211 protein-coding genes, 17 tRNA genes, 3 rRNA genes, 5 pseudogenes and 1 CRISPR repeat array (1 of these 237 running past the window's edge) are annotated in these 230,686 nt (G+C 41.4%); of the genes and pseudogenes, 170 read left to right on the top strand and 66 right to left on the bottom strand.

Annotated elements, in window-relative coordinates:
* Positions 1–36: 36 nt before the first annotated feature.
* The 7 genes from ribD to NSS80_RS03770 all read left to right on the top strand — a co-directional run bounded on the left by ribD (position 37) and on the right by NSS80_RS03770 (position 11,251).
* A complete protein-coding gene (gene ribD / locus NSS80_RS03740) occupies positions 37–1,119 on the top strand; it encodes a bifunctional diaminohydroxyphosphoribosylaminopyrimidine deaminase/5-amino-6-(5-phosphoribosylamino)uracil reductase RibD (RefSeq protein ID WP_317222133.1) in 1,083 nt (360 codons plus the stop codon).
* Positions 1,120–1,231: 112 nt separating this feature from the next.
* Complete coding sequence (locus tag NSS80_RS03745) at positions 1,232–4,381, top strand: exosporium glycoprotein BclB-related protein (protein ID WP_342498421.1); 3,150 nt, start codon at positions 1,232–1,234, stop codon at positions 4,379–4,381.
* 140 nt (positions 4,382–4,521) lie between these two features.
* On the top strand, positions 4,522–6,117 hold the full coding sequence (locus NSS80_RS03750) for a sensor histidine kinase (RefSeq protein WP_061110555.1): 1,596 nt from the start codon (positions 4,522–4,524) through the stop codon (positions 6,115–6,117).
* Between the two features lie 3 nt (positions 6,118–6,120).
* A complete protein-coding gene (locus NSS80_RS03755) occupies positions 6,121–6,816 on the top strand; it encodes a response regulator (protein ID WP_342498422.1) in 696 nt (231 codons plus the stop codon).
* Between the two features lie 3 nt (positions 6,817–6,819).
* Positions 6,820–7,797, top strand: coding sequence for a tripartite tricarboxylate transporter substrate-binding protein (locus NSS80_RS03760; protein ID WP_317222732.1), 978 nt, complete (start codon positions 6,820–6,822; stop codon positions 7,795–7,797).
* Positions 7,798–8,143: 346 nt separating this feature from the next.
* Positions 8,144–9,442: a citrate:proton symporter gene (locus NSS80_RS03765; RefSeq protein ID WP_024426631.1), complete on the top strand. Its 1,299-nt coding sequence runs from the start codon at positions 8,144–8,146 to the stop codon at positions 9,440–9,442.
* A gap of 177 nt (positions 9,443–9,619) precedes the next feature.
* Positions 9,620–11,251: a M14 family metallopeptidase gene (locus NSS80_RS03770; protein ID WP_317222729.1), complete on the top strand. Its 1,632-nt coding sequence runs from the start codon at positions 9,620–9,622 to the stop codon at positions 11,249–11,251.
* A gap of 71 nt (positions 11,252–11,322) precedes the next feature.
* Here NSS80_RS03770 and NSS80_RS03775 read toward each other — a convergent pair whose 3' ends face one another.
* Positions 11,323–11,808, bottom strand: a complete 486-nt coding sequence (locus tag NSS80_RS03775; protein WP_008341777.1) for a phenolic acid decarboxylase — start codon at positions 11,806–11,808, stop codon at positions 11,323–11,325.
* 112 nt (positions 11,809–11,920) lie between these two features.
* Here NSS80_RS03775 and NSS80_RS03780 point away from each other — a divergent pair, with 112 nt between their 5' ends.
* Entirely contained in the window at positions 11,921–12,478 is a 558-nt protein-coding gene (locus NSS80_RS03780; RefSeq protein WP_024426629.1) for a PadR family transcriptional regulator, read from the top strand.
* A gap of 104 nt (positions 12,479–12,582) precedes the next feature.
* Positions 12,583–13,689, top strand: coding sequence for a nitric oxide synthase oxygenase (locus tag NSS80_RS03785; RefSeq protein WP_041116165.1), 1,107 nt, complete (start codon positions 12,583–12,585; stop codon positions 13,687–13,689).
* A 19-nt stretch (positions 13,690–13,708) separates the two neighbouring features.
* On the opposite strand, the gene NSS80_RS03790 is transcribed toward NSS80_RS03785, so the two are convergent.
* Positions 13,709–13,978, bottom strand: coding sequence for an acylphosphatase (locus NSS80_RS03790; RefSeq protein WP_034283670.1), 270 nt, complete (start codon positions 13,976–13,978; stop codon positions 13,709–13,711).
* A 122-nt stretch (positions 13,979–14,100) separates the two neighbouring features.
* On the opposite strand from NSS80_RS03790, the gene NSS80_RS03795 reads away from it, so the two are divergent.
* Positions 14,101–14,751 (top strand): MOSC domain-containing protein, encoded by a 651-nt coding sequence (locus NSS80_RS03795; RefSeq protein WP_034283671.1) that lies wholly within the window; start codon positions 14,101–14,103, stop codon positions 14,749–14,751.
* A gap of 42 nt (positions 14,752–14,793) precedes the next feature.
* On the opposite strand, the gene NSS80_RS03800 is transcribed toward NSS80_RS03795, so the two are convergent.
* The 3 genes from NSS80_RS03800 to map all read right to left on the bottom strand — a co-directional run bounded on the left by NSS80_RS03800 (position 14,794) and on the right by map (position 16,101).
* On the bottom strand, positions 14,794–14,931 hold the full coding sequence (locus NSS80_RS03800) for a YflJ family protein (protein ID WP_064497716.1): 138 nt from the start codon (positions 14,929–14,931) through the stop codon (positions 14,794–14,796).
* 134 nt (positions 14,932–15,065) lie between these two features.
* Positions 15,066–15,227, bottom strand: coding sequence for a hypothetical protein (locus NSS80_RS03805; protein WP_087978305.1), 162 nt, complete (start codon positions 15,225–15,227; stop codon positions 15,066–15,068).
* Positions 15,228–15,351: 124 nt separating this feature from the next.
* Positions 15,352–16,101, bottom strand: a complete 750-nt coding sequence (gene map, locus NSS80_RS03810; RefSeq protein ID WP_024424611.1) for a type I methionyl aminopeptidase — start codon at positions 16,099–16,101, stop codon at positions 15,352–15,354.
* A gap of 188 nt (positions 16,102–16,289) precedes the next feature.
* Here map and nagE point away from each other — a divergent pair, with 188 nt between their 5' ends.
* Both nagE and NSS80_RS03820 read left to right on the top strand, forming a co-directional pair.
* Complete coding sequence (nagE, locus tag NSS80_RS03815; protein WP_171464057.1) at positions 16,290–17,657, top strand: N-acetylglucosamine-specific PTS transporter subunit IIBC; 1,368 nt, start codon at positions 16,290–16,292, stop codon at positions 17,655–17,657.
* Between the two features lie 120 nt (positions 17,658–17,777).
* Positions 17,778–18,928 (top strand): IS3 family transposase gene (locus tag NSS80_RS03820; RefSeq protein ID WP_342498336.1). Its coding sequence is split into 2 segments (ribosomal slippage): positions 17,778–18,051 and positions 18,051–18,928, totalling 1,152 coding nucleotides; the frame shifts between segments, so codons are not numbered across the junction.
* A 19-nt stretch (positions 18,929–18,947) separates the two neighbouring features.
* On the opposite strand, the gene NSS80_RS03825 is transcribed toward NSS80_RS03820, so the two are convergent.
* Positions 18,948–19,724: a DUF817 domain-containing protein gene (locus tag NSS80_RS03825; protein WP_317222739.1), complete on the bottom strand. Its 777-nt coding sequence runs from the start codon at positions 19,722–19,724 to the stop codon at positions 18,948–18,950.
* 195 nt (positions 19,725–19,919) lie between these two features.
* Here NSS80_RS03825 and NSS80_RS03830 point away from each other — a divergent pair, with 195 nt between their 5' ends.
* Positions 19,920–20,423, top strand: coding sequence for a DoxX family protein (locus NSS80_RS03830; protein WP_317222737.1), 504 nt, complete (start codon positions 19,920–19,922; stop codon positions 20,421–20,423).
* Between the two features lie 43 nt (positions 20,424–20,466).
* On the opposite strand, the gene NSS80_RS03835 is transcribed toward NSS80_RS03830, so the two are convergent.
* Together NSS80_RS03835 and NSS80_RS03840 are read right to left on the bottom strand one after the other, a co-directional pair.
* Positions 20,467–21,045 carry a YjgB family protein gene (locus NSS80_RS03835; protein WP_317222685.1) on the bottom strand — a complete coding sequence of 193 codons (579 nt, stop codon included), beginning with the start codon at positions 21,043–21,045 and terminating at the stop codon, positions 20,467–20,469.
* Between the two features lie 98 nt (positions 21,046–21,143).
* Positions 21,144–23,126: an LTA synthase family protein gene (locus NSS80_RS03840; protein ID WP_061110560.1), complete on the bottom strand. Its 1,983-nt coding sequence runs from the start codon at positions 23,124–23,126 to the stop codon at positions 21,144–21,146.
* Positions 23,127–23,705: 579 nt separating this feature from the next.
* On the opposite strand from NSS80_RS03840, the gene NSS80_RS03845 reads away from it, so the two are divergent.
* From NSS80_RS03845 to NSS80_RS03875, 7 genes are all read left to right on the top strand, one after another.
* Complete coding sequence (locus NSS80_RS03845; RefSeq protein WP_317222687.1) at positions 23,706–25,364, top strand: pyridoxal-dependent decarboxylase; 1,659 nt, start codon at positions 23,706–23,708, stop codon at positions 25,362–25,364.
* Positions 25,365–25,395: 31 nt separating this feature from the next.
* Positions 25,396–27,120 (top strand): methyl-accepting chemotaxis protein, encoded by a 1,725-nt coding sequence (locus tag NSS80_RS03850; RefSeq protein WP_025092688.1) that lies wholly within the window; start codon positions 25,396–25,398, stop codon positions 27,118–27,120.
* Positions 27,121–27,299: 179 nt separating this feature from the next.
* Entirely contained in the window at positions 27,300–27,686 is a 387-nt protein-coding gene (locus tag NSS80_RS03855; protein ID WP_024425857.1) for a DUF1992 domain-containing protein, read from the top strand.
* Between the two features lie 166 nt (positions 27,687–27,852).
* Positions 27,853–29,289, top strand: a complete 1,437-nt coding sequence (treP, locus tag NSS80_RS03860; protein WP_024425280.1) for a PTS system trehalose-specific EIIBC component — start codon at positions 27,853–27,855, stop codon at positions 29,287–29,289.
* A 15-nt stretch (positions 29,290–29,304) separates the two neighbouring features.
* Positions 29,305–31,005: an alpha,alpha-phosphotrehalase gene (gene treC / locus NSS80_RS03865; RefSeq protein WP_212052959.1), complete on the top strand. Its 1,701-nt coding sequence runs from the start codon at positions 29,305–29,307 to the stop codon at positions 31,003–31,005.
* Between the two features lie 19 nt (positions 31,006–31,024).
* A complete protein-coding gene (gene treR / locus NSS80_RS03870; RefSeq protein ID WP_133744869.1) occupies positions 31,025–31,753 on the top strand; it encodes a trehalose operon repressor in 729 nt (242 codons plus the stop codon).
* A gap of 46 nt (positions 31,754–31,799) precedes the next feature.
* Positions 31,800–32,234, top strand: a complete 435-nt coding sequence (locus tag NSS80_RS03875) for a terpene synthase (protein ID WP_197202903.1) — start codon at positions 31,800–31,802, stop codon at positions 32,232–32,234.
* A gap of 86 nt (positions 32,235–32,320) precedes the next feature.
* Here NSS80_RS03875 and NSS80_RS03880 read toward each other — a convergent pair whose 3' ends face one another.
* Positions 32,321–36,613, bottom strand: coding sequence for a multifunctional 2',3'-cyclic-nucleotide 2'-phosphodiesterase/3'-nucleotidase/5'-nucleotidase (locus NSS80_RS03880; protein WP_317222691.1), 4,293 nt, complete (start codon positions 36,611–36,613; stop codon positions 32,321–32,323).
* 254 nt (positions 36,614–36,867) lie between these two features.
* On the opposite strand from NSS80_RS03880, the gene NSS80_RS03885 reads away from it, so the two are divergent.
* Positions 36,868–37,386, top strand: a complete 519-nt coding sequence (locus NSS80_RS03885; protein ID WP_208945909.1) for a type 1 glutamine amidotransferase domain-containing protein — start codon at positions 36,868–36,870, stop codon at positions 37,384–37,386.
* Positions 37,387–37,493: 107 nt separating this feature from the next.
* Here NSS80_RS03885 and NSS80_RS03890 read toward each other — a convergent pair whose 3' ends face one another.
* Together NSS80_RS03890 and NSS80_RS03895 are read right to left on the bottom strand one after the other, a co-directional pair.
* Positions 37,494–37,709, bottom strand: coding sequence for a DUF1128 domain-containing protein (locus tag NSS80_RS03890; RefSeq protein WP_003214000.1), 216 nt, complete (start codon positions 37,707–37,709; stop codon positions 37,494–37,496).
* Between the two features lie 77 nt (positions 37,710–37,786).
* Positions 37,787–39,142: a sodium:alanine symporter family protein gene (locus NSS80_RS03895; protein WP_024425851.1), complete on the bottom strand. Its 1,356-nt coding sequence runs from the start codon at positions 39,140–39,142 to the stop codon at positions 37,787–37,789.
* Positions 39,143–39,315: 173 nt separating this feature from the next.
* Here NSS80_RS03895 and NSS80_RS03900 point away from each other — a divergent pair.
* The 3 genes and pseudogenes from NSS80_RS03900 to NSS80_RS03910 all read left to right on the top strand — a co-directional run bounded on the left by NSS80_RS03900 (position 39,316) and on the right by NSS80_RS03910 (position 40,975).
* Positions 39,316–39,785 (top strand): annotated as a pseudogene (locus NSS80_RS03900) (low molecular weight protein-tyrosine-phosphatase).
* 20 nt (positions 39,786–39,805) lie between these two features.
* Positions 39,806–40,129 (top strand): YtxH domain-containing protein, encoded by a 324-nt coding sequence (locus NSS80_RS03905; protein ID WP_041106306.1) that lies wholly within the window; start codon positions 39,806–39,808, stop codon positions 40,127–40,129.
* Between the two features lie 27 nt (positions 40,130–40,156).
* Positions 40,157–40,975 carry a YhjD/YihY/BrkB family envelope integrity protein gene (locus tag NSS80_RS03910; RefSeq protein ID WP_039177150.1) on the top strand — a complete coding sequence of 273 codons (819 nt, stop codon included), beginning with the start codon at positions 40,157–40,159 and terminating at the stop codon, positions 40,973–40,975.
* A gap of 209 nt (positions 40,976–41,184) precedes the next feature.
* Here NSS80_RS03910 and NSS80_RS03915 read toward each other — a convergent pair whose 3' ends face one another.
* Together NSS80_RS03915 and NSS80_RS03920 are read right to left on the bottom strand one after the other, a co-directional pair.
* Entirely contained in the window at positions 41,185–41,691 is a 507-nt protein-coding gene (locus NSS80_RS03915; RefSeq protein WP_211044040.1) for a GNAT family N-acetyltransferase, read from the bottom strand.
* A gap of 18 nt (positions 41,692–41,709) precedes the next feature.
* Complete coding sequence (locus tag NSS80_RS03920) at positions 41,710–42,873, bottom strand: MFS transporter (protein WP_342498423.1); 1,164 nt, start codon at positions 42,871–42,873, stop codon at positions 41,710–41,712.
* Positions 42,874–42,948: 75 nt separating this feature from the next.
* Here NSS80_RS03920 and NSS80_RS03925 point away from each other — a divergent pair, with 75 nt between their 5' ends.
* The 3 genes from NSS80_RS03925 (at position 42,949) to NSS80_RS03935 (ending at position 45,309) form a co-directional block, all read left to right on the top strand.
* Positions 42,949–43,326 (top strand): OsmC family protein, encoded by a 378-nt coding sequence (locus NSS80_RS03925; protein ID WP_268413710.1) that lies wholly within the window; start codon positions 42,949–42,951, stop codon positions 43,324–43,326.
* Between the two features lie 65 nt (positions 43,327–43,391).
* Positions 43,392–44,459, top strand: coding sequence for a calcium/proton exchanger (gene cax / locus NSS80_RS03930; RefSeq protein ID WP_342498424.1), 1,068 nt, complete (start codon positions 43,392–43,394; stop codon positions 44,457–44,459).
* An 88-nt stretch (positions 44,460–44,547) separates the two neighbouring features.
* A complete protein-coding gene (locus NSS80_RS03935) occupies positions 44,548–45,309 on the top strand; it encodes a YfkD famly protein (RefSeq protein ID WP_223255680.1) in 762 nt (253 codons plus the stop codon).
* A gap of 59 nt (positions 45,310–45,368) precedes the next feature.
* Here the strand turns inward: NSS80_RS03935 and NSS80_RS03940 are convergent, their stop codons facing one another.
* The 5 genes from NSS80_RS03940 to yfkAB form a co-directional block, all read right to left on the bottom strand.
* Positions 45,369–46,472 carry a restriction endonuclease gene (locus tag NSS80_RS03940; RefSeq protein ID WP_052712410.1) on the bottom strand — a complete coding sequence of 368 codons (1,104 nt, stop codon included), beginning with the start codon at positions 46,470–46,472 and terminating at the stop codon, positions 45,369–45,371.
* A gap of 104 nt (positions 46,473–46,576) precedes the next feature.
* Positions 46,577–47,296: a YebC/PmpR family DNA-binding transcriptional regulator gene (locus NSS80_RS03945; protein ID WP_024425262.1), complete on the bottom strand. Its 720-nt coding sequence runs from the start codon at positions 47,294–47,296 to the stop codon at positions 46,577–46,579.
* A gap of 131 nt (positions 47,297–47,427) precedes the next feature.
* Positions 47,428–47,829, bottom strand: coding sequence for a nuclear transport factor 2 family protein (locus NSS80_RS03950; protein WP_034283705.1), 402 nt, complete (start codon positions 47,827–47,829; stop codon positions 47,428–47,430).
* Positions 47,830–47,928: 99 nt separating this feature from the next.
* Positions 47,929–48,765: a mechanosensitive ion channel domain-containing protein gene (locus NSS80_RS03955; protein ID WP_024425846.1), complete on the bottom strand. Its 837-nt coding sequence runs from the start codon at positions 48,763–48,765 to the stop codon at positions 47,929–47,931.
* A 7-nt stretch (positions 48,766–48,772) separates the two neighbouring features.
* Positions 48,773–49,894, bottom strand: coding sequence for a radical SAM/CxCxxxxC motif protein YfkAB (gene yfkAB / locus NSS80_RS03960; protein WP_041106321.1), 1,122 nt, complete (start codon positions 49,892–49,894; stop codon positions 48,773–48,775).
* A gap of 146 nt (positions 49,895–50,040) precedes the next feature.
* On the opposite strand from yfkAB, the gene NSS80_RS03965 reads away from it, so the two are divergent.
* A complete protein-coding gene (locus NSS80_RS03965; RefSeq protein ID WP_012009274.1) occupies positions 50,041–50,232 on the top strand; it encodes an SE1561 family protein in 192 nt (63 codons plus the stop codon).
* A gap of 101 nt (positions 50,233–50,333) precedes the next feature.
* Positions 50,334–51,125 carry a delta-lactam-biosynthetic de-N-acetylase gene (gene pdaA / locus NSS80_RS03970; protein ID WP_024425844.1) on the top strand — a complete coding sequence of 264 codons (792 nt, stop codon included), beginning with the start codon at positions 50,334–50,336 and terminating at the stop codon, positions 51,123–51,125.
* A 34-nt stretch (positions 51,126–51,159) separates the two neighbouring features.
* Here pdaA and NSS80_RS03975 read toward each other — a convergent pair.
* The 3 genes and pseudogenes from NSS80_RS03975 to NSS80_RS03985 all read right to left on the bottom strand — a co-directional run bounded on the left by NSS80_RS03975 (position 51,160) and on the right by NSS80_RS03985 (position 53,292).
* Positions 51,160–51,655 (bottom strand): annotated as a pseudogene (locus NSS80_RS03975) (DUF2716 domain-containing protein).
* Positions 51,656–51,688: 33 nt separating this feature from the next.
* A complete protein-coding gene (gene corA / locus NSS80_RS03980; RefSeq protein WP_025093503.1) occupies positions 51,689–52,648 on the bottom strand; it encodes a magnesium/cobalt transporter CorA in 960 nt (319 codons plus the stop codon).
* 134 nt (positions 52,649–52,782) lie between these two features.
* Entirely contained in the window at positions 52,783–53,292 is a 510-nt protein-coding gene (locus NSS80_RS03985) for a hypothetical protein (RefSeq protein ID WP_041116201.1), read from the bottom strand.
* A 434-nt stretch (positions 53,293–53,726) separates the two neighbouring features.
* On the opposite strand from NSS80_RS03985, the gene NSS80_RS03990 reads away from it, so the two are divergent.
* From NSS80_RS03990 to NSS80_RS04055, 14 genes are all read left to right on the top strand, one after another.
* Entirely contained in the window at positions 53,727–54,596 is an 870-nt protein-coding gene (locus NSS80_RS03990) for a DNA-3-methyladenine glycosylase (protein ID WP_041116203.1), read from the top strand.
* 102 nt (positions 54,597–54,698) lie between these two features.
* Positions 54,699–56,084 carry a 23S rRNA (uracil(1939)-C(5))-methyltransferase RlmD gene (gene rlmD / locus NSS80_RS03995; protein WP_317222711.1) on the top strand — a complete coding sequence of 462 codons (1,386 nt, stop codon included), beginning with the start codon at positions 54,699–54,701 and terminating at the stop codon, positions 56,082–56,084.
* A 167-nt stretch (positions 56,085–56,251) separates the two neighbouring features.
* The gene (locus NSS80_RS04000; protein ID WP_268744564.1) at positions 56,252–56,374 is read left to right on the top strand and encodes a hypothetical protein; all 123 of its coding nucleotides are present in this window, start codon (positions 56,252–56,254) and stop codon (positions 56,372–56,374) included.
* Between the two features lie 215 nt (positions 56,375–56,589).
* On the top strand, positions 56,590–57,660 hold the full coding sequence (locus tag NSS80_RS04005) for an SEC-C domain-containing protein (RefSeq protein WP_041116207.1): 1,071 nt from the start codon (positions 56,590–56,592) through the stop codon (positions 57,658–57,660).
* A 210-nt stretch (positions 57,661–57,870) separates the two neighbouring features.
* Entirely contained in the window at positions 57,871–59,061 is a 1,191-nt protein-coding gene (locus tag NSS80_RS04010; RefSeq protein ID WP_241770666.1) for a hypothetical protein, read from the top strand.
* Between the two features lie 19 nt (positions 59,062–59,080).
* Positions 59,081–59,389 (top strand): hypothetical protein, encoded by a 309-nt coding sequence (locus NSS80_RS04015; RefSeq protein ID WP_317222715.1) that lies wholly within the window; start codon positions 59,081–59,083, stop codon positions 59,387–59,389.
* Positions 59,389–60,669, top strand: a complete 1,281-nt coding sequence (locus NSS80_RS04020; RefSeq protein WP_317222717.1) for a hypothetical protein — start codon at positions 59,389–59,391, stop codon at positions 60,667–60,669. The genes NSS80_RS04015 and NSS80_RS04020 overlap by 1 nt, the downstream gene beginning before the upstream one ends.
* A 530-nt stretch (positions 60,670–61,199) precedes the next feature.
* A complete protein-coding gene (locus NSS80_RS04025) occupies positions 61,200–61,958 on the top strand; it encodes a methyltransferase domain-containing protein (protein WP_041116210.1) in 759 nt (252 codons plus the stop codon).
* Between the two features lie 166 nt (positions 61,959–62,124).
* A complete protein-coding gene (locus NSS80_RS04030) occupies positions 62,125–62,556 on the top strand; it encodes a DUF6508 domain-containing protein (RefSeq protein WP_041116211.1) in 432 nt (143 codons plus the stop codon).
* A 74-nt stretch (positions 62,557–62,630) separates the two neighbouring features.
* A protein-coding gene (locus NSS80_RS04035; protein ID WP_342498425.1) for an IS3 family transposase occupies positions 62,631–63,781 on the top strand; the annotation gives its coding sequence in 2 pieces (ribosomal slippage) (positions 62,631–62,904 and positions 62,904–63,781; 1,152 coding nt in all).
* 308 nt (positions 63,782–64,089) lie between these two features.
* Entirely contained in the window at positions 64,090–65,523 is a 1,434-nt protein-coding gene (locus NSS80_RS04040) for a Wadjet anti-phage system protein JetA family protein (RefSeq protein ID WP_041116303.1), read from the top strand.
* A complete protein-coding gene (locus NSS80_RS04045) occupies positions 65,520–66,128 on the top strand; it encodes a DUF4194 domain-containing protein (RefSeq protein WP_052470331.1) in 609 nt (202 codons plus the stop codon). The genes NSS80_RS04040 and NSS80_RS04045 overlap by 4 nt, the downstream gene beginning before the upstream one ends.
* The gene (locus NSS80_RS04050; protein ID WP_080769799.1) at positions 66,097–69,609 is read left to right on the top strand and encodes an SbcC/MukB-like Walker B domain-containing protein; all 3,513 of its coding nucleotides are present in this window, start codon (positions 66,097–66,099) and stop codon (positions 69,607–69,609) included. The genes NSS80_RS04045 and NSS80_RS04050 overlap by 32 nt, the downstream gene beginning before the upstream one ends.
* 27 nt (positions 69,610–69,636) lie before the next feature.
* On the top strand, positions 69,637–70,902 hold the full coding sequence (locus tag NSS80_RS04055) for a Wadjet anti-phage system protein JetD domain-containing protein (RefSeq protein ID WP_041116218.1): 1,266 nt from the start codon (positions 69,637–69,639) through the stop codon (positions 70,900–70,902).
* Positions 70,903–71,292: 390 nt separating this feature from the next.
* On the opposite strand, the pseudogene NSS80_RS04060 reads toward NSS80_RS04055, so the two are convergent.
* Both NSS80_RS04060 and NSS80_RS04065 read right to left on the bottom strand, forming a co-directional pair.
* Positions 71,293–72,294: pseudogene (locus tag NSS80_RS04060) on the bottom strand (transposase); the annotation flags it as partial.
* 233 nt (positions 72,295–72,527) lie between these two features.
* Positions 72,528–72,830 carry a DUF1433 domain-containing protein gene (locus tag NSS80_RS04065; protein WP_041116219.1) on the bottom strand — a complete coding sequence of 101 codons (303 nt, stop codon included), beginning with the start codon at positions 72,828–72,830 and terminating at the stop codon, positions 72,528–72,530.
* Between the two features lie 114 nt (positions 72,831–72,944).
* Here NSS80_RS04065 and NSS80_RS04070 point away from each other — a divergent pair.
* The 9 genes and pseudogenes from NSS80_RS04070 to NSS80_RS04110 all read left to right on the top strand — a co-directional run bounded on the left by NSS80_RS04070 (position 72,945) and on the right by NSS80_RS04110 (position 81,831).
* Positions 72,945–74,372, top strand: a pseudogene (locus NSS80_RS04070) (lipase).
* 12 nt (positions 74,373–74,384) lie between these two features.
* Positions 74,385–74,690 (top strand): hypothetical protein, encoded by a 306-nt coding sequence (locus NSS80_RS04075; protein WP_041116222.1) that lies wholly within the window; start codon positions 74,385–74,387, stop codon positions 74,688–74,690.
* Positions 74,691–75,011: 321 nt separating this feature from the next.
* The gene (locus tag NSS80_RS04080; protein WP_080769800.1) at positions 75,012–75,428 is read left to right on the top strand and encodes a DUF6508 domain-containing protein; all 417 of its coding nucleotides are present in this window, start codon (positions 75,012–75,014) and stop codon (positions 75,426–75,428) included.
* 209 nt (positions 75,429–75,637) lie between these two features.
* Entirely contained in the window at positions 75,638–76,465 is an 828-nt protein-coding gene (locus NSS80_RS04085) for a MerR family transcriptional regulator (RefSeq protein WP_041116225.1), read from the top strand.
* Positions 76,466–76,491: 26 nt separating this feature from the next.
* Positions 76,492–77,679 carry an MFS transporter gene (locus tag NSS80_RS04090; RefSeq protein ID WP_342498426.1) on the top strand — a complete coding sequence of 396 codons (1,188 nt, stop codon included), beginning with the start codon at positions 76,492–76,494 and terminating at the stop codon, positions 77,677–77,679.
* Between the two features lie 250 nt (positions 77,680–77,929).
* A complete protein-coding gene (locus NSS80_RS04095) occupies positions 77,930–79,114 on the top strand; it encodes a DUF1835 domain-containing protein (RefSeq protein ID WP_041116227.1) in 1,185 nt (394 codons plus the stop codon).
* A gap of 225 nt (positions 79,115–79,339) precedes the next feature.
* Complete coding sequence (locus NSS80_RS04100; protein ID WP_034283720.1) at positions 79,340–79,909, top strand: hypothetical protein; 570 nt, start codon at positions 79,340–79,342, stop codon at positions 79,907–79,909.
* A gap of 23 nt (positions 79,910–79,932) precedes the next feature.
* On the top strand, positions 79,933–81,216 hold the full coding sequence (locus tag NSS80_RS04105) for a hypothetical protein (protein ID WP_041116229.1): 1,284 nt from the start codon (positions 79,933–79,935) through the stop codon (positions 81,214–81,216).
* Positions 81,217–81,549: 333 nt separating this feature from the next.
* The gene (locus tag NSS80_RS04110; protein WP_024425245.1) at positions 81,550–81,831 is read left to right on the top strand and encodes a hypothetical protein; all 282 of its coding nucleotides are present in this window, start codon (positions 81,550–81,552) and stop codon (positions 81,829–81,831) included.
* Between the two features lie 53 nt (positions 81,832–81,884).
* Here NSS80_RS04110 and NSS80_RS04115 read toward each other — a convergent pair whose 3' ends face one another.
* On the bottom strand, positions 81,885–82,181 hold the full coding sequence (locus NSS80_RS04115; protein WP_241770670.1) for a hypothetical protein: 297 nt from the start codon (positions 82,179–82,181) through the stop codon (positions 81,885–81,887).
* A 159-nt stretch (positions 82,182–82,340) separates the two neighbouring features.
* Complete coding sequence (locus tag NSS80_RS04120) at positions 82,341–83,393, bottom strand: helix-turn-helix domain-containing protein (RefSeq protein WP_241770671.1); 1,053 nt, start codon at positions 83,391–83,393, stop codon at positions 82,341–82,343.
* A 708-nt stretch (positions 83,394–84,101) separates the two neighbouring features.
* Here NSS80_RS04120 and NSS80_RS04125 point away from each other — a divergent pair.
* The 5 genes from NSS80_RS04125 to NSS80_RS04145 all read left to right on the top strand — a co-directional run bounded on the left by NSS80_RS04125 (position 84,102) and on the right by NSS80_RS04145 (position 92,416).
* Positions 84,102–85,109: an Ig-like domain-containing protein gene (locus NSS80_RS04125; protein ID WP_241770672.1), complete on the top strand. Its 1,008-nt coding sequence runs from the start codon at positions 84,102–84,104 to the stop codon at positions 85,107–85,109.
* A gap of 33 nt (positions 85,110–85,142) precedes the next feature.
* Positions 85,143–90,245, top strand: coding sequence for a SpaA isopeptide-forming pilin-related protein (locus NSS80_RS04130; protein WP_342498478.1), 5,103 nt, complete (start codon positions 85,143–85,145; stop codon positions 90,243–90,245).
* A gap of 17 nt (positions 90,246–90,262) precedes the next feature.
* Positions 90,263–90,865: a class D sortase gene (locus NSS80_RS04135; protein WP_317222674.1), complete on the top strand. Its 603-nt coding sequence runs from the start codon at positions 90,263–90,265 to the stop codon at positions 90,863–90,865.
* Entirely contained in the window at positions 90,858–91,184 is a 327-nt protein-coding gene (locus tag NSS80_RS04140) for a hypothetical protein (protein ID WP_034283728.1), read from the top strand. The genes NSS80_RS04135 and NSS80_RS04140 overlap by 8 nt, the downstream gene beginning before the upstream one ends.
* Before the next feature lie 419 nt (positions 91,185–91,603).
* Complete coding sequence (locus NSS80_RS04145) at positions 91,604–92,416, top strand: leucine-rich repeat domain-containing protein (RefSeq protein WP_251232612.1); 813 nt, start codon at positions 91,604–91,606, stop codon at positions 92,414–92,416.
* A 93-nt stretch (positions 92,417–92,509) separates the two neighbouring features.
* Here the strand turns inward: NSS80_RS04145 and NSS80_RS04150 are convergent, their stop codons facing one another.
* The 3 genes from NSS80_RS04150 to NSS80_RS04160 all read right to left on the bottom strand — a co-directional run bounded on the left by NSS80_RS04150 (position 92,510) and on the right by NSS80_RS04160 (position 93,829).
* A complete protein-coding gene (locus NSS80_RS04150; protein ID WP_041116238.1) occupies positions 92,510–92,824 on the bottom strand; it encodes a multidrug efflux SMR transporter in 315 nt (104 codons plus the stop codon).
* On the bottom strand, positions 92,825–93,169 hold the full coding sequence (locus tag NSS80_RS04155) for an SMR family transporter (RefSeq protein WP_034283735.1): 345 nt from the start codon (positions 93,167–93,169) through the stop codon (positions 92,825–92,827).
* Between the two features lie 81 nt (positions 93,170–93,250).
* Complete coding sequence (locus NSS80_RS04160) at positions 93,251–93,829, bottom strand: TetR family transcriptional regulator (protein WP_046314349.1); 579 nt, start codon at positions 93,827–93,829, stop codon at positions 93,251–93,253.
* A 176-nt stretch (positions 93,830–94,005) separates the two neighbouring features.
* Here NSS80_RS04160 and NSS80_RS04165 point away from each other — a divergent pair, with 176 nt between their 5' ends.
* From NSS80_RS04165 to NSS80_RS04180, 4 genes are all read left to right on the top strand, one after another.
* Positions 94,006–94,551 carry a VanZ family protein gene (locus tag NSS80_RS04165; protein WP_034283737.1) on the top strand — a complete coding sequence of 182 codons (546 nt, stop codon included), beginning with the start codon at positions 94,006–94,008 and terminating at the stop codon, positions 94,549–94,551.
* Positions 94,552–95,016, top strand: coding sequence for a DUF6884 domain-containing protein (locus NSS80_RS04170; RefSeq protein ID WP_041116240.1), 465 nt, complete (start codon positions 94,552–94,554; stop codon positions 95,014–95,016).
* 152 nt (positions 95,017–95,168) lie between these two features.
* Positions 95,169–95,798, top strand: coding sequence for a rhamnogalacturonan acetylesterase (locus NSS80_RS04175; protein ID WP_317222667.1), 630 nt, complete (start codon positions 95,169–95,171; stop codon positions 95,796–95,798).
* A 153-nt stretch (positions 95,799–95,951) separates the two neighbouring features.
* Positions 95,952–96,992, top strand: a complete 1,041-nt coding sequence (locus tag NSS80_RS04180) for an NAD(P)/FAD-dependent oxidoreductase (RefSeq protein ID WP_034283741.1) — start codon at positions 95,952–95,954, stop codon at positions 96,990–96,992.
* 67 nt (positions 96,993–97,059) lie between these two features.
* Here the strand turns inward: NSS80_RS04180 and NSS80_RS04185 are convergent, their stop codons facing one another.
* Positions 97,060–97,386: a YnfA family protein gene (locus NSS80_RS04185; protein WP_034283743.1), complete on the bottom strand. Its 327-nt coding sequence runs from the start codon at positions 97,384–97,386 to the stop codon at positions 97,060–97,062.
* Between the two features lie 357 nt (positions 97,387–97,743).
* Here NSS80_RS04185 and NSS80_RS04190 point away from each other — a divergent pair, with 357 nt between their 5' ends.
* The 6 genes from NSS80_RS04190 to NSS80_RS04215 all read left to right on the top strand — a co-directional run bounded on the left by NSS80_RS04190 (position 97,744) and on the right by NSS80_RS04215 (position 101,591).
* Positions 97,744–98,310 carry a sigma-70 family RNA polymerase sigma factor gene (locus NSS80_RS04190; RefSeq protein ID WP_034283744.1) on the top strand — a complete coding sequence of 189 codons (567 nt, stop codon included), beginning with the start codon at positions 97,744–97,746 and terminating at the stop codon, positions 98,308–98,310.
* Positions 98,307–99,053 (top strand): anti-sigma factor, encoded by a 747-nt coding sequence (locus tag NSS80_RS04195; protein ID WP_317222663.1) that lies wholly within the window; start codon positions 98,307–98,309, stop codon positions 99,051–99,053. Before NSS80_RS04190 ends, NSS80_RS04195 begins: the two co-directional genes overlap by 4 nt.
* A gap of 100 nt (positions 99,054–99,153) precedes the next feature.
* Positions 99,154–99,657, top strand: coding sequence for a hypothetical protein (locus tag NSS80_RS04200; RefSeq protein ID WP_034283746.1), 504 nt, complete (start codon positions 99,154–99,156; stop codon positions 99,655–99,657).
* A 90-nt stretch (positions 99,658–99,747) separates the two neighbouring features.
* Positions 99,748–100,773 carry a zinc-binding alcohol dehydrogenase family protein gene (locus NSS80_RS04205; protein WP_317222662.1) on the top strand — a complete coding sequence of 342 codons (1,026 nt, stop codon included), beginning with the start codon at positions 99,748–99,750 and terminating at the stop codon, positions 100,771–100,773.
* Entirely contained in the window at positions 100,770–101,297 is a 528-nt protein-coding gene (locus NSS80_RS04210; protein ID WP_061110586.1) for a YfiT family bacillithiol transferase, read from the top strand. The genes NSS80_RS04205 and NSS80_RS04210 overlap by 4 nt, the downstream gene beginning before the upstream one ends.
* A 12-nt stretch (positions 101,298–101,309) precedes the next feature.
* Positions 101,310–101,591: a hypothetical protein gene (locus tag NSS80_RS04215; RefSeq protein WP_034283749.1), complete on the top strand. Its 282-nt coding sequence runs from the start codon at positions 101,310–101,312 to the stop codon at positions 101,589–101,591.
* Between the two features lie 22 nt (positions 101,592–101,613).
* Here NSS80_RS04215 and NSS80_RS04220 read toward each other — a convergent pair whose 3' ends face one another.
* The gene (locus tag NSS80_RS04220) at positions 101,614–102,093 is read right to left on the bottom strand and encodes a MarR family transcriptional regulator (RefSeq protein WP_342498427.1); all 480 of its coding nucleotides are present in this window, start codon (positions 102,091–102,093) and stop codon (positions 101,614–101,616) included.
* 168 nt (positions 102,094–102,261) lie between these two features.
* Between NSS80_RS04220 and mprF the strand changes: the two genes are divergently transcribed.
* From mprF to NSS80_RS04235, 3 genes are all read left to right on the top strand, one after another.
* The gene (mprF, locus tag NSS80_RS04225; RefSeq protein WP_034283750.1) at positions 102,262–104,832 is read left to right on the top strand and encodes a bifunctional lysylphosphatidylglycerol flippase/synthetase MprF; all 2,571 of its coding nucleotides are present in this window, start codon (positions 102,262–102,264) and stop codon (positions 104,830–104,832) included.
* A gap of 92 nt (positions 104,833–104,924) precedes the next feature.
* Entirely contained in the window at positions 104,925–105,473 is a 549-nt protein-coding gene (locus NSS80_RS04230) for a thioredoxin family protein (RefSeq protein ID WP_034283751.1), read from the top strand.
* Positions 105,474–105,806: 333 nt separating this feature from the next.
* Positions 105,807–106,274: a DUF393 domain-containing protein gene (locus NSS80_RS04235; protein WP_317222658.1), complete on the top strand. Its 468-nt coding sequence runs from the start codon at positions 105,807–105,809 to the stop codon at positions 106,272–106,274.
* A 36-nt stretch (positions 106,275–106,310) separates the two neighbouring features.
* Here NSS80_RS04235 and NSS80_RS04240 read toward each other — a convergent pair whose 3' ends face one another.
* Positions 106,311–107,567 carry a transcriptional regulator gene (locus tag NSS80_RS04240; protein WP_070326756.1) on the bottom strand — a complete coding sequence of 419 codons (1,257 nt, stop codon included), beginning with the start codon at positions 107,565–107,567 and terminating at the stop codon, positions 106,311–106,313.
* Positions 107,568–107,841: 274 nt separating this feature from the next.
* On the opposite strand from NSS80_RS04240, the gene NSS80_RS04245 reads away from it, so the two are divergent.
* Complete coding sequence (locus tag NSS80_RS04245; RefSeq protein ID WP_046314306.1) at positions 107,842–108,429, top strand: nitroreductase; 588 nt, start codon at positions 107,842–107,844, stop codon at positions 108,427–108,429.
* 38 nt (positions 108,430–108,467) lie between these two features.
* On the opposite strand, the gene NSS80_RS04250 is transcribed toward NSS80_RS04245, so the two are convergent.
* The 3 genes from NSS80_RS04250 to NSS80_RS04260 form a co-directional block, all read right to left on the bottom strand.
* Positions 108,468–108,623: a YfhD family protein gene (locus tag NSS80_RS04250; RefSeq protein WP_024425223.1), complete on the bottom strand. Its 156-nt coding sequence runs from the start codon at positions 108,621–108,623 to the stop codon at positions 108,468–108,470.
* 61 nt (positions 108,624–108,684) lie between these two features.
* Entirely contained in the window at positions 108,685–108,795 is a 111-nt protein-coding gene (locus NSS80_RS04255; RefSeq protein ID WP_017358836.1) for a YfhE family protein, read from the bottom strand.
* Positions 108,796–108,847: 52 nt separating this feature from the next.
* Positions 108,848–109,744, bottom strand: coding sequence for a TIGR01777 family oxidoreductase (locus NSS80_RS04260; protein ID WP_317222653.1), 897 nt, complete (start codon positions 109,742–109,744; stop codon positions 108,848–108,850).
* Positions 109,745–109,838: 94 nt separating this feature from the next.
* Here NSS80_RS04260 and recX point away from each other — a divergent pair, with 94 nt between their 5' ends.
* Both recX and NSS80_RS04270 read left to right on the top strand, forming a co-directional pair.
* Positions 109,839–110,630: a recombination regulator RecX gene (gene recX / locus NSS80_RS04265; protein WP_252050268.1), complete on the top strand. Its 792-nt coding sequence runs from the start codon at positions 109,839–109,841 to the stop codon at positions 110,628–110,630.
* Between the two features lie 3 nt (positions 110,631–110,633).
* Entirely contained in the window at positions 110,634–110,948 is a 315-nt protein-coding gene (locus tag NSS80_RS04270; RefSeq protein ID WP_251232603.1) for a YfhH family protein, read from the top strand.
* 22 nt (positions 110,949–110,970) lie between these two features.
* Here NSS80_RS04270 and NSS80_RS04275 read toward each other — a convergent pair whose 3' ends face one another.
* Positions 110,971–111,144, bottom strand: coding sequence for a YpzG family protein (locus NSS80_RS04275; protein WP_008360604.1), 174 nt, complete (start codon positions 111,142–111,144; stop codon positions 110,971–110,973).
* Between the two features lie 25 nt (positions 111,145–111,169).
* Positions 111,170–111,319 (bottom strand): small, acid-soluble spore protein K, encoded by a 150-nt coding sequence (locus tag NSS80_RS04280; protein ID WP_003217849.1) that lies wholly within the window; start codon positions 111,317–111,319, stop codon positions 111,170–111,172.
* Positions 111,320–111,435: 116 nt separating this feature from the next.
* On the opposite strand from NSS80_RS04280, the gene NSS80_RS04285 reads away from it, so the two are divergent.
* The 3 genes from NSS80_RS04285 (at position 111,436) to NSS80_RS04295 (ending at position 115,674) form a co-directional block, all read left to right on the top strand.
* A complete protein-coding gene (locus NSS80_RS04285; RefSeq protein ID WP_024425219.1) occupies positions 111,436–111,708 on the top strand; it encodes a YfhJ family protein in 273 nt (90 codons plus the stop codon).
* A gap of 300 nt (positions 111,709–112,008) precedes the next feature.
* A complete protein-coding gene (locus NSS80_RS04290) occupies positions 112,009–112,992 on the top strand; it encodes a glycosyltransferase family 2 protein (RefSeq protein WP_081124119.1) in 984 nt (327 codons plus the stop codon).
* 87 nt (positions 112,993–113,079) lie between these two features.
* Positions 113,080–115,674, top strand: a complete 2,595-nt coding sequence (locus NSS80_RS04295) for a YfhO family protein (protein ID WP_317222648.1) — start codon at positions 113,080–113,082, stop codon at positions 115,672–115,674.
* 61 nt (positions 115,675–115,735) lie between these two features.
* Here NSS80_RS04295 and NSS80_RS04300 read toward each other — a convergent pair whose 3' ends face one another.
* The 3 genes from NSS80_RS04300 to NSS80_RS04310 all read right to left on the bottom strand — a co-directional run bounded on the left by NSS80_RS04300 (position 115,736) and on the right by NSS80_RS04310 (position 117,647).
* Complete coding sequence (locus NSS80_RS04300; protein WP_024425804.1) at positions 115,736–116,155, bottom strand: regulatory YrvL family protein; 420 nt, start codon at positions 116,153–116,155, stop codon at positions 115,736–115,738.
* A 69-nt stretch (positions 116,156–116,224) separates the two neighbouring features.
* A complete protein-coding gene (locus NSS80_RS04305) occupies positions 116,225–117,388 on the bottom strand; it encodes an oxalate decarboxylase family bicupin (protein WP_342498428.1) in 1,164 nt (387 codons plus the stop codon).
* 94 nt (positions 117,389–117,482) lie between these two features.
* Complete coding sequence (locus tag NSS80_RS04310; protein ID WP_073204399.1) at positions 117,483–117,647, bottom strand: YvrJ family protein; 165 nt, start codon at positions 117,645–117,647, stop codon at positions 117,483–117,485.
* Between the two features lie 166 nt (positions 117,648–117,813).
* On the opposite strand from NSS80_RS04310, the gene NSS80_RS04315 reads away from it, so the two are divergent.
* The 9 genes from NSS80_RS04315 to cmr6 all read left to right on the top strand — a co-directional run bounded on the left by NSS80_RS04315 (position 117,814) and on the right by cmr6 (position 127,329).
* Positions 117,814–118,416 carry a sigma-70 family RNA polymerase sigma factor gene (locus NSS80_RS04315; protein WP_024425214.1) on the top strand — a complete coding sequence of 201 codons (603 nt, stop codon included), beginning with the start codon at positions 117,814–117,816 and terminating at the stop codon, positions 118,414–118,416.
* Positions 118,364–118,585 carry a sigma-O factor regulator RsoA gene (gene rsoA, locus NSS80_RS04320; protein WP_029707333.1) on the top strand — a complete coding sequence of 74 codons (222 nt, stop codon included), beginning with the start codon at positions 118,364–118,366 and terminating at the stop codon, positions 118,583–118,585. Before NSS80_RS04315 ends, rsoA begins: the two co-directional genes overlap by 53 nt.
* Positions 118,586–119,325: 740 nt before the next feature.
* A CRISPR array of direct repeats spans positions 119,326–119,722; the repeat unit is 32 nt; unit sequence GTCGCACTCTACATGAGTGCGTGAATTGAAAT.
* A gap of 414 nt (positions 119,723–120,136) precedes the next feature.
* A complete protein-coding gene (locus NSS80_RS04325) occupies positions 120,137–120,979 on the top strand; it encodes a DUF6602 domain-containing protein (RefSeq protein WP_317222645.1) in 843 nt (280 codons plus the stop codon).
* Between the two features lie 15 nt (positions 120,980–120,994).
* A complete protein-coding gene (gene cmr1 / locus NSS80_RS04330) occupies positions 120,995–122,302 on the top strand; it encodes a type III-B CRISPR module RAMP protein Cmr1 (RefSeq protein WP_317222643.1) in 1,308 nt (435 codons plus the stop codon).
* Entirely contained in the window at positions 122,272–124,083 is a 1,812-nt protein-coding gene (cas10, locus tag NSS80_RS04335) for a type III-B CRISPR-associated protein Cas10/Cmr2 (protein ID WP_317222641.1), read from the top strand. The genes cmr1 and cas10 overlap by 31 nt, the downstream gene beginning before the upstream one ends.
* Positions 124,076–125,308 carry a type III-B CRISPR module-associated protein Cmr3 gene (gene cmr3, locus NSS80_RS04340; RefSeq protein WP_317222639.1) on the top strand — a complete coding sequence of 411 codons (1,233 nt, stop codon included), beginning with the start codon at positions 124,076–124,078 and terminating at the stop codon, positions 125,306–125,308. The genes cas10 and cmr3 overlap by 8 nt, the downstream gene beginning before the upstream one ends.
* 13 nt (positions 125,309–125,321) lie before the next feature.
* Complete coding sequence (cmr4, locus tag NSS80_RS04345) at positions 125,322–126,191, top strand: type III-B CRISPR module RAMP protein Cmr4 (RefSeq protein ID WP_317222637.1); 870 nt, start codon at positions 125,322–125,324, stop codon at positions 126,189–126,191.
* On the top strand, positions 126,188–126,556 hold the full coding sequence (cmr5, locus tag NSS80_RS04350; protein WP_041106375.1) for a type III-B CRISPR module-associated protein Cmr5: 369 nt from the start codon (positions 126,188–126,190) through the stop codon (positions 126,554–126,556). Before cmr4 ends, cmr5 begins: the two co-directional genes overlap by 4 nt.
* Positions 126,553–127,329 (top strand): type III-B CRISPR module RAMP protein Cmr6, encoded by a 777-nt coding sequence (gene cmr6, locus NSS80_RS04355; RefSeq protein ID WP_317222635.1) that lies wholly within the window; start codon positions 126,553–126,555, stop codon positions 127,327–127,329. Before cmr5 ends, cmr6 begins: the two co-directional genes overlap by 4 nt.
* Before the next feature lie 1,107 nt (positions 127,330–128,436).
* Here the strand turns inward: cmr6 and NSS80_RS04360 are convergent.
* On the bottom strand, positions 128,437–129,417 hold the full coding sequence (locus tag NSS80_RS04360; RefSeq protein ID WP_034623275.1) for a metal-dependent hydrolase: 981 nt from the start codon (positions 129,415–129,417) through the stop codon (positions 128,437–128,439).
* 191 nt (positions 129,418–129,608) lie between these two features.
* Here NSS80_RS04360 and mutY point away from each other — a divergent pair, with 191 nt between their 5' ends.
* Positions 129,609–130,709, top strand: a complete 1,101-nt coding sequence (gene mutY, locus NSS80_RS04365; protein WP_285707606.1) for an A/G-specific adenine glycosylase — start codon at positions 129,609–129,611, stop codon at positions 130,707–130,709.
* Here mutY and NSS80_RS04370 read toward each other — a convergent pair.
* Positions 130,696–130,920, bottom strand: coding sequence for a hypothetical protein (locus tag NSS80_RS04370; protein ID WP_003217808.1), 225 nt, complete (start codon positions 130,918–130,920; stop codon positions 130,696–130,698). The two genes, mutY and NSS80_RS04370, sit on opposite strands and share 14 nt — an antisense overlap.
* A gap of 81 nt (positions 130,921–131,001) precedes the next feature.
* Between NSS80_RS04370 and fabL the strand changes: the two genes are divergently transcribed.
* From fabL to NSS80_RS04420, 10 genes and pseudogenes are all read left to right on the top strand, one after another.
* Positions 131,002–131,754 carry an enoyl-[acyl-carrier-protein] reductase FabL gene (gene fabL, locus NSS80_RS04375; protein WP_024425211.1) on the top strand — a complete coding sequence of 251 codons (753 nt, stop codon included), beginning with the start codon at positions 131,002–131,004 and terminating at the stop codon, positions 131,752–131,754.
* A 75-nt stretch (positions 131,755–131,829) separates the two neighbouring features.
* Positions 131,830–131,979 (top strand): annotated as a pseudogene (locus NSS80_RS04380) (gamma-type small acid-soluble spore protein); the annotation flags it as partial.
* A gap of 174 nt (positions 131,980–132,153) precedes the next feature.
* On the top strand, positions 132,154–132,414 hold the full coding sequence (locus NSS80_RS04385; RefSeq protein ID WP_317222630.1) for a YgaB family protein: 261 nt from the start codon (positions 132,154–132,156) through the stop codon (positions 132,412–132,414).
* A 147-nt stretch (positions 132,415–132,561) separates the two neighbouring features.
* A complete protein-coding gene (locus tag NSS80_RS04390) occupies positions 132,562–133,092 on the top strand; it encodes a DUF402 domain-containing protein (RefSeq protein WP_024425209.1) in 531 nt (176 codons plus the stop codon).
* 95 nt (positions 133,093–133,187) lie between these two features.
* A complete protein-coding gene (locus NSS80_RS04395) occupies positions 133,188–134,930 on the top strand; it encodes an ABC transporter ATP-binding protein (RefSeq protein WP_317222628.1) in 1,743 nt (580 codons plus the stop codon).
* A gap of 111 nt (positions 134,931–135,041) precedes the next feature.
* Positions 135,042–136,064, top strand: a complete 1,023-nt coding sequence (locus NSS80_RS04400; RefSeq protein ID WP_317222627.1) for an ABC transporter ATP-binding protein — start codon at positions 135,042–135,044, stop codon at positions 136,062–136,064.
* Positions 136,033–137,010, top strand: a complete 978-nt coding sequence (locus NSS80_RS04405) for an ABC transporter ATP-binding protein (protein WP_217008946.1) — start codon at positions 136,033–136,035, stop codon at positions 137,008–137,010. The genes NSS80_RS04400 and NSS80_RS04405 overlap by 32 nt, the downstream gene beginning before the upstream one ends.
* Complete coding sequence (locus NSS80_RS04410; RefSeq protein ID WP_070326745.1) at positions 136,985–138,571, top strand: ABC transporter substrate-binding protein; 1,587 nt, start codon at positions 136,985–136,987, stop codon at positions 138,569–138,571. The genes NSS80_RS04405 and NSS80_RS04410 overlap by 26 nt, the downstream gene beginning before the upstream one ends.
* Positions 138,572–138,631: 60 nt before the next feature.
* Positions 138,632–139,633, top strand: a complete 1,002-nt coding sequence (locus NSS80_RS04415; RefSeq protein ID WP_024425205.1) for an ABC transporter permease — start codon at positions 138,632–138,634, stop codon at positions 139,631–139,633.
* 17 nt (positions 139,634–139,650) lie between these two features.
* Positions 139,651–140,547, top strand: a complete 897-nt coding sequence (locus NSS80_RS04420) for an ABC transporter permease (protein WP_025093464.1) — start codon at positions 139,651–139,653, stop codon at positions 140,545–140,547.
* Between the two features lie 227 nt (positions 140,548–140,774).
* On the opposite strand, the gene NSS80_RS04425 is transcribed toward NSS80_RS04420, so the two are convergent.
* Complete coding sequence (locus NSS80_RS04425; protein WP_041116317.1) at positions 140,775–141,848, bottom strand: aromatic acid exporter family protein; 1,074 nt, start codon at positions 141,846–141,848, stop codon at positions 140,775–140,777.
* A 247-nt stretch (positions 141,849–142,095) separates the two neighbouring features.
* Positions 142,096–143,391, bottom strand: coding sequence for a glutamate-1-semialdehyde 2,1-aminomutase (locus tag NSS80_RS04430; RefSeq protein WP_034284215.1), 1,296 nt, complete (start codon positions 143,389–143,391; stop codon positions 142,096–142,098).
* A 129-nt stretch (positions 143,392–143,520) separates the two neighbouring features.
* On the opposite strand from NSS80_RS04430, the gene bcp reads away from it, so the two are divergent.
* The gene (gene bcp, locus NSS80_RS04435) at positions 143,521–143,988 is read left to right on the top strand and encodes a thioredoxin-dependent thiol peroxidase (RefSeq protein ID WP_024425791.1); all 468 of its coding nucleotides are present in this window, start codon (positions 143,521–143,523) and stop codon (positions 143,986–143,988) included.
* A gap of 157 nt (positions 143,989–144,145) precedes the next feature.
* Positions 144,146–144,583, top strand: coding sequence for a peroxide-responsive transcriptional repressor PerR (perR, locus tag NSS80_RS04440; RefSeq protein WP_012009347.1), 438 nt, complete (start codon positions 144,146–144,148; stop codon positions 144,581–144,583).
* Between the two features lie 35 nt (positions 144,584–144,618).
* Here the strand turns inward: perR and NSS80_RS04445 are convergent, their stop codons facing one another.
* Positions 144,619–144,966, bottom strand: coding sequence for a YgzB family protein (locus tag NSS80_RS04445; protein WP_024425201.1), 348 nt, complete (start codon positions 144,964–144,966; stop codon positions 144,619–144,621).
* A 189-nt stretch (positions 144,967–145,155) separates the two neighbouring features.
* Between NSS80_RS04445 and NSS80_RS04450 the strand changes: the two genes are divergently transcribed.
* From NSS80_RS04450 to NSS80_RS04560, 23 genes are all read left to right on the top strand, one after another.
* Complete coding sequence (locus NSS80_RS04450) at positions 145,156–146,034, top strand: nucleotidyltransferase-like protein (RefSeq protein WP_024425790.1); 879 nt, start codon at positions 145,156–145,158, stop codon at positions 146,032–146,034.
* 271 nt (positions 146,035–146,305) lie between these two features.
* Positions 146,306–147,854: ribosomal RNA gene (locus NSS80_RS04455) — 16S ribosomal RNA — on the top strand.
* Between the two features lie 182 nt (positions 147,855–148,036).
* Positions 148,037–150,967, top strand: a 23S ribosomal RNA gene (locus NSS80_RS04460).
* Between the two features lie 109 nt (positions 150,968–151,076).
* Positions 151,077–151,192, top strand: a 5S ribosomal RNA gene (gene rrf / locus NSS80_RS04465).
* The 16S, 23S and 5S rRNA genes sit together here with 16 tRNA genes alongside, the layout of an rRNA operon.
* Positions 151,193–151,201: 9 nt before the next feature.
* Positions 151,202–151,276, top strand: a tRNA-Asn gene (locus NSS80_RS04470).
* Positions 151,277–151,280: 4 nt separating this feature from the next.
* A tRNA-Ser gene (locus NSS80_RS04475) sits at positions 151,281–151,371 on the top strand.
* Between the two features lie 17 nt (positions 151,372–151,388).
* Positions 151,389–151,463 (top strand) — tRNA-Glu (locus NSS80_RS04480).
* A 33-nt stretch (positions 151,464–151,496) separates the two neighbouring features.
* Positions 151,497–151,572 (top strand) — tRNA-Val (locus NSS80_RS04485).
* A gap of 15 nt (positions 151,573–151,587) precedes the next feature.
* Positions 151,588–151,664: transfer RNA gene (locus NSS80_RS04490), tRNA-Met, on the top strand.
* A gap of 4 nt (positions 151,665–151,668) precedes the next feature.
* Positions 151,669–151,745 (top strand) — tRNA-Asp (locus NSS80_RS04495).
* 18 nt (positions 151,746–151,763) lie between these two features.
* A tRNA-Phe gene (locus tag NSS80_RS04500) sits at positions 151,764–151,839 on the top strand.
* A gap of 6 nt (positions 151,840–151,845) precedes the next feature.
* A tRNA-Thr gene (locus tag NSS80_RS04505) sits at positions 151,846–151,918 on the top strand.
* A gap of 15 nt (positions 151,919–151,933) precedes the next feature.
* Positions 151,934–152,018 (top strand) — tRNA-Tyr (locus tag NSS80_RS04510).
* Positions 152,019–152,032: 14 nt separating this feature from the next.
* A tRNA-Trp gene (locus tag NSS80_RS04515) sits at positions 152,033–152,106 on the top strand.
* A gap of 30 nt (positions 152,107–152,136) precedes the next feature.
* Positions 152,137–152,212 (top strand) — tRNA-His (locus NSS80_RS04520).
* Between the two features lie 9 nt (positions 152,213–152,221).
* A tRNA-Gln gene (locus tag NSS80_RS04525) sits at positions 152,222–152,293 on the top strand.
* 7 nt (positions 152,294–152,300) lie between these two features.
* A tRNA-Gly gene (locus NSS80_RS04530) sits at positions 152,301–152,375 on the top strand.
* 5 nt (positions 152,376–152,380) lie between these two features.
* Positions 152,381–152,451, top strand: a tRNA-Cys gene (locus NSS80_RS04535).
* Between the two features lie 14 nt (positions 152,452–152,465).
* Positions 152,466–152,554, top strand: a tRNA-Leu gene (locus NSS80_RS04540).
* A 36-nt stretch (positions 152,555–152,590) separates the two neighbouring features.
* Positions 152,591–152,672, top strand: a tRNA-Leu gene (locus NSS80_RS04545).
* 290 nt (positions 152,673–152,962) lie between these two features.
* Positions 152,963–153,388, top strand: a complete 426-nt coding sequence (locus NSS80_RS04550) for a hypothetical protein (RefSeq protein ID WP_041116888.1) — start codon at positions 152,963–152,965, stop codon at positions 153,386–153,388.
* A gap of 422 nt (positions 153,389–153,810) precedes the next feature.
* Positions 153,811–154,605, top strand: coding sequence for a phosphotransferase (locus NSS80_RS04555; protein WP_041116890.1), 795 nt, complete (start codon positions 153,811–153,813; stop codon positions 154,603–154,605).
* A gap of 17 nt (positions 154,606–154,622) precedes the next feature.
* Positions 154,623–155,327, top strand: coding sequence for a hypothetical protein (locus tag NSS80_RS04560; RefSeq protein WP_041117208.1), 705 nt, complete (start codon positions 154,623–154,625; stop codon positions 155,325–155,327).
* Positions 155,328–155,360: 33 nt separating this feature from the next.
* Here NSS80_RS04560 and NSS80_RS04565 read toward each other — a convergent pair whose 3' ends face one another.
* From NSS80_RS04565 to NSS80_RS04585, 5 genes are all read right to left on the bottom strand, one after another.
* A complete protein-coding gene (locus NSS80_RS04565) occupies positions 155,361–155,903 on the bottom strand; it encodes a histidine phosphatase family protein (RefSeq protein WP_041116892.1) in 543 nt (180 codons plus the stop codon).
* A 64-nt stretch (positions 155,904–155,967) separates the two neighbouring features.
* Positions 155,968–156,165, bottom strand: a complete 198-nt coding sequence (locus NSS80_RS04570; protein WP_034282315.1) for a hypothetical protein — start codon at positions 156,163–156,165, stop codon at positions 155,968–155,970.
* A gap of 142 nt (positions 156,166–156,307) precedes the next feature.
* Positions 156,308–156,577: a hypothetical protein gene (locus NSS80_RS04575; protein WP_034282314.1), complete on the bottom strand. Its 270-nt coding sequence runs from the start codon at positions 156,575–156,577 to the stop codon at positions 156,308–156,310.
* Between the two features lie 65 nt (positions 156,578–156,642).
* Positions 156,643–157,332 carry a DUF1963 domain-containing protein gene (locus NSS80_RS04580; RefSeq protein ID WP_041116895.1) on the bottom strand — a complete coding sequence of 230 codons (690 nt, stop codon included), beginning with the start codon at positions 157,330–157,332 and terminating at the stop codon, positions 156,643–156,645.
* Positions 157,333–157,350: 18 nt separating this feature from the next.
* Complete coding sequence (locus NSS80_RS04585; RefSeq protein WP_041116897.1) at positions 157,351–158,154, bottom strand: DUF2262 domain-containing protein; 804 nt, start codon at positions 158,152–158,154, stop codon at positions 157,351–157,353.
* Between the two features lie 540 nt (positions 158,155–158,694).
* On the opposite strand from NSS80_RS04585, the gene NSS80_RS04590 reads away from it, so the two are divergent.
* Positions 158,695–160,638: an LTA synthase family protein gene (locus NSS80_RS04590; RefSeq protein WP_326135005.1), complete on the top strand. Its 1,944-nt coding sequence runs from the start codon at positions 158,695–158,697 to the stop codon at positions 160,636–160,638.
* Between the two features lie 155 nt (positions 160,639–160,793).
* On the top strand, positions 160,794–161,360 hold the full coding sequence (gene lepB / locus NSS80_RS04595; RefSeq protein ID WP_041116900.1) for a signal peptidase I: 567 nt from the start codon (positions 160,794–160,796) through the stop codon (positions 161,358–161,360).
* Positions 161,361–161,407: 47 nt separating this feature from the next.
* On the opposite strand, the gene NSS80_RS04600 is transcribed toward lepB, so the two are convergent.
* Positions 161,408–162,703 (bottom strand): homocysteine synthase, encoded by a 1,296-nt coding sequence (locus NSS80_RS04600; protein ID WP_041116902.1) that lies wholly within the window; start codon positions 162,701–162,703, stop codon positions 161,408–161,410.
* A 266-nt stretch (positions 162,704–162,969) separates the two neighbouring features.
* On the opposite strand from NSS80_RS04600, the gene NSS80_RS04605 reads away from it, so the two are divergent.
* From NSS80_RS04605 to NSS80_RS04660, 12 genes are all read left to right on the top strand, one after another.
* Positions 162,970–163,125, top strand: coding sequence for an FbpB family small basic protein (locus NSS80_RS04605; protein WP_065214159.1), 156 nt, complete (start codon positions 162,970–162,972; stop codon positions 163,123–163,125).
* 163 nt (positions 163,126–163,288) lie between these two features.
* Positions 163,289–164,056: an ABC transporter ATP-binding protein gene (locus NSS80_RS04610; protein ID WP_024427408.1), complete on the top strand. Its 768-nt coding sequence runs from the start codon at positions 163,289–163,291 to the stop codon at positions 164,054–164,056.
* Between the two features lie 14 nt (positions 164,057–164,070).
* Positions 164,071–165,063, top strand: coding sequence for an aliphatic sulfonate ABC transporter substrate-binding protein (locus NSS80_RS04615; RefSeq protein ID WP_342498429.1), 993 nt, complete (start codon positions 164,071–164,073; stop codon positions 165,061–165,063).
* A complete protein-coding gene (locus NSS80_RS04620) occupies positions 165,060–165,890 on the top strand; it encodes an ABC transporter permease (RefSeq protein ID WP_041116908.1) in 831 nt (276 codons plus the stop codon). The genes NSS80_RS04615 and NSS80_RS04620 overlap by 4 nt, the downstream gene beginning before the upstream one ends.
* Before the next feature lie 17 nt (positions 165,891–165,907).
* Positions 165,908–167,050 (top strand): FMNH2-dependent alkanesulfonate monooxygenase, encoded by a 1,143-nt coding sequence (gene ssuD / locus NSS80_RS04625; RefSeq protein ID WP_342498430.1) that lies wholly within the window; start codon positions 165,908–165,910, stop codon positions 167,048–167,050.
* Between the two features lie 539 nt (positions 167,051–167,589).
* Complete coding sequence (locus NSS80_RS04630; protein WP_024425336.1) at positions 167,590–167,802, top strand: hypothetical protein; 213 nt, start codon at positions 167,590–167,592, stop codon at positions 167,800–167,802.
* Between the two features lie 114 nt (positions 167,803–167,916).
* Positions 167,917–168,663: an ABC transporter ATP-binding protein gene (locus NSS80_RS04635; protein WP_025093295.1), complete on the top strand. Its 747-nt coding sequence runs from the start codon at positions 167,917–167,919 to the stop codon at positions 168,661–168,663.
* Complete coding sequence (locus NSS80_RS04640; protein WP_041116911.1) at positions 168,641–170,107, top strand: hypothetical protein; 1,467 nt, start codon at positions 168,641–168,643, stop codon at positions 170,105–170,107. The genes NSS80_RS04635 and NSS80_RS04640 overlap by 23 nt, the downstream gene beginning before the upstream one ends.
* Complete coding sequence (locus tag NSS80_RS04645; protein ID WP_034282303.1) at positions 170,091–170,996, top strand: PqqD family protein; 906 nt, start codon at positions 170,091–170,093, stop codon at positions 170,994–170,996. The genes NSS80_RS04640 and NSS80_RS04645 overlap by 17 nt, the downstream gene beginning before the upstream one ends.
* On the top strand, positions 170,993–171,274 hold the full coding sequence (locus NSS80_RS04650) for a hypothetical protein (RefSeq protein ID WP_024425332.1): 282 nt from the start codon (positions 170,993–170,995) through the stop codon (positions 171,272–171,274). The genes NSS80_RS04645 and NSS80_RS04650 overlap by 4 nt, the downstream gene beginning before the upstream one ends.
* A gap of 61 nt (positions 171,275–171,335) precedes the next feature.
* The gene (locus NSS80_RS04655) at positions 171,336–171,992 is read left to right on the top strand and encodes a hypothetical protein (protein WP_041116913.1); all 657 of its coding nucleotides are present in this window, start codon (positions 171,336–171,338) and stop codon (positions 171,990–171,992) included.
* Between the two features lie 127 nt (positions 171,993–172,119).
* Positions 172,120–172,193, top strand: a tRNA-Gly gene (locus tag NSS80_RS04660).
* A 98-nt stretch (positions 172,194–172,291) separates the two neighbouring features.
* On the opposite strand, the gene NSS80_RS04665 is transcribed toward NSS80_RS04660, so the two are convergent.
* Positions 172,292–172,888: a hypothetical protein gene (locus NSS80_RS04665; RefSeq protein WP_241770685.1), complete on the bottom strand. Its 597-nt coding sequence runs from the start codon at positions 172,886–172,888 to the stop codon at positions 172,292–172,294.
* Between the two features lie 83 nt (positions 172,889–172,971).
* On the opposite strand from NSS80_RS04665, the gene queG reads away from it, so the two are divergent.
* The 10 genes from queG (at position 172,972) to NSS80_RS04715 (ending at position 183,626) form a co-directional block, all read left to right on the top strand.
* On the top strand, positions 172,972–174,120 hold the full coding sequence (queG, locus tag NSS80_RS04670; protein ID WP_024427417.1) for a tRNA epoxyqueuosine(34) reductase QueG: 1,149 nt from the start codon (positions 172,972–172,974) through the stop codon (positions 174,118–174,120).
* A 61-nt stretch (positions 174,121–174,181) separates the two neighbouring features.
* A complete protein-coding gene (locus NSS80_RS04675; RefSeq protein WP_041116918.1) occupies positions 174,182–175,084 on the top strand; it encodes an amidase domain-containing protein in 903 nt (300 codons plus the stop codon).
* 43 nt (positions 175,085–175,127) lie between these two features.
* Complete coding sequence (trmL, locus tag NSS80_RS04680; RefSeq protein ID WP_317222129.1) at positions 175,128–175,601, top strand: tRNA (uridine(34)/cytosine(34)/5-carboxymethylaminomethyluridine(34)-2'-O)-methyltransferase TrmL; 474 nt, start codon at positions 175,128–175,130, stop codon at positions 175,599–175,601.
* A gap of 173 nt (positions 175,602–175,774) precedes the next feature.
* Positions 175,775–176,482, top strand: a complete 708-nt coding sequence (locus tag NSS80_RS04685; protein WP_034282300.1) for a YrpD family protein — start codon at positions 175,775–175,777, stop codon at positions 176,480–176,482.
* 375 nt (positions 176,483–176,857) lie between these two features.
* Positions 176,858–178,753, top strand: a complete 1,896-nt coding sequence (locus NSS80_RS04690; protein ID WP_268480420.1) for a PrkA family serine protein kinase — start codon at positions 176,858–176,860, stop codon at positions 178,751–178,753.
* A 138-nt stretch (positions 178,754–178,891) separates the two neighbouring features.
* Positions 178,892–180,055 (top strand): sporulation protein YhbH, encoded by a 1,164-nt coding sequence (gene yhbH, locus NSS80_RS04695; protein WP_034282299.1) that lies wholly within the window; start codon positions 178,892–178,894, stop codon positions 180,053–180,055.
* A 364-nt stretch (positions 180,056–180,419) separates the two neighbouring features.
* Entirely contained in the window at positions 180,420–181,052 is a 633-nt protein-coding gene (locus tag NSS80_RS04700; RefSeq protein ID WP_024425324.1) for an HlyD family efflux transporter periplasmic adaptor subunit, read from the top strand.
* A 39-nt stretch (positions 181,053–181,091) separates the two neighbouring features.
* Positions 181,092–182,711 (top strand): DHA2 family efflux MFS transporter permease subunit, encoded by a 1,620-nt coding sequence (locus tag NSS80_RS04705; protein WP_041116922.1) that lies wholly within the window; start codon positions 181,092–181,094, stop codon positions 182,709–182,711.
* A gap of 17 nt (positions 182,712–182,728) precedes the next feature.
* Complete coding sequence (locus NSS80_RS04710; protein ID WP_024425322.1) at positions 182,729–183,253, top strand: flavodoxin family protein; 525 nt, start codon at positions 182,729–182,731, stop codon at positions 183,251–183,253.
* Between the two features lie 13 nt (positions 183,254–183,266).
* Complete coding sequence (locus NSS80_RS04715; protein WP_034282297.1) at positions 183,267–183,626, top strand: hypothetical protein; 360 nt, start codon at positions 183,267–183,269, stop codon at positions 183,624–183,626.
* A 114-nt stretch (positions 183,627–183,740) separates the two neighbouring features.
* Here the strand turns inward: NSS80_RS04715 and cspB are convergent, their stop codons facing one another.
* Both cspB and NSS80_RS04725 read right to left on the bottom strand, forming a co-directional pair.
* On the bottom strand, positions 183,741–183,941 hold the full coding sequence (gene cspB / locus NSS80_RS04720) for a cold shock-like protein CspB (protein ID WP_008349061.1): 201 nt from the start codon (positions 183,939–183,941) through the stop codon (positions 183,741–183,743).
* A gap of 211 nt (positions 183,942–184,152) precedes the next feature.
* Positions 184,153–185,244, bottom strand: coding sequence for a diguanylate cyclase (locus NSS80_RS04725; protein ID WP_041116924.1), 1,092 nt, complete (start codon positions 185,242–185,244; stop codon positions 184,153–184,155).
* Between the two features lie 97 nt (positions 185,245–185,341).
* Here NSS80_RS04725 and NSS80_RS04730 point away from each other — a divergent pair, with 97 nt between their 5' ends.
* The gene (locus NSS80_RS04730) at positions 185,342–185,722 is read left to right on the top strand and encodes a hypothetical protein (RefSeq protein ID WP_041116926.1); all 381 of its coding nucleotides are present in this window, start codon (positions 185,342–185,344) and stop codon (positions 185,720–185,722) included.
* 34 nt (positions 185,723–185,756) lie between these two features.
* Here NSS80_RS04730 and NSS80_RS04735 read toward each other — a convergent pair whose 3' ends face one another.
* Entirely contained in the window at positions 185,757–186,155 is a 399-nt protein-coding gene (locus NSS80_RS04735) for a hypothetical protein (RefSeq protein ID WP_024426613.1), read from the bottom strand.
* A 151-nt stretch (positions 186,156–186,306) separates the two neighbouring features.
* Here NSS80_RS04735 and NSS80_RS04740 point away from each other — a divergent pair, with 151 nt between their 5' ends.
* Entirely contained in the window at positions 186,307–186,813 is a 507-nt protein-coding gene (locus NSS80_RS04740) for a YhcN/YlaJ family sporulation lipoprotein (protein ID WP_034282294.1), read from the top strand.
* A gap of 156 nt (positions 186,814–186,969) precedes the next feature.
* Entirely contained in the window at positions 186,970–187,842 is an 873-nt protein-coding gene (locus NSS80_RS04745) for a hypothetical protein (protein ID WP_342498479.1), read from the top strand.
* Between the two features lie 25 nt (positions 187,843–187,867).
* Here the strand turns inward: NSS80_RS04745 and NSS80_RS04750 are convergent, their stop codons facing one another.
* A complete protein-coding gene (locus NSS80_RS04750) occupies positions 187,868–188,512 on the bottom strand; it encodes a spore coat protein (protein WP_034282292.1) in 645 nt (214 codons plus the stop codon).
* A gap of 144 nt (positions 188,513–188,656) precedes the next feature.
* On the opposite strand from NSS80_RS04750, the gene NSS80_RS04755 reads away from it, so the two are divergent.
* The 3 genes from NSS80_RS04755 to NSS80_RS04765 all read left to right on the top strand — a co-directional run bounded on the left by NSS80_RS04755 (position 188,657) and on the right by NSS80_RS04765 (position 195,640).
* Positions 188,657–192,037, top strand: a complete 3,381-nt coding sequence (locus NSS80_RS04755; protein ID WP_317222128.1) for a CheR family methyltransferase — start codon at positions 188,657–188,659, stop codon at positions 192,035–192,037.
* An 86-nt stretch (positions 192,038–192,123) separates the two neighbouring features.
* Positions 192,124–195,027, top strand: a complete 2,904-nt coding sequence (locus NSS80_RS04760) for a 5'-nucleotidase C-terminal domain-containing protein (protein ID WP_317222127.1) — start codon at positions 192,124–192,126, stop codon at positions 195,025–195,027.
* 46 nt (positions 195,028–195,073) lie between these two features.
* Positions 195,074–195,640 carry a class D sortase gene (locus NSS80_RS04765; protein WP_317222126.1) on the top strand — a complete coding sequence of 189 codons (567 nt, stop codon included), beginning with the start codon at positions 195,074–195,076 and terminating at the stop codon, positions 195,638–195,640.
* 38 nt (positions 195,641–195,678) lie between these two features.
* Here NSS80_RS04765 and NSS80_RS04770 read toward each other — a convergent pair whose 3' ends face one another.
* A complete protein-coding gene (locus tag NSS80_RS04770; protein ID WP_317222125.1) occupies positions 195,679–196,587 on the bottom strand; it encodes an RluA family pseudouridine synthase in 909 nt (302 codons plus the stop codon).
* Positions 196,588–196,696: 109 nt separating this feature from the next.
* Here NSS80_RS04770 and NSS80_RS04775 point away from each other — a divergent pair, with 109 nt between their 5' ends.
* From NSS80_RS04775 to NSS80_RS04840, 14 genes are all read left to right on the top strand, one after another.
* Complete coding sequence (locus NSS80_RS04775; protein ID WP_041116937.1) at positions 196,697–197,044, top strand: DUF5365 family protein; 348 nt, start codon at positions 196,697–196,699, stop codon at positions 197,042–197,044.
* 310 nt (positions 197,045–197,354) lie between these two features.
* A complete protein-coding gene (locus NSS80_RS04780) occupies positions 197,355–198,020 on the top strand; it encodes an HAD family hydrolase (protein ID WP_034282284.1) in 666 nt (221 codons plus the stop codon).
* A 15-nt stretch (positions 198,021–198,035) separates the two neighbouring features.
* Complete coding sequence (locus NSS80_RS04785; protein ID WP_034282283.1) at positions 198,036–199,574, top strand: bifunctional GNAT family N-acetyltransferase/carbon-nitrogen hydrolase family protein; 1,539 nt, start codon at positions 198,036–198,038, stop codon at positions 199,572–199,574.
* 128 nt (positions 199,575–199,702) lie between these two features.
* Entirely contained in the window at positions 199,703–200,119 is a 417-nt protein-coding gene (locus tag NSS80_RS04790; protein ID WP_024425308.1) for a VOC family protein, read from the top strand.
* Positions 200,120–200,199: 80 nt separating this feature from the next.
* Positions 200,200–201,117 (top strand): AEC family transporter, encoded by a 918-nt coding sequence (locus tag NSS80_RS04795; protein WP_024425307.1) that lies wholly within the window; start codon positions 200,200–200,202, stop codon positions 201,115–201,117.
* A 32-nt stretch (positions 201,118–201,149) separates the two neighbouring features.
* Positions 201,150–202,742: a PucR family transcriptional regulator ligand-binding domain-containing protein gene (locus tag NSS80_RS04800; RefSeq protein ID WP_024425306.1), complete on the top strand. Its 1,593-nt coding sequence runs from the start codon at positions 201,150–201,152 to the stop codon at positions 202,740–202,742.
* 255 nt (positions 202,743–202,997) lie between these two features.
* Positions 202,998–204,338: an aspartate aminotransferase family protein gene (locus NSS80_RS04805; RefSeq protein WP_342498431.1), complete on the top strand. Its 1,341-nt coding sequence runs from the start codon at positions 202,998–203,000 to the stop codon at positions 204,336–204,338.
* Between the two features lie 158 nt (positions 204,339–204,496).
* Positions 204,497–205,054: a glycerol-3-phosphate responsive antiterminator gene (locus NSS80_RS04810; RefSeq protein ID WP_024425304.1), complete on the top strand. Its 558-nt coding sequence runs from the start codon at positions 204,497–204,499 to the stop codon at positions 205,052–205,054.
* Positions 205,055–205,269: 215 nt separating this feature from the next.
* Positions 205,270–206,085 (top strand): MIP/aquaporin family protein, encoded by an 816-nt coding sequence (locus tag NSS80_RS04815; RefSeq protein WP_024426603.1) that lies wholly within the window; start codon positions 205,270–205,272, stop codon positions 206,083–206,085.
* A 15-nt stretch (positions 206,086–206,100) separates the two neighbouring features.
* On the top strand, positions 206,101–207,597 hold the full coding sequence (gene glpK, locus NSS80_RS04820; RefSeq protein ID WP_024425302.1) for a glycerol kinase GlpK: 1,497 nt from the start codon (positions 206,101–206,103) through the stop codon (positions 207,595–207,597).
* Positions 207,598–207,736: 139 nt separating this feature from the next.
* On the top strand, positions 207,737–209,398 hold the full coding sequence (gene glpD, locus NSS80_RS04825) for a glycerol-3-phosphate dehydrogenase (RefSeq protein WP_342498432.1): 1,662 nt from the start codon (positions 207,737–207,739) through the stop codon (positions 209,396–209,398).
* A gap of 135 nt (positions 209,399–209,533) precedes the next feature.
* Positions 209,534–211,279, top strand: coding sequence for a phospho-sugar mutase (locus tag NSS80_RS04830; RefSeq protein ID WP_342498433.1), 1,746 nt, complete (start codon positions 209,534–209,536; stop codon positions 211,277–211,279).
* Positions 211,280–211,434: 155 nt separating this feature from the next.
* Positions 211,435–212,580 (top strand): GAF domain-containing sensor histidine kinase, encoded by a 1,146-nt coding sequence (locus NSS80_RS04835; protein ID WP_342498434.1) that lies wholly within the window; start codon positions 211,435–211,437, stop codon positions 212,578–212,580.
* Positions 212,577–213,227 carry a response regulator transcription factor gene (locus tag NSS80_RS04840; protein ID WP_342498435.1) on the top strand — a complete coding sequence of 217 codons (651 nt, stop codon included), beginning with the start codon at positions 212,577–212,579 and terminating at the stop codon, positions 213,225–213,227. Before NSS80_RS04835 ends, NSS80_RS04840 begins: the two co-directional genes overlap by 4 nt.
* A 401-nt stretch (positions 213,228–213,628) precedes the next feature.
* On the opposite strand, the gene NSS80_RS04845 is transcribed toward NSS80_RS04840, so the two are convergent.
* Positions 213,629–213,877 carry a YhdB family protein gene (locus NSS80_RS04845; protein WP_024425297.1) on the bottom strand — a complete coding sequence of 83 codons (249 nt, stop codon included), beginning with the start codon at positions 213,875–213,877 and terminating at the stop codon, positions 213,629–213,631.
* Positions 213,878–214,125: 248 nt separating this feature from the next.
* Here NSS80_RS04845 and NSS80_RS04850 point away from each other — a divergent pair, with 248 nt between their 5' ends.
* Positions 214,126–214,389, top strand: a complete 264-nt coding sequence (locus NSS80_RS04850; RefSeq protein ID WP_231293991.1) for a YqzG/YhdC family protein — start codon at positions 214,126–214,128, stop codon at positions 214,387–214,389.
* A 111-nt stretch (positions 214,390–214,500) separates the two neighbouring features.
* Here the strand turns inward: NSS80_RS04850 and NSS80_RS04855 are convergent, their stop codons facing one another.
* Both NSS80_RS04855 and NSS80_RS04860 read right to left on the bottom strand, forming a co-directional pair.
* The gene (locus tag NSS80_RS04855) at positions 214,501–215,976 is read right to left on the bottom strand and encodes a catalase (protein WP_024425295.1); all 1,476 of its coding nucleotides are present in this window, start codon (positions 215,974–215,976) and stop codon (positions 214,501–214,503) included.
* 159 nt (positions 215,977–216,135) lie between these two features.
* Positions 216,136–216,567 (bottom strand): Rrf2 family transcriptional regulator, encoded by a 432-nt coding sequence (locus NSS80_RS04860; protein WP_024425294.1) that lies wholly within the window; start codon positions 216,565–216,567, stop codon positions 216,136–216,138.
* Between the two features lie 183 nt (positions 216,568–216,750).
* Between NSS80_RS04860 and NSS80_RS04865 the strand changes: the two genes are divergently transcribed.
* Together NSS80_RS04865 and NSS80_RS04870 are read left to right on the top strand one after the other, a co-directional pair.
* Positions 216,751–217,950 carry a globin domain-containing protein gene (locus NSS80_RS04865; RefSeq protein WP_280149762.1) on the top strand — a complete coding sequence of 400 codons (1,200 nt, stop codon included), beginning with the start codon at positions 216,751–216,753 and terminating at the stop codon, positions 217,948–217,950.
* Positions 217,951–218,026: 76 nt separating this feature from the next.
* Positions 218,027–219,439 (top strand): SpoVR family protein, encoded by a 1,413-nt coding sequence (locus NSS80_RS04870; RefSeq protein ID WP_342498436.1) that lies wholly within the window; start codon positions 218,027–218,029, stop codon positions 219,437–219,439.
* Between the two features lie 38 nt (positions 219,440–219,477).
* Here NSS80_RS04870 and garD read toward each other — a convergent pair whose 3' ends face one another.
* The 7 genes from garD to NSS80_RS04905 all read right to left on the bottom strand — a co-directional run bounded on the left by garD (position 219,478) and on the right by NSS80_RS04905 (position 228,635).
* Positions 219,478–221,007 (bottom strand): galactarate dehydratase, encoded by a 1,530-nt coding sequence (gene garD / locus NSS80_RS04875; RefSeq protein WP_041116960.1) that lies wholly within the window; start codon positions 221,005–221,007, stop codon positions 219,478–219,480.
* A gap of 61 nt (positions 221,008–221,068) precedes the next feature.
* Entirely contained in the window at positions 221,069–221,773 is a 705-nt protein-coding gene (locus NSS80_RS04880; RefSeq protein WP_034282256.1) for a FadR/GntR family transcriptional regulator, read from the bottom strand.
* Positions 221,774–221,844: 71 nt separating this feature from the next.
* Positions 221,845–223,209: an enolase C-terminal domain-like protein gene (locus NSS80_RS04885; RefSeq protein WP_342498437.1), complete on the bottom strand. Its 1,365-nt coding sequence runs from the start codon at positions 223,207–223,209 to the stop codon at positions 221,845–221,847.
* A 27-nt stretch (positions 223,210–223,236) separates the two neighbouring features.
* The gene (locus tag NSS80_RS04890) at positions 223,237–224,613 is read right to left on the bottom strand and encodes an MFS transporter (RefSeq protein ID WP_046310382.1); all 1,377 of its coding nucleotides are present in this window, start codon (positions 224,611–224,613) and stop codon (positions 223,237–223,239) included.
* 65 nt (positions 224,614–224,678) lie between these two features.
* Positions 224,679–226,145 (bottom strand): alpha-ketoglutaric semialdehyde dehydrogenase GucD, encoded by a 1,467-nt coding sequence (gene gucD / locus NSS80_RS04895; RefSeq protein ID WP_034282252.1) that lies wholly within the window; start codon positions 226,143–226,145, stop codon positions 224,679–224,681.
* 21 nt (positions 226,146–226,166) lie between these two features.
* Positions 226,167–227,093, bottom strand: coding sequence for a 5-dehydro-4-deoxyglucarate dehydratase (kdgD, locus tag NSS80_RS04900; protein ID WP_061109609.1), 927 nt, complete (start codon positions 227,091–227,093; stop codon positions 226,167–226,169).
* Between the two features lie 180 nt (positions 227,094–227,273).
* Positions 227,274–228,635: an alkaline phosphatase gene (locus tag NSS80_RS04905; RefSeq protein ID WP_342498438.1), complete on the bottom strand. Its 1,362-nt coding sequence runs from the start codon at positions 228,633–228,635 to the stop codon at positions 227,274–227,276.
* A 353-nt stretch (positions 228,636–228,988) separates the two neighbouring features.
* Between NSS80_RS04905 and NSS80_RS04910 the strand changes: the two genes are divergently transcribed.
* Positions 228,989–229,819 (top strand): C40 family peptidase, encoded by an 831-nt coding sequence (locus NSS80_RS04910; RefSeq protein WP_024426592.1) that lies wholly within the window; start codon positions 228,989–228,991, stop codon positions 229,817–229,819.
* 452 nt (positions 229,820–230,271) lie between these two features.
* A protein-coding gene (locus NSS80_RS04915) for an amino acid permease (protein ID WP_024425289.1) crosses the window boundary here: on the top strand, positions 230,272–230,686 show its 5' portion. Its footprint extends 986 nt past the window's final position; only the first 415 of its 1,401 coding nucleotides appear in the window; it begins with the start codon at positions 230,272–230,274; its stop codon lies beyond the right edge, outside the window.

Consider the following 230,686-nt stretch of genomic DNA (forward strand, 5'->3'; position numbering starts at 1 on the left):
AGTTCTTTCCCTTGAAAGAGAGGAAAGGAGACTTACATGAAAGACGATGTTTTTTATATGAAGCTAGCGATTGCCAACGCAAAGGCCATGAAAGGACAAACCTCGCCAAATCCGCTTGTCGGGGCAGTGGTAGTCAAAAAAGGTGAGATCGTTGGAATTGGTGCTCACATGAAGGCGGGCGAGCCGCATGCTGAAATTCATGCGCTGCAAATGGCAGGAGATAAGGCGAAGGGGGCTCATCTATATGTGACGCTCGAACCTTGTTCGCATCATGGAAAAACAGGCCCTTGCTCAGAAGCCATTATAAAGAGCGGGGTGAAACGTGTGGTCATTGCCACTGGGGACCCAAATCCACTTGTAGCAGGTAAAGGGGTCACGATGTTGAAACAGGCAGGGATAGAAGTAGAAGAAGGGGTATGTAAGCGGGAAGCGGACAGCTTAAATCTTCCTTTTTTTCATTCGATACAATCAGACCTTCCTTATGTCATATTAAAAACAGCCATTTCGTTAGATGGGAAAATTGCAACAGCTCATCAAGAAAGCAAATGGATTACAGGGACAGAAGCGAGGAATGAAGTGCAGCAATTACGTCAAGAAGCAGATGCTGTGATAACAGGCGTTGAAACCATTATTCAAGATGATGCAGGTCTTATTGTAAAAGATTCAATCGTGACACAGCCCATTCGTGTCATTTTAGATTCCACCTTAAGGATTCCGCTTCATGCGAAATGTTTAAATGATCATATGGCAGAAACCATCATTTGTACCTCAAACAAGTATGATCAAAAAAAATACCATCAACTGGTGCAAAAAGGACATCAAGTATTTGTCACAAGCGGAGAAAATCGGACAGATCTTCATGCGGTGTTACGTATGCTGAAAAGGCGCTCTGTGATCTCGGTGCTTGTAGAGGCGGGAGGGAGTGTGAGCGCATCCTTTTTAGAAGCATCACTTGTGAACGAAGTCATTATTTATATGGCACCATTATTAATTGGAGGGAAAGATGCACCTACTTTCTTTGAAGGAGAAGGTACGAAATCATTAAAAGAAGCCATCCGGCCGGTAGATATGGATTATAGTATGGTAGGAAAAGATTTAAAAATGACGATGAGACTTTAATGAAAGAAGGACCTTGTGCATAAAGTGCAAGGTCTTTTGATTATTTTAAAAAAATAAAAGTGTACATACACCTTTCCCAGTCATGATGAATACGATGGATGGGGGTGATTCCATGAAAAGATGTAGGCAATGTGGTAAGACATATCCAACTCATTCGACAGACCACTACCAAAAAGGAAGCTGGTATGATGCGTATAAGGATGATGGCTGGGAATGTGATAGTTGTAAAAAAGGGATATCAGAAAAGCCTAGGAAACCAGTAAAAAATCCTTGCTGCGGAAAAGATCCTTGTGTTTGTGTGATTCAAGGTCCGCCAGGCGGGAGAGGAAGAAGAGGCCCAGCAGGTCCAGCGGGTGCAGTGGGTCCAGCGGGTCCGGCAGGCCCAGCAGGTCCAATCGGTCCAACAGGCGTAGGTTTAACAGGCATCTTGGCATTTGATCCAGCAGTAGCACCAACCTACCCAGTAGGGCAAGTGGTGACATACGATGGCAGTACGTACGTCGTCAATTCAGTACCGCCATTAGGTACACCGGATACGTCGGCAGATTATACATTATTAGCTGCAGCGGGGGAAACAGGTACAGGGCCAACAGGTGTCACAGGAGATCCAGGTCCAACTGGAGCCACAGGAGCCACCGGCGTGGGTTTAACTGGGGTTGTACCGTATGATGCTGCAGCAGCACCAGGATATCCATTGGGGCAAGTGGTGACATATGAAGGTGGAACGTATCTTGTGAATACAGCATCACCAACAGGTACACCAGATACATCACCAGATTATACGCTTTTAGCCGCTGTAGGCGCGACTGGCGTTACAGGCGCTACCGGTACGGGTGCAACTGGAGCAACGGGGGAAATTGGTCCAACCGGAGTTACTGGCGTCACGGGAGCAACGGGGGAAATTGGTCCAACCGGAGCCACCGGCGTCACGGGAGCAACAGGAGAAATTGGCCCAACTGGAGCCACCGGTGTCACGGGAGCAACAGGAGAAATTGGTCCAACCGGAGCCACCGGCGTCACGGGAGCGACGGGAGAAATTGGCCCAACCGGAGTCACTGGCGTTACGGGAGCAACTGGGGTAACTGGTGATACGGGCGCAACAGGTGCAACAGGGATCACAGGAGCGACGGGAATCGGCTTAGCCGGCGTCACAGCGTTTGATCCAGCGGCAGCCCCAACGTATCCAGTAGGTCAAGTGGTCACGTATGAAGGTGGAACCTATGTCGTGAACACAGCACCACCAACAGGAACACCAGATACATCACCAGATTATACGTTATTAGCAGCCGCAGGCGCGACTGGCGTTACAGGTGCAACCGGTACAGGAGCGACGGGAGCAACAGGCGTTACAGGAGCAACGGGGGAAATTGGTCCAACCGGAGTTACTGGCGTCACGGGAGCAACGGGGGAAATTGGTCCAACCGGAGCCACCGGCGTCACGGGAGCGACGGGAGAAATTGGCCCAACCGGAGCCACCGGTGTCACAGGTGCAACTGGGGTAACTGGTGATACGGGCGCAACAGGTGCAACCGGGATCACAGGAGCGACGGGAGTAGGCTTAGCCGGCGTCACAGCGTTTGATCCAGCGGCAGCACCGACATATCCAGTAGGTCAAGTGGTCACGTATGAAGGTGGAACCTATATCGTGAATACGGCACCGCCAACAGGCACACCAGATACGTCACCAGATTATACGTTATTAGCAGCCGCAGGCGCGACTGGCGTTACAGGTGCAACCGGTACAGGAGCGACGGGAGCAACAGGAGAAATTGGCCCAACCGGAGTCACTGGCGTCACGGGAGCAACGGGGGAAATTGGTCCAACCGGAGTTACTGGCGTTACAGGAGCAACGGGGGAAATTGGTCCAACCGGAGCCACCGGTGTCACAGGTGCAACTGGGGTAACTGGTGATACGGGCGCAACAGGTGCAACCGGGATCACAGGAGCAACGGGAGTCGGCTTAGCCGGCGTCACGGCGTTTGATCCAGCGGCAGCCCCAACGTATCCAGTAGGTCAAGTGGTCACGTATGAAGGTGGAACCTATATCGTGAACACAGCACCGCCAACAGGCACACCAGATACGTCACCAGATTATACGTTATTAGCAGCCGCAGGCGCGACTGGCGTTACAGGAGCAACGGGGGAAATTGGTCCAACCGGAGCCACCGGTGTCACAGGTGCAACTGGGGTAACTGGTGATACGGGCGCAACAGGTGCAACCGGGATCACAGGCGCGACTGGCGTTACAGGTGCAACCGGTACAGGAGCGACGGGAGTTACAGGAGTGACTGGAGCGACCGGTGCAACTGGATTAACCGGAGCTACGGGAGAAACAGGGGTTACCGGAGCAACCGGTGCAACTGGAATAACCGGAGCGACGGGAGAAACAGGGGTTACCGGAGCAACCGGTGCAACTGGAATAACCGGAGCGACGGGAGAAACAGGGGTTACCGGAGCAACCGGTGCAACTGGATTAACCGGAGCTACGGGAGAAACAGGGGTTACCGGAGCAACCGGTGCAACTGGATTAACCGGAGCGACGGGAGAAACAGGAGTTACCGGAGCCACCGGAGTCACAGGAGCCACAGGTCTAACCGGCGCAACCGGAGCAACCGGAGCAACAGGAGTGACCGGTGTAACGGGTATTACAGGTTTAACTGGAGCAACGGGTGTAACCGGTGCAACCGGAGCCACCGGAGTCACAGGTACAGGAGCCACAGGAGCCACCGGTCCAACAGGAGTGACAGGATCGAGTGCGATCATTCCGTTTGCATCAGGTACACCTGCTGTCCTGACAACAATTGCAGGCGGTCTTGTTGGAACATCCAGCTTGATCGGATTTGGTAACTCAGCGACAGGTGTCAGTATTTTAGGCGGAGTAATTGATTTAACAGGCGCTGCAGGCACTTTACTCAACATGGCGTTCTCAGTTCCGAGAGCTGGGACGATCACGTCATTTGCAGGCTATTTCAGCACAACAGCAGCTCTTTCTTTAGTCGGCACGAGTATTACCGTAACGGCTAGTCTATTCGCTTCACCGACACCAAATAACAGTTTCACTCAAGTAGCGAGTGTCACATTAGCACCAGCTTTAACCGGTGTTTTAACGCTGGGTGCGATTGCAAACGGTATTGCGACTGGTCTAAATGTACCAGTCACACCGGAAACACGATTGCTTGTTGTATTCTCCGCATCAGCTACAGGTCTATCCTTAGTGAATACTGTAGCAGGCTATGCGAGTGCTGGTTTATCGATCACGTAATAGGCATACAGGGACGACTCGATTTTGAGTCGTCTTTTTTGTTTGAAAGAATTTTCTCTTAACTTAGTCAGAAAAAATGATATCATTTTCATAGAGTCTATTCGGGTGAATCTACTGAATTAGGGGTTGTAGCGGTGAGGATGGGCAAAAGGAAAGTCACTTTACAAACGAAAATTTTGGGGTTAATTATCGGGCTTTTGCTTGTTGTCATTGCGTTATTAACCATTTGTTTTGGTTTTCTGCAGACATCAGAAAGGCAGGGACAAGCTGAACAGCTGGCGGTGCAGACCGCTAGAACAATATCATATATGCCGCCCATTAAAGCATCGGTGGCTCTATCAGCGTCCCAAAATGAAGAACAGGCAGTGCTTGAGCAAATGAAGGAGCAAGTAAGAGCACATGCCATCTTCATTACCAATCGAAAAGGAAAGGTCCTTGTTCATACGAATCATGAGGACGTAGGAAAGACCATCAGTGTATCGGAAGGAAGAAGTACTCTCTTATTTGGAGGGACCTCCATATCAACTGATGATTCTAATGGTGAAACCGTTGTCAGAGGCAGTGCACCCATTATGAAAGAAACAGAAGGGCATGAAGAAATTATCGGCACAGTCACCGTCGAATTTTTAAAAAAAGAAATCGATCAAGCGACAGCTCATCAGCTATTGAAGCTTAGCTATATTGCCCTTCTTGTGCTCTTGCCGGGCATATTCGGTGCGATTTTTTTAACGAAGAGTATTCGCAAAGATACATTAGGGCTTGAGCCGCATGAAATAGCTTCGTTGTATCGAGAAAGAGAAGCGATGCTGCTCGCTATAAAAGAAGGGATCATTGCGTTTGACCAGAAAGGCGCGATTACGATGATGAATACATCAGCTGAGCACATGCTGCGCGTCTCATCAGAGCTGCCCCTTCATATTGATCAAGTCTTGCCAAATGCCAAACTTCTTCTCTATTTAAAGTCAGAGACGATTGAACCTAACATCGAAACCGTCGTCAATGATAAAACCTATGTCTTAAATGTGAAAAAAGTAATGCAGGAGAATCGAGTATTCGGAGGGATTGTGAGCTTCAGGGAGAAAACAGAGCTGACGAAGCTGCTGGATACATTAACAGAGGTCAGTCAATATTCAGAAGACCTGAGGGCACAAACGCACGAATTCTCAAATAAGCTGTACGCCATCTTAGGCCTGCTTGAGCTGAAGCAAGTCGATGAAGCCATCGACTTAATTAAAGAAGAATATCATCTGCAAAACCGTCAGCACGATTTACTCATGAAGCAGATTCGTTCTCCTAAAATACAAGCCATCTTACTTGGCAAGTTAGGGAAAGCATCTGAGAAAAAAGTCCATTTCCACATTGATGAAAATAGCTCACTAGAGCCGCTCCCAGCTCATTTAAGCCTATCTCACTTTATCACCATCATTGGCAATCTCGTAGATAATGCTTTTGAAGCTGTATTAAATAAGGAGAAGCGCGAGGTAGACCTGTTCATCACAGATATTGGGTTTGATATTATCATAGAAGTGTCAGATTCAGGTGATGGAGTGAATGAAGAGGAGCTCTCACAGATTTTCACAAGAGGCCATTCGTCAAAGGGAGAAGGACGAGGCTATGGGCTTGCAAATGTGAAAGAAGTGTTGGACGAGCTTGGGGGCTGGATTGAAGTTGCGAACCAAAAAGAAGGCGGTGCCATCTTCACTGTATACATACCGAAAGGCACAAAGGGGGAATAGATGGTGATTAAGGTACTCATTGCGGAGGATGATTTTCGAATCGCTGCCATTCATGAATCTTATATACAAAAGATAGAAGGATTTAAGGTCGCTGGAAAGGCAAAGAGTGCAAAGGATATGTGGGAGGCGCTCCAGAGGGAACAAGTGGATCTCATCTTGCTTGATGTCTATATGCCTGATGAGCTCGGTACAAACCTGCTCCCGCTTTTAAGAGAACGCTATCCTGAAGTAGATGTGATCATTATCACGGCTGCAACGGAAACGACGCTTTTAAGAGATGCGCTTCATTACGGAGTGGTTCATTATTTAATCAAACCGGTGACCGCACAAAAGTTTGCACAAGTTTTAACCGAATATAAAGAGAAGAAAGACATCATCAATTCAAAAGATGAAGTCAATCAAACGATGATCGATCTGTTTTTTGGGCAGATGCAGGAAGAGCCAAAACAAAGGGATGACAGAGATCTTCCTACAGGCATCAATTCACTGACCTTGGACAAAGTGAAAACATTGATGGCATCCGAGATTAGCGGAATTACAGCAGAAGAACTCGGGGAAAAGATGGGCGCATCACGTACAACGGCGAGACGGTACGTAGAGTATCTCGTGACAACAGGGAAATGCCGGGCAGAGCTTGCATACGGAATCATTGGCAGACCTGAACGTAAATATTACCCTGCCAAACAAGCGGAGTCATAAAAGATGAAAAAAGGAATACTTTTTGTGATCGTGCTCTGCCTTTGTATGACGCTTACCTTTAATGAAAAAAAGGCCGGTGATTCTTTCCTGCAGCAAAGCTCCTTATATATTGTGGTGTCGGGTGTACCAGAGGGGGGATTTGACCAAACGGCTCAGGTGATGAAATCAGTGCTTGAACAAGAGAAGCTGGTGAACCGGCCTGTGAACATTCTTTATCAAAGAGGCGGAACGGTGGATAAAGGATGGACATACATGATGGAGCGAGAAGCCAACTATATCAGTTTAAATTCAAGCTTATTGTTAAGCCGTAATTTGCTTGGCAGCAGTAACGTGACGATGAATGATGTGACACCGCTGGCAATCCTTGCAGAAGAGTGGCAGGTCGTCGCAGTCCCAGTGGATTCTCCTTTTTCAGATGGGAAGGAGCTGTTACACGCACTTAAGAAAAAACCAGATTCCTTAAAAATTGGATTTGCCCCTGATTTTGGAAATGATGATCAAATCTCATTCGCCCGGGCAGCAGAAATGGCAGGAATTGATCCATATCGCATTCAATTTTTGAAATTTGACAGTGCAGATGATTTATTTCAGGCGCTCATCGACCATGAGGTGGATGCAGCAACGACTACCATTACAGAGGTTCGTCATGATTATGAAAAAAAGAGGCTGAAGCTCGTAGCGACGACAACCAGCCAGCGCTTAGATGGATTTGAAGATGTGCCGACATGGAAAGAGCAGGGCATTCCGCTCATCTTTTCCCATTGGCGCGGTGTGATGGGCCCAAAACAAATGAGTCAGCATGAGGTTCGTGAATGGGATCAGCTTCTTCAAAAAATGACGAAAACGAAGTCCTGGAAAAAGCGATTAAAGCAAAAGGGCTGGACAAGTCGTTATATGAACAGCAAAGAGGCAAAGGTCTTTATGGAAGATCAATTAAGGCAATATGAGCAATTGATACAAGGAGAACAAGCGGTCGAGTGAGAATGCTTCCAGATGTAGACAAACCCTTGCATTCGGTGTCAGTTCTGTGTGCTGGTGCTCACGAATCTCATATTCGCTCCGCTCCAGTACTCATCCTTCCTAGACTGCAAAGGTTTTCTATCACACTGAAAAGAAGACAAAGGGCTTAAATAAACCCTTTGTTTTTTTCATGGAATTAAAAAGCCCAATGTTTGAACAAAATGAACAAAAAGCATTTATCGACCGAAAAAGAATTAAAATTCATAATATTTACTTCAATTCTCACCTCAGATATGATGACAAAAAGGGTTGGAAATGGGATACCAACACATTAATGAAAGCGTATACAACATAAGGGGTGAACAATATGTTAGCAATCTTAGGATTTCTTATGATGATTGTATTTATGGTTTTGATTATGACGAAACGTATGTCTGTTTTAACGGCATTGGTGTTAACACCAATTGCATTTGCTCTTATTGCAGGTTTTCATTTTACAGAAATTTCAGACATGATTGTCAAAGGTGTGCAGCAAGTCGCACCAACAGCAGTCATGATCATGTTTGCGATTTTGTACTTTGGCATTATGATTGATGCGGGTTTATTTGACCCAATGGTGGCGAAAATTTTAAAAATCGTTAAAGGCGATCCATTAAAAATCGTTGTCGGAACAGCTGTCTTGACGATGCTTGTTGCACTTGATGGTGATGGAACGACAACGTATATGATTACAACAACAGCGATGCTTCCACTATTTACGCTGCTTGGCATCCGTCCAATTATTTTAGCGGGTATTGCCGGGGTCGGCATGGGAATTATGAATACAATTCCATGGGGAGGAGCTACACCTAGAGCGGCGAGTGCACTTGGCGTTGATCCTTCACTTTTATTTGGACCAATGATTCCAGTCATTGGTGCAGGGGTTCTCAGTATGATTATTGTTGCTTATTTTCTTGGAAAAGCCGAGAGAAAACGCCTTGGTGTGATTGAACTTGACCAGCCGATTCATGCAAATGAAATGGCAGCGGCACTGCAAGATGACATCAAACGGCCGAAGCTTTGGTGGTTTAACCTGGCGCTGACTTTGTTATTGGTGCTGCTGCTTGTATCAGGTAAAGTCAGCTTAACTGTTCTATTTGTTCTTGCTTTCTGTGTGGCGATTATCGTGAACTATCCGAACTTGGACCAGCAGCGTGAGCGAATTGCCGCTCACTCAACAAACGTTTTAGCCATTGCTTCGATGATTTTTGCGGCAGGTGTTTTTACAGGTATTCTAACTGGAACGAAAATGGTCGATGAAATGGCGATTTCGATTGTATCTGCAATTCCAGAGCAGCTGGGCGGCTTTATTCCAGTCATTGTCGCATTAACAAGCGGGATCTTTACTTTCTTTATGCCGAATGATGCATACTTTTATGGCGTACTGCCGATCCTATCAGAAACAGCGGCAGCATACGGTGTCGATAAAATTGAGATTGCCAGAGCCTCTATTATTGGTCAGCCGATTCATATGTTAAGTCCACTTGTTCCATCGACTCATTTACTTGTTGGACTTGTTGGCGTATCACTGGATCAGCATCAGAAATTTGGGATGAAATGGGCGGTGCTGGCAGTCGTCGCTATGACTGTCGTGGCGGTTCTCATTGGGGCCATTTCCATCTGGTAAATAAAAAAGTGTCTGCTGCGGGCAGGCACTTTTTTTAGGTCATATTGCCGGGCAGGCTCCATTCATTTGCCCTAGACAAAGATATGCCTGTTCCTCCAAAAGATTTATTTTTGAAAAATACTGACACTTTTTCTGTTTTTTTCTTTATAATGCAAATCAACGAAGGGAGAGGATAGCATGTCCAAACGAAAAGGCACGATTCTTTTTGCTGCTGCATGCCTCTTGGCAGGCAGTTTGTCGATGGTGAGCCCAGCTTCAGCTCATGCAGAAACCCCTTATTATGGAAAGAGTTATGAACAGCCGGCTTCAGTGAAAAAGCTATACCCTAAGCCTGGCGAGACGTTTGAAACCCCTGCCTTTCAGAAAAAAGGAGAAGCATTTACGACACAAGAAGAGCTTCAAGCTTTCTTAAAAGACATTGTCCGCAAAAGCCCATATGCCACTCAGAAACAGATTGGAACATCCATTGAAGGCAGGTCCATTCCGGCCCTGTACTTTACAAAGGATCGCTCCATTACTCCACTTTCAAAAAAGCCAACCATCTGGCTCCAAGCACAAATACACGGAAATGAACCAGCCTCCGGTGAATCTGCTCTCGTCATTGCAAAACGATTAGCAGGTGAAGAAGGAGAGCGTATACTCAATCATGTCAATCTCATCATTGTTCCAAGAATCAATCCTGATGGTTCTTATGCGTTTGACCGCAGACTGGCAAACGGATTAGACGGAAACCGTGATCATATGACATTAGAATCTCCAGAACTGGCAGCCCTGCATCAAGAATTTAATCGGTATGCGCCAGAGGTAGTTATTGATGCCCATGAATACGATGTGGGTCAAAAGCAGTTTGAAAATATCGGTTCATCAGGCGCTCTCAAATATCATGATTTGCTTATTCTTTCAGGGAAGAATTTAAACATTCCTGAAAGCATCCGGCTGACATCAAATGAGTTATACGTTAACGGAGTTCGTGAAACGCTGACGAATAAAGGATTTTCTAACGATTTGTATTATACAAACACAAGAGGAAAGGATGGAAAGATCGACATCTATGAAGGTGGTACGGATGCGCGAATTGGCCGTAATGCCCTTGCACTTTCGCCAGCCCTGTCATTTCTTGTAGAAAGCAGAGGGATTGGGATTGGAAGAGAGGATTTTGCCCGCCGCGTCGCTGCGCAAGTAGCCACCCATGAAAAAATCATTGAGACCACGGTGAAACATGCGAAACAGGTGAAGCAGCAAATGGTGACGGAGCGGCTGAAGCTGGTCAAAAAAGGACTGCAGCCAAATGATGATGATCAAGTGGTCATTCAAGATGATTTCCAAGCACCTGTCAATGACTCGCTGGAAATGGTTGATATTGAGAAGGGACAAACGACTCAAGTTCCTGTGCGCTTTCACAGTGCGAGTGATGCTGTTCCTGTCTTAACAAGAGAACGGCCGACAGCTTATCTCATTCTTCCGGGGCATGAAGGAGTAGAAAAGAAACTCAGAACATTAGGATTAAAAAGTGTCACATTGCCGGCTGGCATGAAAGTGCCGGTACAAGCCTATCAGGTGACAAAGCGAGAGGAAAAGAGCAAAACAGATATTCAGCTTGAAACAAAACTCGTTGACAAGAAACGTCAGCTGCCAAAAGGAACAAAGGTATATGTCACGGCACAGCCGCAAACCAATTTGCTCTCACTTGCCCTTGAACCAGAATCAAAGGACAGCTATATGTCATCAGGGTTTATTGCTTCAAAAACAGGTGATGAACTGCCAGTCTATCGTTTCGTGCTTCCTCAAAAGACGTTAGGTATTCAATAAAAAAGGGCTAAAATAAAGATCATTTTAGCCCTTTTTCACCAATCTAAAGCGGCACTTGGCGTGCCGCTTTTTTATTTTCGTCCAGCTCTTATTTCATCTGTCATGCCTTCATATGGTGCTTCTGCGATAATGGTTTCGTCATTCACACCTGCATGATGGATATACGTAATGTCCGCAAATTCTGGGACAACATATTTCGGATAGGTTTCGTATTTTTCACGAGATTCTTTCATGAGATCGATGTAGTCATTTTGATAGCAGACGGTGATGTCTGGACGTTCATGCACCCATTTAGGGAAGAAGATGACGCCATGCATGCGTTTTTCTTCAGGCATAAAGTTCAGAGAGACGTCTGTCCCAGTTGGTTCTGTCCAAGAGACTTTGTATACGCCTTTTGTCAGCTTCACAATATTTACTTCTTGATCACGGACCCAGCGTCCTCCAACCATTCCGCTATGAATGCGGTAATCAATGGTGTGATCGTTTTTAATGTAAATCTCATATTCCCAGCCATTTTCATACGTATAAATCATATGAAGTCCAACGAATTGATCCATGTTTATTCCTTCTTTCATTAGAATGATGTTTTTTCAAACATGTTGTGATTTACATGTTTATTTTAAAGTCTATGATATACTATTGTCAAAGAATAAGCGTTGGAGGCCCATCATGAGAGTACTAAAATATGCCATTCTTGGCTTGCTGGATCAGCATGAGCTGACGGGATATGATATCACGAAACATTTTAAGGATTCCCTTGGACAGTTTTGGAGTGCGAAGCACAGTCAGATTTACCCTGAGCTGAAGCGTCTCACAGAGGAAGGGTTTATTGAATTTGATATTCACATACAAGGAAAAAAGCTGGAGAAGAAGGTCTATCAAATCACAGCGGCAGGAAAAGAAGAATTGCGTCAGTGGTTAAGAACAAAAGATCCGATTCCGGAAACAACAAAGGATGAATTCATGCTCAAAACATTTTTCATCTCCTCCATGGACAAAAAAGAAGCGGCTGACCTGTTTGCCTATCAACTTTTAGAGCGTACCAAGAAAGTAGATGTGCTGGAACAAAAGCTGCACGCTTTGACAGAGGAAGACCCTTCTGCTGAATCACTGCATTCAGCGCAATTTGGGCATTACTTAGTGCTGACAAGGGCAATCGAAAGGGAAAAAGGCTATGTACGCTGGCTCCAAAAGACCCTTAAACGAATTGATTCATCTATGATCTAAGGACAATGGTCGGATGATTTGATAAAAAATGGTTTGAAACGAGTGAATTTATCAATAGAAACCGCTACAATGGATATATTCGTATTAAAGTGAGGCGAGTATGTTTGAGTAATCAAGAAGCGTTGTGGAATGAAGCAGAAGCTTTTATTTCTGTATGCTATGAAGAATTAAACAAGTCAAATGAAGAGAAAGCAGCACGTCTGCATGAAATAAAAAAAGAAATTGAGTCTGAAGGAATTTATACGCATACACTAGAGGAATTAGCTCACGGGGCGAAAATGGCATGGCGCAACAGTAACCGCTGCATTGGCCGTTTGTTTTGGTCGACCCTGCAAGTGCATGACTGCCGGCATGTAAAGACAGAGGATGAGGTGAAGGAGGCGCTCTTTCATCATATTGAGTATGCGACAAATGGCGGGAAAATCAAACCGTCCATTACGATCTTTCCCCCAGAGAAGAACAGGCAGAAGGAAGTCGTCATTTATAATCATCAGCTCGTTCGTTATGCAGGCTATAAAACTGAATATGGCATCATCGGCGACGAGGCATCTCTTGAATTAACAAAATTATGTGAAGAACATGGCTGGAAAGGGGAGGGCACACATTTTGATATTCTGCCTCTCATGTTTCAGCTAAAAGATCAGCCGCCTGTTCTGTATGAGCTTCCGAAAGAAATCGTCCAAGAGGTAGAGATCACCCATCCTGAATACGATGAATTCCGTGATTTAGGACTGAAATGGTATGCGGTTCCGATTATTGCTGATATGAAATTAGAGATTGGCGGTATTCATTACAATGCTGCACCGTTTAATGGCTGGTATATGGGCACAGAAATTGGCGCACGCAACCTAGCGGATGAAAACCGCTACAATATGCTGAAAAAAATCGCTTCTCTTTTAGGACTGGACACAACCAAGAATTCGTCCCTTTGGAAGGATAAAGCCATTGTCGAATTGAACGAGGCGGTTCTCCATTCTTATCGCGAAGCAGGGGTGACCATTGTTGATCATCACACAGCAGCACATCAATTCAAGCAGTTTGAAAAGCAGGAAGAAAAGGCTGACCGCAAGCTGACTGGGGACTGGACATGGCTGATTCCCCCAGTATCACCAGCTGCTACCCACATATTCCACAAGAATTACGACAATACCATTGTGAAACCAAACTATTTTTATCAGGACAAGCCCTATCACGGGACAGAAAAAGCCTAGCGAAAGCTAGGTTTTTTTATTATCTTATTCGAAAATCCTGATAATGAGCAAGCTCGGTGAGCGGCTCCATTTGCATGTCGGTGACTTTTGAAAAAGGACTTCCTTTCCGGACAGTCTCTAAGAAATCAATCACTTTCTGCTGCTCACCCTCTACCTTTAACTCGACATGACCTTCATCTGTGTTGCGTACCCAGCCTTTCATTCCACGATTGACGGCTTCTCCCTGAACAAAATAACGAAAGCCGACTCCTTGCACACGTCCTTTTACAATGGCGTGATAATGAATCATGGTCATCTCTCCTTTTTTCACATCGTACCATAGCCTGCATCTGATCTTCACGCCTCGACTATGATTTGATTGTCAAACGATGTAAAATAAAGGCCAGTAGACAACCAAAGGAGATGGCCATCGTGGGACAAAAGAGATACGACATAGAAGGAATCCAAGTGGGACAACCTATCATTACATATGCGAATGGAAAAGAAATCAAAACAGCCATCAACAAAAGGCGCATTCATGAGCCTGTGTATTTAAGTCAGGTCAATTTTGAAGGAGATGGTCAGGGGGATTTGGTTCATCATGGGGGTTATGATAAAGCCGTCTGCGTCTTTCCGTATGATCATTATGCTCACTTTGAACAATTTTTAGGGGTACCATTACAGGAAGCTGCCTTTGGCGAGAATGTAACAGTACGCCAGCTAGTCGAAACGAATGTGCATATTGGCGATGTGTTTCAGCTTGGAGATGCATTTGTTGAGGTGAGCCAGCCAAGACAGCCTTGTGTGAAATTGTCTCTTAAGCATGGCAACATGAAGCTTGTAAAGGAAGTGCAAAAAACAGGGTATACAGGCTTTTATTTACGTGTATTGAAAGAAGGCATGGTGCCGCCTGATGCATCGCTAGTACTAGTAGAAAAAGCGTCCCATCACATTACGGTCCATGAGGTCAATGAAGTCAAATATCGTCAAACAAGTCCAGAGAGACTGAAAGCCGTTCTTGAAGTAGATGCTTTAGCAGATGTGGTGAGGAAGTCTTTAGAAAAACGAATTCAGCACATTTAAAAAAAGCCGTACATTATCTTAAGATGTACGGCTTTTCAGCGTTTATGAGCTGCGTTTCTTTTGCTCAAGAAGATTTGCAAGGAAATATGTTTTTAAGCTTTGAAGCTTTCTTCCTTCATGCTTAGTCACACCAAGCTTCTTTAATTCTTCGACATACCAGCCTTTGCTACCATAATGCATGATAGAAAACTCCTTTCAATTGAAACTGCCTGCATTGTAACATCTCAAAAAAGGACGTGAAAAGCGTGCAGGTGCCAAGAAATGAAAACTGATTCTATCTGCCTATGATCCATGTATATGCTGGAAATATTGATTTATGAATTTGGCGGGTTGAGGGTAACGAGGATCATGCCGACCGTCATAATCATGATGACAACACCAAGATAGGTCATCATGGATTGTTTTTTCTTAATCCCTACAACCGTTAAGATAATACTTTCGATGAAAAAGATAACACCTATGATGATGAACCACATATCAAATAAGACCCCTTTCGCATATCTTTGCCTATTTTACCACAGGCTTTTTTGTTTAGTCGTGACAGATTCGTGAAACGGGCATGAAAAAATCCCCTCCAGTGAAGGAGGGGACTCGCTTGGCTTACAGCTTTGTTAAAATAATCGGTTCGTCTTTAGTAATCACAATCGTATGTTCAATCTGTGCCACTAGACTTTTATCTGGTGTTTTAAATGTCCAGCCATCATCAGCTTGATAAATTGATTCAGCATTTGTTGAAATAAAAGGTTCAAACGCAATGACTGTGCCATTTTTAAACAAAGCATTATCGAATGGATCATAGTAGTTCAAAATATGGTTGGGTGCTTCATGCAGATTCTTCCCAATGCCGTGTCCTGTCAGGTTTTTAATGACAGTAAATCCTTGTTCTTTCGCTGTATTGTAGACCGCACGGCCAATTTGGTTTTGTCTTTTACCGGCTTTTGCATGCTTTAATCCTTCAAGGAACGCATCCTCCGCACACTTACATAATGCTTCAAGACGAGCATCACCTGTTCCTAAAACGAATGAAATACCTGTATCGGAATAATATCCGTCAAGCTCTGCTGAGATATCAATGTTCACGAGGTCGCCCTCTTGTAAAATGGTTTTTTCACTAGGGATACCGTGTGCAACTTCATCGTTTACGCTGATACAAGTGGTACCAGGAAAGTCATATTCCTTTTCAGGTGCTGAATTGGCACCGTGCTCTTCTAATATTTTTTTCCCAATCAAATCTAATTCTTTTGTAGACATGCCTGGTTTCGCTTGGCTTTTCATTTCTTCTCTTGCCAAAGCGACAATTCGGCCGACTTTTTTTAAGGCTTCTAACTCATGATCATGTTTGACAATCACTGTTCATTCCCGCTTTCTATATCTTCATTCTATTCAATAGCTTATCACATTTTACGCAAAAAGAGTAAAGAGCGGAATTCAAATGGATGTGGACAAATTGGTATAGATAACTAGACGTGCATATGATATATTTTTTATGAACATCATGAATGATTTTGGTCATGATGATGACAAAGGGGGGAAATCAGATGGTGTTTCAGTTTTTTCAAAAGCTAGGAAAATCATTTATGCTTCCAATCGCTGTACTTCCAGCGGCAGGAATTATTTTGGCCATTGGGCGGGAGGATGTATTCAATATCCCGTTTATTCATGCGGCAGGGAATGCAATTTTTGCGAACTTGGCTTTAATTTTTGCAATGGGTGTAGCGATTGGTATTTCAAAGGATGGGAACGGGGCAGCGGCATTATCAGGAGCGATCTCTTATTTTATTTTGTCAGCCGGTACAACGTCGATTAACTCAACCAACAATATGGGAGTATTGGGCGGTATTTTATGCGGACTTTTGGCAGGTTATGTTTACAATAAATTTAAGGATACGAAACTGCCGGAATACTTAGGTTTCTTTAGTGGAAGGCGGCTTGTGCCTATAATGACCGCACTTTTCACCATTCTATTAGCAGCCGTTTTCGGATATGTATGGCCGCCGATTCAAAGTGTAATCAATGATTTAGGAGAATGGATTTTAAGCCTTGGTGCAACAGGTGCAGGGCTGTTTGGTTTCTTTAACCGATTGCTCATTCCATTAGGTCTTCACCATGTCTTGAATAACTTATTTTGGTTTCAATTCGGTGAATTCAGCGGGGCAACAGGGGATTTAGCGCGATTCTTTAAAGGAGATCCAAGTGCAGGTGTTTTTATGACTGGATTCTTCCCAGTGATGATGTTCGGTCTGCCAGCGGCATGTCTAGCCATGGTGGTAACTGCAAAACCTGAGAAACGAAAAGCAACAGCTGGTCTGATGATTGGGATGGCACTTACATCATTTATAACAGGGATCACTGAACCAATTGAATTTTCTTTTATGTTTTTATCACCACTTTTATATGGTGTCCATGCTATTTTGACGGGACTTTCGCTTTTTATTGTGAATACCCTTGGGATTCATAGCGGTTTTGCCTTTTCAGCAGGTGCGATTGATTACGTCTTAAGCTTCGGCATTGCGCAAAAGCCGATCTTGCTTCTCGTAGTAGGAATCATTTATGGCGTCGTGTACTTTGTCGTTTTCTATTTCCTCATTAAACTATTAAAGCTGAAAACACCAGGCAGGGAAGATGATGACATAGAAGATATCGCAGCAGATGATGTGGTGACGGCAGGAGGAGCGAGTATGCTCGTAGAGGGACTTGGCGGCAAAGACAACATCACCACGATTGATCATTGTGCCACACGTCTTCGCTTAACAGTAGAGGATACAAATTTATTAAATGAAGGTACATTGAAAAAAGCAGGTGCCAAAGGGGTGCTGACTTCTGGAAAAACATCCGTACAAATTATTATTGGAACGAATGTAGAATTTGTCGCAGATGATCTCCGTAAGGAAGTCGATCGAGATTAAAAAAAACGTTCAGCCAGGTCAAATGGGGACTGACCCCATAAGATGAGACAAATAAAAAACACCTTCAAGTTTGAAAACGGATCGTTGTAATCCGAAATAAAACATGGAGGTGTTTTTTCTATGGGGACAAGAGTGAGTTATCCGGTTGAAGTCAAACAGAAGGCTGTAGAAATGAGATTGGCAGGCGTATCAATGAAAGAGATCTTGCGGGAATTGAATATCAAAAATAAAACGCAGGTTCAGACATGGGTGAGGTGGCATAAGGCTGGGGATACACACCGGTTCGAACAGCCTGTTGGAAAACAATATACCTATGGAAAGGGTCCCGAGTACTCTTCCGAATTAGAGAGACTGCAGGCAGAAAATCGCTATCTGAGTCAACAGAATGAAGTTTTAAAAAAGTACAACGAATTGGAAAGGAAGTTGATAAGGAAACGTCAATCAAACTAGTAGAAGAATTGTGCAAAACAATGACAGTACAGGACATTTGTGTCCATTTAGGCGTCTCACGCGCTTCGTACTATAGATGGAAAAAAGATCTGACTCAGAATCATTCTAAAAAACAACTAGAGGAACAAATCGGCACGTTGTGCCGAGAGCACAAGTATCGATATGGATATCGAAAAATCACAGCCTTACTAAAAGTGAGAATGCTTATTAACCATAAAACTGTTCAACGTATCATGCAGAAAAACCAGTGGCAGTGCCGGGTTAAAATGAAAAAGCGTAAGAAAAATGGGCAGCCCTATGCTGTGGCTGGTAATATACTGGATCGGAACTTTCAGTCTGATCGCCCTCTTGAAAAACTAGTAACGGACATCACGTATTTGCCTTATGGACAGAAACAATTGTACCTTTCCAGTATATTGGATTTATATAATGGAGAAGTGATTGCGTTTACGATTGGTGATAAGCAGGACACAGACTTTATTTTAAACACACTTGATCAGCTCCCAGCACTGCCTGAAAACTGTGTGTTACATAGCGACCAAGGTTCTGTGTATACATCTTACGAGTATCAGAAAGCTGTTCATATAAAAGGCATTACCATGAGCATGTCCCGTAAAGGGACGCCCGCTGATAATGCCTCCATCGAATCGTTTCATTCCTCGCTAAAGTCTGAAACATTCTATCTTAACAGTATTGATCGAACTACGACCACCATCGTAGAACGCACTGTCAAAGAATACATTTATTATTATAACAACATTCGTATTCAAACAAAACTATACAACCAATCACCGATCAACTATCGGCAATTGGCTGTATAAAGGTGTTTTGATCCCTGTCTCAAAAACGGGGGTCAGTCCCAATGGGCTGAACGTTTTTTTGTTTACGCTGTTCGATCACCAGTACAATGCTGATGACAACAAGTAAAAACCACGAACTGATTTTACCAAGATGGACGAGAGACCAAGCATGCTGCTGATTTGGATATTGCCATGCGCCTAAAAAGGTCGTGACATTTTCGGCCACCCAAATAAAAAAGCCAATCAAGAGAAATGAAACAACAAGCGGCATTCGAAAGGAAGATGGACCAACCTGAAACGAAACCGACGTTTTCCGAAACACAACAACAAGCAGACATGTCAGCCACCACCTGACATCATAGAGCCAGTGATGCGTAAAGAAATTGAGATAAATGCACAAACTGATGCCAATTGAAAGAAATGGATGAGGCCAGTCGGCCACTTTTACATGAAGTCGTGAAAGTGCCTGATAAATATAACTAGCCACACTCGCATACATAAAGCCGCTATAAAGTGGAACCCCAAATATTTTTGTATAAGCTTCTTCAGGGTAGGACCAAGAGCCCATATGTACTTTATACACTTCTAAACAGATTCCTATGAGATGAAATAGACAAATGACCTTTAGCTCCGCCCAAGTCTCCAGCCGCAGCGTCAGCATCAGGATCTGAGCTGCGATGCAAAGCAGTAGAATGAAATCATACCGGTGAAGAAAAGGAATAGACACCGTCTTTGATAGGGCAAGCGCCGCAAAGATCATGACGGGGAATAGACATGAGATGGCTTGTAAATAAGCAAAATGAAATAGTGTTTTCATAAAAAATTAAACCCCTTTTTACTGTCTGAAATGACTTAGACGGTTTTAGCAAGGGAAAAGTTTACCTCAACTAGATATTCATGAACAATTTGTGAATATATATGTGAAAAAGATCACAAATTAGATATAGCATAGTATAATAAGATCATAAAGAAAATGTGAAATATTTCACATAATTTAAAAGGAGGCATCATCATGTTTACAAAATTCTTACAAACGAATGTATGGGCAGCGGTTATCCTTTTGGCAGCAAGACTTTATATCGGATGGACTTGGCTGATATCTGGTATTGGAAAACTAACAGGTGGATTTGATGCATCAGGCTATTTGCAATTTGCAATATCTGAACCTGTCGTCAAAGATGGTCATCTAGTGTATCCGTTCTATGTATGGTTTTTAGAAAATGTCGCTTTGCCAAATGCCGGACTATTCAGTGCCATGGTCATGTGGGGAGAAATCTTAGTAGGCCTAGGATTAATTGTTGGATTGTTTACAACAACGGCAGCCTTTTTTGGAAGCGTGATGAATGTCTCTTTCTTACTAGCTGGAACTGTCTCTGTGAACCCGCTGCTTCTGCTCATAGCCATCATTATCATGGCAGCGAAAGGGAATGCAGGCAAATTTGGACTTGATTATGTCGCAGGTCCAGTCCTCAAAAGAACAATGAAAAGAAAGCCGCAGTTAGAAGTGGCATCATAATAAAGAAAAGCATCCTGAGCACAAGCTCAGGATGCTTTTTTATTTAAGAATCGGCTTTAATGAGGTTGATATGCAGGACGGTGAGCTCATGCTGACTCATATCTGGATCATGGCCTACGATAAATTCGAGTTCATAATCACCGGTTCGATACACATATTTTTTCTCTTTTGTCTGAGGAATGGTACTCACTGAATCCGCTGGTCCAAGCTGTTTCTTTAGTAACGAAGGGGTCATACCGCCGATATTTGTTTCTTTTTCTACATTTGTACCGAAATAACGGATTTCATCAATTTTGCCTTTTGCATCATAGTGAAAAGCAAATCCGGGATTCCCCATTTCCGCATGATACAAATCAAAGCTGCTTTGACCTGTTTCTGGATATGGATTGCCGAGCTGATGATGAACGTCTTTTTTTGTTTGAACGCCTATTTTCAGTCCCTGAGCATAGTAGGGCATTTGTCCTTTATGTGCCAGCTTATAAATGCTGTTAAGTGCGGCTTTTGGACCTTGAGGAACGGATTGCTCTGCGACCATGGCGTGTGCTGAGACAACAGGGCTGAAAGCGAAAAGGGCAGACGAAGCAAGTGAGGCAGTCACGACAAAAGCTGCTGTTTTCTTCATGATAAATCCCTCCTTCTTCTCCTATACCCGGAGTAATCATGATCAAACGTAAAAAGAACCAGCTGATCAAGGATCGGCTGGTTCTTAGTATGAGAACGTTATTTTGAAGAAGAGCTGGATTCATCTTTGGCGGAAGAGGAATCCTTTTCATCCTGTACTTTCTTTGTATAGTCATAATCATTGCGGTCAATCGGTGTAAAGCCTTTAGGCTTGTAGAAACGGAGTAAATCTTCGGTGACAATCTTATCAGATGTCTCCAGCATCTTTTTCACCGTTTCATTTTCTTGGGATGCCTTGTCAGTTGGCTCGATTTTCTCGCCTGTTTTGTTGCTGTAATAGTTATTGCCTACTTTCGTGTAGTCCTTAGACACGAAGTCACCATTTCTAAATGGCACAAGCTCTTTAAAGTTCTTCGATAAGATATCAGAACCAGACATTAAATAGTTCTTCGTATCATCGCCAAGCAGGTGCAGAAGGGTTGGTGCGACATCGACTTCACCAGAGTATTTATGAATCTGTCCGCCTTTTACGCCAGGAACATGGATAAAGAGCGGCACACGCATGAGCTGCGCATTTTCATAATCTCCGATTTTTTGTCCTGTCACTTTTTCCATCGCTTCATTATGATTTTCAGAAATACCGTAATGATCTCCGTACATAATGACGACTGTGTTGTCATAGAGACCTGACTTTTTCAAATCGTTGAAGAACTGTTCAATCGCTTCATCTAAATAATGAGCCGATTGGAAGTAGTTATCGACGACAGAGTCACCGAAATCACCAGGCTCGAAATCAGTATCACCTTCATCCATTCCAAATGGGAAATGGTTCGATAAGGTAATGAATTTCGAATAAAACGGCTGCTTCATGTTTTTAAGGATTGGCATCGACTCTTTGAAGAACGGTTTGTCTTTCAGTCCATAGTTCTTCGTATCCTGCTCGTTCATATCGTAGTACTCAGAATCGTAAAATCTGTCATATCCAAAGGACTTAAACATTTCATTACGGTTCCAGAAGGTTTTCGTGTTGCCATGGAATTCTGCTGACGTATATTGATCCTTCTTCAAAATACCAGGAAGTGCTTGATATGTGTTTTGCGCTTTGTTAATAAAAACAGAGCCCTGTGATAATGGGAATAACCCAGTATCCATCATAAATTCAGCATCAGACGTTTTTCCCTGTCCTGTTTGATGGAAGAAGTTATCAAAGTAAAACGTTTTGTTGTCGTGTGCCAATGAATTAAGGAATGGCGTTACTTCTTTTCCATTGACCTTATAATCAATGACAAAGTTTTGCAGAGATTCAAGAGAAATTGTAATGACGTTCATGCCTTTCGCTTTCCCGTAATAAGCAGGGTTAGGATCAGCGCTGTTCGCTTTTAAATAGTTCTCTACATCTGTCACGTCATTTGAATTTGCCAGAGCACGCTGGCTGTTTGATTTTACATTTTGAATGGCATCAAACACAGTAAAGTTATAAGCGCCTAAATATTTAACTAAATAATTGCGGTCGAACGATCTTGATAAAAGCTCTGGACGATCGATCTCTGCAGCCACTAAGTTTAAAACAAAGATCACAACAGAGGACACAAGGACGAGTCTAAACGATTTTGACTTTTGAACAGGTACAGTGGCTGTACTTGTTTGCTGCTGCCTTTTCATGCGGACTGCAAGTACGATCAAAATGATTGTATCAATAAAGTAAAACACATCAGTCCAACGCATGAGTGAAAATGCACTATCACCTAATTGTCCGCCATTCGTTCCTGCCTGCATCACTGTAGGCAGCGTGATAAAGTCATTGAAGAATCGATAGTACACGATGTTTGCGTATAGTAAAAAAGACATGAAAAAGTGAATCACAATGATAGCGGCAGACTGCCATTTTTTCTTGAACAATAAAGCAAAGCCAAGAAAGAACAAGCTGGAGCTAATAGGATTCACGAAAAGCAAAATATGCTGAAGCACATTTGATATACCAAGTTTAAATTCGATTAAATACGCTGAATACGTTTTGAGCCATAGTAAGACGGCTGCAATCAGAAAGAAGCCGAGACCTCTTTTTTGAATAAATGTTTTCATATAAACACTCCTTTTCTCCGTTAAACGGAAGAGGCGGAACGAAAGAAAACGAACCATTAGAATATACCACGAAATGCACAAATAGAAAAGTCATAACCAGTGAAGAGCCTTTGGAAGCCTGTCCGAGCAATAAAAGGAGAGAAAATGAAAATATTCGCCCATCGAAAAACTTTTTATGAAAATCGACCTATTAATGACAGAAAATTCAGTAATTTTCCAGTTGCTATATCAATAAAACAGGTAAAAAGACACAAGTCTAAAGAATTAATTTGATTTCTACAATGGTCATTTAGAGAGTATTTCCATTGTTTCTTAATGTTTATGCAGGTTAAGCAAAAAAAATGAGCCATGGAATGGAACAAAGTGATGGATAAAAATTCCTCTCATACAATATATCAATATATTTTTGTGTTTTACGAAAATAATGGTTTTCATGTGTTTTTTAAGGGTTTTATTTATTTTAATAAGTGAACAAATTATCTAAATATACTTAAGTGAACATATTGAGACTATAAACTTCTGAATTGGGGTCGATATAGACAGTGACAGGAAATCTTCCATTGAAAGGATTGATAGTATATGACTGTACGAGCAGAGAACCTCGTTCAGAACTGGTTTCCGAGTGAGGACGGAAATGCAGGAGAGCGTAAAGAACTCATCAAATTGATGGAGCAGATCATTTCAGGGGTCGATGACCTGAAAGATCCCAACCGTGCACACCTTAAAGGTGAAAAGAATCGTGGGGAGGACTTTTACAAAAAGCTCACTGAAACAAGTCAAATTCCGATGAACGGCCAGCAAGCGGAACTTGTGAATGAAGAATTACTGAAGCTTTTACATAACCATCCATACCACACCAAGTATTTCTTCACGAACATTTTGCCAATGGCAAGTACACCAGGAATTTTAGGCATGCTGACAGCGATGCTGGTAAACGGAAACAACCTATGGGATGTTTATGGACCAGCAGGTGCGGAAGCTGAGGTCAGAGTGGTCTCAATGATGTCTAAGCTCATCGGATATGATCCAAATGTGAGCGGGGGATACACAACATGGGGAGGTCAAGGAGCGATTTTTTCAGGACTTCGTTTAGCGATCGCAAAGGCTGCGCCGGAGTCACTGCGAAAAGGAGTTCCGCAAAATCTTTATGCGTTTTGTTCTGATGCTGCACATTACAGCCTATTTAAGTCAATGGAAGCAACAGGACTTGGCACAAACAACTTAATCAGAATTAAGACGAATAAAGATCATTCAATGGATATGGAAGATTTGCGTTGTCAAATGGAACGTGTTGCACAGGGTGGCGGGATTCCCGTTTATATTGTGGCAACAACCGGAACAACAGATGCCATTGCAATTGATGATGTCAAAGGGGTACGTGAAACAGCAGAAGCGATTGCTGAAAAGTATGGTCTGAAGGTGCCGCATATTCATGCAGATTCGGCGCTGGGTGGATTCTTTGCTTTCTTTAATGAGTATGATGTATCAGAAAACCCGCTGCAATTCTCAGTCGGTGTTCTTCGTATGCTAAAAGAAATCAAAGCGAAATTCCAGCATCTTTCTCTTGCAGACTCGATGTGCTTTGATTTTCAAAAGCTCGGCCAAACACCTTACACATCCAGTTTATTCTTAGTGAAAAACGCTGCTGACTTAAAGCGTTTGGACCTGGAAGAACAAGAGACGCCATATGTTGGCCATAGAGGCTACGGTGAATACCATACGGGTTATACGCTTGAGTGCTCAAGAATGGGAAGCTCGATCAGTATGCTGAGTGTGCTCTTAACGTTTGGGGTTGAAGGCTATCAGCGCTTGCTCGGTCAATTCTTAGAAGTGAACCTTGCCTTCAGAGAAGCACTTAGTCGAGAAATTCCGCAAGCAGAAGTCGTGAATGATGACAACGTCGGAATGGCTACATTATTTAGAATTTACCTAGACGGCTCACCGCGTTTTCAAGAAGAGATTTCTGGTGAAGCGACTTCAATGGAAATTGAGCGAAACAATGAATTGAACAAAATGCTGTTTGAAAAACTTGGAGAGAAAAGAGATGAGATGTTCTTTGGCGATACAACGAAGTTTTTACTTGTCAACTCAAAAGAAGGTCAAGAATTCTATCTAAGTGTTAGTAAGTTTTTTGTCATCTCACCTTATACGTTACCAGAGCATATCCCTCATATCGTATCTTATTTAAAAGATGTGATTGCATCTGTTTGTGGACAATTTGAAAATGTACATGCTTAAATCAAATCTGAGAGTGGAGATGTAGGAAAAAATGGCGAAACAAAGGAAATTTGGAGGATACACGATATCCTCTAAAATCATGTCAGTCGTTACCGTAACATTACTCGCAACCGTTGCATTATTCGTTCTAACCTTTTATCTAGTGAGCCAGGATTTATCATCCCAGTTATTAAAGCAATTTGATTATCGATTAACAACAGATATTGATACAGCGAAGAAAGAGATCGATAATATGGATGGAAACGTCCTTGGTATTAGCGGGAAAGATGATCCCCTTTATGTGGAGGTCAAAAAGAAATTCACAGAGCTTCAAGAAGATCATACGCTTGAGAACTTATACGTGCTATCTAATAAAGGCGGTAAAGAAAGAATTATTATACTAACCGGTGAAGAAAATGACTTTGATCAAGATTATGCTTTTTCAGAAGAGATGAAACAAGCGCTCTCTGAAGATAAAATGGTCAAAAGTGATATTTACAAAGATTCATTTGGTACACATAAATCAGTCTTTTTGCCAATTAAGGATTCAGGCGGTGAGCTGACAGGGATTTTAGGCATTGATTTAGATGCGTCTGTCGTGCCTCAAACAACGCAGAAGTTGATGATCTATATCACAGTGGCATCTGCCATTGTGCTTATCGGTGGATTACTCTTCTCATACTTCATGGGAAGAAAGATTGCAAAACCAGCACGTTCCTTGATGGAATCAGCGAATCGAATTGCTGACGGTGATTTAACTGGTATGGTAGAGGTTGAAAGTAAAGATGAGATCGGCCAGCTTGCCGCATCCTTCCAAAAGATGCAGGGACGGATTAAAGAGCTCATTTCGAAAATCTCAAACTCATCTAGTGAAGTGTCGAAAATGTCTTCACAGCTTCGTACGGTGACGACCGAATCAAGTCAAAGTGCGCAGCAAGTATCAGAAGCTATGACGAATATGAGTGAAGGAATCAATGATTCTGTCGCAAATATTACGGATTGTACGACATCCGTTGCAGAGATCGATACTCAAATCGAAGGCGTCACAAAAGAAGTTGACGAAATGAAATCTGTTTCATCTGACGTACAAGCGCAATCAGAATCTGGTCAAAAATTAGTGAACCATGTGCTTGATCATCTGAATATGCTACATGACAAGATGACCAACTCAAAGCAGGCAGCAGAAGAATTACAATCTCATTCAACGGAGATTGAAAGTGTCATCTCGATTATTACGGACATTTCAGCCCAAACGAATCTGCTTGCACTGAATGCTTCAATTGAAGCGGCACGTGTTGGAGAAGAAGGAAAAGGGTTTGCTGTTGTGGCAGATGAGGTGCGCAAGTTAGCTGAGCAATCAGCGGATGCGGCTAAAACCGTTTCAGACCTTGTCATCGGCACACAGGAAAACAGTCAGCGCGTTCTTGAAAGTGTAGAGGAAAGTAGTAAAGCAGTGGAAGAAGGACGTGAGCAAATGGAAGGCACGTCACAAAATTTCGCTTTGATTTACGACGGTGTATCTCAGTTTTCAAGGAGAACGAACAATTTGCTTGCTTCTATTAAGCAAGTTGAGCAAGCATATCAAACGATTTCTACATCGATTGAGCAAATTTCTGTTGTATCGGAAGAACATGCAGCCAGCTCTCAAGAAGTGGCGGCAGCAACAGAACAGCAAAGTGCTGGTATGCAGCAAATTTCAAGTGCGATTGAACAGCTCTCTGACATGTCAGAGGACTTAGCACAAATGGTCTCAACCTTCAAAGTCGACAATAAATAACGAGAAAGGGCTAAAATATTTTAGCCCTTTTTCTCTTTTCAGCGAAGAAGGGACGAGCACCTGAGCGCAGGATAGACACCGAATGCGAGGGCTTGTCTAGACGTTGATGCTGGCTCTTGTGAGAGAGCCAGCTTTTTTGCTATGCTTAATCAAATACTTGCGGCGAAAGGAGAAACGCTATGGATTTTGCGCAGAGATTATCAGAAGAACGGATCAAAAAAGCGATGGATAACGGGGCTTTTGAAGGATTATCTGGCTTTGGGAAGCCTTTGCCAAAAGATGACGCTGCTCATGTACCAGAAGAACTTAGAATGGGCTACCGTATCATGAAAAATGCCGGATTTGCAGGGGAAGAAACAGCGCTGAAAAAAGAACTCATGACTGTCAAAGAATTACTTCAATCAAGCATAGATGGAGAGGAAAGAAAGAAACTGTCTCTCATCTGTGAAGAAAAACAAAAACGTCTGGATGAACTTACATCTAAACGCCAAACTTTTGCCCGCCCAGCCTCCTCCTTTTACAAAAATAAGGTCTACGAGAAATTAACGGAGCATAAAAAAAGATGATGACACGCTGCCTCTCCCTGAGCACATTGAGGGAGCTTTTTTATGTAAGCGCTGCATTTTGTTGTTGACTACATGTATATACAAATATAAAATATAAATTAACATGTATATACAAGTTTTTTGGTTCTTTTTTCTTATATAAAAAAACGATCTCGGAGGGGATAGTATGGCTGATTATCAGGCAGCAGCAGATCAGATTGTGAAAGCCATCGGCGGCAAAGAAAATATTGATCAAGCGACACATTGTGTAACAAGGCTGCGCTTTGTGCTGAAAGATGAAGACAAGGTGGATGAGAAAGCACTTGAACAAATTGATGAAGTGAAGGGATCTTTCTCAGCGAACGGTCAATACCAAGTGGTGATCGGCCAAGGGGCCGTCAATCGAGTATATGCCGAAATGGTCAAAAGGACGGGGATTGGGGAAGCCACAAAAGAGGACGTGAAGCGTGCCTCTGATCAGAAACTAAATCCATTGCAGCGTGCTGTGAAAACGCTTGCGGATATCTTTATACCGATTCTTCCTGCCATCGTCACAGCCGGTTTATTAATGGGGATTAATAATATTTTAACAGCTCCTGATATTTTCTTCGATCAAAAATCGATTGTGGATGTGTATCCGGCATGGGCTGATTTAGCGAATATGATCAACTTAATTGCAGGCACTGCCTTCACCTTCCTGCCAGCATTAATTGGCTGGTCAGCTGTGAAGCGGTTTGGGGGAAATCCGCTTTTAGGGATGGTCCTTGGACTGATGCTTGTACACCCGGACTTGTTAAACGCATGGGGCTATGGAGCGGCTGAGAAGACCGGTGACATTCCTGTTTGGAACTTGTTTGGACTTGAAGTGCAGAAGGTAGGCTATCAAGGACAGGTTCTTCCGATACTCGTCGCCTCCTATTTACTTGCAAAGCTCGAATTATTTATCACAAAACGGACACCTGAAAGTATTCAGCTGTTAGTTGTTGCACCGATTACGTTATTAGTCATTGGATTTTTATCATTCATTGTCATTGGACCTGTTACCTTTGCAATCGGTAATGTTTTAACATCTGGACTTGTAGCGGTATTCCAGCAATTCGCAGCACTTGGCGGTCTATTATACGGCGGGCTGTATGCAGCATTAGTCATTACAGGAATGCACCATACGTTCCTCGCTGTGGATATTCAATTGATTAACTCAAAGCTGCACGGCACGTTCCTATGGCCAATGCTTGCACTGTCCAATATCGCACAAGGATCAGCTGCACTGGCAATGATGTTTGTCTTAAAAGATGAAAAACAAAAAGGACTTTCGCTGACATCAAGTATTTCTGCTTATTTAGGAATTACCGAACCGGCGATGTTTGGGGTCAACCTGCGTTATCGTTTCCCATTTATTTTTGCACTGATCAGCTCAGGATTAGCCGGTATGTTTATCGCTTCTCAAGGGGTGCTGGCAAGCTCAGTTGGTGTTGGAGGCATTCCAGGAATCTTCTCCATTATCCCGAAATATTGGGGGGCATTTGCAATTGGAATGGTGATTGTCCTCATCCTTCCATTCATCGGTACTCTTTTATATGCAAAATTAAAAAAGAAGAAGGATTTTTCAGAAGAACTTAACTAGTGGTGGTGAAGGAAATTGAATCAGCAATCAAATGAACCATGGTGGAAAAAAGCGGTGGTCTATCAAATTTATCCGAAGAGCTTTTTAGATACAACGGGCTCTGGTACAGGGGATATCAATGGCGTGACGAAAAAGCTTGATTACATTAAAGAGCTTGGGGCGGATTGTATTTGGCTCACGCCAATGTATGAGTCCCCGCAGCATGACAACGGCTATGATATTAGTAATTATACAAAAATCCATGACATGTACGGCACAATGACAGATTTTGAACGCATGCTGAAGGAAGCGCATGAGAGAGGAATACGAGTCATTATGGATCTAGCCGTTAACCATACATCCATTTTCCATGAGTGGTTTCAAGCCTCGCGTGAGTCAAAGGATAACCCTTACCGAGATTATTATATTTGGAAGGAGCCAAAAGCGGACGGATCTCCGCCGAATGATTGGCAGTCGAAATTTGGCGGCCCAGCCTGGGAGTTTGACGAAGTAACAGGAGATTATTATCTTCATTTATATGATGTCACTCAGGCGGATCTCAATTGGGAGAAGGATGAGGTGCGCGGGCAAGTATATGACATCATGCACTTTTGGTTTGAAAAAGGAATTGATGGGTTCAGGCTGGATGTCATCAACAACATCTCAAAGGATCAGCGTTTCTTAGATGACGCCGGACAATCTGTGCAAGGCGACGGCCGCATGTACTATACGGATGGGCCGAGAATTCATGAATTTCTGCATGAAATGAACCAGGAGGTTTTTTCGAAATACGATAGCATGACAGTTGGAGAAATGTCTTCAACGAATATCGCAGACTGCATTCGGTATACAAGACCTGATCGGCAGGAGCTGGATATGACGTTCAATTTCCATCATTTAAAGGTGGATTATCCAAACGGTGAAAAATGGGCGATCGCACCATTTGATTTTCAAGAATTAAAGTCGATTCTGTCTGAATGGCAGACGAAAATGCATGAGGGCGGCGGCTGGAATGCGCTGTTCTGGTGCAATCATGATCAGCCGCGTATCGTCTCAAGGTATGGTGATGATGACACGTATCATCAGCAATCAGCGAAGATGCTGGCGACCACGATTCATCTGATGCAGGGGACTCCTTATATTTATCAAGGTGAGGAAATTGGCATGAAGAATCCTCGCTTTGAGGACATTTCGTCTTACCGTGATATCGAATCACTCAATATGTACGAAGTCATGCTTGAAAAGGGAAAATCAAAGGAAGAAGCACTCGCCATTTTACAGGTCAAGTCAAGAGATAATGCGAGAACACCAATGCAGTGGACCTCAGAGAAGAATGCAGGTTTCTCAACAGGAACACCTTGGATTGAGCCAGCCCATAACGACATTTCGGTCGAAGCTGCGTTAAAAGACCGGACGTCCATTTTCTATCATTACCAAGCCCTTTGCAGACTGCGTAAAGAACTTGATGTGATCACATATGGCAGCTTCTCCTTACTTTTAGCAGAAGATCCAAAGATTTTTGCTTATGTTAGAGAAAGCAAGGATGAGAAGCTCCTCGTGATCAATCACTTTTATCCAGGGGAGGCGGACTTTACGCTTCCTGATGAGCTTGTGCAGGCTGTAGATGAGATGGAGGGGCAAGTCCTGTTATCCAATTATGAGGATGTGCCGGCACATATCAAGGGATTTACGTTGCGCCCATATGAGTCAATCGTTTATCATTTAACCAAACGCTAGAAAATGGGGCGGAGGGAAAATGAAAGAGAATAAGTTTCGAGTGATTTATGATCAGCTCGCAAGACGAATTGAGCAAGGTGAATGGCAGGATAAAGGCATCCTCCCATCAGAACATGAGCTTTCTATCATGTACGACACGTCCCGGGAGACGGTGAGAAAGGCATTAAATATTCTTGTACAAAATGGCTATATTCAAAAAATCCGCGGAAAAGGCTCTGTATTGCTGAATCGGGAGAAAATGCAGTTCCCTGTATCAGGTCTTGTCAGCTTTAAAGAGCTTTCTCAAACGCTTGGCCGAAAGACAGTCACAACGGTTCATGAATTTGGCTTAATTAAAGCGGATCAGTATATTCAGTCTCAGCTGAAAATTGATGAACAGACAGACGTCTGGAAAGTCATTCGATCTCGTAATATTAGCGGAGAAGAAGTGATTTTAGACAAGGACTACTTCTTGCAAAAGCATGTCGAAGTCTTGACTAAAGACATATGCGAAGGATCAATCTACGAGTATATTGAGGGAGAACTCGGTGTATCGATCAGCTATGCTCAAAAGGAATTTGTGGTAGAGCCATGTACAGAAGAGGATGCGAAGTACCTTGATTTGAAGGGATTTGACCATGTCGTCGTGGTAAAGAATTATGTGTTCTTAGAGGATACGAGTCTATTTCAATACACAGAAAGCCGTCACCGATTAGACCGCTTCAGATTCGTCGATTTTGCTAGAAGAGAAAAAACGGACAGAGCATAGGCTCTGTCCGTTTCAATTTTTGGAGAAATGATTTATAGGAGGAAAAATGATTAGACTGAATCGACCATTAAAATTAAGGGATTTAGAAATTTTTAGCGTGATGAAAGATCATCGAATATTATGTTACGTGATTATTGAAGATACTCGAAAACCGTTTACGGAAGAAGATCGAAAACTAGCGCCATTATGTTATATGGATGAAGAAGATATACAAGCGATTTTGAATGTGTTTCATATTTCAATTATTAATGATGAAAAGTTAAGTGAAGAGGATTTAACTCTTGTAGAGAATTATTTTGCTGATTTTGTGAATAATACGAACTTAACGAATTTTATTATAAGAGATTATGTTCAAGAGGATTTATATGCCATCGATGATGAAGATGATATCACGTTCTTCAATAGAATGCTGCGTCATATAGGATCAGATAATGTGAAAGAATTTGATAAACGCAATTGGATTTATTTATCCCAAGATTGAGATGAAAAGAAGACAAAGGGCTAAAATCAAGATCATTTTAGCCCTTTGTCAACAATATGAGGACAGAGCATACGCTCTGTCCTTTTTTAGGATGATACATTTTTTCTTGTACGCTTGCGCTGGTAGTAATATAGGATACCGCCTAAGGCAAGCATAAGTATACCAATCAATACAGCTGTATACATCATCGTTGCTGTATTAGGCAGTGTGCCGCCTGGGAGTCCGGTTCCATCTTGGTTTGGATCTGTACCTGAACCTCCGCCTGGCACTGATGTACCGCCGTCTCCGCCAGTTTGATCTGGCGTTGTTCCAGCTGCCCCGCTTTGGTTGAGTACGGTATATTCGCTGAAGTGTTCAGTTTGACCTGATACGACCCCATTTTCGAACGATCCGTTACTTGTTTTGGCATAACGGTTTTTCTTGCGGTCTACATAATATACACCAGGTTTCTTCGCCTTTTGAGGCTCATCTAATGTAAAGGATAGTGTGACAGGATCTTTAAAGGTAGAAACCTTTTTCTGATCTTGTTTGATTTGGAAATCATACGTATCCGTTAATGCATTTTTCACTTTATTCGTCTTTTTCATCCATATATCTGCGCTATTTTCGGACAAATTAGAGAGCGGTAATACGAGTCCCACTTTGTCATGATAGATGGTGACGTTTGGATCTTGCTCTCTTTTCCTCAGCTCGGCTACCTGCGCTTTTGATAGAGACAATTGAACGTTTTTTGCTTCGCTCGCTTTGTCTAAATAGAGCAATGCTTTGTTTGTATGCTGCACATACGTTTGGAATTTCTCATCATCTTGAATGTCATAGGTGCTTTTTCCTTTCGCACGCGGAAGGAACACTTCTTTCACCCTGTGATCGATGACAGGAGAAATATGCCCGCCGTCTGCCTGTTCAATTTGCTCTTTGAAGATTTCATAGTCAACATAGCCTAAGTCTTCGCCGTGAGAGGCTTCTGTAAAGACACTGTAGCCATCTCCGCCTGTGCCGACAAATGCGTTTGTCGCCACGCGGTATGTTTTCTTATCATCAATGTCTGTTAGTTTGCCGTTTTCGTCTTTCAGTTTGACATCAATGAGTCTGCTGCCAGCTGGTTTACTCAGTGTAAACGTATATTCAATGCCGGCTACATGAGGGAATGCGCCGCCGCCTTCCTCAATGCCTGAAAGCCCTTGTTCGAGTGCTTTCTTAATTTGGCTGCCTTTTAGATCTGCGACATATAGTGTGTTTCCAAATGGCATGACCGTTAAAATATCACCTAAAGTGATATCTCCTTTTTCAATGCTGCCTCGAATTCCGCCGCCGTTTGTGATGGCAAGATCAGCACCAGCAGATTCTTGCGCTTTCTTCAGCATGCCGTCAGCAATAAAGTTCCCAAGGTTCGTTTCCTTCGCACGGACATGCTCGCGTTGTCCATCTAAGAGGACATCAGCAGACCCGACTTTTTCCGTTTTTAAATCTTGAATATCTGCCTTGTACTGATCGAGGATCGCTTTTGCATCAGCATCTTCTTTGACAGAGTCATCGATGGTGATGAGATCAAAAGAAGATTCCTTTGGCTGTACGACTCCTTTTTGATTAAAGGCCACGTCTACTTTTCCTAAAAATTGTCCGTAGTCTTTTACCTGTGCGACAATCGTTGGTTCTTTCTTATTGACGACCTTTAATTTTTCAACAAGGGTGTGCGTGTGACCGCCAATGATTAAATCAATACCATCTACTTTTTGAGCAAGCTCAAGATCACGGTTATAGCCAATGTGTGTTAAAGCAATGATTTTGTTGATTTTTTCTTCTGTTTGAATCGTGTTGACTGTTCCTTTTGCTTTCTTGTATGCATCCTTGAATTGAATGTTCGGACCGCTGCTGGATGTAATGGCCGTGTCTTCAGTGGTTAAGCCGAATACAGCCACCTTTTCACCGTTTACATCAAGCAGGATGTATGGGTAAATCCCAGCTTCTTTTTTCTCACCAGCTTTAAATGTCGCTGGCTTTTTCACTAAGCCGCTCAATTGTTTTTCCTTAGAGACATCAACGTTTGATGACACAATTGGGAATGCAGGCTTTTCAAATTGATGACGGTTTTTCGCATCTACATCTGAAGCATCACCCGTCAGGAATTGACGAAGAACAGAAGGACCTTTGTCAAATTCATGATTACCAAATGTCATGGCATCATATTTCATTAAGTTCATTAGTTTTAGGTCGGCAAGTCCTTGCCATTTTGTGAAATATAGGTCACCAGAGAAGACGTCTCCAGCATCTAATAAAATGTTGTTTTTGCTTTCGGCTCGAACTTCTTTAATCTTGGTTGCACGTCTTGCCGCATCATCAAGGTGGGCATGTGTATCGTTTGTATGCATCACCGTTAAATTCCAGTTGTCTGATGAAGGCGGTTCTGTTGTGCCATCCTCTTTAAAGGCGAGCTTGTACACGCCAAGACCATCTGTGCTGGCGTTACGAACAAAGTCTACGCTGCTTGATTTTTCAGCAAACGGCTTAGCTAAAAGAGAAGATTCGAATGTGACTGTTGCTCCTTTGATTGGTGCAATGGACCAGTTTTGATCCGCACTTGGGTTGATGGTTTTTTGTTCGATAATATAATCCATCAGTACTTGGCGGTTCTCATCAGCTGAGGCAAGCACCACTTTATCTTGCGTCAGATGCGGGAAGCCTCCACCGCCAGAAGCTCGATAGTTGTTCGTCACGACTAAAAATTCTTGATTGTCAGAGACTGGTTTCCCGTTGAAGGACAGGTTTTTGATGCGGTTTGCATTTGCATTGACAAGGGTGCCTGTTGTGCTGTACTTAGCAGGCTGCGTCACATCGACTTGATAGGTGACACCATCGATCACATCAAAGTTATACGAGCGGTATTCTTCGTTTAAAATAGGCTGTTCATTTGAATCGTTTGGTTTGATTTGATTAAACTGTCCAGCAGACATCTCGAGCCAGTCTTTGACTTCACTGCCTCTCAGTTTGACAATCTGCACGGTGTTATCGTAAAGGTAGAGATCGCCGATATTTTTAATCGCTAAATCACCTTTTGCGATATTCGTATAATAATTCACACCGTTTCGACCGCCGGCTTTAAACGGGGCGCCTGCAGATAAAATCGGTAAGTTTTTGTACGCGGTATCCTTCATTTTTTCTTGTGCATACCATTTTTGTGCATCTGTCACAATTTGAATAGAAGGGTCATCCATCACTTGAGCAAAAAAGCTGTTAATGTCTGCTTCTGTTTTACCGACAGGTTTTCTCACATAATCAAGTGTGTTTTGATGCGTTGTTTGAATGGCATCTTTCACAGTGCTGTTTTGAGAGGTGACTCCTGCAACAGATTCAATCTTTCCTGTTCCATCTGTGACCTTCCATTTGCTGCCGTCAGGCTCTAATGTTAAATCAATGACTCCGAGGTAGCTTCCCCAGTTTTTTGACATGACGACTGGAATGCCGTTGATGGTTCCTTTTGAGACATCGAATTTGTCGACGCCGCTATATTCAGCGCTTGGGAATGTGCCGTGCTGGTGGCCGGACACGATCGCATCGATGCCTTTTGTTTTCGTGGCAAGATCAAAGATCATATTTTCTGACCCTTTAGGCGAAGCGGTTTTTTCAATTCCTGTATGGGCAAGAGCGACGATGATATCTGCCCCTTTTTCCTGCATTTCAGGAATGGTTTCATTGGCAGATTCGACGATATCCTGCACTTGAACTTGTCCATCTAAATGTTTCTTATCCCACGTCATAATTTGCGGTGGAACGAATCCTATGTAACCGACTTTTACAGTTTGTGAAGCTCCGTTTGCATCTTTAAAGGTTTTATCTTGGATCACATAAGGCGTAAAACGGTGTTCTCCATTTAACTTTTTGACGTTCGCATTGACAATCGGGAAGTTAGCGCCGGCAATGGTACCATCAAGAAATGATAATCCGTAGTTAAATTCATGATTGCCAAGTGTTCCTGCATCGTACTTTAGTTTGTTGAGTGTATGAATAATGGGGTGAACCTTTGTTTGATTGATGATGCGGTCTTTCTCATTTTTGTAAACGTATTCTCCAAGAGGGGTTCCTTGAATCAGGTCTCCGTTATCAACAAGGAGTGTATTAGGATTTTGTGAACGGTGCTTTTCAATCAGCTCGGCTGTTTTTGCCAAACCAAATTCATTTGTTTCTTTGTCGCTGTAATAATCGTAATTCATCATGTTGGCATGTACATCCGTTGTGGCTAAGATGCTGACTTTTACGGCATCGCCGTTTTCTATTGCTGCATGAGTAGGTACTGCTGGGAGAATGAGACTAATCATCATAATGGAAGTGAGCAGAATAGACAGGTTTTTCCTTCGTTTAGACCTATGTGCTTGCTTCTTCACCTGATCTCCGCCTTTCTAATTTTTTTGACCACAATACCTATTGTAGAAATGTTTCGTTAACTTTTGTAGTTATTTTTTGCAGATTATTGTAAAGATAACATAAATCATACGAATTACCTTGTTGAGGAAATATAAATAAGTCTAAATGCTTATTTTCATCATAAGGGGTTATCTGATCGGGATAGGATGTTTGATTTCAATGTCCCCGGGTATAGTGTGTAGTGTAAACGATAATCAAGCAGGAGGGTTTCTACATGGGTAAGAAAATTGCAGTTGTATTAACAGATTACTTTGAGGATGTTGAATTCACCGAGCCTGCAAAAGCCTTTAAAGATGCAGGCCATGAGATCACAGTGATTGAAAACGAAAAAGGAAAAACAGTGAAAGGGAAGCAAGGAGAAGCAGAAGTGAGAGTGGATGCGTCCATTGATAACGTGAAGCCTGAAGACTTCGATGCACTTCTGATTCCTGGCGGGTTCTCACCAGACATTCTGCGTGCAGATGACCGCTATGTCCAGTTCACAAGAGCATTTATGGACGAGAAAAAACCAGTATTTGCGATCTGTCACGGACCGCAATTGCTCATTACAGCAAAGACGCTGGAAGGCAGAGGCGCGACTGGCTATACATCCATTCAAGTAGATATGGAAAACGCAGGCGCAAAATTCAAAGATGAAGAAGTTGTCGTTTGTCAGGAACAGCTTGTGACAAGCCGTACACCTGATGACATTCCAGCATTTAACCGTGAATCATTAAAACTGCTCGCAAAATAAGCAGTTTTGACAGGATAAACAAAGCCAGCACCTTGCGGGGTGCTGGCTTTTTCTGCGCATGAATGGAAGAAAGCGGCGTAAACCGCAATCCAGTTTCCTTTGCACGATTATTTTCTTAAGTTTTTTAGCTCGCTTGCGATGGCTTGCATTTCACTTGGGCTGAATGAAGATTTTTTCATCACCATTTGGTGTAGAAATTCAATATCTTCGTACTTGTCTGGACTGAAGTCCTCGGCTTTGATGACTCCAATGTTCAGCATATTTAACTTTTGCGAAATGTCTTCAATCAGCTGATTGACTTCAGCCGCTTTTTGCTCTGACAAGGGCGGCACGTCCTTTCCTGCATATGTGTTGAATAATATGTCTATTTTAACAGAAAAGCAAAAGAATAAAAGGGCTATTAAGACGACACCGAGATGTTTTTCTCCTTTTTCTCCTGCTTGATCTTATCAATGATTCGTTTAGATTCAAACACGACAACTCCTGACAAACCGATGAGGCCGATTAAGTTAGGAACAGCCATCAGTCCGTTTAGCATATCCGCTACGCCCCAGACGAAATCATTCTTAAATACGGCACCGAAAAAGACAGCAATAACAAACACAACACGATAATACATCACATATGAATCTTTCGCCAAATATGTAAAGCATTTTTCGCCATAATAAGACCAGCCAATAATGGTGGAATAGGCGAATAAAAGTAAGCCGATTGCAACAATGATTGAGCCGATTGGACCAAGGAAATGAGCAAAGGATAACGAGGTGAGTGCATCACTTTTTTCTGTGACGTACATATCGGCCATGACAATTGTGATCCCTGTAATAGAACAAACAATCATCGTATCAATAAAGACTTGCGTCATTGACACAAGCGCTTGACGAGCAGGCATATCTGTTTTTGCAGCAGCAGCAGCGATTGGTGCAGAACCGAGACCCGCTTCATTGGAAAATACCCCTCTCGCCACACCCCAGCGGATTACGGTTCCGATCGCACCGCCTGCAACGGCTTGGCCTGTAAATGCATCCGTAAAAATGAGCCCGACGGCACTTGGGACAAGATCCGCATTCATGACAAGAATGATCAGTCCGCAAATGACGTAGAATAAAGCCATGACCGGTACAAAAATAGCCGTCACACGGCCAATGCTTTTAATCCCGCCTAAAATCACAAGGGCAGTAAAGACCGTAATGATAATGCCGGTGATCCATGTTGGAATCTGAAAGGTTGAATTCATGACACCAGAAATCGAATTTGACTGCACGAGATTCCCAATCCCAAATGCAGCCGTGGCGCCAAAAATAGCAAACAGCACCCCTAGCCATTTTTGCTTCAAGCCATGCTCCAAATAGTACATCGGCCCGCCGGACATTTCACCTTTTTCATTTTTGACACGGTATTTCACTGCGAGAACAGCTTCAGCATATTTAGTCGCCATTCCAAAGAAGGCTGCAAACCACATCCAAAACACAGCGCCTGGTCCTCCGGCAATGACAGCAGAGGCGACCCCTACAATATTTCCCGTTCCAACCGTTGCAGCAAGGGCTGTCATTAATGCTTGGAAGTGAGAAATATCACCTTCTGATGTCTTATCTTGCTTTGAAAATGCCAGCTTAAGCGAATAGGGGAGCAGCCTAATTTGAATGAAGAGCACGCGAAAGGTAAGGTAAATCCCTGTCCCCACGATCAAAAACAAAAGCGGCGGTCCCCATAATACATCATTGATACTGCTGACAATCTGTTCTACCCATCCCATATGTATCCCCCTTTATTTGTTTATTTCTCCTAAAGTGTCACCTTTTTTTGTATAATGTGTCAATGCCGATGGGAGTTTTTCTTGCAAAGTTTTCAAAAGAAAAAGGGCTTGATATGATAGAGAAAAGGTTTTCGAAAGCAGTTCTTAGGGAAAAGATAGGAGGAGAATGAAGGATGATTCATGTATTATTCGTATGTCTTGGCAATATTTGCAGGTCACCGATGGCAGAGGCCATGTTTAGAAATGAGTAGAAGATGAGGGGCTAAGCGAGCACTTTGTCATTGATTCAGCAGGCATTGGCGGCTGGCATCAAGGCAGTCCTCCGCATGAAGGAACACGAAAGCTGCTTGATGAAAAAGGGATCAGCTATGAAGGGATGTCCGCAAGACAAATCATAGATGAGGACATCACAGCATACGACTATATCATTGCGATGGATGCTGAAAATGTAGGGGCACTTCGCAGTATAGCCGGCTATGGGAAACATCACTTTATTGGCCGTCTTCTTGACTTTGTTGAAGACGACGATCGAGATGATGTGCCAGACCCTTATTACACTGGAAACTTTGAGGAAGTACATGATTTAATTGAAACAGGAATTGATCGTTTTTTGACGTATGTAAAAAAAGAGAAACACCTTTAACTGAAAGGAGATCAGACGAGATGGAAGAAAAAAATCAAATCATGCTTCGAGGAGCTGTGATAGGAGCAGCTTGCGGCGCACTGCTGACATTATTTCATCGGCCAACGAGAATCGCGCTCAAAGACAAATGGGATGACTGTCAGGAAAAGCTGGCGGAATACCGTCAGGAGCCAGCCAGAATTTCTGCTTGTATGAAAGAAAAAATGGAAGAAACGAAGCAGCTGATGCGAACAGTCTCAGATGATTTGTCATTTTTAAATGAACAAGTCAATCAGTTAAAGGAAACAACCCCAAAAGTATTAGAGATTATTGAAGAAACAAAGGATCACTTTCGATCGAAATAGAAAGATTGATCATTGGAGATGAGGCGTATGGGTTTTATTAAAGCGTTAATTGAACGCTTTTTGCTGCATGAAGGACCGGCAAAATCTGCTGAGCTTGCTTACTTCTTTTTGCTTTCATTATTTCCGTTTCTCATCTTCGTGCTGACACTCGTTGGATATTTGCCGCTGACGTCGAAGGATGTCCTAAGCGTCATCTCTGGTTATGCGCCAGAAGGAGCGCTTTCGATGATTGAATCCATTGCCGAAGAGACACTGAACAGCCGTAACGGCGGATTGCTGTCATTCGGGATTATTGCCGCCCTTTGGTCTGCATCTAACGGGATTAATGCCGTCGTCAGAGCATTTAACCATGCTTACGAAGTTGAGGAAAATCGTTCCTTCATTCTCGTACGTTTAACATCAATCATCTTAACTATAGCGATGGTTCTTACGATTATTTTTGCCTTAATGCTGCCTGTCTTTGGAAAAGAACTTGGCTTATTTGTCGCAAAATTAGTTGGGCAGTCAGATGCCTTTCTCACCATTTGGACGGCCATGAGGTGGATCATTAGCCCGCTGATTTTATTGATTGTGTTTACAGCCTTGTACTATTTCGCCCCAAACATCAGACTGAAATTGAAATTTGTTCTGCCAGGCGCCATTTTTGCATCGATTGGATGGATTTTGGTGAGCATGCTGTTCTCATTTTACGTAGGCGAGTTTGCTAATTACAGCGCGATGTACGGAAGTATTGGGGGAATCATTATTTTAATGATCTGGTTCTATTTAACCGGCATCATGATTATCCTTGGCGGCGAGCTTAATGCGCTTTTACATAAGCGTAAAATCGTACCAGGCAAGGTGTGAAGAAATCCGGGCATCCTAAAGAAGAACGAACATGTTCAATCTTGATGGATGGGGGAATCACATATGTCCAAACAATCGAAAAAAGGCGGAAGCAACACGAAACAAAACAAAGGCCATCAGCCAAAGCACAAAACAAGCGGCAGTGCGAACGGGCAAAATGGTTATCATTAAATGAAAAAAACTCCTCTGCATAGATGCAGGGGAGTTTTTTATTTCGACAATCGTATATATCGCTTAAGAATAAAAGCTGTATCAGGTTTTGACTGGTAATGAGGATCATGCTGAAACCCTGCGTTTATCGCTACACGTTCACTTCTGACATGACCAATAGGGCAAAAAATTTCAAATCCATCGACTTTAGGAGCAAAGGTTTCTGTCATAGCTTTGACGATGGTTGTCACAATGCCCTGTCCTTGCGCGTCTTCATCAATCCAATAACCGATATTGCCTAATTGTTGATCAAAAGTCAGACGGAACACACCGATTAATTGCTCGTTCAGCTGAATGCCAGCTTCCAACCCTTTTTGTTCATCGTAAGTGGTTTGAGTTGATTGAATAAACGTTTTGACCGCTTCTATGCTATTGCAGTGATGAACCCAAGGCAGCCACTCCCCTAAATGGGCCTTATTCTTTTGAATAAGGCTAAATAGTGAGTCCGCATCATCTAATTGTAGAGATGCCAAAGTCAATTCATTTGTGATGTGATATGTAAACAACGATTTTGACCCTCCATTTTAGTGACTCTCCAGCACTGCCGTCGTTCTCCCAAATCGAACGCAGCAAAACACAAATAATATCACGATGCTGACAAGGTAAAGTAAATTCATTCCTTCAAACGTTTGCACAAAGAATCCTCCGAGTACCGGCCCGAGAATACTGCCTGCACTAAACGCCATCCCGCACATTAAATTCCCGGCGGGAAGAAGATGCTTTGGCAATAAGTCGGTCATAAAACTGATGCCAAGCGAGAAGGTAGAGCCTACAGCCATTCCAGCGATAAAGAAACAGATGGCCACAGCCAAAACGGATTGAATGAAAATTCCTGCCAAAAGGAAAAAGAATGATCCAGCGAGTGTCACACATAAAATGATGCGGCGCCTGCCAAACCGGTCACTAAGCATCCCAAGAGGAAGCTGAAAGACAATGCTCCCAATGGCAAACGCAGGTAAAATAAACGCAACTGCATCTACTGTCACACCGCTCCTGAGTGCATACACAGGGAAGTTACTATTAAGCGTCGTTTCTAAAAAGCCGTAGCAAAATGGCATCATAAAGGCGACCCAGCCAAATTGAAAGGCCTTTTTAAAGCGCTTCAAACTGTTTGTCTGCTCTGACGTTTGCACTTCGCCTGTATCTGGATATGTATTTTTTAAAACAAACACAAGCAGCCAAATACATAAACTAACGGCACCAGAAATAATAAAAGGCAAGGCTGGATTGATCTCAATGAGCGGCGTTAAAAAAGGGCCGGCGGCAAAACCGAGTCCAAATGATAATCCATACAATGAAATATTTCGTCCGCGATTTCTTGATGATGAAGCATAGGTCACCCACGTCTGTGTAGAGAAATGCAGCATATGGTCACCAATCCCGATCATGAGCCGGAGGAAAAACCAGAAGACATAAGATTCAAAAAACACAAAGCTAAACAAGCTTAAAAAGACAGCAGCTCCTCCAATGACGATTAACGGCTTAAATCCAAACCGGCGAAGCGGTGCTTCCATAAAAGGAGACGCAAGCAGCACACCGAGATATAAGCCTGTGGCATGCAGGCCGTTTAACGTAGGAGAAGTGCCGGCATGTTCAAAAATAATGGAAATGACAGGAAGTAATGCACCCTGTGAAAAACCGGATACGGATACCAGTAAAATTAAAATCATAAAGTGAATTCTCGACATAAGATGCTCCTTACAAGTTCATGATTTCATCGTACAATGGAACCAGAGGGGTTTCAATAGAAAGGTGGAAAAGGAATGAAGCTGACATACGAAAAGGATCATTGGATCGCACTTATTGAGGACAGGCAGCTGCCTATTTCAGGAACAGAAGAACTGGGGTACCGCCCATCTCAATTGCTCACCTCAGCCATTGCAGGCTGCTTTGGAGAAATGCTCATTCATGTATGCCGTAAAAAGCGAATATCCTATGAAGGGATGACGATCACATCTGAAACGACAAGGGCAGGAGCTGTAAACAAAATTTCCTGCATTCATTTACATATCTTATTTGAAGACATCAATACATCTGATGAACAAATCGATAAAATGATCACCCTTGCATTGAAGCACTGCTCTATGGTGCAGTCCGTGAAAGAGAGTATTGATATCACCCTCTCACACGCGCGAATCTAAAATGTATACGATGACGGCACTCACGAAAGAATAACAGTCAGACATATGTAAAGGAGAATGGCTGTATGAATCGTTTATTTCTTGTGATTGTCGCAATCGGTGTTCCGCTATCGGTGATTGGCAGTTTTCTTCATTTCCCGCAGGTCATCATGTTTACCGTTTATTGTATCGCCATTATTGGTCTTGCTAGTTTTATGGGAAGAGCCACAGAAAGTCTTGCCATCATTGCGGGACCTAGAATTGGCGGACTTTTAAACGCCACATTCGGAAATGCAGTGGAATTAATCATATCGTTTTTTGCCTTAAAACAAGGACTGACGGCCATCGTACTTTCTTCATTAACTGGATCAGTCATCGGAAATTTACTGCTTGTGGCGGGGCTGTCTTTTTTTGTTGGCGGATTAAAATATAAGCGCCAAGTGTTCAATGTCCATGATGCAAGGCACAATTCAGGCTTGCTCATGTTTGCCATCATTGTAGCGTTTGTCATTCCAGAAGTGTTTTCGATGGAGATGGCAGAGAATAAGCAGTTTGTTTTAAGCATTGGGATCAGCATTGTGATGATTTTGCTTTATGTCGCGGCGCTCTATTTCAAACTGGTCAGCCACCGCGGAGTCTATGTTGCTAAGCAGGACAGTATGCAAGGTGAAGCGGAGACGGAAGAAGAAACACCTGAATGGTCTGGAAAGTTTGCCACTGTCATTTTGCTGCTTTCGACGATTGCAGTTGCGTACATTTCAGAGCGTCTTGTTCATACTTTTGATACGGTAGGAGAACAGTTTGGCTGGAGTGAGCTGTTTATCGGTGTCATTATTGTGGCCATCGTCGGCAATGCCGCAGAACATGCCTCAGCTGTCATCATGGCGTATAAAAACAAAATGGATGTAGCAGTGGAAATTGCCTTTGGCTCCACACTTCAGGTTGCCATGATGGTCGCGCCAATCCTAGTCATTAGCTCGCTATTTTTTGATAAGCAGATGCCGCTCATTTTCTCCTTGCCAGAGCTCATTGCGATGGCATCCTCTGTGCTGCTCACGGTCATTTTATCTAATGACGGGGATACAAACTGGTTTGAAGGCGCCACATTACTCGCTGCCTATTTTATTATGGCGATTGGATTTTTCCTTTTATAATCTTTTGTGGATAAGGGACGTCTTTGCGGAAAATACTATGGAAAAATGAATGAGAAAGAGTGATGATATGAAAAAGATGCTCCGCATCATGTTTGTTGTTCTCTTATCCTTAAGTTTTCTATACAGCTTTCCAGCGGAGGCGGCAAAGCCATTTAAAGTGCCATCCTCTGTCGCCAGTATCTCCAAGGAGAATACGTATCCCAACGCGTCACAGGATCAGCCGCTGCTCCAGCCGAGCGAGCTGACGGCTGAATTGTTCAAAACAACAAGTGTACCGATTGAGAATACTCATTTGATTAAAATGCTGAATGAATCCAGCATTTCAGGGACGCCATTAGCTGTTGGATACCGTGCGACCATTTTCCTCGGAAGATGGGCGCTGAGCTACGATTCAAACGAAACGGTCGCCAACTGGGAATACAAAAAAGTGAATACGAACCACATTGATAACAGAGGCGGCAACAAAACAGCCATTGGAAAATACGTTCAAAAGCAGCAAGTGAAAGTAAGTGGCGGCCTCACAGCAAAAGTGCCGAACCCAGAAGATGTGAAAACATTGATGATGCAAAAAGCGATTCAAAAAACAAAGCTGCCCCTCGCTTTTGACACCGTGATTGGTGCAGGAACAAAACGAGATCAGTCATACCACGTCTCTCCGAAAAAAGCAGCATCGCTTCATGCCTATGCACCAGCGATTAACGAAAAAGGTAAGGTCACATACGGAGAAGTGTACCTTGTACTAAAAGGAAATAAACGAAAACTTGTCGTGAAAAACGTGACCTCACAAGGAATCGGCGCTTGGATACCTGTTCAGGATCACTTGACGTTTGGGTTTCAAGGGATGAATTAAACAAACAAAACCTCTTTCATGATGAAAGAGGTTTTGTTTATAAATTGTTAATATTTATTTTACTCCTCATTGAAATAGCTAAAGTCAATTTTTTTTAAAATAAATTTCTCCCTTAAATTAACACCTATATCGTAATCAATCATTAATTTTGCTAATCGTTCACCATCAATTAGGATAATTTTTTTACTTTGTAGTCTATCTGCATAATCAATTGCATTTTTAGTAAAATGAGAAGTAGTTATAAAAACACCTTTTTTTGCGCCCATGTCATCCAGGGCACCTGAAAAGCTTTGAACAAGTTCTCTACCTATAGAATTATCCCATCGTTTTGCTTGTAAATAAATATTATCTAAGCCAAGTTTGTCTTCTTTTATAACACCATCAATACCACCATCGTTAGTTTTACCAGTAATTTTCCCGTCGCCATAACCCATAGCCATAAGTAGTTCAACTATTATATATTCGAGCTTTCTCCAATGTGCTTTTTTAATCTGTTGCAAGAGTGATTGTGCCAGTTCTTTCCTTAACTCACCTGACTTTTCTGACATAATTTCAAATGGATCAATTACTTCTTCAATGTCTTCTAATTCTTCTTCCATTTCTTTTTGATTATCATCTAACAAATCTAAACCCATTGATGTTATTTGGTATGTAGCTTGACTAATTTCTTCTATATAGTTTGAATTTTTAAGACTGTATCTAGCACTACGTATTCTTGTAATAAAAATTGAATCTTTACTGTTTTCGTAGGATCGAGATCTTTGTTCTTCAGTTAAATTAAACAACTTAGTCAATTCATCTGTTATATAACTAGAGGTATAGGGTTTACGATCTTTTATTACGTTAAGAAATGTTATGATAATTTTTTTAGTTGATGGAATATCATTTGTACTAGAACTAAAACTATTAATTAAATCTTTAATATCTGTATCCTTCTTAGGAAAGCCTTTATCAATAAATAATTCTTGCATTTCTTTCATTGAAAATATTTCACTGAGTTGCTTAATTCTTTTTAAAGCGTCCACTGATTGTTGAGTGAAAGAAATTGAATTACCTCGTTTGACACTTGGAATATATTCTTGGAAAAAATTAATCCAACGTCTTCCGCCACTTTCTGACCAGCCTACAGCTTCGGATAACTTCGTTTTCGTTAAATATTCCATTAAGCACCTCGTTGTTTATTTTTATTAAAATTATACATTATTTCCTTTAATTTCTGTTATTTATTTTAAAAAAACAGACCTTTAAAAGGTCTGTCTCAATTTCCTTATTCCCCTAAATCCACATTATGATAAACCTGCTGCACGTCTTCAAGCTCTTCTAATACATCGATCAGCTTTTCAAATTGTGCTTTCGATTCATCGTCTAATGTCACTTCGTTTTGCGGAAGCATTGTGATTTCAGCGACAGTGAATTCTTCTACGCCGGCTTGTTTGAATGCTTCTTGTACTTGATGGAATTGATCTGGTTCAGCGTACACAATCACCGTTTCATCTTCTTCCATGATGTCACGTACATCAACGTCTGCTTCCATTAATAGCTCAAGCGTTTCTTCTTCGCTTTTCCCTTCGACACCGATGACAGCTGTTTCGTCAAACATGTAGGCAACAGAGCCGCTTACGCCCATGTTTCCACCGTTTTTCCCAAATGCTGCTCGAACATCTGAAGCTGTCCGGTTTACGTTATTGGTGAGGGCGTCAACGATCACCATTGATCCGTTTGGACCAAATCCTTCGTAGCGCAGCTCATCGAAGTTCTCTTCCGCACCGCCTTTGGCTTTTTCAATGGCACGGTCCACAATATGTTTTGGGACACTATATGTTTTTGCACGTTCTAGGACAAAACGAAGTGCTTGGTTTGATTCTGGGTTTGGCTCACCTTGTTTGGCAGCCACATAGATTTCACGCCCGAATTTTGCGTAAATACGACTTGTACTGGCATCCTTTGATGCTTTCTTTTCTTTAATGTTGTTCCACTTACGACCCATCTTATTCACTCTCTTTCACTTAGAAAATACACAGTATGAGGGTCCCCATGCTGCATGAAATCATTCTGCTATCTATTATACATGAATCAGTCAAGAGGATAGAAGTCAGAGGGCTGAAGTGAAGAAAATTGTTAGCAAATGTGCCCAAGCGTTTCAAGCATTTCATGTTTTTCGTGAGCCCGAGTCAGCTCGTCACATCGAATGATCCTGCCATCTAATAAGGTGAAAAGAGCTGTGACATCTATTAAACCCCCGTCTCCGCTTGCGAGTTCAACATGTACCGTGTAACGAAAACACGCCTGCTGCGTTTCTTCATCAAATAACACATCATGAAAGGTGGGGATCACAAGCTGTGTTGTCATTTCTTTTAATGTGGATAGATGCTTTTTAAATTCATCAAGCGTGGAAACCTTCCCATCGGTCACTTGCTGATAGTCAGGTGAAAAATAAGTCTCCACCTTTTTTACATCGAACTTGGTTAACACCTCTTGATACATCTCCTTGATGAAAGAAATTGCTTCTGTTTTTGTCATTCCATACATCCTCTCTTTTGTTAACTGATTAACTAAATAACATTATAATTAACTGGTTAACAAAAAACAAATAAAAAAATAACCCCATCATAAATGAGGTTATTTTGCAGGCTGAGGATAAGCGAGATCCTCAAGCAATTTGACATCATGCTGATGAAGTTGTTTGATCATTTCTTTTCGCACAGCGAGGGCGGCGTCGAAGTATTTTTCGTCTTCGACCATTCCCTTTACTGTGATTTCAATCCCGCGATTCAGCTTATTCAGACCCATAATTCCATGAACTTGAAAGGGTTCAATGGCGTTTTGAAATTCGTCTTTTTTAAGAAAATCATGATGCATTTGATTTAAATTGTCACATGCTGTTTCAAGTGCTTGAAAGGCGATATCTGGGTTTTGATTCGCGCTAATTAACACAGATTCCGTAATGCGCATGTAGTGCATGTTATAGTTTTGGATTTGACGGATATCTCCGTTAGAAATGGTTAACAGCTTGCCGCTCCATTCTCTAATTTGCAGAGAGCGGAGACCAATCTCTTCAATGGTTCCATTAAAGAGGTTATTCACCGTCACATAATCCCCTTTATGAATCTGGCGTTCATAGATGAGGAAAACGCCTGCTAAAATATCACGAATCAGCGTCTGGGCGCCAAAACCGATGACGATCCCAGCAACACCAGCACCCGCAAGGATTTTCCCAAAGTCATGAAAGAACAGAGAAATGACATAGAGCACAAAGCAAATCGAAGCGGTGTATTGCGTGACCGATTTGACCAAGCTCTCGATCGTTTTCTTCTTCTTGTCCTCTATAAACTCAGTTCGTTTAAAGAAAATTTGAAGGGCTTTGTTAATCATAAAGACAGCAAGCCAAAGAATGAGTCCAACAAGGAGAATTTCAATGTATTTGTTTTTGACTACTGTCAGAAATGTATCGTCCATCTATCGGTTACCCCCTGGCTGTACGAGAAGTAAAATCAACATCTTGATAATAGCTGTTTTTCACTAAAACATTCGGACCGAGGCACTGCACGCTTGGGCAATGACAATTCAGTTCTTTTGCTAATTTTGTGTCCATCCAGCGTGTATAGGCTGATTGCAATGTATCAGTTGCAATGTTTCCAAGCGGTGGTGTATCGCCAAAGTCTGTCACAATAATATTCCCATCAAAAATATTCACATTCAACCGTGAGCGTCCATCAGGGTCATTTCGTACCGTGACATTTTTCTCCTGGCGCAATCGGTTGAGTAGACGCTGGTCTTCTTCATCTGTACTGCATGAATAAAATGGCAGGGTGCCAAACAGCATCCATGTGTTTTGATCACGAATATCAAGCAGCTGATGAATCGCATCCCGCATTTGCGGAAGCGTCAATGATTCAAGGGCGCTGGCGAAATCACTTGGGTACATCGGGTGAACTTCGTGGCGCTGGCATTTCATTTCCTCGACGATTTGCCGGTGGATGTGTTCGATATATGGAAGCGTGCGCTTATTCAGCATAGTTTCAGCGGATACGGTTACGCCCGCTTTGACAAGTGCCTGACTATTTTCAATCATGCGGTTAAATAATTTCTCCCGCTGCTCAAAGGTTGGTTTTCGATCCATCATGGCAAAACCGACCGTTGCAAACTCTTCGACAGTGCCCCAGTTATGTGAAATGTGAAGGACATCTAAGTATGGAATAATTTCTTCATACCGGGCTAAATCAAGGGTTAAATTTGAATTGATCTGTGTACGGACGCCGCGTTCATGGGCATACTTTAATAAAGGGACGACATATTCCCGTACAGATTTAAGAGAAAGCATGGGCTCTCCACCTGTAATACTGAGTGAGCGCAGAAGCGGAACTTCATCTAAACGGCGAAGCAGTAAATCTATCGGTAGCGCATTCGGGTCTTTAGGCTGTAAGGTATAGCCGACCGCACAATGCTCACATCTCATGTTACACAGCGTTGTTGTCGTAAATTCAATATTAGTCAGCTTCATTTCTCCGTAATCCTGCACATCGAGATAGGCTTCCCAAGGGTCGTATGCAGGTGTGATCGGACGAAGTGCTGTTTTTTGGTTCATGGTATCTATCTCCTTTTCATTCGGGCAAACGTAGACCCGCCAACAGTTAATTTTAAGCCTCATCACGGTTATACGCAAGAGGGACACAATTGATTTGCAAGGGAAAAAAAGATAAGCTATAAACAAACGCTAAAGGGAGTGTATCGATGGGTAAGGCAGCAGACAGCAAAGAGCAGCAGGTTGATTATTTAAAGAACCGATTAGATATGTTTATGAATGTGATTGATTCATTAGATCCTGAATCAACAGACGTTGAGGATATAGACAGACTGATCCAGATGATTGACGACCTGGAAGCGAAATATGAACGGTTTAAAAATGATTGGAAGGAAGAATAGCTCGCGCGGTGCGGGCTTTTTTCTTTAAATTGGCAGGTGAATCGGTGTATGAGTCTCGGTCTTATTCTGCACAATAGAAGAAAAACCGGGAAGTGACGTAAATGAAAAAATTCATGCTGATCTGTTTATGTGCGCTTTTTGTTTCCATGCCTCTCTCAGAAGCGGAAGCCGTTTCTAATAAGCCCATTAACTGGGGATTTGCGAAAAGTAAAGAGCACAGGCCGCCGGATGCGGGCAAAGAATTGACGGCACTCTTAAAAAAGTATGATGCGTTCTATTTAGGCAACACGAAAAAGAAAGAGATTTATTTTACCTTCGACAATGGCTATGAAAATGGGTACACACCCAAGATCTTAGACGTGCTGAAAAAACATCAAGTACCAGGCACCTTTTTTGTGACAGGTCATTTTGTAAAGGACCAGCCGGGGCTTGTCAAACGTATGGCAGAGGAAGGTCATATCATTGGCAACCATTCTTATCACCATCCTGATTTAACAACAAAGAGTACAAAAGAAATCAAAGAAGAACTGGACCGTGTCAATGAAGATGTGTACAAAATCACAGGAAAACAGGATAACCTCTATCTTCGTCCGCCGCGCGGTGTGTTCAGTGAAAGGGTATTAAAAGAAACAAAACAGCTCGGCTACCAAACCGTTTTCTGGTCAGTAGCGTTTGTGGACTGGCATATCCATCATCAAAAAGGAAAACAGTATGCTTACGATCAAATGATGAAGCAGGCGCACCCAGGTGCTATTTACTTACTTCATACCGTCTCAAGAGACAATGCCGAAGCGCTGGATGATGCCATCACCGCTCTGAAAAAACAAGGATATTCCTTTAAAAGTCTAGACGATCTCATGCTTGAAAAAGTATGGCATCTGCCTCAGCTATAGAAAGAAGCCTGCAGAAGACCTGCAGGCTTTTTGATTATCCCTCTCTGATTTTACGCTGAAACAAAAGAGGATGATGACGTGAAAAAGAGTCAATCAAGCCCTCGCCGAAAATGGTGATGCTTTGCTCCCAAGGATGTCCTAGCAGTCCCCAATCCATTTCTTTTGATAAAAAGAAATAGTAATCCCCATTAGGGAGAACAGGAATTTTCCATTCTCCAAATTCATCTTTTTCAAACAAGCCATATGGTGTGATCCAGTATCATTCGTGCTGCCAATCAAGTGCCAGCATATATTCGTCCGTTCCGGTGATATTCTCCTGAAAAGAGAGCAGTGCCTTTTTTTCAAGATCTTCATCTGTATGTAGAAGAGAAGAGTCCTCAAAATAAGCAGAGATATCATATGTGATGTAAGGAGAGGGTGCTTGAAAAGCGGGAAAGCGAGAGATGCTTGGTATAAATTTGAACTCTCGAGCAAATGTCTTCCAGGCAAATTTTAATTCTTTGTCTTTTTAGTGGAATCCAGTTTTCCATATGATCTTCCTCCCAAGCACTTCTCTCAAAACATTATTTAAAAATCCTAAACCACCCTTTATGTTTAAACCACAAAAGCATCCCCGAAACGAGGAGACCCATAAAAATCAGCACGCCAAAATAGCCGTATTTCCAGTGTAATTCAGGCATGTTGTCAAAGTTCATTCCGTACACCCCAACAATAAAGGTCAGTGGAATAAAAATGGTCGACACAATGGTCAATGTCATCATGATCGCATTCATCCGGTTGGAATTCAGCGTCTGATAGCTGTCTCGTAAATCGGCTGTCATATCACGGTTTGACTCAACAATTTCGGTTAGTTTTAATAGATGATCATAAATATCATTAAAATACGCTTGACGATTTGTATCGCTTTTCATCATATTTGTGTTCACAATACGATATAAAAGGTCCCTCATCGGGATAATCGTTCTTCGCAGTTTGAGTAAATCTGAGCGAATACCAAATACTTCGTTCATCAACGTGCCATACGTTTTATGCCCTTCTTCATCCTCAATTTCATTCAGCCTGTCTTCAATTTGATAAATAATAGGGAAATAATCATCAACAAGCTGATCAATCAGCATGTAGGCAATATGCTCAGGTCCGCTGTTTCTTGCTTTATCAGACCCTTTGAGCTTTCGAATCACACGTTCAACGTACGGCGCTTCCTTCAAATGAAAGGTCACGATATAGTTTTCACCAACAAACAGATCGACTTCCTCAGAACGAAGCGTTTTTTGATTAAGGGCATGCAGCACGAAAAACAAATACCCTTCATAAAAATCAAGCTTGGGCCGCTGTAAATAATGAAAACAATCTTCAATCGCAAGCGGATGGAAATGAAAATATTCCTTTAAAAGCGCTGCTTCCTTTTCCGTTGGCGCATGAAAATCAATCCAATACCAGGCGATATCGGGGCTTGAAAGCTGCTGCAATGTTGCATGTTCAATCAAGTCGCCGTTTTTTGTCACTGCAAGTTTTCTCAGCATGTGCACCCCTCCAGACTTGCATTATATCATGAAGCAGCACCGGTGAACTTATACGTTTTCTTCATAAAAAAAAGCCGATCTCATTTTTGAGATCGGTTCAATGTGCGTGTATGATTGATGGATAAAACCGAGAATTAAGGACGACGGAAGTTGACGAAACCACCATTACGGTCGAACCAGCCTCTAAATGCCCAGTTGATGTAGCCGCCGTCACCTTTGTTTGTGAAAGATCCATTTTCGAATACCCAGACTCCGTACGTAATACTTCCGTATTTCACAGTAGCAAACGTTTTGACGCCGTTGAAACGAGTCTCATAACCTTGGCTTAAGTTAAATACCATGACATTGTATTTTGCGCCAGCAGCATAGAAAGCAGACTCCATTAATCCTTTGACAAAGCCTTCACGGTTTGTGTTAGCATTTGCAGCATTGATTAATGCATTTGCAATACCAAGTACATCAAAGTTAATATTAACGTTTCCTGCAGTTGTAGATGCTTTACCTTCAGCAGCTTTGTTTAAGACAGTTTGCTGAAGTGTAGTAGAAACAGGTGCTGAAGTTTTTGGCTCAACAGCGTCAGCGAATACTGGCAGTGTCGAAGAAACAGCAGTGGCAAGGGCAACAGAAAGAATTGTTTTTTTCATTGGTCGGATCTCCTTTGTTTTTAAATTTTGGGTCTTCTTTTTTGTAAAATGTGAAACTAAGTGAAGCCGGTCATCAATGAGGTAAATATGTTCCTGCAAGATAAAACAAATGATTGCCTAATCCGCTAATTTCTTTGTTCACCTCCTTGATATGTCATAATTATACAAATATTTCTGGAATGGAAGATATCACCCAGAGGTTCTATTTCTAATTTAAGGAAAATGAGCCTAAAATGTTGAAGGATGCTGTCGAATTTTAGCTGAATTCGACTAAAAACTTTCATCTATCCAAAAGGAGAATGACCACAAATAAGGAAGATATAACTGATAAATTCTTGTACTCTTTATGTTTAAAAGTATTCAATCTAGAGAATCATTCATGCAAAATGAAACAATCACATCTGCGTATGTTTGCAGAAAGGAAGAGGACATGTATGTGGGAGAAACAGCTTGCAGTAGAGCCGCCGTATCATTTCGATCAAGTGCTTAGACGCTTATCAAGTGATCCATTAAAAGCAGTCGATTTGAGTCAAAGAGAAATCAAAGTGCCGATCAGATTAGAGCAAAAACCGTACGTGGTCATCGTTCAAGCTACTGGAACAAAGGATGCGCCTATGTTTCGGGTGCGGGCAAACGGCCCAGAGGAACCCCTTCTTTCTGAGGTGAAACGGATATTTGGCATGGAGCATCAATTACACATGATTCAAGACCATTTTTCTCAAACCAATCTAGCGTCCATTTTTGAGCAGCATATCGGAACGCCGCTCATGCTGGATTTTCATTTATATCATTGTTTAATGAAATGTATCATTCATCAGCAGCTTAATCTTTCGTTTGCTTACGAGCTCACGAAACGATTTGTCCATACGTACGGAGAGCAAATAGAAGGTGTATGGTTTGATCCTTTACCAGAAACCATTGCCTCTCTTGAAACAGATGATTTGAGAAAGCTTCAATTTAGTCAGCGAAAAGCAGAATATGTCATCGATGTATCGAAACGAATTGTGAGCGGCTCACTTTGTTTAGAGGAATTATACGATTTATCTGATTTGGAGGTGGAAGAGCGATTGCTTCCGATTAGAGGGATCGGACCTTGGACAGTTCAAAATGTGCTCATGAATGGGCTTGGAAGGCCAAATCTTTTTCCGATGGCAGATATCGGCATTCAAAACGCAATCAAACGGCACTTTGACCTGCCTGAAAAACCGACAAAAGAAGAGATGTCAGCGCTAAGCAAGGAATGGACCCCATATTTAAGCTACGCTTCTTTATATTTATGGAGAAGCATTGAGACAGATAAATAACGGAAAGGAATTTTCTCTCTTTGTCTAAGACGTGATATACTAATGAGATGGAATAAAATGAAGACAACCTATCAAGGGTTCAAATAGAACGGAGAGAATAAAGTGAAAGAAAAACAGCAAGGTGCCCTTTTGCAAAAGGGACAGCAGTTCCCGCTTACCATTAAACGCCTTGGTATTAATGGTGAAGGGGTCGGTTATTTTAAAAAGCAAGTGGTCTTTGTTCCAGGTGCGCTTCCAGGTGAGGAAGTGGTCGTTGAAGCAACGAATGTCCAAGCAAAATATGCAGAAGGTACAGTGAGGAAAGTGCGAAAGCGCTCCGAGCATCGAGTCAAACCGCCATGCCCAGTATACGAACAGTGCGGCGGCTGTCAGCTTCAGCATTTGGCGTACGAGCAGCAGCTAAATGAAAAGCGTGATATTGTCATTCAATCAATGGAGCGCCATACAAAGCTAGCGGTTGAAAAGCTTGATATTCGGCCAACGATCGGCATGGAAGATCCGTGGCATTACCGAAACAAAAGTCAGTTCCAAGTAGGACGTTCTCACAGCGGAGACATCATTGCAGGACTTTATGGACTAAATTCCCATAAGCTTGTACCGATCAAGGAATGTATCGTGCAGCATCCAAAAACGAACAAAACAACGGGCGTTGTCCGCAAAATTTTAGAGAAATTCGGCGTATCGGTCTACAATGAACGGACAAGAAAAGGCGACGTACGCTCGATTGTCGTGCGTGTCGGCTTTGAAACAGGTGAAGTACAAGTCGTTCTTGTCACATCAAAACCTGAATTTCCAAAGAAAAAAGAAATCGCAGAAGCCATTCAAAAACGACTGCCTGAAGTGACGTCTATCATGCACAATATTAATGGTGAAAAAACGTCGGTTATCTTCGGCCATAAAACATCTCACCTAGCTGGCAATATGGTCATCCAAGAATTTTTAGGAGACGTCTCCTTTGAATTGAGTGCACGTGCTTTCTTCCAATTGAATCCAAAGCAGACGCTAAAGCTTTACGATGAAGCGAAAAAAGCGGCCAAACTGACTGGAAAAGAAAAGGTTGTCGATGCGTATTGCGGTGTTGGGACCATTGGGATGTGGCTCTCAGATGGCGCCAAAGAAGTACGAGGAATGGATGTTATCAAAGAATCGATTGATGATGCCAAGAAAAATGCCAAAAAACACGGCATGAAAAACGCGACCTATGTAACAGGAACAGCTGAACATTGGCTGCCAAAATGGGTCAAAGAAGGCTTCCGTCCTGACGTCATCGTCGTCGACCCGCCAAGAACAGGCTGCGAGCGCACCTTCTTAGACACCGTCAAACAAGTCAAACCAAAACGCTTTGTCTACGTCTCTTGCAACCCATCCACACTAGCAAAAGACCTTCAATACATGTCAAAAGACTACAAAATCGAATACATGCAGCCAGTTGATATGTTTCCGCATACGGCGCATGTCGAGGTGGTAGCATTAATGTCTAGGAAATAAGTACATCAGTAATAAAAACATTGATATAGCAAGGTTTATAGGGTTTCGCCTAAGTTTATTTTAAATGAATAAACGGGTGGAACCCTTTTTGTTATTGGGGTTTAATTGGTTGAAATTTGGGGTTGAGTTGACAGATTAGATTTTGGATAGGGGAGTTGACAAGATGAATGGATGATAAAAGATGTATCGGTGTTGAGAGGTTGCTCAATGTGGGAGAACATCAAGAACATTATGTTTTAGAAAACAATCATTCAGCGGTTATTTCAAAAGAGCGATTTGAAGCGGTATAAAAAGAAAAACGGTTGGTTGAAAGGATAACGATTTATGAAAGAGAACTAACAATTGAATTTAAGTCGGGGCTTAAGATTGAAACAGAAGTATAAAATCTTTAGAAATAGTCCCTTCCCACCTTCATGAATTTTTATTTGTGGAGGTGTTTTAGTTATCTTATAACTAGATTGTAGTAAAATAAATATAATCATTTATATAGTCGGAGGTTGTTAAAGTGAAACAAGAAAGAAATGAACCTTGTAAGTGTGGAAGTGGTTTGAAATATAAAAAATGTTGCCTTAATAAAAAAGAAGAATTTGATATGAAATTACAATCACTATTTGATACTGTTGAAAAAAACAAAAGAAAAGCACGTATTTCTCATTGTTTGCATCCAGAAAGTGAAAACTGTTCAGGGAAAATTGTTCGTTCTCATGCAATTCAAAACAACAGGATTTTAAATAAATTAGCAGTTAATGGGATGCTAAAAACAATGGATGGCGAGTCGCATATGATGTTCCAAGACGTAGACACTAAAGGTAGGAAACAAGCAACTACATTTAAAGGTTTTTGCTCTTTTCATGATAAAAAAACTTTCCAACCAATAGAGGATTTTGAATTTAATGAATCTGCTGAACAGCTGTTTTTATATACATATAGAGCTCTTGCTTGGAGTTTCCATAAAAAACTAGAACAAGTTAATCATATTATTTTAAACATGGAATCATTAAAGAATAAAGGGTTTCATTTCTCGGATGATTTGATGCTTCATAATTCAATGCATTTACTAGGACATTTCGAAAATGAATCAACATTGAAAAGGTTCAATGGATATTTACAGAACGAAAATTATGAAAGAGTATCTTCATATGTATGGACAATACCTTATGAAATAAAGTTTGCTGTGTCAACTATGCTTACAATTGAACATGATATTAAAGGCAATATGATAAACAATATAAAATCCTTCCGACCTTTAAAGAATATTTATCTAAATATATTTCCAGGTAATCAAGAATCATATCTTCTTTGGACTTGGGAATCTAATCATGAAATACTTGAAAAGTTCGCAAAGCAATTTGATAGTCTGAAAGATAAAGATAAGAAAAATTATTTAAATAATAATCTTCCCAGGTGGACAGATGCCATTGTAATTTCACCAGATTTATGGGATACATGGGGCGCTCCTATTCACGAGAGTATTATCGCTCATTCTAACTTTGAATTTTTATATAGAGCTATGGAGGAAGACTTGGGGACTTATGCGTATGAATATGAATATACACCTTGGGATTTTTTTGAATAAATATTCTGCTTGGCTTCTACTAAAGACAGAATATTTCGCTATTAATGATATAATAAGAATAAAGTTTAATAAATTGTCCGTTAATTAATATAATGCAGTTTTGTTTGTGTAGAAAGTAATATAAGGAGATGGAAGTATTGTCCTATATCAATCCCATGAAAACATACTCTACACGAATGTTAACAAAAGAAGCTGGAAAGGATAGTGTTTATGTTATCAATTTCTAGGAAAGATTTATATGATGAAATTTGGTCAGTTGGAATGACAAAGGCAGCTAAGAAACTTGATATACCTTATGAAAAGTTGAAAAAGGCATGTGTTAATCATGATATTCCACTACCTACTCAATCTTATTGGAGTAAAGTATACATGGGAAATGAAAAGCCATCGCAGCCAGAATTACCGACTGCGGAAGATAGTGTAGTGATTACAATTAAAAAAGCGAAAAAGCAACAAGTTAAATTAGCTCCAAAAAAGATTGTTAAGTCCACAAAACAAAAGGAAAAACAAGAACCACCACCCTTAAAAACAAATCACGGCAAATTATTAGAACAAGAAAAAAGTTATTTTTCTTACTTTAAACAAGATGAAGATAGTTTAATAGATATTTATAATAATTTAAAAATAAACAAAACTCTATCTTCAAAACCACACAAGGCAATAGTTGAGTATAGTAAAAAAACTCAATCCTATCGAGAGGATAAATTGAGAATTAAATCGGCATCTGGAGAAATATTTCCAGAAGTTTTATCTTTTGTAGATAGCCTATTTAAAGCCCTTGAGAAAACGGGCGCCAGGATAATTCCTAAATACGATGAAACTGAAGTTATACTTAAAGATAAATATACTGTTACTTTGAACTTTAAGTTACCGTGTAGAAAAATTAACCTATCACCAGAAGATGAAAGATATTCTACATATCATACATTTGAATATGAAATTAAAGGAATAATAAATGTAGAAGTTGGATATAAGTTATCTTGGTATAGTTGGGGTAGAAGTGAAAAAAATATTAATCAAACAAAAAGAATGACTACAGAAGATCTTTTAAGAAAAGTATTTGTATATATATTTTCCTTGCCTGAAAAAATAGATGAAGAAGAAGCGGCTTATCTTATTAGAGAAAAGAAAAGGCTTAAAGAGGAAGAAGAAGGATTAATCTTGAAGGAAAAGCGAGACAATGAATACACAAAAACACAGCAACTCATAAACAATTCATTGAATTATTTCTATTCTAAATTAGTTCAGGAGTATGTTGCTGCTGAAATTGAAGAAGATTCAGACGAGTATAGGTGGGCGAAGGAAAAGGCTAATTGGATTCGTGATTCAGAAAAACATCCTGATGATTTATTAAATAATGCTGATAAGATATTAATGTTAAGATTTGAAATAAATAATTAATATAGAGGGTGAAAAGATAATGCCAAGACCAGGGATTACAGCATATGATGTACTGATATCTTGTCCAGGTGATGTTGCGGATTATTTGGAAGTGATAAATCAAAGTATTGATAATTTTAATAGAATGTTTGGAGAGTTAAATAATATCACTCTTGTAATAAAACATTGGTCAAAGGATAGTTATCCGCAGTCGGGCGATAAACCACAGGAATTATTAAACAAACAATTTGTTAATGACTGTGATGCAGCAATAGCAATTTTTTGGACTCGTTTTGGAACACCTACAGATAAATATGGGTCTGGAACAGAGGAAGAAATAGAGAGATAATGTTAAATTCCGATAAGCAAGTATTTATATATTTTTTAGACTTACCAATTAATCCTTCAGAAATTGATATGGAACAATATCAAAAGGTATTAGATTTTAGGAATAAATATAAAGAGAAAGGTCTTTACGCTGTTATAAAAGACAAGCATGAATTACAAAGAGAATTGTCAAATCATTTAGCTATGCATTTTATTCCAATTATTTCGGGTGAAAGTGTAGCAGTTAATAATAAGGAAAAACCAGAATTAAATATAAGAAATACTGAGGACTATTCAGAAGCGTTTTATACTGTACATAAAACAAGTTTGTTAGAAAGTATATTTATGGTTGAGCAGAAAGAGAAAATATTTAATGACATTGTAGAACTGAAAAAGACTAGTTTACCATTAAAGGATAAAGTGAAAGATAATGACATTCATACTGAAGAAAGCTTAAAAAAGGTTGAAAGTTCTGGAATAGATTCGAAGCATACTGAACTTCTTCAAAGTATAAAAAAAGGAAGTTTTTATACGGATGTTACAATAAGTGAGGATATTAAAAAGGTAATTAAAGATTTCATAAAAGCTAACCAACTTATTATTGAAGATGACTTTTGGAATTTGGGTAATTTAAAGAAATCAACATTGCAGTTTCCTTTTGGAACTGGTGGTTCTACATATGAAGGTTCGGAAGCAGAAAAGGAAAGATTCAAACAGATTAAAAAATTATACTGGGATATCCGAACTTATAATGAATATGTAATTTATTTTGGAGAAATTGATAAGATTAATTTTTTGAAATTAGCAATATCTAATAACGGAACAACATTTGATGAGGATATTGACATAAAATTTATAATCCCAAAAAAATATTTAATTAATTATTCAGATCTACCCATGCCAGGAATAAATATTATAAAAGAATTAATTGATATTAAATTTATTGATTATATTTTTTCTATTGCAGAAACTGAAACAATGGATGAGTATTCTGGGCATCCCAACTATCCATTAAACATCCCAAGTCATTTATTACTTAATCAAAGAAGTATTGAACAAGAATATGAAGATTATAAAGATGAGTTTTTATCTGAGTTTGAATACCTATTCTGTTACAGAACATTCGAAAATAAAAATAATGATGTGGTTTTATTTCATGTTGATTATTTAAAACATAATACTACAATGGCATTTCCTTCTGTTCTTATGTTTAAGGAAATTCCACCATATATAAAATATGAAATCTCCTCCAAGTTTAGTACAGAAATAATTGAAGGTGAATTAACTCTGAACCAGAACTAAATGAGTGTCTTGACTTGTTTCCGTAGACGTACAAAATAGTCGATTTGTTACCGCAGACGACCATTTTGTTAAAATTCGTAAAAACATCAATTCTATCAACTCGTCCCATGTGGAGTGTGTGGTGTCTTTATCTCTTAAATAAAAAGGAAATGACAGCTATGATGGACCGAAACCAGCAATAGAAAAGGCAGTATCTAAATGATAAAAACCCTTCCAACAGGAGGGGTTTTACTTTAACTAACAATCTATTTTTCCTATTCGGATTCTTATTGTACTGAGTCCTCTATAATGAGACACCCATCATGTACTCTCGATTCTCAAAACAACTCATGTCTCACGCAATTATCAGCTGGATGAATATAAAATCAAGTCTTCGGCAAGGTGCTCTTTAAATATAATTTTAAGTATTTTTAATGGGAGTGATTCAATATGAGACTGAAAGAACATGAAATATAACAACTTTATACATTCGTAAGAGGCCCGCCAAATATTTAATCATTAAACTCAAAATGATAATTGGAGGGATTATGATGAATGACAAACAGTTTTCTTCATTTATAAAACAAGCAGATGAACCTTTTGTTGGGTGGGATTTCTCATTCATATCTGAAACTGGAAGAATGAAAAGTGAGCTGCTTTCATGGTCATATGGTAGTATAGCTACTTCTCTTGTTCAAAATGCAAAATCAATGCTGGACATGGGAACGGGTGGTGGAGAGTTTTTATCGAAATTAAGACCTTTTCCAACGTCAGTTTATGCTACAGAAGGGTACTTGCTTAATGTACCTATCGCAAAAGAACGATTAACACCCTTAGGAGTGAAGGTAGTTCAAATTTCTAATGATGGAAATCTTCCGTTTGAGACTGGAAAGTTTGATCTTATCATCAATCAACATGAGTCATTTTCATCTAAAGAGGTGAGAAGAATTATCTCGAAAGAAGGTATTTTTCTAACTCAACAAGTCGGTGGTCTCGATTGCATAGAGATTAATGAGAATCTAAGGGTACCAATAAATAAAGATTTTATTGATTGGAACTTAAAGAAAGCTTTAAACGAAATACAGGAGAATCATTTTGAGGTGTTGAAAAGTGCAGAAGAGTTCCCTATTCAAAGATTTTATGATATCGGAGCATTGGTGTATTATCTGAAAGCAATTTCTTGGCAAGTGCCAGGTTTTGAAATAAGTAATTTCAAGGATGAATTATACACCATTCATAAAATCATTGAGCAAAAGGGTTATTTTGACGCAAAACAACATAGATTTATTATTTTAGCTAAAGCAGTTTAGTTGGAAATGGAGCCTTTGATATATTTGAAGGCTCCAGCCTAATTTTGAATAGATGCCACCACGAAACAAAAGATGAAAAATAATAAAACGTACGATTCAGTTGATCATATGTTTCCTTTTATTATTGTCGGGCTTGAAAGCATTCTAAAAATAGAGGAGGATAACGATGAGCCAATTTGATAGTCTAACAAAATACATACCGATGCTCCGCGAGGACCATATCGGAGAATGGGTGATCGATCAAGAAAATGATGGAATAGTTGAACGCCCAATCCAGATGCCTTTTGTGCATTATTCCGAAACGGTCCAACGCTTTATCGAAGATGTCTATATCTTTGCGGAACAACATCAAGAGCTGGAGCTTATCCGCTACAGAGAAATCCTCAAAGAAAATGGCATTGAAGGTGGATTGAACGATATCGAGAATGTGGACCTCTCACATTTAAATGCGCAGTGTATACTTGCACTCATCATGGGAGTGGTGAGTGCTGAGCGGTTTTGCGATGGTGCCATATTGGGTTCTTTTAAAAGTGGAGCCATCTTACAATGGCTTGAAAGATTGAAAAACCTAGATGTAGGGACTGACCCCATAAGATGAGACAAATAAAAAACACCTTCAAGTTTGAAAACGGATCGTTGTGATCCGAAATAAAACATGGAGGTGTTTTTTCTATGGGGACAAGAGTGAGTTATCCGGTTGAAGTCAAACAGAAGGCTGTAGAAATGAGATTGGCAGGCGTATCAATGAAAGAGATCTTGCGGGAATTGAATATCAAAAATAAAACGCAGGTTCAGACATGGGTGAGGTGGCATAAGGCTGGGGATACACACCGGTTCGAACAGCCTGTTGGAAAACAATATACCTATGGAAAGGGTCCCGAGTACTCTTCCGAATTAGAGAGACTGCAGGCAGAAAATCGCTATCTGAGTCAACAGAATGAAGTTTTAAAAAAGTACAACGAATTGGAAAGGAAGTTGATAAGGAAACGTCAATCAAACTAGTAGAAGAATTGTGCAAAACAATGACAGTACAGGACATTTGTGTCCATTTAGGCGTCTCACGCGCTTCGTACTATAGATGGAAAAAAGATCTGACTCAGAATCATTCTAAAAAACAACTAGAGGAACAAATCGGCACGTTGTGCCGAGAGCACAAGTATCGATATGGATATCGAAAAATCACAGCCTTACTAAAAGTGAGAATGCTTATTAACCATAAAACTGTTCAACGTATCATGCAGAAAAACCAGTGGCAGTGCCGGGTTAAAATGAAAAAGCGTAAGAAAAATGGGCAGCCCTATGCTGTGGCTGGTAATATACTGGATCGGAACTTTCAGTCTGATCGCCCTCTTGAAAAACTAGTAACGGACATCACGTATTTGCCTTATGGACAGAAACAATTGTACCTTTCCAGTATATTGGATTTATATAATGGAGAAGTGATTGCGTTTACGATTGGTGATAAGCAGGACACAGACTTTATTTTAAACACACTTGATCAGCTCCCAGCACTGCCTGAAAACTGTGTGTTACATAGCGACCAAGGTTCTGTGTATACATCTTACGAGTATCAGAAAGCTGTTCATATAAAAGGCATTACCATGAGCATGTCCCGTAAAGGGACGCCCGCTGATAATGCCTCCATCGAATCGTTTCATTCCTCGCTAAAGTCTGAAACATTCTATCTTAACAGTATTGATCGAACTACGACCACCATCGTAGAACGCACTGTCAAAGAATACATTTATTATGATAACAACATTCTTATTCAAACAAAACTAAACAACCAATCACCGATCAACTATCGGCAATTGGCTGTATAAAGGTGTTTTGATCCCTGTCTCAATAACGGGGGTCAGTCCCGTCCCCTTTAGCAGGGCGTTTTTTCTTCCAAATTTAATATCATTATTTTCACCTTTATCATACTACATAGTAGTGTGCCGGGTAGTTGTTTTTGAGAATTTGATTATACGTAACCTCTATTCTGAAGCAATAATAGATTAAAGGATATGATGCCATTAATGTCGAAATTTATAAAAATGCGTCGATGACTGGAGATGGCATAATGCAGTATATTAACAAGCCTACCGGCGCAAGGAATTCTATACTAACAAGGGAATGTGTGACGAGTATGAAATTGTTCGACATTATTCCGGATCGACTGTTTACGCTGCTTGTGGGCTCTAATAAGCAAATCTATGCTGAGGCTCTGTTGCTGCTGTACGATCAGGCACAGACAGAGCGCTTCGGCATTCGTTATAACGTCATGCGGGATTTGCTGCAGGAAATGCTGGATACCCGGCGCGAATTGGGTGAGGATATTGCTGTATTGGATACAGAAGACGAGGAGAGCGAGCGCAGTGATGATTTGAGACAGATTAACATGGAAGACATGACGAGGGCTCAAGCGAATACAATGTTGCGGCGACTGGAAGAGCGAAAGTGGATAGATGTAGAGACGAGAGCTCAATTCGAGCGGTTCATTGTATTGCCGCACTATGCCAGTCGGCTGATTGGTGTGTTAAAAGAGTTGTGCGCTGCGAGGACGGTTGAGTACCAGCGCTTCGCATTTTTGGTCTACCAATCGCTGACCGGAGAAGGAGCTCGACTGCAACCTTGTTCTGCCGTTATGAGTGCGGCTGAAGTAAGTGGACAGTTTCGACAGGAGCTTGTGGCGCTTTACAACAATATGAAGCACTTGATGGAACAGGTTGTTCAGAAGACGTCAATACAAGATGTGCTGGATCATCATTTTGACCATTATAAAACGCAAATTATTGACAAGAGTTATCATCGGTTGAAGACATCCGATCATGTTGCTCGCTATCGAATGCAAATTCTAAATACGGTACAGCAATGGCTGCTAGATCGACAGCAATTAGAAGAGGCTGCACTCGATGGGGTGAAGAGCGGATTGTATACTTCGGTCGACGAGGCTGGGCAGGCTGTGAAGCAGGCACTCTTTTTCATTGACGAAACGTTCAACGGGTTGGATGAATTGTTTTATCAAATTGATGTGCGGCACAATCAATACTTGCGTTCCTCTTATGATCGTGCTCGCTATTTGAGTCAGCAGAATGAAGGCATAGATCAGCAGCTTGCACGTTTAATCGAACGGCTGAGCAAAGACTTATCAATGGATGGCACAGAGTCGTTGTTCGCGCTGCGCCAGACCCGCGCTCTTTCTGAACAATCCTTACTGCCCCCGCGACGCAAGCGGGCACCTCATCAACCTGATGTGCATGTAGTTGTGGAAATGCCTGATCATCTACTGGAGGAATTGCGAACCAAAAACCTAGAACGAATGCGCAAGGCGATTACCCGAAAGAAGGTCGATGATTATGTAACGAATCGTTTGGGTGGACGGTCAGAGATGGAGATGGCCGAACTCGCACCCGAGAATGCGGAGCAGTTCATTATGCTGGGCTATATTTATTTGTATGGATCAGACGGGGGCTCGAACTTCCTGGTTCGGCGAAGTGATGGCCGTAATATTCTAACGATTGGCGGATATCGCTTCGATAACCATACAATTGTCAAGAAGAAAGGGGGGCCGAAAAGATGATGTTTGACGAATTGAGTGAATCTGAGCAAGCCAAGGTTCGTCATGTATTGAATCGGTTATTCGAGGTCAATCTGCTGGTTAGAGACAAGGATCGTGAAGCTTATGCCATCATACGGCGTCATAGTCAGGCACTTGAAGCCTACTTTCAATTTCTCGGTTGGGAACTAACAGTTGATGAACGTCATGAATGCGTCTTTCTCCACCTTCCGGATGGAAGGCTCCGCAGGCGTATGGACAGAGAACAGACTCTTTGGCTACTTGTGCTGCGTCTTCTGTATGAGGAGAAGCGACAAGGCTTGTCGTTAGCTGATTATCCGATGGTGACGTTGCATGAAATTCGTAGTAAGTTTGAGACGTTCCGGATTGAATGGGTGGGACGAACAGCACTGGACAAGCTTATTCGATTGTGTGCACAGTTTCAATTGCTCGAAGCGATGGATGAGGATCATCGTGCGGACGATGCCCGGTTCAAACTGTACCATACTTGGATGTATGTTGTTCAGGCTGATGAGATCGCTCAACTTACGGAAAGACTGGAACGCTATGATGCCGCAGAGGAAGGAGGATTGCTGGATGAAATGGATGACACGGCTCCGGTTGATTAACTGGCACTACTTCAAGGATGTAACTATGGAATTTGGCCGACAGACATTAATTACAGGACAAAATGCCGCCGGTAAATCGACGATTATCGACGCCCTTCAGGTGCTGTTTGTAGTTGATCAGCGACTTATCCGCTTCAACGCTGCGGCTCACGATGAGGCGAAGCGAAGTTTTGAGAATTACCTGATGGGCAAGATTGGCAGCGATGAGCGTTCGTACGTTCGGGACGGGGATTTTACGACCTACATTATTGCTGAGTTCCGAGACGAGGACAAGAAGGAATCATTTGTTATTGGTGCAGCTATTGACGTGTACCGCGATCGTTCGTATGAGGAAGAGTATTTTATATTGGCTGCATGCAAGTTGGATCAGCTTGACTTTATAAATCCGGAAGGGCAGTTGCTGAATCGGGAAGGGTTTAAACGACGGTATGGACCCGGTGTTGGGACTGGTCTTGGAGAAGTTGATCAGCACCTTGGTGTGAGGCAAAGTTCAAGGGGACGGGTTCTATTTGAGCGTAATAAGTCTAACTATCAGAAGGCATTGTTGGCAAGATTGGGTCAACTGCAGGATCGATTTTTCCATATATTCACCAAAGCACTATCGTTTAAGCCGATTCGGAATATTCGGACGTTTGTTTACGACTACATTCTGGACAAACGCGAGTTGCAACTGGACTTGATGAAGCAGAATTTCGAGATTCATGAGCGCTATAGGCAGGAACTTGAATTGCTGCAGAAGCGAAAAATGCAGTTGCAGGGCATTCGAGATAGCTATCAGGAGTATGCCCGGCTTAAAGAAACAATAAAAGAGCAGGACTATGTTATTAGAAAATTAAAAGTGTTGTATGAAACAGAGAATTTGGAGCAACAGGAGCGTTTAAAACATCAAGCAGAGGAAAAATCGAATCGCTTATTGGAAAGTATTGGATTAGCAGAGGTTAAGTTGAACGAGGCGCGTGAACAATCTCAGCTTGCTTACCAGCGTTGGCAGAATCATGCAGATGAAAAACGCAAGCGGGAACTGGAGAAGGAGACTCGGGAGCTTGAGACGAAACGTGTAGATATGGAGAATTTATTATCCATTTACTGTGCCAAACTTGATCGGGAGAGACAATTGCTGGGGAACTTCTCCACTTGGACGGATGGAGAATATTGGTCATGGGAAATAGGAGAGCAGGAGCGGATTGGTCAATATACGGAGCATCTTGCGGGATTGCTGGCGATTGTAGATAAAGGTAACGCAGAAGAATTAGATGAAGAAATATGGGAATCCAGACTCGATGAAATTGGTGAAGCCCGGTCTGGTTGGTATGATCGGCTCTTACTTGGAGAAGATCGTTTACTGGAAACACTGGATGCGGCGGAGGAACAGGCAACCGAACTGGAGAATATTATCTGTGATCTAGAACAGAAGAGGCGGAGCTATTCTGAGCCGGTCAGACAGTTGAAGGCGTTGTTGGAGGAGCATTTAAGTGGACGTTCTGCGGTTTGGATTTTTTGTGAGGAAGCAGAGCTGGTTGACGAAGGCTGGCGAGATGCACTTGAAGGTTATCTGAATACGCAACGATTTGATCTACTGGTAGAACCGGAATGCTTCGCCGAGGCCCTTGGTATCTATGAGCGAGAGAAATGGACGCGGAAGCTCGAAGGTGTAGGCCTTGTTGATACTGAAAAAGAAAGGAAATATCTAGGCACAGCAGAGGAGGGCTCGCTGGCTTATGAGCTTATTGCTGAGCATCCTGTAGTTCGGGCCCGTGTGGAGCATTTGCTAGGCAGGGTGATGAAAGCCAAGGATGAGCAGGAGTTGCGACGACATCGTACAGCCGTTACGAGTAGCTGCATGGTATACAGTAATCTCGTGGCCAGACAGATTCCGAAAAAGCACTATGAAATTCCTTATATTGGAGCAAAGGCAATCGCACACCAATTAGAAATTCGCAAGTTGGAGCTTCAGGAGGTTAGGGAAACTGTTTTAAGGCTAAGGGAATTGGCGACTGCTTTCCGTGAGTGGATGGATCGACTCCGGGACAAGGATGCTGTGTATAATAGCTTATCGTCTCACCTCACATTGCCGCGAGAACTGGAAGCTTGCAGGTATCGTCAGGAACAAGTGCAGCTAGAATGGGAAGGACTCAATCTTGCTGAAGCTGAACGCCTTAAGGCTGAGTATGAGCATTGGCGTGAGGTGGAGAAGCAATGGACGGAAAAATGGGGAGGCCTCTTGGAGGATAAAGGAACGGTTGAAGCCGAATGTAAGCAGCTTGCTGGAATCTTGCTTGTTCAGCAGAATAAAGTGCGAGATGCTGAAGTAATCCTTGAGCAATGGCTAGGTGAGCATGGTGTTGAGAGTGAGCAGCGGGCCAAGCAGCGTTATGAGGAAGCGGAACGATCAACAACAGTCAGTACATTTCAAAAGTTGCAAAATTGGGAACGTAGCTCTAAGGGAATACAGACCAAGCGTGATGACCAATTCAATGATGTAGCCAAACTAAGGCAAAAGTACAATGTTGATCATGCTTTCAGTGGTGATGCGAACGATTCCGAGAATGATGCCTATGATCGTTTGCTCGATACAATTGAACATCTTAACATCCCAGAATATCAGCAAAAGGTTACAGAAGCGCTTGCTGAGTCCGAGGAGGAGTTTAAGTCTCACTTTGTATTTAAGCTGCGGGAAGCAATTGAGATGGCGCGGCGTGAATTCCAACAATTAAACTATGCCCTGCGGAACTTCCCCTTTTCTGACGATAAGTATCATTTCGAGGTTTCGCCGAGCGAACGGTACAAGAAATTTTATGAGGCAGTGATGGACCCACTTTTGATGGAGAAGGGATCTCTGTTTGACCTGCCAGAAAATGATCGAACTGCAGTGCTACATGAATTGTTCGAAATGCTGGTGCGTGGAGAGGCCGGGCAGATGGAAGAGTATGCCGATTACCGGCAATACCTGGACTTTGACATCATTGTTTCGTCGAGCAGTGGGGGGCGTTACCGATTCTCGCAGGTACTTAAAGAGAAATCCGGCGGTGAGACACAGACTCCTTTTTATATTGCGATCCTAGCTTCCTTTCATCATTTATATTCAAATAAAAGCTCTCGTCTGGTTGTCTTTGATGAAGCGTTCAACAAAATGGACGAACAGCGTATTCAATCGAGTTTGCGGCTAATTAAGCAAATGGGACTGCAATTGGTAGCCGCTGTTCCAGACGAGAAAATGCAGCATATGGCACCTGAAGTGACGACTACGCTGTTTGTCAGCAAGCATGACTATCAATGCTTTGTTGATATGATTGACCGTTGGGCACCAGATGAAGCAGAGACGAGCCCAGCATTTCATAATATTGAGACAATTGAAAAGTCAGTTAACCCAACGGAAGAACAAATCTCCGATACGGACTCATTATCATCAAAGTTAGGCGAAAGTACAGAGAGTCCTACATTTGATAGTGAACGACACGGAAGGCAAGGCACCTTGTTTTGAATTGTTAGCAGGAGGTAAGACTTGTGTATGGAAGCAAACGAAATAAGCTTTAAGCAGAAATTTGGCAAGGACTTGCTGACCTTGCTTCTGAGCAAATATGAACAAAGCCAATCATTTGTTACAGGTATTCCTGGAAAAATGCGGCCCCAACTCACGATTGGGAAAAGTCCTTTTGCTCGTGATTACAACGATGAGATGGACTTTCGAAAGCGTCATTGGATGAACGAAAGGCTAGTTGAGTTAGAGCAGGAAGATGTAGTTCAACTTACAATGGCTAAATATCGTTCGGACGAAATAGAGAAAGTATATTTGCAATGGCAAGCTATAGAGGAGGCTTACCGAATTTCCGGTCGTACTCCTTTGCGCACCAAAATGAAGCAACTGCGGGCTTCTCTTATTCCGTTGACTTCTCATCCGTGGGGTTGGGTTCAAAAGTGGCGACAGGAAATGGACGATTCATTAGCGCAAGGCAAGGCTGTTCGCCTCGATCCAGATGATGTGCAAGGAACGGTTGATCTAGTTCACACGTTGAACGAGTTGCCACTGCTTGGTGATCGTGCAGTGCCAATTCGCATCTTTAGCCAGTGGTTATTTCGAGATACGAAGCATCTGGAACGTCAGACGCTTAAACGGCTGATTTCTCTGGCAAAGCAAGCTTCCGGTGAGCAGAGAGAGACAGAAGAGGAATGGTTGGATTGGCTTGGTCTTACTCGTAATCCTCAGAGTGTCTTTTTATGTGGCTCACTTGTCTTTCGAACCCGCGAAGGCAAGCAGGTTGACACTAGCGCATTTCCGGGCGGTCTTGGGATTTCCGGTGAGACGATAGATATGATAACGGATTTCTTTATGCCTGCTCGTCAAATTCTTACCATTGAGAATTTGACGAGCTATCATCATTATCTAGAGCAGCCTTCGGTTCGTGCTGATGAGGTTCTTGTTATCTACACAGGAGGGTACCCAAATCGTGTCTTGCAAAGCTTTCTCCGAAAGCTGAGTCAGGTCGTAAATGAAGCGTCAAATCCACCAGAACTGTTCCACTGGGGTGATATCGACCTTGGGGGAATCCGAATTTTCAAGTGGATTCAATCCAATTTTTTCTCCGAGCTTCGACCTTATCGGATGGGAGTGGATACGTTACTCCAGTACGAATCACAAGCAGCGCCGGTCAGTGAAGATTATGCTAATCAGCTACTTCATGCGTTGAGTGAACCACAATATGCGGATTGGCTTCCGGTACTGGAAACCATGATAGAGCGGAGGATTCGTCTTGAGCAGGAATGTATCATAGACTGAGATAAGGATTTCATATAAACTTCAATCGGGTTGTGCTGCATCGTTGGACGGAAGATAGAGTCAATTTAGTTAGTTTTAATGAAAAGAAAGGGACCTGAAAAAAAGAATAAGATTGAATAAATATTAACCAGCATTCAATCTTTTCGTTCTGATAGTGTTGCTGGATATTCATTTATCAAACTTTTCTTTTGGGATGTGCCTCATCTTAATATTAATAGAATTCGTTTCGATTTTTCAACAGGACTAAACAATGATAGGGTGCTAAGATTCTCAATTTATTATCAGTATACAAGAGGCTGGGACATAACCTAAGCCTCTAGAGAAAAAAAGTGAAATCGCAATTTTGATTTCACTTTTTTTACGTTATTTTTTTAAAATTAACAAGAGAGATTACCCTCTTGCTACATACTTTCTTAAATTTACTGCCATGAGTGCAAACCCCTTTTCATTTTCAACCTTCGGTTTCCCACGAACTGAAAATCGTGTGAAATCTAAAATCGCCTTCAGAAATCCGAATACAGGCTCTACGTCAATTTTTCACTGTCCATAGATTGTTCCTGTTTCTTCTTCTGGAAGTTTATTCCTTACATATTCTTTTTGTTGTTCCCATCTCACATTCACACTCATACACTTTGAATTGACGCCTAAATCCACTCTTATCTGTTCGATTTGAATCGTTGCGAAAGCCGTAGCTTTTTACCATTGGGACATGTGTATGCATCTTCCTGGGTATCATATTCCCAATTTGCAGTTTGGAAAGGATCATTTTTATACTTCTTTTTTCGCTCCATTCGGAATTGGTTATACGTAATCCATGGAATACGTTCGCATTTCAACAAAATATCTTCGTAATTCTGTTCACTTCCATAACCCGCATCTGCAACGATATGCTTGGGTAAAGAACCCCTTTTCCATCTGATCCAAAAACGGAATGAGTGTTTTCGTGTCTGTGGGATTAGGAAAAATGCTGTAACCAAGCGTATATAGCCTTTCGGTTCCGATCTGAATATTGTAACCTGCTTTGAGTTGACCGTTTTTCATATAATCATCTTTCATACGCATAAAGGTCGCGTCTGGATCTGTCTTTGAATAACTATTGCGTTCACCAAAAATTTTAAAGTCTTTTTCATATTTGCGTTTACGTGAAATCCATTCCTGAATTTGTTTGAGGCTTTGTTTGGGAAACTTCCGCTGGCTACGTAACTTTTTACGCTTGCTTACATCGTCATTTTTTTCAATTTCCTTCGTATAGTCTTGTACCACTTCTTCTAAAACTTCAGCCACTTGTGTTAATTCCTTAACTGAAAGCTGCCCTTCATTTTCCTTTTCAATCTCTGGAATAATTTTTGTTTCCAGTAGCTCGTTGTAAAGCTGATTGGATTTTTCAATGAGACGGGTGTGGTTCCAGACAAATGTATCTCTATATCAGAAAAAGGTGTCAGGCAACGAATCGATCGTTACATCAAGTATTATAATGAAGAGCGTATCCAAGAAAAATTAGGCTACCACGCACCAAAAACATTTGATAGCATGTCAGCCTAATAAGGGTGTTTTATTTGTGTCTCATTCTGTTATTTCAGTCTAAATGGATGGAGGCCTTGTTTATTTGATGATTTATCCTCTTTTCAATACTCGCATACTTTATCTTCGCATTCTGGCTTTTCTTTAGCATCAACATAAGACGATGTTATAGTGTCATTTGACTTGTCATAAATCCCCCAAAACCCTTTTTCTCTGTTACCGTTCAAATACCCCTCTGCGTTAATACCACCCATTGGGTCTATTTCATATTTTTCGGAGAAGTCAATTTTACCTATTCCTTCATAGTTAGCATTTATGTAATTAGTCATTCGTTTTTTAGCTTTATCAAATAGTTCTAGTTCTGCAGTCTTAATTTCATCTTGCTTTTCATCATATTGGTGTTTCATATATATTCCTCCAAGTGTTATAATGATGATTTTTCTGAAAACAGGATAATAATGTATTTTTTCATAAAACCATCCTTTCAGTGCTTATTTTACATGAGGAGTGTGTCAATGTATATGAGCAAGAAGGTCAAGATTCCTAATATATCTGACCAAGATTATTATAGTATTAGTCAACTAACTTATCGAGATGAGTATTTGAAAAAACATTTCTCAAAAAACATGCCCGTGAAGATTAACTCAGGAAATCAATATTTCATAGATAAAATCAAAAAAGACCCAGACACAGGGCTAGATGTGTATGTATTTGTCCAAGCAAAGAAAAAAGAAGGTAAATGAGTTAAACCAAAAGAGCCTGAGAATGTTGTCGTAGGTTTTCAAGGAACAAATCAAGAACAAATCAAGAACAAATCAAAGCTGATGTGATAAGTGCAGATGGCGGCAACGTGGTGATGGGGAAAGACCCGAAAAAGAAAGTCAAATACATTATGAAAAAAGAGGCGTCTGAACACGCTAAAGCGATTGCCAAGTATAACGGTAGTATGGAACAAGCCATGTTGATGAAAAGTGGGAAATACAAAATTGTCACTAAGACCTCTCAATTTGATCAAGGTGATCAGCTCGTCGCCAATGAAGTGAAAAAGTATGCTGGCACGAACACAGTCATTTCGACAACGGGTCACTCACTTGGAGGGGCAGATGCGGAATACGCTGGTGTAAACAATCATGTTTACAGTGTAGCTTTTAACAATCCTTCCATTGTTAAGCTGCATGATGAAGAAACACAGAAGAAAATCAGAAACGGCGAATTTGATTTGTATCATAAAGCCATCATTAATCCGGATGATATGGTGGGTTCAGGTTGGTTATTAGAATATGACCGGCACAACGGAACGACCATTTATACGAAAGATCCTAGTCAATCACGAAGAGAGCGTATAGATCGGTTTATGTCACCGCTTGGTGTTCCTGGGGTTTTAGGAAATTTGATTAATTCCTTCTATGGCCAAGCATTTGCAAAAAATCCGGATACTCATAGTTTAAATGAGTCGAACTTTACTTTTGATAAGAATGGTCATATCAAAAGTGTGGATGGAAGCAAAGGTGTGTATAACCAGAATATCGGAATCGTTCTCATCTTATTCAGGTATAAATGGACAAACCATCAAAGTGGATATCAAATATGCAAAAGAATTAGCTCAGCGATTACAGGCAGCTATCGAAGACTTAAAAACAAAAAAACAAGTAATTGAACAATTCCCTCATGATCACAGCAAAATGGTTGATGAAGTGAAATCTATTTGCGGAAAGAGATTAGGAGAATTCAAGGATTTAGATCCAAGTGACGTTGAAAAAGCTATATTGTATCACGCGCCTTATGTGAAAGATGGGGCAGCATTTTATGACTCAGAAGAACACTATGAAACTGAGGCTTCTCTACATTATTTGATTAGAGATTTAGAGGATATTAGTGAGTTTATTGTGAAAATGGCGGAGGATTTAAAAGATAAGAATAATGAATTAGCAAGATGGTTACGGTTGTAAGGGGGATTTTAATTGCCATATGGAGTGAATATGGATGCAGATGAGTTTTACAGACGATTACAACAGAATGAGGAATTAAAAAATATAGTGGGTTCAAGTTTAAAAACTCATTGTCAGAACCTAAAAGAAGACACCAAAAACGCATCAGATTTTTATTCAGCACAACAGGTTGTTGCTGAAGTGTATGTTGCTTTGCTCTCTTCATTTGAAGGGAAAGGTAAAGAAGCATTAGTGCAAAAGCTTAATGAAAATGCGACTATGCTGACAAATGCAACACAGAACAGAAGTGCCTTTCTAAGAAGTATAAAGACTAAATAGTGAACATAACCTCTTCGCAACGATGTGACAGAGGTGTTTTTATATTTGAGAATCGTCTTATAAATTCCTTGACGCTTTATTCACAGCTGGTATCAGCTTATTATTTAATATGACACATAAACGTTGACGAGCAAGATGATTAATACCGTGCATGTGGAGGCAATTGTATCGATGGTACGAGTGTAAAAAGTGAAATGAATAAAAATGGGTCGTGATTTGAATACTGGCTTCTAGTTTGTACGATCATCACGGACTTTTTATTAACTTACTCAGAGAGGTCGATCAAAGAATTTTTAATTCATGGAAAGGTGGAGGATGAGATTGAGTCAATTTAAAATCTTAACAAACTATATCCCTATGCTTCAAGTCGATGATATTGGTGAATGGGTAATAGATAAAGAAAATGATGGAACAGCAGAACACCCGATTCAGACGCCCTTTGTGAATTATTCCGAAACGGTCCGTCGTTTTATCGAGGATGTCTATACCTTTGCAGAACAACATCAAGAAATGGAGCTTACCCGCTACAGTGAGATCCTCAAAGAAAATGGCATAGAGGATGGAACGAACGATATGGAGAATGTGGACACCTCAAATGTAAATGCGCAGTGTGTACTGGCTCTCATCATGGGGGTTCTGAGAGCTGAACGATTTTGCGATGGTGTCATACTCGATTTCTTTACAAACGGAGCTATTGTCAAGTGGCTTGAAAGATTGGAACGTTTGGAGAATGATTGAACAAATTTAAACGATGATGTGATGGTGGTGTGCGCTCAATTTTATCAAATAACTTTCGGAAAATGAATTGAAAAAATTTCGTTTCAGGCACTATTTGAAAATAGTGCTTTTTTTGTTTGAATCGACATGTTTAAAATTCTTCTATTGACTTTCCCCTTTACTGAAAGGTTTATACTTTGATCAGATCAACAAATCGGAGGAGATGCAGGATGTTCAAAATCGGTGATTTTTCTATGTTAAGTAAAGTCCCTGTCAAAACCTTAAGGTATTATGACCAAATAGATTTATTAAAGCCTAAGCAGATCGATCAAGATTCCGGATACCGGTATTATTCAGCTGAGCAGCTGCTTGAGGTTAATCGAATTTTTCTTTACAAGGAATTAGGTTTTACGTTAAAGCAAATGGGGCAGCTTCTTCGTGAAGATATTTCTGTCGAGCAGATTCAGGGCATGTTTCTCTTGAAAGAGAGTGAGATTCAGCAATTGATCGAGAGAGAACAACAGAAATTAGCGCGTATTAAGGAGCGGATGCACCTCATCAAACGAGAGGGGTGTGTTGAAAAAGCGCAGGAAGTCATCATCAAATCGGTTGAAAGCAAACGCATCATGTCTTTTCAATCCAACGGAACTGTTGACGAAATCCCAACATTCTTTCAAACGTTTCATCATTTGTTACATAAACATCCGCAAGACTTGAACTCTGAGCCGCAAATCGTGCTGTGGAGGGAATCAATTGCTAAAGAAAGTGAGTTCGAATTTGAGGTGGGATATTCAGCGAAAGCGCTAAGGAGCTCTCTGCCTCAGGGTATCACGATGCGTACGTTACCAGCTGAAGAAACTATGGCGACGCTCTTATTTCATTCAGATTCTCCATTTGCACAATCTGCTTGTGTTGATCTGGCGACATGGATCGAACATAACGGATACCGCGTGAAAGAAGATCAGCCGGGGAGAGAGATTTATTACCCGTTGGCAGAAAATGAGGAAGGCAGACTCATTGAAATTCAAATTCCTATAAAAAATGAAGTCAAATCGTAAACATTGCCCAAAGGAGAAAAGCCACGATGAAAAATAAAGCCGTTGTGTATTTACTTGCTTTAGCAGCCTTTTTAATTGGAACGATCGAATATATCATTACAGGAATTATTCAAATGGTCGCAGATGATTTACAGGTCACGACATCTGCTGCTGGTTTATTGGTCACATCATTAGCGCTCTCAGCAGCAATCGGCGCGCCGATTGTCATTGCACTGACCATCAATATCGACCGCAGAAAAATATTATCATGGATGCTGATCATTTTTACTTTAAGTAATATCATCACAAGTGTCAGCCATTCGTTTGAAAGGGTGCTGATGACTAGGGTTTTACAAGGAATTAGTGGGGGGACGGCCATTGTGGTGGCAATGGCTGTGGCTACTCGCCTTGTCGAACGAGAAAAAAGAGGAACAGCGATTGGCATCATTTTAATGGGATTAAGCAGCTCCTTAGTTTTAGGTGTTCCAATCGGGACATTTCTAAGCAGCATGATTGGATGGAAAGCATTATTCGCAGCTATTGGATTGATCACGCTCATTCCGCTGATTGTTGTGTATAGGCGCATCCCTTCTATGAAAGAACAAGAACCGGTGACGCTAGGTATGCAATTATCGATATTAAAAGATAAGAGAATTTTGCTTGCAGTGGCAGTTACACTCTTTTATGTAGGCGGATATTCCACTTTATTTACCTATTTAACGCCCTTCCTGCAAGAATCAGCAAACCTTAGCATAACAGAAATCAGCGGCATTTTATTACTAGCGGGAATATGCAGCTTTTTGGGCTCCAGTCTTGGAGGGGTTGCAGCAGATAAAAAAGGCCCAACATTCACGATTTTCTCCGGAATTATTCTGCAAATCATCATGCTGATGCTGCTAGCATTTGTGACAGGGAATCTCGTGGTTATGGTGGCGGTGATCATGATATGGATGATCGCTACATGGAGCACATCGCCAGCTCAGCAGCTGTATCTCGTCACACTTGTACCCAAATCTCCTGATATCGCATTAAGTGTCAATACATCGTTTATTCAATTCGGATTTGCTTTAGGCTCGGGGTTAGGAGGGCTTGTATTGAGCAGGACATCTATATTGCACCTAAGCTGGATCAGCGCTGGAACGGTTCTTCTCGCTTTACTCATGACCATCTTGATGGTGGCGTTTGACAGAATCTCTCAGCAGAAGAGTTTGAAGGTGATGGAGCAAGGTAGATAACATGATCGATTCACTAGTGAACATACAAATTTAGTATTGTATTGTGGGAACTACTTATTTCGGGTAGTTCCTTGGCCCATTTCGTGGGCTTTTTTTATAAAAATTCTTATCTCTGCAGTTCTGCTTTATTACTTCTGTAAATACCTGATCTCCTTGTCATACTTTTGAATGAAATTGACTCAATAGAATTGACGTAAGAACCATGAATAGGTGAAGATGAAATAAACTGTAAGATAAAGGGAGACGGATGATGATACATATCATATTTGGGGCGGCAGCTGCCGGTAGTTTAAAACAAGCAGTACGTGAAATGAAGCAAGATCAAATAGATGATATCATCGCTTTTGATGATATTTATTCGATTGGACCACTTCTACATTTACACGAACATAAAGGACAAGCGAACCGTATAGAATGGCTGCGTAATGTGATGTCAAATGAATTTGGCTATTTTGATGACTTGGTCAACGATCAGCATAAAATGCTTCAACAAATAAAGGAGATAAAAGCAGGCAGTCGTATTCTCATCTGGACAGGCAGTAATGCCCATGAGCAAATTGGCTTGCGATATGCCGTCTATTTATTAAAAGAAAAAAGGGTTGAATTGTCTGTAATCAATATAACGATAGCATTTGATCAGCTGTTCAATACAAATACAAGAAGAATGGATATTCGACATTCCGGAGAAATTGCATCTGAAAAATTTAAAATTTTGTACGAGAGTAAAGAGCATATTCACACAGTGACAAAAGAAGAAAGAGAAAGATTACAAAACGAATGGCTTTCATTTGCTAAAGAAAATCATACGCTGCGGATATGGCAAAAAGGACAAACGATCAGCGTACCAGAAGATGAATTTGATGCTTATTTAGTGAAAATGGCTAAGCGGCTTCATCAGTCCGCGCCAGAAGAGGAGTACATCGTAACTCCACGCCTGATAGGGGAAGTCATTGGTCATTTAGATCAGTATATCGGGGATGATTTTATTGAGTATCGACTTAAGATATTAATTGATCAGGGGATTTTTGACATGAAAGGAAAACGAACTTCCATGCGTTATTACTCGATTAAACTGACAGAGTTCGGTCAGAATTTCAAAAAATGGGTATGCTGTCGAGAGTTTGTAGATCATCCTTTTGTGAAAATTGAAGGAGATTACGGTAGTGAACCCTTTCATTGCGGGCATTGTCAATGTCATTTAGAAAGAGATGATGTACCAGTAAGCGATACCCTTTTCTCAAAGATTTGGAATTGGAATGTACAGTATGGTCGCTGGTTTGACGAAGAAACCGATGATTTGCTGCCAAATGGCGTAGACATGGAAAGGAAGTTCAATCAAGAAGGAGAGCGTATCACGAAAGAAGTGAAACGTGAATTATCTCCTGCGTATCAAATTGAATACAGCCCAAGTGAAATGACGAGATATTTTATTTAAAACAATAGAATTAATTAAGTAAATGTAGGTTTTCTAAGAATTAGACATTCGTTGAACTGATGGAAATGAATGTTTAATTCTTATTTTTTATTTATGAAAGAATTTAAGATCCGCAGAAAAACGGAATCTGCAATGGAAAGGGAAAATATTGAAACATTTTTTCGGTAAAATCGTAATAAAGATAGAGCGTTCAACAGAAACATTTAAAACGGAGAGGAGTATTACATGGAACAAGCTGCACTGAAAAAAATGAGGACGAAACAAGTAGTTACCTCTAATTTGCTATTTGGCATGATGATCTTGATTTTTTTTGTTTTGATTCAAAAAGTTGAGATTCAATTTACATATTTCTTTCTTTGTTTAGGAATCTTCATGCTCCTTCAAGGCATTTACGGCTTGATCAAAAAAGGATCAACAAAGTCTATCATTCCCATATTTGAGCAGGTAGCCATTTATGAAAAAGAGAAATTGGGAAAAGAGTGGGAGAAAGAACAAAGAGTGGAAAATATTTGGAAATTGATATTGAGCGGACTAATGTTCTTCCAGTCATTTAGTTTTCAAACGATGCAAGATCCATTTTTTCATATAGAACCTAAGTTTCTCATTTTCTTATTTGTTATGGCTCTAGCCATTATCAATATAAGCATGCTCTTTCGCTTTAGAAAAATCGACCGATCGACGGAAGCGCATGGATTAAAAGGCTTTACAAAGGAATCAAACATGATGGCAATGGCTTTAGGATTATTATCAGTGATTGTCATATTCGGATTTATCGTCATCTTTTTTCTTCCATAAAACAGAATGTTGAGGTGAAACAAATGAATGCAAACATTCAACAACTGATCGATCAGACAAAGGCGAAATTTGGTTTAGATCTTTACTATTTAAAAAGACACAGTTTTCATCGCTACGTCAATATGTTCAATGAAACGGTTTATACATTGAATATGGAATGGTTTCCCTCTCATGAAGCTGAACCCGAGGACGATGATCTAAACCCGGACGGCACAGCTGTGATTGACGTGAACTTAAATACAGGCCAAGCTGAATCGGTTATTTTTGTCATGGACAAAACCTTCGCGAAGAATGGTGTCACGTTTAAGAGACCTTATCCAGCTTATGTCATTCAATGGATCGAACAAGAAACAGGATTGGTCTATGGTGAGCATTTTCACATGCATCAAAAGGAGAAAGGGGAACTTTTTTTCGAAGAAGCAATAGATGGTGTGAAAGTGACGCCTTCAGGCAGAATCGAAGTGAAATGGGATGAACATGGGCAGCTCATTCACTATATACATCGAGGGCCATTTATGGCAAAAAAACGACTAAAAACTGAAGAATATGTGCTTTCCATTGATAGGATCGAGGATTTAGCCCAGCAGCAAGTGCAGCGGTTTGATTGGCCATTCTTCGAGCAGAATCGAATCCGCCCTATATATGCGTTAGAAGAAATTTATGTCAAGAACGATGGAACAGGAACGATACCGTTTGAAATTGGACGTGAAGAAACACATTGTATACACATGAATCAGGTGATGGAGTGGAATGAACCGTTAAACAAAGGCTTTGAAAAAAAGGAAATCGATATAAACGAGGACATTACTGCTGAACAAGCCTTGTCACTGGAGCCTTCACCAGATACCTTCCCAATCTCAAAAGAAGAGCAAGCTGCGTGTATCAAAGCGGTTCGAACCTTTTTGGCACAAAAATATTCAAAGGATACAGGGAAGTGGGTGCTAAAAACACTCCACCGTGATCATGGCTACATCCAAGCGATATTAAAAACGAATGAGCAAGAAGGCTGTGGTTTTATGGATAAGATCAAGGTCTTCATTGATGCCAGCACTTTTGAAGTCATTAATTACATAGATAAAAAAGAGATGTTTCAAGTATGCGGGATACTCAATCCATCTCAAACAGTTAGTGAAATCACCATATCTCCGAAAGAAGCCTTTGAAACATTGAGAGAGCGCCTCGAACTTACACCCATCTACGTCTATGACGATGTGCAAAAACAATATGTTTTATGCGGAAAGCTCGACTGTCATGAAGGCGTTGATGCAGTGAGCGGTGAAGTGTTCTCTTTGACAGACCTTTCATAACTTCTAAAAGAACAGTGAGCAGCTGTTCTTTTTTGCCCATCTCCCTCTTTTTTGAAGAAAAATGGAATTTTGTAGAAGGAAGTTGTCGTTTCATCACGAAAGAAACAGATAAGAATATGATCATAGGTCCATCGGTTGGAATTCGTATTTCATATAGTAAACGTCATACATATTGAAAACCCATTGCAGTAAAGTTGATCTACAATCTTTTAGAGGAATTCGTGTCTCTAGTAGTAAGCGAAACTAGGCGGACTAAGATCATAGGATGAGTTGAACATGTTTGTTTTTAGGTAAGCTTAAAGCCATAAATAGAAGAAAGTGAGGATATCTACCTTGAGTACATTGGAAGTGTTTCGTCAGTTTTTGGTTGACCATTATCCTGCGTTACAAGATGAGCTTTGGCTGAAAGATGTTGATACCCTTCGAATCTCTCCTATTCTTCATCCCTTTCTGAAAAGCAAGCTGCCAGAAGGAATCGAAAAATTCACTTGTGTCCTATTCACGCAGCAGACAGATCAAACCGCTGCACCGCTCAAAGTCTACCTTTTATTAGATGAATATGAGCAATCGCTTTACGCCATTGATTTGATGAATGAACAAATAGCGCTTCATTAATACAGAAGCAAAAAAGCTGCTTGAGAGCTCCTCAGCAGCTTTTCTTGTGAATATTAGTTTGTCATATCAACCAATCTTGAGTGCAAGTTGTCCAATTCTTTCTTTGTTGGAAAAGAGCTGATCAGCAGTGTAGACCGTCCTAATTGATTAGGAAGCTCAGTATCGGTCACAATCATATCAATCCCAAGTCGATCCATTGTCAGTTCATTTAATGTATTTTCTGGACTTGTGAAAATATGAATGAGAGGAGGCAATCTTAATTTAATTAAATCTGCAATCAACAAACTATGATTATAACCTAATGTTGAAATGACAAAAATGATCAACACGTTTCTCCGATCCATTTCCAAATGAACAAGCCCCCTCCAGTTAGAAGTAATGATACGAATCAATTCTCGTTCATTTTTCACAAAAGAAGCAAGTATATCGTCTGTTTTTAACTCTTGAATGATATGAGTAATCCTCGAATAGAAGTAAGGAAGCTGTTTTTTTACCTCTGATAAATACCTCTATTTCTTTTTGAAAAGGAATCCATCTCTTACGGTAATTTCCCTAGAATACACATAATATTGGAGAAGAATCAGTGTCATCACCTTGCGATTAGCCACCTCTTGATGAAAAATCAACTCCAATTGATTGATAAAGGAATGAATGGCTTCGAAGAGGTGTGGTGTATGCGATTGAAAGAACGTCAATTTTTCTTCGACAGTTTCAATTGATTTATAATGGCCAATAGCTGGTTCAATCAATAGTAAAAAGACAAATTCGTGACGATCCAACGTAACACCAAAAGTGTCCTTTGTCATTTGGCAAACGTGTTCTTCCAAGTTTTTGATTTGATTATAGATACCTTTAGCTGTAGCTGTTTGTTTTTCCTTATCCATTGAGTACCTATAATTGCGTCGTATTGAAAAATTTTTCCTCACTCGGTGTATGGAAACGGCGAGCCATAGGCAAAATTTATCTATAGCCACATCAGGTAGATTGACTTCGAGCACCTGAAATAGTTTTTGTAAAAAATCAACTGCATCTTGCTTTTGAATATCATCGAATGGCCAAAGCCTGCTTCCATAGACTTCAAACAAAAATTCCACAAAAAATTGACGAATCTCCTTCTCATTTCCATGGAACTGCATACTATCTGGTCGTAACTCAATGTCATACGAGATAAGGAGCGAATTGATTTTATGAATGGTGTTATACAATGTGGATCTACTGATATTCAGCGTGTCCATCCATTCATAGAAAGACCTGTTTTGTTCAAAGAAAACGCCGTCAATCAATCGAATTTCAATCGTATCTTTTAGAATTTCTTTGATATAGTAGTCGACTCGTATCGTCTGTGTATAACAAATGGATATGCCTTGTCTTGGCTTTATGTGGATTAACGGCTCTCCATTCTCTGTTTGGAACGACTTCATTTGTTCTAAATCGCTTTGAATGGCACGAACCGAACCGATTTGTTCATTCGATATCTCTTGTAGGCTCCACCACTTATCTTTTGATACAAGCAGTTTTAAAATGTTTATCCATCTCTTTGATTTATTATCAATAAGCTCCATTAAACAACTAACTCCTTCCCTTGGCTTGCCTCTATATGATGAAGTCATCATAAAGAACGTTTTGTTCTCAATATAGCATGAAATGATTGTAATGTTTAGGCTAAAGTGTTTTGTCTTCACTTTTAATGATAAAAGAGAAAAAAATTAGACAAAAACAAATGTTATTCGTTGATTCTCCATATTTTTCTTTTAAAAGGTTATAAGTGATCCATGAATCCTATAAAAATGGATCATTTTGTTTATTTTTTTGCTATTGAAACGGTAAATGTAAGAATAAAACGCAGCAGCTTTTTGATTACCATATGAAAGGGAGTAGAAAGGAATGCGATTTATATAATGCTGAACTGACTCACCTTACATACGATATGATACATGCTTGTTTCTTCATATGAACGAACCATATGTGAATATATGCTTATATATGCATGTACACATCGTTTATTGTTCATTCCAGTATAAATATAAAATTCACATTTAATCTTTTCACGATCCTCTCACTATTCCCCATTTCTATCGACCCCAATCCAGTTACTCTAACCACTACTCATGATGACCTTTCAAGCTCATGATTGATCAACTCATTTTATTCATAGGGTCTTAAGGTGCAATTTTTAGAAAATATTGATCAGAAGCGGAGTGATTGATCTGACAGTATACGAATGATTTTTTATCGTTGTTGAAAATTAATTTTAGAAAAGGGTGGATGTATTGAAAAGAATATTGTCGCTGGCACTCATTACAGTGCTAGTCATACAGTCTAGTATATTAGGAATCTTGCCTTTAGCAGGGGCACAAGCAAAAGAAATTCAAGAAAACATTTATGGGGATATTGAGTTTGCTGATAGCGAAGGCAATAAGTTATCAAGCATGGAAGATCAGCAAGTAAGAAAGGCCACTGTACATTGGTCTATAAAAGGAATTGATCTAAAAAAACAATATCCGTATGTTCTCACTCTTCCTTCAGCCATCCAGGTAGAGAAGGAGCAGAAGGAACCCATTACTGTGGGTGACATAACTGTTGGCGAGTATACCGTTTCAAAAGAAAATGAAGTGACGGTGACATTTAAAGAAGATGTTGAGATCGATCCAAATTTAGAAGGATCAATTGACATCGATGTCACCAGTATAACTCAGCAAGAAGAGAAAACAAAGCAAAATAAGGGTGAAGAAAGTCTTCCAAAAGATGACTCAATCTCATCTGAGAAAGATAAAGCTTCTAACAATCAAGAAGCCGCTCAAACGAAACAAAACGATGAAGATGAATTACTAAAAAACAAAGTGAGCGTGTCCAAGCGTGCAGGGCTGCAAAGTGTTTCAAAACAAATGCTGATACAAGAAAATCTCCTCACTGATGCGAAATTAATATTTGAAGATCAGGAAGGAAATTCAGTTGAAAAGCCTGATATCAACTCACTGATTTCCATTAACTATGAGTGGGCCATCCCGAACGGTCATAGCTATAATGGCGGGGATGAATTCCATTTCAAGGTTCCAGAGGAATTAGTGATTTATGAAAAAATCGATCGTCTTGAGATGAAATTTAATCAGGCAACCATTGGTTATTTTTCTGTAGATGAAAGCGGAAATGCCTCCATCGAGTTCACTGATTTTATTAAACAATATTCAAATATTCATGGAACACTTCAAGTGTGGACGCAATTAGATAAAAAAACTGTCATTACTGAAGAAAAAGAAGTGGTCATTACCCCGATTTAAGGAAAGGATAAAATATCCATCCCGATTAAATACATTCCAAATGGCCCGAATGTCTCTAAAAAGGGAGAACCAAATCGAACTTACAATGCTGAAACCATTCAATGGACAGTAGATTTTAATATGGATTTAGAAGATGTGAAACAAGCGAAACTGTTAGATCCGATTCAAGAAGGTCAGGCGTTGAAAAAAGATTCAATTAAGCTTTATCGTATTGATACAAAGCTAAATGGCGAAACATCGATTGGTCAGCTGCTTGACGAAAACCACTACACAATCGGCCAAACAGCAGATGGTCAAGATTTCACGATTGAATTTAAAGATGACGTTCATCTAGCTTACCGTTTAATGTATGAAACGGATATTACGAATCAGGATCAATCTGCATTTCGTAATAAAGCGTCCCTTGTTTCTGGTGATAAAGTGATCAGTTCAGCAGAAGGAACAGTGAATGTGACAAGAGGCAGTCCTTTAAATAAAAAAGCCGCTCACTACGATCCAGTCACACAAACAATTACATGGGAAATTCGATATAACTATAACGAAAAAAAGCTGGCTCAAAAGGACGCTTTGTTAGAAGACTACTTTAACGGCACACAGGCGCTGATTTCTGATTCATTTCAAGTCAAAGAAGTCACAATTGATCAAAATGGCAACGAAGCAGGGACTAAAGCGTTTGAAAATTATGTAGTTCAACCTCAAAAAAAGGATGAACAAAACGGGTTTACCTTGCAATTCAATCAAGATATTCAATCAGCTTATCTCATCACCTATCAAACGAAAGCAGCCGAGCGGATTTTTGAAGCTGAAGAGATTATCAATACGGTAACAGCTGGCAAAGAGAGCAAACAAGGGAAGCAAAGAATTGACCAGCAAATCCTAACGAAAAGTCATGGAACACCGAATTACAAGAACAAGACCATTCCATGGCGTATCACCTTCAACAAAGATCAACAAACGATGAACAATCTAATATTAAAAGATACGTTTACAAACGAAGGATTGACGCTGCAAAAAGATAGTTTAAAAGTAACGACAGGCAATTCAGTGCTTGAAGAAGGCACAGACTATCTAATCGTTGAACATGCAAATGGATTTGATATTCAATTTATGAAAGAAATAAACACAGAACATACCGTCACATATACAACGGCTTTTGATTATGAAAAAAGAGCAGATAAGGATCAAAAGAACCTGCGTAATCATGTAAAGCTTGAATGGGTAAATGAAGATGGCAAGGATTTGACGAAGGAAAATCAATCTGTCTTCACGCCTGACACATACACGCAGTCAAATGGATTCAAGAACGGAACTTATGATGCAAAGAAAAAAGAGATCACATGGAATATCGGTGTGAACTATAACTTGAAACATTTAGAAGAGGCGAAAATCGAGGATTTCATTCAAGGAAATCAGCGTTTGCTTAAAGATTCAATCACCGTTTACTCGCTTGATTTACAAGGCGGGGAAAATGGAGCAGAAGAAAAAGAAGTATTAGCGAAAGAACATTATGACATCAAATTCCTTGAAAATGAAAAGGGAGAAACAGGCTTCGAAGTCATTTTCAAAAAAGCCATTGATTCCCCATACAAAATCACGTATCAAACAAGTGTTGAAGGAATGGATTTAGTACAGGAAACCTACGATAATAAGGCGACCCTTTATGATGGACAGACAAAAGAATCAGACGTGAATGCTGTAGTGTCCATTCCAAATGGAGGGAAATACACGAGCAAATCAGGAAATCAACAAGGGAAAGTCATTGATTGGAAACTGAATATCAACTTTGGTCAATCAACCGTCCAAGATGCGACGATTATAGATCATCCAAGCAGTAACCAAGCCATAATAGAAAACTCCTTTCATCTCTATTCGACGACAATAGATGAAAAGGGGCAAGTGGCAAAAGGAGAAGAGCTGGAAAAAGGGAAGGATTATGAGCTAGACCTTGAATTCGATCCAGATTCTTTTCAAATTAAATTTAAAGAAGAAATCACGAGACCATATATTTTAGAATACCAATCTCTCATTTTAGATAAAGTGGGAAGTACACTTCAAAACGAAGTAACGTTTAGAGGTGAAAATGTAAAAGAAATCAAAAAGGAATCCGAAGCCTCAATTGTGGTCAAACGCACAGCTGGCATGGGAGATGGCACAGGAGCGATTGGTGCTTTAACCATTAAAAAGGTAGATGCAAGTACTGGAAAAGCGCTAAAAGGAGCAAGCTTTTCTCTGACAGATGCTGCGAGTGGTATCGTCATTGGAACAAAGGCAACAGATGAAGAAGGAGCTCTTCGATTTGATCGTCTTCTGTATGGTGACTATATCGTGACAGAAGAGAAAGCACCTGATGGTTATATTAAGACGAAGGAACCGATCCATGTAACGATTGATCAGCCTTACGAATCAGGAGATCAAGCGAAAACAGGAAATAGCATGACGGTGCAGAACCAAGAAATACGCCAGCATGTCAAATTAATGAAAAAAGACAAAGAGACAGGTGCTGCATTAGAGAATGCAGAATTTGAACTGAAAAATGAATCTGGAGAGACCGTCCAAACCCATTTGAAAACGGACGAAAAAGGAGAAATTCTTTTCAAACATCTTGAGCCAGGTTCCTATTATTTTGTGGAGACAAACGCACCGAAAGGCTATCAATTAAATCAGCAAAAATGGCCGTTCACCATTAAAGAAAATCAAACAGAAACAACAACTGTAACCGCCGTAAATGACATCATCAAAGGCTCTGCAGAATTGAGCAAAATAGGTGAAGGCGGAGAGAGACTAGAAGGTGCACAGTTCAAGCTATTAGATCAAGACGGGCATGAGTTAAAAGGTTCGCTTGTCACAGGAGAAAATGGCAAGATCACGATAAACGAACTAAGACCGGGTACGTATCAGCTCATTGAAACAAAAGCACCAGATGGTTATGTGTTAGATGAAACACCAATCAAATTTGAAGTACCACTTGATCCAAAGGAACCAGTCGTTATTTCGCAAAAGAACCTATATGAAACAAGTGCATTAGAAGTGATGAAAGAAGGGGAAGATGGCGAGAAACTTCAAGGTGTTCGCTTTGAAGTCAGGGATCAAAATGACGAAGTTGTGCGTAAAGATTTGACAACAGATGAAGATGGGAAGCTTTTTGTCGATAACCTCAAACCGGGCAAATATCAGCTCGTAGAGACAGAGAGTATTGATGGTTACGAAAAGAAAAATAAACCTTATCCGTTTACCATCGAAGTCGCACAAAAAACACCAGCAGAGATCAAAGTGATCAATGATCTTAAAACTGGAGCTGTCCAGCTCACAAAGCTCGGTGAAAAGGATGATGTGCTTGAAGGAGCCGAATTTAAGCTTGTAGATGCAAATGGAAAAGAGATAAAAACAGGTCTCGTCACTGATCAGAACGGGAAGATCATCGTCAACGATCTGAAACCTGGAACCTATCAGTTTGTTGAAACGAAGGCTCCATTCGGTCATGAGCTTGACGAAACACCTGTCACTTTTGCTATTCCATTTAACCCTGAGAAGCTGGTCAGTGTGACAAAAGAAAATAGCCGCACTACAGGCGGAGTGCTGTTACACAAAAAAGGAGAAGATGGGAAATCATTAGAAGGAGTTGTCTTTGACCTATCTGATGCCAAAGGAAAGATAGTGGCAGGAGGAGAAGGGATTACAACCAATCAGGATGGAAAGATCACCTTCACAGGTTTAAAACCTGGAACCTATCAATTTGTTGAAAGAAAGAGTCTTGAAGGCTATGAATTGAGTACGAAACCACTTGCCTTTCAAGTTGAATTAGGTCAAAAAGAATTGATTCAAGTGGAGGCCATCAATCAGCTCAAGAAAGGTTCTGTAGAACTCACCAAAATAGGGGAAGAAAAAGAGAGATTGAAAGGCGCAGAATTTACTCTTTTCAATGACGATGGTAAAGAATTGATGTCAGGTTTAACAACCAATGAGAAAGGCATCATCACTGTCAACGATTTGAAACCAGGCGCTTACCAATTGGTTGAAACGAAGGCTCCTTTTGGACATAAACTAGATACAGAACCAGTAGACTTTAAGATTGAATTCAACCCAAATCAACTGGTGAAAGTGACAAAAGAAAATATTCGGACGACAAGTGCTGTGCAGCTTCAGAAAAAAGGAGAAGATGGTCAGTTGCTCAATGGAGTGACCTTCGATCTGCTTGATGAGCACGATCAACGTATAAAGAAAGACTTAAAGACAGATAAAAACGGTCAACTAACAGTCGATCAACTGAAGCCAGGCACCTATCGATTTGTCGAAACAGCAAGCATTGCCGGCTATGAATTGGATCAGACACCTGTCACCTTTACGATTCGATTAGGTCAAGACAAACCATCAAAAGTAGAAATGATTAACAAGCTGACGCCGGGAGCAGTGGAACTGACCAAAGTGGATGATGAGGGACATACGCTGGAAAATGCAGAGTTTGCTCTTCTGAGTAAAGAAGGAAAAACGTTGAAGAAATCACTTGTAACGGACCAAAAAGGCAAGCTTCACATCAACGATTTAAAACCGGGACAATATCAATTCGTTGAAACGAAAGCACCTCATGGCTATCAATTGGATCATCAGCCGATCCTATTCACAATTGAGAAAAATCAGCAGAAGCCGCTTCAATTAACAGCGAAGAATCACTTGATCTTAGGAAGTCTGCGTATCATAAAGGTAGACCAGCAGACAGATAGAACCTTAAAAGGGGCAGCCTTTGACATTCGTACAAAAGCCGGGAAAACCATAAAATCTGTGACAACAGGAAAAGACGGAGAAGCGATTGTCAAAGGGCTTACACCTGGAGAATATATACTCACAGAGACGAAAGCACCAGATGGTTATGTAGCTTTAAAGAAGCCGCTCGCTTTTACAATTCAAATGGGCGAAGTGAAGATCAAGACAATGATTGTGAAAAATGCACCAGTGAAGAATGAAGAGGATCACACGAATCCTCCAGCTTCAGATAAAGGGGATCAGCATCCGCCTCATGACTCAAACGGTGAGCTGCCAAAGACTGGAGAAGAATGGCTGCGTTATATGATGTATGCAGGGATTTTACTAGTAGTGTCTGGAACTATTCTCCTTGTTCTTAGAAGAAGAACCATTCAGTAAAAGGAAGGAGTGTATTGATGAAAAAAAGAACCTTATTAGGCAGCTTTTTGGTGGTCGCGGGGCTAATGCTCATCTCCGTTCCTTTTCTATATGAGTGGCGAACATCTCAAGAGACAGCGGCAATGGAAGAGGCATTAAAGATGATTGCAGAAAATGACAGTGATGCCCTTTCTTCTATTCCACATTTAACTGTGTCAGAAGAAGACCTGCGAGATGTGATGGAGCTAGAGATCCCGTCAATTGATTTAAACGAAAAAGTGCTTCCTGTTACAACAAAAGAAAATTTAGGTATTGCACTGACTCAAATTAAATCTCATCAAATGCCAGGTGAAGGGAATTTCACGATTGCAGGGCATAGAGGGTATAGAGGCGACCGGCTTTTCAGGCAGCTGCCAGAGGTGCCGAAAGGAGAAAAGGTCGTCTTACATCATCAAGCGGAAACATACGAATATAAAATTGTCAGCTCAGCTACGATTGAACCGACGGATGTGGATGTACTAAAGGATCGCGGGAAAAATGAACTGACATTGATCACTTGTACACTTGATGGTCAGAAACGATTTGTCTTAAAAGGAATACGAATCAACGCTTCAAAGGGTGAGCAGCCATCGGATGTATAACACCAACATAATAAATGATGGATACGATGGAAAAGCAGCGCTCACGACCAGCATGTTACACCAATTGTTATCAGAGCATTATCCAACTTTAAAAAACGAACGTTGGGATGTTGATGTAGATACAATTCGGGCTTCGCCTATTCTTCACCCTTTATTAAAAAGAAAGCTGCCAGTTGGTATTGAAAAATTCACCTGTGTTTTGTTCGCGCAGCAGACAGCAGCTTTTGGAGAGCCTTTGATTGTGTACTTTTTATTGGATGAGAAAGGCGAATCGATTTACGCAATGGATTTCTTGCTTGAGCAGCAAGATACCCATTAAACGAGAAATAAAAAAAGAGGCTTTGATGAACGGGTTCGATTTTAAGGTAGAAAAATAAAATCAGTCATATCATGAGGACTCTAATTCGGATAAGAATTAGAGTTCTTTTATTTATATATAGGCATTTTACTAACTTTATTATCTACTAAAATTAGCATATCAATTGGTAGAAGTCCGCTGCCTAGCAGATAGTCTCCAATGACTGCTCCATATTTTAGATGATAAAGATTTTATAAAATGGATTGAAAACAGAGGTCATAATCACGATTGACGACCAAAGAAGATCATCTAGTTTTTATCCCTTCCCCTGTTTCTTCAGAAGAAATATCAGAAAGTGCTAAGGATAATAATGTGTTGACTCCAAAATACTGATAAAATTTATTTAGATATTCCCTAATTATAGGTGTGGAGGTAGAAGAATGCTAAAAGAAGACCCCCAATATATTTTTCATCATGATAAACGACCAGAAGTTGCTCATGATTTAGCCAATGTAGATGAAAATTCCACTGAGTTGTTAATCACAGGAAAAACAAAAAATATTGAAAGGTTGAAATCTTTTTCTAATCTGACGAAATTGTGGATTTACAAAGTGAACCAAAAGGAATTCAATACGATCTTGAGCTTAGTTAATCCCAAAATGCTCTATATGCGTGAACTGAGAGTAGAAGATTTATCAATCATCAGTTCTCTTAAAGATGTTGAGGTATTGGCACTTGAATGGAATACAAAGGCACAAAGTTTATGGGATTTATCAAAAAACACTTTTTTAAAATCTTTATCCATAACAGATTTTTCAAAGTTGAATGACATAGCCCCTTTGCAGAAAAAAACTGATTTAGAATGGTTAGAATTGTCAGGCGGTCTTTTTAATTCATTAAACTTAAATACTCTTCAACCTTTAAGATACCTCAAGAATTTAACATATCTGTGTTTATCAAATATAAAAGTGAAGAACGAATCTTTAGAGCCGATATCGGAATTAGTGGGACTCAAGGAACTTGAAATTTCGAACCAATTCCCGACAGAAGAATATGCCAGGTTATCCGTAACCCTCCCAAATACGAATTGTGATCGTTTTGCGCCATACATCTTTTTATCAAGTCCTATTGTAGATAAAGATGTGATGGTGATTGGAAAGCGAAAACCGAAATTAAATTCAAAAGTTGATGGGGCAAAGCTGCAAAAATACGAAGAACAATTTAAAGCGTACCAAGAAAAGTATATAAATTAACTTAAAAAGCAATGGAACATCAATTCCATTGCTTTTTCTATTGCTACTGTAATGGCTAATACCATCATAAATTTTTTCTTTCTTGTGATTCAATTACGCAAACAGCTTGAGCCCAACCACACCAATCACAATCAGCAGCAAACTTAGTATACGAACCATGTTTTTCGGCTCTTTAAATAGAATCATATTAAACAAGACAGAGCCCGCTGTTCCAAGTCCAATCCAAACCGTATAGGCAACGGAGACTTGAACGGAAGAGAACGAGGCGTATAAAAACAAAAAGGATAAGGCAAACCCGCCGACAAATAAAATGCCTGTCGTAAATTGCTTTTTCTTACTAAACATATTGAGGCCAATGGTGCCGCCGATTTCGCAGGCAGAGGCCAACAGTACAAAAAACCAGCCCATTTATACCGCTTCTCCTTTCTGCTCATGTGCATCTCCATCAGACACTTTCAGTCCGATAATTCCGAGAATTAAAATGCCCATAAATAAGAGCTTTTCTAATGAAAACGAACCGCCAAACAGCGCATAATCCATCAAAGATGTACCAATTGTTCCAACTCCGGCAAACACGGCGTACACAGTCCCTGTCGGCAGCTTCTCGCAGGCCTTCATTAAAAAATAAAAATCAACTGGGATCAGGCAGATAATGACCGCCCATTCCCACACAGCATCAGCTCTATTTAAACCAAACACCCAAAGTAATTCGAATAAACAAGTGAGTGCAACATACATCCAGCTTTTTTTCATCGTATTTCCTCCTAAAACTTAAAAAATGACGATTCGTCATTTTGAAACCAAAAAAGAGCGTACAGCAAGTGCTGTACTAAGTTAAGGTGTCTCTAAGCCAAGTGCGTAAAGAAGAAATTGCTTCACCTCTCGCTTTTGAATCAGAACCTCTTCTGTGTCTGTTTCCGTAAATAAATACATTTGCTCAGCAGAAGATTCAAGTAAACCGATAATGAATTTGGCTGCATATTGACAGTTCAAATTCGCACGGACCCTTTTGTCCTGCTTTGCTTTTTCTAAAAAAGCAGCGACCCATTTGTAAATTGGCTCATAAATATCTTCCCATTCCTTTAAATGCTCGGTGGCGGCTAAGCCTGAGTAGGTCAGGGCAAGGACATCACGGTATTGCCTTGTAAAAGCGAAAATAAATTCAACAAGCGCATCTGCTTGATCGAGGACATCTGCATGCTGAGTTAATTCCTTTTCGATCGCAGGCACCATCTGTGCGATCAAATGTTCAGCGATAGCAGGCATGACGGAAAGCTTTGAAGGAAAATATAAATAAAACGTTCCTTGCGCTACTCCTGCTGCTTTCACAATATCCGAAATGGTCGTCTTTTCGATTCCTTTTTCTTTAAACGCATCAATCGCAGCAAGCATAATTTTTTCTCGTTTCGACATATCATCACCGGCCTTAACTGACTGAATGTCATTCAGTTTAGCGGGAAAATGACGATTTGTCAATATGGTTTTCTCTTCATTGAATGTGAGAATAAGTGATGAATAGATGCGGGCAAGCCTGAATAAGCTGTAAATATGGTCAAGCATCATCATGTGAGAAAGGGGCAGCTTTCTGTATGACATCCAGTGCTATGTTTTCCATTGCTTATTTTCTCCTGCTCGTCCCGCTCTATTTACATATGAGATACAGACAGGCAAAAAAGCACAATCGTTTTATTTATTTGCGGACAGAATTGGTTCTTGCCAGTCTGTTTATTTATACGAATGTTTTATTATATTTGACGGTCTTTCCAAATCGTTTTTCCGCCCCAAGAGATCAGGTGAGTGTTAATCTCTTGCCTTTGCAGTCCATTTATCAAAATCTTCACGCCTACCATCACGGCTATCCAAATCTTGTCTTTTTAAATTTAGCAGGCAACATATTGTTATTTGTACCACTCGGTTTTTTTCTATATCAAGCCTTTCGAACCATGCGCTGGCAAAAGGCGGTTCTTGGTGGCTTTCTCCTGTCAACCATGATCGAATTGCTCCAATGGATGTTCTCACAATCTGGTATCATTACAAGAAGCAGCGATATTGATGATATTCTTTTAAATACACTTGGCACAGCGCTAGGCTGTATCGTGTATCAGATCTATCGAAAAAGGAAGGAGAAAACCTGAGTGAAGCGAGTTTGTATCATTCCATGTGGCGCGAAGAAAATTTGGGACGTCGATCCAGAAGCAGGGAGCCAGCCGGCGAACCTCGTTTATTTAAGTCCGCTGCATCAGCGTACGAAAAGCTATGCCCAAACGTTTTTTTCAGACTGGATGATCTTATCAGCGAAGCACGGGTTCTTAAAGGCAGATGATATCATACATGAAAATTATGATGTTGCTTTTGGTACACCGCATGCTAAGCAGATCACACGAGAAGAACTGAGCCAGCAATTTCATCAAAAAAATCTTTTCGCATATGATGAACTGGTGGTACTAGGTGGAAAGAAATATCGAAAAGTGATCGACCCTTTATTACAGCCTCATCAAAAAGCAAATTATCCGCTGGCTCCATATAAAGGAATTGGCTACATGCTTCAGGCGTTACATCAAGCAGTGGAATCAAAAATAGAACTTCCGCCGCATATTTAACACATTCACATCTACCGGTAAGCAGGGTTTTGATCTTTAAAAAGAGAATAATTGAAATAGCGATGCTGATTGTTTCATATCTTTTCAGCAGCCACTAGGATGCCCGTATCGCTCGGGTGAAGTGGCTCAATGAAAAAGGGAGGCGTATGAACATGACAACCATCTATTTAGCTGGTGATTCGACCGTTTCATCATATCCAGATCGTCCTGTTCAAGGAGGATGGGGAGAGTTTTTACACCGCTATACAGCGCAAGGGGTGAACGTCGAGAACCGTGCCATTGGTGGAAGAAGCTCAAAAACATTCATTGAAGAAGGACGCCTTGATGACATATTGGCTGACATTCAGCCAGGAGACTGGCTTTTCACACAAATGGGGCACAATGATGCTTCCAAGGAAAAGCCTGAGCGGCATACAGATCCTTTCACGACGTATAAAAGCTACCTGTCTCAATATATTCATGGAGCAAGAGCAAAAGGGGCAACACCACTTTTACTCACGCCAGTCGGCCGTTTTCATGAAAAAGGCGGAGAATTTATCAATGATTTTCCTGATTACTGTGCCGCTATGAAAGAACTAGCTGATGAAGAAGAAGTCCTTCTTGTTGATTTAAATACGGTAAGCCTTCAGTTTTATCAAATTTCCGGTATAGAGAAAACGACTTCTTACTTTATGCTGTCAACAGGAATTGAGGACCGCACGCATTTTACAAAAGAAGGCGCAGATGCGATTGCAAGACTTGTTTCTCTTGAATTAAAAGACCTTGGTTTAACCATTGTGTGATGGATGACAGGACGAGTGAGTGCTCGTCCTGTTCTTTTTTTGCAGAAAGCTATTGATTCCCTTCACTAGAGTAGACTACAATAGACACATATGATAATGAGAATCAATATCACTGAAAAATAGATCATTCGATGGAAAACTGGAGGGACTCAAATGACAGATCAGCTTGAATTGTTTGACGTCACCATTATTGGCGGCGGTCCAGCAGGTATGTACACCGCCTTTTATAGTGGGATGCGGGACTTAAAGACGAAGGTACTTGAGTACAACGAAAGCCTTGGCGGGAAAATCCTTCTGTATCCTGAAAAGGTCATTTGGGATGTCGGCGGTTTGCCGCCAACAAGAGGAGAACAGCTGATACAGCAGCTAGAAACACAGGCGAAAACATTTGAACCAGAGATTGCACTGAATCAAAAAATCACGTCATTCGAGCGAGATGAACATAATCATATCCTGCTGACGGCTGAAAATGGTGATCGTCATTTGACAAAGACCCTCATATTAGCGATGGGTCACGGCATTCCAGTTCAGCGGAAACTTGAAATCGAGGATGCAGACCGCTATGAAGTGACAAACCTTTATTACACTGTCCAGGAGCTTAAGACATTTGCAGGGAAGCGGGTTGTGATTTCTGGAGGCGGCGACTCAGCGGTTGACTGGGCCAATGCTCTTGCACCGATTGCTGAAAGTGTCACCGTCGTGCATCGCCGTGACATGTTTGGCGGACATGAGAAAAACGTCGCCAACATGAAGGCAACTTGCAAACGAATTTTAACCCCGCATGAACTAACAGAGCTGCATGGTCAAGGCGACAAAATTGCTGCGGTCACCATTCAAAACATAGAGACAGGTGAAAAAGAACGAATCGAAACAGATGCTGTGATCGTCAATCACGGGATGAAAGGCGATTTAAGCGTGCTATCAGAATGGGGCCTCAAGCAAGGTGAATGGGGACTGATCGAGGTTAATGAAAAAATGGAAACCAATTTACCGGGCGTCTATGCGGTAGGCGACTTGTGTACACATAAAAGCAAGGTCCGCTTAATTGCCGGCACGTTTGTTGATGGAGTCAATGCACTGAATAGCGCAAAGCTGTACATCGAACCAGAAGCTGAAAAAGTGGCGTACGTTTCCTCTCATAACGAACGCTTTAAAGAGAAAAACAAAGAATTACAAACGGCTGGAGCTCGTTAAATCATTCAAATAACATAGCAAAAGTGCTGCCCGCATCGCATGTGGCAGCACTTTTTATATGGGTCCATTAACTGCGAGGCGCAAATAACATCACACTGACTCCAGCCAAACAAATCAAAGCACCCATCCAGTCATATAGATCAGGTGTTTTTCGATCGACCCACCAGCCCCAGAATACAGCAAGAATGACAAAAACACCGCCATAGGCAGCATAAACCCGTCCGAAAGTCGGGAACTGCTGGAAGGTCGGAATGATGCCATATGCTACCAAGATGAGGCTGCCGGCGATCCCGAAGCTGACAGGCTTTGCTTCACGCAGCCAAAGCCATACCAAATAGCCGCCGCCAATTTCTGCTAAACCTGCTAATAAAAAAAGAACAATCGTCACCATCATATACGGACACTCCAATTTCTCCAATTTACACCCTATTATGACATGAGGAAAGAATGCGTTCTACCTCAATTGAATTGAGAGGGAGACGAGAGTTTGCTAAAATCAGCTGATCAGAGAGTGGTCACACATGGATTCTTGACTTTTGTACCACGAGTGATCCAAATGGTCTGTTATGTCGTAAAGTAAGTACATTCTCATGAGGAGCACACTTCCCTTTTTCAGCGCTCTTTTTTTCTCCTTGAAAAAAGAGTAAAGTACAAGGTAGGCTTATTTCAGTAAATCGAGTGATAAGCAATACGTGAAGGATTTCATGATGAATACGCATGCTCTTTCTCATGAAAAAGGAAGGAGATGACCATGGACACATTGCAAGATTTTGAGCTGTATCAAAAGATCAAATATGATCGTCACAAGCCCTCGCTTGAAGTGCTGTACGATCGCTATGAACGTGTGTTATATTCGTTTATTTATAAAATGACTGGCAACCGTGAGCTCGCGGAGGAAGTGCTTCAAGAGGTCTTCATCAAGCTCTGGCGCGGCATAGGAGAATATCATACGGATAAAGGGAAATTCTCCTCGTGGTTATTTATGATGTCACGCAACACGGCCATTGATCTCATAAGAAAGAACCGGAATGAAACGGCTTTGGAAGATGAGCAGATTGAATATTTAGCTGATCATCAAGAAGATATATCAAAAGAAGTAGAATGGAACGAGGAAAAACAAATCATACGTGAAGCAGTATCTACATTGTCAAAAGAACAGCAAACCATCATAGAAGATGTCTATTTTAAAGGGATGACACAAAAGAGCATCGCGGACAAGCTGGGCATCCCTATTGGTACGGTAAAAGGAAGGGTTCGATTGTCATTGAAGCATTTGCGATCGAAACTGTCTCGCGGAGGAAAGGAGGAAGAGGCATGACTCAGTGTAAACATCAAGTGATTGATTATTTCAACGGGCATTTACAAGGAGAAGAAAAAACGCAATTTGAAGAGCACATCAAGCACTGCTCAGCTTGCAAAGAAGAGCTTGAAGAATTAACATCGCTCATGTCTGACATTCCATTTCTAGCAGGTGACCAAACACCTCCGGCAGGGATGAAAGACCGTATTTTATCCCAGGTGTTTGAAGAAGAGACAGTCGAAGAAAAGAACAGCCATAAAAAAGAGCTCAAGGCTGCACCTGAGCCAAACGAAATCAAACCGCTGCAAAAGAAACGAAACCAGTGGCTCTTACCGCTCGTTGCGGCACTGCTTCTCATATCAGCAGCTGGAAATGTGTATTTCTTATCGAATGGAAAAGAACAGGCGGAAGAACCTGTCAGGGTTGTTGCCACAAAATCATTGGCATCGGCCGCATCACCAAAAACGACAGGTGCTTTTTCAGTGATAGAGCATAACGGTAAACAAGAACTTGTGGTGAGTGCAGACGGCTTAAAGGGTCAGCTTGATTCATCTGCTGTTTATCAAGTGTGGCTCATTAAAGGAGATCAGCCGGTGCCAGCCGGTGCCTTTAAAACAGATAACAAGGGGGAAGGAACCGTCACCTATGCGTTATCTGAAAAAGAAGCAGGCGAATCATGGGATACCGTGGCTGTTACACTTGAACCGAAAAAGGATAACAAGCTCCCGCAAGGCCCTGTCGTACTAAGCGCTGCTTTTTAAGTTTGATTCATGAAAAGGATGCCTTCTTGGGGCATCCTTTTTTGATAGCGAAGGGGAACATTTTGGCAATTGAAACGTAGTACATACGGAGGTGAAACACATGAAAACATCTATAGAAAAAGACCTTTTTCTCTTATCAGTCAGACACGCATTGATTGCCATTTATTTCCTTGTGATCCCATTTGCAGTCCCCATTTTTTATCACCCATCTCCTTTATCGATAGCGCTTATTGCACTATTTATAACTCATAACTTAGCAGAAAGTATCATTTGGTTCTACAAATCGAGAAAAATTAGAAAGCACCAATCTGGTGATTTATTAAAACGCGGGCAGCTTCTTAGCCAGCTCGTGCAAAGAGTTGAACAGCTCATCATCCTCGGTTTTGTGATTCTTTTGATCAATGAATGGATACAAGGAAGGGCGGATCTATCTACACTCTCATTCACTCTTTTTCTATTGACCGTTGTTTTTCTCCAGCACGTCCAGTTTTATTACGTTCAGCTATTTTTTAAAACGAGCAGCTGGTTCACTTATGTCCCTTCTTTGCAAAAGGCACGTCCTTCATACATGGCGAGGGAGCGAAACGCCCTGAAAAGGTCATAAATGTGCCGTCATTCGTTTGATCCAGCCATAAACATCAGAAAATTATGATAAAATGTGGAAAGAAAGAATGGAGAAGGGGAGTGCGAACGAGTGAAAGCAGTTGGACTATTGGAGTATTTGCCGATTGAGCATGAGCAAAGCCTGATGAATCAGGAGGTCGAAAAGCCTAAAGCGTCTGGCAGAGATGTACTGGTGAAGGTAGAAGCTGTGTCCGTGAATCCAGTTGATACAAAGGTGAGATCACCGAAGGATCAGAAGGAAGAAAAACTGAAAATACTAGGCTATGATGCAAGCGGTACGGTTGTTGAAGTGGGTGAATCGTGTACATTGTTTCAGCCAGGTGATCACGTATACTATGCGGGAGATATTACGCGTCAAGGCTCGAATAGTGAATACCAGCTTGTGGATGAACGTATTGTGGCGAAAAAGCCTGCCAATCTATCCTTTGCAGAAGCAGCCGCAATGCCTCTTACAACAATTACGGCTTATGAGGCTTTATTTGACCGGATGCATATGAAGCGGAATGCTGAAGGCTCAACCTTGCTGATCATTGGTGGTGCAGGCGGTGTTGGTTCTATCGCCATTCAACTAGCTAAATTAGCGAAGGCAACTGTGATCGCTACCGCATCAAGACCAGAAACAAAAGAGTGGTGTCTGTCATTAGGTGCCGATCATATCATTGATCATCATCAGCCGCTTTTAGCGCAGCTAGAGGAAAAAGGAATCGGCGAAGTGGATTTTATTTTATGCTTAAATGATACAGATGGACATTTCAAAGGCATGGCAGAAGCCATCAAACCGCAAGGAACGATCTGTACCATTGTCGAAAACCAGCACAACCTAGACATTCAATTACTCAAAAATAAAAGTGCGGCATTTGTTTGGGAATTCATGTTCACACGCCCTATGTTTGAAACAGCGGACATGATCAAACAGCATGAGCTTTTGACAGAGGCGGGTGAGTTATTTGAGCAGGGAAAAATAACGCATACTTTAACAAAGGTTCTCAGTCCGATCAATGCTGCTAACTTGAAGCAGGCACATCAAACACTTGAGCAAGGAAAGATGATTGGCAAATTTGTACTTGAAGGATTTGAGAAAGGGGAGAACGTATGACGTCATTACAATATCCGATTGGCTTATATGAACCGGTTGAAACAAAAACGAAAGCACAGCTTGAAGCATGGATTGATCAGCTGGCTGCAATCCCCGAAGAGTATGAAGCGGTGACCGCACCGCTTACAGATGCGCAGCTTGATACACCTTATCGGCCGGGAGGATGGACTGTTCGTCAGCTCATTCACCACGTAGCAGACAGCCATCTGAATGCATACTTACGATTCAAACTTGCTTTGACAGAAGATACACCGGACATACGTCCATATGATCAGGAGGGATTTGCCTCACTTCCTGACAGCAAGGCGCCCATTAGTTTATCCCTGCCTTTGATCAGCAGTCTGCATCGCAGGTGGGTCACTTTACTGCGGGGAATGTCAGAGGATGACTTCAACGCTTCTTATTATCACCCTGCCGATCAACAAACGGTGTCCTTATATAATGCAGCAGGAATGTACGTTTGGCATTCAAAACATCACCTTGCCCATATCACGGAATTAATCAAAAGAAATCAGTGGAATTAAAGGAGTAAACGCATGTCTGGTAGAAGAATTGTCGGCGCCATGTTTATCTGTATGGCGGGATTGTTTTATATAGCGAAATATGTTCTTTTTGAGATACGTTATAGTAACAGCTTAGGCTCAGAAAGAACGATTGAGGAACTTGAACAGCTGCTTCCTGGCGGTACGTGGATCAGCATCTTTTTTCTCATCATTGGCTTAGCCTATCTTTTATGGGATGACAGGGAAGTTCTTCAAAAAAATTTCGTCCTCTCAGATAAACAAGTAGAAGAAATAAAAAAGACGGACCTCAAGTGACCGTCTTTTTTCCTTTTCATATTTAGCCGCGTTCAGGACGCAGTGCTTTTTCTAAGATAGCAAGGCCTTCATTGACTTTTTCTTTTTCCTCGTCATTGAGCCGCTGCAGGGAATTTTTGATTTTTTCGTGTCCTTTTTGATAAATACTTCTGAAAATATTTTTCGCTCCCTCTGTCAGCTCTACGACAATGATTCTCCGGTCACGCTCAGAGTGCTTTCGCACGACAAAGTTAGATTGTTCTAACCTGTCAAGCAGGCCTGTCATATTGGACAAAGAAGCGCCCATTTTTTCAGCGATTTCGGATACTTTGAGAGAGCCATGGTTATTGAGCAGCATGAGCACCTTCATTTGAGGCATACTCATATCAAGCTTCATCCATTCAGAAACATCTCCAAGACCTGCAGCTGTGAGCACTTTCATATAAAGAACCCATGTCTTTTTTTCTTCTGGAGATAGAATCTCTTCTTTTAATACGGTGGTGTCATGAATATTATATTCCACGCTTGTTCACTTCCTTTAAGCGGCTCTTTTTCTTTATATTACTGATTTTTACTTCTAATTGAAAGGTTCGTCAAGCTTTTAAATGTTAAACTGCATGAATCAAGTGGTATTTGTTGTATAATAATGTTCAGTTGAAATAATGAAGCAACCTAGAAAGTTGGGAAAAACATGTGGAACAAAAAAACGGGTATGACGATCTTAAAAATGCTTTTTCCGATCGTCATTATCCTTGTCTTAATCTTCGTTGCGAAGCAGGAGCTGAGCGGACTTTCCATTAAAAAGACGTTTTATATTATTGACAGCTTGAACCGAATGGACTTGTTTATTCTTGTCTTTCTTGGACTTGTCGCGGTTTTATCGATGTCCTTATATGATTTTATTTTACGAAAAAGCCTGAATATGCCGATCAGCGGCTGGAAAACGATACGCATTTCATGGATTGCAAACTCCTTTAACAGTGTTCTTGGATTTGGCGGTCTATCAGGAGCAGGGCTTAGAACGCTTCTCTATAAGGAGTACATAACAGATACGAAAAAATTGCTGAAAGGCATTGCCCTTTTGACTTCCTCTGTCCTTTTGGGCTTATCTATTTTCAGTGATTTGATCTTGGTCAGGGTGCTTCCAGTTGAAAGTATTATCAGCCAGGAGCCGTGGCTATGGGCATTTGTCATTATCTTTGCCTGTATTGTACCGATATATATCGTCATGGCATCCATTCGAAAAAGCTCGATTGAGAGCGGTGAAAATGGACTGAAGCATCCAATTTACGCTTATATCGGGGCATCGTTTTTAGAATGGCTGGCAGCTGGACTTGTCATGTACATGGCTGTCGTCTCTATGGGGATGAATGTCGATGTCCGAATTGTCTTAGGTGTATTTGCGATTGCGTCAATCGGCGGTTTAATCAGTATGGTTCCGGGCGGATTTGGTTCGTTTGACCTTATCTTTTTACTGAGCATGCAATACATTGGTTTTGATAAAGAGATGGTGCTGACAGCGCTCGTCTTGTACCGTTTCGTGTACTCGATTTTCCCGTTTATTTTAGGGCTTTGTCTAGCTGCTTACGATTTAACGGGAACGACGCTTAGACGTCTTGAAGGCAATCCGAAAATGGCACCTGCCATTGAAACAACGAACGTTTTAATTGTTTTGCACCGTGCTTTATTAATCCGTTTATTGTACGGATCTTTATCGATTTTAACCTTTGGAAGCGGCTTGCTTATCATGGCATCTGTTGTGCTTCCAGTCGATCGATTAGGTGTGATTACCAGCATTCCGCGCTTTCTGTTATCAGGATTTAATGGTCTTTCTTTAATGTTCGGAATCATTCTGATGATTTTGTCCATTGAAGTGTATAAAAGAACGAAAAGATCGTACGTGCTGACAATGATCTCCTTAGCAGGCGGTTTTGTGTTTACTTTGTTAAAGGGGTTTAACCTCAGTCTGATCTTTATTTTGCCAGTCATCATGGCTGTGTTTTTCTCTCTTCGAAATCAATTTGTGAAGCAGCAGGCACCTTACTCCTTAAATCAGTTTGTGACGGCTGCCGCTGGTTATTTATTCGTGCTCTTTAACTATAATGTGATTGGCAACTTTATTTGGACAAAAATCGGGCATTTCTTGAGTAAGGATTACTTGGTGCATAATGAACGGCATATCACGATGACAAGCATGATCGCTCTCATCGGTGTACCGCTTTTCTTCTTCATTAGTAAATTGATTTTTAATAAGAAAGCCTTTCCGATTGGAGAAAAAGCAGATGATGAAAAATTAAAAACGTTTTTAGAAGAAAAGGGCGGAAATGCCCTCAGTCATCTTGGCTTTTTAGGCGACAAAAAACTATTTTTCTCAAGTGATGGAGAAGCAATGCTTCAGTTTGGGCGAATTGGCCGCTGCGTCATTGTGCTCGGAGATCCATCTGGACGTGAGGCGTCTTATCCGCTTGTACTTGAAGAGTTTTTACAGGAGACAGAAAAAGCCGGCTACCGCGTCGCTTTTTATCAAGTAGAACGAGAAGGGATGGCTCTTTATCATGACTTAGGATTTCACTTCTTTAAGCTTGGGGAAGAAGCCATGGTCGATTTAGAAACGTTTACTCTGTCAGGTAAGAAAAAATCAAATTTACGAGCTGTGGCGAATAAATTTGAACGAGAAGGCTACACCTTTGAAATGCTGGAACCTCCCTTTTCAAATGAGTTGATCTCCACCTTAAAACAGATCTCTGACAGCTGGCTCGGAAAGAAAAAAGAAAAAGGATTTTCGCTCGGTTATTTTCAAGAAGACTATCTTCAAAAAGCACCGATTGCGATTCTAAAGGATGAGCAAGGGCAGATCATTTCCTTTGTATCATTGATGCCGATGTATCAAGAAGGGGAGATTTCCATCGATTTAATGCGTCATATGCATGATGCACCGAACGGGATGATGGATGCGCTGTTTATCCACCTGTTTCAATGGGCGAAAGAAAGAGGCTACAAATCGTTTAACATGGGAATGGCACCTTTATCGAATGTGGGGACGTTCCATCAGTCCTTTCTCACAGAGCGTTTGGCGAGTGTTATTTTCAACAATGTCAGATACATGTACAGCTTCAGCGGTTTACGGTCATTTAAACAGAAATATAAGCCCGAATGGCGCGGGAAATATTTAGCGTATAAAAAGAATACGTCACTGCCTGTCACAATGGTGCTTGTCACCAAGCTGATCGGGATGGACCCAAATCGAAAGCGGCGTCCATAAACCAAAAGACCTTTACCTTTCACTAGGTGAAGGTTTTTTTAGACAAAAGAATAGCAAAAGTGGTAAAGTTGAAGGGTAAGGGGGATGTTCATATGACATTAAATGAATGGTTTACAAAGGGATTAGCTGAACGTACATATGTACACAACATGGAGAAAAACCGGGAAAATCTGCTCACGGTGTACAACCAGTATGCAATTCATCAAAAAGAAAAAGAGCTGCTTCAAAAGCTGCAAAAGAAAAAGCTCCGAGCGCTTGTCATCACAGCGGATTGGTGTGGAGATGCGATGGTCAATGTCCCGATTTTCATGCGTATTGCAAATGAAGCACTCATTGATGTGCGCTATTTCATTCGGGATGAGAATCTAGACCTGATGGATCAGTATTTAACGAACGGGACCGCAAGATCGATTCCGATTATCGTCATCATTGATCAGGACGGGAATGAAGTGGGCAAATGGGGACCTCGCTCAGCAGAAGCACAGCGCTTTGTCGATGAGAAAAAACCGGACAAAGATGCACCTGATTTTGAAGAAGCTTTTCAAGTATTTGCGAAAGAAGCCGCACATCACTATACGACCGACCGTTACTTATGGAAAGATATTGAGAAAGAAATAGTAGAAGTTTTGGCAAAAATATAAACCAAAAGACTACTTCGCCGCAATGGGAAGTAGTCTTTTTTTATCTTGTTTTTGCGTTTTACCTACAAAACCACCGCATAAAGATGTAGAAAACCGCAGAATTCTATCAAATACCGCAGAAAACCGCAAAGCACCACGATTTTCCCAACCACTTTTAGTTGAAAAACCTCATATATGCCATGAAATCAATGATTTTGCCCTTATCCAAAGGCTCATATAACGCACAACGGTTGGCTTTTTCCCAATACAAGAGGCCCAGCAACTATAGTAATCTAGTTGTAATCTCCTTTGAACGAACTAAAAAAATGACGGAAAAGGACAGGCGATCAATTTATGAAAAAAATCATTTATCTCGATCAAGAAAAAAAGAAGCTCGCTGAATCGAAAAAAAGAGAACAGCGTTCCATTAAATCACTGAGGCTGCTTGTGTTTTATGACGGACAAAGTCCTGCATGTGCAAAAACGATTGATGTGTTAAGATCACTCGATTGGAAAAATCGGATTCACTTTGAATCCTTTAGACACTCGCAGCTGCTCAGGCTGAATAAAATCAGTGAAGAGAAGGCGGAAAAACGAATTGTGTCTATTTCCCTAGCCAAAAATCAAAAAAATTCAGGGATTTATACTTGGCTGCGTATGGCCTGCCATATCCCTGCTTTATGGGGAACGGTCCCATTCATCTTGCTCAGTATTTGGCTTGGCTTTGGACAGCATGCGTACGATTTCTTTGCAAAAAGACGGTATATTCATTCTGTCAAACGGGTGAACCATCATGACACAGATCAACAAGAGACCATTTAATAAATAGAAAAAGCATGACCTTCGATCGGCAGAAGGTCATGCTTTTTTGTAATAGGGAAGATATCCCGCTAAATGATCAAGAAGCTTCTTTGTATAGGACTGATACGTCTGCTCATCAAGCTCAGCACCTGCATAGGTAAGCAAGATTCTAAGAGCAAACAAATATTCACTGTGCAGCTCATTGTGTTCAAAGTAAGGAAGGGCTGCTTCGACCAAATAGGTTTTCAAATCAAGAGGGTTTTCCTCAATCATCAATTTATAGATTTTGATCATATATAAACAGTTTGGCTGAATACGAGGCTGTTTTAACAGCTCGTGTATGTAGGGAAGTGCTTTTTTGCGGTCATATTCAGCATATAGTGTCGCAATCTCATATAGCGTTTCACAGTAACGATCTTCTATCTGTTCTTGATTAAAGTAATTGAGTGAATCTAGTAAATAAGGCACAGCTGAAGAGAAATCACCTTCACGTTTTAAGAGCACCCCGTAATAAAAATAAGCGGACATTTTAATAAAGGCATCAGGGTGAAGGGACGTGTGCAAAATCACTTCCTTTATATATTTCTTCGCAGTTTGATAGGCTTTTAGTTCAAGTGAGATCACGCCGTGAATAAGTGTACAGTGAATAATCCGCTTGAAATTGTTCTTTTGTCTATATAAATCCATCGCTTGATGTGTCGCTTCAAGCGCATCACCCAGCTGTCCCAAGTTTCCAAGTGCTTTTGCATAGTGATAATACAAATCACTTTGTTCAACTGAAGCGTAGGAAAAGCAGCTTTCAAGCTTTTTCAGTCCATCTTCAAGCTGACCAATTTTAATTTGATGAATGCCGTCAAGATATTCAAAAATTTCTTTTTCCGTTTCAATAAAGGTTTTTTCGAATTTTTTGAGCACGCGGTGTGTTTTTAAGGCAAGCGGCTGTTTATCCGTTAGTAAATAAAATTGAAATAAGGACAAATGATACTGAATGCCTAAATCGAGCGAAAAGAACTGCTCCTCGTGCTGAATGATCATTTCTGCATTTTGTTCAGCCTGATCGAGAGCATAGAAATACATATTCATTTGAAACTCATCCAAAAGTGACAGGAGATGACGCGCCTTTTGTGACAGCTTTTCTTGGCTGATGCCAAGCCGTTCAAGCAGCAGATTGATCGTATCTTGATTAGCCTCCTTTGAGCCATTTTCAATTTTACTTAAATGAGAGACAGAACAAATTCCTTCTGCCAATTCAGATTGGGTCATATTTTGTTTATAACGGTAGAGTTTAATGATTTGTCCAATATTGATTTTCATTCCATCCAGAAGCCTCCCTTCCAATCATGGTTGAAAGCCTTTTGACAAAAAAACAAGATCAGACAAAATGGGAATACTTGAAAATCATTTCATCATCTTGGCTTTTTTCTCAAAATTTGTTTAAAACGTAATATGATTGTAACATTACTTGAAAAAGCCAAACAACTATTTAGCAGACGGGGAGAAGAGATACTTGATTTGCAACTGCACGCGATGACGTTTATAATGTGAATGAGAATCAATTTCAATTAAGTTGATTGAAAGGATGACATTTATGCCAGAAATGAAACAACAAACAGAAGCGTTAACGGTTCGAGACGCTGTCAGATATAGACGATCGATTCGAAAATTCAAAGACACACCGGTGACGATTGAGCAGCTTCAGCCGCTATTAGAGGATGCAGTCTATGCACCTAATCATAAAATCACGGAGCCGTGGCGCTTTTTATATGCGGTGACGGATGAAGCCAAAGCGACTTTTGTAGAGCGCTTCATTGCTTTCTTTCAGCGCAACAACCCAGATGCAAAAGAAGAAAAAATCAATCAATACAGAGAATACTTTTCTAAGGTTCCGGCGCTTTTACTTGTCGTGCTAAAAGAAGACGAGAACCCTGTAGTGAGAAATGATGATTTTGCCGCTGTCAGCGCGCTCATTCAAAATCTTCAGCTGCTTGCGTGGGATCAAGGGATCGGTATGGTATGGAAGAGCGGACGTATTTTATACGACAAAGGCTTTCAACAAGACATGGGATTAAAGGAAAACGAACGGTTTGCTGCGATCCTTCATATAGGTTATCCAGAAGAGGTGCCTGAGGAAAAATCACGCCAGAAAGCATCAAGTCTTCTTACTGAAATCAAATAAAAGAAAAGCAGACCGCTGAATAAGGTCTGCTTTTTTACTTATTGTTTTTTGGCGCGCTGATCGGCTGCTTTCATACGTGCCATTGCTTTTACGTCATTCGGATCTGCAAGTTCTTTGGAAAATTCAACATATTCGCCATCCGTCTCTTGTGCCGCGAGCTCGTGGTTGGATTTTTTGTGTTGGTCTTTTTTCAAAGCCTTTCCCTCCTTTACAAGATCACTTTAGTTATGTGCTTGTTGGAGGGGAATATCCGCCTTATTTGTTTCTTTTTTCTGCTGCTCTTTCCGCTTTTTTGAATTCCTGCTGATACAGGACTTCCTGGGTTTTCTTCAGCTTCGAAGTTGGCTGGTGTTCTTTTTTCTTCATCAAAATCGCCCCCTCATCTCATTTCTAATAGGATGGGTGTTTTTGACAACATTTATTCCCCAGATTGCAAAATCGCTTCTTTTAGTTCAGGGTGCAAAAAGTCATAAGAAGAGAGCAGTGCTTTTTTTGGCAGAGCACGCTGGCCTTCTAAAACAAGTAATGACATTTCACCAAGCGCCGTTTTGATCACAAAAGATGGCACCTTCAGCCAATGGGGGCGGTGAAGGGCAGAAGCAATGGTTTGTCCAAGCTGTTTCATTTGAACAGGATTCGGTGATGTCGCATTGAGCGGACCTGACAGGTCGTCATGATGAATCGCATAAGCAATGAGATGTGCCACATCCTCAACATGAACCCATGAAACCCATTGCGAGCCAGAGCCAATTGTCCCGCCGGCAAACAGCTTGTAAGGAAGTGTCATCAGCGGCAGTGTGCCTTTTTCGCCCAACACGACGCCAAAGCGTGTGTAGACCGTACGAATGCCGAGGGCTTCAATCTTTTGTCCCTCAGCCTCCCAAAGCCTTGATGTATGACTTAAGAAATCAGAATCCGCAGGAGGTGATTCCTCCGTAAAATCTCCTGTTTGAGAAGTGCCATAAATCCCAACAGCACTTGCTTGAATCAGTACAGATGGTTTTGATTCCTGCGCTTCTATAATGCGTCTTACCTCTTGTGTTGATTTGAGCCGGCTGGAGAGGATGTCTTCTTTTGCCTTGTCTGTCCAGCGTGTAAAAATGGATTTTCCAGCAAGGTTAATCCATACATCGATGGCAGGCAATTCATGCTCAGGCGCAGCACCTTCGGTCAGCCACTGCACATAATGTAAATGATTTTGTTCGGATTCCTTTGGATTTCTTGTTAAAATATATAGATGATGTCCCTCAGCAGCGAGCACTTTTGTGACATGCTGGCCGATAAAACCGGTTCCTCCGGTAATGGCGATATTCAATTGACATCTCTCCTCTCATATACATACCTATATCTTTCACGATTTTGAATCAGAAGAAACATCCTGACTGTTTTGGAAAAGGAGTGATCACAGGATGCCTTATATTACAAAAATTTCTGCTCAGAAAAACAATACCGAGCGGGTCAACATTTTTCTTGATGAAAAGTACGCCTTTAGCGTTGATTTAGATGTGCTCGTCCAGCACGATTTGAAAAAAGGAAAAGAGCTGGACGAAGCAGATATCATTGAGATTCAATTCGGTGATTCAGTGAAAAAAGGATTTCAGCAGGCCGTTGATTATTTATCCTACCGCATGAGATCAGTGAAAGAAGTCACCGATTATTTAACGAAAAAAGAAATCCCTGCACCTGCTATTAGTGAAATTATACACAAATTAAAGCATTATAAGTATGTAAATGATCTTGAATTTGCAGAAGCCTATGTCAGCACCCACCGGAAAACGAACAGCAAAGGACCGTCCGTCCTAAAAAAAGAATTGAAGCTCAAGGGGATAGACGATGACACGATTGAACAGGCGCTGTCTCAATACCCTGATGACCTACAGCTGGAGGAAGCGGTAAAGCAGGTTCTCAAACTTGTCAAAAAAGAAAAAAATCGTTCTGCAAAAGAGATCGAGCAGCGCATCAAGCTGCAGCTGAAGCGAAAGGGATTTTCGTTTGAGATCATTGATAAAGCCCTTCAAGAAGCCTATGATGGACAAGAAGAGGAAAAGGAAGAAGAAGCCCTCCTTTATATGCTGGAGAAGGCAAAACGCAAGGTAGGATATGACGGATCATTTGAAAAGAAGATGAAGGTGAAGCAATTTTTATTCAGAAAAGGCTTTGATCTCGATACAATTGATCACGTTTTAGACAAAGGGGATTGACAGATGGAAAAACGCTATAGTGAGATGACAGAATATGAATTGAAGCAGGAGATTGCCGCCCTTTCTGAAAAAGCACGAAAGGCTGAGCAGCTTGGCATTGTGAATGAATATGCAGTTTTAGAACGGAAAATCGATATGGCGAAAGCCTATTTATTAGATCCAGCCTTGATTCAAACGAAAACAACTTATCAAATCAAAGACACAGACGAAGAGTTTTATGTAGAATATCTAAATGGCGTTTTTGCGTGGGGATACAGAGTATCGGCTCCAAATCAGGAAGATGCCCTGCCGATTTCAATGCTGACGCAAAAGGACTGATCCAAGTGATCAGTCCTTTTCTTTACTTCGAACGCTGTTTACGGACGTTGTTCTGAAGTACGATGTCGTGCTGCGTTTGCTGCGTTTCTCCGTTGACCTGAGAGGCAGAATGCTTTGCATTTGCCCATGGTTGAGGGTAAGCGGTTGTCCTTAATTGAACAAAGTCTGCCATATACGATTTCCCATTTGAACTCATATCTCAAGCACTCCCTTTGGAAAAATTAGCGTTTCCCTGATGCCCTCATACGTTCCTGTGGACGTGTATTTGTTTCACCATTCGGCCGTTTAGACGCATAAGCATCTGTAGCGCCTGGTTCGCCTTCAAACTTGTGATTTACCTGATTTGGAAAGCCTTTTGCTTTATTACGCATATCGATTCCCTCCAAACAATACAAATCATTTGCGTCTTTTGAAGACGTAAGGGTAGTATATGAAAAAAGAAGTTTTTTTAAAAAGGCACTTTCTGCTAGATGAAGGAGGAACAGGCATGGAACAATACTTTGAGCGACTAACAGAACAACTTATGGAAAAAAACAATATGCTGACATATGACGAAGCACGTACATGGGTAGAGCTGCTTTGGAGTGATTTTGAAACGACCTATGCAAAGGCTGGCCGTAAGTATAAAGGACAGGAAACAACAGAACGAATTGTCCAAGAGTGGATCGAGAGCTACGGAGCGCAGCTGCATTTATTTCAAAATAAACAATCAAAGGCAAACGAGCATCTGCAACAAAACAATCGAGGGCTGCTTCACTAAAAAGGCTGCCCTTTCACTTCCATTCATTTTTTTCAATAAATAGGAAAATATATAAATGAACAAACAATTTTATGAAACAATACCCAGTCTGTGATCAAAATTACAGGCTTTTTACAATGATTAAACTTAAAATTACATTAAATTCATCCTGCTGAAAATCAATGGAAATAAAACTCTGATATAATGAAACGATTAAAGAGACATGTAATTTATGGATAATAAAAAAGGGTTTCGTTTTCTGACAAAAAAGGAATAATGAACATATCAGACTATGTGAAAAAAGTGAAGAGAAGGTGCGATATGGAACGGGAACTGCTCTCTGTTATAATTCCTTCTTACAATGAAGGTGAAAACATCAGACGAATCTTTGAGGCACTCGAGGAAGAGTTTCGCGATTTTCATTATGACTTTGAAATCATCTTTGTGAATGATGGAAGCAAAGACAACACGCTTCAATACATGAGAGAGCTCTCTCGAAAAAGTGCAAAGGTTAAATATATTTCCTTTTCGCGTAACTTTGGAAAGGAAGCCGCTATTTTGGCAGGTCTTGAACATGCAAAAGGAGCAGCTGCGATTATTATGGACGCCGATCTGCAGCACCCGACGTATTTAATTCAGGACTTTGTCAGGGGATATGAAGAAGGCTATCATCAAGTCATTGCCAAACGAAATCGTAAAGGTGACAGCAAGCTGCGCTCTTACCTGTCATCCATGTACTATAAGGTGATGAACAAGGTAGTAGAAGTGGACTTGCGTGATGGCGTCGGGGATTTCCGTTTAATTTCACGCCAAGCCATCGATGCATTGCTTCAGCTGAAAGAGGGGAATCGTTTTTCAAAAGGGCTTTTTTGCTGGATTGGGTTTGAAGAAAAAGTTATCTATTATGAAAATGTAGAAAGACAGCATGGTGATACAAAATGGTCACTGAAGAAATTATTTAACTATGGCATAGATGGCGTCATTTCCTTTAACAACCGCCCGCTGCGGATTTGTTTTTATACTGGCATACTGATCTTATTTCTCTCATTGATTTACATCGTGGCCACCTTTATTCAAATTGTCAGAACGGGCGTGATGGTACCTGGTTATTTCACTTTAATATCGGCTGTGCTGTTCCTCGGAGGTGTCCAGCTTTTGAGTCTAGGTGTGATTGGAGAATATATTGGCCGTATCTATTATGAAACGAAAAAGAGGCCGCATTATTTAATCCAGGAATCAAATGTGATGGAACAAGAGACAAGCTCAAAGGAACAAGACCGAGTGTTAACACAGTTATTTAAATAACGTGGAGTCAAATAACCGGCAAGCACGAATCGCTTGCTGGGTTGTTTTGTTTCAAAGAAAAGTGGATCTTTTGTGGAAAGGATTTAGATGATGAAACGTAGATGGATAATGATAGGAATGTGCCTCATTCTCGCTTTATTAGGACACTCCTTTTTCTTATATGAATATACGCAAGGCCGGTATATGACAGGAGATGGAGACGGAATCTCACAAATGCTCCCATTTAAAAAGCTGCTTTACGATGAATACGTCAAAGGGAACTTCTTTTATTCTTATCAATTCGGTCTAGGCGGCGGTACATATACGCAATTAGGTTATTATTTCACAACGTCGACTGTCTTTATGGTCACAGTCGCTGTCGTCTGGCTGATGAATGCGCTTCATCTCATCCAGTCAACGGACATTCATTTCTGGGCAAATGCCGTCATTTGGCTGAGTGTGATCAAGCTGACGCTTATTCTTTTCATCGCTTACCGTGTGCTTCTTTCAATGGTTCAGCATAGGCTGAGCGCATTAACAGGAGCCGCAATTTACGGATTGTCTATTGTGTATTTTCGGCATCAAACATTTTGGGAGTTTTTCACCGACAGTATGATGTGGCTCCCGCTGCTTGTACTTGGGGTTGAACGGATTTTCAAAACAGGTAAGCCGGCTTGGTTTATTGCGGCGTGCAGCCTGATGCTTATCAACAATTTTTACTTTGCTTATATTCATTTTATCTTTTTAGCGATCTATCTTGTCTTCAGATATATCATCAAGCTTCGAAGTGAGGAGAACGGGTGGAAGGTGTTCTGGACGCTGGCGGTCTCTACGCTGTTATCCTTTGGAATCAGTGCCGCCTTTTTTGTCCCGTCTGTCTATGGCTTTCTTAATAATATAAGGCCGCCATATGATCAATCCATACCTTGGTTTGATCTGCATGATCATCTGCTGTTTACAAGCAGGGTGTATTTATTACCTATGATCTTTCTCATTTGTATGTTCCTCGTTCCGCTTTACCGGAACAGGTGGTTTTTCATGTTTACATCGATCAGCGTTCTGCTCATTGTTTTTCACTACAGTCCAAAGATGGCGAGCGTGTTTAATGGTTTTTCAGCACCGCAATACAGATTTGAGTACATTCTTGCCTTTACAGTTGGAGCGGTCGCAGCTATCACCATCAAGCATTTCTCGCAAATCGAGTGGAAGTGGAAAAAGCGTGCGGTCTTAGGCGCTTGGATCGTGTTTCTTCTCGCAGTCATCTTATCAGAACGAGCAAAGGGAAATATGGATGTTGTTGTATTTACAGGCATAGGACTGCTTGTGATCAGCTTGTTTTTCCTTTTGATTCATGCGGAAAAACGCCAGCACCTTCGTCTCTTTTCAGCTGTGCTCATCGTTGTCAGCTTACTGACAGCAGGCGTGTATCAGCAGGGCTACTTATCTGAAAGAAGCAATATTAAGAGCGTATCAGATACGTATCTGAATAGTGAGGCTTATGCTGGACATGAGCAAATGAAGCTCATTCAGCAGATTCAAAGCCGCTCTTCAAAAGATCCGCTTGCCCGGATTGACTGGATGAACGGCGTGCGCAACAACACCCCGTTATTTGAAGGCTTTCAAGGCATGAGTGCGTATTCAAGTATATTGAATCAGCATTTACTCAATTTCTACTGGAATGACCTGCAAATCGATATGGGACGGGAAAGTGTCAGCCGTTATGCAACAATGGGGGACAGGGCGAATTTATACAGCCTGACCTATGGAAAGTATTATATGAGAACGAGCGCGATGCCTTACTCACCGCCAGCTTATTTTAAGCCTATATTGGAAAGCGAGCATTATAAAGTGTATGAAAATACACGGCCGCTGCCATTTGCAAGAACAACAAGCACCGTTTATTCAGAAGAATCCTTAAAGGATGCCTCAGCACTTGATAGGGAGCATGCGATGCTGCAAGGTGTGGTTTTAGACAAAAAAGGAAACGCTGAAATTGAGCACGCGCCAGATCGAGTCAAGGATACAAATATTCATACGATACAAGCCATATACGAACATGGCGTGCTTGATGTATACGGAGAAACAGGCGGCCTGAATATCACGCTGCCAGATGATATGGCCCGCGCTGGGGATGTGTATGTGAGCTTTTATGTGAAGCGGACAGACCGAAACGAAGGATTTCAGTTATCTGTTGATCACTACGTCACCTCAAGAAAAAGCAATACATCCATCTACAAAACAGGCGTCAATGAAGTGACGATTCGAGTCCCTGCGGAAAAGATTCTCTCGATTCGAGTACCAAAAGGGACGTATGAGCTGAGTCAATTAAAGCTATATCAAGAGCCTTACCGCGTCCTAGAGAAGGCATATGAAAAAGAAAAACAGGATCATGGCAGCCAGCAAGTAAAGCTCGAAAACAACCGCTTTACGATTTCATATGATAACAAACGCGGCGATGATTATATGGTTCTCCCAGTACCATATGAAAAAGGCTGGGAGCTCACAGTAAACGGACAGCAGACTGATATTGAACAAGCCAATTACGCCTTTATCGGTTTTCCAATAGAAAAAGGTAAAAACGAGATTGTGCTAACCTACTATCCGCCATATATCAGAATTCTTGCATTGATTTCACTCGTCAGTTTGATCGGTGCGATCCTATATGCACGAAGAAAACACAAGAAACACCACTTTTCATCATAAGTGGTGTTTTTTATCTTCCAAGGTCTGATCGAACACGATATCCATCATATGAAGCAAATCACTAAGCTTCTTTCTCAAACGAAAACGTCGCATAATCAAACAAAAAATGAAACAACCAAAGGCTTAGGGCAAAGAGAATTTCCTCAGAAGTAGACAGTAAAATGCCGCCTACCAATTCATCTGATAAATAGACAGCACCCCAAATAAACAAGAGATGAATTGAAATGGCATAGAATACGATGGAGCGTTTTTTGGAACGGCACTTTCTAACAACCCTCATAAGCACATGCTCCACATGCTCAAAGGATATCCCAAGTACCACATAGATGCCCATAAATAAAAGCATCGATAAAATCGATTGATAAAAAGCACCCGTTAAATGAAAGAACAGTACACAAAACAACAAAAATATGTAACAGACAGCCGACGCCGCCATGAGCCATTTCAGCCCTTGCCATAAAGCATGAACAGATTGCTGCATAGTTGAACAAACACTCCTTTACATGAAGATACCTGCAAAAAGGACAGCCTTTTTGCAGGAAGTTATATGTTAATCCTCTTTTTTAGGTGCAGCGATCACAGGATGTTTTTCAGTATCAAGCAGTTTTAAGAAATCTTCACCTTGATCTAAATGATCAAGAACAAGCTGTTTCGGTGTGACCGCAAGCCACTGATTCAGTGAAATATCTGCATAATGATCGCTCTTAAAGATTTCTAAGAAATAAAGCGGTTCGTCGCCTGTATTTTCTACATAATGCCCCATCGCAAATGGGACATATCCAACGTCTCCGGCCTGATAGTTGAAGGTTCTCGCATGTCCATCAGAAGCAAATACCGTCATTCGTGCCTTTCCAGAAATGAAATATTGCCATTCATCCGTATTTGGATGCCAGTGCAGCTCGCGAATGGCACCTGGATCAACTTTCACAAGAGCGGATGCAATCGTTTTAGACGCTTTGAAATTGGTAGAGTCCGCAATCCACACTTGTCCGCCGCTTGACGTAATCGGCTCCTGTTTTAACAGTTCATATTTAAAGGAATTCGGGACTTCTCCTTGCTCTGTTTTCACCTTGTCACATTCAAGGGAACCAGGAATTCCTTTTTGGAAAATATACTTTTCTTTCTCTGGCAGCTTGTCAAACTGCTCCTTTGTCATACCGAAGTTCTTGAGCACGACTTCCTCTGGCGTATGGGCAAGCCAATCGGTTACTTGGAACGTACTATTTTCTGAGAATGACCCATCATCAAACACAAGCAAGAATTCAGCTCCCGGTTCAAGTGCTTGGATAGAGTGCGGCAGGCCAGAAGGGAAGTACCACAAATCACCCTCAGTCACATCCTCTGTAAAATTGCGCCCCTCTGCATCAACCGATGTAATCCGGGCTTCCCCATAAATCATGTACGCCCATTCCGCTTCCTTATGCCAGTGCAGCTCACGAATCGCACCAGGCTTTAGCCGCATATTAACAGATGCAAGACTTTTAGAGATCGGCAGTTCGCGGACTGTTACCTCTCGGGCGTAGCCGCCTTTTTCTAAACGATTGTGTGTATCAGAAAAAGAATATTTCAGGTTGGAGACCGTTCCATGATCGGTTTCTGGCGGCGTGAGCATATCTGGATTTTGTCTGTCCCGCTCGAGATTACGTGGAATTTTGATCGTTGCTCCTTTTTCTCCTCGAATCGGCTGCGGTATTCCATTTTGCTTTTCACTCATGATAAAATCCCCTTTCAACATCGTATTGTGTGAGGTGACAAAAGGCCTTTCATTTCGCCCTCGTTTTCATAAGGTGAAACGAATCAAGCAGATGTCAATCTGATTCATCATTTTTTTGAGCAGCGACTAATCGTTGGATGAGCTTGCTTAATTCATCAAACTTTCGTTCAAAGCGTGTCAGCAAGTAAACCGTCAAAATGGCAGGGAAGCCAGCCTGACCGAGCTGCTTCAGCCATTCCTCTGAAAAAAAGGTCTCCATTTGTCTCACCTCCCAGCGGATGCTCGTCTTCTATATAAGTGGTATGAAAGAAGAAAAAGGAAAGCAGAGGGGGATAAAATGAACCATTAGACCCTTTTCACGAAGTTTACTTTTTTTAACTTTTGTCCACTTAATGCTAGTAGAGGGAACAAAGGGGAGGATGCACATGGATTATCGGCTGTTATTGAAAGCAAAATGGAAAGAAATCATTGATCACCCGCTCATTCAGCAGTTTTTAAGCAATCCGAAAAACGAGCAGCTGCTCCGGCAGGTCATGGAAGAGCCAAACGAGGAAAATGCCAAAAAACTAGATTCCGAGTTCAAACAGTTCTATCAGAAAATCCGCATCATCAAGTATATCTCCACAATGATACGCATCTTTTCCGTCGACTTTGACAAACGAGTGAAAAAGAAACAGCAGCGTTTTCCGCTTATACTCGATCATCCTGATACACAAGAAGTGAAAGACCCTGTTCAAACAGATACGTATGAAGCCGTGCTCTTCAACCAGCAAGACTTAGGGGAGCATCTGCAAGATCAAACATTGTACAAGGCCTACCAGCAGCTCACAGACAAACAAAAAATGGTCTTAACCCAAATCTATGTCGAAGGCCAAACGATGAAAGAAATAGCCGATCAGTTAGGCGAAACAAGACAAAACATCTCAAACATTCACAAAAAAGCACTCAACAAACTAAAAGAAGAAACAGGGGGAGATGTCCGTGCACGAAGACAAAATGACCAATGGAGAAATGGAAGAACTCATTGAAACCTTCACACCCATGATCAAAAAGAAACTACAAAACACGGCATATCAAGAAAGAGAAGACCTCGAACAAGAACTCTATATCAAACTCATCGAAAAAATAGACCGACTGATTTACCAAGAAGGACCTGGATTTTGGGAGTTTATTGTGGAATATATGACGAAGTTGTAAGAGAGGCTGATGGTGCGAATGTGAGGTGAACATAAAATCCCCTGGGGCATTCGCACCTTTTTATTCGACAAAATTGAGAAAAAATGTATATTTTATAAAGGGGAAAACAAAATTCTTTATTGAAAGTTGTGGATTTTGCCTTTCATTTCCTAAAAAATGTTACAATTAGGGCAGAAATCGCAGTCGCACTCTATATGAGTGCGTGGATTGAAATTTAATATCTTTGTAAACCGCATCAAAAACGCCTGGTCGCACTCTACATGAGTGCGTGGATTGAAATTTACTATCTGTATAACTTTCGGAGACGGATTTGAGTCGCATTCTATATGAGTGCGTGGGTTGAAATTCGGTATCGTCACTCTACCTCGGATATGCAAAAACGTCGCACTTTACATGAGTGTATGGATTGAGGTAGCTTGAAAGAAATGTTGACAGTTGCGCTTGATTTAGGTGTGAAAAACATGACTCTGGCTCAGTAGTCATATTTTTAAATGAATTCAAACCTGTTGATGAAATCATGAAAATACCTTTAGAGCAATAGTTGTTAATTAAATAGGATTAAGAAATATTCGGTGCGAATGTGAGGTGAACATAAAATCCCCGGTGCATTCGCACCTTTTTATTCGACAAAAATGAGAAAAAATGTATATTCATGAAGGAGAAAACAGAATCCTATATTGAAATTTGTGGATTTTGACTATTATTTCCTAAAAAATGTTACATTTAGAGCGAAAATCGCAGTCGCACTCTACATGAGTGCGTGAATTGAAATACCTGAAGCTGTAATACCCTCGCTTGTTTGATTTGTCGCACTCTACATGAGTGCGTGAATTGAAATCCAATCCACATCATATTGGCCCAAATTTGTGTTAGTCGCACTCTATATGAGTGCGTGAATTGAAATGATGCTAGTGATTCCATTACAAAGTCCCCCATAGGGTCGCACTCTATATGAGTGGGAGGAATAAAATTCTTGTCAGTAGGTAGCTTGAATCATGAGTAATAGTTTTTAATTAAATAGGATTAAGAAAGATTCGGTGCGAATGTGAGGTGAACATAAAATCCTTGGGGCATTCGCACCTTTTTATTCGTTAAAAGTGAGAAAAAATGTATATTATTTAGAGGTGAAAACAAAATTCCGTATAGAAAATTAAGGGTTTTGGCTATCATTCCCTAAAAAATGTTATAATTAGGGCAGAAATCGCAGTCGTACTCTACATGAGTGTGTGGCTTGAAATATGCAGTGACCTCCTGAATGTATGATGAATTGTTGTCGCACCCATATATGAGGTGCGCATGGTTTTCAATGATTGTCTCTTAAACGGGTATGGCCACCTCAAATCCATCTTCTTACAACACCCTCTTTCAGATACAAAATCCATCAGAATATACTGTTCATTTGTATAGTGAAAACATGACTTCTTGCAGTCATGTTTTTTTCTTCTTTTTCCTAAATAAACCTTAAAAAATGTCAAAATAAGTCGAAATGAAAAGTAGTCATTTAGATTCAAATTTTATCCATTCGTAATGAATGATGAAGGAGGAATTGGTTTGGGTGAAACGGAGCGAACCGGTAAAGTTGAGCAGCTGATCTTAGAGAATTATCAAAGATTAAACAGCATGATATCAGAAGAAGTGGACTTTGCTTCTAACCATGGAGGGCTGACAGGGGATTCTAGAGAAGTGATGTGGATGGAGTTTTTTCGGAAAATCATTCCTAAAAAATATTCAATAGCACAAGGTGTCATCATTATTGACTCAGAAGGAAATCATTCTAACGAAGTCGATATTGCCGTATTTGATGAGCAGTATACGCCGTATGTGTTCCAACACAATTCGTTGAAGTTTATACCGATTGAGGCGGTTGCGGTTGCTATAGAATGTAAAAGTTCTAATTTGAAAGAAAAAGGTTTAGAAGAATGGTCTGAAAAAATAAAACGGCTAACACCAAAAACAACAGGAATTGCTAGAATGGCTACAGGTTACTTTACAAGTGAAAGTAACACACAAAAGAGGACGCGTCCTTTACTCATTTTAGCAAGTAACTTTAAAAGAGAAGAGGACCAAACAATTTCAAATAAAGCAGCTGAATTAGCGGCGTCTTTTGATTTTATGCTCATGAAAAAAAGCAATGAATTTCAATTAAAAGTACCTAATGAACATGAACATCTAAGATGGTGGTCAAACGAATTAAATTGTTTCAAACAAGAAAAACGATCTAAGGAAGAAGAAAAATTTTTAGATGAAAACAAACTCAGCGATTTACGTATTGATGGATGCGATCTGTTGACACTAAATTTTCAATTAAATCAATTGCTAATGCTCATTAACAATCCCATGTTTTTCCCTCACTATGCATATGCCAAGCTGTTTCAGAAACAGATAACAAAGTGAAGAAAGGAGAGCGACATGACAAGGGAATCTAGTAAACCCAAAACCAATTGGCATGATGTGAAGCATGCAATTGACACGAAAATTCATGAAGACCAAAGACTTTTTAAAGAGCCGCTCACTATTCATTTGGTTACGCCAATGTTTGGGGGAGGGCCCCAATCAAACTCAATTGATCAAGACAGACCAATTCGAGAAAGTGCGATTCGTGGACATCTTCGTTTCTGGTGGCGTGCAACTCGAGGAGCTGCTTGCAAAAATGCAAATGAATTATCTAAACGAGAAGCAGAGATATTTGGTCATACAGAACAAGCGAGCCAGATTCAAGTGGTAACGCATTATGAAAAAAACGAAGTGAAAAGAAATTCAAACGTATTTTTTAAAAAGAAAAATCATCCTTTTCCACAGTATGTTCTTTCAAATATGAAAGATAAAACACCATACCTCATGAAGGCGCAATTTTCTTTAAATATCCGGTTATCTAAAAAAACAACCCAATATGAGTTAATCAAAAAAGAAGTTGAAGCTGCCTTGTGGGCTTGGATCAACTTCGGTGGACTTGGGTCAAGAACGAGACGTGGGTGTGGCAGTTTATATTGCAAACAATTTTCACCATACAACAAGAGGACAAAAAGCCAATTGGAAAAATGGTTTGAGCAAAAGCTTTTAGAATATGACATTCAATTGCCAGCATCAAGTCGAGAATGGCCGACGCTTAGTCGTGAATTCAAAGTACAGGCATTTCCATCATCTATGATCTCAAGCTGGCAATCCGTCATTCAGACATATGAAACATTTCGAAGAAGATCAAACCCGAACAAAAAAAGGGGAAGAAGTTGTTGGCCGGAAGCAGATACTATTCGTCTGTTAACAGATAAGGCTAAATCAGGTCATCACATCCCTTATCCAAAAGAGAAACCATTTAAATATCAAGCATTTCCTAGAGCTCAATTTGGTTTGCCTATTCAGTTCCGATTTGCTCCTAAAGATAGTGGGAAAGATCCAGATCCTGTAACGCTCCTACCTAAAGGAAAGGATCGCTTGGCTTCACCACTCATCTTAAAACCATTGGCTATTAATCAAGAGGAATCAGTGGGCATGGTGATGGTGTTGCATCAACCAAAGATCGAAGCTTTATCGCTTTTAGGGGACAGAAAGCTTTTGCCTGATGTGACAGATGAACAAAGTATCTACCCAACAGCCACCTACTCAAAAAACCCATTACAAGACGAGAGTGGCCGTACGCACTCATCGGCGATTCAAGCTTTTTTACATAGCAAGGAGGTGCAAACATTTTGTCAGAAGAATCACAAAAACAAACATTAATGCTATTTTCGATAGGGCCCGTTCAAGAATTTATTGCGCAAGCAAGGCGGACGCGTGATTTATGGTTTGGCTCTTTTCTTCTATCTGAATTAAGTAAAGCAGGTGCGAAGAAATTTCAAGAACTGGGTGGAACGCTTATTTTCCCTGTGTTCAACGAATCCTCTGCAAATACAAACAATGCACCAAACAAAATATTGGGAGGAATTTCACACGAACAGCCTTCATCCGTTGCAAGACAAGTAAAAAAAGCAGTATATGACAAGTGGAAGGAATACGCAGACTTTGTAAGAGGGAAAGTTGATCCTTATATTCAAAAAGGCACATGGAATCGACAAGTAGATGATTTATTGGAATTTTATGCTGTGTGGACTGATATGCAAACTCAAGAGGAAGCGGCTAATGCGTCCGCAAGTCCATATCATTTGGCTCTTCAAGAAGTTGAAGGTTTAATGGCTGCAAGGAAGACTTTAAGAGATTTTAAACAAAATGAGCCAGGGGCGTTATTCGGTGAACCAAAATCATCACTTGACGGTGGACGAGAGTCTGTTTTCCAAAGGCAAAAAACACCACAGCAAGTGGCGCAACTAGCGAAATGGGGAATTGGTGAACATGAATCATTAGATGCGATTTCAGTGATCAAACGATTGTCCTTACATAAGCACCCGAGTATAACATTTTCATCTGTATGCGATAAAGCGTTTGCTCCCTATCAAAACATGTTGAAACAAAATGAACAGATGAAGCAAGCAGCCATACAATATGTGAAAGATGTAGAAACATATCTTGAGAATATGAATCTGACAGTAGCTCCTATTGATTGGAGTGAGGCATCGCTTTTTTATGAAAGAAGAATAGAAGATTATCTTGAACAATGTGGACTTTTCGGAATAGCACGAACAGAAGCGAAAAATGATATCACACAGCTGCTCCAAAAATACTTCAAAGGTGCATACAGCAAGCATCATGGCCAGCCGGTTAAACCACCAGCACCTTCACCTTACTATGCCTTTCTCATGGCCGATGGAGATAAGATGGGCAACCAACTGCGAAATATACAGCATGTAGAAAGTCATATTGCATTTTCTAAAACGCTCTCAACTTTTGCTTCAAAGGCAAGTGAGATTATTTCTAAATGTGAAGGTACATTGATCTATGGCGGTGGAGATGATGTCATGGCTTATGTACCGGTGCACCAATGCTTAGAAGCAGCTGGGAAATTACAAAGTGAATTTGTTTCAACGATGAAGGCTCATCAACATAGTGAAATACCTCCTTCGATTTCAATTGGCATCGCCATCGTTCATATGCTTGAGCCTCTTGAAGAAGTAAGAAGCATGGCACGTCAGGCTGAACAATATGCAAAACAAGAGCGAAATTCATTAGCGATTCATTTCCAAAAGCGAGGCGGAGGAGACACAATGAATATCTCAGTCTCATTTCAAATAGATCCAGTTGCCTCTATCCAAGAGATGACGACGTGGTTAAAACAGTCTTATTTCACATCTGGCTTTGCATATGGCTTACGAGAGTTGTATCAAACATACGAACAGTCTCCATTTAAAAAACAGCCAGAAATTTTAAATGAACTCATTCCACTAGAGATAAGTCGTCTTGCATTCAAAAAGAAAACGGAAGCAAAAACAGAGCAAGAAACGAAAGAGTGGATCGATCAATTGATTGCGAAGTATATACCGAAGAAGAATACATTAGAAGAATTACATACAATCGCTGAATGTACGATCATTGCTCTTCAACTAGAGGAGGTAAGTGGACATGCCTGAAAAATGGTTTCACATTCAACCGCTTGATCCGCTGCTTATTCGTGATGCACGCCCATTTCAAAGTGTACCAGGTATACGGGCGCGTTCACTAAACGATGTTCCGCCAAGTGTGGTCGCAGGAACACTTCGTACAGCACTAGCGAAGAAACGACAATCAATGAAACACACCACACCACTTTCTTATTATGCGAAATCTCTTGTGCGAGGTCCTTTATATCGCTGGCATGATCATTTATATGTGCCAATGCCTCATGACCTTGAGTTATTCGATGATGAGTATGGGATGAATCAATTGAGACCAAAGCCAATGATGTCGGAAGGACAGGGCTTTTTTGGTACAGGAAAAACAGGCCGTTTTAGTGAGGCATTATGGCCGCCAATTGGAGCTGGTGCTCGTAAAAAAATGAAATCGCCGCCTGCTTTTGTATCACTAAAGTGGATGGTGAACTGGCTGACAGACGCAGTGGATGAGAGTCATGTGAAGGAAGCCTTGACTGAATACCAACACATGCAGAAGGAAAATCATTCTTTCAAAAAGGAAACACCACCGGCATTTATTCCAGCATTACAGCGTCAGGAACGAACACAAATTGAGGTGGAAACTGGCAGTAAAAAGGCAAAAGATCAGCACCTATTTTCAACAGAATCGCTCTTATTCCCAGATGACTTTAAACTGGAGGCGGGAATAGAGTTATCTACTGAAGAGTCAGAAGGATTAAAGCCTTTCTCAGGCATTCACCCGATAGGTGGTGAACGGCGGCTGGCTCATATAGAAGAAAGGCCACATGTTTATCAACAAGATTGGACATGTCCGGATGCTATTAAAGAATCGCTCAAAAACAAGCCGTATGTTCGCATGATATTGGCGACACCTGCTTATTTCAGTAAAGGATGGCAGCCCGGATGGCTGGATGAACAGCTCATGTCAAAACCACTATTTGATACAAATGTACGACTGAAATTGGTTTGGGCATCTGTTCCACATTGGCAGCCTATCTCTGGATGGAGCTTAGCAAATAAAGACAAAGGGCGTGAAAAAGCAATACGCCGCTTAGTCCCCGCAGGTAGTGTTTACTTCTTTACAGTAGAAGAAGGAGATCCAGCAGAACTCGCCGAAAAAATGTGGCTTCAATCAGTATCCGATCGTAACCGGCGTAAAGAAGCGTTTGATCGTGAAGATGGCTGCGGGTTAGCACTTTGGGGAACATGGAAACCGAATGAATAAGAGGAGTGAGACGATGGAAGCAAGCCGTTGGTTTTGGATACATTGTTTATCCCCCCTCCATATTGGAGCGGGTGAAGGAGTTGGCGTGATTGATATGCCCATTCAACGAGAAAAAGTAACAGAATGGCCGATTATACCTGGAAGCAGTATCAAAGGCGTGCAGCGTGAACATTATCGCGCGAAAGGACAAGACACATTCGTACAAAAAGTATTTGGAACACAAGGAGATCAAGATGGAAGCGCAGGAGCAGTCGTAATGACAGATGGCCGGTTATTTTCATTCCCGGTGGCGAGTAGATACGGTACATTTGCATATGTGGCAAGTCCACTCATATTGAAAAGATTAGCCCGCGATGCAAAAGCATTAGGCGTATCGCTGGATATCCCTGATCTCATAGAAGAATCAAGCACGCTAGTCACCATGAATTCTAAATTAGTAGAGAATGACGAATTATATCTAGGTGAATTTCAAGGGGCTGCGAAAAAATCTCAACAACTAACCGATTTTGCTCAAAAGATGGCCAAACTTTTATTCGACGATAAACAATCACAAACTCTTTGGATAGAACGATTTGTGATTGTAAGTGATGACGTTTTTCAATACATTGTCACCATGAATTCTGAAGTGACACCTCGTATTAGAATTGATCATGAAACCCAAACAGTTAGTAAAGGTGCTCTCTGGTATGAAGAGTATGTACCGGCAGAAGCCATATTTTATGGGCTCATGTGGTGTGATCGTGTCGATGGAAGCAATGATTTATCCGTTAGACATCAACTTTTAAATCAACTAGAAAAACAGATGTATCTTCAATTAGGTGGAAACACAAACGTAGGTAAAGGAAGAGTATCCTGGCGTATGACAGGAGGGGAGGGATCATGAAACTCATTCAACATCATTATGCTGAGAAAGCGTATCAACATGTGATGAATGCCAAAACGAATGAGGAGAATTTCTCAAATCAATATGGACAACTCTGTCACAGATTCGCCTCAATGATCTTAACAAATGGATTAAGGCTCACCATTACATTTTTTGAAGCAAAATCAAAAAAAGGAAATGCTTATCAACAATTCGTTCAGGATATAAAAGAAACACTAGATATACAAGGAGATTGGTCAGCTTCTAATCGAAATTACTTAATCAAATCAAGACAAGCTTTAAGTGCATCTGTTTGGTTAAAAAGATATGCGGAATCTATTTTAAAGGTGGAACAAGGGGCGGAAAATGTGGAGGACATCCAATGAATCTGTCATTAACCTTAAACAAAAGCAAATGGGAGATTGGTGGTTCTACATTGTCGGACATCATAAAGGACAGTGCGGAGAAGCAGTCATTTTATGAAAATGTAATTCGTCTACATCGAAAACAGTGGGGGGGAAATCGCTTATTGTATGAAAGATTTGTGGAGCAATATTATACCGATACGAACCCCACATGCCTAGTCAAGTCCATATCGCCGTTAGTCATTGGACATGGAGGAGAGGGTGTACTTGAAACGGGATTGTTATTACACCCGATATACGGCATTCCTTATTTACCAGGAACAGCTTTAAAAGGCGTAGCCTCTCATTATGCCCATTCTGTATTAGGTGAAAACTTTGAAGAACTAAAACAAGATGGTAGTGATTACAACACATTGTTTGGAACAAACGAACGTGCCGGTATCATCGAATTTCATGATGCGCTCATGATGCCAGAGACGGTAGGAGAAGCATTCAAAGTAGATGTGATGACACCACATCATTCAGACTACAACAGCGTCAAGCTAGATAAGATGAACAAAGGGGGAAGTGTTCCAGCCCCTCGAGACGATGACTCACCAACACCGATTCATTTCTTAACGGTGGTCAACGGCCGCTTTCAACTTCTATTGAAAACAAAAAAGAATCTACCAGAAGATGCGGAATGGCTCGAACTCGCCAAAACCATCTTACTAGGCGCTTTAGAATACGAAGGAATCGGTGCTAAAACAAATGCAGGTTATGGAAGACTTAAAATGGACGACGACATTTCATAAGACTAAGTGCGAATGTAAGGTGAACATAAAATCCCTGGAACATTCGCACCGTTTCATTCGACAAAAATGAGAAAAAATGTATATTTTTTAGGGGTGAAAACAAAGTTCTATATAGAAACTTAAGGATTTTGAAGATCATTTCCTAAAAAATGTTATAATTAGGGCGGAAATCGCAGTCGCACTCTATATGAGTGCGTGGATTGAAATACATCAAGCGTCAGCTGATAAGTTCGAGCAAGGTCACGTCGCACTCTACATGAGTGGATGGATTAATAATTGCGAAAACATAACTCTGCCTCCTGCCTCAGTAGTCATGAATCTAATTGAATTCAATTGTTGCTGAAATATAAAGAAGTATGATTAACAAGTTTCAATAGATTTCATACTAAGAAAAAGTCGGTGCGAATGTGAGGAGAACATAAAATCCCTGAAACATTCGCACCGTTTCATTCAATAAAATGAGAAAAAGTGTAAATTATTTAGAAGGGAAAACAAAATTCTATATAGAAACTTGGGTTTTGACGATCATTCCCTAAAAAATGTTATAATTGGGGCGGAAATCGCAGTCGCACTCTACATGAGTGTGTGGATTGAAATACGATGATGTTGTGGACGTCGGATGTAAGGCGGTGTGGCACTTTATATGAGTGCGTGGATTGAAATTTGTAAAACTTAGCATTGAATTTTGTGGCTGCCCATGCACTCTACATGAGTGCAGGGATTGAAAGAAGTAAGATCATTAAAACAAACAGAATGAATTGCAGTCGCACTTTACATGAGTGCGTGGATTGAAATTTGAAATTTCTTGGAGTCTCTCAGTCTCTTCGTGTCGCACTCTACATGAGTGCGTGGATTGAAATAACATCTGAATCATTTAATCTATTTAAGTTACTAGTCGCACTCTACATAAGTGCGTGGATTGAAATGGTGAATGGTGGGAAAAGACAGGAAAGCCTGGTGTCGCACTCAACATAAGTGCATAGATCACTGTTTCTGCGAATTACATAAATTCAAATATCTATCCACTTCAAAATCTACACAAAGGAATAATCAAAATAATGTACTTTCCCCCTAAATCCAAGCCCTACACAACAAAAAAAGACTCGCTCACACAGAGCCGAGTCTTAATTTTTTTTGCAGTTTTTCTTCACTGAAAATCCAGCCGGTATAGGAATTTTTGATTTGGTGGTCCATGTCGATATGGCAGATTGCGACAAAAGGATAATGACCTTTGCTGCGGTAGCGCAAATCAATGAACCGCACTTCATAATGATCCTTGTATTTATCCACTTCCCACCGGTAGACAGGGGAGAAGGAGAGAAAGGCTGAAATGTTTTCATCTTGCTTAGCAATTTTCATAATTTCAGTATCAGGGACCGGCACACGGTTAAAGGTGTCTAAAATGACGACTTCTCCATTCATGCTGCGCCCAACATGGAAAGAGGATTTACATTTCACGGCAATGCGCCATTGTCTGAACTTCATTGTAGGCGAAATAATAATCTCTTCAATTTCATCAAATCGTGCACGCAGCTGACGTTTAATCTGAAGCTGCATGATGACCCTGACGATATAGTAACAGAAAATCACGGCATATAGCGTAATAAACGTATAGCCGGGATGTCCGCCAATCGCCCAAACGACTATGGCGACAAGGTGTGTAAAAAAGATAAACGGATCAAACGTATTAATGATCCCAAGCGCTACCCATTTCTTCGAAAATGGACGAATGGCCTGCGTGCCGTATGCATTGAAAATATCGACAAACACATGAAGGACAACGGCTAATAGTGTCCATAACCAAAGGTGAAGTAAATTCGCCCCGGGCACAAATGGGAAAATCACAGCCGGAATCAGCAATGACCAAAACAGTACAGCCGGAATGGAATGTGTAAATCCTCGGTGATTTCTTATATAAACCGCATTATTTTTTAGTTTTAGCACAGTATCAATGTCTGGTGCTTGGGAGCCGGCGATGGTCGCGATCATCACGGCGTGTGCCATGTGTGGATCTGCGCTGACGGCTGGATCTAAAAGTGCAAGTCCCCCAAGAGAAATGCCCATTACTACATGAGTACCAGTGTCCAATTGATTACCTCCTAGTTGTCATGCTTAGGAACAATCATACAAAGTATACGTCTCCAATCAAGACTATGTGCAAAATCACTTTTGCTTTATCCCGATTTAATGTAACATGTTAACGTATCTACAAACAGTATACAACAAATAAGGTTCTATTCAGAACGTTAGCCCTCGGTCCAATGAGAAGGAGTATAGATATGAAAGACATTCAAGAAAAGCTGGACCGCAAAGATATTGCGGGCTTTCAGCATGATTTAATTGATTGGTATGAAAAAGAACAACGAACATTACCATGGCGAGAAAATCAAGATCCATACCGCGTCTGGGTATCAGAAGTGATGCTTCAGCAAACGAGAGTAGATACGGTCATTCCGTATTTCAACCGGTTTATGGAGCAGTTTCCGACGGTGAAGGATCTCGCTTTAGCTGATGAAGAAAAGGTCATGAAAGCATGGGAAGGTCTTGGCTACTACTCAAGAGTGCGTAATTTACAGGCAGCTGTGAAAGAAGTATATGAATCCTACGGCGGTGTTGTCCCTAATACGAAAGAGCAATTTTCAAAGCTCAAAGGTGTAGGCCCGTATACGAGCGGCGCAGTGCTGAGTATCGCCTATAACAAGCCGTATCCTGCGGTAGACGGCAACGTGATGAGGGTCATTTCTCGTATTTTGTCCATATGGGATGATATTGCAAAACCAAAAACGAGAAATATTTTCGAATTTGCGGTCGATCAGCTCATTTCCCGGGAAAAGCCGTCAGAATTTAATCAAGGGCTGATGGAGCTTGGTGCGCTCATTTGTACCCCAACATCCCCTGCCTGCCTCATATGCCCTGTGAACATGCATTGCTCGGCACTCGAGGAAGGCGTTCAGCATGAGCTCCCAGTGAAAAGCAAAAAGAAAAAGCCGACTGCAAAATCAATGGCAGCAGCGGTGTTATTTGATGACGCAGGCAACCTATATATTCATAAGCGGCCAAGTACAGGCCTCCTTGCGAATTTATGGGAATTCCCTAACATGGAAACCATGAAGGGAAGAAAAACGGAAAAAGAGCAGCTCATTGATTTCTTAAAAGAGGAGGCGGGTGTACAAGCGGAGCTTGGTGATTTAGAAGGCACCATTCAGCATGTATTTACCCACCTCATCTGGAATATTTCTGTTTTCTTTGGACGAGTTACCTCTGTATCTGATGACACGAAGCTGAAAAAAGTCACAACAGAAGAATTTGAGGCATATGCTTTGCCAGTCTCACACCAAAAAATTTGGAAGCTGGCACTTGAGCAGCCTAGTCGTATTTAACCGTTGTCCCGTGGGTATAATCAGCTTCATTTCTGTGCAATCCCCCGCGGTCTTCAATTTCAGAAATGATTTCTCGATACTTAGATTGCCCTTCTTCATTCAAATAAGGTAAAATTTGTTGGAAAGCATGATGAAAGTAAGCAAGCTCAGTATCTTTCCATTGATCCTTGGACATCATGCCAAGCTGGCTTAAATCGCGTCCGACATACATGAATGTAACCTCCTAATAGGAACTTTCCTATTAGTGTGAAGCGAATGAACGAAAACTATTCAAATCAGGAGATGAACCATAATGAGTCAACGTAAATGTGCATTAATTACAGGAAGCAGCAGAGGAGTAGGGAAAGAAGTAGCCCTTCGCCTCGCTGAAAAAGGATATGACATTGTCATTAACTATGCGAGAAGCAAAAAAGCCGCACTTGAAACAGCGGAAGAAATTGAAGCGATGGGCGTTAAAACATTGGTTGTCAAAGCCAATGTAGGCCAGCCTGAGAAAATCAAAGACATGTTTCAACAAATTGATGAAACTTTTGGCCGTTTAGATGTATTTGTGAACAACGCGGCATCAGGTGTTCAGCGTCCAATTATGGACCTTGAAGAAAATCATTGGGACTGGACGATGAATATCAATGCGAAAGCTTTGTTATTCTGCGGACAAGAAGCGGCGAAACTAATGGAGAAAAACGGCGGCGGACATATCGTCAGCATTAGCTCTCTTGGCTCTATCCGCTACCTTGAAAATTACACAGTCGTCGGCGTATCAAAAGCAGCACTAGAAGCTTTGACACGTTACCTTTCTGTAGAGCTGTCACAAAAAAATATCGTCGTCAACGCTGTATCAGGCGGCGCGATCGATACCGATGCACTCAAGCACTTCCCGAACCGTGAAGAGCTTTTAGAAGATGCGAAGAAAAATACACCTGCCGGCCGAATGGTGGAAATTAAAGACATGGTCGACAGCGTGGAATTCCTTGTGTCAGGCAAAGCAGACATGATTAGAGGCCAGACGATTATTGTGGATGGCGGACGTTCTTTGCTTGTTTAAAAAAATCATGAATAGGATCTGCACCTTCTGCACAAATTAATGTGCGTGGAGGTGATAATGATGGATCAACAACAAAACAAAACAAACGCACAACAAGTGAAGAAACAAAACCAAGCTGCTGCACAAGGTGGTCAATACGGCACTGAATTTGCTAGCGAGACTGACGCACAGCACGTAAAAAAATACAACCAAAAAGCTGAGCAAAACAAACAACAAAACAGCTAATCACTGAAACAAAGGAAAGCACTTCATATACGAATGAAGTGCTTTTCTTTTTGCCTCTCACCACCATCCGACAAAACCTGTAAAACCTCTACATAAACAGTCAAAGGATTTCCTCCTTCTTTCAAGAAATGGTATACAGACAAAAAGTGGATTCGATGAAAAGGGAGGAGTTAGATGTCTGATTTTGATCAGCTTGTAAAAGAACAAATGCAGCTCATGGATCAGCTGCTCGATGTGCAGGGAGAACTCGATCTATGCTTAGAAACAGAAAAACAATTGCTGCAGGATGAAAAAAAAGAAGAGTGGCATAGGCTTTGTGATCAGATCAAACAGAAACGTCAGGAACTGCAAAAAGTGCAAACCTTATTTACAAAACAGACAGAAGAGGTCATCAATTCATATAAACAGATGGAAAAGAGTTCTAGCGTGATGTAAGTCAGTGTGCCGTTCAATTGGGTTGAATGGCTTTTTCATTTCATTTTTTAATGATGTAACGGTATAATATAATAGAGACATGTTTAGTTGGGAAATTAGGTCTTTGGACTGTTAGGTTTGTTTGTTATAGAAAGTAGGGGAGAAAATATGGGCTATCCCAAGGAAGGAGAAACCATCCAAATTCAAAGCTATAAACATAATGGCTTGATCCACAGGATTTGGAATGAAACCACCATTCTGAAAGCAACGGAATTGTGTATCATTGGTGCAAACGACCGTACAATGGTGACTGAATCCGACGGCCGTACTTGGATGACGAGAGAACCGGCTATTTGCTATTTCCATGCAAAACAATGGTTTAATGTAATTGGGATGCTTAGAGATGATGGGGTATATTATTACTGCAACATCAGCTCTCCTTTTGCGACAGATGATGAGGCAATTAAGTATATTGATTACGATTTAGACGTCAAAGTCTTTCCAGACATGACGTACAATATTTTGGATGAGGACGAATATGCAGATCATAAGAGGCAGATGAATTATCCAAAAGAAATCGATAGTATCTTAAGAGAGCATCTGAATACATTACTGCATTGGATTCACCAGCGGAAAGGTCCGTTTGCGCCTGAATTTGTGGATATGTGGTATGAACGTTTTTTACATTATACAAAATAAGCAAGAGCATCAAAAAACCTGTTTGGCTTTTTAGGCTAACAGGTTTTTGACTGCGTACGGATAAGAGGCACTGATAGATTGGGAAGGAGATTTACATGGGGGTCATTAAACGCTACATGGCTTTTGTAACACCGTATAAAAAACAGATTGCATTGACAATGGTCATCGGAATGATTAAGTTTTCGATTCCCTTAACCTTGCCTCTGCTTTTAAAGTATGTCATTGATGATGTCATTCAAGGCTCGGGGTCAGCTGAAGAAAAGACATCAACTCTACTGATCATAATGGGAATCATGCTCGTATTATTTTTAGTGTTGAGGCCGCCTGTTGAATACTATAGACAATACTACGCTCAGTGGACAGGCAGTAAGGTATTATTTGATATTCGGGAAAAATTGTTCTCGCATATTCAAAAGCTAAGTCTTCGTTACTATGCCAACACGAGAACAGGAGAAATTATTTCAAGAGTGATCAACGATGTGGAGCAGACAAAGGAATTTGTCATCACAGGTCTCATGAACATTTGGCTGGATATGATGACCGTACTGATCGTGATCGCCATTATGTGTACACTGGATCTGAAGCTCACCATCGTGTCTGTCATTATTTTTCCGCTCTACGCGTTTGCAGTAAAGTATTTTTACGGACGGCTTCGCAAGCTGACAAAAGAGCGGTCACAGGCGCTGGCTGAAGTGCAAGGGCACCTGCATGAGCGGGTACAAGGAATGCCGGTCATTCGCAGCTTTGCGATTGAAGAATATGAACAAGAGAATTTTCATGATGAAAACAAAAATTTCTTAAACAAAGCAATCAACCATACGAATTGGAACGCCAAAACATTTGCCGTCGTCAATACGATCACTGACATTGCACCGCTGTTAATCATTGCATTTGCGGGTTATACAGTAATTAACGGATCGCTGTCGATCGGAACCATGATCGCCTTTGTCGGCTATATTGACCGGATGTACAATCCAATTCGCCGTCTCATTAACTCATCCACGACTTTAACCCAGTCGGTGGCATCAATGGATCGGATCTTTGAGTTTATTGATGAGCCATATGAGGTCACAGACCGGCCGAATGCAAAAGAAGCCAATCATTTAAAAGGAGAGGTAGAGTTTAAAAATGTGTCGTTTCGTTATGAACACACGCAGGAAGAGATTCTGCACAATATCTCCTTGAAAGTAGAAAAAGGACAAACGGTTGCGCTTGTAGGAATGAGCGGTGGAGGGAAGTCGACACTCGTCAGCTTAATTCCAAGGTTTTATGATGTCACAAACGGGTCACTTGAAATTGACGGCATTGATATCAAAGAGTACAAAGCAAGAAGTCTTCGAAATCAAGTCGGAATGGTGCTGCAGGATACATTCCTATTCAGTGACACGATTAAAGAAAATATTGCGGTTGGTGACCCTGAAGCACCTTTTGAAAAAATCGTGTCGGCTGCAAAAGCGGCAAATGCGCATGATTTTATTATGTCTTTTCCTGAAGGATATGACACGAAAGTAGGAGAACGGGGCGTGAAGCTGTCAGGCGGGCAAAAACAGCGGATTTCCATTGCAAGGGTATTTCTTAAAAATCCACCGCTGTTGATTTTAGACGAAGCGACGTCTGCACTTGATTTAGAAAGTGAGCATTACATTCAAGAAGCGATGCAAAAGCTGGCGAAGGATCGCACAACCTTTATTGTCGCACACCGATTATCAACCATTACACATGCTGACCAAATTGTGGTCATGGAACAAGGCGAAATTGTGGAAAAAGGAACACACGAAGAATTAATGAACCAAGACAGCCACTATCGTCATTTATTTACCATTCAAACTTTAAATTAGTAGAAGCCTATCCGATTCTAGCGGATAGGCTTTTTTATGTTGTCAAAAACATGACATATTTCCCAGCTTGTCTCAATACAATTTTAAAAAGTATGACGGGGTGGTGAATATGTGAAAGAACAAGACGTGCTGCTAGATGTCAAACAGCTGTCCATTGCGTTTCAGCAAAAAAAGCAAAAAGTGCCCATCGTCCATCACATATCGTTCTCGATTCAAAAAGGGGAAACGTTAGGGATTGTGGGTGAATCAGGCTGCGGGAAAAGTATCACAAGCATGTCATTAATGGGACTGAATCAGCAAACCGATACAACGGGCGAGGTTCACTTCGAAGGGCAAAATCTGCTGTCACTTTCAGAGAAAGAGTGGCGAGAGATAAGAGGAAATGACATTTCGATGATTTTCCAAGAGCCTATGACCTCTCTGAACCCATTAATGACCATCGACAAACAAATGACGGAAGCACTTTTCACACATCAATCAATCGGTCAAAAAGAAGCAAGAGCGAAGGCGGTTGATCTGCTTCAAACAGTTGGGTTGAAGCAAGCAGAATCGCTGCTGAAAAAATATCCACACGAATTATCAGGCGGCATGCGCCAGCGAGTCATGATTGCGATGGCAATGCTTTGTCATCCAAAGCTCATGATCGCTGATGAACCGACAACTGCACTTGATGTAACCATCCAAGCGCAAATCCTTCGTTTGCTCAAAAAGCTGAACGAAGAGATGGACACTGCTATTTTATTTATTACCCATGATCTAGGCGTCGTGCGGCAAATATGCCAGCGAGTCATGATTATGTATGCCGGTCGAATTGTAGAAGAAGGAACCGTTGACCGTATTTTTCAAAAACCTCTGCATCCCTACACGAAAGGTCTTTTCGCCTCAGTTCCATCGTTTAAAGAGAAAAAAGAAAAGCTCATCTCTATTGCAGGTCATGTGCCTAAGCCAGGGGCCATTCGGTCCGGCTGTCAATTTGCACCACGCTGCCCATATCAAATGGCGCAATGTCTTGAAAAAGATCCAGCCTTACAATCCATTGAACAGAATCACCGCGTGGCATGTTTTCTAATGGAAGGAGGAGAAGACACTGACTCACCCACTTTTGCAAGTGAATCAGCTGACAAAACGGTATGACACAGCCGCTTTTTTTTCTAAACATAAACAATCGACTTTGGCTTTAAATCAAGTGTCCTTTCACGTGAAGGAAGGAGAAACGCTTGGCATTGTTGGTGAATCAGGCTGCGGGAAATCAACACTTGGCAAAAGCCTAATGAGATTGACTGAACCGACGTCAGGCTCTATTCAATTAAAAGGGCAGGAGATCACCCTTCTAAAAGAACGAGACATGCGTTCCTTAAGAAAAGACATTCAAATGATCTTTCAAGATCCATATGCTTCTTTAAATCCAAGAATGAAAATCAAAGATATTTTAGAGGAACCGCTGATTGTCCATCAGCATGGGACGAAAGCAGAAAGACGGAAACGGGTAAAAGAGATGCTGCACATTGTTGGATTTGATCCTTCCTACGGAGAACGTTATGCGCATCAATTCAGCGGCGGGCAAAGGCAGCGTATCGGTATTGCTAGAGCACTTATTACGCACCCAAGTCTTGTTATTGCCGATGAACCAGTTTCGGCTTTGGATGTATCCGTTCAAGCGCAAATTTTGAATTTGATGCTTGAATTGCAAAAGACGCTTTCTCTGACGTATCTGTTTATTTCTCACGACCTTGGGGTTGTCAGATATATGAGCGACCGGATCGCCGTCATGTATGCTGGGCGCATTGTCGAGATGGGGCCTGCCGAAGATGTGTTTCACAGTCCGCTTCATCCCTATACGTCGCTGCTTCTGAAATCCATTCCACATATGGATCACGTACTAGAGGCGCAAGATGTGGCAGCAGAAGAGACCACAATGACGGAACGCGGCGGCTGTCCTTTCTACAAAAGGTGTCCAAAAAGATGGGAGAAATGCCTGAAAGCAGTTCCAGCTTTGTATGAGGAGGCACCGGGGCACGCAGCCGCGTGTTATTTATATCAAAAGGAGGAAAACAATGAAGAAGACATGGTTATTCAGTAGTTTCATTTTTGTGCTGGCACTGGCGCTCTTTTTAGGGGGATGCTCGTCTTCACCGACATCAGAAGAAAAGGCAACAAAAGATACCCTCGTATTTGGCAGAGGGGGAGATTCCACTTCACTAGATCCAATCACCACAACAGAAGGCGAAACCTTTAAGGTCACAGAGAATATATTTGAAAAGCTCTTGAATTACGGTGAGAAAGACACGACCATCCATCCTGGCCTCGCAACAGAATGGGATGTTGCAAAGGACGGAAAATCATACACGTTCTACTTAAGAAAAGGTGTGAAATTCCACGATGGTACAGACTTTAACGCAGAAGCAGTGAAATTCAATTTTGAGCGCTGGATGAATGGAGACGCAGAAAAGTTTCCTTACTATGGGATGTTTGGCGGCTATAAAAAAGATAAAGGGCATGTCATTAAAGACATCATCGTCAAAGGCGAGCATGAAATTGAATTTCAGCTAAAGCGCCCGCAGGCGACATTCCTCAAAAACATTGCCATGTCACCATTTGGCATCGCAAGTCCAGCGGCTGTTGAAAAAAGCGGCGATTCATTTAGAGAAAATCCAGTGGGGACAGGACCATTCAAGTTTAAAGAGTGGAAGCAAAACGACCGTATCGTGTTAGAAAAAAACGAGGATTATTGGCAGAAGGATAAGCCAAAGCTGAATCAAATCATCTTCCGCTCCATTCCAGAAAACTCTGCTCGTTTAAATGCCCTTAAAACAGGAGAGATCGACTTAATGGATGGCGTGAATCCGTCAGATTTAGATGGCATTAAAACCGACAAAGCACTCCAGCTCATTGAAAGACCATCGATGAACGTAGGCTATATCGGACTGACCGTCACAAGAAAGCCGCTTGATAACAAGCTCGTTCGTCAGGCACTCAATTATGCGGTCGATAAAGAATCGATTATTGAGTCATTTTATGGCGGACTTGCTGAGCCAGCAAAAAATCCATTGCCGCCAGCTTTAGAAGGCTACAATGACGACATTGAGCCATATCCGTATGATCCAGAAAAAGCGAAAGAACTATTAAAAGAAGCGGGCTTCCCTGACGGCTTTCGCATCAAGCTTTGGGCAATGCCTGTACCGCGTCCATACATGCCAGATGGAATGAAGGTAGCAGAAGTCATTCAGTCAAATTTTGAAAAGGTCGGCGTCAAAGCAGAAATTGTGACATATGACTGGGCCACCTATTTAGATAAAGCAAGTAAAGGGGAAGCAGATGTGTTCTTATTAGGCTGGACAGGGGACAATGGTGATCCTGATAATTTCATTTACACACTGCTGGACAAAGACAGCATTGGCGGTAACAACTATACATTCTTCGAAAACGATAAAATGCATGACATTCTCATTGAAGCGCAAACAGACACAGATCAAAAGAAACGAAATGAGCTGTATAAAAAAGCGCAGGAAATCATTCATGACGAAGCGCCTTGGATTCCATTGGTGCATTCGATTCCAATGCTTGCCGCTTCTAATGATTTAAAAGGCTATCAGCCGCATCCAACTGGTTCAGAAGCTTTAACTGACGTGTATTTCGAATAAGCAAATAAGGGAGATCATGTATCTCCCTTATCAAACAAAGATAAAGGCGGTGAAAGCTGTTTGTTTGCTTATTGTATGAAGCGGGCAGGAATGCTCATCCCAGTACTGATCGGAATGACATTGGTCGTGTTTTCAATTATTCGTTTTATACCTGGAAATCCAGCGCAGGTCATCTTAGGACAGCGGGCAACGAAAGAGGCTGTAGAACAATTAACGATCCAGCTCGGTTTAGATCAGCCATGGTACGTTCAATACGGTCATTATATGCTTGGCCTTTTAAAAGGGGATTTAGGGACTTCCATTCGAACAGGAGCGGCTATTGCCCAGGAAATGAAGCCTTACTTATTTGCGACGTTAGAATTGACCTTTTTTGCCATGGTGCTGGCGATTGTCGTGGGAGTGAATGCCGGGATCATTAGTGCTTGGTTTAAGCATTCTTTCTTTGATTATGCCGCGATGTTTATTGCACTCATCGGAGTGTCCATGCCAATTTTCTGGTTAGGCTTAATGGGGCAGTGGCTGTTCTCGATCGAATTAGGTATTTTGCCGACAACGGGTCGAGAAGACGTAAGGAATCCAGTCGAATCGATTACGTATATTCATACACTGGACACGCTTTTACAAGGCCGGTTTGATCAATTCGCTGACAGCATCAAGCATTTGATCTTACCAAGTACAGCACTCGCCACAATTCCTGCTGCGATTATTGCGAGAATTACAAGGGCAAGTATGCTGGAAGTGCTTCATTCCGACTTTATTCGAACAGCAAAAGCAAAAGGAGTACGTTCATTTTTTATCATTTATCAGCATGGCCTGAAAAATGCGCTCATTCCGATCTTGACGATTATTGGTCTTCAGACAGGACTCTTGCTTGGTGGAGCGATTTTAACAGAAACCATTTTTGCTTGGCCGGGAATTGGGCGGTATATATATGACGCCATCAGTTATCGTGATTACCCAGTCATTCAAACAGGTATTCTCGTCGTTGCGCTTATATTTGTCCTGATCAATTTCATTGTGGACATCTTGTATGCGGTCATTGATCCAAGGATTAAATATTAGGGAGGGAGAGTGACAATATGGAAGCACAAAAAGAACTTGAACCACCTCAGCCAAAAGATGAACGCTCTCAATCATTGATTCTTGAATCAATGAAGCAGTTCTTTCAGCATAAGCTGGCGGTCATTGGCAGTGTGATTGTTTTTTTATTTCTGATCCTAGCGATCTTTGCGCCGCTCATTGCTCCTTATGGAATCAATGAACAATCACTCGGTGAGCGATTTAGTGCCCCTTCAGCTGCACACTGGTTTGGTACGGATGATTTCGGCAGAGATATATTTTCAAGAGTTGTGCATGGAGCACGGATTTCCTTATGGGTCGGTTTTTTCTCGGTCCTCGGGTCTGTCATTTTAGGCACACTGCTTGGATTGATAGCAGGCTATGGCGGAAGAGTGTTAGATGCTGTGATCTCAAGATTGTTTGATATTTTACTTGCTTTTCCTAGCATTCTATTAGCGATTGCTATTGTCTCCATCCTAGGCCCCTCCTTACAAAATGCCCTTATTGCCATTGCGATTATTAATGTCCCAACCTTTGGACGGCTCGTTCGTTCAAAAGTGCTGAGTATTAAACAAGAAGAATACGTGCTGGCAGCAAAGGCGGTGGGGATGTCACACCGCCGCATCGTTCTGCGCCACATCCTGCCAAATAGTATGGTGCCGGTCATCGTACAGGCGACGCTAGCGATCGGAACGGCAATTATTGAGGCAGCCGCTTTAGGCTTTTTAGGATTGGGGGCACAGGCGCCAAGTCCAGAATGGGGGAAAATGCTCGCCGATGCGAGACCTTATCTCGTTCAAGCCCCTTGGACATTATTCTTCCCAGGAATAGCGATCATGCTGACTGTTTTAGGCTTTAACCTGATGGGGGATGGATTAAGAGACACACTAGATCCTAAAATGAAGAAAATAAAATAAGACCGATTCTCAGAATCGGTCTCAGCGCGCGGGCAAACCCTCGCATTCGGTGTCAGTACTGCGTGCCGGTGCTCACGAATACTCATTCGCTCCGCTCCGGTACTCGTTCTTCCTAGACTGCAAAGGTTTTCAGGTTACGCTGAAAAGAAGACAAAGAGCTAAAATCAAGATCATTTTAGCTCTTTGTCAACAATTTAAGACCGATTCTAGGAATCGGTCTTTTCTGTTTATGCTTCTTTTTCTTCTGTCTCAATTTCACTATCTTTTGGGTGATACGTCTGGAAGCTTGTAATCAATGTATCTAAATGCTCTAATTCATCACGGTATTCGATGATGCTGGACATGACATTCAGCATGTTGTAATCGAGTAAGTCGTTTTCTTGGTTTTGCTGATGCTTAATAAATGATTTCGTTAACGTCTCAAGGCGAAGAGAGCATTCATTTTGAAATTCATCATCCTGCGGCTTCATTTTTCCGACGAATTTCATCAATGTGCGCTCATGCCAATACAGTAAATAATCAATTTCATCCGTTAAGCTTTCCCTGAAATGCTCTGGCATTAAATGAATTTCATTTTCTAATTTATGAAGCTTTTTCAGCAAATACAGAGCGCGATTCGATGTCATAATGGCCTGCCTGAACAAAACAAGCTTTCTTGATTTGACATACGTGGTTTTCTTTAAATAGCTTCGTTCTTCTTTGTATAGCAAGTAAATATGATCTAATTTGATCATGCGTTCTTTTATTTGATCGATGTCATCCTTTAATGTGGAATGATCAGTAGACTGTCTGGAGCTCAGACGGATCCATTTTAAAATCTCCTCCGTATTTTCCATAATGTGATGAACAAGTTTTGTTTCATATTTTGGCGGCAGGAAGATTAAATTCACTAAAAATGAAGAAAGAACTCCTAACACCACAGTAGCTGTTCGGATTAGGGCAAAGGAAAGGAAATGATCCCCTGCACTTTCTAAAATCGCGATGACGGTTACAAGTGCAATCGGAATCGTGTGTTCAATCTTCAGCTTTAAATTAATGGCGATGACCATGACGGCGGTTAAACCGATAATGACTGGTCCTGTGCCAAAAAGCAGACCGAACGTAATGGCAAGCGCTGCTCCAATAATATTGGCTTGCACTTGATCAACAATGGTTAAAAAAGATCGATAAATAGATGGCTGGATAGCAAATACAGCTGCAATTCCCGCGAAGACGGGCGTTGGCAACCCAAGCCATGTTGCCAGGTAAAGCGCGAGTACAATGGCAATACCAGTTTTTAAAATACGGGCTCCAAGTTTCATTGGTTTTGTCCCTGCATTCCTTTCTTTTCGATAATAGATGATCACTCGTCATTTATCATTCATATTTTGATGAAACAACTAAGTAATATACAGCGGTCTTCCGAAATATTCAAGTGATTTTTGAAAGTTCATGAAAACATCAAAAGAAGGTATTGAGAAGAAATGTAACAGATTCGCACGCTTTTGACAAACAAGAGCTGGTAAATAAAAAAACAGGCGCATGTTTTTACGCCTGTTTGGGACTTCATTATGATTGTTTCAGCTGTGCAAATGCATGATCTACTGCTTGCAGCGTCTCAGAAATATCTTTTTCAGTATGTGCGATCGTTAAGAACCAAGCTTCATATTTAGAAGGAGCGAGGTTAATGCCTTGCGCGAGCATTAATTTGAAGAAACGGGCAAACATTTCGCCATCCGTATTTTCAGCCTGCTCGTAGTTCACAATCGTTTCTGTTGTGAAATAAATTGTGAGCGCTCCTTTTAAGCGATTCACTGTAATATCTACTTGATGCTTTTTGGCATGGGCTAAAATGCCTTCCTCTAACATAGCGCCTAGCTGATCAAGACGCTCGTAAACGCCGTCTTCTTTTAACAATTCCAAGCAGGCAATACCTGAAAGAATGGATGCAGGGTTTCCTGCCATTGTGCCAGCTTGATAGGCTGGTCCAAGCGGGGCAACTTGTTCCATAATTTCTTTTTTACCGCCGTAAGCGCCGATAGGAAGTCCGCCGCCAATAATTTTTCCTAATGCAGTGAGGTCAGGTTTTACTTGAAGCAAATCCTGTGCACCGCCATACATAAAGCGGAAAGCGGTAATAACTTCATCATAAATCACCAGTGCGCCTTTTTCATGTGTGAGGTCATTGACCTGCTGCAGGAAACCGTCCTTAGGTTCTACGATGCCAAAGTTCCCGACAATTGGTTCGACAAGGACAGCTGCTATTTCATCTCCCCAGCGATCTAATGCTTCTTTATAGCTGTCAATATCATTAAATGGAACGGTAATGACTTCATTGGCGATACTCTTTGGTACGCCCGCGGAATCGGGTGTTCCTAAAGTGGAAGGACCAGAGCCTGCAGCCACTAGCACAAGATCAGAGTGGCCGTGATAGCATCCGGCAAACTTAATGATTTTTGTTCTGCCTGTATATGCGCGAGCCACTCGAATTGTTGTCATCACCGCTTCTGTACCTGAATTGACAAAACGAACTTTGTCTAAAGCAGGCATGGCTTCCTTCAGCATTTTAGCAAAAGTGACTTCATGCTTCGTTGGTGTTCCGTAAAGGACACCTGTTTCAGCCGCTTTCGTGATGGCTTTTGTAATATGCGGGTGGGCATGTCCTGTAATAATTGGACCGTATGCTGCCAGATAATCGATATAGCGGTTTCCGTCAACATCCCAAAAATAAGCGCCTTCTCCTCTTTCCATCGCAACGGGTGAACCGCCGCCTACTGCCTTATATGAACGAGACGGGCTGTTGACACCCCCAACAATGTGCTCCAGCGCCTCTTGATGTAATTTTTCTGATTCTGTGAATTTCATAAATAGCCTCCTATCTCAACGTATCACGTCGTCTATCATTATTTTAACATGCCGATGCAAGCGTCCTTAGTTGAATATCCTCTCAAAATTGGATAGGCTAATTAAAAAATAGGTTGGAGGGATTGTGTCATGACAATCGAAGTAGGGCAGCAAGTACCTGACATTGAATTAACCGGTGACAATGGGGAGAAAGTAAAGCTTTCTGATTTTAAAGGAAAACATATTGTTCTTTATTTCTATCCAAAAGATATGACACCAGGCTGTACAACAGAAGCATGTGATTTCCGCGACCGCCATCAAAGCTTTGCAGAATTAGATGCTGTCATTATCGGCGTAAGCCCAGACAGTCAGGACAAGCACCAAAAGTTTAAAGAAAAACATGATTTGCCGTTTCTTCTTCTTGTAGACGATGAACAGAAATTGTCTGAAGCCTTTGGGGTATGGAAGCTGAAAAAGAATTTTGGCAAAGAATATATGGGAATCGAGCGTTCAACGTTTCTGATTAATAAAGAAGGCACGCTTGTGAAAGAATGGCGAAAAGTAAAGGTAAAAGACCACGTAGAGGAAGCGCTTGAGGAATTGAAAGCTCACGCTTAATATCCTCACAGGATGAGATCGGCAGTCATGCCGGTCTTTTTTGTAAAGAAGAATAGGTAAAAAAGAGGATTGTAATTGACAAAGTTTCGGCTCTGGGGGTACACTATTTATAAAGATTATAATATAAGAATATTTTTGAAGAGAGGTGCATGATGAAATGGCTGCTCACGAACTAAAAGACGCTTTAGATGCTCTAAAAGAAACCGGTGTTCGAATTACCCCGCAGCGCCATGCCATCTTGGAGTTTCTCGTAAATTCTATGACACACCCAACCGCGGACGATATATATAAAGCACTTGAAGGAAAATTTCCAAATATGAGTGTCGCAACGGTTTACAACAATTTACGAGTCTTCCGGGAATCTGGATTAGTAAAGGAATTAACGTATGGTGATTCCTCAAGCCGATTTGATTTTGCGACATCTGACCACTACCATGCGATCTGTGAAAACTGCGGAAAAATTGTGGACTTTCACTATCCTGGCCTTGATGAAGTTGAACAGCTTGCATCCCATGTGACGGGCTTTAAAGTCAGTCATCATCGCTTGGAGATCTATGGAACTTGTCAAGAATGTGCGAAAAAAGAAAATCATTAATGAAAAAGCTGACCGTTTAAAAGGTCAGCTTATTTTTATGACTTTTTTCGATTGTAGGATTCATCAAACTCTTTACCTTCTAATGCTGGATCAAGTGTAAGCGGCTCCCTGCAATGCATGCACATGTCAACCCGCCCAAGCACTTTTGTTTCCTTCTCACAGCCTGGACAAACGACACGTACTGCCTTCGTAGAAAGCATACCAATCCAAAAGTAAACGGCTGTACTTAATCCAATCGATAAGACGCCAAGCAGCATAAAGAAAGTCGACAGCCAAATCGATTCCTTGAAGAACACACCGATATACATGATCAGAAAGCCAACAAAAACCAAACTAAGTGCAAATGTTCTGATTTTATTAATCTTACTGGAGTATTTCGCCATCCCTAGTCCCCCTTATCTCCAATATAGCACATTTTACCTTTCCGTTTGAATTAGTTATAGAGTTTTGTGAATAAATTGCTTATAATGATTCAATGATCTTTTTTCATGTATTGAAGGAATTTTGATTCTATGAGGAGAAATACATAGCATTAGAGAAGAACCTTACACCCGAGTATTGGAGGAATCACTATGGAAAATCTTCTCCGTCCTATTTATCAAGAGAGAGCAAGCCATCCAGACACATTAGCTGTGATTATAGTAGAAAGAAGACATAAAGTATCTTCTGAGACGGATAACTTTGATGCAGCACTTTTAGTCATCGTAAAAGAAGCGGAAGAGCCGTTATTTATCAAGCACTATGAATCCGATCACCAAACAGCTTCTTTAAATGTTGTCACAGATGATCAACTGAAGGAATGGATTACCCTCGGCACTAACCGCCGAATCATCGATTGGATTTTGAATGGAAAAGTCCTGTTTGATCGAAATGAATATATCTTCAACTTAATTGATGAACTAAGTACATTCCCGTTTTCAAACCGCAAGCTCAAAATCGGTTTAGAATATGGCAAGCTCATTCGCAGATATATAGAAGGAAAAGCATTTTTTGAGTCAAATCAATTCCTCGATGCATATAATTCCATTGTGCATGCCCTGCATCACCTAGCACGTATTGAAGTAATTGATAAAGGCTTCCACCCAGAAGTGACCGTTTGGAACCAAGTGCGTCATATGGAACCTGAAGTATACAAACTTTACTCAGAACTGATTGAAAGCCATGAAAGTCTGCATAAACGTTTGGAACTTTTATTTTTAGCAAATGATTTTTTGATCCATTCAAAAGCGGAAATTGGTGCCGCTCATTTGCGTCATGTCATGGAACAGAAGGATATATGGCTTTTTGGTGAGCTTCTTGCACACCCAGATCTAAAGTATTTCACTCCTGACCTTAGCGTCATGATTGATTTCTTTGTGGAAAAAGGAATTGTTCAAGTGGAGCCGATTGAGACAAAGGGACAAAAAATCTATCATCGAGGATATTTTGTGAAAAAAGATATTGACGCATGAATATTATGATGGTATATTATTAAACGTCGCTAATGAGCAACTGAGTTGCTTTGAAAGAAAAGCTGACAAAAAGAAATTCTAAAAAACGCTTGACGCACACGGCGCTCAAATGTTATATTAAGAAAGTCGCCTCTGAGAGACGACGAAGATGATCTTTGAAAACTAAACAAGACAAAACGTACCTGTTAATTCGAGTTTTTATAAAAAAATCCTATGAAACTTCATAGGTAGTCAGTCAAACTGGCGAAAAGCAAAACTTCGGTTTTGTATTTTTTCGGAGAGTTTGATCCTGGCTCAGGACGAACGCTGGCGGCGTGCCTAATACATGCAAGTCGAGCGGACAGAAGGGAGCTTGCTCCCGGATGTTAGCGGCGGACGGGTGAGTAACACGTGGGTAACCTGCCTGTAAGACTGGGATAACTCCGGGAAACCGGAGCTAATACCGGATAGTTCCTTGAACCGCATGGTTCAAGGATGAAAGACGGTTTCGGCTGTCACTTACAGATGGACCCGCGGCGCATTAGCTAGTTGGTGGGGTAATGGCTCACCAAGGCGACGATGCGTAGCCGACCTGAGAGGGTGATCGGCCACACTGGGACTGAGACACGGCCCAGACTCCTACGGGAGGCAGCAGTAGGGAATCTTCCGCAATGGACGAAAGTCTGACGGAGCAACGCCGCGTGAGTGATGAAGGTTTTCGGATCGTAAAGCTCTGTTGTTAGGGAAGAACAAGTGCGAGAGTAACTGCTCGCACCTTGACGGTACCTAACCAGAAAGCCACGGCTAACTACGTGCCAGCAGCCGCGGTAATACGTAGGTGGCAAGCGTTGTCCGGAATTATTGGGCGTAAAGGGCTCGCAGGCGGTTTCTTAAGTCTGATGTGAAAGCCCCCGGCTCAACCGGGGAGGGTCATTGGAAACTGGGAAACTTGAGTGCAGAAGAGGAGAGTGGAATTCCACGTGTAGCGGTGAAATGCGTAGAGATGTGGAGGAACACCAGTGGCGAAGGCGACTCTCTGGTCTGTAACTGACGCTGAGGAGCGAAAGCGTGGGGAGCGAACAGGATTAGATACCCTGGTAGTCCACGCCGTAAACGATGAGTGCTAAGTGTTAGGGGGTTTCCGCCCCTTAGTGCTGCAGCTAACGCATTAAGCACTCCGCCTGGGGAGTACGGTCGCAAGACTGAAACTCAAAGGAATTGACGGGGGCCCGCACAAGCGGTGGAGCATGTGGTTTAATTCGAAGCAACGCGAAGAACCTTACCAGGTCTTGACATCCTCTGACAACCCTAGAGATAGGGCTTTCCCTTCGGGGACAGAGTGACAGGTGGTGCATGGTTGTCGTCAGCTCGTGTCGTGAGATGTTGGGTTAAGTCCCGCAACGAGCGCAACCCTTGATCTTAGTTGCCAGCATTCAGTTGGGCACTCTAAGGTGACTGCCGGTGACAAACCGGAGGAAGGTGGGGATGACGTCAAATCATCATGCCCCTTATGACCTGGGCTACACACGTGCTACAATGGACAGAACAAAGGGCTGCAAGACCGCAAGGTTTAGCCAATCCCATAAATCTGTTCTCAGTTCGGATCGCAGTCTGCAACTCGACTGCGTGAAGCTGGAATCGCTAGTAATCGCGGATCAGCATGCCGCGGTGAATACGTTCCCGGGCCTTGTACACACCGCCCGTCACACCACGAGAGTTTGCAACACCCGAAGTCGGTGAGGTAACCTTTATGGAGCCAGCCGCCGAAGGTGGGGCAGATGATTGGGGTGAAGTCGTAACAAGGTAGCCGTATCGGAAGGTGCGGCTGGATCACCTCCTTTCTAAGGATATATGGAGCAGCGTACGTTTTCGTCTTGTTTAGTTTTGAAGGATCATTCCTTCAAAACATGTCTCTAGCGAGACAGGATTGTTCTTTGAAAACTAGATAACAATAAGTAATACATTCACATTGAATGCAATGCAAAGTTCATCACACATAGTGATTCTTTCTAAAGTAAGAAATGGTTAAGTTAGAAAGGGCGCACGGTGGATGCCTTGGCACTAGGAGCCGATGAAGGACGGGACGAACACCGATATGCTTCGGGGAGCTGTAAGCAAGCTTTGATCCGGAGATTTCCGAATGGGGAAACCCACTGCTCGTAATGGAGTAGTATCCATACTTGAATACATAGAGTATGAGAAGGCATACCCGGGGAACTGAAACATCTAAGTACCCGGAGGAAGAGAAAGCAAATGCGATTCCCTGAGTAGCGGCGAGCGAAACGGGAACAGCCCAAACCAAGAGGCTTGCCTCTTGGGGTTGTAGGACACTCTATACGGAGTTACAAAGGAATGATATAAGCGAAGAGGTCTGGAAAGGCCCGCCAAAGAAGGTAACAGCCCTGTAACTGAAATGTCGTTCTCTCCAGAGTGGATCCTGAGTACGGCGGAACACGTGAAATTCCGTCGGAATCCGGGAGGACCATCTCCCAAGGCTAAATACTCCCTAGTGACCGATAGTGAACCAGTACCGTGAGGGAAAGGTGAAAAGCACCCCGGAAGGGGAGTGAAATAGATCCTGAAACCGTGTGCCTACAAGTAGTCAGAGCCCGTTAACGGGTGATGGCGTGCCTTTTGTAGAATGAACCGGCGAGTTACGATCCCGTGCAAGGTTAAGCAGAAGATGCGGAGCCGCAGCGAAAGCGAGTCTGAATAGGGCGCATGAGTACGTGGTCGTAGACCCGAAACCAGGTGATCTACCCATGTCCAGGGTGAAGTTCAGGTAACACTGAATGGAGGCCCGAACCCACGCACGTTGAAAAGTGCGGGGATGAGGTGTGGGTAGGGGTGAAATGCCAATCGAACCTGGAGATAGCTGGTTCTCTCCGAAATAGCTTTAGGGCTAGCCTCAAGGTAAGAGTCTCGGAGGTAGAGCACTGATTGGACTAGGGGCCCCTACCGGGTTACCGAATTCAGTCAAACTCCGAATGCCGATGACTTATCCTTGGGAGTCAGACTGCGAGTGATAAGATCCGTAGTCGAAAGGGAAACAGCCCAGACCGCCAGCTAAGGTCCCAAAGTATACGTTAAGTGGAAAAGGATGTGGAGTTGCTTAGACAACCAGGATGTTGGCTTAGAAGCAGCCACCATTTAAAGAGTGCGTAATAGCTCACTGGTCGAGTGACTCTGCGCCGAAAATGTACCGGGGCTAAACGTATCACCGAAGCTGCGGACTGTTCTTACGAACAGTGGTAGGAGAGCGTTCTAAGGGCTGTGAAGCCAGACCGGAAGGACTGGTGGAGCGCTTAGAAGTGAGAATGCCGGTATGAGTAGCGAAAGACGGGTGAGAATCCCGTCCACCGAATGCCTAAGGTTTCCTGAGGAAGGCTCGTCCGCTCAGGGTTAGTCGGGACCTAAGCCGAGGCCGAAAGGCGTAGGCGATGGACAACAGGTTGATATTCCTGTACCACCTCCTCACCATTTGAGCAATGGGGGGACGCAGGAGGATAGGGTAAGCGCGGTATTGGATATCCGCGTCCAAGCAGTTAGGCTGGGAAATAGGCAAATCCGTTTCCCGTAAAGGCTGAGCTGTGATGGCGAGCGAAATTTAGTAGCGAAGTTCCTGATTCCACACTGCCAAGAAAAGCCTCTAGCGAGGTGAGAGGTGCCCGTACCGCAAACCGACACAGGTAGGCGAGGAGAGAATCCTAAGGTGATCGAGAGAACTCTCGTTAAGGAACTCGGCAAAATGACCCCGTAACTTCGGGAGAAGGGGTGCTTCTTAGGGTGTTAAAGCCCCGAGAAGCCGCAGTGAATAGGCCCAGGCGACTGTTTAGCAAAAACACAGGTCTCTGCGAAGCCGTAAGGCGAAGTATAGGGGCTGACGCCTGCCCGGTGCTGGAAGGTTAAGAGGAGCGCTTAGCGTAAGCGAAGGTGCGAATTGAAGCCCCAGTAAACGGCGGCCGTAACTATAACGGTCCTAAGGTAGCGAAATTCCTTGTCGGGTAAGTTCCGACCCGCACGAAAGGCGCAACGATCTGGGCACTGTCTCAACGAGAGACTCGGTGAAATTATAGTACCTGTGAAGATGCAGGTTACCCGCGACAGGACGGAAAGACCCCGTGGAGCTTTACTGCAGCCTGATATTGAATGTTGGTACAGCTTGTACAGGATAGGTAGGAGCCTTGGAAACCGGAGCGCTAGCTTCGGTGGAGGCATCGGTGGGATACTACCCTGGCTGTATTGACCTTCTAACCCGCTGCCCTTATCGGGCAGGGAGACAGTGTCAGGTGGGCAGTTTGACTGGGGCGGTCGCCTCCTAAAATGTAACGGAGGCGCCCAAAGGTTCCCTCAGAATGGTTGGAAATCATTCGCAGAGTGTAAAGGCACAAGGGAGCTTGACTGCGAGACCTACAAGTCGAGCAGGGACGAAAGTCGGGCTTAGTGATCCGGTGGTTCCGCATGGAAGGGCCATCGCTCAACGGATAAAAGCTACCCCGGGGATAACAGGCTTATCTCCCCCAAGAGTCCACATCGACGGGGAGGTTTGGCACCTCGATGTCGGCTCATCGCATCCTGGGGCTGTAGTCGGTCCCAAGGGTTGGGCTGTTCGCCCATTAAAGCGGTACGCGAGCTGGGTTCAGAACGTCGTGAGACAGTTCGGTCCCTATCCGTCGCGGGCGCAGGAAATTTGAGAGGAGCTGTCCTTAGTACGAGAGGACCGGGATGGACGCACCGCTGGTGTACCAGTTGTTCTGCCAAGGGCATCGCTGGGTAGCTATGTGCGGACGGGATAAGTGCTGAAAGCATCTAAGCATGAAGCCCCCCTCAAGATGAGATTTCCCATTCCGCAAGGAAGTAAGATCCCTGAAAGATGATCAGGTTGATAGGTCTGAGGTGGAAGCGTGGTGACACGTGGAGCTGACAGATACTAATAGATCGAGGACTTAACCTATATTCTAATGTGAAGCATGAACATTGTTATCTAGTTTTGAGAGAACATTTTTAAAATATCTCTTGATTTATTTTCAATACATAGTATAATATCTTTTGTCACTAAATTGTCTGGTGATGATGGCGAAGAGGTCACACCCGTTCCCATGCCGAACACGGAAGTTAAGCTCTTCAGCGCCGATGGTAGTTGGGGGTTTCCCCCTGTGAGAGTAGGACATCGCCAGGCTTTCTTCATTCCGCAGTAGCTCAGTGGTAGAGCTATCGGCTGTTAACCGATCGGTCGTAGGTTCGAATCCTACCTGCGGAGCCAATTTGGAGAGCTGTCCGAGTGGCCGAAGGAGCACGATTGGAAATCGTGTAGGCGGTAACCCCGTCTCAAGGGTTCGAATCCCTTGCTCTCCGCCACAATTTACATAATAAAGGGCCCGTTGGTCAAGCGGTTAAGACACCGCCCTTTCACGGCGGTAACACGGGTTCGAATCCCGTACGGGTCACCATTTTTATAGAATATACACCAGCATTTTTTATTCGGAGGATTAGCTCAGCTGGGAGAGCATCTGCCTTACAAGCAGAGGGTCGGCGGTTCGAGCCCGTCATCCTCCACCATATCTTTTATATCGTCGCGGGGTGGAGCAGTTCGGTAGCTCGTCGGGCTCATAACCCGAAGGTCGCAGGTTCAAATCCTGCCCCCGCAACCAAAATGGTCCGGTAGTTCAGTTGGTTAGAATGCCTGCCTGTCACGCAGGAGGTCGCGGGTTCGAGTCCCGTCCGGACCGCCATTTTTCAAAAGAATACTTGGCTCGGTAGCTCAGTTGGTAGAGCAACGGACTGAAAATCCGTGTGTCGGCGGTTCGATTCCGTCCCGAGCCACCACTATTTGCCGGTGTAGCTCAACTGGTAGAGCAACTGACTTGTAATCAGTAGGTTGGGGGTTCAAGTCCTCTTGCCGGCACTGTTTTTCAAAAGTGGAGGGGTAGCGAAGTGGCTAAACGCGGCGGACTGTAAATCCGCTCCCTCCGGGTTCGGCGGTTCGAATCCGCCCCCCTCCACCATTTTTTATTTTCATAGGGGCATAGTTTAAAGGTAGAACAGAGGTCTCCAAAACCTCCGGTGTGGGTTCGATTCCTACTGCCCCTGCCAATTTTCTTAATATGATTCATAACATCTATGGCGGTTGTGGCGAAGTGGTTAACGCACCAGATTGTGGCTCTGGCACTCGTGGGTTCGATTCCCATCAATCGCCCCATTTTATTATTGGGCTATAGCCAAGCGGTAAGGCAACGGACTTTGACTCCGTCATGCGTTGGTTCGAATCCAGCTAGCCCAGTTGATGTGCGGAAGTAGTTCAGTGGTAGAACACCACCTTGCCAAGGTGGGGGTCGCGGGTTCGAATCCCGTCTTCCGCTCCAATAATGGCGGCATAGCCAAGTGGTAAGGCAGAGGTCTGCAAAACCTTTATCCCCGGTTCAAATCCGGGTGTCGCCTTTTTTGAAAAGACTGCCGGGGTGGTGGAATTGGCAGACACACAGGACTTAAAATCCTGCGGTAGGTGACTACCGTGCCGGTTCAAGTCCGGCCCTCGGCACCATGTTTTTTAATATAAGATGCGCTCTTTAATGATCATGCCGGTGTGGCGGAATTGGCAGACGCGCACGACTCAAAATCGTGTTCCTCACGGAGTGCCGGTTCGACCCCGGCCACCGGTATCTAGTTTTAGATATTCTTTATTGTCGTCAATTACAGAAGAATTAAGGAATATCAACGTTTAAAACGTCTTTCTACAAATTGTAGGAGGGCGTTTTTTATTTGTTTTTTAGCTGCTTCTTCATACGACAAAATTACTTCAAATCGCGTTCACTGCTGAAAGGGTGAATTAGCTAAGAGGAACATATTAAGGAGATTAACTTTTACTTTATTGATGGTTGTCTTATTATTAAACTAAAGGGGCAGGATAATTGAAGAAGGATTGGATAAATTGTACACAAGAGGTGTTGTAATGATTACGGTTAAAAATGCTGAAAGTTATCTTAAAGATAGCATTAGTGAAGATAACGATGATATAAAAAAGGTTTGGGAAACATTTAAGGCTTTTTCAAAGGAGACAGTTGAGGGCGAAGAAGATAAAGAAATTTTATTTCAGTGTGGTGTCTATGATTTTACAGGAGAGGAACTATTTCATTTTGACTTTGTACGTCAGTTTACAGTTTATGAAGAAGATGATTATTCTCACATGGAACAACTACACTGTGAATTTTTATTTAAACCAACAAGCGAGTTAAAAAAGTTAAAGGTGGTAGAAGAATGGTCAATGGATTATGACGATATCGATCATTTTTTTAATCATATTGAAAGTATTCATGAGTTTAAAATACCTTTGAGTTTAAAGCCGATAAAATCAGAAATATATCAGGAAGAACTTTAATTCTTTTCATTAACAGGTGCTTTACTTTAAGAGGGTATACCTTGCCTTTTTAGAATAATTTATCACGGAGTGCTGGTTCGACCCCGGCCACCGGTATCTTTTAAAATTTTCATGATTGGTTTTTCCATGAACCTAACGTTTCACCCTCGTGGTAAAACGTTTTTTTGTGGTTTAAATGAGTTATTTAGATAAAAAATAGGAACCTATTAGAAAATAATGAGTATGTACTTCTTTTGGCAGAATAATCTTTAGATGATTTGCAACATTTGATAAGATACATTTAACCATGTAAGGAAACAAAATGGAGCAGCACATTCACATAAAACAGTTGTACTACCTTTGAGTAACTAAATGAATATTTGTGGGTACATACACATCTTTAGCTGACATCAACATGGTGACCCAGTTTGAGGGGAGAATTTATGAAAAAACAAAATGATCATGAGGAGTTATTGACAGGTGGCAATGTCTCGAACGTATTTCGTTCTGGAGATACGGTTCGTCGAGAAGTAAAGTCAGACAATATCAATATACGAAAGCTGCTAAAGCATTTAGAAAAAAAGAATTTCTCCTATGCTCCAAAGTTTTTAGGGGTTGATGAACAAGGTAGAGAGGTATTGTCCTTTATTGATGGCGTGGCAGGTCATGATCCTTTAAAAGAATACATGTGTACTCACGATGTTTTAAAAGAAATAGCGAGCATGTTAAGGCTTTATCATGATGCTGTTCAGGACTTCTCCATTTCAGATGATTGGGAACGAATGGACAATACGCCTAACAACATAGAGGTTGTTTGCCATAATGATTTTGCGATGTACAACATCATTTTCAAGGATAAAAAACCAGTAGGGATTATTGATTTTGATGTAGCTGCTCCTGGTCCAAGGCTTTGGGATATCGCATATACCCTTTATACATGTGTGCCTCTCAGTAGATTTTTTCGCACTGAAACAGGGGAGGTCGTGAATTATCTTTCATTAGACCATGCAGACCAGATAAAGCATAGAGTCAAACTGTTTTTTGAATCTTATGGCGAGGAAATAGCAGAAGATTATTTGGATATGGTGCTGCTTCGTTTAGAAGGGTTATGTCAGTATATGAAACGACAAGCGTGTGAGGGTGATATCGCTTTTCAAAACATGATTCAAGAAGGATATCTTGAACATTATCAAAAAGACATTCAATTTATTCATGAACATAGAAAAGAATGGATGTAAGAGGCGGCGTTGTGATCATGCAAACGAAGACGATATTACAGGCTATCATTCAAGACGAGGGAGTAAATGATTATCCTCTTTTTAGACAGTACTGTGTGAGAAAAGAACAGGGTCTGCGTAAAGATGCGCTAAACTTTCTTCAGTCCTTTATTGAAGAGATGAAGGAGAACGATTTTGAAGAACAGCGTGAATTTGCTGCTTGGCTGTTTCAGTGGATTGAACGGTTTGAGGATGATCATCATCTGCTTGTGTATCCGCTGGTAAATGAGGTGATCCAGCCTGTTTTTCAAACGTGGGAGAAAGTTGACCCATTGGATGTAAGACCGTATCGCTGGCAAGGTTTGTTTGTACATCAGGGAGAAGGGCTGCCTCATTTATTGAAGGCACTAGAGCTTGGGGGCAGCAAGGAACAGCGTGTGATTGTTCAAATTTGTGAAATCTATTTATCGGCCTTGTGGTATTCGTTTCACCATATACATGAAGATCTTTATTTAAGCACCTATGAGAAGGATCAAGAGAGAATTCAAGGGATTGAAAATGTTATGATGCTGATTCAAAATAAAAGAATTCGTACCAATGTTCAAAAACAAGCCGTCTATTATGGCCAGCTTTTAAAGGACTGGATGGCGTTTCAGCAGACGGAGACAAGAGGCTTTATGACATGGTGTGCGGAGCGTAAGAAACCGTATGAGTGGGTAGAGGCATTTTATTATCAGCAATAGATGAGAAAACGGCAGAGTTCATTCTGCCGTTTTTTAATGCCATATTCGCTTTGTTTCTATATGATCTGGACTAAAATATTTCAGAATATAGACATCTGGATTGCTTAGTTTCTTCCACTCCTCGAATCCAATCGTTGGATCAGCGTGTTTAAGAAGCAGGCTCATGATATTGCCATGTGTGACGAATAGGGTATGATCTTTTTCTAATTTTATTTGTTCGTGGAGTGCTTCTACAATACGATTAATGGCTTCTTGGCTCGATTCTCCGCCTTCACAGGTCATATGTAAGTCTGTAAAACTGAGCTTTAGTTTCTCATACCAATCGTCTATTGGTTTGCTGCTTAATACACGTTCAGAGAGGCGCTGATCGATTTTTATCTCGAGCTGTTTTGCATGAGCAAGGGGCTCAGTAGTTTGGATCGCTCGTTTATAAGGACTTGAGATAATTTGATTGAGATGAATGCTGGAAAAAAACTGTGTCAGTTCATGAGATTGAGTGATGCCTTGTGGGGTTAAAGCTGCAGCTTTAGATTGTCCATCTGCTTGGCAGTGTCTGACGATATAATATGTTTTCATTGGATACACCTTTCATTGAGTATAAAAAAAAATCATCCAGTATTGGATGAGGATTTACGAAGATCTAGGTAAGCTTGTTCGTATCTGTTTCTTTATAGGGATCTGTGAGCTTGGAGGTCAGGTCTAGGTTGAACAAAAAATCATCGACGGTGTCTGTGCCAAAGGGAAGTGTGGAGAAGTTGACTGGGATGCTGTCTTCTTGCTTTTCTGAAGTGATTTGCTGTGCAGGCTGCTTTTTTCTCCAGTTCTTAAACAAGCGCATGTGAGGCCCCCTTTTCTTTGAAAAAGATGGATTTATACATAATATACGGGGAGAGTTGTCCAGGCGTCAAATGTTTTCTTCAAAAGGAACGATTCTATTAATAAAACAAGAGCCACAGGAAAGTGCGGCTCTTGTTGTCAGTTTAGAATGCGCGTTGTAATGCTTGCAGTAATTTACGTTCGCATCTTAAGTTGTATCGCTTCTTATGGAGTTTCTCCGTTTTAAACCTGCCTATGACACGTCGAACATCGGGATCATAAATGATGAGCTCCCTGCAAGTTTGTTCATGTAATAGTGTTTGAAACCAGCTATATTTTTTGAGATGTGCTGCGTTCCTCGAGATCTCCTCTTCATCCACTTGTAGAAAAGGAATATACACAGCAAGTGAAAAGATGTCTAGAATGAATCCCATTTTGCTGCCTCCTTTCATTGTTACTCATTACGTTTAGGAGAAGGCGAGGTTTCATTCAATAAACATTAAAAACAATCCCAGTGCATAAACCATTCTTTTGATTCTTGGTCATAATAGAAATACATCGTGCCGTTATCACCAATCATGAAACGAGGTTTTTCTTCTGAGGCGATTTGGAGCATGAATTCGCCTTGTTGTTGATGGGGCGGGGATTGAATATACGCCCCATATCCACCGATTTTTGTGAACGAATAATTTGTGTATTGATTAAAGAAGTGGTCTGTCGCTTCTTCACTTTCGTTTACTTCTGTTAGGTCCACATATGACCATGCCTCTTCCCAGCAAGGGAAGTCCCTTTGCTCACTTTTGTTCCATTGGATTTGAAAAGCTTTGAGCCCTCTCACTTCTTCAGGAGTTTCAGCTACTTCTAAACCTTCGATTGATGAATATTCAATGAGCTTCCAGCCTTCGCCGTTTTTGGTGAGATCAATCGGAAGTGTATTCTGATTAAGAAAAATTTGAATCAGCTTACATTCATTGAAGCCGTTCATTCCTCCTGGCACTTCTGGTAAATAAATTTGTAAAATCGGAATCATGGCTCCATCTTGATCTATCGGCCAGCCTTGATTAGGATCGATGAAAAAATGACCTGCAAACCAGCTGTGTACAGCTGGATCAGGACGGAAGCCGCCAATTTTGGCGATGGCTGGCGTTTTCCCGATTAGATTTAATTCTTGAAAAGCTTTGATTTCCATGGGTTATTCCTCCAGCCTTTAGCCTGCAATATGTGCATCATGAAATGTGCCATTTATATTTCCTGTGACAATAATGACATGCCCCCAAAATAAATCACCGTCATGATAGTAGACTTCAAACTCTCCCTCAGGGTAAACATGCAGGCTTTCAAGTGAAATGCGGCTTATAAATTGATTCATTGTGAGTTCTTCTTGCTCTTCAGCTGATTCGTCTTGTTCCTGCCAATCCTTTGCTAGATCTATCAGCTGATTCGCGGCAAATGATTTAATAGAAGAATCCCATTTGGCCTGTTCTTGCATGAGGTGGTTTGCTGTTCGAAGAGAGTCATTTATTTTTTCATCTTCTTCGAGGTTAAAGTAGAGAAGGCACTCTTCATTGCTCCATTGGATGGTTTTTTCAAATAAGTCTAGTCCTTTTACTAACTCAAAGGTTCCAAGTATGTCATCATGATAATACACAGGCATTTGGGCTTCTTCTAAAATTTCTTGAAGCGCTTGATCCTGTGTATCTGTATCAATCAAAGATACAAGCATGAATTCACCTTCGCCTTTTTGAACCTGAAGTGTAACGATTGATTCTTTATGTAATTGTGCCTGTTTTTCCCTTAATCCCTCGTCATCTGTTAACCAGCAAAGTCTTACATTTTCGGTTATGATACGGCCGTTTTCTTTCCAAGCAATCAGTGGAATAGAAGCGGTCCAAAGAGGTGCCTGTCCTGCTTTTCCTGCCCCTACGCCAGAAGGTCCTGTAACAGCAATGATAGTGACTACATCTTCTGAAAATCTCTTTTCAAAAGTGTTGATTTGTTTGTTCATCTTCATGTGATGTCCTCCAGCCTGATTTTTTTGTCATGAACATATAAGTGTTGTGTTCAAGTTCTACCTCTTTATCACACCGCACATCAGTAGGGGAAATCAAGCTTTTTTTGTGTAAAACTGTTTTTTTAGGGAGGTACATGGATTAATGGAGGTTGAGTCACAATAAAAGAAGCATGGATCGAATTTTGTATAAATTTGGGTAAATGAGTCGAAAAGCCTAGGTGATTCTTCCTTTTCTTTATAATTACTTTGACACGAATAGATGAAAAAAGTAAAGTAATACTGAGTGATTTACAAAACCTTCTTCATCCACTAAAACATGAAGTGTGCGTAAATTTAATGTAAATGGATATTTTTCCTTTTATTTACTCGTATTTTTTTGAAACTTATGATGCTTCTCATTCGTTATATTAAAGGAGCGCATGTATCCGGCGGAGACAGAGCATCGGCATGCTTGGCGAAGAAGATTTACATTTGCAAAATGAATGTAAATTTTTTATGATTTCATTTATATCAGAACGATGATAAGAAAGAAGAGGTTTTATGAAAAAAATATTTGCAAACAAATATAACTTTTTTGTTTTGGCTGTCCTTTTATTCTGGGCAAAATCGTACACAGCCTACAAAATGGACTTTAATTTAGGAGTAAAAGGTTCTTTTCAAGAGGGGCTTCTCTTATTGAATCCATTTAGTTCAGCCATCGTGTTTTTTGGACTTGCTCTCTTTTTGAAGGGGCGTAAATCTGCCATTGTTTTAATTGTTATTGATTTTATTATGACCGCACTTTTATATGCAAATGTAGCGTATTACCGTTTCTTTGATGACTTTTTGACTTTCTCAACAATGAAGCAGGCAGGAAATCTTGGGGGAGGCATGACTGGCGGTGTGTTAGCAAGCATTAAGCCGCATGACCTTTTATACTTCCTTGATATTATCATCTTGATTGCGATTGTCATTTGGAGACCAGAAGTGAAGAAGTTCCAAATGAAAAAGACGTTTGCACTGCTGATTGTAGCTGCAGGTATTGGCCTGTTCTTTGTAAACCTTCATTTGGCTGAAAAGGATCGTCCAGAATTATTAACGAGAACCTTTGATCATAAGTATGTTGTCAAATACTTAGGTGTTTATAACTATACGATTTATGACGGGGTACAAGCAGCACAAAACGCAACACAGGTAGCAAATGCAAGCAGTGAAGATTTAACGGATGTTGTGAACTATACGTCTTCTCACTATGCGAAGCCAAATGCAGAGTATTTTGGTAAAGCAAAAGGCAAAAACATTATTAAAATTCATTTAGAAAGCTTCCAGTCTTTCTTAATTGACTACAAATTAAATGGAGAAGAAGTGACTCCATTCTTAAACAAACTGGCTCATGGGAAAGACGACTTTACGTATTTCGATAACTTCTTCCATCAGACTGGTCAAGGGAAGACATCAGATGCTGAGCTGATGATGGATAATAGTATGTTTGGCTTGCCAGAGGGAGCAGCATTTGTGACAAAGGGTGAAAATACCTTCCAATCACTACCTGCCATCCTAGATCAAAAAGCAGGCTATACGAGTGCAGTGCTTCACGGGGACTATAAATCTTTCTGGAACCGTGACACGATTTATAAACATATGGGAATTGATCAATTCTTTGATGCTTCCTATTACAACATGGATGAAGAAAACCTTGTGAATATGGGTCTGAAGGATAAACCGTTCTTCAAAGAATCAATTCCAATGCTAGAATCAATGAAAAAGCCATTTTATGCACATTTAATGACACTGACAAATCACTATCCATTTAATTTAGATGAAAAAGATGCGACAATCGCTAAGGCAACAACTGGCGATAAAACAGTCGATAACTATTTCCAAACAGCAAGATATTTAGATGAGTCATTAGAGCAATTCTTCAAAGACTTGAAAAAATCAGGTATGTATAAAGACTCAGTCATTTTATTATATGGTGACCATAACGGTATTTCTGAGAACCATAACCGTGCAATGAGTGAAATTCAAGGGAAAGAAATCACTCCTTATCAAAATGCACAAAACCAGCGTGTTCCGCTTATGATACGTATTCCCGGTAAGAAGGGCGGCGTGAACCATACGTATGGTGGTGAAGTCGACGTTATGCCAACACTTCTTCACTTACAAGGTATTGATTCAAATGAATTCGTGAATTTTGGAACAGACCTATTCTCTAAAAAGCATGATGAGACTGTTGCCTTCCGTAATGGAAACTATGTGACACCGAAATACACACTTGTCGATAATACCGTTTATGATACGAAAACAGGTAAAGTGGTGAAACAAAATAAAAAGACAGAGGCGATTAAAGCCCGTGTTGATAATCAGTTAAGTCTTTCAGATAAAGTGCTCTATAGGGATCTACTTCGATTCCATAAGTTATCTGATTTCAAACCAGTGAATCCATCGGATTATTTCTATGGTAAAGCAAACAAAGAAAAAGAAGCGGATTCTTCTGCTAACTAACTGAGTTTTGGGCAAGCACAGAAAGGTGCTTGCCTTTTTCTCTCTCTTCGCTTGATTTGTTGGCAAAATATGTTTATATTTAGGGAGAAACAAGCGTGACGCCGGCTGGCAGCTGGTGACACACATTTCGTCCTTGGGGAATTCAGGAGGAGCTTATGACAACAAATACAAAAACACAAAAAAAGAAATCAGAATTATGGGGCTGGATCAAAGCCATCTTAATCGCATTTATTGCTGTTTTTATCATTCGGAACTTTTTATTCGCACCGTATATTGTGAAGGGGACTTCTATGGACCCAACACTGCATAACACAGAGCGGGTGTTTGTGAATAAAACGGTTGATTATTTCGGTGATTATAAACGGGGACAGATCATTGTTCTTGATGGGGAAGACCGCAGCACTCATTATGTCAAACGATTGATTGGTTTACCTGGTGATAAAATTGAAATGAAAAATGATCAGCTATATGTTAATGGAAAAAAAGTGGCGGAGCCTTACTTAGCGTCAAACAAAAAGAAAGCAGCTGCAGATGGCACCTTGCTGACACCTGATTTTGGCCCTTTGACTGTTCCAAAAGGAAAGTACTTTGTCATGGGGGACAACCGCCAAAATTCAATGGACAGCCGCAACGGCTTAGGTCTTTTTACAAAGCGTGATATTCAAGGAACTACCTCATTTGTATTTTATCCTTTCCAAGACATTCGATTACTCAATCATTAATAAACAATAAAAAAGCACACAGCCGTGTGCTTTTTTCTATGTCATTGTCATTCAGACTGACTTTTTGTCATCGCCTGTTCAAGATCTGCAAGAATATCTTCAATCGCTTCTGTTCCAACAGATAAACGAATGAGCTCTGGTGTGACACCTGTCGCTTTTTGTTCTGCCTCGCTTAATTGCTGATGCGTTGTGCTGGCAGGGTGAATGATGAGGGATTTAGAATCACCCACGTTTGCGAGATGGGAGAAAAGCTGGACAGAATCAATGAGCTTTTTACCTGCTTCGCGTCCACCTTTAATACCGAATGTGAGGATCGCGCCTTGTCCTTTTGGTAAATAGGTTTGAGCAAGTTCATATGATTCGTGACTTTCAAGACCTGGATAGCTTACCCAATCGACAAGAGGGTGATCCTGTAAGAATTGTGCTGTTTTCAATGCATTTTCACTATGCCGCTCAAGACGAAGGTGTAATGTTTCTAAGCCCTGTAGAAGTAAAAATGAGTTGAATGGCGACAGAGCTGCCCCTAAATCACGTAATAGCTGTACTCGTGCTTTTGTGATATAAGCCGCTTCTCCAATTGCTTCTGTATAGGTCAGCCCGTGATAGCTTGGATCTGGTTCAGTCAGCCCTTTAAACTTATCGCTGTCAGCCCAAGGGAATCGGCCGCTATCAACGATGACGCCGCCAATTGATGTACCATGGCCGCCAATAAATTTCGTCGCTGAGTGGACGACAATGTCTGCACCGAATTCAATAGGTCTTAATAAATAAGGGCTGGCGAGTGTATTGTCAACAATAAGCGGGATATGATGCTTGTGTGCAATGGCTGAGATGGCTTCAATATGTAAAATGTCGCCTTTTGGATTCCCAATGCTCTCTGCATAAACTGCCTTTGTTTTGTCAGTGATCGCTGCTTCGAGTTCTTCAAGGTTGGATGAATCGACAAATTTTACAGTAATTCCGAGTTTTTTGAGTGTATGGGCAAATAAATTGTAGGTGCCGCCATAAAGACTGCTTGAGGAAACGATTTCATCTCCGGCTCCTGCGATGTTTAAAATAGAATAAGTCGTCGCTGCTTGTCCAGAAGAAACAGCAAGTGCACCAATTCCACCTTCAAGCTCAGCGATACGCTTTTCAAATACGTCATTTGTAGGGTTCATAATACGTGAATAAATATTTCCCGGTTCCTGAAGACCAAATAAATTCGCTGCATGCTCACTGTCTCTAAAACCAAATGAGCTCGTTTGGTAAATAGGCACGGCTCTTGAATAGGTCGCTGAATCAAGCTCCTGACCTGCGTGAATGGCTTTTGTTTCTAAACGAAATGGACGTTCTTCTGACATGTGTGTATCCTCCTTTTGTTAGATAAAACCAACTGTTTTGATAAGAAATATTTAATAAGACTATAAATCTTGTTCCCTGCTCGGTCAATCATTTTTTAGATAAATCTGAAAAAACAATAAATATAGTTGACAGGTAGGAATAGTGTGTATTAACATAAGCATACTGAAAACACGAACAAGAATGGCTGATCGGTCAACCGAAGGCTCTATCACTCAAATATGAGTGATAGAGCCTTTTTTTATTTGAATGAGAAAGGATGAAGAAGATGGAAAAAAAGAAAAAACGAAAAAAATACAGAAAACATATGGATCTGACACTCAATATCTTGATTGAGCGGAACAAATATGAGATTTACAGTAACAAGGAACGAATAGAAGCGATTTACGATCGGATTGATGAAAAGCATACAAGGACAAAATAACCATCTTATAAATTTGAGTTGATTTATGGGATTAATATGATTTACGATGGTGCTAACAAATCAATATGATTAGCTGATCGGACAACGCGAAGGCTCTTATCTCTTTTTTGGGATAAGGGCCTTTCTGTGTATTTATCTGATCGTAAGAGGAGTGGAGGTTTCAATGACGATTTCAATTGATATTGTGGATAAATCCTTTTGGAAAGACAAACAGACCATTCGGGTACTTGAAGACTTAAGATTGAGCATTATTCCCGGTGAATTTGTGACAGTGATAGGTCCGAGCGGATGTGGGAAAAGTACATTGCTAAAGATCATAAGCGGCCTCGACACAGCGTATGATGGGCAAATTTTGATAGGAGGCAGACGGATCACAGAACCAGGAATGAAACAGGGCTTTATCTTTCAGGAACACCGCCTGTTTCCATGGCTGACGGTTGAAGAAAACATAGCGGCCAATTTCAATTTAAAACAACAGGATGTACGCCGCAAAGTGGATGAATTGATTGAAATTGTTCGATTAAAAGGATTTGAACATGCTTATCCACATGAGCTTTCAGGAGGAATGTCACAACGGGTTGCCATTGCGAGAGCACTCCTTCGTGATCCGGAGATCTTATTGCTGGATGAACCATTTGGTGCACTGGATGCATTCACACGAAAACACTTGCAGGATGTGCTGCTGGACATTTGGCAGGAGAAAAAAACAACGATGATGCTCGTAACTCATGATATTGATGAATCGATTTATTTAGGAAATGAAATTGTGCTAATGCAAGCGAGACCTGGCCGAATCCATAAGATTCTCCCTGTGAACCTGCCTTTTCCGCGTGATAGAACGTCAACCGCTTTTCAAAGCTTAAGACAAAAGGTGCTTTCAGAATTTGAGAAAACAGATGAATTGTTACTAACCGATGGCTTAGGGATTTAGGGAGGGGAAATCGCATGAAAAAGAAACAAATGATCGTTATCTTTTTGAGTCTTCTGCTTGTTTTAGCAGGGTGTGATCAAGCAGCAGACGGCACGGAAAACAAGGTGAAAGAAATTAGGATTGGGATTCAGCAAAGTTTGAGCCCGCTGCTTTTAGCAAAGAAAAAGGGGTGGTTTGAACAATCATTTGAAAAAGAAGGAGTGAAGGTAAAGTGGATGGAGTTTCAAAGTGGACCTCCCCAATTTGAAGGACTTGCTGCAAATCAATTAGATTTCACGCAAGTTGGAAACTCACCTGTTATAGCAGGTCAGGCAGCTGGTATTGATTTTAAGGAAATTGGTTTATCTCAGGATGGGCTGAAAGCGAACGGTATTTTAGTGAATAAGAACAGTGAGATTCAAAAAGTAGAAGACTTAAAAGGGAAAAAAATTGCTGTCGCTAAAGGGAGCAGCGGCTTTGACTTTTTATACAAAGTATTAGATCAGGCAGGTTTATCTGCGAAGGATGTTCAGATCATTCAGCTTCAGCCAGATGAAGCGATATCAGCATTTGAAAATGGGTCCGTTGATGCTTGGTCGATCTGGGAGCCGTTCTTATCACTTGAAACGATAAAGAAAGGAGCAAAGCTGCTGGTGAATGGGGAAGCGACCGATTTATATTCTCCAGGTTTCACACTTGTTCGAACTCAGTTTGCTGATCAGCATCCTGAACTAGTGGTGAAATTCTTAAAGGTATATGACCATGCGGTGAAGTGGCAGAAATTACATCCAGAAGAGGCTGTTACTCTATATGCGCGTTTAAAAAATTTAGATAAGAAGGTTGTCACACAAGTATTAAACAATACGGAGCCACTCAATAAGCCCATTTCTAAGAAGATCATCAATGCCCAGCAGCATACCGCTGATTTTCAATACAAAACAAAGGCGATCCAGCGGAAAATTGATGTTAATCAGGTTGTAGATAATTCGTTTATTGAAAAAATGCTGAAAGAGGAGATGGATGAATGAAAGCTGTATCGAATCCGGCTTTAGCATCTAAAATCGAGCGGGCAAAGAAAAAAAGGAGAAAAGCTTCTTCTTTATATAAGTTAAAGGGACTGGTATTACCTGTTCTACTTATTGCGGTTTGGCAGATCATAGCTGGTTCTCAAATTGTTTCTTCCACTGTACTTCCAGCGCCTGTCTTGATTGCAGAATCTTTTCGAGATTTATTTCGTTCCGGTGAACTGTTTGGCCATCTATACATCAGCCTTTATCGAGCGATATGTGGATTTTTACTTGGGGGAGGTTTAGGTCTTTTGCTGGGCGTATGCGCAGGGTTTTCTAAAAAAACAGAGCAGTATGTAGATCCGACCTTGCAAATGCTGAGAACCGTTCCACATTTAGCGGTCACTCCTTTATTCATCCTCTGGTTTGGTTTTGATGAAACAGCGAAAATTTTATTGATTGCACTTGGGGCTTTTTTTCCGATTTATATTAATACGTTTCTAGGTATTCGCAGTGTAGACAATAAGCTATTTGATGTGGCTCGCGCCTTAGAGTTTAATGTGTATCAAAGCATCACAAAGCTGATTTTACCGGCTGCTCTTCCTCATATTCTTCTGGGCGTGAGACTGTCATTAGGAATTGCTTGGCTTGGTTTAGTGGTAGCTGAGTTGATGGGTTCAAGCAGCGGCATCGGCTATATGATTATGGATGCAAGGCAATTCTCTCAAACGGATAAAGTGTTTGTAGGAATTATCATCTTTGCAGTAGTAGGTAAGCTGACAGATTCATTTGTACGTCTGTTAGAAAAGCGTCTGCTCAAGTGGCGCACTAGTTATCAAGGTGAATAATAACAGGGGGCGATGTCATGAATATTTTATGGTTTATTCCAACGCATGGAGACGGCCGTTATTTAGGATCAGCAAAAGGGGCAAGACAGGCAGACTATCCATATTTTAAACAGATTGCTCAAGCAGCTGATCAGCTTGGTTATACAGGGGTCTTGCTGCCTACTGGGAGATCCTGTGAAGATCCATGGCTGACGGCAGCTGCTTTAGCTGCGGAAACCACTCATTTAAAGTTTCTCGTGGCTCTTAGACCAGGGCTGATGCAGCCGTCTGTTGCTGCTAGAATGACGTCTACATTAGATCGTCTTTCAGGCGGGAGACTGCTGATTAATGTGGTAGCAGGGGGAAGTAAAGAGGAGCTTGAAGGAGATGGGCTGTTCATTTCTCATGATGAACGCTATGAGGCAACAGAAGAGTTTTTGACGATTTGGAAGCGGTTATTGAAAGGAGAAAATGTACAATTTCATGGCAAACATCTACAAGCAGAAAATGGCCGTCTGTTATTCTCACCAGTTCAAACACCCCATCCACCAGTCTTTTTTGGCGGATCATCAGCAGCAGGAATTCAAGCAGCCGCCAAGCATACAGATGTCTATTTAACTTGGGGCGAACCGCCTGCACAAGTGAAAGAGAAAATTACACAAGTGAAGAAGCAGGCTGAAAAGGAAGGAAGAACGGTGAAGTTTGGCATTCGTCTTCATGTGATTGTGAGAGATACCGAAGAGGAGGCATGGCAGGCAGCGGAACATCTGATTCGTCATTTAGATCAAAAAACCATTGATGAAGCGCAAAAAGTGTTACAGGGGATGGACTCAGTAGGTCAAAGACGAATGGTGGAATTGCACCAAGGGAGGAAAGACAAACTTGAAATCAGCCCAAATCTTTGGGCAGGCATTGGTTTAGTACGCGGCGGTGCAGGAACAGCACTCGTCGGAGATCCGCAAACAGTAGCAGATCGTATCATAGAATACCAGTCTCTAGGCATTGATACATTTATATTTTCTGGATACCCGCACCTAGAAGAAGCTTATTATTTAGCAGAGCTTGTTTTCCCGCTCCTTCCATTTAAGAGATCCGGGGATACAGGACTCTCTGTGCCAGCCGGTGAAATCATTGGGAACAATCATTTTCCAGATGCAGCCTCTGCTGCTAGTTCCTCATAAATTTGAAAAAGCAAAGCAGTCTGACATGGCTGCTTTGCTTTTTTTCATAGAATAGGCGAGTCATTTGTTGTGTAGTGCTGAACAAGGTAAGGGCTTTTTTCCCAATCGATTTTCTTGTATATACATATTTTTAGAGTCAAGAGAAGAAGGAAAATGTGCTCACTCTTTTATCGGAATGATCAGTAAATATTTCATAATTGGCATTATTGCGACATATAATCAGGACTTTTATATCTGATATATCGGGGGAATTCTTTCTATCTCACAAAAAGGAAAGAATAAATATGATAGATGATAAATATGGACTATTTGAAAAAAAGAAGAAAAAAGATGGCGCAAATGACATTAAATGGGTTTTGTGGTTCTTATGGGGTGTCAAAATCTAGTAAATAAGAGAGGGTTTAAACAGATGAAAGTGAATAATTGAATAAAAAGTCACATTTTAATCAAATGTATGTTCGGTCAAAAATGGGATGTTCTGTAGATGTTTGGCGTGTGACGCCTATGATACGATCATCATAAGCTGGGAGGTGAAAAGTATGACTTATGCAGCGCCGCAAGTTGACTATTCCACTATGGAACCTGCTATTATGGACCAAGCTTGGTTCTTAGTATTTGTTGCTGTCCTTCTTGGATTGGGAGCAACAGTCGTTCTAGGAGCAGCAGTTTGGTGTATCGCAAACGGCAAGGGTAGCTTTACAGGAGCCGTTCAGTGGGAAAGTGGCTTAAAAGTCAAAATTGAATGTAAGTAGCTATACTTAGGATTCATCTTTTTGCTTCTTAGATAAGACACCAGGGCTAAACCGTCTGTGGCGGGCGGTTTAGCCTGATCTGTTTTAAAGAATATGCAGACACTTGGAGGTTATATGTTTACGATCGAGAATTTAACCAAGACGTATAAAAATAACGTGACTGCTGTCAATGATTTTCATTTAAAGATCGACCCTCATCAAATCGTTGCTGTTGCTGGACCGAATGGTTCGGGTAAAACAACGATGATTAACTGTATACTCGGCATTATTAAGCATACAGAAGGAAGGATTCACTTGCAGGACGTCCCAAATGATGAACCATCCTTTAAAAAACAAGTAGCCTATGTTCCAGATGACCTGCTGCTCCCTGAAGCATTGACTGGTGCTGAATATTTAGATTTTGTTTCTTCTATGTATGAATGTAAAACAATTCACAGAAGAAATCAACTAATTGAACTGTTTGATATGGACTCGGCTTTATCAAGACCGATCGAAACCTATTCACATGGGATGAAAAAAAAGACACAGCTGATTGCTGCATTTATGCTTGATAGTCAATTGGTGATCATGGATGAGCCCTTTAGAGGACTTGATATTGAAGCGGTTATAAACACAAAGAAACTGATGAAGCGGTATGCCGAGCACCATGGTGCGATCTTGCTTTCAACGCATGATATGCTTTCAGCGGAAGAGCTGTGCCACAAAATCGCCATTATTTCTAAAGGAAATAAAATGGATGAAGGAACGGTCTCAGCCTTAAAGGAGAAGTATCAATCAAGCACACTGGAACAGGTGTTTCTGAAAGCTTCAATGTTAAGTGATAGGGGTGCACATTTTGATGAAATCATTAATCATTTCTAAAATGATGCTTAAAATGTGGCAGCAGGAGATGTATAAGCTCTTTGATACTCAAACGAAGCGGATCATTGTGGTCTTATTCTTTTTGTTTGCCGTCACAATGGGAGCCATTATCGGATACAGCTTTACAGGTGTCTTTATGAAGGCTTTCTTAAATGGAGATGAACGTTCACTTGGATTACTCGTCGTGTCAATGGCGATCAATGCTTCTATATTTACAAGCTTGTTATTCGTTTTGATCAAGGTCAGAACACCTGAACAAGACCGGTTTTCTATGCAGCTCAGCTGGTTCCCGCTCTCTACCTTTCAGAAAAGTTTTGGATACTTCATTCCGATGGTGACAGTGGTGGCAGGGCTTGTTTTATTTTTTATCGGCATTCTGCTTTTACCTAATTTTATTGCCCAGGGAATTGGTATTTTTTTTATCTTCACTTTCTTTTTGATGGTGCTTTTGCAGTCGCTTTTTGTCTTAATGCTGCTCCAGTTTATTTACAATATCACTTATTTACTCGTTTTGAAATTAAAATTACCGTTGCAAAAATTTGCAGCGATATTTGTTTTATTGGCACTGGTCGTGGCGTATGGATTGACGCATTTTGATATTAGTCAAATTCAGCAATCATATATTCAGTTTGATTATCATTTGATGTATTTGACAGCTCCGTTTTTCCTAGCGGCACAAGGAATGCCTCCTGAAGGGGTAAATTATGCCATTTTGATTCTGTTCATCCTCTTATCGGCAGGCGGGGCATTTCTTTCTCTTGCGATGATGCCGATTATGGCAGAGAAAAAAGCGCTAACCTTTTTACACAAGCTGCCGTTCTCTTCTTCAAAGAAGTGGTCGCTTATTGTGAAGGAAATGAAGTCACAGGTGCGAAATGAAGAAAACATTTTAAACTTTCTTATTCTCCTCATTGTGATCTTATTCGTCCGTTATCAGTTTGGATTCCGCTTTGAAGAAGAAGCATTTTTTGTTCTATGCGCTCTTGCTGGTTTAACAGCCTTCAATTCGTTTGGCAATGATAAACGAATGCTGGGCATGTATAAAACATTTGGTCTGAGATCTTGGGAAGTGGCTTTATATAAATTTATCGGCCTTCTGCTCGTAGGTGTACTGCAAATTGTTTTATTCATGCTGACAACGCTGACGCTTCCTGATCAGATTTGGCACGCACTGATTGGTGCCGCTGTGTTATGCAATGCGACTGCGCTCTTTTATATGGTAGGTATTTTACTTCCTCTTGATCGAAACAATCCCTATACAGGTATTTTTTCATTTGGAGCGCTTATTTTACTCATGATTCCGATTGTTTTTATTGGAAACTATGTCATAGGGGCGTCTAGTCAAGCGCTTCAGTGGCTGCTTATGGCTGCATTTGAGGGTCTGCTCATCTTTGCCATATACAAAGGTTTTTCATGGAGGTATTCACATGATTCAACTTCTTAACAATAAGCTAAAGATTGAGCGGGTACCGGCACTAGCGCCGTATGTGACCTTACAAAAGAGGCATCTCACGGATACGCAGTATGGAAGCACACTCCCGATCAATGAAAGTGCCTATCATATGTTAACGAAAGTGGACGGTAAAAGAACTGAAGCGAGTATTACCGCAGAGCTCGCCGATTTGTTTCAGGTCGATGAGTCGGTGATTGCTCGTGACTTTTATCAGCTGATGATGGGATTGAATCAGCATCACTTGCTGTCTATTCATTATCATTCACCATATCGGATTGTGACAGCCTGCTGTCAATTTTTCAAGCAGTATCAAGTCAAAATGAAGGAACGATTTGATTGTACTGGTCACTCGTTCCTTCACATTTTTGGGACGGCTTTGCTCATGGTGACACGTAAAATCATCTTTTTCTGGATGCTTTTCATGGTCATGGCAGGGATCGCTTTTTTATTCATTCCTGATCCGTCGATTGCAGCCATTGCGATTTATTTTACGATTATTTATTTCGGGTTAATTACCGGAACCGCCTTACATGAGGCGGCACATGGCTATGCGCATCGAAAATTTGCAGGGCGGGATGGGCCTCAAGGCTTTTTTGCGAGTGACATGATGTCAGTGAAGTTTGTAAGGCCCGTATTAGATCCATTTCAGAAAAAGCAGGTATGGATTACGCTGCTTGGCCCGCTTGTTCCCGGTGTGATTGGCGCAGCAGGCATCATCGTGACCATTTTATTTCTAAAAGAAAACCCGGTTTCGACAGGATTTTTCATTTTTTCAATCACGTATTTTATTCAATTACTCTATCTTCTTCCGTTTATGGGGGATGGTAAGTCCATTATGAAGCAGCTATTGCTTGGGGGAATGGGAGGACAACGATCATGAACGTACAGGCGATGAAACAAGGCGCGATAGTCGGTAGTTTTCTCGGATTCTTAGGCTTTCCGATGCTGACAATCGGTGTACTGTTCTATCATTTATTTCAATCAAAAACGAATGATGCTTTATTATTTAACAGTCTCGCTTTTGAAATGGAAGGCTCGTCCGCATTTACTTTTCAGATCAAGCCAAACTTTTTTATTTATATGATGGTGATTTTTGCTGTGAGTTTTCTCATTGTGGCATTCCTATCAGCCATGAAACAGAAAAAAGCAAAAGGTTAGGAGAATTCTCCTAACCTTTTTTTAGTATAATAGGAAATAAAAAACATCAAAGGGGATCACAATGTTTAAAAAATGGAGCATTCTTATCTTCACTGTTTTTCTATTAGCTGGATGCGGCGAGAAGGCCGAAGTAACCACGACAACCGAGAAGACGGTTTCGACCATAAAAACAGAGCCTGCCACTAAAAACCAAGTAACCATCGAACAAATGAAACTCTCAAAAAAAGAAAAAAACTTACTAGAAGCAGCAACGGCTAATGAAAAGGTGGCTCTGACACTGAAAGGATTAACGAAGAAGAATAAGAGTATTACGTTTATCGGGAGTCATTACAAAAATGGACGATTAGTGAATAAGGAAGCATCATCTGCTACCTTTTCTTTACACCAGGATGGAACCGACCAAACGGTGAATGTACTTCTTCAATTACATCATGAGAAAGATACATATGAATCACAATTTAGTATTTGGTCAAATAAAAAGAATGATGGGATGACGAAAGCGACATCAAGCTTCCCGTTCAAAGTAAGTGACTATGTATTTTCTGCACAATCTGAAACTGTCAAAGTTGCTTCTGGAGGAAAGGCACTGATTGCGTATACAGCGGCGATGGGGAAAGACGGGGGTTCAACAATATTTGAAGAGATTGAGGAGAATCCAAAGCAAGCACTGAAGAATAAGTCACATGCATACTTATTTTATATCCAGCTAGATAAATAACTATCGTAATATATACGGAGAATATGAAGTTTTTTGACGAAAAATTTTCATATTCTCTTGACGAATTGTTAAGAAAGTTGTAACATAATAAAAGTCAACGCGATGACGTTGCTTTTAAAAGATTGATGCGGGTGTAGTTTAGTGGTAAAACCTCAGCCTTCCAAGCTGATGTCGTGAGTTCGATTCTCATCACCCGCTCCAATACATAATTTTGTTTATAACGCAGTATTTCGTTTCTTAGATAAACGAAGTGTTGCGTTTTTTATTATGTCAGTATAATGTGAAAAAGCACTGTCAGGCTACAGTGCTTTTTCAATGAGTTCATATTTGCTTTCTCCGCCATGTATTTGTACAAACATCTTCGTCAAGGATTGAATAAGAGCTTCACTCTTTTCCCGGGAAATAGATGGCGGGAAAAGGATGATTTGAAGAATGTTCTTTGTGTCTTGAGAAATTTGTGCTTTACTTGTTTGAGAAAATAATCCATTCAATCCTGCGCTGTCCTGCCATTCGATGTCACCGGCCTCATGTTTTGCCAGTGAAAGCGGTCCTTTGATGCGATCGGCATCTAATGTCAGGATAGGTAAGAAATATTTTAGTGAGAAAAATATCGACAAATCCTGTACGGAATTGGTCGAGTCAATAAATTGTTCCTTTTGGATGTTAGAAAGAAGTGGAAGGAAAGGAACGTCTTTTAAAAGATCCGTCCATTCTTTGATGGCTGGTACTTCTTCTAAGACTTTATCTTCGTATTCAAAAAATAAAGATTCTTGAAACAAGCGTAAGCGGCCTTTTAACATTTGAGGTGATGTACCCACTTCAATATGTGAATATTCAATCTGCCCAACATGGATAGACGGGTTTTGAGGATGAGAAATTTCCATATGTATCTTCACAGTGACTCACTCCAATCGGTCATGATACACTCGTATTATACTGAAAACAACAGAAGAAACAAAGAAAGGAGGTTTGCAAGGTGATTCATGTTGGAGAATTAAAAGAAGAATTGATTCAATATGCGAAAGAAATTGGTGTCGATAAAATTCGATTTGCAAGTGCCGATACATTTGATTCATTAAAGGACCGCCTCATCTTACATGAATCGTTAGGGTATTTGTCAGGTTTTGAAGAGCCTGATATTGAAAAAAGGACAAACCCTTCTTTGCTGCTTCCGAAGGCCAAATCAATTGTTGCGATAGCGCTCGCGTATCCTTCCAAAATGAAAGATGCTCCTCGAAGTACAAAGGATGCGAGACGGGGGATTTTTTGCCGGGCTTCATGGGGAACAGATTATCATGTTGTGCTGAAAAAAAAGCTTGATATGCTCGAAGAATTTCTGCGAAGCAAACATGTCGATATACGGACAAAATCAATGGTGGATACAGGAGAATTATCTGATCGTGCTGTAGCGGAACGTGCTGGCATTGGTTTTAGTGCAAAGAACTGTATGATTATCACGCCAGAGTTTGGATCTTATGTGTATTTGGCTGAAATGATCACAAATGTTCCGTTTGAACCGGATGAGAAAATTGAAGACCAGTGCGGAACTTGTAATAAATGTGTGGATTCGTGTCCAACGGGTGCGCTTGTGAATCCAGGGCAGCTGAATTCTCAGCGGTGCATTTCATTTTTAACGCAGACAAAAGGGTTTTTACCTGACGAATTTCGTTCGAAAATAGGGAATCGATTGTACGGGTGTGATACATGTCAAACTGTCTGCCCGATCAATAAAGGAAAAGACTTTCATCTGCATCCTGAAATGGAGCCAGACCCTGAAATTGCGAAGCCGCTGTTAAAGCCGCTTCTGACGATCAGCAATCGTGAGTTTAAGGAAAAATACGGTCATGTTTCAGGGTCATGGCGGGGGAAAAAGCCCATTCAGCGGAATGCAATTTTGGCACTCGCTCATTTTAAAGATACATCTGCCTTACCAGTGTTAATTGAGTTGATGCACAAGGATCCAAGACCGGTCATTCGGGGAACGGCTGCTTGGGCAATTGGCAAAATTGGCGATGATCAGCAGCTCCCAGAGCTGGAAAAGGCCCTTGAGCGGGAAAGTGATGAAGAAGCGAAAGAGGAGATTGTGAAAGGGATTGAGCTTTTACAGACACCTTTAAATACTAAATAACATCCCTGTGAACATAGAATGAACCAAACAAAGATTTTAAAAAATGTTTGGTGGTGTCTGTGTGAAACAATTATTAGAGAAAACTTTAGAAGACAGGCTGGCGTATTTAATCAATGACCGTGCAATCAAACAGCCGCAGCTTATGTCTGATGTGGAAGCAGTAGAGCGGAAAAAAGAGCTTTTTGCTAGAAGACAGGTTGAGATTGTGAAGGCGAAAGCAAAAACAAAACTTCTCGATTCAGCCATTCAAGATGATGGGGCTCAGCATGTGCAGTACCTTGCTCATCTCACATATGTATGCAAGGATGTAGACGATTCTTTTTATTTAGAGGAACAGGTGGAAAAAAGAGAAGCGTTTCTTTATAACAACATGCTTGTTAAAGATCGGATGATGTTAGAAGAGCGGCAAAGCGAAGAGCCTATGGATGAGCGCTTTCAGACCGAAGAACAATTCGGGAGAGCCTTTCATTATGACCGGCGGGCAGCCGTGAAGTATGCGGAGACATATTGGAATAAACGGAATCCAGCCTATAAAAACTTTGAAGATAACTGTACAAATTTTATTTCACAATGTTTGAAAGCAGGGAACGCGCCAACGAGAGGGTATCCAAACCGCGGGTCTGGCTGGTGGGTGCGTCCGCATACGTGGAGCTATAGCTGGACGGTGGCTCATTCGATGAAAAATTATTTAGCGAATTCGAAAGCGGGTTTGAGAGCAAAGAAACTCAAAGAAGCCCACGAGCTTCAAATTGGTGATGTCATTTGCTACGATTTTGAAGGTGATGGAAGGTATAATCATACAACCATTGTCGTTGATCATGACAAAGGCGGAATGCCTCTTGTGAATGCACAGACGTATGACTCCCGCATGCGTTATTGGTCATACGAGGATTCGACTGCCTATACACCTGCTATTCGATATATGTTTTTTCACATTTTGGACGATGCCGCGAAGGATAGTTAGTGGTATAATGTTGAGCGGAAATGAAAATTAGAGGTGAACTTTTTTGGGACTTCATGTCGTTTTATATCAACCAGAGATTCCAGCTAATACTGGAAATATTGCGCGTACATGTGCAGCAACAGATACAACCCTTCATCTGATTCGTCCGCTTGGTTTTTCGACAGATGACAAAATGCTGAAGCGTGCAGGACTCGATTATTGGAAATATGCCAATGTGGTCTATCATGATTCACTTGATGAATTATTTGAGGCACATCCGAAGGGGCAATTTTTCTATATCACAAAATTTGGCCAAAAGCCGCATACAACATTTGATTACTCTCAGCTGGATGAAGACTATTTCTTTGTGTTTGGAAGAGAGACAAGTGGATTGCCAAAAGATTTGATTGAACAAAATATGGACCGTTGTCTTCGTTTACCGATGACAGAGCATGTTCGTTCTTTGAATCTGTCGAATACGGCAGCCATTCTTGTATATGAGGCACTTCGCCAGCAGCAATATCGAGATCTCATATAAGATCATGATTAAAAGCCGAGATACTGATCTCGGCTTTTTTATGTGAGTTAAGAAACAGAAAGATGAAAAATATGACTTAATTATACTTTTTTTGACATGTTAAAAAATAGGTAGTATGATAGATTGTGATCACGTTTTCAAAAAATGATGAATCCATTAGGAGGAATAATGAGATGAAAAAGCTACTGATCACTAGTGCCATTAGCTCAGCAATTTTAATGGGGACGCTTCCAGTCAGTATTCCAGGACTCTCTCAGACGCAGGAGATAGAAGCAGCGCAGTTATCAAAAGGGATTGGCGGGCGTACTTATATCAATAGTAACGGATCCATATTGGTCACAAAAATTCAACTCCCTTCCACAATGAGTGTGTCAAATGGTACAGCTTATATTTATTCTGGATTCACAGGTTCAAAGGAAGCGGATATTGGTCTTCAATACAGTTCAACCTATAATGTGTGGAAACCTACGATGAAAGTAGGAGCAAATAATCAAGAGACATATATCGAAGGAAAAGATGACTTCACGTATACAAAGGGATTTAAACCTGGAAGTACTGTTCAAATGACGATTTATAAAAATTTGAATGGGCATACAAGAGCGACGTTCTGGGGCACAAATAATGTTGGTTATACCGGCCGCATTATTACAGAAATTCAAAACTCAAACATTGGCTCTGTGACCAAGTGGAAACTACTGTCGACGGTAGCAGTAACTGACGATATTTATCGAAAAGACATTCGGGCGAATTTCTCTACTCGTTTTACTGACATCACATTGGATAATCGTGCCGTTACACCTGTGGTCGATACGCAAGATTTTACGAAGGTGCAGGTGTCAGGGAATACAGTGAATATGCAAGTGCTGAAAACAACGAACTAAATGAAAAAGGATGTTCCGCAAATGGAACATCCTTTTTTTCATTTACCAGGCTTGCCTTCGTAGCCAGCAGTGAAAATGGATACTAAAAACGTAATGATGACGCCCATCATAATGACCGTTCTCATATAAGCTCCCCCTTATCCCTTTGTTCCGTTCGCTGCCTGTTTCATATGATGTGAAGTTCACCTTGAAAAGCAGGAGAAGAAAATCATTTTTCTCCTATTTTTCCTTTATTATGAAGGGTCTTGCGGATGGTTGTCAATTCAGTTTGCCAATTCGTCATTTTGAAGAACGAAAGCATGTAAGAGGACGCCTCCGCATAGATTGTAAAACAGTATCTGATTTCTAGCTTCAATCTTGAAAGAGGAGGTTCATATGGATATTTTAAAGAAAATCGAACAGCACAGAGAAGAAGAGCAGCGTCTGAAATGGGAAGGCACATTCAGCGATTATTTAGACATTATTAAGGAAAATCCACTTGTCGCTCAATCTGCTCATTCTCGCGTTTATCATATGATTAAAGACAGCGGGATTGAAGAGGAGAATGGGGTCAGAACCTACAAATTTTTTGATCAGGAGCTGTTTGGGTTAGAGGAATCACTCGAAAGATTAGTGGAGGAATATTTTCACCCTGCTGCAAAGCGGCTGGATGTCAGGAAGCGTATTTTATTACTGATGGGACCAGTAAGCGGGGGGAAATCGACGCTTGTCACTAGATTGAAAAGAGGACTTGAAGAATATTCACTCACAGATCATGGCGCAGTTTATGCGATCAAAGGCTGCCCGATGCATGAAGATCCGCTTCATCTCATTCCGCAAAATTTGCGGGAGGATTTCTATAGAGAATATGGGATTCGTGTGCAGGGGAATTTGTCGCCTCTGAACATGATGAGACTAGAAGAGGAATATGGCGGCAGAATTGAGGATGTAAGGGTCGAGCGGATCTTTTTCTCTGAAGATAAACGGACCGGCATTGGTACCTTTAGTCCGTCTGATCCGAAATCTCAGGACATTGCCGATTTAACAGGAAGCATCGATTTTTCAACCATTGCTGAATTTGGATCAGAGTCAGATCCCCGCGCCTACCGCTTTGATGGAGAACTCAATAAAGCAAACCGAGGGATGATGGAGTTTCAGGAGATGTTAAAGTGTGATGAGAAATTTCTCTGGCACCTTCTGTCATTAACGCAGGAAGGAAATTTTAAGGCAGGAAGATTCGCCTTAATTAGTGCAGATGAATTGATCGTCGCCCATACGAATGAAACCGAGTACCGGTCGTTTATTTCAAATAAAAAGAACGAGGCACTCCATTCAAGAATTATTGTGATGCCAATTCCTTATAACTTAAAGGTCACAGAAGAAGAACGCATTTATCATAAAATGATTTCAGAAAGTGATGTCTCAGATGTGCATATTGCCCCGCATACGCTGAAGGTAGCAGCAATGTTCTCCATTTTGACGAGACTGAAAGAGCCGAAGCGTTCTGATATTGATTTGGTGAAAAAAATGCGTCTGTATGACGGAGAAAGTGTCGAAGGCTTCCAGTCAGTCGACATTGATGAGATGAAAAAGGAATTTCATGACGAAGGGATGAGCGGAATTGATCCGCGGTATGTGATTAACCGAATTTCATCTACCATCATTCGAAAGAATATGGAATCGATCAATGCACTGGATGTCCTTCGCTCCTTAAAAGAAGGGCTCGATCAGCATCCGTCTATCTCCAGCGAGGATCGGGAGCGTTATTTGAATTTCATTTCAATCGCACGAAAAGAGTATGATGATATTGCGAAGAAGGAAGTGCAAAAGGCCTTTGTGTATTCCTATGAGGAGTCTGCGAAAACGCTGATGGATAATTACTTAGATAATGTCGAGGCATACTGCAATAAAAACAAGCTGCGTGATCCGTTAACGGGTGAAGAAATGAATCCTGATGAAAAGCTCATGCGTTCAATTGAGGAGCAGATCGGCATTTCTGAAAACGCCAAAAAGGCATTTAGAGAAGAAATTCTGATTCGTATCTCGGCTTATGCGAGAAAGGGAAAACGCTTTGATTATAATTCACATGAGAGATTGCGGGAGGCCATTCAGAAGAAGCTGTTTGCTGATCTAAAAGATGTGGTGAAAATCACGACATCGACGAAGACACCGGATGAACAGCAGCTGAAGAAGGTCAATGAAGTAGTGGCTAGATTAATTGATGAGCATGGCTACAATTCAACAAGTGCAAATGAACTTTTAAAATATGTAGGCAGTCTTCTGAATCGATAATAAATGAAGGAGGCATTATTGGCGCATCAGACCGGTAATGTCTTTTTTAGAAATGATCGTCAACTTGGATGACGAGCAGCATAGGATAAAGGAATCGATGGCTAGAAGAATTGTGCAAATAGGTGAGGAGGGGGATGGATGTCCCGGCAAGAAAAAAGTCAGTTTATTGTGTCTCAGGAAGACTGGTCCCTCCATCGAAAAGGCTATGACGACCAGCAGCGTCATCAGAAAAAAGTCAAAGAGGCGATTAAAAATAATTTGCCGGATCTTGTTACAGAAGAAAGCATCATCATGTCGAATGGAAAAGATGTTGTGAAAATTCCGATCCGTTCATTAGATGAATATAAAATTCGGTATAACTACGACAAAAATAAACATGTGGGTCAAGGCGATGGAGACAGCGAGGTTGGCGATGTTGTTGCGCGTGACGGCTCAGACAGCAAGCAGGGTCAAGGAAAGGGGCAGGGTGCTGGAGATCAAGCTGGTGAGGATTATTACGAAGCAGAAGTCTCATTAATGGATCTCGAGGAAGCACTGTTTCGTGAACTGGAGCTACCAAACCTCAAGCAAAAGGAGCTTGACGACATCATTGTTGAACAAATTGAGTTTAACGATATTCGCAAAACCGGGTTAACAGGAAATATCCACAAAAAACGAACGATGCTGTCGGCATTTAAACGAAATGCGATGACAGGCAGTCCTTCCTTTTATCCGATTTACCCAGAGGATATCAAGTATAAAACGTGGAATGAAGTGACCAAACCAGAGTCGAAAGCTGTCGTTTTGGCGATGATGGATACGAGCGGAAGTATGGGGCTTTGGGAAAAATATATGGCGAGAAGTTTTTTCTTTTGGATGACACGTTTCTTACGGACAAAGTATGAGACGGTCGATATTGAATTTATTGCCCACCATACAGAGGCGAAGGTGGTAGACGAAGAACATTTCTTCTCACGGGGTGAGAGCGGGGGGACCATTTGCTCGTCTGTCTATCGAAAGGCACTAGAGCTCATAGACGAACGATACCCGCCGTCGCGATATAATATTTATCCTTTTCATTTTTCTGATGGTGACAATTTGACCTCAGACAACGCCCGGTGTGTGAAACTTGTTTCTGAGATCATGAAAAAAGCCAATTTATTCTGCTATGGTGAAGTCAATCAATATAACCGGCATTCTACGTTAATGTCAGCATATAAACACATTCAGGATGAGAAATTTAAGCATTATATTTTGAAGCAAAAATCAGACGTTTTTCTCGCACTAAAAAAATTTTTTCAGCAGGAAGAAGTTCATTCATAACGAGCACATTTGAAAAAACCTTTCAGCATAAGGGCTGAAAGGTTTTTTGTGTGGAGAAGGAAAGGATCGCCAAAAAAAAAGTAAAACTTTCTCTTTGACATTTCAATTTTCATTTATTAATATTTAATCTTGTTAAATATAAGTTTTTCAAAAAAGATGCCGATCGTCTTTTCTTCTTTTTCTGCTCTTTGCTCATAAGTGAACAATAAGTATAAATGGGCTGCACACCATGATAAGAGCGGGAGTAGAAGAAGGGAAAAGGACAGAGTGTTGAGCTTGTTTCATATTCTGTCAGATGATGGGCATTCTAAGTTTGCTAAAGCAGATGACACTATATTTTTATACATGAAAGGAGAAACAAAACATGAACAGAGGGCGTTTATTGCTAACGAACATTATTGGCCTTATTGTGATTCTTGCCATTATTGCCGGAGGTGCTTATTACTACTATGAAAGCACAAACTTTGTCAAAACAGATGAGGCAAAAGTGACAGGTGACATGTATCAAATTACAGCACCAGCAGCTGGACAAATCAAAGGCTGGGATATCAACGAAGGTGACGAAGTGGAAAAAGACAGCACAGTTGCAAAAGTTGAAGGACAAACAAAAACAAACATTAAAGCAGTGGCTGATGGCACATTAGTTAAAAAAGAAGTACAAAACAATCAACAAGTGCAGCCTGGTACAGTTCTTGGTGAAACAATTGATTTAAGCAAGCTTTACATCACAGCAAATATTAAGGAAACAGATATTAAAAACATTGAAAAAGGCGACAAAGTCGACATCGTTGTAGATGGAGATCCTGATACAACATTTGAAGGAACTGTTGAACAAATTGGTTATGCGACAAACTCAACATTCAATATGTTGCCAGCAACTAATTCAAGTGGCAACTATACAAAAGTAACGCAAAAAGTAGCAGTGAAAATTTCAATTAAAAATCCATCAGACAAAGTGCTTCCAGGTATGAATGCTTCTGTCAAAATTTCATCTTAATGATGATTGATATCAAAATATGAAAGGAGGTTGTCTGAGATGGCAAATCAACCTGCAGCGACAAAACAGGGAACAGGCTCCTTGTCTTTACTGATCATTTTAATGGCCGGTTTGTTCGTAGCGATTTTAAACCAAACGCTTTTGAACGTAGCTATGCCCCATTTAATGACAGAATTTAATGTGAGTGCAACGACGATTCAGTGGCTGACAACAGGCTACATGCTTGTCAACGGTGTGCTGATTCCGTTGTCTGCGTTTTTAATCACACGTTTTGGACAGCGCAGCTTATTCCTAGTGGCTATGATCTCGTTTACACTAGGTACATTTATTTGCGGCATTGCGCCAAACTTTTCAACGATGCTTATTGGCCGTTTGATTCAGGCTGTCGGCGGCGGTATCTTACAGCCGCTCGTTATGACAACAATCCTTTTTATTTTCCCTCCGGAAAACAGAGGGAAAGGAATGGGGATTTTTGGTCTTGCGATGATGTTTGCTCCTGCAGTAGGACCAACATTATCTGGTTACATTATTGAACATTATTCTTGGCGTATTATGTTTTATGGACTTGTGCCAATCGGTGCGATTGTCATTATCGCGGCTTTCTTTATGTTTAAAAATATTGTAGAGCCTAAAAAAATCAAGCTGGACAGTCTTGGTGCGATTCTTTCAATCGTCGGTTTTGCTTCCCTTTTATACGGAGTGAGTGAAGCAGGAAGTGATGGTTGGACAGATCCGATCGTCTTATCTACGATTATTATTGGTGCGATTGCGATCATTCTCTTTATTTTCCAACAGTTGAAAGTTGATAATCCGATGCTTGATTTCCGCGTATTTAAATACAGCATTTTCTCATTATCAAGTGTCATTAACATCATTATTACGGTTGCTTTATATACGGGGATGTTCTTACTTCCGATTTATCTGCAAAACCTCGTTGGGTTTACGGCATTGCAATCTGGGCTATTAATGCTTCCAGGGGCACTTGCGATGCTCATTATGTCCCCGATTTCAGGGATCTTGTTTGATAAATTTGGACCTCGTCCGCTTGCCATTGTGGGGATGCTCATTACCGTTGTCACGACGTATGAGTTTACGAGGCTGACCATTGATACTTCCTATAGTCACATTGTGCTCATGTATGCAGTACGCGCATTTGGTATGTCACTCTTGATGATGCCGGTTATGACAGCAGGGATGAACCAATTACCGCAGCACTTAAACAGCCATGGTACAGCGATGTCTAATACATTAAGACAAATTAGTGGTTCCATTGGTACGAGTTTGATCACAACGATTTATACGAATCGGACGACATTCCATTATTCCAATATGGCGGATCAAACAAATACTGCGGACCCGTTCTTTATGAATTCATTCCAGGCGGCTGTATCGAATGTGATGCATCATATGGGCATGACAGCAGAAGCTGCTCAAAAATATGTATCTACCCAGCTCTTTACAAAAGCACAGGTTGATTCAAACGTGATGGGCATCAACGATGCTTACATGTGGGTGACATTATTCTGTGCCGCTGGTGTCATTCTCAGCTTGTTCCTGCGAGATGTTCGTAAGGATAAAAAGCGAAAAGAACAGCAGCATAAGAAACAAGAAATATCACTGCTTCCGGCACCTAAGGAAGCTAACCAAGATGCAAGATAAGTGTGGAGGGACCGTACATGAAAATTTATGTTGTATACGATAGTGAAGGTGACCATACAAAAGCACTTGCAGAAGCGATTGCAGCAGGCGCAGGTGAAACAGAGCAAGCTGAAGTATTCATTGATCACGTGAAAGATGCAGACATTCGCAAACTCGATCAAATGGATGCGATCATTTGGGGCTGCCCTGGTCACTTTGGTACCATTAGTTCTGGGTTAAAGACATGGATTGACCGTCTCGGCTACTTATGGGCAGAAGGAAAACTAATCGATAAAGTCGGTGCTGTTTTCTGTACAACTGCTACAACACACGGCGGTTTAGAAATGACAATGCATAATTTGATTACACCAATGTTCCACCAAGGAATGCTTGTTGTCGGCCTTCCTGGAAATGTTCCAGAGAATGCTTTATACGGCTCTTACTATGGAGCTGGTGTGACATGTCCGATCGATTCAGATGAATTGATTTCGACTGAAGGCATTGAACTTGGAAAAGCACTAGGAAGACGTGTAGCATCAGTCACTGCATCATTTAAGCGATAAGGAGAGGGTTCTTTTGGCGACGATTATTGTAGCGTTAGTAGCTGCTGTTCTAGTCATTATTGGATTAGTAGCGTTCAATGTCAGACACGCATCAGCCGATAAGGAAGAGATCAAAGAAGATGTCTCCAATCAGCCTGACGTGCCGCATAGCGAGCCAGAAGCTGTGGCGAGACCTGTAGAACCTGAAGTTGAAAAAAAAGCGTCAGAGCCTTCTCGAACGGATGATGCTGCGTCTGGCGACGATTTCTATAGACAGGCGCTTCAAAAGTTTAAACAGCCAGAACCACCTGTCAAAGAAGAAGAACCAGAGACAAAAATGAATGATGATATGTATCGTTCTGCTTTGCAGAAGCTAAAGCAGAAGGACAAATAAAAAAGAGAACCTCTCATCAGGTTCTCTTTTTTTTATGGCACAAAAAAACCGCCGGCAGAAGCCGGGCGGTTTTCCTTCACTCTATAAAGTGCTAAAAGAGCAGATGCTCTTAAATTACGCTTTGTTAACGTTAGCAGCTTGTGGTCCACGGTTACCTTCAACGATTTCGAAAGAAACTGATTGACCTTCTTCTAAAGTTTTGAAGCCTTCGCCTTGGATAGCAGAGAAGTGAACGAATACATCGTCTTGACCTTCTACTTCGATGAATCCGAAACCTTTTTCAGAGTTGAACCATTTTACTTTACCTTCTAACATGAAATTTCCTCCTAAAGCGATCTTAACGCTTAAATTCACTATTCTTGCTCTTACACAAACTTCAAAGACGAAAACTCTTTCAAAACTTTCTTCTTAAAGATGATACGAACAAAAATAATTACCTTTACTTTACCAGTGTTTGCGGGAAAAAACAACTGTTATACGAAAACTTTTTTAAAAATAATTAGTGCTAACAAATTGAGGAAAATGCCTATGTTAAATGGTCTTTTTTTCTCTCTGAAAAGCTCACTTGATTACGGCCAGACTCCTTCGCTTTATAGAGCTCCTGGTCAGCTATAATTGGTAATTGCTTGATGTCTGTACTCGTTCCATGAGAATAAGCACATCCAATTGATACCGTAGTGTGAATGGACATACCATTTTTTAAATAAATCGGTTGATCGGCTATTTTTTTTCGTAAGCGTTCTGCAATCTGCCATGTTTTTTCAATTGTACAATTTGGTAGAAGGACAGCGAATTCTTCACCGCCAATCCGACCAATATAATCAGAGCTTCTTGTGTTTTTAATCAGCCTTGTACCGATTTCTTTTAAAACAATATCTCCCTCATGATGCCCATATTGATCATTGATGGTTTTGAAGTAATCGATGTCTAGGTAAATAAGGGACATTTGATGGATAGGCTGCTTCAACTTCTTAGTAAAAGCTTCACTTAATACCTCATCGAACTTCCGTTTATTTAAAACACCTGTTAAAAAGTCATAATGAGCTTGGAATTTATATAAATTTAACAGCTGATATGCTTTTGTTTGATGTTCAATGACATAAAAGTTAAACAATCCAGCAATATATGAGAAAATCCAATAAGTAGAATGCAGCTGAAATGATGTCTCATGCACGATCAAGATGAACAGGCTTGTGGCAACCACATTACCAATCGTAATGGATAACAGCATTTTCACAACATGATTCATATGACGCTCTGCAATCAAAAAAGAAGAGGCTGCGATAAACATCATGGAAAAAATATTGATGGAAGAAGCGATGTTGGCTTCAATTAATAATCGGCCAATGATCACAATAAAAGCTGCAATCATTGTTTGGGCGATGCCTCCATAAAAGGCCGTTAAAATAAGGGGAATATGTCTTAAATCGATGATCGCTGGTCCTGTTTTAATAGAGAAGAACATTAAAAGGACACCGAGTAACCCAGAAAGCATGCCTTTGCATATTTGTCTGAGCAAGGTATCTTCTTTCTTCAGAAAATTCTCTTTAAACACAAGCATAAATAAATAATGGAAAGTGACAAGAATTGTTAAATTAATAAAGAGGTCTCTTAGCAAAATAGAATCACCTTTTTAAAATTACTAAAATTTGTTGCAAAAGAAAAGGGGAAAAAGGATAATTAATAAAAATTTTAATGATGAGGAATTGAAGAAAATGCGGGGAAAACGCTTTCCAGATCAAACGGACTGGCTTTCTTTTTTTGAAAAAATGCCAGATGCCGGATTTGAAAAAGAAATGCCGGTTGAATATCAAGATTTGACGTTTCGGTTCGAGAATCAGGAGGAGCGATTTGTTGTGAACATGTCGCTTGCTATGCAGGAGTTTACCTTAAAGGTCGTTCGAAAAAAGACCGAATCCGTTTTAGGAATATATGATTTTAAAACAGTCCAGCATGTAGAGATTAAAAAAGATCGGAAGGAAGAAAAGGAGCTGTTGCTGATATTAGAGCATCGTGACGACTTCATCACAACAATCGAAATCACATTTCTACCTTCCTTTTGTCTTATGGTCAAAGAACATTTTTCAGGAGAATAAACAGGAGCCTCTTTTTATGAAGGCTCCTGTTTTATTATTTGTGCTCGATGTCATTGATGACTTGCTGGATCGATTCATCATCCATCACATTCATCACACTTTCATCAATGTGAAGAGATTGCGCATAAGATTCTCTTGGCTGATGAGTTCTTGATGGTGATTGGTGCTGGTTCGTTTGATTTGGCTGGACAGCTGTGAATGCCTGCTTGATCATTTGGCCAACTTCACCTGTTCCTTTTGATTCCTTATGTGAGCGGGACTCATGACGAGATGAATCTTGGTGCTGATGGTTTGCGCCTTTCATCATTGAAGACATATTCATTTGTGTCATGCTTTTCAGTCTTCTTCGTAAAACCGGGGAGAATAATGCAATGATAGCTGTTGATACTGCGATCATTGCGCCAGTGCTCATACCTTTTCTTTTTTTAAACAAACGAATCCCTCCATTTGATCGTGATGATCTTTCATCAAGTTTAGGATGACCAATCACAGCTGAATTATGAATTCATTTTGCGGAAAGAGAGGATATGTGCATAAAAAGCCGGCTGGATGAAAAACCTATGAGCAAAAGGAGGGAATAATTGATGAATAAGAAATGGATGCTATCTTTACTGCTCGTGCCAACATTAATCACCGCTGGGTGTGGAATGAACAACCAAGGCGATGAGCGTAGAGGAACAATGAAAAGGCAGTATGAAAATGTCACATATAAAAATGACAACATGAGACAGGATCAGCCAGATGTTCAAACACCTCAGAAGGTCAAAGTGGCAGATAAGGCGTCAGAGCTTGTAGCCAATATGTCTGAAGTGAAGACAGCAAACGTGCTTGTCACAGGAAAAAATGCATTTGTTGCCGTTGTACTTGAAGGCAATAAAAGCGGTGATGTGACGGACGATCTGAAAAAGAAAATTTCAGACAAAGTCAAATCAACGGATCAACAAATCGACAACGTGTATGTATCTGCTAATCCAGACTTTGTCGATCGTATGCAAGGTTATGGAAAACGTATTAAAAGCGGAGAGCCGATTTCAGGATTTTTCGATGAATTTACTGAAACGGTTAGACGTGTCTTCCCTGAATCAAAATAGCTACGACAAAAGCCGTATGTCATATGCGGCTTTTTTGTTTGGAACCGCACCTCGCGCACCTGACTGCATAAAGTAAAAAATATATCACCTCTTGTTGATCTTTGTTTCTTCATAGAGAGAGAAAGAGGGTGCAGGATGAATTCAGGTGGGGAGCAAATGAAAGCAGGGCCGTCATTGATTCATAAAAAACTTGTAAGCGGGATGATTGCAGCAGGTCTGATTTTTTATGCTTTCACCGCGTACTTGATTTATGTTGCGTTTCAGCTGACAGGACAATATTTGGAGCAGTCTTCTCCTAAAACGGTTATCACGGAGGGACTCAATAAGCAAGTCTATGAACATATTCGAATCTACTATGCAGAGGAAGAGGATGCTTTTGTTGATCTGACAATAGAGGCCATGAAGCAGGCAGAGAAGAGGACAGCGTCAGTGTTTCAATTTGAAGCTGACAGACCTTTAGACGTTATTTATTTTGATGATAAAGAGACGATCGAACAAATGGCTGGTATTAAGCATATTACGGGATTTTACTCCGATCATGATCAAATGATTGGGTTATATCCAGATAAACGGGAAGCATTATTAAAGAAAGAGACACTGCCTTTATACTTTTTCAATACGCTTTTTATTCATGAGTATGCTCATTTTGTTTTCTATGAAAAGGTCCATTCATATGAAGTATCTCCAGGCATTTTTCCGCTTTGGTTCCACGAAGGAACAGCAGAGTGGACGGCCTATGACGTGTTAAATGCTACGTCTGAACGCTTCGATGTAATTCCATTTCAATCTCTTCATTCTGATCAAGACTGGCAGAACTCCCGGGTAACGTATGAGACAGATGTCTATTTACAAAGCTATTATATGATCTATGAGCTGGTGCAGCTTTACGGACGAGACGTCATACATGAGATCATGGAGGAGACTGCGAAAACGGGCCAATTTGCTAGCGGTTTTGAACAGGCGACGGGGGAGAGGCTCACAGATTTTGAAGAACAGTTTAAAATGATGTATCAAAGAAAAAACGGCTGACCAGAGAAGGAGGTCAGCCGTTTTTTTAATGAAGAGGCTTTTGTTGATCTGCCTTGCTAGGAGGCATTTGAACCTGCCCCTGAAGCGGTGCAAAAGCTGACGTCATGGCTGTCATATCTTGTTTGGAAAGCTGAGGAACTTGATAGTAGCCATGCTTGTTTTGATACAAGAAAATTTCATATGCCATTTCAATAAAGTTCGGAATCTGCGCAGCAAGCACACGTCTGACAACAGGATTTGTTACTTCTAATGCGGACATGGAAAGTAGCCCAGCGTGTGATTTGACTAGGCTGAGCATATGTCCTGTGATGCCTAAGTCTTTTACATCCTGTAATGACTGATTTGGCTTCTTCGGCTGAGAAGGTTTGATTCCGTATGTCACTTGTGTGTGTTCTTTCATCATATAAGTAGCGGTTTCTTCACTAGGCTTTTGGCCTGTAGAAAAACAATCTACAGTGACATTGTACTGTGATAAAACGAACTGATATTGTCGATCCAGGATGTCGCATAATGCAGGATCTTGAATAAATTGCCGCAGGATCATATATTGATCCAAAATATTAATCGTGCCGGCTAAAATTTCATGTAAATCGAATAACTCATGCCCGCCATGGTTGAGCTCAGGCTGCTGAGCGCTTCCTTGAAACATTGGCTGCTGATCGTTTTGCATTGATATTCCTCCTTCTGTTTATACAATCTGTTTTAATGTGAGGATATTTTCTCGTTTTCATGCAAAAAACATTATTTACAATTAGAGGGTTTTCTTTCTTTTTGTCGAAAAAAAGTATCAGACGAATGAACATGGGGGTACCAGATGCAGGACAAAATCATTAATCGTTTGATAGAAGACGAACATGTGCAGGCACCAGTGATCGGCATCGGTGTTTCGCCGTTTGAACAGCATCATCTTGAGGCTTTTTTTCAATCGTTGCCACATGAATTAAATGCCTCTTTTATTGTTGTGCAAAATCACGTGACAGGCGATTGTATAACAGATTTGGAAGCACTTGTTTTACCGATTGGCTACCGGGCAAAAACGATTAAACATGGTGAGAAAGTCATGAAGAAGACCATCTATTTTTGTCCGCAGCATGCGGCTGTGACGTTAACAGAAGATCATCGGCTTCATGTATCTGAGCAGCTGCCAACAAACAAGGGATGCTCTGTCGACTCGCTTTTTAAGTCACTTGCCAGTGTTCAAAAGGAAGAGGCGTTTGCGATCTTTTTTCAAAAAGGTCATTGTGTGGGGAGTGGATTGCTTCGGTTGGTAGAGCAAGGCGGTACAGCGTTATCGTGCAGTGAGGTAGAGAGTGGTTTTGACAGCATGTATCATCAATCATTCAAAAATCCATCCACCCTTGCAGCTTATATGGCCAATATCATCAATGTCCCGCATGCGGATGAGACGGATCCAGCTTTACTAAGAATCATTGAACGTCTCGAAATGTATAAAGGGATTGCCTTTTCAACCTATGAAAAGAAAAGGCTGCTTTCTGTTATTCAAAAACGCATGCGCACTGCAAACGAACCAATGTCATTATTAACAGAGTACGATCGTTTATTAGAAAGAGAACCAGATGAGCTTGACCGCCTGCATGCCCAGCTCCTAAGCGGCACGACTGCTTTCTTTAGAGATATGGAGGCTTTTCGAGTATGTGAACAGAAGGTGATCCCGTCAATCATTGACCATTCGATGAACAACGGGAAATCCCGGTGCCGAATTTGGATTGCGGGATGTTCGACAGGGGAAGAAGCTTATTCTTTTACGATTTTATTTTTAGAAGAAATGAAGCGAAGAGATGTGTCCATTGAACTTCAAGTCTTTGCGACAGATATCAACCGAAAAGCCATTCAAATAGCTAGTAAAGGTCTTTACTCGATAGAGTCTATGGCAAGCATACCGGAAAAATGGCGGGCGCGATATTTCGAAAAAAAAGGTGACGCTTTTATTGTGAAGCAGTCGCTTAGAAAACATATTGTTTTTGCTCCTCACAATTTATTGATTGATTCACCTTTTATCCACCTCGATTTTATCAGTTGCCGAAATGTTCTGATGTACTTTGAGCCAGAAGTACAAAAACGAGTATTATCCCGATTCCAATATGCTTTAAAAGATCAAGGGGTGTTAATCTTAGGGCCAAATGAAACTGTTCCCAATATTCCTCGATTGTTTCAATTATTCAATGAGAAGTGGAACATTTACACCTATTCAAATGTTCCTGCATCTAGTGTCCCTTGGGTATATGACGCTCGTGATGCCGAGTTAAAAAAGCGAGCTGCACAATATATGGAAGAAGTGGGCGGAGAATATGACGCATGCATGGTGATCAATGATTGTGACAAAATTCTGGCGATGTCAAATGGGGCCTATTCCTTTTTAGACCGTACAGAAGTGTCAGATCAATCATGTGAATATGTCACACCTGATTATTTGAAAGAGATGTTGAGTCAAACCTTTCAAAAGGTATGGACGGACGAGACAGAGGTTGTGTTTCAGCATGTCCTCATTTCGGAAAAAGGAAAAAAGCAGTATGCGGATTTTATTGTAAAGAGTTTTGATCACCGTTTTAAAGGGGTATACGTCATTCTCATTCGAATGAATGAGAGAGGGAAAATTCAAAAGAACAGCAGGGAAAAAGGGATGCCAGATCAGAATTCAGTTTATCAGCAGCGTATTGTCGATTTAGAAATTGAACTCAATGAAATTAAACAAAAAGAGCAGGAGGCAAGGGCTCAATTAAAAGTGAAAAACACGCAAATAGCGGAGCTTGAGAAAAAACATGAACATTTTATTAATATCATAAACAACTTAAGGGTAACAAGGGAAGAACTGTATAGACCTTCTGTTAAGCCTCAGCTTGCGACGTTGTTTGTGGACCGGGACATGAATATTCGCTATTACACTCCTACAGCCGCCTCTTTATTTACTTCAGCACAAATAAGGCAACAGCAATCCTTTCAGGCGATGGCTAAAAAGCTTACACAGGAAACACTCTATCATGACATACAATCGGTTATCTCGGACAGGCGCGTCATCGAACGAGAAATTGAAACGAATGAAGGAGAACAATTTACTGTTCACATCACACCTATCTTTGATCAAGATCATGAGGGAGCGGTGATGACGTGGATTAAAATGACGGAAATGACAAAAATCAAACAGTCACTTCATCTAGCGGTAACAGCACTGGATAACAGCCATATCCATATTGTTGTTGCAACTGAGGAAGGGGTCATTCAATGCGTGAATCAGCGCTTTTGCCAGTTTGTACAGCAGCATGAATATGACCTGATCGGCAAAGATATTTTTTCTGTCTATCATTCGCTGTGTCAATGTGATGATTTAGAAAAGCAATGGGACGTTTGTTTAAAAGAAGGCAGCTGGACTGGTGAGCTGTACTTTCAGGATTTATCAGGCCGTGAACGATGGGAGAGAGTCTCTTTACACCGAATTGATGATCCTGACAAAATGCAGTCAACCGTGATGCGGATTTCTGAGGACATTACCAATCAAAAGCAGTCAGAGAAGATGCTGATGAAGTCCGAGATGCTGTCCGCAGTTGGTCAGCTTGCAGCCGGCATCGCCCATGAGATACGGAACCCGCTGACGTCGTTAAAGGGATTTTTACAGCTGATGATTCAAAGTAAGAAATATCAGAAGGATTATGCAGATGTGATGATGTCTGAATTTAATCGGCTTGAAGCCATTATTAATGAATTCCTTGTGCTCTCTAGAAGCAAATCGGTGAGATTTGAGCCGGTACATGTCAATCTTCTGCTCGAAGAAGTGATCATGGTCGTTGAATCACAGGCGGTTTTAAAAGGCGTGTCTATTCAGAAGAATTTGTCTCCGTCGCTGCCAAACATTCAAGGTATACCAAATGAGCTGAAACAAGTTTTCTTAAACATTCTTAAAAACGGTATTGAAGCGATGGATGGTGTGACAGGTGTCATTCAAGTCACATCCGTATTGGAACATAATCAGATGATGCTGATTTTTGAAGACCAAGGAAAGGGCATACCAGAAGAAGAACTAGGGAAACTGGGTGAACCTTTTTATACAACGAAAGAAAAAGGGACTGGTCTTGGTTTAATGATGACGATTAAAATCATTGAAAGCCATGGCGGCAGCATTCGTTTTGAAAGCAAAAGCTTTGAGGGGACACGAGTGATTATTACGTTTCCAATGAGCTGACAGACATAAGATTTACAAGAAATCCATCTACCATCAATATTTACTTAGTACACTATGAGAGATAAAGCTCGGAAGGGGAGGGTCTAATGAAACGTGTTCGATCCATTCGAATGATCTGCTGTCTGGTTTTAGTGATCTTTAGTCTGCAATCCTTACTGCCTGGCATGATTACAGCAGAACAAGCCATTGCGTCTGAAAAGAAGGAAACGGTTTGGAACCAAAAGAAGCCAATGAAAATCAAGAAAGCCCGTCTGCTGATCGGAGAAACGGTGACGGTGAGTGGAATTGTGACAGCAGACCAATCGGCTATAGGCAATGGGAAACTGTCAACGTACATTCAAGACAAATCAGCTGGAATCAATATTTATTCAGCACAGCCCAACAACTTCCCAGAACTGAAAACAGGCATGAAGGTGACAGTAACGGGGAAGATCACGTCTTATAAAGGACTGATTGAAATTGTGCCGGATCGAGATGCCCTGAAGGTAGATGCTGTCAATCAAACCTTGCCAAAGCCGAAGCGAGTCTCACTGAAACAACTAGAAACGGATCAGGCACATAAACATGAAGGAAAACTTGTGAAGGTCAAAGGCTATGTTGAATCAAAGCCAGAGCAGCCGGCTGGCGGTGGATATAATGTCGTGATTATTGATAAAAAATATCACAGCACCATCCTTAGAGTGATGGTGGATACAAGTGCCATTGATGAAGTAAAGACAGGGAAATGGTATGATTTTACAGGAGTTTTAAGCAGATATGATACGCTGCAGGTGCTTCCAAGACACAAGGGTGATGTCAGTCTGCTGAAACGCCAGCCAAAGCCGCCAAAAATCAAGAAAGAATACGAGGCAACGGTTGACCGGGTAGTGGATGGTGATACGATTCATTTAAAGAAGCCTGTGCTTGGTACAACAAAGGTGCGCTTTGTGAATATGGACACGCCGGAAACGTACCATAAGCCAAAAAATGAATTAGATCAAAACCAGCTGCGTTTTGGACAGAAGGCGGCGGACTATTTAAATACGCTGCTCTCAAGCGGAGATAACGTCACATTAAAGATTGGTCCTGAAGCGAAGGACGACTATGGACGTCTTTTAGCTCAAGTGAAAACCAAAAAAGGGGTCAATACGAATTTAGAGCTTGTGAAAAAAGGATATGCTCCTACGTATTTCATCTGGCCGGTTGGAGATGAAAAGGACTATCAGATGTTTCAAAAAGCGGTCAAAGAGGCGAAAGAAAAAGGGCTGGGCATTTGGAATGAAGCGGATCCGCTGCTGGAACAGCCGTTTGAATTTAGAGCACGAGAACAGAAAAAAGGACTGACACGCTACGTCGGTGATTCATCAGCGAAAACGTACGTATCGCCTGACAGCTGGAAAGAAATCGCTGTAAATAAACGCATCTTTTTTGCTTCAAAAGAAGAAGCAGAACAGGCTGGCTATCAGCCGGCAGAGGAAGCTGAGGAAGTCCCGTTAACCATTTTAAGCATGAATGATTTACACGGGAAAATTGATCAACAATACGAGCTGGATCTAAAAGGTGATGGCAATAAAGGAACGTATGGACGGATGGATTATGTGGCGGCTTATATGAAACAAAAACAAGCAGCAAACAAAAATACGATCACAGTTCACGCCGGAGATATGATTGGCGGCAGCTCTCCAATATCGTCTCTTCTGCAGGATGAACCAACGGTTGAACTCATGGAGAACATTGGTTTTGATGTTGGCACGGTCGGCAACCATGAATTTGATGAAGGGGTGGACGAGCTATTACGGATCATAAATGGCGGAGATCATCCTAAAGGCACAAAGGGATATGACGGACAGAATTTTCCACTCGTTTGTGCAAACTGTGAATACAAGGATACAGGTAAACCACTTTTACCTGCTTATGAAATCATAGATGTCGAGGGAATTCCTGTAGCATTTATCGGTGTTGTGACAAAGTCAGCCGCAGGAATGGTGATGCCAGAAGGGATTAAAGACATTCAGTTTACAGATGAAGTCAAGGCCGTGAATGAAGCCGCGAAGGAATTAAAACAAAAAGGGATCAAAGCCATTGCGGTCTTAGCTCATATGACAGCCTCTCAAAATGGAGATACCATCACTGGAGAAAGTGCGAAGCTGGCCAAAGAAGGCGATGATGAAATTGATGTCATCTTTGCGGGGCATAATCACGAAGTGGTAAACGGAGAGGTCAATGGGAAATTAATTGTTCAAGCCTTTGAATATGGGAAGGCCGTTGGCGAAGTCAATGTAACACTTGACCGCAAAACGAAGGATATTGTCAAAAAGAGTGCAAATATCCAGTATGTAGATCAGTCTGGTATTGAAAAGGACAAGGAAGCAGCCGGCATCTTGGCTCATTACGGGAAAGAAGTTGAGCCGATTATTAGTGAGGTCGTTGGAGAAGCTGGTGTCAAAATGGAGGGCGGCTATTCAAATGATGGAGACACGCCGCTCGGTAATTTGATTGCTGATGGTATGAGATATTCTATGAAAAGTGATTTTGCCATGATGAATGGCGGCGGGATCAGGCAAAACCTTGAAAAAGGGCCGATTACGTGGGGAGATCTGTTTAATATTCAGCCTTTTGGCAACGTCTTAGTTAAACTTGAGATTAAGGGGAAAGACTTGGCTGAGATCATTGAAGCGCAAATTTCTCCTCAATTTGGACCAGATTATAGCATTTCGGGTTTTTCATATTCCTATGATCCGGTAACATATAAAGTAGTCGACTTAAAGCTGCCAGATGGATCAGACGTTGCGCTCGATCAAACGTATACACTCACGGTGAATAACTTTATGGCAACTGCAACTGGCAGTAAGTATGCACCGATAGGAAGGCTGGGGAAAAATCCTGAAACAGGTCCAGAGGATTTAGAAGCCACTGTCGCTTTTGTGAAGAGCTTTGAAGGAGCTTCCATTGTGTATCAAAAAGAGGGACGCATTCAAAAAGCAAAACAAGAAGAAAAAGCAGCAAGCTAAAGAGCGTTTCATCTAAGAGAAATGTAACAGGTAAAGGAGTTTAAGCATGAAAAAGTGGCTTGCACTTACTGTGATGACAGCAGGAATTGTCTTGCTCGGCTGGGGAATTTGGCAAATCGCCTCTACACACCTTCAAACAGCACAATCATTAGAAGCCGCGAAGAAAGCGGTAGCGGACGATCAAAGGATGTCAAAGAAGCAGTTTTCTCCTGAAGTGGGGAAAGCCTCTGGCATCCTGACGATTCCGAAATTAAAAGCAGACCTTCCCATTGTCGAAGGGACAGATGCGGATGATCTTGCCAAAGGTGTCGGGCATTACAAAGGCAGTTATTACCCTGATCAAAAGGGACAAATCGTCCTATCTGGCCATCGCGACACGGTATTTCGCCGAACAGGTGAGCTGGATATTGGGGATCAGCTGAAAATCACTGTGCCGTATGGTGAGTTTCTTTATGAAATCACACATACGAAAATCGTGGATCAGCATGATACATCCATTATTACTTTGCAGAATGAAAAGGAAGAGCTCGTGTTAACGACATGCTATCCATTTCATTTCGTCGGCAATGCACCAGAGCGATATATTATTTATGCAAAAAGAGTATCTGTCTAATGAAGAAAGAGCCTGCATTTAATCAGCAGGCTCTTTTTTTAATGAATGATCTCGTCCATGAGCTGAGCCATATCTGGTGGAAGCGGCGCTTCTATGCTCAGTTGCTCACCTGTAAAAGGATGTGTCATGTCTACTTGTTTGGCATGGAGGGCGCATCTGTTGATATGATCACGAGCTCCTCCATAAAGTGTATCTCCGGCTAAAGGATGCCCAAGACTGCTAAGATGGACTCGAATTTGATGTGTTCTTCCGGTCTCTAATTGCAGCTTAACGGCTGTCATTTGCAGGCGTTTATTGGTGTCCATAACCTGAAAATGAGTCACAGCACTTTGACCAGTAGGAGAGATTCTTCGTCTGACGGCATGATGCTTGTCACGGCCGATCGCTGCATTGATCGTGCCTTTCTTTTTCTTGAAAAGTCCTTCTGCGATGGCGATGTATGTTCTACGGATCGTTTTCTTAGAAAGCATTTGATCAAGCACAGCATGAGCTAACCTGTGTTTAGCAAAAATGACAGTGCCGCTTGTATCTTGGTCAAGCCTGTGGATATGTCTCACCCGTTTTTCCTCGCCATTTGCTTGAAAATGAAAGGCCACAAGGTTTGCCAGTGTGCCCGTTTGTCCCTTTTCATTCGGGTGCGTTGGCCGTCCAGCGGGCTTTTGCACAATCAATAAATGCTCGTCCTCAAAGAGCACCTCTAATTCACCATATTCTGGCGTCACATCACTTTCTTCCGTTTCAAATAAATCGATCAGGATGTGATCGCCTGTACTGACTTTTGCTGCGTGATGGGCAGGCTTTTGATTTAAACGTATTTTTTGATGCTCCATCCAAAAATGGATAATCGGTTTTGAGGCCGATACGGCTGTTTTTAAAAACTGACTAAGGGAAGTGTCATGATGCTGCTTACCTGCTTTTAGTGAGAGCGTGTGCCCGTTAATATTCATAATATCCGTTCCTCTCTTTGGGTATATATAGGAAACACTTACCTTGGCGAACGCCTTTTTTTCTGTGCTATTCTGAATGGAGAACTAACGACAGAGAGGTAGATGCCACGTGAGAATAATGAAAGCTGCTACAGACCTGCAAGAGCAGGCAATTGAAGAAATATCAAAGGATGTTGAAGATCTTCTATCCCATGCTGTCGGTGAAAACCCAGCTGCGCGTCAACAAGAACGCCCGCTGACCTTTGTTGAAGGGGTTTATAACGGAACGATGGACGATGCTTTTCGTATTTTATCGGGACTTCAGCTATTACATACCATTATTGTCAAACCTAAACGCCATATGACAAAGCGTGATCGTGAGCTATTCGAGCGAAACCGTGAGCAGGTCAATGCATGCGGCTTTTCTTTTCCGTTTGATTTAGACGATTTTGCCAGCCGCCGCCTTCAAAATGCGTAAAAGTTGGTGTGAACTTCCTTGTTAACTTACAAGGCTGCCGCACATACTATTTTTAAGGGAACGGAGAAACCTTTAGATCTGTAATACCAAACCCGCTCTTTTTCAACATTGCCTATTTCTCCACGAATCGGAGCGCTTGGACCTCTTGCAGAATAAACCGAACACGGGTAGGAGCCTGACAAAATGGTACAGGCTCCTTTTATACATAATTATTTTAGCAGACATTCATCTTTGAAAGTCAATTTTATTCACGATATGATAGCATTGAGTATCATATTAAAGACTTTCGTAAAAAAAAGGAGTGGCCTCGTTGGTAAAGGCGATTATATTTGATTTTGACGGATTAATTTTAGATACAGAAACACATGAATATGAAGTTTTACAAGAAATGTTTGCAGAGCATGAGTCGGAACTGCCTCTTTCTGTATGGGGTAACGTCATCGGGACGCAGGCGGGCTTTAAGCCTTTTGAATACTTAGAAAAGCAGCTAGGAAAGACGCTCGATCATGAGGCACTCACAGCGGACCGGCGTTCTCGTTTTCAAAAGAGAATGAAGGATGAATCAGCACGACCTGGCGTAGAAGCTTATTTACAGGCAGCGAAGGAGCTTGGAATCAAGATTGGACTTGCTTCCAGCTCAGACTATAAATGGGTGTCTGATCACCTGAAGCAAATTGGTCTTTTCGATTACTTTGAATGTATCCGTACGTCAGATGATGTGGAAGAAGTCAAACCTCATCCAGAGCTTTATTTGCAAACCGCAAGCTGCTTAGGGGTAGAGCCAAAGGATTGTGTGGCATTTGAGGATTCAGTGAATGGATCAATTGCTGCCAAACGGGCAGGCATGAAATGCGTCATCGTCCCAAACAAAGTGACGAGCACGCTGCAGTTTGAAGAATATGATGTCAGATTAGAATCCATGGCTGAAATCGAATTGCTCCAGCTATTCCATCAGCTTGAAAAAGAGGATCAGTAAGGGGGCAAAAACATCATGGCAGAAAAACTCGATTTAACGCGGTTTGAAAAAAGAATGGTGATCCGTAATATCCGGGAAGAAGATATTGACCGAATCATCGCCTTGCAGGAGGTATGCTTTCCGGGCATGGACCCTTGGAAACGAGAGCACCTTGAAAGCCATCTTGAGCATTTCCCAGAAGGTCAGTTTTGTGCTGAATTTGAGGGAGAAATCATTGGCTCTTGTTCAAGTTTATTAATTAACTTTGATGAATACGATGACCGTCATACTTGGCAGGACATCACAGATGATGGGTACATCACTAACCATAATCCAGATGGGATGAATATGTATGGAATTGAAGTGATGGTTAGTCCTGAATACCGCCGCATGAAAATTGGCCATCGTTTATATGAAGCAAGAAAAGACTTAGCGAGAAGATTAAATTTAAAAAGCATCATCATTGGCGGACGCATCCCGAATTATCATAAATACCAAGAGGAAATGACGCCTCGTCAATATGTGGAGCAGGTCATGCTTCACCAAATTTATGATCCTGTTTTATCTTTCCAGCTGTTAAATGAATTCAGCCTCATGCGGATCAATCCGAATTACTTGCCGGATGATAAGGCATCGAGCACATATGCGACGTTAATGGAATGGAATAATGTTGATTATCGTCCGCAATCGAAAAGATTTTATAAATCGGCGTTCCCAGTTCGCATTTGCGTCATTCAATATGCGATGAAACAAATTCATTCCTTCGAGGAATTTATGAATCAGGTGGAGTATTATGTTGATGTCGCATCAGATGCGTCAGCTGACTTTGCCGTATTCCCAGAAATTTTTACAACGCAGCTCATGTCTTACTTAGAGGAGCGCTCCCCAAGTCTTGCAGTTCAGCGGATCACGGAATATACCGAAGATTACATTAATTTGTTCACAGACCTTTCTGTGAAGTACAACATTAATATCATTGGGGGATCCCATTTCGTTGAAGAGGAAGGGAAAATCTACAATATCGCTTATTTATTTAGACGAGATGGAACGATTGAAAAGCAATATAAGCTCCATATCACTCCGAATGAAAGAAAATGGTGGGGGATTTCAGCAGGTGATCAGGTTCGGGTATTTGATACAGACTGCGGTAAAATTGCGATCCAAATTTGCTACGATATTGAATTTCCTGAGCTTGCTCGGATTGCAGCTGATAAAGGAGCGAAAATTATTTTTACGCCGTTCTGTACAGAAGACCGTCAAGGCTATTTAAGAGTGCGTTACTGTGCACAGGCTAGAGCGGTTGAAAATCAGATTTATACCGTGATTTCAGGAACTGTCGGAAACCTTCCGCAAACCGAAAATATGGATGTCCAATATGCACAATCAGCGATTTTTGCCCCATCTGACTTTGAATTTGCAAGAGATGGGATTGTAGGAGAGTGTAATCCGAATATAGAAATGGTTGTCGTTGGCGATGTCGATTTAGAAATTTTAAGAAGACAGCGGCAAGATGGAACGGTACGTCAGCTCAAAGACCGAAGAAGAGACGTGTACCATATTGAATATAAGAAATAATGAAAGGAAGCGCCTATTGTTGAGGCGCTTCTTTTTGATGGCATCAGATTTTTTCAATTGACAAAGGGATGCCGGAGCAAAATCTGAATATACTGAAAGGAGATCATGTGTTCAAAAAGGAGAGGAACATGGGACGCCAAGCTAAACATTTGTATATCAATTTACCGGTAAAGCATGTTAAGGAATCAAAGGCTTTTTTTGAGCAGCTGGGTTTTGACTTTCAAGAGCAGCTGACGAATGATCAGGCAGCTTGTTTGGTCATTGGTGACACCATTACGGTTATGCTGTTAACCCATAAGCATTTTCAAACCATCTCAGAAAAACAATTGGTGGATGCAAGGCAGGGATCAGAGGTCATTGTCTCTATGCGGGTTGATTCACGAAAAGAGGTCGATGAGCTGGTGGAGCAGGCGATGGCAGCAGGCGGGTCACCGTTTAAGGAAAAGCAGGATCATGGGTTCATGTACGGTTGGAGCTTTCAGGATCTTGATGGTCATTTGTGGGAAGTGTTCTATTTGGATGAGGAGAGAAGCGGCCTTTCATAAGGGTGCTTCTTTTTTATTGTTTAACAGTGGTATGATTATGAGGAAGAATAGGAATTCATCTAGAGAAAAGTAGGTGCAGCATGGAGTTTTTACTTGTCTTACTGCCAGTGTTCGGTATTTTCCTTATCGGGTATATTGGGCAGAAGGCCATTGGTTTTGACATACATACGCTCTCATCAATGTCTTTATATTTAATGTCACCATTCCTTGCGTTTGAAACCTTTTATCAAAACAAAGTGTCGATGGACTATGTGTACCTATCTATTTTTGTCGTCGGACTTTGTCTTTCACTTGTTTTATGTGTCTTTATTTTATCTCGTATTTATGGTTATTCGAAGGAAATGTATTGTGCCATGATTCTGTCGTCAGCATTTATGAACAATGGGAATTACGGCACGCCTGTTGTCCTGCTTGTCTTCGGAGCAGCAGGTTTAGATATTGCCATCGTCTTAATGGTGCTACAGCAGCTTGTCATGAGTACGATCGGTATGTATTATGCAGCAAAGGGCGGAGAGGATGCAGGGGATGGGAAGGTCGTGCTGAAAAAAGTGCTGCGTATGCCGGTTGCATATGGGGCACTCCTCGGTCTATTATTTCAGCTGATGGATCTTACACTACCTAAAGAGGTGATGACGGGTGTCCAGCTTGTGGGAGATGCCGCCATACCGACGATTATGCTTATTTTAGGCATGCAGCTCGCCGTCATTTCTTTTAAGCAAGTGGATTATCGCAATATTTCTTATGCTGTATTGCTGAAGCTGTTTATCTCACCACTCATCGCATTTGGCTTTACACTCATTTTACCGGTAGATGATCTAGTGAAACAAATTATGATCTTAGTTGCAGCCATGCCGACAGCAGCAAATACCACGCTGATGGCTGTACAATTTCGAACGAAGCCTGAGTTTGTCTCAAGCACGACATTTCTCAGTACCGTTTTAAGCATCGTGACATTACCAGTTTTATTATGGATTTTATCTATGCACCCTCTGGGATAGGGGATAGGCGGCAAACAAAGGGGGACATATCAATGAATGCAGATGTTCATTTTCAAGTGAGTGATGTGTTAAAAACAAAGTATTTTGCCCATGCAAAAGTGTTAGCAGGAGAAAAGGGATTGTTTCGGCAGGTCAAATGGGTCCATGTGCTAGAAGTGCCTGCTGTAGAAGATTTGTTAAATGGGGGAGAGCTCATCCTAACAACAGCCGCAGGCTTTCATGATCAATTGGATGTGTTTCAAGCATTTTTAAAACAGCTGATCGATTCTGGTGCGGCAGGCTTATGTATTGAATTTGTTCCGCTCAGATTCGATGTGCCGGAAGAACTGATTGCGTATGCAGAAGAAAGAGATTTTCCGCTGATTTTGTTTACAAAAGAAGTGAAATTCGTCAACATCACACAGCATCTCCATACGATGATGATTGAACGCCAGTATCAAATGATGGCTGATTTAGAAGCACTGTCATCAAAGCTGAATGAGCTTTTGCTGACTCCCCATCCGCAGATGGATATTTTGGATCAAGTGTATCAGCACGTAAGGGGCATTCTTTTACTCATTCCTGTTCAGGGGGAGCCGATTATTTTATGTGATTCCTCTAAACAAACCGAAGAGATGGTCATGAATTATTTACAGTTTGCTTCCTTGCCAAAAGGATACGAAGTGACCAAAAAAGAAGTGCTTGCACTCAAGCAGACATTTGCAGACCTTGTGCTCATTCATCAAACAAACACACTCTCAGAATTCGAACTGCTCGTAATGGATAAAGGGGCAAATGCTCTTGCCCAGCAAACGCTAAGAGAGCTTTATACAGAAGAATTGAAGAAGACAAAAGAGAACGAATGGCTGCAAAAATGGTTCCAAGAAGAGCATACAGAAAGAGATATTTTAGAGCATCTTGAAGAAACAGAAGGATTGAAAAAGCCAACCGGCTGTGTGGTGATGCTCTTTCAAAAGCATCATCAAATCGAAGAAATCGCAGGAAATCTTTATTTTCTCGTATCGTGCCGCTCTATCTTTCAGCGAGCGGGTTTCCATTTGATTCCTTATGAGCATCAAGGACAAACCTTGTTTATTTTATTGAACACGAGAAAGAAGGAGGATTGGAAAGAGCGTGCAGAGAGGGCTGCGAGCGATATCAAACAATTGTATGAGCGCGAGCAGCCCCGCGGAACTGTGATCAATTTTGGCATCGGTCCATATTGTGAACAGTTTCAGCATATGAGAAAAAGCTTTCAAGCAGCCAAAGAAGTGCTGCATTTAAAGAAAGTGATGCCCCAGCGTGTGGAAAGCCCATTTTATCAAGATTTGCATATGCTCCGTCTCATGCCTGTCATGAAGGAAAGCGGACTGCTTGAATGTATGGTGAAAGAGTATTTGGAGCCTGTCATTTTATATGATAAGCAAAATAGCGGCAGACTTTATCAAACGCTGAATATCTTTTTACAGACAAACGGTTCTAAAAAGGAAACTGCAAGCCAGCTCTATATTGTCAGGCAGACGCTTTATCATAGACTAGATAAACTGCAAGCATTGCTTGGCGAGGATATGATGCAGGCACCGAAACGACAGGCGCTTGAATTTGCGATTCTTGCATATGAATTCCTGCAAGGAAATGACCGTTAACGAGGTATGTTAGATTTGCTAAGCATCCTAGTAGAGTGTCTTACGGTTCTTTTCAATCAGTTGACGATCTGTCTAATGTAATGGGCCCGGCCCCTTTTTTATAATGAAAGTAATGGTTGGTTCTCTCTTACGGGCGGCCTAGTTTCAGTTTCATATGCCTCCCTTTTCAGCCATATAATGAATAGAGGGGCAATGTGCTGCTGAACCGGTTTAAGCTTCTTTAATGATGAAAACGGATACATGGGGGTCGGGAAGATGAAAATACATGAGCAGGCTCAAAATCTTCAGGCGAAAGATGATCAGTTGATCTGGCATCATATGAAAGGGACAAACAAGGAAAATGAAAGCATGCTCATTCACAAGGCAGAAGGCGCATGGGTGACTGATATTCATGGGAATCGCTATTTAGACGGGATGTCAGGTCTTTGGTGTGTAAATGCCGGTTATGGCAGAAAAGAGCTTGCAGAAGCGGCATATGAGCAGCTAAATACAATGCCTTACTATCCGCTGACGCAAAGCCATGTGCCAGCGATTCAGCTGGCTGAAAAGCTAAATGAATGGCTTGGCGGGGACTATGTCATCTTCTTTTCTAACAGCGGTTCTGAAGCCAATGAAGCCGCTTTTAAGATCGCCAAACAATATCATGCGCAAAAAGGAGAGAGCACAAGAACAAAGTTCATCTCCAGGTATCGGTCGTATCACGGTAATACCGCAGCAGCTCTTGCTGCAACGGGGCAGGCGCAGCGTAAATATAAATATGAGCCATTAGGTCAAGGCTTTATCCATGTCGCACCGCCTGATATGTATCGTCATCCTGAGGATCAAGAGACTTTGGCAAGTGCAACGGCAATCGATCAAGCCATGACGTGGGAACTAAGTGAGACCATTGCTGGGGTCATTATGGAACCGATTATTACAGGCGGCGGTATCTTAATACCGCCAAAAGGGTATTTGAAGAAGGTCAAAGACATCTGTGAGGCTCATGGAGCACTTCTCATTGTGGATGAAGTCATCTGCGGCTTTGGCCGGACAGGGAAGCGGTTTGGTTTTATGCATGAAGATGTAAAGCCGGACATCATCACAATGGCAAAAGGGATCACAAGCGGCTATTTACCTCTTTCTGCAACGTGCGTGAAACGAGAAATCTATGAAGCCTACGCAGGGGAAGATACGTATGACAGGCTGCGCCATGTAAATACATTTGGCGGTCACCCTGCTTCTTGTGCGGTGGCCCTTGCCAACCTAGAGATCATGGAAACCGAGAAATTAGTAGAACGGTCTGACACACTTGGGCAAGACATGCTTGAACGTTTGCAAGAGTTAAAAGAGCATCCATTTGTCGGTGATGTCAGAGGGAAAGGCCTGCTGTTTGGTATTGAACTTGTTCAGGATCAACAGTCTAAAAAACCGGCTGATCCACAGGTGGTCGGTCAATTGATTGCAGAATGTAAAAAACGCGGACTGATCATCGGGAAAAATGGTGATACGGTTGCCGGCTATAATAACGTTGCCCAGCTTGCACCGCCGCTAAATATAACAGCCGAAGACGCTTCATTTATTATCAACACGCTAAAAGAAAGCATGGCACAGTTATAGCAGAGAGATTTCTCTGCTTTTTTCTATGGGAAGAGCACATACATTAAGAACTGCTAGGTGCAATCGGCATTGGATACACTAGGTGTATTGAAAAATAGAAGAGAATCTATTACTGTTAGGAGAAGACTGAACCAATACACTTTAGAAGGAGACGGCATATGAGTTTTCATGATCAACCCATTCTACCTGCTGTTCGCAATATGAAGCAATTTGAGGAATTTTTAAAAAGTCCATTTACATATGGGGTCTTACTTGATGTGCATTTAGGCCGGCTAAAGGGCATTATGAATGAGGCAAATGCCCATCATAAAAAAATGTTTGTCCATGTCGATCTTATTCACGGGATCAAACATGATGAGTATGGAACGGAATTTATTTGTCAGGAAATGAAGCCGGCAGGAATTATTTCTACTAGGTCTTCTGTTATAGTAAAAGCCAAGCAAAAAAAGGTATATGCCATTCAGCGAATGTTTTTACTTGATACAAGTGCGATGGAAAAAAGCATGGAGTTCGTAGGAAAACACCGCCCAGATTTTATTGAAGTATTGCCAGGGGTCGTACCGGATTTAATTACAGAAGTGCGCGAGCGAGCTGGGATTCCAATATTTGCAGGCGGGTTTATCCGTACAAAAGAAGATGTAGAAAGAGCGCTTGAAGCGGGAGCTACAGCTGTGACAACATCGAATACAGCCCTTTGGAAAGCGTTCCAAAAGTGAAAAAGATAAAATGTGAAAATTGATTGACAACGTTTTCATCCTCTGATACTATAGCACTAAGTTAATATCATGTGATGGAGAAACGGAGATCCACAACAGCGCTTTACTAGGTGACAAATGACCCTGATGTAAAGTATGTTTGTTGTGGATCTTTTTTCTTTATCTTTTTTTACACATTCATAGGGGATGGCAACTGAACCAGAGGAGGAATTTTCATGACACCATTTTGGGGTGAAGTCGTAGGTACAATGCTTCTCATTATTTTTGGAGGCGGTGTATGTGCGGCAGTCAATTTAAAGAAATCGCTCGCATATCAGTCCGGCTGGATTGTAATCGCTTTCGGATGGGGATTTGCAGTAGCCATAGCAGCTTATGCAACAGGTGGAATAAGCGGAGCTCATTTGAATCCAGCACTAACAATTGGGCTTGCACTAGAAGGAAGTTTTCCTTGGGCTGATGTACCAATGTATATTGCCGGCCAAATGCTTGGCGCATTAATAGGAGCTATTATTGTCTTTTTACATTACTTACCGCACTGGAAAGCAACAGACGATCCAGGTGCAAAGCTGGGTGTATTCTCAACTGGTCCTGCGATTCCGCATACTTTTGCAAACGTACTTAGTGAAGTCATCGGTACATTTGTATTGGTTCTAGGAATCTTATCGATTGGTGCAAATAAATTCGCAGACGGAATCAATCCGCTGATTGTTGGATTCTTAATTGTCGCAATTGGTCTTTCTTTAGGTGGAACAACTGGTTATGCAATTAACCCTGCACGTGATTTAGGTCCGAGAATTGCACATGCGATTCTGCCGATTCCAGGTAAAGGTCCATCGAATTGGAAGTATGCTTGGGTGCCAGTCGTTGGTCCAATTTTAGGCGGTGCATTTGGCGGTGTTTTCTACAATGCAGCTTTTAAAGCGAACATCACACCAGCCTTTTGGATTGTAAGCGTTATTTTAGTTGTGGTATTGTTAGGACTCTATGTCTCTACGAAAAATCAAACAAATGCTGTAAATGAAAGTATGTAAGGGGAGGAAAACACCATGGCAAAAGAAAAATATATTCTCGCTTTAGATCAAGGGACAACAAGCTCAAGAGCGATCTTATTTGATCAAGAAGGCAAAATTGCACATACAGCTCAGAAGGAATTTAATCAATATTTTCCGAACCCAGGCTGGGTAGAACATAATGCAAATGAAATTTGGAGCTCTGTTCTATCCGTCATTTCAACTGCTTTAATTGAATCAGGCATTGAAGCAGATCAAATCGCCGGTATCGGAATTACGAACCAGCGTGAGACAGCTGTTGTTTGGGATAAACATACAGGCGCACCCGTTTATAATGCAATTGTTTGGCAGTCTAGACAAACGTCTGGCATTTGTGAAGAGTTAAAAGCGCAAGGACACAATGAAACGTTTAGAAATAAAACAGGTCTTCTCATTGATGCTTATTTCTCAGGGACAAAAGTAAAATGGATTTTAGACAATGTAGAAGGTGCTCGTGAGAAAGCAGAAAATGGCGACTTGCTGTTTGGCACAATTGATACATGGCTTATTTGGAAGATGACAGGCGGTCAATCACACGTCACAGATTACTCCAACGCGTCAAGAACGTTAATGTTCAATATTTACGATCTGAAATGGGATGAAGAATTACTTGAGATCCTTGGCGTACCTGCTTCTATGCTTCCAGAGGTGAAACCATCTTCACACATCTATGGTGAAACAACAGACTATCACTTCTTCGGCAGAAATATCCCGATTGCAGGAGCGGCGGGAGACCAGCAGTCTGCACTATTCGGTCAGGCTTGCTTTGAAGAAGGAATGGCGAAGAACACGTATGGCACAGGATGTTTCATGTTGATGAATACAGGGGAAAAAGCAATTAAGTCGGATCATGGTTTATTAACGACAATTGCATGGGGCATTGACGGTAAAGTTGAATATGCTTTAGAAGGAAGTATTTTCGTAGCTGGTTCAGCGATCCAGTGGCTGCGCGATGGACTGAGAATGTTTAAAGACTCAAAAGACAGCGAAGCCTATGCGGAGCGCGTTGAGTCAACAGATGGCGTATATGTCGTTCCAGCATTTGTTGGTCTAGGCACACCATATTGGGACAGTGATGTCAGAGGCGCTGTATTCGGATTAACACGCGGTACTTCTAAAGAGCACTTTGTCCGTGCAACGTTAGAATCACTTGCTTATCAAACGAAAGATGTTTTAGATGCGATGGAAAAGGATTCAAACATCTCATTAAAAACTTTGCGTGTGGATGGCGGAGCTGTAAAGAATGATTTCTTAATGGGCTTCCAAAGTGATTTGCTGGATGTACCAGTAGAGCGTCCAGAAATTAATGAAACGACGGCACTCGGTGCGGCCTATCTTGCGGGAATAGCAGTTGGCTTCTGGAACGACCGTTCAGACATTGCAAAACAATGGAACCTTGACAAGCGCTTTGACCCTAAAATGGAAGAGGACAGCCGTGACTCGTTATACAGCGGGTGGAAAAAGGCTGTAAAAGCAGCTCAAGCTTTCAAATAAACCAAAAGTATGGTATACTTCAAGTAAGTTAATAGAACGGTTGGAGAACTGGAGAGACCGCAGGCACCGAAGTGTAGAAATACGCTTTGGGTGTTTGCGGTCTCTTTTTCTTTACCGTACAACATGGGAGGAACAAGAGATGACTTTTTCTAGCTTAGAAAGAGAACAAATGCTTCAGGAAATGACAAAAAAACCATATGATGTGTTTATCATTGGTGGGGGTATAACAGGCGCTGGTACAGCACTTGACGCGGCTTCACGCGGAATGCGTGTCGGTCTTGCAGAAATGCAGGATTTCGCAGCAGGTACGTCTAGCCGCTCAACGAAACTAGTGCACGGCGGACTTCGTTATTTAAAACAATTTGAAGTAAAAATGGTCGCAGAGGTCGGTAAAGAGCGTGCCATTGTATACGAAAATGGTCCTCATGTGACAACGCCAGAATGGATGCTTCTTCCGATGCATAAAGGCGGGACATTTGGTAAGTTTTCAACCTCTATTGGACTTAGAGTGTATGACTTTTTAGCTGGCGTAAAGCATAGCGAACGCAGAAGCATGCTAAGTGCAAAAGAAACACTTGAAAAAGAACCGCTTGTCAAAAAGGACGGCTTAAAAGGCGGCGGCTACTATGTTGAATACCGTACAGATGATGCACGCCTCACAATTGAAGTCATGAAAGAGGCTGTAAAATTCGGAGCGGAAGCGGTCAACTATGCGAAAGTAAAAGAATTTATTTATGATAAAGGCAAAGTGGTTGGTGTTGTCATTGAAGATGTCATGACGCAGAAAACATACGATGTGTATGCGAAGAAGATCGTCAACGCGACAGGTCCATGGGTAGATCAGCTGAGAGACAAGGACCACTCAAAAGAAGGAAAACACTTACAGCATACAAAAGGAATTCACTTAGTATTTGACCAATCGGTCTTCCCATTAAAACAAGCGATTTACTTTGACACGCCTGATAAACGTATGGTCTTTGCCATTCCAAGAGAAGGCAAAACGTACGTTGGAACAACAGATACAGTGTACAAAAAACAGCTGGAGCACCCGCGTATGACAAAAGCCGATCGTGACTATGTCATCCAAGCGATTCAGTACATGTTCCCTGACCTCAATATTACAGAAAAAGATGTAGAATCCAACTGGGCCGGTCTTCGTCCGCTCATTCATGAAGAGGGCAAAGACCCTTCAGAAATTTCTCGTAAGGATGAAGTGTGGACATCATCTTCAGGCTTAATCACCATTGCTGGCGGTAAATTAACAGGCTACCGTAAAATGGCTGAGCATATTGTCGATCTAGTACGTGATGGATTGAAACAGGAAACGGGCAAAGATTACGGACCATGTAAAACAAAGCATATGCCAATCTCAGGCGGCCATGTAGGCGGATCTAAAAACATGGCAGCCTTTGTTCAAGCGAAAACAGCAGAAGGCGCATCTGTTGGTTTAACAGAACCGATTGCACAAAAACTAGCTGAAAAATATGGTTCAAACGTCAGCAGTGTCTACAAACGAGTAGAGCAGCTTCAAGGGGAAGCAGACAAACGAAACCTCCCAGCATATGTGCTGGCAGAGCTTGTCTATGCGATCGAAGAAGAACTAGCTGTAACACCTGTCGATTTCTTCTTAAGAAGAACAGGAAGCCTATTATTTAATATCAATTGGGCAAAAAAATACGCACAGCCTGTTGTTGACTACATGGCAGAGCGTTTTGGCTGGGATGAAGCAGCAAAACAGAAACATCAAACAGAATTAGATCAACTATTCCATGAAGCAGTCGTACCGCTTGATGCTGAATAAAAAGAAAAGCCGATCATGCATCGGCTTTTTTAATTGTCCATCGTAATTTTGGATATAGCATGACATTAAGGATGATTCGATATAAAATATAAGTAGATATTATTTATAATGATGGCAATAAATAGGAGGACGACCATGAGTTGGAAGACGAATTATGAGCGATGGATCAATGAGAAGCACCTGGATACTGAACTAAAGGAATGGCTGGAGACGCATCAAGATGACCACCAGGCACTTGAAGACTGTTTCTACAAAAACCTTGAGTTCGGCACTGGAGGAATGCGCGGTGAGATTGGTGCAGGCACGAACCGAATGAATGTGTACACTGTTCGTAAAGCATCAGCAGGTCTTGCTGCGTATATTGCGAAACATGGAGAGGATGCAAAAAATAGAGGCGTCGCCATTGCATATGATTCACGCCATAAATCGCCTGAATTTGCGATGGAAGCAGCCAAAACACTTGCTTCACAAGGCATTCAAACGTACGTATTTGATGAATTGCGTCCGACACCAGAGCTCTCCTTTGCGGTTCGTGAGCTGCATGCATTTTCTGGAATCGTCGTGACAGCAAGTCATAATCCACCAGAATATAATGGCTATAAAGTGTATGGTGAAGATGGCGGGCAGCTTCCTCCATTTGAAGCAGATCAAGTCATTCAAGAAGTAGATGCAATTGAAAATGAACTGTCGATTTCAGTTGACTCTGAAGAAACGTTGAAACAGCAAGGGCTGATCAAAATAATCGGAGAAGAAATCGACCATGCTTATATTGAAAAATTAAAAACCATTAGTGTGCACCCTGAGCTGGCACATGAGGTCGATGTCAAAGTCGTGTTTACTCCGCTTCATGGGACAGCCAATCACCCTGTCAGAAACGGGCTGCAGGCTCTTGGATATCAGCATGTCACTGTTGTGCCTGAGCAGGAAAAACCAGATCCACTATTCTCAACAGTGACCTCGCCGAATCCAGAGGAGCATGCCGCATTTGAGTACGCCATCAAGCTTGGTGAAAAACAAAATGCCGATATTCTCATTGCCACAGACCCAGATGCTGACAGGTTAGGCATTGCGGTCAGAGATCACGAAGGAGAATTTACCGTCTTAACAGGCAACCAAACAGGCGCTCTGCTGCTCCATTATTTATTATCTGAAAAACAAAAGCTGGGTCAGCTGCCGCCTCGTCCCGTTGTGATGAAAACCATTGTTACAAGTGACCTTGGGCGCGCTGTAGCATCAGCTTTTGGTGCCGACACGATAGACACACTCACAGGCTTTAAATTTATTGGAGAAAAAATTAAGCAGTTTGAAAAGAGCGGAGAATACACGTTTCAATTCGGTTATGAAGAGAGCTATGGCTATTTGATCGGTGACTTTGCCCGAGATAAAGATGCGGTGCAAGCGGCACTTTTAGCCGTTGAAGTCGCTGCTTTCTATAAAAAGCAGGGCAAGTCCTTGTACGATGCGCTTGTCGATATTTTCAAGCAGTTTGGATTTTACCGGGAAGGATTAAAGTCGTTAACCTTAAAAGGAAAAGAAGGAGCAGAGCAGATTTCAGCGATCCTTCATACCTTTAGAACAAACCCGCCAGCTGCCATCGCAGGGCAGCGCATCACAGTGATTGAGGATTATCAATCAAGTCAAAGACAACTTGTGGCTGAAAAGAAAGAGGAAACCATTCACCTGCCAGCATCAAATGTGCTGAAATACTTCCTTGAGGATGGTTCGTGGTTCTGCTTAAGACCTTCCGGCACTGAGCCTAAAGTGAAATTTTATATTGCAGTCAAAGGCACGTCTTTAACAGATAGTGAAGAAAAGTTAAAGCATTTGTCAGAAGAAGTGATGAAAGTCGTTTATGATATTGTGGAAGAAACAGCGAAATAACGAAAGACAAGGCCGTCGTGTATGAATACATGATGGCTTTTTCTCAGCCAAAAGGATGAGAAGAAATCATTCTTTTGGAGAAAGAGCGACGAGGGGGCCCATGGTATAATGAGCGTAATGATAAGTGAAGGCTGCAAATGCCGGGGGTAAACAGTATGGGAGAATACCAAGAGAAGGTTGAAACATTAAAAACGTTAAAAGAAATTGCTGAAAAGCTTAATGAAGGCATGGAAATGAAAGAAACGCTTCATGAAGTGCTCCATATGCTGATGGATGTCACAGGCTTTCATTCTGCATGGATTTATTTTATAGAAAAAGACGGGTCATATGAACTGATGGCAGAGGTTTCCTTACCTGAAGCACTTGCAAAGCATCAAAAGCAGCTCATGTGTCAAAATGATTGTTATTGCATCAACCGATACACAAAAGGTTCACTGCAATCAGCCACCAATATTATTAATTGCAAACGGATTGAAACCGCAATTGAAGAAAAGCTTGGGGATACAGAAGGAATTACTCATCATGCGACCGTACCGCTACAAGCGTGTAAGCGTACGTTCGGCTTATTAAATGTGGCAGCAAAAGGAAAAGTCACGTTTACGCAAGAAGAGCTGAATTTGCTTGAAAGCATTGCACTTCAAATTGGCACTGCCATTCAGCGGATGAAGCTTGTGCAAAATGAACAGCAGCACGCACTTTTGGAAGAAAGAAACCGGCTCGCACAGGACTTGCATGATTCTGTCAACCAAATGCTGTTCTCTGTGAGTCTGACGGCAAAGGCTGCACGGCAAATGACAAGCGATCAGAATTTAGGAGAAATGATTGATTTTATTCAGCATTTGTCACAAGACGCTCTGATTGAAATGCGGTCACTCATTTGGCAGCTGAGACCAAGAGGCCTTGAAAAGGGGTTTACGACAGCAATTGAAGAGTATGCACAGCTTTTAGGATTACGCTGCAACTTATCTTTATTAGGCTGTATAGAAATGGATCATTCACACAATGAAACTTTGTTTCGGGTATGTCAAGAAGCACTGAATAACTGTCAAAAACATGCGGAAGTAGAAGAAGTCGAGGTCAAGCTTGAGCAATCAAAAGACACGTTCGAGATGAAAATCATTGACCACGGAAAAGGTTTTCAATATGACGAGCAGATGAGCCTTCCTTCACTTGGGCTGAAAGGGATGTCTGACCGCATCCAAAGAGCAGGTGGTACATTTTGTATCTATTCAGAATTAGGTAAAGGAACCACGATTCATGTAAAAGTGCCATTTTCACAAGAAAGGAAGGGATCGTCATGAGAGTTGTCATTGCAGATGATCATCATATTGTGAGAAAAGGGCTTGTGTTTTTCTTGCAGACACAGCCTGATGTGGACATCGTTGGTGAGGCGTCCAATGGGCAAGAGGCATTAGAGGTTGTCAGAGAAACTCAGCCTGACATTGTCTTAATGGATTTGTCTATGCCTGTCATAAATGGCATTGAGGCAACGAAACAAATGACGCTGGAAATGCCTGACTCCCGCATTGTGATCCTGACAAGCTATGCGGATAAAGATTATGTCATTCCCGCCATTCAAGCAGGGGCGAAAGCCTATCAATTAAAGGATGTGGCACCAGAAAAACTGCTATCAACCATGATTGAAGTACAAAATGGCACCTATCAGTTAGATGGTCATATCACGACCTTTCTCGTGCAGCATCTGACAGAGCCAAAAGAGCAGAAATGGGCATTGATGAAAGAGCTCACCAATAGAGAGCGAGATGTCTTATTTGAGATTGCAAAAGGCAAAAGCAACAAAGAAATTGCCTCATCGCTGTTTATTTCTGAAAAGACTGTCAAAACGCACGTATCCCATGTATTATCAAAATTAGAGCTGGCAGATCGAACCCAAGCGGCTCTGTATGCAGTGGATTATCAAAAAAATCAGCCAAAAGAGCTGCTATGACAGACTAAAACTTTTAAGCGCACATTCAATTCAGTGAATTGAATAAAGAGTTGGTTATTTGACGTGCCCTTTTGCGTAAAAAGAGAAGTATGAACAGCCTAATTTCTAATAGAAAAACAAATAAAAGACTTGATGAGAGTATGCTCATCAAGTCTTTTTTTATTCTAAAGGAGGTGATGAGCTGGTCAATCAAAGGTGAATGTAAAATCTGAGGGGATCAAGTGGAGGCATATGAATTAGTAAGTGATGACAAATTAGAGCTTTAATAAGCTTGTGATCCATACATTATCTCTAACGCTTCCGTCTATTTCATATCAGCCACTTTATGTTTCCCAGCACTGCGCACTGCTAATTGTATGGAAAAGGGAAGGGCTAAAAAAATTCATTTTAGCCCTTTTTCTTTATGTGTACATCGGTTGTGAATAAACTTCAGCAGCAGCAGCCTCTGAAGCATGGTCAATGTACTGCAGGAGCCCATATAAACATTTTTCAACATCTGCATCGTTCCGGTTAAATTGATACGCATGTAAGAAATGCTCAATACGTTTCGAGAGCAAATCATCTTGCGTACGTACCATAAGAATAAGTAAATTATCCCATTGCGAGCGATGCGTATAATAAAGTGCTTTATCATAATCCGCCACATTCATTAAACCTTCTCCTTTCCCTTGAGAAGTCCTCATTAGTTTGCTCGGATCATATCGACTTTTTCAGGGGAAAAGTTGGTGTCCGCATCAATCGTGTACCGGGAATTATAGGCTGAATAATTGCTTCATGTATGAAAAAGGACAGGCTTGCTAAACCTAAACAAAACATATATGAAAGTGAGTTCAATGATATCATGCAGCCGAAATGGTGGATGCTTATTGCAGCAGGAATCGTTTTGCTTGGCAGTTTGATGATTCATCCTGTATCAAAAGCAGCCGTGCAGCCGTTTGAAAATTGGGAAAGACTTGCGTACACAGCATTTAAAGATGAATATAAAGGTGCCGCTTTAAATGATTATCATTACATTGGCCGGACAGAAGTGAATGAAGAGCAGACAAAAGATGTGTTTCGCGTCACTGTAAAGGAAGGATCAACTCGCTTTGCCGCACATGCAGAAATTTATTTTCATCCGGTGACCGGTCATTTGATTAGTATTAACGTGTTTCGATTATAAAAAAGCCCCTTTTTTTGTAAAGGGTGCTTGAGGCGTTCAGTCATAAAAGACAAAGGGCTAAAATAAAGATCATTTTAGCCCTTTGTCCAACAATTTTTTTTCGAAATGGAATTACTTCATGCTACCTTGAAGATAAGCGCGAATATCCACACCAAGTGAATCTGCTAATCGCTGGCCGTAATCTTCATCGGCACGATAGAAGTTGCAGATTGCAAGTAATTTTGTTTGGTCATTCACATCTTTCAGATCAGCTGTTAGGTTTTTAATCAATGCTTGTTTCTCTTCTTCAGAGTAGCTTCGATATTTTTCTCCAGCTTGTTTGAAATCGTTCGGTTTTTCAATTTTTTGTCTCACCATACGGTCACCGTGAAGAACTGGCTCACTTTCTTTGTAGTGAGGGTTTTCTTTTGGCTGATCGGCATAACGGTTTGGTTCATAGTTAATATGACCGCTTGGACGAGTCGTTGTCATAAAGCCATCCTGCTGGTTATTGTGTACAGGTGCATAAGGGCAGTTAACCGGAATGCGCATGTAGTTCGCACCAAGACGGTGGCGCTGCGTATCAGGATATGAGAACAGACGGCCTTGAAGTAGTTTATCTTCAGATGCCTCAATTCCTGGAACAAATGCACTTGGCGTGAAAGCAGACTGTTCTGTTTCAGCAAAGAAGTTCTCAGGATTGCGGTTGAGTGTCATGCGTCCTACTTTTTGAAGCGGGTAATCTTCCTCGCTCCACGTTTTTGTTGGGTCACATGGATCATAATCAAGGTCATCATAATCGCTAAGCGGCATAAGCTGAACATATAAGTCCCATGCTGGGAAGTTGCCTTTTTCAATGCGGTCATATAAATCTCTTGTCGCATGCTGGAAATCGTTTGCTTGAATTTCCGCTGCTTCTTCCATAGATAAGTTGCGAATACCTTCAGAAGGTCTCCAGTGATATTTCACATATTTTGCTTCGCCGTATTTGTTCACCCATCTAAATGTATGCACACCAGAACCGCGCATTTCAGCGTAGCTTGCAGGGATTCCTTCGTCAGAGAAAAGCCATGTGAGCATATGAGTGGATTCAGGCGTTAAGGTCATAAAATCCCAATAACGGTCAGGATCTTGAATATTGGTTACAGGATCTGGCTTGAGAGAGTGAACCATATCAGGGAATTTCAATGCATCACGAATAAAGAAGATCGGCAAGTTGTTACCAACGAGATCATAGTTGCCTTCTTCTGTATAAAATTTGACAGCAAATCCGCGCGGGTCACGCAATGTTTCAGGTGAACCTTTCGGATGAATAACGGTAGAGAAGCGAACAAAAACGTCTGTTTGTTTTCCTTCTTCACTTAGGAAGGCTGCTTTTGTATGTTTCTCCATGCTGTTTTCTACTTCAAACACACCGTAAGCGCCGGCGCCTCTTGCATGAACGACGCGCTCTGGAATACGTTCACGGTCAAAGTGTGCAAGTTTTTCAATCAAATGGTAATCATCAAGAAAGGTAGGTCCGCGGTGACCAGCTGTTCTTGAGTTTTGGTTATCGCCAACAGGCACGCCTTGGTTCGTTGTCAAATTTTTATGATTTGAATTTGTCATTCTTTTCTCCTCCTGTAAACAAAAAAGTGTTTTCTAGCAATCTATATACCCTAATTATATTGAATAAAACATGATAGTCAATATTTATTTATAATAATTTTAAATAAATTATTATTACAAGAAGGTAAAGAAAAAGACGAAAGAATAAATTCTTTCGCCTTAAAGCAGGAGCTCTCTAAGAGCATCTTTATTTTGTGTTAAATCGTTTAGTGTGTATCGGTCTAGAACGCTTAAATAAGCTGTGAGTGCTTCATGAAGTACATGCTTTAATGAACAAATTGGGGAGATAATGCAGCTGTTTTTCTTTGGATCAAAGCATTCAACCATGACTAAATCATCCTCTGTATAACGGACAACCTCTCCAATATTAATGCTTTCTGGGCTTTTTCCAAGCCTGATCCCGCCATTTCTTCCGCGAATCGTTTCCACATACCCGCGTTTTCCAAGATGATAAATCACCTTCGTCAGATGATTTTTAGAAATGCCATAAACATCGGCGATCTGCTGAATATTTGACAGTTCATTATTTTCTCTCGAAGCTAAATAAATGAGTACCCTTAATGAGAAATCTGTGTAATTCGTAAGTTTCATTTTGACGACCTCTAAACCTAATAGAGTTTTGTATCATCGTAACACATTTTAGACAAAAACTGTTCGAGAAAGTGTAAAATGTGACAACATTTAAAACATGTATTATAAATATTGCTTTTAGAGACTGTCATCTATTACGATAAAGATGTATTTAAAATACTTCTTTTGAAAGAAGGAATGAAGATGTTATCTAAAGATCAAATGAATGCAATAAAGCAATCAGCTCCTCTACTAAAAGCCGAGGGAACCAAACTTGTCACTGTTTTTTATCAAAATATGATTCGCCAGCACCCGAAGCTGCTCAATCAATTTAATAAAACAAATCTGATGAACGGAAGTCAGCCAGAGGCACTTGCTGCGACACTATATCAAGCTGCACTGCACATTGATCGGTTAGAGGAATTACTTCCTGCGGTCAAACAAATTGCCCATAAGCATGTCAGTGTCATGGTCAAAAAAGAACAATACCCAATTGTCGGATATCACCTGATTGAAGCGATGAAAGAAGTGTTTGGCTTAAGAGAAGAAGATGCCACTTTATTAGCTTGGAAAGCTGCATATGACATCATTGCGAATATTTTCATGACCATAGAAGCAGAAATGATGGATGAAAATGTGAAACAGACAGGCGGATGGGCAGATGTGAAGCCGTTTGTGATTAAGAAAAAGAAGCAAGAATCTCCTTCGCTTATCTCATTTTATTTAGTACCAGAAGATGAATCAGAGCTGCCAATGTATAAAGCAGGCCAATACATTACGGTTCAGGCAGATATGCCAGGAGAAGCCTATATGTGCAGCAGACAATACAGCTTATCAGACGAGCATCATCCATCTTATTACCGTATTACAGTGAAGCGTGACGGGCATGTGTCTACATTTTTGCATGATGAAATGGAAGAAGGGGACGTTCTTCAAGTGAGTATGCCGCAGGGAATGTTCTGTTTGCAAGATGACATAAAAGAGCCTGTTTATTTCATCAGTGCTGGGTCTGGTGTCACACCAATGATTGGTTTAGTGAAAACTGCCGCACAAAACAGCCAGACATTCACGATGATTCATGCAGATCGATTAGAGGATGTAAACGCTTTTGAAAATGAGTTTGAACGCGTTCTAGCTTCAGCTTCCTATGGACGCATCATCCTATGTAACGAACAATTTGCGCAGTCTGGAAAGGGTGAACTCGTTGAGAAAGCGGCTTCCCGCATTGACCGTCCATTTCTTCAATCGGTGATCGGAGAAGGGAAAGGCCAATTTTATCTATGCGGTTCCCCGGTGTTTACACAGGAGATCATTCATCATCTAAAAGAGCTGGGAATTCCAGCACACCATATTCATTTCGAAGCATTCGGCGGGCAATCCACGAAAGAAATAGAAGTCGTCTAAACGATTGGCGGAACATCATGTTTTTTTACATACGCTCATATAGTAGGGATAAGTCCGATGAGGAGGGATGGTTTCCTTGAGCGTATCTGAAAAACGTCTTTTAAAAAGAGCGATTGATGAAATTACAGAAATTGCAGAAGGATTTGGTCTAGATTTTTATCCGATGAGGTATGAAATCTGTCCCGCGGAAATTATTTATACGTTCGGTGCATATGGAATGCCAACACGATTCAGCCACTGGAGCTTTGGGAAGCAATTTCATAAAATGAAGCTTCATTATGATTTAGGGTTAAGCAAAATTTATGAACTTGTCATCAATTCAAATCCTTGCTACGCCTTTCTACTTGATAACAATACGCTTGTTCAAAATAAATTAATTGTGGCTCATGTATTGGCACACTGTGATTTCTTCAAAAATAATTGCCGTTTCCAAAACACAAAACGAGATATGGTTGAAAGCATGTCAGCAGCGGCAGAGCGGATCAAAGAATATGAGCATATCCACGGGACAAAAGAAGTCGAGTCCTTTTTAGATGCCGTATTGGCTATCCAAGAGCATATTGATCCGTCTCTTGTTCGATCAAAATTAAGCTGGAATATGGACGATGAAGAAAGTGAAGATGATAAACCAAAACGTCAAACGCCATATGATGATTTGTGGGGAATGGATGAGCCGAAAACGCGTGAGAAAAAGAAAACCGTTAAGCAGTTTCCGCCAAAGCCGGAAAAGGATCTTTTACTCTTTATTGAGGCGCATTCCCGCGAGCTGGAGCCGTGGCAGCGGGATGTCCTTACCATGCTGAGAGAAGAAATGCTCTATTTTTGGCCGCAGCTGGAAACAAAGATTATGAATGAAGGCTGGGCATCGTATTGGCACCAGCGGATTATGCGGGAGCTTGATTTGGATTCAAGTGAATCGATAGAGTTTGCGAAATTAAATGCAGGTGTGGTGCAGCCATCTAAAACAGGCATCAATCCTTACTATTTAGGGCTGAAGATTTTTGAAGATATCGAAGAGCGCTATAACAACCCGTGTGAAGAATTAAAAAAAGCAGGGGTCACAGAAGGATCTGGCCGCAGTAAAATGTTTGAAGTCAGAGAAATTGAGTCAGATATTTCCTTTATTCGAAACTACTTAACGAAAGACCTTGTGATGAGAGAAGATTTGTACTTGTTTCAAAAGCAGGGGAGAGACTATAAAGTCATTGATAAAGAATGGAAGGCGGTTCGTGATCAGTTAGTCAGTATGAGAGTGAATGGCGGCTTTCCGTATTTGACCGTGATCGATGGCGACTATTTAAAAAATAACGAACTTTATATCAAGCATTGGTATGAAGGCATTGAACTTGATCTGAAATACTTAGAAAAAGTCCTTCCGTATTTATATCAGCTGTGGGGAAGAAGTGTGCATATCGAGTCAGTTCTTGAAGGAAAAGAAGTGATGTTTTCTTATGATGGAAAAGGGGTTCATAGGAAATATCTCGCTTAATGATCATAAAAAAAGATGTCCTCAAACGGACATCTCTTTTATGTGACTGGGGCTGGATTAAATAGACACAAATCGTTATGAATCCCCCAATGATCGGCCCATGTTTCTTTCCGGCCGCTGGCGATATCTAGTATATAATGAAACAGGTCTGTACCGACTTCCTCGATTGTTGCTTCTCCGGTTGCAATACGGCCGGCATCAAAATCAATAAGATCCGGCCATTGTGTCTGTAAGCTGGTTTTCGTAGAAACTTTTATTACAGGTGCTGCTGCTAGGCTGTATGGAGTTCCTCGGCCTGTTGTGAAAATTTGTACATTCATACCAGAGGCGAGCTGCAGTGTTCCGCAAACAAAATCGCTTGCCGGCGTCGCAGCAAATATCAGCCCTTTGGTGGCCGCTTTCTCACCAGGCCCAATCACACTAGATATTGGACTTGTGCCAGATTTGGCGATAGATCCAAGCGCCTTTTCTACGACATTGGATAAACCGCCTTTTTTATTTCCTGGGGAAGGATTTGCACTTCTATCTGCTTGACCTCTGCTTAAATAGTCGTCGTACCATTTCATTTCCCGTATAAGTGCCTGCCTCGTTTCTTCATTCAAAGTTCTTGGAGTTAATAGGTGAATGGCATCACGCACTTCTGTCACTTCTGAAAAAAGAACCGTTGCTCCTGCTTTGACAAGGAGGTCTGCTGCATATCCAACGGCGGGGTTTGCTGTTACACCTGAGAATGCATCGCTTCCACCGCATTGTAAGCCTACCACTAAATCCGATACAGGACATGGGACGCGTGTCCGCCTATTGAGTTTCTTTAGTTTGTGCTCTGCAGCCTTCAGAATGGAGGTAATCATTGAAGAGAAGCCTGATTCCTCCTGTAATGTTAAAATATCGTCTTGCCGCTCTTCTGACACAATGCGTGATGGTATGAGTTTTTCACAGCCTAATCCAATGACGAGCACTTCTCCGCCAAAGTTCGGATGTGTGGCTAAGTTTTGGATGGTTCTGATGGGAATGACCGCATCTGGTGCATGAATGGCCACACCGCAGCCGTATTGGTGGTGGAGGGGGATTACGTCATCCACATTTGGATATTTCGGCAGCAGATCTTCCTTGATTTTTTTGACCGCATAGTCAAGAACCCCAACGACACATTGCACGCTTGTTGTAATCCCGAGAATATTTTTAGTACCAACAGAATGATCTGGATTTCGGTATCCCTGAAATTCATAACCATCAAACTTTTTAAGCGGAGGACCGCTGTATGTTAGGCATGATAATTTGTCTAAAGGAGGAGGAGCTGGCATTTGAACGAGCTCTTCTTTCACCCAGCTTCCCTGTATGATGGTTTCGCTAGCGTATCCAATGATTTCACCATATCGCACAATTGGTGCATGCTGTTCAATTGTCTTAAGTGCAACTTTATGCCCTTGAGGGATGCGTTCAGTTAACGTCAATCCACTTGAAAAGCTGGTGCCAGCTGGTAGTCCGCCATCATTTACGATGATTGCTACATTATCCTTTGAACTTACCTGAATATATAGAGGTGCTTCCTTTGCTTTTTGATTCAAGAGATCACTCCTTTGAAAGCGCTATCTTTTTAAGAGGAGAGGAAGCATATCCGCTTCCGTATCATGGCGTTTGATTTAATCCTTTTAAAATCTTATCACGTACAAACTTCAAATGTTCATGCATATGGAAGTGTGCTTGATATGGGTCTCTAAGCTGAAGCGCTTCATAAATTTTCTGATGATAATTAACGGTCACGTTTTTTTCTCGATAAGGAATTTGGCTGTCAATCTTGGCGTGTGATACTAAAAGCGCCTGAATCATGCCTTCAACAACTGGATTGTTTGCACTTAAGGCAATAATCCGGTGGAATTCTTTATCGGCTTCACCATAGTTGTTATCTGTACTTTCCTCAATCATTTCAATGGTTCTTTCTAATTTTTTTAATTCTTCATCACTAATTTTCTCAGCAGCAACGGTGACAAGGCCTAGTTCTAGTACCATACGAGCTTCTAGAATGGCTGGTAAATTATCTTGAGCCAGTGCGAGCATAACTGAAAATGGCTGATTGCTAATTTTATCATTAAAATATGTACCGCCTCGTGTTTTTCTAGTGATAACGCCTAATGTTTCAAGAGAACTTAAAGCTTCGCGCAACACAGGGCGGCTTACCGATAAAATATCCATGAGTTCCATTTCTGTTGGCAGTTTGTCACCAGCTTTTAATTGTCCGCTAGACAATAAATGAACGATACGTTCTATGACTTGTTTTGCTAATGTTTTTCGATTCACTGTTTCAAATTTAAGTTCATCCATACTTTCATTCACGAGTCATTCTCTCCCTTCAGTTGTTCAATTGTAAGACAAAATGAAGGGGAATACAATCATTTACAGTCAAACTACCGAATCAAACACGGTTTTTTCGGGTCGAATGTCCAGCCATTCATGAGATATTGCATCTGAATGGCATCATTTCTTGCACCAAGCTTCATTTGTTTATATAAACGGTTGGCTTCCTCTATCTTTTCTAGATCAATTTGAATACCCAGCCCGGGTTCTTGTGGCACTTTGACACGACCTTCTTTGATTGAAAGTGGGTTCCTTGTTAAATGCTGGCCATCTTGCCATATCCAGTGGGTATCAATCGCTGTTATATGACCTGGTGCAGCAGCGGCAACGTGTGTAAACATGGCCAGGGAAATATCAAAATGGTTGTTTGAGTGCGATCCCCAAGTCAAGCCGTTATCATGACACGTTTGAGCGACTCTAACTGAACCTTCCATTGTCCAAAAGTGCGGGTCCGCCAGTGGAATATCAACTGCATGTAATTGGATGGCGTGTGACAATTGACGGAAATCAGTTGCGATCATATTTGTAGCCACTTGAATGCCGGTAGCTCGTTTGAATTCGGCCATAATTTCTCTTGATGAGAATCCGTCTTCTGCTCCACATGGATCCTCTGCATATGCAAGCACATGTTGTTTTCCTTTGCAAAGCTGAATGGCTTCATCAAGAGACCACGCTCCATTAGGATCAAGTGTGATGCGCGCATTTGGAAAACGTTTTGAAAGAGATTCTACAGCTTCCATCTCTGCTTCCCCGGAAAAGACACCGCCTTTTAACTTGAAATCCTGAAATCCATAGCGTTCATAAGCCGCTTCAGCCAAACGGACAATGTCGATCGGTGTTAGTGCTTTTTGACGCCTTAGCCGGAACCAGCTGCAAGATGAATGATCTTCTTTCAAATAGGGGAGAGGGGTTTTCATTTGATCCCCTATGTAAAATAAATACCCAAGCATGTCAACGACCTGTCTTTGTTGACCTGTTCCTAATAAAGAGGCAACCGGTTCTTCTAAAAATTGACCTAATAAATCCAAGAGAGCCGTTTCTAACGCTGTAACAGCATGTATTGTTGTCCGTAAGTCAAAGGTTTGATTGCCTCTCCCGCTTCTATCGAGGTCTTGATATGTTTGCTGCACCGATTGCAGGATGGCATGATATTGCCCAATTGGTTTTTGGAGGACAAGTCTGGCGGCTTTTTCAAGTGTTTGTCGAATGTTTTCACCGCCGGGAACTTCTCCGACTCCTTGACGGCCGCTGCTGTCTGTTAGTATGACAACATTTCTTGTGAAAAAAGGTCCATGCGCTCCGCTTAGATTCAAAAGCATACTGTCATAGCCGGCAACAGGAATCACCTTCATGTCAGTAATGTAAGGGAGATTGTTTGCTCGTTCCTTTTTGACTTCTTTTAAGTATTGATTCATATAAATCCTCCTTTATATAAAGCGCTTTCAAATAGAGCTGGATGGGACTTGGGCCGGAGGTGTTGAAGGGGGTTCTTTTAACTTCACACGTTTAATGGGACCCACAAGGAATAAATAACTTAAGATTGCAATAACGGCATTACTGCCGACAAAGACGAGCGCACCACTGAAAGAGCCTGTCGCATTGACAATATATCCAATGATAATGGGTGTTGTAATGGATGCAATGTTGCCAAAGGTATTAAATAAACCGCCGCTTAACCCGGCACATTCCTTTGGGGAGGTATCTGATACAACGGCCCAGCCAAGTGCACCGAATCCTTTTCCAAAGAAAGCAAGCGACATAATCGCAACAACAATCCATGAAGATTCTGTATAGTTGCAGATGATCATACTGCATGAAAGAAGCATGCCGATAATAATGGGTGTCTTTCGTGCGAAAGTAAGCGATTTCCCGCTTTTTAATAAAAAATCGGATAACAAGCCGCCAAGGATTCCGCCTAAAAAACCGCAGAGAGCTGGCAGGGAAGCAACAAAACCTGCTTCGAGAATGGACATTCCTTTTGCTTGAACAAGATACACAGGAAACCACGTCAAGAAAAAATAAGTGAGGGTGGTAATGCAATATTGAGCAATATAAACCCCAATTAACATCCGATTTGAAAGTAATTGTTTCACGTATGGCCATTTGGATTCTTTGTTTTGCTGGCTCTTTTCATCGTCCATTGAGGTCAAAGCCCCGCCTTTTGATATGTAATCGAGCTCTGCTGCGTTAATTTTCGGGTGTTGTTTTGGATTATAGACGGTTTTTATCCAAAGAAAAGACAGCAAAATACCGAGGATTCCCATAACAACAAAAACAGAATGCCATCCTAAAGAATGTGTAAGCCAGCCCATAATTGGAGAGAAAATGACAAGCGCAAAATACTGAGCTGAATTAAAGAAAGCAGAAGCTGTTCCACGTTCAGAACTAGGAAACCATGCAGCCACTACACGGCTATTGCCTGGAAAGGAAGGAGCTTCCGCCAGCCCTACTAAAAATCGCAGGGTAAAAAGGAGAATAATCGCAGTACCCGCTGTAAAAAAACCTATGGCACCTTGAAACAATGTAAACAAAGACCAAAAGAAAATACTGCAGGCAATCACCATTTTAGAACCGAATTTATCCAATAAATAACCGCCAGGCAATTGGCCAATGACATATGCCCAGCCAAAAGCAGAAAAGACATAACCCATTGATACAGAGCTAAGACCAAGGTCATGTTGAACAGAATCTCCAGCAATAGAAAGGGTAGCACGATCTGCATAATTGACAGAAGTGACAAGAAACAGCATGAAGACGATAAACCAGCGGACAGACGTTTTTTTATCAGTTTGTGAAGCATGGAAGAGGTTATTTATCATCATTTCTTCTCCTTTTCTAAAATAGAGAATTGAGGAGGGCAGATGCCCTCTCAAATGCTTCAATTTTACGATTTAATGAAAACGGTTTGAATGGCTGTAAAGAATTCCTTTGCCGCTTCTCCTTGTTCACGAGAATGAGAGCTTGATTGTTTCATTCCACCAAATGGTGCCTGTAACTCTACACCAGCACTTTCTGCATTAATTCTAATGAGCCCAGCTTGGATATTCTGAATAAAGGACAGCATACGACCGATATTTTGTGTGAAAATAGAAGCGCTTAAGCCAAAAACCACATCATTGGCAATGTGAAATGCTTCATTGATATCTTGCACTTTGATTAAAGCAATGACAGGACCAAATATTTCTTCTTGAGCGATGGTCATGTCTGAGGTGACATGTTCGAAAATAGCAGGCTCAATAAAATAACCATTCTGATAATCACCATCTGTTAATGGTTCCCCGCCAAAAAGGAGGGTGGCACCTTCTTTTTTTCCAGTTTCAATATAGGAAAGGCATTGATCAAGCTGCTGTTTGCTTGCGATCGGACCCATCCATACGTCTTTTTTTAAACTGTCCCCAATAGTGATCTCTTGCGTTTTTTGAACGAGTTTTTCTTTAAAGGCATCATAGATGTCTTCTTGGACAATGACTCGGCTCGTTGCTGTACATTTTTGTCCAGTTGACCGGAAGGCTCCTGTAATGGCTGCTTCTACCGCAAGATCAAGATCCGCATCATTGGCTACGATAACGGGGTTTTTTCCTCCCATTTCAAGCTGATACTTAATCCCGCGATCAAAGGCTTTTTGACCGATGGCTTTACCCGTTGCATTTGATCCAGTAAATGTAATTCCTTGGATATTTGGATGTTCAATCATTCCTTGACCTACGACAGCTCCCGATCCTGTGACCATATTGACTACTCCTTTTGGAAGGTGGGCATCTGCAAAGCAGGCCATGATTTTTGCGCAAGTAACGGCAGTTTCTGTCGCAGGTTTAATGACGACCGTGTTCCCATAAATGAGTGCAGGAGCCATTTTCCAAATAGGGATCGCAATAGGGAAATTCCAAGGAGAGATGATGCCTACAACACCTAATGGAACCCTTTTAGTGAACATGAGTGCCTCTCGGTCAGTAGAAGGAATGACATCGCCTTCTTTGCGCATTCCTTCGCCGGCATAGTAGCGGAGAATGGCTACACCGCGTGCCGCTTCTCCTTTTGCCTCAGGCAGAGTTTTACCCATTTCTTTTACAGCAGTAATGGCAATGTCATCGAGACGTTCTTCCAGCAAATCAGCTGCTTTATAAAGATATTGTCCTCGTTCTGCACCTGATAAATCTCGCCACATCGTCTTTGCTTCATGAGCTGCAGTGATGGCTGCGTTTACATCTTCGAGACTTGAGCGCTGCACATATCCAGCAGCCTCCTCTTTGTCGGCAGGATTTTGAATGGGGATCACTTCTCCTGTGGAAGCCTTTACCCATTCACCATTGATATAATTGAAGTACGTTTTTTGTTTCACTGAAGTGGACATAATATGAGCTCCTTTCTTTCGTTAATTCACAGCCGCTTTTTTCGGGAAGCGTTCCATTGCGTGCTGTAAAATGTTCTCTAGTTCTTGATAGTGTTCTTTTTCTACAGGAACAACAGGCGGTCTTGCTGAATTGCGGACAGAATGTCCCATGATGTTCATGCCGGCTTTAATGAGTGAGACGGCATAGCCCTTTCTCTGTTGGCGAATCCGGTTAATCGGTAGAATAACAGTTGTGTAAATGTCCTTGACCGTTTCTTGATCACCCGTTTTTAGTGCGTGATAAAACATTCTTGAGATGTGCGGGATATAATTAGAAATTGCGGAGGAATAGGAATGAAAACCAATCGGTAAGTAAGCCGGCATTGTGACCTCTGCCATAGGCAATCCATTTATATAGCTGAGCCTGCTGCCTATTGTATAGGAAAGATTCACGTTTAAATCCATATCACCGACCCCATCTTTTACACCAACAAGCTGTTCAAAAGAAGTGAGCCGTTTGATTTGCTGCACAGAAAGAACAGCATTATCTCGTTGATATAAGATGGCATTTAGGTTTGTACTTTCTATAATGGTTTTGGCGTATTCATATAGTCCTTCTTGTTCACCATGAATTAAATAAGGAGGGAGTAATAAGTAACCGTCAACGCCTTTTTTCTCGGAAATTTTCGCCCACTCCAGTGCGGTATTTAAATTTCCGCCAACTCCTGAATAAACAGGAACTTGACCACCGGCAGCTGCAAGTGCCACATCAATCATTTGCTCGTATTCTTTTTGACTAATAGACTGAAATTCTCCCGACCCACATGCAATAAAAATGGCATCGAGCCCTTCGTCTAGTAAGAATTGAATGTTTTGAAATAGTGCTTCCTCAGAAAGCTGACCATTTGCTTGAAAAGGAGCGATAGGAAAACCTAATATGCCTTCTGGTGCTCTTCTACCTTGAATCATTGCTAAAAACCTCCTGTAATTTGTTAAAAAGAAAGGTAAGCGCTACCAAAAACTCTTTTGTTTAATTGTAAGACAAATAAACAATTTGTCAATATCTTTATTTTCAGAAATTTCAACTGGAAGATTGAACAATAAAAAGAGCAGGCATTTTCTACACCTGCTCTTACAATGTTCTTCGTTTTATTGATGAAGTAATTTAAAGATATGTTTTGCTTGATCTGTATTTTCCATCAGACCTTTTAGCTGCTGGCTTGTTGGGCCATACGCAAAGAATGGAACTTCATCACCGGTATGACCAGAAGTTGTCCAGCCTGTATGTGATCTTGTATTGATCACTTCTTCAATCGCATCATCAATTTTAACAGTATCTTTTGTTTCAGCGGCCTTTTGAATAGATGCTGTTTCTTCTTTTGTGAAATCAAGATTGATATATTGTTTCAGCGCTGACTCGACAGTCATGCCGCTGACAATTTTGTTTGCGATAAAGTCAGGCGTTTTTTTCGCTGCTTTGACCGGTTTGTAATCCCAGCTGCCTGAACCGTCTGCTCCGAAGGAAAGTCCGCCAGTTGAATGATCTGCGGTCGTGATGACTAACGTGTTTTTATCCTTTTTCGCAAAACGAATCGCTTCTTCAAATGCTTTTTCAAAATCCTTCATTTCGCTCATTGCACTGACAATATCATGATCATGTCCAGCCCAGTCAATTTGACTGCCTTCGACCATAAGGAAAAATCCTTTTTTGTTTTTAGACAGCTGTTTGATAGCTGAGGATGTCATATCTTGCAGGGAAGGGGTCGTTTGATCACGATCAATGGCTTTATCGAGACCTCCATCAGCAAAAATGCCTAACACTTTTTCATTTTTGTTTTTTTGTAAGGCGGCTTTATTGGTGACATAATCATAACCGGCTTGTCTGAATTCCTTCGTCAGATCACGATCCTTTCGGACAAAATCGACAAGTCCTCCGCCAAGCATGACATCGACTGTATGCTGTTTTCCGATTTTCTCATCGAAGAAGTCATCAGCGATGGCTGCAGTGTTTTTCCTAGACACATCGTGAGCGGCATACGCAGCAGGCGTAGCATTTGTTAATTCAGATGTCACGACAAGACCCGTCGATTTTCCTTTTCGTTTGGCTTCTTCTAAAACGGTTTTTAGTTTTTTGCCGTTTTTGTTTACACCAATGGCATTGTTGTATGTCTTTTTACCAGTAGCCATGGCTGTACCAGCTGCTGCTGAATCGGTAATGTTATTTTTAGAGTCGTCAGGGTATGTTTTGTGCATGCCAGTGAGGTAAGGGTCAAACGCTGTTTGCTTTGAAAGGTCACCGTTGTGTTTAAATGAGCGGTAAGTTGAAAGATAGGGTGTTCCCATGCCATCTCCAATCAGCACGATCACATTTTGCACGTCATTTTTCGGCTTCTTTTTAGCCTCAGCTTTGTCAGCTTGTCCAAATTCAATCCCTGAAAAAATGCCAATCGATAGCACAGATGCTGCTGCCACTGCAGCGATTTTCGTTTTCGAGCTTTTCAACACACTCATTCATTTTGCCTCCTCATTGTTTATGTATCGCTCTTACGTTTACAATGGTAGAGCAGAAGTGTGGATTCCTTTTTACAGCACCGTAAAGTTCACTTTAAAATTGTAAAGGTCCACTTTACATAGAATGAACCAAAAAGAGAAATGAATGTATCATTTATCCATGACAAGATGCGATTATTTTGTCATGATTGTGTAATAAAAATGAAATAAAAAGAACCCTAAAAAAAAATAAATTTTGCCGAATTAATAAGCATAATGTCGTAGGAAGTCAAGACTATTTCTTCTGGTATTTGATCCTTATAATAGGGAGTAGATAAAAATTCGGATCAGATAGATACATACAGGAGGAACAAATGAAAAAACAATTGATCACAGCTGCAAGTGCAGTTCTACTTGGGACGACATTATTTGCCGGAGCTGCCTCAGCACAATCAGTAAAAGTTCAAAAAGGTGACTCTCTTTCTGTTCTAGCGAAAAGATACAAAACAAGCGTGAGCAAAATTAAATCAGACAATAAGCTGAAATCTAACGTGATTTATGTTGGACAAACCTTAAAAGTGAATGGCACTTCTTCGAAAAAAGCAGTGAAGACATCAAAAACAACAACAAAAGTAAAAACGGCTTCAGCAACTGCCACTCATAAAGTTGTCAAAGGTGATACATTATCTAAGATTGGCAAAAAATACGGGATGACTGTGAAAGAGCTGAAATCGTTAAATAAACTTAAAACAGACCTCATTAAAATCGGGCAAAAGCTAAAGGTGAAAAAGACGTCTAAAGTAAAGACGAAACCTGTGAAAGAAAAAACAGTCTCTACTTCTTCCTTAAACACGTCTAAGCTTATAGCAGATGCTAAAGCGCAAAACGGTACTCCATATAGATGGGGTGGAACGACACCGAAGGGCTTTGATTGCAGCGGATTTATGTGGTATATCATTAACAAACAAAAAAAGATTTCAAGACAAACAACTGAAGGTTTCTGGGGATCGATGAAAAGTGTGTCCAAACCGAAGGCTGGAGATTTTGTCTTCTTTACAACGTATAAATCAGGTCCATCTCACATGGGTGTCTATCTTGGGAACAATAAGTTTATCCATGCTGCTTCTGACGGTGTAACGATCAGTGATATGACATCAAGCTATTGGAAGCCTATTTATCTTGGAGCGAAAACATTTGTAAACTAATTCATTTTAAGAGACTGCTATGAAGCAGTCTCTTTTTTCATATATCATTTATGCCGCAGAACTGGTCTTTTTCTCATAGATCACTATCAGTCTAAAGGCTTTAAAATAACATAATTGTGGACCCGCTTTTAAAAAAAGGGTCTTATTTTTGTTGAATAATAAGTATATGAAAAAAATATAATCTTCCATGTTGTATCATAAATAGAGGGAGACAAACTATCAATTGAATAAGGATTGAAGAAAATCTAACCGTTTTATTGACAATATTTTCGTTGATATATAAGAATTTTCACTCTATTTTTAAAAAAAGTGTTTTCATTTTTTAATTTTCATATATAATAATTTTACGCCACCAATTTATTGTGCTAAATTTAATCTAAATATTCAGAAAATATTGTGAATTATATGAGTGTGGCGTCTTTAGACTGATACTAAGTTTTGGGAGTGATGGTATGAGCAATTCATTGTTTAGAAAAAAGAGCATTTCAGAGCTCATTGCGGCAACACAAGGGGAAAAAGCATTAAAAAAGGAATTGGGTTCATTTGATTTAACCATGCTGGGCATTGGAGCCATTATCGGGACAGGGATATTTGTTCTAACAGGTACAGGAGCCGTCACTGCGGGGCCAGGACTTGTTCTATCATTTGTCATCGCAGGTCTTGCTTGTTTGTTTGCAGCACTGTCATATGCGGAATTTGCTTCCACAGTGCCTGTATCAGGGTCTGTGTATACATTTACGTACGCATCAATGGGGGAATTTCTAGCATTCATCATTGGATGGGATTTAATATTAGAATATATGCTGGCCGCTAGTGCCGTTTCAGCGGGCTGGTCAGGCTATTTTGTGTCTTTTTTAAATGGGATAG

Source organism: Bacillus sp. FSL M8-0350 (assembly GCF_038593345.1).
In the GTDB taxonomy this organism is placed as follows: domain Bacteria; phylum Bacillota; class Bacilli; order Bacillales; family Bacillaceae; genus Bacillus; species Bacillus safensis.

Bases quoted from the DNA above. Each gene is read 5' to 3' on its own strand.
- NSS80_RS03830 (WP_317222737.1), top strand. From the start codon at position 19,920: ATGTTTACAAAATTCTTACAAACGAATGTATGGGCAGCGGTTATCCTT.
- lepB (WP_041116900.1), top strand. From the start codon at position 160,794: ATGACAACAAATACAAAAACACAAAAAAAGAAATCAGAATTATGGGGC.
- NSS80_RS04910 (WP_024426592.1), top strand. From the start codon at position 228,989: ATGAAAAAACAATTGATCACAGCTGCAAGTGCAGTTCTACTTGGGACG.
- NSS80_RS04645 (WP_034282303.1), top strand. From the start codon at position 170,091: ATGATTCAACTTCTTAACAATAAGCTAAAGATTGAGCGGGTACCGGCA.
- NSS80_RS04145 (WP_251232612.1), top strand. From the start codon at position 91,604: ATGCTAAAAGAAGACCCCCAATATATTTTTCATCATGATAAACGACCA.
- NSS80_RS04085 (WP_041116225.1), top strand. From the start codon at position 75,638: ATGTTCAAAATCGGTGATTTTTCTATGTTAAGTAAAGTCCCTGTCAAA.
- nagE (WP_171464057.1), top strand. From the start codon at position 16,290: ATGGTGTTTCAGTTTTTTCAAAAGCTAGGAAAATCATTTATGCTTCCA.
- NSS80_RS04310 (WP_073204399.1), bottom strand. From the start codon at position 117,647: ATGGAGACCTTTTTTTCAGAGGAATGGCTGAAGCAGCTCGGTCAGGCT.
- NSS80_RS03885 (WP_208945909.1), top strand. From the start codon at position 36,868: ATGGGTAAGAAAATTGCAGTTGTATTAACAGATTACTTTGAGGATGTT.
- NSS80_RS04295 (WP_317222648.1), top strand. From the start codon at position 113,080: ATGATGAAACGTAGATGGATAATGATAGGAATGTGCCTCATTCTCGCT.
- cmr4 (WP_317222637.1), top strand. From the start codon at position 125,322: ATGGAAGCAAGCCGTTGGTTTTGGATACATTGTTTATCCCCCCTCCAT.
- NSS80_RS03845 (WP_317222687.1), top strand. From the start codon at position 23,706: ATGACTGTACGAGCAGAGAACCTCGTTCAGAACTGGTTTCCGAGTGAG.
- NSS80_RS04090 (WP_342498426.1), top strand. From the start codon at position 76,492: ATGAAAAATAAAGCCGTTGTGTATTTACTTGCTTTAGCAGCCTTTTTA.
- NSS80_RS04275 (WP_008360604.1), bottom strand. From the start codon at position 111,144: ATGAGTTCAAATGGGAAATCGTATATGGCAGACTTTGTTCAATTAAGG.
- gucD (WP_034282252.1), bottom strand. From the start codon at position 226,145: ATGTCCACTTCAGTGAAACAAAAAACGTACTTCAATTATATCAATGGT.
- NSS80_RS04840 (WP_342498435.1), top strand. From the start codon at position 212,577: ATGAGAGTTGTCATTGCAGATGATCATCATATTGTGAGAAAAGGGCTT.
- NSS80_RS04020 (WP_317222717.1), top strand. From the start codon at position 59,389: ATGTTAAATTCCGATAAGCAAGTATTTATATATTTTTTAGACTTACCA.
- NSS80_RS04425 (WP_041116317.1), bottom strand. From the start codon at position 141,848: ATGAAACTTGGAGCCCGTATTTTAAAAACTGGTATTGCCATTGTACTC.
- NSS80_RS04120 (WP_241770671.1), bottom strand. From the start codon at position 83,393: ATGGAGCTTATTGATAATAAATCAAAGAGATGGATAAACATTTTAAAA.
- NSS80_RS04065 (WP_041116219.1), bottom strand. From the start codon at position 72,830: ATGAAACACCAATATGATGAAAAGCAAGATGAAATTAAGACTGCAGAA.
- NSS80_RS04845 (WP_024425297.1), bottom strand. From the start codon at position 213,877: ATGAATGTGGCGGATTATGATAAAGCACTTTATTATACGCATCGCTCG.
- NSS80_RS04165 (WP_034283737.1), top strand. From the start codon at position 94,006: ATGACATCCAGTGCTATGTTTTCCATTGCTTATTTTCTCCTGCTCGTC.
- mutY (WP_285707606.1), top strand. From the start codon at position 129,609: ATGAAAGACATTCAAGAAAAGCTGGACCGCAAAGATATTGCGGGCTTT.
- NSS80_RS04370 (WP_003217808.1), bottom strand. From the start codon at position 130,920: ATGTATGTCGGACGCGATTTAAGCCAGCTTGGCATGATGTCCAAGGAT.
- NSS80_RS04210 (WP_061110586.1), top strand. From the start codon at position 100,770: ATGACGTCATTACAATATCCGATTGGCTTATATGAACCGGTTGAAACA.
- NSS80_RS04610 (WP_024427408.1), top strand. From the start codon at position 163,289: ATGACGATTTCAATTGATATTGTGGATAAATCCTTTTGGAAAGACAAA.
- NSS80_RS04805 (WP_342498431.1), top strand. From the start codon at position 202,998: ATGAAAATACATGAGCAGGCTCAAAATCTTCAGGCGAAAGATGATCAG.
- NSS80_RS03840 (WP_061110560.1), bottom strand. From the start codon at position 23,126: ATGAAAACATTTATTCAAAAAAGAGGTCTCGGCTTCTTTCTGATTGCA.
- treP (WP_024425280.1), top strand. From the start codon at position 27,853: ATGGCTGATTATCAGGCAGCAGCAGATCAGATTGTGAAAGCCATCGGC.
- NSS80_RS04790 (WP_024425308.1), top strand. From the start codon at position 199,703: ATGGGACGCCAAGCTAAACATTTGTATATCAATTTACCGGTAAAGCAT.
- NSS80_RS04710 (WP_024425322.1), top strand. From the start codon at position 182,729: ATGAAAATTTATGTTGTATACGATAGTGAAGGTGACCATACAAAAGCA.
- NSS80_RS04180 (WP_034283741.1), top strand. From the start codon at position 95,952: ATGACAGATCAGCTTGAATTGTTTGACGTCACCATTATTGGCGGCGGT.
- NSS80_RS04605 (WP_065214159.1), top strand. From the start codon at position 162,970: ATGGAAAAAAAGAAAAAACGAAAAAAATACAGAAAACATATGGATCTG.
- NSS80_RS04550 (WP_041116888.1), top strand. From the start codon at position 152,963: ATGATTACGGTTAAAAATGCTGAAAGTTATCTTAAAGATAGCATTAGT.
- NSS80_RS04190 (WP_034283744.1), top strand. From the start codon at position 97,744: ATGGACACATTGCAAGATTTTGAGCTGTATCAAAAGATCAAATATGAT.
- NSS80_RS04740 (WP_034282294.1), top strand. From the start codon at position 186,307: ATGAATAAGAAATGGATGCTATCTTTACTGCTCGTGCCAACATTAATC.
- NSS80_RS03745 (WP_342498421.1), top strand. From the start codon at position 1,232: ATGAAAAGATGTAGGCAATGTGGTAAGACATATCCAACTCATTCGACA.
- ribD (WP_317222133.1), top strand. From the start codon at position 37: ATGAAAGACGATGTTTTTTATATGAAGCTAGCGATTGCCAACGCAAAG.
- ssuD (WP_342498430.1), top strand. From the start codon at position 165,908: ATGAATATTTTATGGTTTATTCCAACGCATGGAGACGGCCGTTATTTA.
- NSS80_RS04215 (WP_034283749.1), top strand. From the start codon at position 101,310: ATGTCTGGTAGAAGAATTGTCGGCGCCATGTTTATCTGTATGGCGGGA.
- NSS80_RS04905 (WP_342498438.1), bottom strand. From the start codon at position 228,635: ATGAGTGTGTTGAAAAGCTCGAAAACGAAAATCGCTGCAGTGGCAGCA.
- NSS80_RS04230 (WP_034283751.1), top strand. From the start codon at position 104,925: ATGACATTAAATGAATGGTTTACAAAGGGATTAGCTGAACGTACATAT.
- NSS80_RS03955 (WP_024425846.1), bottom strand. From the start codon at position 48,765: ATGGACGATACATTTCTGACAGTAGTCAAAAACAAATACATTGAAATT.
- glpK (WP_024425302.1), top strand. From the start codon at position 206,101: ATGGCAAAAGAAAAATATATTCTCGCTTTAGATCAAGGGACAACAAGC.
- NSS80_RS04000 (WP_268744564.1), top strand. From the start codon at position 56,252: ATGGATGATAAAAGATGTATCGGTGTTGAGAGGTTGCTCAATGTGGGA.
- NSS80_RS03965 (WP_012009274.1), top strand. From the start codon at position 50,041: ATGGGTAAGGCAGCAGACAGCAAAGAGCAGCAGGTTGATTATTTAAAG.
- NSS80_RS03990 (WP_041116203.1), top strand. From the start codon at position 53,727: ATGTGGGAGAAACAGCTTGCAGTAGAGCCGCCGTATCATTTCGATCAA.
- NSS80_RS04640 (WP_041116911.1), top strand. From the start codon at position 168,641: ATGAAATCATTAATCATTTCTAAAATGATGCTTAAAATGTGGCAGCAG.
- bcp (WP_024425791.1), top strand. From the start codon at position 143,521: ATGACAATCGAAGTAGGGCAGCAAGTACCTGACATTGAATTAACCGGT.
- NSS80_RS04175 (WP_317222667.1), top strand. From the start codon at position 95,169: ATGACAACCATCTATTTAGCTGGTGATTCGACCGTTTCATCATATCCA.
- NSS80_RS04800 (WP_024425306.1), top strand. From the start codon at position 201,150: ATGAATGCAGATGTTCATTTTCAAGTGAGTGATGTGTTAAAAACAAAG.
- NSS80_RS04630 (WP_024425336.1), top strand. From the start codon at position 167,590: ATGACTTATGCAGCGCCGCAAGTTGACTATTCCACTATGGAACCTGCT.
- NSS80_RS04045 (WP_052470331.1), top strand. From the start codon at position 65,520: ATGATGTTTGACGAATTGAGTGAATCTGAGCAAGCCAAGGTTCGTCAT.
- NSS80_RS04615 (WP_342498429.1), top strand. From the start codon at position 164,071: ATGAAAAAGAAACAAATGATCGTTATCTTTTTGAGTCTTCTGCTTGTT.
- NSS80_RS04690 (WP_268480420.1), top strand. From the start codon at position 176,858: ATGGATATTTTAAAGAAAATCGAACAGCACAGAGAAGAAGAGCAGCGT.
- NSS80_RS04815 (WP_024426603.1), top strand. From the start codon at position 205,270: ATGACACCATTTTGGGGTGAAGTCGTAGGTACAATGCTTCTCATTATT.
- NSS80_RS03780 (WP_024426629.1), top strand. From the start codon at position 11,921: ATGAGAGTACTAAAATATGCCATTCTTGGCTTGCTGGATCAGCATGAG.
- NSS80_RS04010 (WP_241770666.1), top strand. From the start codon at position 57,871: ATGTTATCAATTTCTAGGAAAGATTTATATGATGAAATTTGGTCAGTT.
- NSS80_RS04890 (WP_046310382.1), bottom strand. From the start codon at position 224,613: ATGATAAATAACCTCTTCCATGCTTCACAAACTGATAAAAAAACGTCT.
- NSS80_RS04410 (WP_070326745.1), top strand. From the start codon at position 136,985: ATGAAGAAGACATGGTTATTCAGTAGTTTCATTTTTGTGCTGGCACTG.
- NSS80_RS04865 (WP_280149762.1), top strand. From the start codon at position 216,751: ATGTTATCTAAAGATCAAATGAATGCAATAAAGCAATCAGCTCCTCTA.
- NSS80_RS04050 (WP_080769799.1), top strand. From the start codon at position 66,097: ATGAAATGGATGACACGGCTCCGGTTGATTAACTGGCACTACTTCAAG.
- NSS80_RS04760 (WP_317222127.1), top strand. From the start codon at position 192,124: ATGAAACGTGTTCGATCCATTCGAATGATCTGCTGTCTGGTTTTAGTG.
- NSS80_RS04155 (WP_034283735.1), bottom strand. From the start codon at position 93,169: ATGAAAAAAAGCTGGATGTATGTTGCACTCACTTGTTTATTCGAATTA.
- treR (WP_133744869.1), top strand. From the start codon at position 31,025: ATGAAAGAGAATAAGTTTCGAGTGATTTATGATCAGCTCGCAAGACGA.
- NSS80_RS04590 (WP_326135005.1), top strand. From the start codon at position 158,695: ATGAAAAAAATATTTGCAAACAAATATAACTTTTTTGTTTTGGCTGTC.
- NSS80_RS03855 (WP_024425857.1), top strand. From the start codon at position 27,300: ATGGATTTTGCGCAGAGATTATCAGAAGAACGGATCAAAAAAGCGATG.
- NSS80_RS04635 (WP_025093295.1), top strand. From the start codon at position 167,917: ATGTTTACGATCGAGAATTTAACCAAGACGTATAAAAATAACGTGACT.
- NSS80_RS04055 (WP_041116218.1), top strand. From the start codon at position 69,637: ATGGAAGCAAACGAAATAAGCTTTAAGCAGAAATTTGGCAAGGACTTG.
- NSS80_RS04030 (WP_041116211.1), top strand. From the start codon at position 62,125: ATGAGCCAATTTGATAGTCTAACAAAATACATACCGATGCTCCGCGAG.
- NSS80_RS04585 (WP_041116897.1), bottom strand. From the start codon at position 158,154: ATGAAGATGAACAAACAAATCAACACTTTTGAAAAGAGATTTTCAGAA.
- NSS80_RS04280 (WP_003217849.1), bottom strand. From the start codon at position 111,319: ATGCGTAATAAAGCAAAAGGCTTTCCAAATCAGGTAAATCACAAGTTT.
- NSS80_RS04655 (WP_041116913.1), top strand. From the start codon at position 171,336: ATGTTTAAAAAATGGAGCATTCTTATCTTCACTGTTTTTCTATTAGCT.
- cmr3 (WP_317222639.1), top strand. From the start codon at position 124,076: ATGCCTGAAAAATGGTTTCACATTCAACCGCTTGATCCGCTGCTTATT.
- NSS80_RS04685 (WP_034282300.1), top strand. From the start codon at position 175,775: ATGAAAAAGCTACTGATCACTAGTGCCATTAGCTCAGCAATTTTAATG.
- NSS80_RS04105 (WP_041116229.1), top strand. From the start codon at position 79,933: ATGAATGCAAACATTCAACAACTGATCGATCAGACAAAGGCGAAATTT.
- NSS80_RS03895 (WP_024425851.1), bottom strand. From the start codon at position 39,142: ATGGGATGGGTAGAACAGATTGTCAGCAGTATCAATGATGTATTATGG.
- NSS80_RS04795 (WP_024425307.1), top strand. From the start codon at position 200,200: ATGGAGTTTTTACTTGTCTTACTGCCAGTGTTCGGTATTTTCCTTATC.
- NSS80_RS04620 (WP_041116908.1), top strand. From the start codon at position 165,060: ATGAAAGCTGTATCGAATCCGGCTTTAGCATCTAAAATCGAGCGGGCA.
- NSS80_RS03800 (WP_064497716.1), bottom strand. From the start codon at position 14,931: ATGCATTATGGTAGCAAAGGCTGGTATGTCGAAGAATTAAAGAAGCTT.
- NSS80_RS04235 (WP_317222658.1), top strand. From the start codon at position 105,807: ATGAAAAAAATCATTTATCTCGATCAAGAAAAAAAGAAGCTCGCTGAA.
- NSS80_RS04100 (WP_034283720.1), top strand. From the start codon at position 79,340: ATGGAACAAGCTGCACTGAAAAAAATGAGGACGAAACAAGTAGTTACC.
- NSS80_RS03940 (WP_052712410.1), bottom strand. From the start codon at position 46,472: ATGGAATATTTAACGAAAACGAAGTTATCCGAAGCTGTAGGCTGGTCA.
- NSS80_RS04420 (WP_025093464.1), top strand. From the start codon at position 139,651: ATGGAAGCACAAAAAGAACTTGAACCACCTCAGCCAAAAGATGAACGC.
- NSS80_RS04245 (WP_046314306.1), top strand. From the start codon at position 107,842: ATGCCAGAAATGAAACAACAAACAGAAGCGTTAACGGTTCGAGACGCT.
- NSS80_RS04750 (WP_034282292.1), bottom strand. From the start codon at position 188,512: ATGCAAAACGATCAGCAGCCAATGTTTCAAGGAAGCGCTCAGCAGCCT.
- NSS80_RS03910 (WP_039177150.1), top strand. From the start codon at position 40,157: ATGGGTTTTATTAAAGCGTTAATTGAACGCTTTTTGCTGCATGAAGGA.
- NSS80_RS04095 (WP_041116227.1), top strand. From the start codon at position 77,930: ATGATACATATCATATTTGGGGCGGCAGCTGCCGGTAGTTTAAAACAA.
- kdgD (WP_061109609.1), bottom strand. From the start codon at position 227,093: ATGATTCAAGGTAGAAGAGCACCAGAAGGCATATTAGGTTTTCCTATC.
- NSS80_RS04600 (WP_041116902.1), bottom strand. From the start codon at position 162,703: ATGTCAGAAGAACGTCCATTTCGTTTAGAAACAAAAGCCATTCACGCA.
- NSS80_RS04150 (WP_041116238.1), bottom strand. From the start codon at position 92,824: ATGGGCTGGTTTTTTGTACTGTTGGCCTCTGCCTGCGAAATCGGCGGC.
- NSS80_RS03945 (WP_024425262.1), bottom strand. From the start codon at position 47,296: ATGGGTCGTAAGTGGAACAACATTAAAGAAAAGAAAGCATCAAAGGAT.
- NSS80_RS04705 (WP_041116922.1), top strand. From the start codon at position 181,092: ATGGCAAATCAACCTGCAGCGACAAAACAGGGAACAGGCTCCTTGTCT.
- NSS80_RS04650 (WP_024425332.1), top strand. From the start codon at position 170,993: ATGAACGTACAGGCGATGAAACAAGGCGCGATAGTCGGTAGTTTTCTC.
- NSS80_RS04885 (WP_342498437.1), bottom strand. From the start codon at position 223,209: ATGAATCAATACTTAAAAGAAGTCAAAAAGGAACGAGCAAACAATCTC.
- cax (WP_342498424.1), top strand. From the start codon at position 43,392: ATGAATCGTTTATTTCTTGTGATTGTCGCAATCGGTGTTCCGCTATCG.
- NSS80_RS04285 (WP_024425219.1), top strand. From the start codon at position 111,436: ATGGAACAATACTTTGAGCGACTAACAGAACAACTTATGGAAAAAAAC.
- NSS80_RS04390 (WP_024425209.1), top strand. From the start codon at position 132,562: ATGGGCTATCCCAAGGAAGGAGAAACCATCCAAATTCAAAGCTATAAA.
- pdaA (WP_024425844.1), top strand. From the start codon at position 50,334: ATGAAAAAATTCATGCTGATCTGTTTATGTGCGCTTTTTGTTTCCATG.
- cspB (WP_008349061.1), bottom strand. From the start codon at position 183,941: ATGTTAGAAGGTAAAGTAAAATGGTTCAACTCTGAAAAAGGTTTCGGA.
- NSS80_RS04200 (WP_034283746.1), top strand. From the start codon at position 99,154: ATGAAAACATCTATAGAAAAAGACCTTTTTCTCTTATCAGTCAGACAC.
- NSS80_RS04305 (WP_342498428.1), bottom strand. From the start codon at position 117,388: ATGAGTGAAAAGCAAAATGGAATACCGCAGCCGATTCGAGGAGAAAAA.
- NSS80_RS03775 (WP_008341777.1), bottom strand. From the start codon at position 11,808: ATGGATCAATTCGTTGGACTTCATATGATTTATACGTATGAAAATGGC.
- NSS80_RS04560 (WP_041117208.1), top strand. From the start codon at position 154,623: ATGCAAACGAAGACGATATTACAGGCTATCATTCAAGACGAGGGAGTA.
- cmr6 (WP_317222635.1), top strand. From the start codon at position 126,553: ATGAATCTGTCATTAACCTTAAACAAAAGCAAATGGGAGATTGGTGGT.
- NSS80_RS03790 (WP_034283670.1), bottom strand. From the start codon at position 13,978: ATGATTCATTATCACGCCATTGTAAAAGGACGTGTGCAAGGAGTCGGC.
- NSS80_RS03875 (WP_197202903.1), top strand. From the start codon at position 31,800: ATGATTAGACTGAATCGACCATTAAAATTAAGGGATTTAGAAATTTTT.
- NSS80_RS04315 (WP_024425214.1), top strand. From the start codon at position 117,814: ATGGATTATCGGCTGTTATTGAAAGCAAAATGGAAAGAAATCATTGAT.
- cmr1 (WP_317222643.1), top strand. From the start codon at position 120,995: ATGACAAGGGAATCTAGTAAACCCAAAACCAATTGGCATGATGTGAAG.
- NSS80_RS04580 (WP_041116895.1), bottom strand. From the start codon at position 157,332: ATGGAAATCAAAGCTTTTCAAGAATTAAATCTAATCGGGAAAACGCCA.
- NSS80_RS04850 (WP_231293991.1), top strand. From the start codon at position 214,126: ATGATTCATCCTGTATCAAAAGCAGCCGTGCAGCCGTTTGAAAATTGG.
- NSS80_RS04270 (WP_251232603.1), top strand. From the start codon at position 110,634: ATGGAAAAACGCTATAGTGAGATGACAGAATATGAATTGAAGCAGGAG.
- mprF (WP_034283750.1), top strand. From the start codon at position 102,262: ATGTGGAACAAAAAAACGGGTATGACGATCTTAAAAATGCTTTTTCCG.
- NSS80_RS04395 (WP_317222628.1), top strand. From the start codon at position 133,188: ATGGGGGTCATTAAACGCTACATGGCTTTTGTAACACCGTATAAAAAA.
- NSS80_RS04185 (WP_034283743.1), bottom strand. From the start codon at position 97,386: ATGATGGTGACGATTGTTCTTTTTTTATTAGCAGGTTTAGCAGAAATT.
- NSS80_RS04430 (WP_034284215.1), bottom strand. From the start codon at position 143,391: ATGAAATTCACAGAATCAGAAAAATTACATCAAGAGGCGCTGGAGCAC.
- NSS80_RS03835 (WP_317222685.1), bottom strand. From the start codon at position 21,045: ATGAAGAAAACAGCAGCTTTTGTCGTGACTGCCTCACTTGCTTCGTCT.
- NSS80_RS03760 (WP_317222732.1), top strand. From the start codon at position 6,820: ATGAAAAAAGGAATACTTTTTGTGATCGTGCTCTGCCTTTGTATGACG.
- NSS80_RS04255 (WP_017358836.1), bottom strand. From the start codon at position 108,795: ATGAAGAAAAAAGAACACCAGCCAACTTCGAAGCTGAAGAAAACCCAG.
- glpD (WP_342498432.1), top strand. From the start codon at position 207,737: ATGACTTTTTCTAGCTTAGAAAGAGAACAAATGCTTCAGGAAATGACA.
- NSS80_RS04140 (WP_034283728.1), top strand. From the start codon at position 90,858: ATGTATAACACCAACATAATAAATGATGGATACGATGGAAAAGCAGCG.
- NSS80_RS04300 (WP_024425804.1), bottom strand. From the start codon at position 116,155: ATGCAGCAATCTGTTCATGCTTTATGGCAAGGGCTGAAATGGCTCATG.
- perR (WP_012009347.1), top strand. From the start codon at position 144,146: ATGGCTGCTCACGAACTAAAAGACGCTTTAGATGCTCTAAAAGAAACC.
- corA (WP_025093503.1), bottom strand. From the start codon at position 52,648: ATGCTGAGAAAACTTGCAGTGACAAAAAACGGCGACTTGATTGAACAT.
- NSS80_RS04385 (WP_317222630.1), top strand. From the start codon at position 132,154: ATGTCTGATTTTGATCAGCTTGTAAAAGAACAAATGCAGCTCATGGAT.
- NSS80_RS04135 (WP_317222674.1), top strand. From the start codon at position 90,263: ATGAAAAAAAGAACCTTATTAGGCAGCTTTTTGGTGGTCGCGGGGCTA.
- NSS80_RS04025 (WP_041116210.1), top strand. From the start codon at position 61,200: ATGAATGACAAACAGTTTTCTTCATTTATAAAACAAGCAGATGAACCT.
- NSS80_RS04835 (WP_342498434.1), top strand. From the start codon at position 211,435: ATGGGAGAATACCAAGAGAAGGTTGAAACATTAAAAACGTTAAAAGAA.
- NSS80_RS04240 (WP_070326756.1), bottom strand. From the start codon at position 107,567: ATGAAAATCAATATTGGACAAATCATTAAACTCTACCGTTATAAACAA.
- recX (WP_252050268.1), top strand. From the start codon at position 109,839: ATGCCTTATATTACAAAAATTTCTGCTCAGAAAAACAATACCGAGCGG.
- NSS80_RS03920 (WP_342498423.1), bottom strand. From the start codon at position 42,873: ATGTCGAGAATTCACTTTATGATTTTAATTTTACTGGTATCCGTATCC.
- NSS80_RS04770 (WP_317222125.1), bottom strand. From the start codon at position 196,587: ATGAATATTAACGGGCACACGCTCTCACTAAAAGCAGGTAAGCAGCAT.
- NSS80_RS04830 (WP_342498433.1), top strand. From the start codon at position 209,534: ATGAGTTGGAAGACGAATTATGAGCGATGGATCAATGAGAAGCACCTG.
- cmr5 (WP_041106375.1), top strand. From the start codon at position 126,188: ATGAAACTCATTCAACATCATTATGCTGAGAAAGCGTATCAACATGTG.
- NSS80_RS04745 (WP_342498479.1), top strand. From the start codon at position 186,970: ATGAAAGCAGGGCCGTCATTGATTCATAAAAAACTTGTAAGCGGGATG.
- NSS80_RS04575 (WP_034282314.1), bottom strand. From the start codon at position 156,577: ATGGGATTCATTCTAGACATCTTTTCACTTGCTGTGTATATTCCTTTT.
- NSS80_RS04015 (WP_317222715.1), top strand. From the start codon at position 59,081: ATGCCAAGACCAGGGATTACAGCATATGATGTACTGATATCTTGTCCA.
- NSS80_RS03905 (WP_041106306.1), top strand. From the start codon at position 39,806: ATGGAAGAAAAAAATCAAATCATGCTTCGAGGAGCTGTGATAGGAGCA.
- rsoA (WP_029707333.1), top strand. From the start codon at position 118,364: ATGTCCGTGCACGAAGACAAAATGACCAATGGAGAAATGGAAGAACTC.
- yfkAB (WP_041106321.1), bottom strand. From the start codon at position 49,894: ATGAACCAAAAAACAGCACTTCGTCCGATCACACCTGCATACGACCCT.
- NSS80_RS04810 (WP_024425304.1), top strand. From the start codon at position 204,497: ATGAGTTTTCATGATCAACCCATTCTACCTGCTGTTCGCAATATGAAG.
- NSS80_RS03935 (WP_223255680.1), top strand. From the start codon at position 44,548: ATGTTTGTTGTTCTCTTATCCTTAAGTTTTCTATACAGCTTTCCAGCG.
- NSS80_RS04195 (WP_317222663.1), top strand. From the start codon at position 98,307: ATGACTCAGTGTAAACATCAAGTGATTGATTATTTCAACGGGCATTTA.
- NSS80_RS03770 (WP_317222729.1), top strand. From the start codon at position 9,620: ATGTCCAAACGAAAAGGCACGATTCTTTTTGCTGCTGCATGCCTCTTG.
- NSS80_RS03850 (WP_025092688.1), top strand. From the start codon at position 25,396: ATGGCGAAACAAAGGAAATTTGGAGGATACACGATATCCTCTAAAATC.
- NSS80_RS04855 (WP_024425295.1), bottom strand. From the start codon at position 215,976: ATGACAAATTCAAATCATAAAAATTTGACAACGAACCAAGGCGTGCCT.
- NSS80_RS04785 (WP_034282283.1), top strand. From the start codon at position 198,036: ATGGCAGAAAAACTCGATTTAACGCGGTTTGAAAAAAGAATGGTGATC.
- NSS80_RS04700 (WP_024425324.1), top strand. From the start codon at position 180,420: ATGAACAGAGGGCGTTTATTGCTAACGAACATTATTGGCCTTATTGTG.
- NSS80_RS04160 (WP_046314349.1), bottom strand. From the start codon at position 93,829: ATGTCGAAACGAGAAAAAATTATGCTTGCTGCGATTGATGCGTTTAAA.
- NSS80_RS03805 (WP_087978305.1), bottom strand. From the start codon at position 15,227: ATGTGGTTCATCATCATAGGTGTTATCTTTTTCATCGAAAGTATTATC.
- NSS80_RS04445 (WP_024425201.1), bottom strand. From the start codon at position 144,966: ATGGCGAAATACTCCAGTAAGATTAATAAAATCAGAACATTTGCACTT.
- NSS80_RS04765 (WP_317222126.1), top strand. From the start codon at position 195,074: ATGAAAAAGTGGCTTGCACTTACTGTGATGACAGCAGGAATTGTCTTG.
- NSS80_RS04555 (WP_041116890.1), top strand. From the start codon at position 153,811: ATGAAAAAACAAAATGATCATGAGGAGTTATTGACAGGTGGCAATGTC.
- NSS80_RS04755 (WP_317222128.1), top strand. From the start codon at position 188,657: ATGCAGGACAAAATCATTAATCGTTTGATAGAAGACGAACATGTGCAG.
- fabL (WP_024425211.1), top strand. From the start codon at position 131,002: ATGAGTCAACGTAAATGTGCATTAATTACAGGAAGCAGCAGAGGAGTA.
- NSS80_RS04040 (WP_041116303.1), top strand. From the start codon at position 64,090: ATGAAATTGTTCGACATTATTCCGGATCGACTGTTTACGCTGCTTGTG.
- yhbH (WP_034282299.1), top strand. From the start codon at position 178,892: ATGTCCCGGCAAGAAAAAAGTCAGTTTATTGTGTCTCAGGAAGACTGG.
- NSS80_RS04290 (WP_081124119.1), top strand. From the start codon at position 112,009: ATGGAACGGGAACTGCTCTCTGTTATAATTCCTTCTTACAATGAAGGT.
- NSS80_RS04450 (WP_024425790.1), top strand. From the start codon at position 145,156: ATGGAAAATCTTCTCCGTCCTATTTATCAAGAGAGAGCAAGCCATCCA.
- NSS80_RS03825 (WP_317222739.1), bottom strand. From the start codon at position 19,724: ATGAAAACACTATTTCATTTTGCTTATTTACAAGCCATCTCATGTCTA.
- NSS80_RS03950 (WP_034283705.1), bottom strand. From the start codon at position 47,829: ATGACAAAAACAGAAGCAATTTCTTTCATCAAGGAGATGTATCAAGAG.
- NSS80_RS04565 (WP_041116892.1), bottom strand. From the start codon at position 155,903: ATGAAAACATATTATATCGTCAGACACTGCCAAGCAGATGGACAATCT.
- NSS80_RS04570 (WP_034282315.1), bottom strand. From the start codon at position 156,165: ATGCGCTTGTTTAAGAACTGGAGAAAAAAGCAGCCTGCACAGCAAATC.
- NSS80_RS03985 (WP_041116201.1), bottom strand. From the start codon at position 53,292: ATGAAAAAAACAATTCTTTCTGTTGCCCTTGCCACTGCTGTTTCTTCG.
- NSS80_RS04730 (WP_041116926.1), top strand. From the start codon at position 185,342: ATGCGGGGAAAACGCTTTCCAGATCAAACGGACTGGCTTTCTTTTTTT.
- NSS80_RS04860 (WP_024425294.1), bottom strand. From the start codon at position 216,567: ATGAAACTTACGAATTACACAGATTTCTCATTAAGGGTACTCATTTAT.
- NSS80_RS03765 (WP_024426631.1), top strand. From the start codon at position 8,144: ATGTTAGCAATCTTAGGATTTCTTATGATGATTGTATTTATGGTTTTG.
- NSS80_RS03925 (WP_268413710.1), top strand. From the start codon at position 42,949: ATGAAGCTGACATACGAAAAGGATCATTGGATCGCACTTATTGAGGAC.
- NSS80_RS03750 (WP_061110555.1), top strand. From the start codon at position 4,522: ATGGGCAAAAGGAAAGTCACTTTACAAACGAAAATTTTGGGGTTAATT.